We start from the raw sequence: 227,978 nt of genomic DNA on the forward strand, positions 1-227,978 counted from the left end.
CACCGTGCGCAGGCCCTTGGCGAGCAGGGAGCGGGCGGCGGCCTCGACCGCCGCGTCCGTGTCCACCGGCATGCCGGAGAGTATGGCCAGCTCCGTCTCGTTGGGGACGAGGAAGGTCACCTTGCGGATGCGCTCCACGTCCAGCTCGGCGCAGGCCGGGGCCGGGTTCAGCAGGGTCTCGACGCCGTGCTCCGCGCCGAAGGCGATGGTGTGGTAGACCGTCTCCAGCGGCACTTCCAGCTGCAGGGTGATGAGGGAGCAGCGCTTCAGGTCATCCGCCGCGCGGTCCACGTCGGCGGGGCTCAGCGCCGCGTTGGCGCCCTTGATGATCAGGATGCTGTTCTCGCCCGACGGCTCGACGAAAATCGGGGCGACGCCGCTGGAGGTGCCGGGCACCCGCTCCACATGCCGCGTGTCGATGCTATGGTCCTGGAAATTGCGGATGGTCGTATCGGCGAAGGGGTCGTCGCCGACCTTCGTCACCATCAGCACCTCCGCCCCGAGCTTTGCTGCGGCGATGGCCTGATTGGCGCCCTTGCCGCCGCAGCCCATCTCAAACCGGGGGGCCTCCACCGTCTCCCCGCGTTCGGGCATGCGGGCCACATAGGTGATCAGGTCCACCATGTTGCTGCCGACAACGGCGATGCGCTTGGACATGACAGGCTCCTTTTCGGTCGGCATCACAGGCTTTGGATCAGGGCGGCGGTGCGCTCCGCCTCCTCCGCGGTCAGGTAGCCGAGCCGCACGGTGAAGTCCGCCCGGCCGCCCGGCGGTAGGGAGCGGACGTTGCCCTTGCGCATTTCGGCCAGGTAGCCCTCCGGTTCGCAGGTCGCGGGCAGCGCGAAGGCCGCGACCTTCTGGTCGGCGTTGCACAGCACCCAGCGCACCGTGTGCGGGAACACGGCCGGGTCGTAGGCGATGGCGAAGCCGTCGCCCTCCCGCCGGCGCATCATCATCCGGGTCAGCCCGTCGGGTCCGGTCTTCAGTCCGCGGATGTAGAAGACCTGCTCCGGGTTGTAGCGCCGGGGTTCGTCCAGCACCTCCATGGCCGCGGGGTTGCGCTCCAGCTCGGCCAGAAGGGCGGTGTAGTCCGGCGTCGGGCGGACGTGGCCCGGCACCGCCGTGCGCACCACCGTCGCCTCCGGCGTATAGGGAGCGGGCTGAACGATGCGGGCGCCCTCCGCGAAGGCAAAGTTGACGTGGCACATGTACATCAGGTCCATCGGGTCGCCGGCCAGGTTCTCTACCGACAGGGCGATGTCGAACAGCGTCCGCTCCGGCCGCAGCGTCACCGATGGCCGCGCCATGTAATGCGCGCCGAAGCCCATGACGTATTCCCGGTGCCCGGTGAGGCGCAGGAAGGGGCCGTCAGTGTCCTCCCCCACCTTCAGCGCGGCGCCGTCCATGGGGGCACAAGGCATTTCCCCATGCAGCGGGTGCGTGTCCTGCGGCGAGGGGCAGCCGTTGGCGAGCAGGCCACTGTGGAAGGCGAAGCAGCCGTAGGTGCCGACGATCACGTCGGCCGGACGCGGCTGGTTGAACATGTTCGCCATGGTCAGATCCACCCCGTCGAAGACGGCGTCCCAGACCATCTGCCCCATGTAGGGCAGCAGCACGAGGTGCCCGCGCCCGTTGGCGATGCGCACCGCCTCGATCCCGCTGTCGTAGCGGAACAGGCTGGCGCTCATGCCGGCGTGGGACAGGATCTCTCGCTCCCGGTCGGTGAAGAAGCCCTTCTGGAGTGTGACGCGCGCCATGGCTTTCTCCCCCGTCCTCACTTGCGGTTCAGGTAGGTGTTGATCGCGATCACCAGCAGCAGGAAGGCACCCCAGATGAAGTCGATCAGGTGGATGCTGAAGCGCATGATCTGGAAGCCGCTGGACAGCAGCATCAACGCCAGAACGGCGATGCTGACGCCCAGCACCGTGCCGCGCCCGCCCGCCGGGTTGGTGCCGCCCAGCACGGCGATCAGCACCGCCTGCAGCAGGTAGGAGGTGCCGTAGTCCGCCTTCGCCGCGTTGGTGCGCCCCGACAGGATGATGCCGGCCAGGCTGCCCAGCACGCCCGTCGCCACATAGGAGAAGAAAATCATCCGCGTCGTGCGCAGCCCGGCGAAGACCGCCGCCTTCGGGTTCGTGCCGATCAGCATCAGGTTGATGCCGAACACCGTGCGCGACAGCAGGAAGGCGATCAGCCCCGCCACCACCAGGAAGATCAGGAACGGCACGGCCAGCCTGAACAGCGCCCCGTTGCCGATGAAGGCCCAACTCTTGGGAAAGCCGGCGATGGCCGGCCCGCCGGTGATGACGAGCGCTAGACCGGTGAAGAGCTGCCCCGTGCCCATGGTCGCCAGGATCGGGGTGATCTTCAGCCGCGCGATCAGCAGCCCGTTCAGCGCCCCCGCCACCAGCCCGGTGCCGAGCGCGATGGCGACACCGACCAGCACCTGCGGAATCGCCGGGTCCGCGGACAGCTGCTGGCGCGTCAGCACGGCGTGGAAGAAGCTGCCCGCCAGGATGCCCGACAGGTTGGCGATGCCCACCACCGACAGATCGATGCCGCCCGTCAGCATGGCGATCATCATGGCGATGGACAGCAGCCCCAGTTCCGGGAAGATGTAGGTAATGGATTCGAAGTTGTAGAAGCGCAGGAACTTGTCGGGGTTCAGCGCGCTCATCGCCACGAAGATCAGGATGGTGATGAGGATCAGCTGCGCGATGTTGTTCTCGCGGTTGATCAGCGCGCGGGTGTCGAGGGCGGGTTTCATCCTTGTGGTCTCCACGGCGCTCAGGCCCGGCGCTTGCGGTCGCGCCACACGGTGGCGGCGGTGGCGACGATGACGATCACGCCGACGACGACGCGCTGCCAGGTCGTGTCCACCTTCATGATGATCAGGCTGTTCTTCACCATCACCAGCATGAAGACGCCGAGGATGGTGCCCAGCACGCTGCCCCGCCCGCCGAAGATGCTGGCCCCACCGAGCACCACGGCGGCGATCACGTCCAGCTCCAGCCCCACGAAGTCGCGCGGGTTGGCCAGCCAGATCATGGAGCTGTGCAGCAACCCGGCGAAGCCGGCCAGAGCCCCGGCGGTGCAGTAGACGACCAGCATCGTGGTGCGCAGGTTGAAGCCGACGCGCCGCGCCGCCTCCGCGTCGCCGCCGACGGCGTAGATGCTGCGGCCGATTATGGTGTAGCGCAACAGCAGGTGGATCAGCAGCGCGACCGCGCCATAGACCAGCACCATCGCCGTCAGCCCGTACTGCGAGCCGTCCGGCTGGGTCATGGTGACCAGGTCGGTCTTGGCGAAGTCGATCAGGGCCGGCGGCATCATGTTGATGTTGATCATGCTGGTCCCGACCACGCCCAGCAGGAAGCCGCGCACCATCGACCCGGTGCCCAGCGTGACGATCAGCGGGATCATTTTGAAGCGGTGGACGAACAGCGCGTTGATCGCGCCGAAGGCCAGCCCGATCAGCGTCGCCAAGACGAAGGGCCCGACCACCCCCTGGTAGCCGGTCGCCAGCATCGCCTTGATCGTCAGGTAAAGCGCCGCAGCGGCGAAGGCCGGGAAAGACACGTCGATGCCGCCGGACAGCAGCACCAGCAGCACGCCCAGCGCCATGATGCCGATGACGACGTTGCTCTTCACCAGCCCGAACAGGTTGTCCAGGTTCCAGAAGGCCGGGTTAATCAGGCCGATCACCACCATCGCGGTCAGCAGGATCAGCGCGATGACGGCCTCGGACCGTTGCAGGATCGCCATGGCGGCCCCCTCCCTCACCGCAGGCCCTTGAGCAGGTCGCCGACCTGCTCTTCGGTCGTGGTCGCGGCGTCCAGCTCCTGCACGAAGCGACCGCGGTGCATCAGCACGATGCGGTTGCAGTTCTGCACCAGCTCCGGCACGTCGTCGGAGATCATCAGCACGCTCAGCCCCTTGTCGCGGGCGAGCCCGCGGATGATGCGGTGGATTTCCGCCTTGGACCCGACGTCCACGCCGACGGTCGGGCCGTTCAGGATCAGCACGCGCGCGTCGGTCAGCAGCCAGCGCGCGATCACCACGCGCTGCTGGTTGCCGCCGGACAGCTGGCCGACCGGCTTCTCGCCGGTCGGCGTGGCGATGTGCATGGCGGCAATCATGCGCTGCGCCAAGTCGTTCACCACCGGCCGGTCGATCACCGACAGGCGCGCGTGCTCCTCGTAGGAACTCGCGAGCATGTTGCGGTTGATCGACTGGTTGAGGAACAGGCCCTCGGTCAGCCGGTCCTCCGGCACATAGGCGACGCCGTGGCGGATCGCCTCCTGCACGCTGCGCAGGCGCAGCGGCTCGCCGTCGATGCGCAGTTCCCCGGTCCAACCCGTTTCCAGCCCGAACAGCGCCAGCGCCATGTCCGTGCGGCCGGACCCCAGCAGGCCCGACAGCCCGACGATCTCGCCGGGACGCAGGGTGAGGGTCAAGTCCTCGAAGGCGCCCGGCAGGGTCAGCCCGCGCATCTCCAGCCGTGGGGCCGGGGCGGCGCCGGCCGGCGGGATCCAGACGTAGTGCTCGTCGCGGATGTCCTGCCCGGTCATGGCGCGGGTGATGGACGCCTCGTCGAAGTCGCCGGTTGGCCCCTCCACCACTTTGCGGCCGTTGCGGATGACGGTCAGCCGCTCGCTGATCTCCAGCATCTCGCGCATCTTGTGGCTGACGAACAGCACCGCGATGCCCTGGCGCTGGATGTCGTGCACGATGCGGAACAGCGCGTCCACCTCGTGCCGGGTCAGCGCGGTCGTCGGCTCGTCCATGATCAGCAGCCGCGCGTCGGACATCAGCGCGCGGGCGATGGCGACGATCTGCTTGCCGGCGGTCGGCAGCGAGCCGACCTCCGCGTCCAGGTCGAGGTCCACGTCCAGCCGCTCCAGCGCCCGCCGGGCGAGCGCGCGGACGCCCCTCCAATTCACGAACTTCCGCCGTTCGCGCAGCGCGGTGTTCAGCGCCAGGTTTTCCGCCACGGTCAGGTTCCCGAACAGCGAGAAGTCCTGGTAGATCACCTGCACGCCGTGCCGGATCGATTCCCGCGTCGTCAGCCCAGGCACCGTCTTGCCGTCGATGCGGATCTCACCCTCATCCGGTTTGTAGACGCCGGACATGATCTTGATGATGGTCGATTTGCCGGAGCCGTTCTCGCCGGCCAGGCAGTGGATCTCCCCCGGCATGATCGCCAGCGACACGCCTTCCAGGGCGCGCACGCCGGCAAACCGCTTGCCGATGCTGCGGAGTTCGATGAGGGGTTCGGTCATGGTCCGGCCGGGTGGCGGGTGGGTCTCTCGGCCCCTCTCCCCCTGGGGAGAGGGTTGGGATGAGGGGGTGGCCGCAGGCCGACAACGTCGGCTCATTGCAGCGCTGGTCCGGCCTTACGGCCGCCCCCTCATCCCAACCCTTCTCCCCAGGGGGGAGAAGGGCTCGGGCATCAGAAATTGTAGTCCTTCATGTTCTCCTGGGTGACGCCGACCCAGCCTTGGCCATAGAGCAAGTTGGGCTTGGAAGCGTCCGGGGCGGTCAGGTTGGTGTAGCCGTCCAAGCCCAGGTTCAGGCCCGGCTTGATGTCGCCCTTCTTGCCGGACAGCGCCATGGCGGCCATGACGTTCATGGCGTAGCCGGCCACGGCCGGATCCCAGAACTGGATGTAGTTGACGCTGCCGTTCTTCAGGTATTCGCCCGCGACGGAGACGAGGCCCGTGCCGGAGAAGAACAGCTTGCCTTTCAACCCGCGCTCCGTGATCAGGCGCCCGGCGCCGGCCGAGGTCGGCATCGGCCCGCCGATGATGCCCTTCAGGTCGGGGTAGGTGGTCAGCGTTTCCTTGAGCTTGTTGTAGTCGGTGTTGGCGTCGTCGTACGTCTCCAGACGCTCCGTCGCCATCGACATCTTCGGGAAATGTTCCTTCTGATAGGCGACGGCGCCGTCGATCCACTCGTTCTGCGACTTGGAGGTCAGGCTGCCGACGGTGGCGACGTATTTGCCCTCGCCGTTCATCGCCTTGCCCAACACCTCCATCAGCTTCGCGCCGTAGGCCTTGTTGTCGAAAGCCTCCAGCTCGAAGTCGGTGTTCTGGATGTTGGACGCCTCGTGCGAGATCACGAGGATGCCGCGGTCGCGGGCCTTCTTCAGCACCGGCTCCACCGCCTCGACCGAGAAGGGCACGATGCAGATGGCGTCCACGCCCTGCGCGATCAGGTTTTCGACGATCTGCACCTGGGCCGCGGCGTCGGCCTGGCTGGGGCCGACCATGAAGGTGTCGTGGCCGGTGTCCTTCTTGAACTGCTCCACGCCTTCGCGCATGCGGTCGAACCAGGCGATGCCGTCCACCTTCACGACCGTGGCGATGGTGTAGGTCTTCTTCGTCGCCTGGGCAGAGATGTCCTTGCGGACATTGGAGGTGTCGACCGGCCCGTTCGACGCGGCCAGCGTGGGGCCGGTCGCCAGCGCGACAGCCACCGTCGAAACGGCCAGCGTCGCGGTCAGGGCCAGCGACGACAGAAGCTTTTTCATTGGGGAACGCTCCTTGGTGTGTTTCCTGTCCTTGGGATGCCCGCCTTGTCGGCCGGGTAGGATGCCCGGCTTTGGTGCCCGGGTCGTTTTTCTCGGACGGCGGTGTCAGCCCGAGACGATGGCAATGCTGGCGCTGGCGCCGATGCGGCTGGCGCCGGCCTCGATCATGCGGATCGCATCGGCGGTGCTGCGGATGCCGCCGGACGCCTTTACGCTCATGCCGTCGCCGACCGTGCGGCGCATCAGCGCCACGTCCTCCGCCGTCGCTCCGGCGCTGCCGGAGCCGGTGGAGGTCTTGACGAAGTCGGCGCCCGCCTCCTGGCTGAGGCGGCAGGCGGTGACCTTCTGTTCGTCGGTCAGGACGCAGGTCTCGATGATGACCTTCAGCACACGGTTGCCGCAGGCACGCTTCACCGCCGCGATGTCCGCGCGGACGACGTCTAGTTCGCCGTCCTTCAGCGCACCCAGCGGGATGACCATGTCCACCTCGTCGGCACCCGCGGCCACGACGATCTCCGCCTCCGCGACCTTCGCGGCGGTCGGGGTCGCGCCAAAGGGAAAGGCGATGACCGAGCAGGTCAGCACGCCGCTGCCCGCCAGCCGCTCGTGCACCAGCGGCACGTGCCACGGGTTCACGCAAACCGAGCGGAAGCCGTGATGCCGGGCTTCGTCGCACCAGCGCAGGACGTCCGCGCGCCCGGCGTCGGGCCGCAGGATGGTGTGGTCGATGTAAGGGGCAAGCTCCGCCGGGCGGCCGATCGCGGTGCGCTGAGCCATGGCTCTTCCTCCCGTCACGGCGGCTTGGGGCGCAGCGTCGACGCCCTGTCGCCGTGTAATGTTTTTCACACCTTGTGATCTGATCGTTTCATGTTGACGTTGCTGCCGTCAAGATGGAAACATTGCGATGGAAATCACGATAAAAGTTACGAATTCCGAAGTAATAGACTGATGGAGTTACTCACATCTCATTGATGTTACCGCTGTGGGGTGGAGCGCGGTCATGCTGCAGCGCAGAATTTGTTTCGGCCGCACTGGGAAGAGGGGATTGGACGGCGCACCATGCATAAGAACAGGCTCGATCGCCTGAATCGCCTCGCCGAAACCCTTCAGCGCGGTTCGGTCATCCGCCTGCGGGAGGCGGCCCAGATCCTCGGCGTGTCGGAAATGACCGTCCGCCGCGACGTGGCCGCCTGCAACGGCCAGCTCGCTTATCTCGGCGGCTACATCGTCAACGGGCAGGATCCGCAGGGCGGCCTCAGCTACGTCCTGGATTGGGAGAAGGACAGCCACGCGCAGAGCAAGCAGACCGCCTGCGCCGTCGCCGCATCGCTGATCGAGGAGGGCGACACTATCTTCATCGACTGCGGCACGACCACGCCGCACCTCGCGGCCCACATCCCCTCGGGCATGCACTTGACCGTGGTGTGCTACGCCATGAACGTGGCGGAGATCATCGCCCGCAACCCGAACGCCACGCTGGTTCTGCTGGGCGGGCTGTACCACCGCTCCTCCGCCTCCTTCGCCGGGGAGGAGGCGCTGGCGACGTTGCGGAGGGTCGGCATCAACAAGGCCTTCCTGTCCGCCGGCGGCATCCACGCCACCCGCGGGGTCAGCTGTTCCAACTTCCACGAGGTGGCGATCAAGCGGGCCGCCATGGCGACGGCGGTGCACAACTACCTCGTCGCCGACTCCAGCAAGTTCGGCAAGGTCAAGCCGGCCTTCTTCGCCGACTTGTCGCAGTTCGAGGCCGTAGTCACCGACCCCGCCATCGGCGCGGAGCAGCGCGAGGCGCTGGCGTCCGCCGGCATTGCCCTGCTGACGGCTGGGCGCAACGGTTCGGCCGGACAGGCTTGATCCGCCGCTCAGCGTCGGCGGTGCATCAATGTCGGGCGGCTATCGGCTGGATTGTCCGGTGATCTCCTGCCGGGCTTCGGCCGCGCGGGCGGCCGGGGTCGCGGTCCGAAGCGGATTGCAATCCGCTTTAATGCTGCCCTTGCTGGGTCAGCGTCGCGATGAACCGTTTGGTCCGCTCTCGGGTTGGGCGGCTGAACAGGTCGCGCGAGGCACCATTCTCGACCACTTGGCCACTTTCCAGGAACACCACCTCATGGGCGATCTTGGACGCAAGGCGCAGATCGTGGGTGGCCATCACCATCGTGGTTCCTTCCTCGGCCAATTTGCCGAGCACATCCACCACTTCGTCCGACAGTTCCGGGTCGAGGGCGGAGGTTGGTTCGTCGCACAGCAGCACGCGGGGAAAGGGCGCGAGCGCCCGGGCAATCGCGACGCGCTGCTGCTGCCCACCCGAAAGCGTTGCCGGCCAGGCGTCAGCCTTATGGGCCATGCCGACTTTCTGCAAAAGGGTCATGGCGCGTTCCTGTGCCTTGCCAAAGGGCCATTTCTGGACCGTGACCAACCCTTCCATCACGTTCTCGACCGCGGTGCGGTGAGGAAAAAGCTGGAAATTTTGAAACACCATGCCGGTCTGGCTGCGAAGCCGCCGAACGTCCGGCCAGTTGGGCTTGCTTCCGGGATGGAAGGTCAGCTCCTCCTCCCCGATGCGCACGGAACCGGACGTCGGTACTTCCAGCAGGTTGATGCAGCGGAGCAGTGTGCTTTTGCCGCCGCCGGATGGACCGATCAGGGCGGTCACGCGCCCCTCCGCGACGGTCAGCGTCACGCCCTTCAGGACAGTGACGTCGCCAAAGCGCTTTTCGATGTTCGATAGCCGGATCACGACTTGCTCTCCAGGAAACCGCCGTACCGCCCGAGCCGCTGTTCCAGCCGGACCTGCAGTGCGGACAGGACGGAACTCAGCGCCAGATAGATCAACGCCACCTCGACATACAGGATCAGCGGTTCGTACGTCGTCGCGACGATGCGCTGAGCGGCTTGGAACAACTCCGGCACGGTGATGGCGGCCGCGAGCGAGGTGTCCTTAACCAGCGAGATGAAGCTGTTGGACAGAGGGGGCACCGCGGTGCGCGCCGCCTGCGGCAGAATGGTGCGCCGCATCGCCTGGGTCCAGCTCATGCCAATGGAATAGGCGGCCTCCCACTGGCCCTTCGGCACGGAACTGATCACCGCGCGGATGATCTCCGACGTGTAGGCGCCGACGTTCAGCGTAAAGCCGATGAGTGCCGCGGGAAAAGCGTCCAGCACGATGCCGGCGCTCGGCAATCCGTAGAAGATCAGGAAGAGTTGCACCAGCAGCGGCGTGCCGCGGATGATCCAGACGTAAAAACGGACGGCGGCGGCCAGCGGCGCAGGCCCGAACAGGCGGATGATCGCCGCCGCGAGCCCCACCGTGAGACCCAGCGCGAACGAAGCCAGCGTCAACGGCACGGTGAAAATCAGGGCCGCCCACAGCAGCGACGCAAGCGATCCCGCCATCAGGGTAAGCCAGTGCAGCACGGGGAAGGTGCCTCTCGTGTTTTGGGTGCCGAAACAACGCTCGAGCCTCCTCCTCCCGCTCCGGAATGGGCAAGGAAACCTTGCGCAGCGCGGGGCGTGAGGGCCTGTCGAGCAAGGAACCTTTGAACGTCGCCGACGGCCTCGTCCGAGGCCTTGAGTGCGGCTCTTTTCCGGACGAAAGGGGGCTTTGCCCTTGCGCGATGTTACTTCGAGACGTCTTCGCCGAAATACTTCTGCGAGATGGCCTTGTAGGTGCCGTCAGCCTTGATCCCCTCCAGCGCGCTGTTGATCGCGGCGACCAGCGAGGCTTCCCCCTTGCGGACGATGATGCCGGAATAGTCGGCACTATCCTGGGTCGCGACGATCTTCACGTTGGCGTTTGGCTTCTGCTTCTTGAAGTCGAGGAAGGACAGGTTGTCGTTGACCGTCGCGTCGGCCCGGCCGTTGAGAACGAGTTGGATCGACTGGTCGAAACCGTCCGTGCCGACGAGTTGTGCGCCTGAAGCCTCGGCCAGCTTGCCGAAGTTGCTGGTCAGCGTTTGAGCCGACTTCTTGCCCTTCAGGTCCGCAAAGCTCTTGATGGTCTCGTTGTCGCCGCGGACAACGAGCACCGCACGGCTGGCGATGTAGGGCTCGGAAAAGTCGTACTTGGCCTTGCGGGCCTCAGTGATCCCGACCTGGTTGATCACGGCGTCATAGCGGCGGGCGTCGAGGCCGGCGATCAGGCCGTCCCACTTGCCTTCCAGGAATTCCGCCTTCACCCCGATGCGCTTGGCGACCTCACGCCCGATCTCGACATCGAAGCCGACGAGCGCACCGGACGGGTCATGATAGGTGAAGGGGGCGTAGGTGCCCTCGGTTCCGATTTTCATGACGCCATCCGATTTGATTCGGTCCAGGTCCGATTGCGCCTGGCCGGCGGAGACGGCGGTGACCTGCAGAAGGCCAGCGACGAGAAGCGATTTCAGCCATTTCATCGGTCAATGCCCAGTCATGGTGGATTCGGATAATTGACGTAGATCGCCGTCGCGCGTTGGTCTTCCGGCGCCGTGCGATTTGCAGCCACGCTACACAGAAAAATACCATACAACAAGGGAACAATAAGCCTATTTAGCATATCTGTTATGTATTTACGGGCGCTGCGAGCGGTGGATTGGACTCTGCCTTCTGGACGACCGCTGCATCGGCGCAGAGAATGCCGCACGATGGACGGCCGCCGGGTCGGGTTGGCCGAAACGGGCGGAACCTCGAAAACACCATGGGATCATGCCATAGAACGGGCGCTCCACTTTGCGCATCCTGGGACCGCAGCCCTTCCTTCATGCCCGAATCCAGAAGGCCGGTTCATCGGCGATGAAGTCCAGCGCGTCGTCCAAGTCGAACACTGCCCCGAAGGGGCCAGCCGGCCCCCAGGCCTCGCGCCGCCACCACAGAACCTCGACGCGGCTGCTTCCGGCCAAGGGGCGCAAGCGGGCAATCGGCGCGCCCGTGCGGGCGCTGAACAGCGAGTAGCCGCGATTGAGGCGGTGGGCCGTAATGCCACCACGCGGCCAGGGATAAGCGGCAATTCGCTCCAGGACGGGGTCGCTCGTGACCATCGTGATCGCACTGGCGGGAGGCTGTTGAGGGGTCAACATTCGACCACTCCAGAGGTGCACCATGGTGCGCCCGACTGTCCTCCCCAAGCGCTTCGTCGCCTGGCTGTGGCCGTATCTGGAGGCCTTCTCCGGACGCACCCGCCCCACCGTGGCGGCACTCACCGTCGGCACGGTGCTGGCGGTTGGCCCGCGCACCGTTACCAACGCGCTGCGCACCCTGGGCTTGGCCGACGAGCCCGGCTTCGCGGCGTTTCATCGTGTGCTCAACCGCAATGCCTGGTCGGGGCTGGGGCTGGCGCGCACCTTGGCGCGTGCTTTGGTCGCCGCCTTCGTTCCGGACGGGCCGATCCTCGTCGGCGTCGATCACACCCTGGAACGCCGGCGCGGCCCCTGCATCGGCCCAGCCAGCCAATACCGCGACGCGGCGCGCTCGTCCAAGGAGCAGACCGTCACCAGCCGCGGCCTGCGCTGGCTGACCACCATGCTGCTGGTCGAGGTGCCGTTCGCCGGCCGCATTTGGGGCCTGCCGATGCTGACCGCTCTGGTGCCCAGCCGCTCCTGGTGCGAAGCCAATGGGCGGCGCTACCGGCCGACCACCGCTTGGGCCCGGGCCCTTCTGCTGCGTGTCCACCGCTGGTTTCCCGACCGGCTGGTGGTCGCCGTCATGGATGGCGAGTTCGCCGCCCTGGACCTGCTCGACGCGCTGAGCCCGTACCTGATCGCGGTCACGCGGCTGCGCCTGGATGCCCGTCTGTTTGATCCCCCGTCGGACCGGCCCGGGGAGCATCCGAACACTCCTCAAGGGTGATCGCCAGCTGACCTTGCGCGCCCGCCTGACCGATCGGACCACGGTCTGGCGGCGGGTCGTACTCTCGAACCGAACCCGCTGGCGCTCCGGGCGATGGATCGAGTACGCCAGCGGCACAGCCTTCTGGTCCCATCCCGGCCAGCCGGCCGTGCCGCTCCGGTGGGTGCTGGTGCGCTATCCCGATGGCCGGCGCGACCCGGAAGCCTTTCTGTGCACCGATCCGACGGTGCCACCGCGCACCGTGCTGGAGTGGTTCAATTGCCGCTGGGCGATGGAAACGACGTACGAGGAAAGCCGCGCCCACCTCGGCGTGGAAACCCAGCGCCAGTGGACGGACAAGGCGGTGTTCCGTATGGCGCCGCTCCTGTTCGGCCTGTATTCGCTCATCACGCTGTATGTCCATCAGAACGCCGAGCGGCTGGTCCTGTCGCCGCGGCGCGCCCTCTGGTTTCCCAAACCGGCGCCGACCGTCACCGATGCCCTCGCCCGTCTGCGCCAGCACCTGTGGTTTGAGCAGGTCGTCATGTCGCTCGAAAACACCGACATGACAAAAACCCCGCCGCCACGCCTTCGCCGCTTCATCGATCTGGCCTGCTACGCACCGTAGCCCGTCTCAAGCCTGCATTCCGCCGAGCCTTATGACCACCGTCCCAGAACGGACGGGCATCCCAGGATGCGCAAAGTGGAGGTTTTATGGCGTCTCCCCAACGCTGGGAGTCCACCTCAGCGCCACTGTCGCCGCACACCGCGCCTTGGGCGCGTCGCTGAACCGCAAACACTATTTCATCCGCTCGGTGCTGGAGGGCATCACCCGCACAAAGGGCCGCCGGCCCACCCGCGTCGCCGCGCCGATCCTGCCGGACATCCTGCTGCGCATGGTGGACAGCCTGCCGGCCACCGCCAAGGGCGTGCGCGACCGCGCCGTAATCCTACTGGGCTTTGGTGGCGCGCTGCGGCGGTCGGAGATCGTGGCGCTCGACCTCGCGGACCTGGAGTTTCGCGACAATGGTGTGCAGGTGCTGAACGGGCGCTCCAAAACCGACCAGCACGGCGAGAGGCAGGAGGTCGCCATCTACGGCTCACCCAACCCGGCCATCGACGCGGTGGCGGCCCTGCAGGCCTGGCTGACGGTGCGCGGCGACGCGCCCGGCCGACTGTACGTGCAGGCCGACGGCGGCGGCAACATTCGCCTCGACCGTGGCGAGCTCGCCGGGCAGCCGGTGGTGCGGATCGTCAAGCTGGCCGCCGCCCGCGCCGGGTACGATTCGGAGAAGTCCGCTGGCCACAGCCTGCGCGCCGGGCTGGCCACCTCGGCGGCCAATCGGGACGCACAACTGCACGACATCATGCGGCAGACCCGCCACAAGAACGCCTGCGTCGCCCGCCGCTACATCCGCGACGCAGAGATGTGGAAGCGCAACGTCAGCCAGTTGGTGTTCCTGGACGACCCGGAGAAGACGCCGGAGTGACGGTCAGCCAACCCTTCCGGATCGCGCAATCCAGATAGGTTTCGAGCAGGTCGTAAAGCTCAACGCGTCTGTGTTCTCGATGGCTGGGAAGTCCGAAGAAGCTGTAGCCGTCCAGAAAATCAAGGGCGCCTCGCCGATGTTCTGCCCAGCCGGGCACGCGCCCGCTGCCCGGCCAAAGTAGGACACAGTGTGACCACCCCGGTGCGGGACCAACTCGTAGTGGATGACACTGGCCAGGATGAGCAGAGGAAGTTCCAACAGCTTCGTGTTTCGGCTGTTCGTGAGTCTCAACACCGCCGGCACGACGCCGCTTTTGGTCTTCTCCATCGGCCAGATCCTCGACCAACGCGCCCGCGAGGCCGGCATCGCGCCGCCACGGCTGCTCGGCGCGGCCCCAGCCCGCTTCTCGGCGTATTCGGCGCGCGTCGGCATGGCGCAATACTTCGTTAAGCAAGGCGTCTCGACCGCGACGATCCAGCAAGCCGGACGGTGGAAGTCGGAGCGCATGGTGCAGCGCTACGCGGCCAAGCAATTGGCCACTGCGACCGCAGCGCTGAACCTGCTGGAGGAGCGAGACAAGGGCGGCGAGGACGAGAAGGAATAGCGGATTGATTGTTGGGAGACCGTGGTGATGGTCGATCGGCGTCGACCCCGGACGCCGACCGACGCGTTCTTTCATTAATCCCGCCCGGTTATGCGGCCCGGAATTGGTCGCCGACATACATCCGATAACCGGCGGCTCACGGCGAATGGGGGCATGCCGCTGCTGTCGGAGACCGATCGCGGTTTGCCATTCACGAGTGTCTGGTGCGCCGCCTCCACGACCTGCTCTCCCGCCATTGAACCTGTGGGCAGTCCGCCCACATGCCGGGCCAGCTCCTCTACAGGGTCCACGCAGTCCGGAAGCCTTCAAAAATTGCTTCCTCGGCGGTGCGCGGCGCTAGGCCGTCGCCGATGACGTGAACCGTGCCCAGATAGTCCTCCAGGGCCTCGCTCAACTCCATGACCGGCGCGTGCCCGTGGCACACGACCAGCGTGTCGATCCCTTCGACGACGATGGCCTCGCTGCTGGTCGTGTGCTGCAGGTAGACCGTGTCGCCGTCGCACCCGTACAGGCGGGCAAAAGGCGTCACTGTCACGCCAAGCCGATGCAGCCGGCCGATGGAATGGTCGCGCACGTAGAGCGGCAACACCTCGCCGGCCGTGGTTCCGTTCACCGCCAGCCGCACCGCGCTGCCCGCACGGGCCAGCATCTCGGCGACGCCAATCCCGATCCAATCGCAGCGCCAGTCGCTGACTAGGACAGAGGCACCAACTGTGACCTCCCCTTTGATGACCTGCCAGGCATCGACGACCTGCATCCCGTCGCCCTGCTCCAAGCGCGGCCGGAACGGCGTGGCGCCGGTGGCGACGATCACCGCGTCGGGCGCCTCGGCCTCGATCAGCGCCTTGTCCACCCGCACGCCCTTGCGCACCTCGACTTGTGCGAGTTCCAGCTCGCGCTCCAGGTTCGTCACCAGTCCGCCAAACTCCGCCCGGCCTGGCAGTAGCTGCGCCAGCAACGTCTGCCCGCCGAGCCGGGTGCTCGCCTCGTACAGCGTGACACGGTGGCCGCGCGAGGCGGCAACGGCCGCCGCCTTCATACCGGCCGGGCCGCCGCCGACGACCATCACCCGCTTCGGCTCGGCCGCGGGGGTGACGGTGCTGTAGCGAAGCTCGCGCCCGGTCACCGGATGCTGAATGCAGGAAATCGGGTACCCGCGGTGGAAGTGGCCGATGCAGGCCTGGTTGCAGGCGACGCAGGCGCGGATGTCCTCGGCCCGGCCCTCCCGTGCTTTCCGCGGCATCTCCGGGTCGGCGATCAAGGCCCGCGTCATGCCGCAGACATCGGCCTGATTGGAGGCGATAACGCCTTCGGCATCCTGCGGCTGGTTGATGCGCCCGGTGACGAACACGGGCATGCCGACGCGCGCCTTCACGGTGGCGGCGAACGGCGCCATGTAGGCGTTCTCGATGGTCATGGGCGGCACGATGTGGATGGCGCCGCCGAGCGAGGCGGAGGTCCCGGCGATCACGTGGACGTAATCCAGTGCGCCGTCGAGCGCAGCGATGGCATCCAACGCCTCCCCCGCCGTCAGCCCTTCCTCGTCCATTTCTCCACCGGAGATGCGCAGGCCGATGACGAAGCGCTCGTCGGTCTTGGCCCGGACGTCGGCAATGACGTCGCGCAGAAAGCGGAGGCAGTTCTCCGGGGTGCCACCATAGGCGTCCTCGCGGCGGTTGACCCGCGGGTTGAGGAACTGCGAGGGAAGATAACCATGGCTGGCGACGATCTCCACACCGTCCAGTCCGGCTTCGTGCATGCGGCGGGCGGCATCGCCGTAGCCGGCGATGATCTCGGCGATCATCCCCCGACTCAGCGGGCGCGGCATCACGTGGAACCGCTCGTTCGGCGCCAGCGACGGCGCATAGGCAACCGCGAGAAGCCCGCCTTCGGACTCCATGATCTCACGACCGGGATGGAACAACTGGGCAAAAAGCACGGTGCCGTGCTGGTGCACCGCCTCGGCGACGCGCCGATAACCTTCTATGGATCGATCCTCGGTCGCCATCAGCATGTGAGTGGTGTAGCGCGCCGTCTCATGCACGCCCGACACCTGGAGGACGATCAGGCCGGCGCCGCCGCGCGCCCGTGCCTCGTGGTAGGCGACCAGCGCGTCGTTGACCGTGCCGTCGGTGGGCAACACCGTGTCGTGGCCGGTGGACATGATCCGGTTGCGCAGCGTCGCGCCGCGGATGGTCAGGGGCGTGAAAAGATGAGGGAATGTCCTGGCGTCCATGAACGGCTCCTGGCCGGAGTATGCGGGGGCAGATTCAGGCGCTGTGCTCACGCCGGCTGTCGCCGCGTGTGCGCCAATCAACGGGATAGAGCGCGTAGAAGACCAGTGCGGCCGAGCCTTCGTAGCGGAGCGCCGTGCCTTTCGGGATCCACAGCACGTCACCGGGCCCGACCTCGTGGACGGTGTCGCCGGTGCGCAGGCGAAACGCGCCCTCGATGCCGACGACCACCTCGTCGTACAGCACCGTCCAGGCGATCGACGTGCTGTCGAAGGTGGCCAGCCCGGCCCCTATGGTGGTGCTGATGTCCGGCCCGATCAGGCGCGCAATGGTCGCGGTGCCGGGTCCGTCGCCATAGGCTTCGAACGGCGCCTGGTCTCTTTTGAACAGGATGGGATTGGTCATGCGGTTGCTCCCGGGCGAGACAGCGAGGGCCGGCGCCGCCGACGGCGCCGGCCGTGCGAAGTCAGGTGGTCACTTCGCCGCCCACTTGTTGAAGCGCTCGTTGAGCCGGTCGATGTTCTCCAGCCAGAAAGCCGAGTTGATGTTGACTGAGGTGGCCAGGATCTCCGGCGCCGTCGGCAGGTCGGCCAGCCGCGCCTCGTCGATCATGGACAGTGCCCGCTTATTGGTCGGCCCGTAGGCGATGTACTGCGGCAGCTTCGCCTGATTTTCCGGCTTGCCGGCAAAGTCGAGGAATTTGTAGGCCGCGTTCAAATTCGGCGTGTTCTTCAGTATGGCCCAGTGATCGATGGTAAAGATCGCGCCGTTCCAGGCAATGCCGAAATTCTTCTTCTCGTCTCGGTTGGCGGCATCGATACGGCCGTTGTAGACATCGGTCATGACGACCTCGCCCGAGGCCAGAAGCTGCGGCGGCTGGGCACCCGCCTTCCACCAGATCAGGTCGCTGCGGATGGAGTCGAGCTTCTTAAAGGCGCGGTCCACACCGGCCTCGGTGGCCAGGACCTTGTAAACGTCCTGCGGCGCCACGCCGTCGCCCATCAGGGCAATTTCCAGTGTGGTTTTCGGCCCCAGGCGCAGCGCCCGCTTACCGGGATACTTCTTGGTGTCGAAGAAATCGGCCCAGCTCTTCGGCGGGTCCTTCAGCTTGTCCTTGTCGTAGGCGAGGACGTAGCTGACCGCGATGGCGCCGATGCCGCAGTCGTGAACCGCCTCCGACAGGTAGGCGTCGCGGCCGCCGATCTTGCTGTAATCGAGCGTCTCGAACAGCCCTTCCTCGCAGCCGAGCGGCAGCTCCTCGGCCTCGACCTGCACCACGTCCCAAGTGGAGGCGCCGCCCTGGACCTTGGCCCTTAGCACACCGATGCCACCGTCCCAGGATTCATCGTTCAGGGGAAGGCCGGTGGCCGTCTTGAACGGCTCGAAGTAGACTTTCTTCTGCGCCTCCTGATAGGCGCCTCCCCAGGACACCACCGTCAGGTCGCGGGCCTGCGCCTGGGCGGTCACCACGGCGGCGCCACCCAGGGCGGCCAGTGCGCACAGCATGATCTTCAGCGTTTCCATTCCCTAGTCCCTCTCATTTTTTGTGATTGTGAGACGGCACCGGGCCAGAGTGGCCGGGCTACGGGGAGCGTATTGCGGTGTTCGGCGGGCTTAGCTCCTCCCTCCGGTTGCGTCCTGGCCTTCGGAACCGGTTGCTGGTTCAGAAGCTCGGCGGCGTGATGGCCCAGACGACGACAGTCTCGACGTCTCCGGGGTTGCGGTAGCGATGCGGTGTGGTGCTCGCAAAGGCGAAGCTGTCCCCCTCCTGGAGCAAGAAGTGCCGATCGCCCACCCACAGCTCGAACTGACCGGCGATCACGAGACCGCCCTCCTCCCCCTCGTGGGTGTAGGGCTCCTCGCCGCTGCTGGCTCCCGGGGCGAAGCGGCTGAGGATCAGCTCAAGCTGGCCGGCCAGATTGGGCGACAGGAGATAATCGCGAATGCGATCGTCGTAGCTCAGGGAACGCCGGTGAGCCGCGCGCACGACGACGTCGCGTTCGTCATCCGCGCCGCTATCCCCGGCGGGAAAGAACCAGCTCACGCTGACGCCGAGGGCACCGCTGATGTCGTGAAGGCTCTTCACCGAGGGAGCGGAGAGGTTCCGCTCCACCTGGCTGAGATAGCCGATGGATAACCCGGTCTTGGCGGACAGATCAGTCAGCGTCAGGCCGCGCGCCTTGCGGAGTTGCCGGATTTCGCTGCCGACCCGTTCGCCGATCTCTGACGGCACGGTGGAGGCGGTCGCAGGCTTAGTCGGGGGTGGAGATCGGTGGGCACGCGATGGCTTCATGGACGCTCTCCTCTTCCGACAGCATCCCGCGCACTCGTGAAAAAAATCAACGACGAATTTCACCACAGTGAAAGTTTTAAGAGACGCTCATGGTTCACCGGTGCGGTGGTCTGCCAGCGCGGGGCGGATTGAAGCCGTCCTCGGCTGGCATGACGAGGCGACCGTCCAGGTTTAGGGTTGGGATTGTTGCACTGTTTGTACAAAAAGAACCGTATCGCTTCCTACGCGCGGCATCCAACCAGTGGTGCGTTGCGCCTCACCGGAAAGAAGGTCCTCACGACGGTGGCACGCGCCAGCACGATCTCGGTGGCGATGGTGGGAGCGCTCTTCGCCACTGCCTTTGGCGCGCTGTCGTTCCTCATGGGCGTTGGGATGGCGCTGTTCACGGTCCTGCGCATCCGTCGCATGGTGTGGTGGGTGTTCCGCAGGACGCCTGCAGCGCAGGCTGGACGGTGACTTTGATGTACGGAAGGCGCCAGCCGTCGCTTTGTGCAACTGGAGCCGCCGACCAGGGTTGGTGTGAACTCGTACGATCTGGTGAGAGGCAATGCCGCCTGTGCCCAGGCCGCTGTGATGGAAGCAGCCGTTGAGGCCATCAAGCCGCAGGGATCGACACCGCGCCGCCATACACGCGCGCCCATTCCACCAGCTTGGTGTGGCGAGGCGTGGTCCGCGTACCCCACACGGCCATGGCGCAGGCCCGCTTGTCGCCAACCAGGACGACCAGGCGCTTGCCGCGCGTGACGCCGGTGTAGAGCAGGTTCCGGTGCAGCATGATTTGGTGCTGCAGCAGCAATGGAATGATCACTACGGGGTATTCCGACCCCTGGCTCTTGTGGATGGTCGTGGCGTAAGCCAGAACGATCTCATCCAATTCGTCGAAGCGGTAGGGGACCGACCGTTCGTCGAACCGGATCACCGCTTCGCCCGCATCGAGCTTGATGCTCTCGATCCGGCCGATGTCGCCGTTGAAGGTGTCCTTGTCGTAGTTGTTGACCACCTGCATGACCTTGTCGCCCACCCCGTAGACCGAGCCGAACCGCTCGACGCGCTCGGCCGTGGGCGGGTTCAGGGCCTGCTGCAAGGCAACGTTCAGGGAGCGGGCGCCCGCCGGTCCGACGTTCATCGGGCAGAGCACCTGGACGTCGCGGACCGGATCGCAGCCTTGGCTGCGCGGGAGGTGCTGGGCGACGAGATGAACGATGCGGCGGGTCGCCTCGTCCGGTGTCGGTGCATCGATCCAGAAAAAATCGCTCGCCTCACCCTTGCGCGGCACCTCCGGCAGCTGGCCGGCGTTGATGCGGTGGGCGTTGCCGATGATACGGCTGGTCGCCGCTTGGCGGAACACCTCGGTCAGGCGTACCACCGGCACCAGCCCGCCGTCGATCAGGTCGCCCAGCACCCGGCCGGGGCCGACGCTGGGCAGCTGATCCACGTCGCCCACCAGCAGCAGCGCCATGGTCGGGGGCATCGCGCGCAGCAGGGCGTACATCAGCGGCACGTCCACCATGCTGGCTTCGTCCACCACCAGCAGGTCGCCGTCCAACGGGTTTTCCTCGTTCCGCTGAAAGCCACCGCCGCGCGGGTCGATCTCCAGCAGGCGGTGCAGTGTCTTGGCCTCCACGCCGGTCGCCTCGGTCATGCGCTTGGCGGCGCGCCCGGTCGGCGCCGCGAGGCGCAGGCGCACGCCCTTGGCCGCAAGGATCTTGAGGATGCTGTTGACCAGCGTCGTCTTGCCCACCCCGGGACCGCCGGTGATCACCAGCACCTTGGAGCCCAGCGCGCGCCGCAGCGCCGCCTTCTGGCTGGACGCCAGCGTCAGGCCTGCCTTCACCTCGACCCAGGGAAGGGCCCGGTCGGCGTCGATGGCGTCCCAAGGCAAGGGCGCGCGGGCCAGCGTGGACAGCCGGTCGGCGATGTTGCGCTCGGCATGAAACAGCCAACCGAGAAAGAGCGCCGGCTCGCCCATCAGAGTGTCGGCGACCAGAGTGCCTTCAGCCACCTCCGCCTCGATCGCTGCCTCGACCAGGGCGGTGTCCACGGCGAGCAGGTCCCGTGCCGCCTCGACCAGGGCGGTACGCGGCAGGCCGCAGTGCCCCTCGCCCATGGCCACGGTCAGCGCGTGCGTCAGCCCGGCGCGAACGCGCAACGGCGAGTCCGGCGGGATGCCAAACCGTTGCGCGATCTGCTCGGCGGTGGCGAAGCCGATCCCGCGCAGGTCCCTGGCGAGACGGTAAGGATTCTCGGTGATCAGCCGGACCGCATCCGCGCCATAGAGCCGGTGGATGCGCACAGCCCGCGCCGTGCCAATGCCGTGGTCGTGCAGAAAGACCATGATGTCGCGGATGGCGCGCTGCTCGCGCCAGCCCTCGACGATGTGTGCAGCCCGTCCGGGGCCGATGCCGGGCACGTGGCGCAGGCGCTCCGGCTCGTTGTCGATAACATCGAGCACCTGCTCGCCGAAGGCCTGGATGAGCTTGCGGGCGTAGACCGGGCCGATGCCGCGCATCAGCCCCGACGCGAGGTACTTCTCGATGCCGTCCGCGGAGACGGGTGGGGCGGATTGGAGATGGTCGGCTTGGAACTGGGGGCCGTGGATACGGTCATTGACCCACTGGCCGGTGGCCTGGACCGATTCGCCAGGAGCAATCGCCGCGGCCCGTCCGACCACCGTCAGCGGGTCGCGTTGCCCACGCACCTTGATCCGGAGCACGCAGAAGCCGGTCTCGGCGTTGTGGAAGGTGACCCGCTCCACGGCGCCGACGACCAGCTCACGATCCGAGGAGGCGGAGGACATATTGGCCATCAGCGGGGGCGGGCAGGGGTGAACGGCATCATCGCCAACATATGGCGAACCATCCCGCAGAACCAAAGTGTTCCAGGCCATTCAGGCGGGTATGGCCAGGGTTGGTCGATCCGCTTTCGCCCAGAGGTACGCCTCACCCGCGCACAGTGGCGAAACATCCGGTCACCGTGCCGGCTGGTCTGTTTCGGGAGCCTCGCCAACTTGGGTTGCCGACGCGGTCGGCGCAATCGCGACGCTTACGTCGGACCCAATCCAGGATTGCGAGCGCTCTGATGAGGGAACTCTGCCCATTTCGGCGCGCCGATGGAGTTCGAGTGCGATCCGGATCGCGCTCGCGTCGTGGCCGCTGGCAAAGGGGGGCGCAGCAGCGAGCTTGCCACGCCACACGCCAGCGTCAGGCGGATCGGCGCGAAACCGGGCCTGAGCGCCCCGTGGGCTGCGGCCGCCACAGACGGACGGAAATCGCGGCGTTGCTTTGGCTGGCGACGAAGTGATGCTCGGCTCGAAATTGGTCGATGGCACCCAGCATATCGTCCGACAGCACGCGCGCTGGTTCCGACAGCTGGACAGCGCGATGGCTCACGGTCATCGCCCAGCGCGGCGGCGTTCCTGGCGCGCTCGACCCGACGGTGGCCACCGGCGGCGACGCCACCCACGCGCAAGCGTCCGCATCCCAGCCGATGATGCGGCGGTCGATACCAGTTTGGAGCCACGCCCAGCCGGTCAGTTTCAGCGGGATGGCTTCCCCGAGCATCGGCCAGTTCTCCTTGATCAATCACTGGCGGCGACCGTAGGCGTTCTCACTTCGTTCTGCAATAGCGGCGCTTTCCTTCTCTCCTTTTTCGCGGCGGGGTGTCTGTGCAGGGCAGGAAGAACTCAGACGTGGTCTCAGCTCTAGGCAACGAGCAGAGCGGTGGCTCTGGTCACCTCAGCATTTTCTCGGCGCCTCGGATATGGGCGTAAACGCTTCATTCTTTTGCACGCGCGGATCGACCGAGAACGTGCGATGCGACTTCAAAAGGGGTGTACTTCGGAAACCCGATCTTCCGATGACGGCAGCGGGACATTCGTCATCACATGGGTCGCAACGGCCCACCAAGCTCTCTATGGTCAAGATGGAGCCAGGTGCGGTTGCCTGGTCGCAGGACGGGAGAGCTGAATGTCGTTGGATGTCACGCCGGGCTGCCATTGACGTGTGGAAGGCCACCTTCCGCAGGAGATCGCACGACCAAAGGCGTTGCTCGCGGCGGGCTTTGTGATCGCAACCCGAATGTTCGCCGACGGCAACCGGCGACCGCTATCGCCGAACGAGCTGGAAGCGATTAAAGCCGATTTGGCCGACCGCGGCGCCGCGCCGAACGAGACCAACATCACCACCTTTTCGCTCACCGCCGATGGGCTCGCCGACTACGCGGAGGTGATGGCCCACACATTGGGTCAGATCCTCGCGTACGAGCCGAATTCCTATGTCGGAGCGCACGTCGCGAACGACAGCGAGGTGGCCGACGAGGAGGAACTGGCCGCCGCAGCGGGAGCCGTTTACGTGTATCTCAAGGAGCAGGGGATGTCGGCCGTCGGAGCCGCCGGGCCTGTTGCCGTGACCACGGCGCAAGTCGCGCTCGACGACGGTGTGCCGCCGGAACAGATGATGCGCATCGCCATGGAAATCCTCATGGGGGCAGCGCTTCGGATGAAAGGCCGGACCTAAACAAGCGTCAGCCGGCTATCGGCACCAGCTCCAACGGTGTTGATCAACGGCTCTATCACCGAAACGTAGGTTCCGGTAATTGGAACGTTTTCGGTGAATCAAGATGTTGTGCTGGAGAAAGCATTGGCTTGGCCACCGCCACCCAGCCAGCACGCTGCTCAGCAGCGCGAAATAGGAAACTAGGCGGGCTACTCAGCGAACGAGCGTTGGGTGGTCAGCGAGCACACTTCCTGGGAGGCCCCTGGACGGGCTAGGCGCCAGCCCTGCGACAAAGGTGTTGCACCGCCGGACGCATCTGGCGGAACAACACCACCATCCCTGACAGCTGACGTCTCCTCTGGTACTATCCGATGCCCCAACCACGGAGTTCCTCGTGGTAGCACGCCGCGGAACCCTGTTCGTCACGGACATTGGCCGTCCTTACGGCCTGACGCTCGACGTTGCGTTCGACAGTCCTGGAGTGTGGAGACGCGCTACCGCCTGGATCCGCATAGCCGACCCAAACGCTAACGTGACTGGCTTTCGCGTTGGTCTCTGTGTTGGCGATGGCCGCGTTACTTTCTCGCACCGTCGCGCCCAGCGCCGGTTCATCACGCGCTTCGCATACTGGCCCTGGGATATTCAGCGGCGTCTGCGCCCCTACGCCCACGTTCTGCCACAGCGGAAACTGCGCGATACCCGCTTCGATTGCATCGGCAACGGGCGCATGCGCATGCGCCTACGTGCCCTGCCTCCCGGCCGGGTTGCTGACATTGCTCGGTAGCAGTGATCTGAAAACCTTCTGATTCCTGGCAACGTGGCCTAAGCTACCGCCATGAGACCGGCTCATCTCCTAGCCCCGGCGCTTTATTCCTACCGCAAGCTCGGTGGCGCCCTAAGTTTCTCAGTTTTCGACGAGTTCGACGGATCCGATGCGCGGCTGCGTGAGGCGCTTGCCTATGCGATCAACGAAGCGTGCGGGGGCAGAGACTTCATCAACCTGGAACGGATAGCCCAGTTGTCGGGCCGGGAGATTTCTCGTGAGGACTTCCTCGCTTTTTCAATGAGCGATCCGCTCGACTGGCGACCGGAGAGGGTATTTGGTCGGTTCGGCCTTGCTCTCGCCCTTTCATACAGCCAGTACCGGCCTGGGTCGCCAGGGTCGGAAAAGCTTTTTGACGAAATGGTGGAGGCCGTGTCGCCGAGCAGCCGCGATCGGCACTTCTGGGATTGGAAAACATGGGATCTTCCATCAATCAGCCCGTACTTCACGAGCGACTATCTCGGCCGCATGGAGTGGTGGAACGTTTACCTGCTCACGGTCCATGTCCCCGCCGAGGAGCGCTTGTTCGTCATTGTCGGCAGTTTTGACTATTACGATTACGAAGTTCCTCTCTATCCCTGAGCTGGTCTTTGCACGTTTAGGGCGGTCGGCAGGCGACGTGAATGAGCCGATCCAGGAGCTTGTTCAGGATTTCGGCGTTGCCGTGGTTCTGCCGTGACGTTGCGAAAGTCGGCGCGGTCCACAGCTCGCGGCGAACCAGGGCGAGCGCATCACGGACGGTGGGCTCGGCCTTGCGATACCAGCGGACGCTATCCGGCCGGAGCCCGCGGTCGGCGGCGAGCCGGTCCGCCCACAGCGTGACGAGCGAGAACAGCCCGAGCAGGGCCGGCGTGGTGCGCAGGATCGCCCGGTCGGACCACTGCCGCTGCGTCTCGACGCCGAGGTGGCGACGGACTTCGGACAGCGTCACCTCGAAGGACCATTGTAGGAACCGCTGAAGAAGCAAATCTGTTGAGCCCGCATCCACGGGTGGGCCATACAGCCTTGTTGGCGGTGGTCCGTTGGCTGGAGCAGCGCCATGACAGAGAAGCCGTGGCCGGCTCAGATAACCTGGTCGGACCTGCCGGCCGGACAACGGCGCAAGGTGATGGTTCGCCTCGGCCGCCTGATCCGGCGCTGCCTCCCCGATCCTCAACGCGAGGAATCGAGGGAGGCCGGCCATGAGCCCACGGAACGCGGCGATCAGCGACAAGATCCAGCCCCTTCATCGTGACCGCCAGGCGATCGTCTACGTCCGGCAATCGACGCCGCACCAGATCGAACGCCACCAGGAATCGACCCGCCTTCAGTATGCCCTGGTCGACCACGCACTCGCCTTGGGATGGGCGCGCGAGCGGGTTGTGGTCATCGACGAGGACCAAGGTCGCTCCGGGGCCTCCACCCAGGGGCGGCTCGGCTTCCAGAGGCTCTTCGCCGAGGTCGGGCTCGGTCACGTCGGCTTGGTGCTCGGCGTGGAGATGTCGCGCTTGGCTCGCTCCTGCTGCGATTGGCATCAGCTCATCGAAATTTGCGCGCTCCGCGGGACGTTGCTCGGCGATTCCCAAGGCATCTACGACCCGAACTGCCTGAATGATCGCCTGCTGCTTGGGCTCAAGGCCACGATCAGTGAAGCGGAACTCCATCTGCTCAAAGCGCGCATGGACGAGGGGCGTCGGGCGAAGGCACAGCGCGGCGAACTCGCTGTGACGCTGCCGCGCGGTTATCTGCGCCGTCCGGACGGCTCCGTTGGGCTCGATCCCGATGAGCAGGTGCAAACCACGATCCGGTTGGTCTTCTCGCTGTTTGAGCGCTACGGCACCATCAGCGCCGTGCTCCGCCACTTGGTCACCCACGACATCCACCTGCCGGACCGCGTGCGCGTCGGCCTTGCCAAGGGGGAACTCGCCTGGCGTCGGCCGAACCGGCCAACCCTGGTCGACCTGCTGCACAATCCCTGCTACGCCGGTGTTTATGTCTATGGGCGGCGCCAGGTGCAACCGGCGCGGCAGCAGCCTGGGCAGCCGAACACCGGGCGCCGCCGTGGTCATGACCTGGAGAACGGGGTCATTGTTCTGCGCGACCGCCTGCCGGCTTACATCAGCTGGGAGCGCTACATGGCGAACCTGGAGCAAATGGCGGCCAATCGCAGCGACCATCGGGGCATTCCCCGCCATGGGCCGGGACTGCTGTCCGGGCTGCTCGCCTGCGGGCGCTGTGGCCATCGCATGTTCACCCACCACAACCACAACGGGCGCGGCCTCCGCTACGTGTGCGGTGCGGAGAGCGCTTGCTACGGGGTACCAATCTGCCAAGCGCTGGCGGGGGACGCGCTCGATGCGCACGTCACCGAGCTGGTCTTGCGAGCGCTCACCCCGGCGGCTTTGGACACCAGCCTTCAGCTGGCGGAGGATTTGGAACTGGAACGAGCGGACCAGCACCGCCAGTGGCGCCTGCGCCTGGAGCGGGCCCATTACGAGGCCGATCGGGCGTCCCGGATGTATGCCGCGGTGGAACCGGAGAACCGCTTGGTCGCCCGGACGCTGGAGCGGCAATGGGAAGAGGCGTTGGCAACCGAACAGCGTCTGACGGCGGACTATGAGAGCTTCCAGCGCCGTGCCCCACGGCGCCTGACCGCCGCCGAGCAGGACGCCATCCGGCGCTTGGCCGCGGATATTCCCGCCCTCTGGCGGGCCCCAACGACGACCGTAGTGGAGCGCCAGGAATTGGTGCGCCTGGTGCTGGAGCGCATTGTGGTGACCGTCGCCGGTACGACCGAAGTGGTTGTCTAATCGCGGGCCAAGGATCAAGCACTTTCCCAATGTGGGTTTTCATTTCACTGTGCCAGGTCGTCCAGGTAGTCCACAGGCCCGCCTCGCACCTCCATCAATGACGGGGCGGGCCTGTGGACCCACCTGGGCGACCGTTCCAGACGACGAGGCTCGTTGATGTCGCAGTCCGTTCCGAGGACCAAGACCACTGCCGGATCCATGGTTGTCTCCGCGGTCGGCAGGTGCCGCCGCATGATGGCGTGAGGAGCGCAGCCTCCCAATGTCACTGACGCAGTGATCGCGGGCGGGATGCCCCAGCGATCTTGCATCCACATAGACGGGATGGCTGCCGCTTCGTCCCGGCAGGGACCTCGCTCCGCGGCGGGCGGAACCCTTTCGACCTCGCGTTCAAACGTGGTTCAGGCGGCCACCTCCTGGCCAGCCCAGCGAAACTCGCTGCCGTCCACCCAAAGCCGATGCATCAGCACCGCCAGTTTCCTAGCCACCGCGACCTTGGCCTTCTTCAGGCCGATGCGTTTGGCCAGGCGAACGCCCCAGGCCTTGAGAGCGCACCATTTCTCCACCCGGGTCAGCAGGGTTCCCGCGGCTTCGAACAGATAACCGCGCGTCAGCTTGTCGCCGGCCTTCGAGATCCGCCCCGCCCAGTCCACTTCGCCCGACTGGTACTGCCGCGGGGTCAGGCCCAAGTAGGCGCCCACGCTTGAAGACTTGGCGAACCGCGCGGGATCATCGATCACCGTGGTGAAGCTCAGCGCGGTGATCGGCCCGATCCCCGGGATGGTCATCAAGCGCCGACAGACCAGGTTGTCCCGCGCCTGGCGCAGAACCGTCCGGTCAAGCACCTCGATCTGCTCGGTGAGGCGTTGCCAGACGGCCAGCAGCGCCTCGGTGACGACCGCCACACCGGCCTGACCGGTGGTCAACTCCCGAACCCGTGCGGGCAGCGCCGCCCCGCCGACCTTGCCCAGGATCAGGCCGAAGGTCTTCAGGATGCCGCGCATCTGGTTGACGACGTCCCGGCGCATGGCCACCAGCTGGGTGCGGGCCATCAACTGGGCGCGCGCGAGATGGCTGTCCAGGCTCTTGACCTCGACTGCGCGAAACCAGCCGGTGCGGACGACCTGGGCCAAGCCATGGGCGTCGTTGGCATCGGTTTTGTTGATCTGCAACGATAACGCCGCCTTGACTTGCCGAGCATCGAGGCAAACCACCGGCAGGCCCAGGTCGCGCAGAGCGTGCCAATGCCAGGTCGACAGAGGGCCGCTCTCCAGACCAATGCGAACCGCCTGAGGGGCGTGGCGGCGCAGCGTTTCCGCAATGGCCTCCGGGGTCGAGGCGCATTTCCCCTTCCACACCGCCTTGCCGGCTTCCGTCACAACGCACACCGAGGTCTCGTTCAGCGACACGTCCAACCCGACAAACTGCTCCATGGCGGCTCTCCTTGCAGTGCCTTTCCTTGAAGCGGGTAACGCAGAACTCACCGCTTTGGTTGGAAGCCCCACGCGTCCGCGATTACCCCATGTCACTGTCGAGTGCCATTGGGCCGGCGGCTCCCGGACGCGAACCGAGATCCGCCGGCCCCTGGCCCGTCTGAACCAACTCAGCGACTATGACGCGCTGCTGACTCGGGTCGCGGAACTGCGCCGAGCCGGCTGTATTCAACGCGTCATCGCAGCCAAGCTGAATGAGGAAGGCTGGCGCTCGGCTCGCCACCGCCCCGGCTTCACGCGTGGAATGGTCAGTGATCTGCTGCGCCGACAAGGTCTGGTCGCTCGCCGCCAGCTGGCTCCCGCCGACCATATCGAGCGTCAGGAGAACGAGATGACCATCCTGGAACTGGCCGAGCGCCTGGGCATGCCCCATCAAACGCTGTTCGCCTGGGTCCGGCAAGGAAAAGTCCAAGGACGGTTGAGCACCGTTTCCAGTTATCGGATATGGCTGCTCAAGGTCGATGACGCCGAACTCGACCGTTTGAAAAAGCTCCGTGAATGCTCGCGGCCTTCCGGCCGCTCCCCTCGTCAAATCCGTGACACTTGAGAGGCATCATGGCTGGTCGATCTCGACGCGCCACCTTTGGACGAACCAGCCGAGGGTCGCCAGCGGGGCGGCGGCGGGATCGGTGCTCAGAAACGCCTGCGGCGGTTTCTCGCCTTCGCCGTCACGCACCAGCAGCCAGCGGATCGCCACTTGGCGGCCGGGGTGATGCCAAATGGCCGTGCCCGAGGCGAGGTCGAGCCGCCGCTCCGTCTTGCCGTACCAGCCGCGCAGCGTCACCCGCTGCCACACGGTCGCTGGATCAACCAGCCGCTCGTTCAGCGTGGGCAGCCGCGCTCCCTTCACGCGCGGTCGCCCCAGGGTCCGCGCGGTGCGCGCCGGGGCCGGCTCGTACAGCCCGGCATCCAGGCGCAAGCGGGTGATCACGGTGAGGTGTGCGGCGACGGCGCGCAACAGCTCAATGGCCGAAAAGCCGCTGTCAGCCACGGCGATCACGGTCCGGTCGGGCAGCCAGCGGGCGGTCTGCAACAACGCCTGCCGCGCCTGGTCGGGCAGCGGCTTGTGCCGCCGGCCCTGGCTCTGCGCGGCGCGTTCGGAGGGCGCCAGCACGCTGAGGAAGGGCAGAGCCCAGACAGCGCCGGCCCACGGCACGGGGGCGAGCAGCATGACGCACAGCCAGCGCAGGCCGCTGACCTTGACGAAGTGGCCGTGGCTGGAGCGCACCGGGTCACGGTAGATGCCGCGTAGGGCGATCCGTTTGCCCCAGCGACGCTCGATGGTGTCGTCGAGGGCGATGACCACCGGCCCATGCGGCACCAGAGCGCTGACGAGGAGGTGCAGCAGCACGCGTGCGACGCGCCGGGCCGACCAGCGGGCGGTGCTCAGCACGCGGTGATAGACGGCGAAGCTTGGGACCTGCTCCAGGCCCATGACGCGCAGCGCGCCCGTGACGGTGCGCCGGCCGGGGCACAGCACAGCCCCGGCGACCAGCACCTGGACGTGGTGCCAGGTCGCGGCGGAAAAGCAGCCGATGAAGGGCCAAAGCCACTGGACCAAAGGGCGCGGGACCGTGTTGACCATGAAGGCGCTCCGAGGGATGGCGCCACGGCAACCCGTGCCGGGGGAGGAGATCACGACGGCCACCAAAAGTGACGCGCTGCGCGAGCGCATCGCGGCCTTCGCCTTTCCGCACGGCGGGGTCGAGGTGGTGCGCGTCAACCGCGGCTACACGCTCTACAGCCGCCGAACCGGCGGGCCGGTGGCTCGCCTACGCCCGACCGGACGCGACGATACGGTTCAGGTGCTCTGGTGGCGTCGCGATGCCTGGGCCGCTCCCGGCGACTTCGGGTCCGTCATCATGCCGCTCGACGAGGCGCTCGACTTCATCGCCACCGAGAGCTTCTTCTGGATCAACGCCTGACCTCAAGCGCTCAAAACGTGCAAGGACCAGCTCAGACGTTGCAACAGAACCGCTGTCTCCCCCGACATTGGTTCAGCGGCTGCCGCCGATACAACGTGCACGTATGGTTTGCCAATTTCCACACACGGTCTATGGATTTGGAAATGGAGATCACAACCTCCGGCAAATCGTGAACCGGCTCACAGCCCGCAGGCCGCGATCGACACATCATGTCTCTCGACGGCGCCGAACGGACAAACCCCTGACGATCCGGCCGGCCGTCGCGGAGAAGGACAATCCCGCCTTCCCGGAACCTCGAACACAGGAGAGCCATGATGAGCAAGATGGAAAAGTCGTCCGAAGCCGTCGCCGACGTGAAGCCGGTGGACATCGCCGATCTGGAAGCCGTGGTCGGCGGCGTCGGCGTCACGCAGTCGCAGATCGTCGGCGGGAGCGTCCAGACCAAGGCCTACACCACCATGTGCTGGTCGACCATGTGCTGGCGTCCGGGCACCAACGTCAACCCCGTCATCAACCCCGTGCTCAAGAAGTAAGGCGGCCGGCGCCCCCGACCGCAGCGTTCGACGAGGCCGGCCCGCGCAATCGGGCCGGTTTCGACGGACCCCAACCAAAGCGTCGGAGGACCGGTCGCGCAACGCGTCCGTCCCCAGGATCGGCGCACGACCTCCGCGGGGAGACAGGACATGGCACGCACACCGGACCGCCGGCTCCAGGACCATGTGGCGATCGATGTCGGTTACCGCGACGACACGCGTTTCGGCGGCATGGTCTCCGACCGGATCGAAACGGAACTCCGCCGCCGCGCCGCCGCGGTGCTTCCCCAGGATTTGATGGCCGACCAGGCGGCCGCGTGGTCCGCCCTGATGCGCGCCGACGCCTTCGGCGGGCTGTACGAGACGCCGACCCACCTGCGCAAAGACTGGCTCTATCCCGACACCGCCGCCATCGCCCCCGACCGCCTCGACGTGACGAACATGGCCGCCGGCCGGGGCTGCACCGTCGCCATCGGCGCCGGCCTCGTCCAGGAGCTTGCCGGCTGGATCGGCGACTGGCAGCGCACCGCCCGGCGCCCGCGCCATCCAGCTGCCGCCGCCCTGTTCGACGCCATCGACGATGCCGGCGCCTTCGCGCCGCCTCCCAACGCCGAAACCGACGACCCTGAAGAGGCCCCACGGAACCGGGTCACGTTCCTCGGCCACGCCACCGCCCTGGTGGACACCGGACGGACGCGCGTGCTCGTCGACCCCTTCTTCCTGGCCCACTCGCCGGGCGGCGCCTACCGGCCGCTGCCCTTCCCGCGCTGGGCGGTGGACGGCATCCTGATCACCCACTCCCACCCCGATCACTTTCATCCCGGCACCCTGCTGCGCTTCGGCCCGGACGTTCCGATCCTGGTGCCGGCGGTCGACCGGGAATCGGCGTTGTCCGTGGACATGGCGCATCGCCTGCGCGAACTGGGCTTCCGCCGCGTGGAGACGGTCACCTGGTGGCAGGAGCGCCGGATCGGCGACGCCCTTATCACCGCCCTGCCCTTCTATGGGGAGCAGCCGACCGCCGATGCCGTCCTTCACCCCGAGCTGCGCAACGTCGGCAACGTGTGGAGTGTCGCCGCCAATGGCCGCCGGATCGCGTTCTGCGCGGACTCCGGCCGGGATTGCGCCGGCGACACGCGCAACGTGGCGACCGAAGACCGCCGGCGCGCGGGTCCGCTGGACGCGCTGTTCTGCGGCTACCGGTCGTGGTCGCTGTATCCGGTCCAGTATGTGGCGACCTCCGTCGCGCGCTACGCCCTGTTCGTTCCACCGGACCTTCGGCTGGTCCGCCACACCATCATGAACGGCGCCGACGAGGCGCTGGACATCGCCGAGCGCTGGGGCGCGCGGACTCTCGTTCCCTACGCCGACGGCGGCGCGCCCTGGTACTGGGAGAACGGGCTCGGCCCCGTCCTCGACCGGCTGGCCGATCCCGGCGACCATTTCGACCCGCCGCCGGAGGTCGTCACCACCGCCGCCGAACGCCGCGCCAGCCACTTCACCGCGGTGGCCTCCCCCGTGCGGGTGCGCATCGCCCGCCCCGGCGACGCCTTCGACCCCGGCGACCCCGGCGTCGCGACGGCGCGCCGGCCCGGTTACGCCTGGCCCTACGACGCGGCGCCCGAGCCCACCCCCCAACCCGGCCCCTTCGACGAACCCGTGCTGCTGGCGCGCAAGAAAGCGCTGTTGCGCGTGCTCGCCGCCGACGCGGTTCGCGCCGCCGGGCTGGAGGTGACGGCGGAGCAGGTGCAGGCCGTGGCCGACACCGTGCGCCGCCGCGGGCGGCTGACCCGCCGCGACGACATGCTGGCCTGGCTCGCCGCGAACGGCCTGACCACCGACGACTTCTCCCGCATGATGACGGAGTGGGCCGCCGCCCTGCTGCTGGAGGACCATTTCGCCGAGGAGGTCGACCGCCGGCTCCACGGCCAGATGGCCCTGCACGCGCTCGCCATGGCGGCGGAAGCCGCACCAGAGGCCTGACATGGATGCGCCGACCCCCCACTACCGTGGCCCCGCGCACGAACTGGCGCCACGCGTTGTCGTCCGAGCGTCGCTGTTCCCGCTGTCGCGGCTGGACGCCTTCGCCGCCCCCGGTCTGGTGCGCGACGCGCTGTCCGACCTGGACGACGCGGCCTTCGCCGGACGCTACGCGGAGGCCATGGTGGCGCAGCAGGCCACTCTGGTGGCACAGACCCTGGACGACCCGGCCTTCGCCCGCGCGCTGGCCTTTTCCAGCCCGGCGGCGTACTGGCGTCTGGCGGCCAAGCCGCCGTCCCCCGCGCGCGACAAGAAGTCCCGGCAGGCCGAGCAGGCGCTCTACCGCTGGCTCGCCCGCGCCGCTTGGCGCAGCACGCCCTGCGACCTGTGGGCCGGCACCATTCTCGCCTCCTGGGGCTCCCGGACCTCCGTGCGCCCGGCGCGTGCGCGCTACAGCATCGCCCCCGACGTGGCGCCGCTGGCCGCGCTGTTTTCCGGTGTGGCCGCGCGCCCGCCGCACCGGACGCGGGGACGCTTCGCGCTCGTCGCCGGGCTCACCCGCGTGACGTCGGAGGACGGCAGTGCGCCTTGCTGGGTCCTGCCCGCCTCCTCCGGCCGTCCCCCCGTGACCGCGGCCCCGGTGGTCGACCAAGCGATGACCGCTCTGGGCGGCCCCCCGCGCCGCTTCGAGCGCTGCGTGCGCCGCGTCGCCCAGGCCACCGGCCGCGACGCCGAGGGCGCCCGCCGCCTCTGCCTCGCGCTGGTGGCCGCGGGGCTGCTCACCGGCGGTCTGGCCTTTCCGCAGACCTTCACCACCGTGTGGGAAACTCTAGCCGACGCCGGCCGCCGCCTCGGCGGGGCAAAGGGCGGCCATGAGGGCGGGCTGTGGCGGGCGGCGGTCGCCGACCTGCGCGCGACCTGCCGCCGCCTGGAAGCCACGCTGGACCAAGCCACGCCGGAAGCGGTGCTCGCTGCCCAGGACGAGGTCGGCGCCCGCGTCGCCCGGCTCGCCGCCGACCTTAGCCTGCCCGATCCGGGGCCGGTCGCGCTGCGCTGCGACGCGGGCCTGCCGGCCCGGGTCACGCTGGGCGCTGATCAGCGCGACCGCCTGACGGCCCTGCTGGAGGAGGTCGACCGCTTCGAGTTGGAGCACGGCCTTGCCGCCGCCTGCGCCGACCTGCACGTCCGCCGCACCCTCGCCGCAGCCCCGTCCCCGGCTGTGGACGCACCCAGCCGGACTGCCGCCGACTGGGCCGCCGTTGCCCGCGCGCTGGAGCCGGGCGGGGTGCTGGACGCGCGCGTCCGGGGCTGGGAGCGCTGGCTGGCGACCGGTCTGCCGCCGCTTTCCGCCGGTGACCCGCTGCCCCCGCCCCCGCCGCAGGGAACCTTCGTCGTGCGGGCGGGTGCGGACGCGCTGACCGTCGTCGGGCTGGCCGGGGAAAGCGCCATGGCCTTTTCCCGCCTGGGCGGGTTGCACGGTGGCCCGGCCTGGAGCCAGTTGACCGCGTGGTGCGGCGAACGTCTCAGGCAGGCCGCAGAAGCCGGCGGCATCGACCTGCGCCGCCTCGCCCCGCCGCCTGGCGTCGCCCACAACGCCCTGGCGACGCCCCGGCGGATGCGGCTGCCGCTGATCGACCCGTGGAGGGCCGCTGATATTCCCACGATCGGGCGCGCTGGTCCCGACGCGCCGGTGCTCGCGCGCCAAGCCGGCCAGAGACGGCCGATGCCCGTGAGCCGCCAAGGACGGCCGATGGCGGTGGTTGGCACCTGCTCTGTCGACCTCGGGTTGTTCGGCGCCGCGGCTGAAGCGCTGCTGCTGACCGGCGGGCGCGTTCTGGCGCCCTGGTACGATCCCGAGGCTCTGCCCTTTGCGACCGAGACGGCAGACGGCGCGCAAACCGGCGCCGTGCTGTCGCGGCCCCTCCGCCTCGCCGTTGGCGCGGTGATCCGCCCAGGCCGTCTGACGCTGACCGGCCCGTCGCTGGCCGGTCTGCTGGAGGCGCCCAACGCCGCCGTCCGCTTCCGCCGCTGGTGTCGGCTGATGGCGGCGCACGGATCGGCGGCGCACGGAGTGCCCGAACTCGTCACCGTCACTCGCCTTGGGGAGCCGCCGCTGGCCGTACGGTGGGGCAGCCCGCTGGCGGTCGAGGCCGCCTTGCGCGGGCTGCCGGCCACCTTGCCTCATCTTGTCGTCGCCGCGCCGGACCCGACCGGCTTTCTGCTCTTCGCCACCGGAGACCGCCATGCCACGGAAATCGCCCTGCCCTTCCATCGGCGCCACCACGCCTGGTCGCGCGACCGCGCCGGACGGACGCCGCTGGCTGCAGATCAACGCCGCGCCTGACGGGACACCCGGGGCGGACCGCGCCATCCTGCTCTCCGTCGCCGAGGCGGCGGGCCGGCTTCGGAGGGAGCGCGTGCTCGACCTGTGGTTCTGGCAGCGCAAGGAGCCGGGCCTGCGCCTGCGCTTTCGCGCCCGGCCGGGCCGGGAGGAGGACGCCTCGGCGGCGCTGGCGCCGGTCCTGCGCGGCCTCGTCCGGCGGGGCGTCGCGCGGCGCTGGTCGGCCAGCGTCTATGAGCCGGAGGTCCATCTGTTCGGCGGCCCGGCCATGATGGAGGCGGCCCACCGCTGGGCCTTGGCCGATGCCGCGGTGCAGGCGGCCTCGCTGGCCCGGGGCGGCACCGGAGTCACGCCCGCGGTGCTGACGCTGGCGGTGCTGAACGACCTGTTCCGCCGCGGCTGCGACAGCGGACCGGAGGAGGTGTGGGACGTCTGGTGCCGGCTGGCGGCCATGCACGACATCATCCCCGGCGCTGGACGCCCGTTGCCGGTCGTCGGGTTGGAGGACATCGCCGCGCTGGCGCCGGAAGCGTGCCAGGCCATGGCCGCGGCGAACGCGCGGCTGGCCTCTGCGTTGTCCCGCGCCTGGAGCACCGGCCGCCTGACGACCGGACGGCGGGCGGCCCTGTCCATGGTTGCGCTCTTCCACTGGAACCGTCTTGGCCTGGAGCCGGACATTCGCCGGCGCCTGATCGACGGCATGACCGCCGCCCTCGACCCGCACAGCGGCATGGAGGCGATCCTGCGCGCATACCGCGCCGCCGTCAGTTCCGCCCCGGCCTGCGCCGGCGTGTGAGACCGGCCAAAGCGACGGCCGGCCTCCTGCTCTATCACCCGGCCCGACTGGGAGGTGTCGCATGTCCTTCACCGTTGCCTGGACCCGACGACGGGTGCCCTATGTGCCGCAGATGGAACTGGCCGAGTGCGGCTGCGCCTGCCTGCTGATGCTGCTCCACCACCACGGCGCCGCCGTTCCGCTGGACGAGGTGCGCGCCGCCTGCGGTGCGTCGCGCGACGGCGTGTCGGCCGCTGCGCTGGCGCGGGCCGCCGCCGGCTTTGGGCTGGAGGTCCAGGGCTACCGGCTGCCCGCCGGGGCGCTGGGCACGGTGTCGCTGCCGGCCGTCGCGCACTGGCAAGGTTCGCACTTCGTCGTGGTCGAGCGGGTCGCGCGCGGGCGCGTTTGGATCGTCGACCCGCGGTCTGGACGGCGCCGCCTGCCCATGGCGGCGGTTGAGGCCGCCTTCACCGGAATCGTCCTGTGCATGACGCCGGGCGCGGCTTTCACCCCCTGCAAGGCGACCGGCGGCCTGCAGCGTTATGCCCAGGCGCTGCGCGGCCGGGGTGCCGCCCTGGCGGCGCTGCTCGCCGCCTCGTTGCTGCTGGAGGGGCTGTCGCTGGCCGTCCCGGCGGCGACGCAACGCGTCGTGGACGCCCTTTCGACGGACGGTCCGCTCGCCGCGGGAATCGCTCTGATCGCCGGCGCCGGCGCCGGGCGGCTGCTGCTCACCCTGGCGCGCGACCTCATCATGAACGCGGTGCAGATGCACACGGAGCGCGCGCTGATGGACCGCGTCATCGGCCACCTGATGCGCCTGCCGCCCACCTTCCTGCTGCAACGGGCCCCCGGCGACCTGATGCAGCGCGCCGAGGCCACCGGCGACCTCCGCGCGGCGCTCGTCGGGGTGGTCATGGCGCTTCTGGACGGGCTTTTCGTGCTCGGGCTCGCCGGGCTGTTGCTGTCCTACCACGCCGGGCTGGGCCTCCTGGCGCTCGCCGTCGCCGGCGTTCGGCTGCCGCTGCTCGGGTTGTTCAGCGGTGCCCGCGGCGATGCGGCAACGGCGGAGATGGCCATGCGCGGCCGCGAGACCGGCACCGCCATGGATGCCCTCTCCGCGCCGGAGGCGGTGCGCGGCCTCGGCCTGTCCGCCCGCCTGACCGAACGCTACACCGACCATCTCGGCGACCGCCTCGTCGCGGAGCGCGCGCGCGACCGCGTCCAGCACGTTCACGCCCTGGTGCTGCAAGGCTACGACGCGGCGGCTTCGGCGCTGATGCTGGGGCTGGGCACGCTGGCGGTGCTGGACGGCGGTTTGACGCTGGGCGGCTTCGGCGCCTTCGCCGCCGTGCAGGGCATGCTGGATGGGCCGCTGCACGCGTTGGCGACTCTGGCCGACCGCATCGTCCAGCTCCGCGCTGTGCGGGCGCGGATCGATGACATCCTGGATTTCCGGCCCGAGCGCGACGACGGCATCGCCCCGGTGCGCCTGGAAGGCGCCATCCGCCTGACCGGTGCCGGCTACGCCCACGCGCCGGGCGGGCCCGCGGTGCTGTCCGGCATCGACCTGACGGTCGCCCCCGGCGAGATGGTCGCCATCGTCGGGCCGTCCGGCGCTGGCAAATCGACGCTGGGCCGGCTGATGCTGGGCCTGCTCGACGCCCGCGCGGGAGGGGTGTCGATCGACGGCCGGCCGGTGGCCGCCTACCGGCCGGAGGCGTTGCGCCGCCGCTTCGGCATCGTCCTGCAGGAGCCTTTCCTGTTCGACGGCACGGTGCGCGAGAACCTGACGCTCTTCGCCCCCGGTGCCAACGACGCCGCGCTGTGGACCGCGTGCCGGCTGGCCGCCGTGGACGAGGTGGTCTCGGCGCTGCCGCAGGGGATCGACACGCCGCTGGGTGAAGGCGGCGCGCGCCTGTCCGGCGGGCAACGCCAGCGGCTGACGCTGGCCCGCGCGCTGGCCGGTGACCCGGACATCCTGCTGCTCGACGAGGCGACCAGCGCGCTCGACGCTGCCACGGAGGCGCGGGTCCACGCCAACCTGGCGCGGATCCGCCGCACCCGCATCGTCATCGCCCACCGCCTCGCCACCGTCCGGAACGCCGACCGCATTCTGGTGCTGGACCGGGGCGTCATCGTCCAGCGGGGCCGCTTCGCCGAATTGGCGTCTCGACCCGGCCCGTTCCGATCTCTTCTGGAGGCGACGCAACATGCAAGCCCGGTTCCCTGACCACCGGTTCCTCCGACGCCTGTGGACCGCCGTCCGCGCCGAACGGCCAGCGCTGCTCCGTCTTGCCCTGCTCGCACTCCCCATGCAGGCGTCGGCGCTGGCGCTGCCGCTGCTCACCGGCCTCGTCGCCGACCGCGTGGTGCCGGCGGGCGACCGCGCGCTGCTGGCCCTGGTGTGCGCGGGTGTCGCCCTGGTCGCCGTACAACGGGCGGCGCTCGACGCCCTGCGCGCCGCGGTCCTGCGCGACCTGGAGGCACGGCTGAAGGGCGCCGTGCTGCGCGACGTCTTCGCCCGCCTGATGGCGGCGCCGCTGAGCAGCCTGCGCGGATCCACCGTCGGTGCGACGTCGCAGGCTCTGGCCTCGGCCGAGCATATCGCCGGCCTGACCGCACGCGTCGTCCTGGTTCCCGCCCTGGACGCGCTGGTGGCCCTAGCCGCCGTGGCCGGGCTGGTCTGCGTGCAGCCGGCCTTCGCGCCCGGGCTGGCGCTGTGGACGCTGGCCGTCGCCACCCTGAGCTGGCCGCTGGCGCGCCGCCACGCGGCGCTGGAACGCGTGGAGCTGGAGGCGTCGGCGCGACACCGTGGCCGGCTCTACGAACTCCTTCGCGGCGCGCCGACCCTGCTGTCGGCCGGACGCGGTGAGGCCGGACTGGGCCGCTGGCGCTTCGCCTTCACCGCGCACCAGGGCGCCGCGCTGGAACGGTTGCGCGCCGGACTGTGGCTCGACCTGCTGTTCGACGGGGCGCATCAGGCGGCGCGCGTGGGCGTCCTGGCTGGGGGAGCCCTGCTCGCGGCCGACGGCCGCCTCAGCGTCGGCGCGGTGCTGAGCGCCCTTCTGCTCGTCGAGGCGCTGATCCCGCCGACCCTGGCGATCGTCCGCACCGCTCTCGTCCTGCTGAGCAGCGCGCCGTATATGGAGCGCGTTTCCGCCGCGGTGGACGGCGTCGTTCCCGATCCCGAACCTGTGCCGGTAGCGCCGGCCGTCCGACGCGTCGCAACGGACCATCCCGCCATAGCCGTGCGCGACGCGTGGTACCGCTACGATCCCGAGGCGGCCTGGACGATCGCCGATCAGACTCTGCTGGTTCGGTGTGGGGAGGTCGCCCGGCTGGACGGTCCATCGGGCAGTGGCAAGACCACGCTGCTCCGCCTCATCGCCGGGCTGGCGAGGCCGGAGCGTGGCTCCGTGTCCGTCCTCGGCATGGATGCACGGGATGGCCGGCGGCAGGTGCTCTACCTGCCGCAGTCCTTTCAACTGTTCGGCGGCACCATCGCGGAGAGTCTGGCGCTGCTCTCCCAAGCCGATCCGGCCAGGCTGTCGGAGGCCGCCGAACGGACGGGCCTCGCCGGCTGGCTCCGCGCCCTGCCGATGGGCGCCGACACGCCCCTGCCGCCCGGCGCCGGAACGCTTTCCGGTGGGCAGCGCCAGCTTCTGGCCCTGACGGCGGCGGTCGCCTCGAACCGACCGGTGGTCCTGCTGGACGAAACGATGGCCAACATGGATCCGGCGCTCCGCGACCGGCTGGATGGCCGCGGGCTGTTCGCCGGCCGCACGGTGGTGCTGGTGGAACATCCTTCCTCGCTCGCCCTGCCCGGATGAACCGGCTACGGCGTGCTGCGCGTGCACGCATCGGCCACCGCAAGCTAACGGTGCCGGCGCGAGATCGGGCATCGTCCAGGTTCCGTCCGCATTCGCGGCGGCCCGATCGATGAAGTGTGCAACGGTCAAAGCGGTTGCCGACCATCGCTACGGCCCGAAGGCTCCTCGTTACCTCAACACCCTAATCGCAAAACGCACCGATGAACCGACGTCAGCGGCAACCTGAATACAATTTCCGGGAATCCCGGCCCGTTCCAAAGGAGAGATACTTCCTCTCTTGTATAGGCCCCAACATTGATCTGGCCGATCATCGGGATAGCAGATTGTGACGCGACGGATGATAGATTTCACCTTATGGATAGAGCCGCTTTCGGCACGTCGACAGGATGACTGTTGCTGGGCAACCTAACCACCTGTGGAACAAGGGCAAAAAGGGATTGATGCGCCCGGAAAATGATCGTTTCGATCGTTTTTCGGCCGTTATGTCAGGAAGATCAATGCCTTAGCATTGATCGACAGTGACGTATCGGTGATGTCTTCTGATGCCGTCGGCATGATCCCGTTGCTTTCATCCTCGCCACTTGATGGCGGTCACGGGTTCGATCGCGGACTTTGGAGATGCCTCATGTCTGTCTGTCGCTCCTGTCTTCTCCTCCTTCTCCTGCTCGCGGGCTCGATATCCGTGGCCCATGCCGAAAAGCGCATCGCGCTGGTCGTCGGCATCAGCAACTACCGCCACATCCCACCCTTGGCGAACACGGCCAACGACGCGCGAGATATGGCAACGATGCTGCGCGAGACCGGCTTCGAGCTGATCGGAGGTGGTCCTCAACTTGATCCCGACAAGGCCGGCCTGGAAAACCTCATTCGGGACTTCGGCCGTCGCCTCAGCGGGGACACCGTCGGCCTGTTCTATTATTCCGGGCACGGCGTCCAGATGAACGGTTCCAACTACCTGGTGCCGAGCCAAGCCAACGTGAGCAGCGTCGCGGATGTCAAATACGAGTTGGTCGACGCCACCTACGTGCTCGACGAGATGTCCGGGGCCGGCAACCGCCTCAACATCGTCATTCTGGATGCCTGCCGGAACAATCCCTTCTCTGGCCGGAACCTGCGCGGGGTTGCGCCGGGGTTGAGCCAAGTCACGGCGCCGGCCGGCACGGTGATCGGCTACGCCACCCAGCCCGGCAATGTTGCCTATGACGGCGAGGGCATTCACAGCCCTTATTCGGAGGCCCTGCTGGAGGCGATGAGCCTGCCCGGCCTGGACATCTTCCGGATGTTCAACACGGTCGGCCTTAAGGTGAAGACGGCCACCGGCGGTCGACAGCAGCCATGGTTGGCGGTCTCTCCCATCGAAGGCAGCTTCGAATTCGTGCCGCGCGAGGCCGAGGTGTCGGCGGAGCCGGCTGCGCCGCCGCCGACCGTCAACGCCGCAGTCTCCGGCCCGGAGCCGGACCGGCCGTTGGCGGTGTCCCCGGGGCCTCCCGCAACAGCGTCTCCCGTCACGTCGCCAGCCGCGACAGCGAAGGCGATGACAATGGACATCTGCCCCGACACCTTCACGGCGTTTCGCGGCACGACGGCGCCGCTGAACTGCGGTTGTTCGCCGGACGCGCTCCGGGCTTCGAGCAACGTCTACGGCAGCGATGTCTACGCCGACGTCTCGCCGATCTGCCGCGCCGCGCTCCACGCCGGGGCAGTCGGGAAGCAGGGCGGCGAGATCATCGTCACGCCGCGCGAGGAGCCGCCCTTTTATCCCGGCGTCACGCGCAACGGCATCACCTCGCAATCCGACCGCAGCAAATGGGGCGGCGCCTTCAGCGTCGCCAGTTCGATACGGCCGCCCAAGACACCCGAGGCCTGGACGCCGGCCGGCATGCGGATGGACATCTGCCCCGACGCCTTCACGGCGTTCCGCGGCACGACGGCGCCGCTGAGATGCGGTTGCTCGCCGGACGCGCTCCGGGTTTCGAGCAACGTCTACGGCAGCGACGTCTACGCCGACGTCTCGCCGATTTGCCGCGCCGCGCTCCACGCCGGGGCGGTCGGGAAGCAGGGCGGCGAGATCATCGTCACGCCGCGCGAGGAGCCGCCCTTTTATCCCGGCGTCACGCGCAACGGCATCACCTCGCAATCCGACCGCAGCAAATGGGGCGGCGCCTTCAGCGTCGCCAGTTCGATACGGCCGCCCAAGACACCCGAGGCCTGGACGCCGGCCGGCATGCGGATGGACATCTGCCCCGACGCCTTCACGGCGTTCCGCGGCACGACGGCGCCGCTGAATTGCGGATGCTCGCCGGACGCGCTCCGGGTTTCGAGCAACGTCTACGGCAGTGATGTCTACGCCGACGTCTCGCCGATCTGCCGCGCCGCGCTACACGCCGGGGCGGTCGGGAAGCAGGGTGGCGAGATCATCGTCACGCCGCGCGAGGAGCCGCCCCTTTATCCCGGCGTCACGCGCAACGGCATCACCTCGCAATCCGATCGCAGCAAGTGGGGCGGCGCCTTCAGCGTCGCTGGGCTGAACCCGCCGGCAACACCGCCCACGGCGCCTCAGGACCTGCTCGACAAAGCCGGACGTCCCGTTCAGGCCCCGATCGCGGAAACGCTGAAGAAAACCGGGCACGTGCAGATGTACATCAATTTCGTCACTGATTCCGCCGACCTCCAGCCAAACGCGGAGCCGGTGCTTCGCGATCTGCTGAAGGCTTTGCGTGGCGATCCCGGCCTTCGGCTTGAGCTGGTGGGGCATACCGATGCAACGGGGACGGCCGGGCACAATCAGGATCTGTCCGAGCGGCGCGCCCTGACGGTTTTCACCTGGTTGGCCCGAAACGGAATCGAGCGGGATCGCCTCAAGGCGAGTGGGCACGGCCGCATGGAGCCGATTGCGGACAATGAAACCGCGCAGGGGCGCGCGCTCAATCGGCGGGTCGAAGCCAAAGCCCTCGATTGAAGCTCGGGTTGTCACACCGACGGCACTCGAACCGTTCCGGTCTGCTCCCCGGATTTCCACAGCCGCAGGGGATTGCAACAACCGCAATGGAAGTGATCAAGCGCCGTCGGTTTCGAATTCGAACCCTCAATATCACTCGACGACAAGGGAGCCCCTGCCATGGAACGTTCCGTCGGGTCGGCGTAGGGGCGGCGCCTGTTCACACCGGAGGGCCAGGGCTGTTCAGCGCTCCGTATGATGGGCGTGAGACAGCAGGCGCAGGAGGCGAAGCCGCCCGCACCGCGGCGCCAGCGCTGGCACACCTAATCCCTTCCTCCACGCACAAAGCTTGGGTGGTGACGACGCCCGGGGCCTGGCCTCGATTTGAGTCGGCCGCACCACCGCCTGGGAGAGCGCCAAGCCGATTGTCGCCGAGGGCTCGATCATCGACTGGACCACGAGGAGCGACATGACCATCATCGCCCGCGAACTGGCGTTGCGCGCCTACGAAGATCTCGTTGAAAGCATCGCCGGCATCCAGCAGCGCATCGTAATGCGCAAAATGCTGGAGGCTGAATTCGGCGACGCCGCGCTCGACCCGCATCCGGTCTTCCGTCCTCCGACCGGCGCGCTCGTCCGCGCGTCCGAACAGCGCCGCCTCGCCGAGGCGTCCGACCGCGAGGACCTGGAGCGCTTGACCGCGATGGCCCGCGAGTTGGAGCCACATCTGGAGGCGGCGCGCGACGCCGATCTCGTCGAGTTCATCGCCAGTTTGAAGCGTTGAAGGGCGTTCGATTGGCATTCATGGAAAGTTGATTGCCGAACCAATGCTCTTGCTGTGCTCAGATACCCGCTCCACCCGCAAAACCTCACACGTCGCGCGGAGCTGGCAAGCCGGTCCGGAAAAACAAAGCGCCAAAGCCTGATGGGTTTCGGAGGTCCAGGCCCCCGTCAGCTCGCCGGGCACCTCCCAGCCGAACCCCTGCACGTCGATGCTCGACACGCGCCAGGCGGCGAGGACGAACTGCGTCACACACACCCCCTTCTGCCACCGCTTCGGAGGAGAGGAAGGAACAATCGGAATGTCGAAGCGAAGGCGCAGCACCGGACCTTCCCGGTCTATGTTGATCTCGTGGAGATCGACCCGCGCAAAGGTCTCAAAGGACGTCATATCCGTGAAGAGCGACCGCACGGCGTGCGGGTGGGCAAGCACGTCTACCCAGTTCATCCAAGACAGCGACGTCATGGCCGTCCTCGGAGGGCTTCGATGGCCTCGCGCCGCAGAATACGGCCGATCGGATCTTGGCGCCACCGAGCAAAGGGAGGAGGACTGATGCTGCCAGCCCACGCCCCGATCCAAGCTCTGATCTGGTCCATGAAGGCGTGGTGCAGCGTGCCCGCTCTCCGCGTCGGCCACATCCCCATAAAACCGGTTGCCGCACACCGCCAAAGGGCGATGCCTGTTGTGCCTGACCACTCAATCTCGGATGCGCGCCATGCCTCACCCCCGCCGTGTTGTCACGATGCCGCTCGATCAGCTGTGGGAAGACGATGGCAACGGTTTCGGACATCGCATACGCACCCTTGAGCCCGACGATATCAAATCCATGCTGCGCGAAGGGCCCTTCCGCTTCGTCGAAGCATCAGCTGGCCTTCCTTTGCGCTGGACCCCAATTGCCGCTTGCTTCATGCACTGGCGGAAAGTGCGGCCGAATGTGGTGACGAGGAAAACCATGTTGTCTCTCGACGAACTCCCGGGCGCGTATGCCTATTTTGCATCGGAGTGGCGAGGCCGGGATGAAGAAAGGATCGTGCTTCTTGAAATGTCTCATTAGGTCCGCCGGCCACTCATCGATCTCTCAGGGCCGTCGAAACGGCGAATCCCGTTGAAGGCCGATCCTATGCTGGACAAGCCCAAAGAAGCGAACCGAGAGGATTGAACGATGTTTTCCATACGCTCATCAGAGTCGGGCCGTGAGATCAGTTTCAGCAACTGGAGCGGCGAGCGCTTCCATGTCGAACTTAAGGGTGATTTGGTTTCGGCTTCGACCGAGGTGTGGATGTATGCCGATGCTGATGCCGATGGGTTAAGCGGCTTCTTTGAAGAACTTGGCGGGTGCGACAAGCCCTGGCAAGGACAGCGGTCCTGGGCCTCCATCGAGAGAGACTTTTGTATCGCCGCGTCCTGCACGTCCTTAGGCAACGTGACATTCGAGGTCGGGTTGAGAGGCCAGCAAAGCGCGCCTGAGGAGTGGCGCGTTTCGGTTGGGCTGGTTGTCGAATTTGGGCAGTTGGCCCAGATCGCGAGGAGGGCGAAAACATTCTTCCATGGCCCAGGCATATGATGGGCCGAGGCCGCCGGATCGTGCCGTTTGCCCGTGTGCCACCGTGCGGCTTCCTGCGTCACTGCCCAGCTGCACGCGTAACGGTCCGTCAGGGTCGGCGCACTTCAGCTGACGTTCCCGGCGGCCGACTGCACGGGAGTGTTGGTCGATGCCGCGGCATCCGTTAAGCCGAAGTGTGACAGCGTGTGGCGCGGTTCACAGCCTATGCGCCCGGTGAGGAGCAGATAGGGGATGTTCGCTTTCCCGACCCACGGAGGCGTGTATGCCCCTCAAGCAGATCCTGTTCCGTTTCGATGGGCGGCTGGCTCGCCTGCCGTACTTCCTCTACTATCACCTCGCCGGAATCATCGCTGGCGGCGCCATGCTGGCCGGCATGCTTCCCGCCTTCCTCCTCAGCAACCTCGTGGATTCGCCAGAGGTGATTGGCGTCGTTGCTGTCATCGGTGCATTCCCCGGGATAGTCTTGAACTTCTGGATGCTCGCGGCCATCGTGGTGAAGCGACTGCACGACCTTAACCGATGTGGCTGGCATCTCCTGTGGATGTGCGCCTTGGCTTTCGCCGGTGGCCTTCTCCTGGAGGTCGCCCCCGCGCTCGGGACAATCGCCACCATTGTGGCGACGTTCGCCTTCTTGTGGCTCCTGTTTGCCCCGGGCAACCGGACGGACAATGGCTACGGGTCACCCCCTGGCACCCGCACACCTGCCGCCCCCGACAGCCAAGGCGCGGTCATGCGCGTGTGAACGATGGCTCCAAGGCGCGGCTTTCAGAACCCTCTGAAGCCCATCGCCAGAGGGGATCGAGTGCCCGCCCTCCGGTTTTCGTGTCTTTGGCTTGGAGGTGGGCATGGGGCCGAAGGCGGCGGGGCTGGTCGCGGAGCTTATCGACCGGATCGCGAGGCGGGCACCGGGTCCGGGTCGCCCGCCCGTTCCGACGCTCGCGGTGGTCGAGGCGTTGCGCTTCTTCGTGCGGGAAGGCGTCCAGTGGTGCGCGTTGTGGCCGGCACCGGGCCGCGCTTCTGGAGCGGTCCTGCGCCGCCGGTTCAACGGTTGGCACGCCATGGCGCTGCTGCGCCGCATGCAGGCCATCCCGGTCCGCACGGCCCGCTCGGGGCCGCAGGTCGGTGTGTGGGATGTTGTCCTCGACAATTGTCGCCAAGCACGGTCCGGCTTGCGTTGCAGCAGCGGAATCAGAGCGCGCAGCGTGCCGGCGCTGTTGCCGACCAAGTTGACCTCCATGGGATAGCGGATGCTCAGCATCTTGGGGTTGATGTCGATCTGCACGCCGCGGGCTTGGCCCTCCTTGGGCAGGAACTCCGAATAGGGAAAGCCGGAGCCGACCATCAGCAGCGTGTCGCAATTCATCATCATGTCCCAGCTCGGCTTGGTGCCGAGCAGGCCGATGGAGCCGGTGACGAAGGGCAGGTCGTCGGGCACCGCCGCCTTGCCGAGCAGCGCCTTGGCGATGCCAGCGCCAAGGACGTCGGCCACCTCGATCACCACGTCGGTGGCGTGCAGCGCCCCTGCGCCGACCAGCATCGCCACTTTGGTGCCAGCGTTCAGCACGTCGGCCGCGCGGCGCAGGTCGGCGTCGGTGGGACGGACCACCGGGGCAGCATAGCCCACACCGGAATGCACGGTGCCATGCGCCCGTGGCGGCTTTTCCACCGCATCCATCTCCTGAACGTCCTTGGGCAGGATGATGCAGGTGACGGTGCGCTCGGCCTTGGCGATACGCACCGAGCGATCAACCAGGTGACGCACCTGGGCCGGCGTGGCGGCCATGTGGACGTAGTCGCCGGCCACATCCTTGAACAAGGAGATCAGGTCGACCTCCTGCTGGTAGTGGCCGCCCAGCGCCGTCCTCGCCTGCTGGCCGACGATGGCGAGCACCGGCTGGTGGTCGAGCTTGGCGTCGTACAGGCCGTTCAGCAGGTGAATGGCGCCAGGGCCGGAGGTGGCCATGCACACGCCCAGTTCGCCCGTGTACTTGGCGTGCGCGCTCGCCATGAAGGCTGCCAACTCCTCGTGGCGCACCTGCACGAAATCAAAGCGGTCGCCGGCCCGCGCGAGCGCGCCGACCAGCCCGTTGATACCATCGCCCGGAAAGCCGGTTCCAGAAGAAATCGCTGACGGTGTCTGTCATGCTCGCCCCCTCGAGTCGTTGCCAGGGATGGCTGCCCTGTTGCCTCAACGGTGATCGGCGAGGCCGGTTCGCTGGAAAGCGCATGCGTTTTCCATCGCCCTGAGCGGCCGGCACATTATGGGAACCCGCCCGAAGCCGGTGCGTTGGCCGGCCATCGGCGGCACGACCCAGGGGGCTGGAGCATGCACCCGCAAGCATCCAACGACACAGTCGACATCGATCGGATCGGGGTCGAGACGTTCCGGATCCCGACCGATCGGCCGGAGGCTGACGGCACGCTCGACTGGGACCACACGACGCTCGTCGTTGTCACGGCGGAGGCCGGCGGGCGGAGCGGGCTCGGCTACGGCTACGCCGACGACGCCACGGCGCGCCTGATCGCCGGACCATTGGCGGAGCGGTTGCGCGGCATCGACGCGCTCGACATCAACCGCGCCTGGATCGTGATGACCCAGGCGGTGCGCAACCTGGGCCGGCCGGGCATCGCGGCCATGGCGGTGTCGGCCGTGGACACGGCCTTGTGGGACCTAAAAGGGCAATTGCTCGGCCGCTCCGTCGCCGACCTGCTGGGCCGCGCGCGCGACGGCACGCCGGCCTACGGCAGCGGCGGCTTCACCTCATACTCCGACGACCGCCTCGTCGGACAACTCTCCGGCTGGGCGCGGGACGGGCTGCCCGCGGTCAAGATGAAGATCGGCCGCGACGCCGCCCGTGACGTGGAGCGCGTGGCGCTGGCGCGCCGGGCGCTCGGTCCCGGCACGGACCTCTATGTGGACGCCAACGGCGCCTACGACCGCAAGCTGGCGCTGGCCCAGGCGGAGCGCTTCGCCGAGCGGGGAGTCGCGTGGTTCGAGGAGCCGGTGTCCTCCGACGACCTGGAAGGCCTTCGCCTGCTGCGCGACCGCGGTCCTGGCCGCATGATGATCGCTGCCGGGGAATACGGCTACACCCCGGTCTATTTCCGCCGCATGCTGGAGGCCGGGGCGGTGGACGTGCTCCAGGCCGACGCCACCCGCTGTGGCGGCATCACCGGATTCCTGGCGGCGGCGGCGCTGACGGAGGCCTTCTGCCTGCCCTTGTCGGCCCACACCGCCCCGACACTGCACGCGCAGGTCGGCTGCGCCTGCCGCACGCTCAAGAACATCGAATACTTCCATGACCACGCCCGCATCGAGACGATGCTGTTCGACGGCGCGATCACGCCGGAGAACGGGCAACTGGTCCCGGATCGCTTCCGCCCCGGCCTGGGCATCGCGTTGAAGCGGGCCGACGCCGGCGAGGTTCACCCCATGACCAGCATCGACACCGTCGATCACGAGCGAGTTTGACGCCTGAATGCCGGGTGGCGGTGATGACCGCGGCGGCGGTTCATCGCAGCGCCCTGTGCCGCCAAGCCCCCTGTGAGCGTGCGGTGCATGCCGCGCAACGAAGCGAGCAAAAAGGAGGGTGCGCATGTCCAACACAGCGATTGGCCACACGCGCTGGGCCATTCCCGACGGCTACATCCCGGCTTGGGGCCACGGGCCGGAACCGGCGATGACCAGCCACGAGGGGCTCAGCATCCTCAACACCGGCGACCGGGAGGTGGAGGTGCGGATTACCCTCTACTTCACCGACCGCGAGCCGGTGGGCCCTTACCGCGTCCGGGTCGGCGCCCGGCGCACCAACCACGTCCGCATGAACCTGCTGAAGGACCCGGAGCCGATCCCGCTCGGCACGCCCTATTCCAGCGTGATCGAGGCGGACGCGCCGGTGGTGGTGCAGTTGACCCGGCTCGACAGTCGGCAGGCGGAGAACGCGCTGTTGAGCGTCGTCCCCTTCGCCGGCTGAGCGGGAAGCGACCCGCCCTGCGCGCCTATGCCGTCTCCGGGTGGCTCGGCGCCAGCAGGGCGAGGCCCGTCTCCGTGTCCTTGCGCCGGACCAGGTGCGCCGGGCTTCCGAACAGCATCACTTCCAAGGTCGGATGAACCTCGGCCTCCAGGAGGTGGCCGGCCACCGCCTGCCCGTCGCACTTGCCGAGCACGGCGTGCAGATGCAGGCCAGGTCCGTCGGGGCCCTCGGCGACGTTGCCCATCAGCGACACCACCTCGCACTGTTCCGCCACCGGAATGCGATGGTAGTCCTTGCGCTCGAAGTCGAAGAAGCCGAGCACCGCTCGTTGGAAGGCCCCGATCGCTGTGACGCTGCTCCCGCCCAGCCCTTCGTCCCGGGCCACCGCCTTCAATCCTTCGATGGGGTTGTCGCCGGTTTGGAACACGATGGCGTAGACCCGTTCCGGTCCGTCCTTGATTCGTCTGACCTGCATGACCCGACCTCCTGAATTCATCCGCAAACTGGGTGGTGGGAACGCCGACCGCAGCCAATCGCCTGCCCCGCGCGAAAGACCTGCCGTCCAGCAACGCTCCAGCCGCACGCAACGTGGCTTATTAGAGGACGTCGGCCGCTTACCGGTGGTGCTCAAGCCGCCGGGCGATCGCGTCGATGGTGAACGCGGCACGCGCCTCTGCGTCCATGTCCAGGTAGCGCCGCGCGCACCAGACGGCAAACTCATCGGGGTTGATGTGGACCTTGACGGCGACGAGCCTGGTGGCAAGAACTTCGGCGACCAACGCTTCCGAAGCCTGCAACCATTCATCATACGTCGCATGAAGTCGATTGCCATCGGCCAGCCGTTCTTTGAACTCGGGCCAGTCCTCGCGCCGGTACCAGGGCAAGACCACGAAAGAGCGGTGAGCATCGGCCATCAGAACCCTCCTATAGCGGCTCAACGTCTGTCCGTGGTCAACGCTTGGCGCCGGTGGTCCGTACCACAGACTGTGGACCAACCACACGGTCGGTCGAAGGCTGACCATGCCCCTGCCCTCCCGATTACGGAACCTCAGTACAGTTGTCGCACCCCCGTGTGATTTGGAACGCCCACGGCGACGCCTCGTTGTGCCTGTGACGGTGCTTTCGACCGACGACGAAATCCCGCCTGCGCGCCACCCAGACCAAAGCTGCGCTCTCGACCGCCTGTTCCACTCCCACCAGCTTTGAATGAGCGGTCCATGGACCAGAGCTCCGACGATGCGCCCCGCTCATCCGCCCCATGGTGCCGTCCCAATGTGGCCTGCCAGGAGTGCTCGCTGCGGCAAGTGCGGCTCTTCCAGCAGCTTGATGATGATGCATTCCGTTCGGTGAACGCGCTGCGAGACCGGCAACTTTCCCGACCGGTCGGCGCCCGGCTGATCCAGCCCGGGCCGGCGGATGGCTTCTTCTACACGCTGTTCTCGGGCTGGGCGTTCCGCTCCATCCGCCTGCCCGACGGAGCCCGGCAGATCCTCGAGTTTCTGCTGCCGGGCGATGTCTTCGGCCTGCAGGTAGCGTTTCTGGGTGACTGGGATTACGCGGTCACCGCGCTGACGCCCGTGGTTCTGTGCCGGCTGCGAGCACCATCCCTAGGCGAGCTGTGCACCCGCTTTCCGGCGTTGACCCTTGCGCTGATCCACACGCTCATCGAGGACAAGCGGCGCGCCGACGGCCGGCTCGCCGTGCTGGGCCGCGCCCTGGGACCGCAACGCATTGCCTTTTTGCTGATGGAACTCACCGAGCGGTTGGAATTCGCCGGGGAAGTCCGAGACAACGGCTGCGAATTCCCGCTGCGCCGCCGCCACTTCGCCGACGCGACGGGTCTGTCGGGAACTCATGTGAGCCGTTCGCTCGCCGAACTGCGCGCCAAGGGCATAGCCCACATCGCCGACGGGCGGCTTACCATTCTGGACCGCACCCTGTTGACCCGCTTTTCCGGCTACACGCCGCTCGCACGGTCCGTTGAGAGCCCAAGCCTCTGACAGCCAAACATTAAATCGCGCACATATGTGCGCAATTTCAGGAACCGGCTTCGTGGGCGCAAGTTGGTCAGAGAACACGGGCGTTCTGCCGTTCGCCGCTGTACGGAGCCGGAACCCCCGTCTGTCAACACCCTCTCGATCCCGGTCAAGCACCACGAACCAGCGGGGGAGTCCAGTGCCCACCACTTTCGAAGCCGACCTGGTGAGGTGCATGCCCGAGTTGCAGCGTTACGCCCACAGGCTGACCGGCGAACGCGCGGCGGCGGAAGACCTGGTCCAGGATTGCCTGGAGCGCGCGCTGCGCAATGCCGACAAGTTCTGCCCTGACAGCAACCTCGAGGCGTGGTTGGTGACCATCCTCAAGAACCTCTTCTTCAGCCAGCGCCGCCGCCAGCAACTCTGCACGTTCTGCGACCTGGGGGATAACGATCAAGCGGTTCCGCCAGCCCAGGTCTGGTGCGTCGCCCTGCATGAGACCGAAGAGGCCATCGAGGCGTTGCCGCCGGCACCGCGCGCTCTGGTTGAGATGGTCGTCGTCGATGGCTTGGCGTACCAAGACGTCGCCGCCCGTCTGGACATCTGCGTGGGCACCATCCGGTCCCGCCTGTCGCGGGCGCGCGAGCAGATTCGCGCGAATCTGGAGCGGCGGCGCCGGGTATGCCCGCGGCAGAATCCGGTCCCACCCCGCTCGCTCGGTGCACCGCGGCCAGCCCCGCCGGAGCCTGTCCCTCCGGCGCCTATCCCTCCGGCACCCATCCCTCCGGCACTGGCCGCCCCCGCGGAACAGGCGGTGCCGCTCCGGTCGCCTCGCCCCTCGCGCTGCCCCCGCTGCACCGACCACCGGCCGGTCCGGAGACGGCCCGACCGGCGTCGATCGCGTCGCCCCGGAGCGGGAACGCCCCCCGCCGCACGGAGCCGTGGGCCGCCGTCGGCGCGCCGGCCTGAGGCCGCGCGGCTTCCCACACCTCCCTCCAGGACGGTCCGCTGAGCACCGACCGATCCAGTCACCAACGCATTCGGGCTGCCGGTGCCGTGTTCGTCCACCGCAGCCGACACCTTTCGCCCGACGGTCGGGCGCACCACCAGGGGCGACCTGCCCTGGGAGCCCGGCGACGCATCGCCGCCTGCACCGACGGTGGCAACGCGGCCGCGCCAGTGTCCGCGGATGCGGTTCGGGACCTTCGGGGCAAGACACAGGCGGCGTCCGACTGAGCGGCGGCGCGGAACAGGACAACACGATGGCGATTGCACGGCCGGGATTGCCCGGCGATTTCTCCTCTCCTTGGGCGAGCAGCGCCAAGGACTTTGTTCTGACGGCGCTCGGCTCGGGCCGGGTCTGGGTGACCATCGCCCAGGGCGTTCCGACCGAGATCTTCTGGCCCTCCACCGGCCGCCCGCAGGTGCGCCGCTTGGGGTTTCTCGTCTGCAAGGGGGAGGCGTGGACCGATGTCGCCCATGGCAACGCCTACCGGGTGTCCAGCCCGGATGCCGACTTGCCGTTGTCCGTGATCACCCATGAGGGACCCGGCTTCCGCCTGGACCTGCGCGTCCTGGCCGACGGGCGGCGCGACGTGGCGCTGGTCGAGTACCGGCTTGAGGGTGAGGGGCTGCGGCTGTTCACGGTCCTGGAGCCGCGGCTGGATGGGCAGCGGGACAGCGCGGTCTGGGTGGAGAATGGCTTGGTTGCCGGCCGCCCGGGTACCGCACTCTGCCTGGTGGGGGATCGCGCCTTTCGGTTGGCCTCGGTTGGCCGGATCGGCGATGCGGACCGATTCATCCGTCTGCTGCGCGACGGCACCACCGCCGTGACCGCGCGCACCGCGGGCGACGGCGCCGCCCTGGTCGCGGAGGTGGAGCCCGATCAAGGCGTGCTCGCCCTGGCCTTCGGGACCACGCCCGAGGGAGCGCGTGTCCTCGCCCGCTCCAGCCTGGCGTCGGGCAGCGCCTCCGTGCGCGCCGGTTACGCCGCCGTCTGGCAGGATTGGGCCAAGTCGCTGCGGATCCCTGCGGTGGAACCGGAGTTGGCCTGGCAGGCCCATCGGTCCGCGATGGTCATCAAGGCCCATGAGGACCGGACCTTTCCCGGCGCGGTGGTCGCCAGCCTGAGCATCCCCTGGGGCGGCTTCAGCGGCGACGTCAGCGGCGGATATCACGTGGTCTGGACCCGGGACACTGTGGAAGCCGGGCTGGCCAGCCTGGCGGTCGGCAAACCGGAAGAAGCCGAGGCGACGCTCGCCTACCTGATCGCCACCCAGGATGCCGACGGGCATTGGTGGCAGAGTTACTTTCCGGACGGCCGGCCGTTCTGGACGGGCATCCAGCTCGATGAGGTGGGGTTTCCCGTCCTGCTGGCCGCCAAGCTGCGCGAGACCGGACGGCTTAAGCCTGGGGACACCGTCGTCGCCATGGTGCGGCGCGCTCTGCGCTGCCTCGCCCGGCGTGGCCCGGTCAGTCCGATGGATCGCTGGGAGGATAGCGCGGGCATCAGCCCGTTCACGCTTGGTGTCGACATCGCCGCGCTCGTCGCCGGCAGCACCTTTCTCAGTCCGGATGAGGCGGCGGCCGCTGTCTCGCTCGCGGATTACTGGAACGAGCGCCTGGAAGACTGGACGTTCGTCGATCACGGGCCGCTGTCCAAGGGCGACGGCGGGTATTACGTGCGCATTGCGCCGGCCCCGGCGGACGGGGGCGTGACCGGCATGGTGCGCCGCGCCGCGACCCACGCTCAGCCGTTTCCGGCGGCGACCGAGGTGGGGCTTGGCTTCAGCTATCTGGCCCGATTGGGCCTGCGGTCTGCCCAGGATCCGCGGATGCGCTCAACAACGCGCATCGTCGACCGCCTTCTCCGCGTCGAAACACCTCGTGGCGTCGCCTACCATCGCTACAACGGCGACCAGTATGGCGAGCATGCGGACGGTCGCCCGTTCGACGGCACGGGTGTGGGGCGTGCCTGGCCACTGCTGACGGGCGAGCGCGGTCACCTCGCGCTGCTCGCCGGCGAGGACGCCTCGCCCTACCTGCGCGCCATGGCCTCGCTGGCCAACCCCAACGGCCTTCTTCCGGAACAGGTGTGGGATGCGCCACCCCTTCCCCAGCGTGAACTGTGGCCAGGGCAGCCAACCGGAAGCGCCACGCCGCTCGTCTGGGCCCATGCCGAATTCCTGAAGCTGCTGATCGCCCGGCAGTCCGGCCGGGCATCGGAAACCCTGGACGCGGTGGACCGCCGTTACGGCGCCAACTCTTGTGCGGCTCGCACCTGGCACTGGCGATGCGCCTGCCCGTTTGGGCGCATTCCGGCGGGCCGGGATTTGGTGATCGAAGACGAAGCCCCCTTCGACCTCGGCGTCATGTTTGATGCGAACGTGCGGCGCACGCAGAGCTCTGTTAAGGGCGCCCTTGGTCTGTACGAGGTGCGGTTCCCGGCCGGTGCGTTGGCGGTGGCGCGGACGGTTCAGTTCGACGTGCATCGATGCCATCACCCGGATGCGATGACGCACATGATCCGCATCGGAACCGCATGATCAGACAAGGCGACGACATCGAGGATGTGGATCGGGAAGCGATGCCCAAAATCCGCATGAGAACCACACAGTTCGGCGACCGCGCAGGGACTGCTCTGAAGCGCATTTCGACCATCACGTACCGGTGTGGAGGTATTGCATGCTGCTCACCCGCCTGCTCAATCCCGCCGTGGCGACGGGGACCCTTTCCCTGATCGATGCCGAGGGCCGAGTTCACCAGATCGGCCGCGGAACACCGACGATTGCGGTGCGCCTCCATGACAAGGCACTCCATCGCGAACTCGCGCTCAACCCGCGCCTGCGCTTTGGTGAAGCGTACATGGATGGCCGCCTCACCGTCGAAGGCGGATCGATTTTTGACGTCCTAACCGTGCTTTGCCAGGACCAGGAAAATGTTCAAGGGCTGCTTGGACGGTTGAGCGAGGCGTTGGGGCCTGTCCTGCGTCTGGTCCGGCAGCACAATTCCCTGGGACGAGCCCGCCGGAATGTGGCTCACCACTACGACCTGTCACGACCCTTCTACGAGTTGTTTCTGGACCGTGATTTGCAATATTCCTGCGCCTATTTCCGGACACCGGATCTGAGTTTGGACGAGGCCCAAGAGGCGAAGAAGCGCCATATCGCGGCGAAACTCCGGCTGCATCCGGGCCTGCGCGTGCTCGACATCGGCTGTGGCTGGGGCGGGCTGGCGCTGTACCTCGCCGAGGCGTGCGGTGTGCAGGTCACCGGAATCACCTTGTCCGCCGAACAACTCGTCGTGGCCCGTGAGCGGGCGGCCAAGGCGCGGCTGACCGGTCGTGTGCGGTTTGAACGGCGCGATTATCGCGAAATGACCGGCCGCTTCGACCGGATCGTCTCCGTCGGCATGTTCGAACACGTCGGCGTGCCGCAGTACCGCGGCTTCTTCGAGACGCTCCGCGACCTGTTGGCGGAGGACGGCGTGGCGCTGCTCCATGCGATTGGGCGGGCGGACGGGCCAGGCGTCACCAACCCGTGGATTCGGAAACACATCTTTCCTGGCGGCTATGCCCCAGCGCTGTCCGAAGTCGTACCGGCGGTGGAGAGAGCGGGCCTGTGGAACACCGACACCGAGATTCTGCGGCTGCACTATGCCGAGACGTTGCGACTCTGGCGGGAGCGCTTCCTGGCCCGGTGGGAAGACGCCAAGGCTCTGTACGACGAGCGCTTTTGCCGCATGTGGGAATTCTATTTGGCCGGGGCGGAGGTTGCCTTCCGCTATCAAGGGCACATGGTGTTTCAAATGCAGCTGACGCGGTCGCCCGAGGCCGTGCCGCTCACCCGCGATTACGTGGTCGAGGCCGAGCGCCGGTTGGCCCAGCCTTGTGGCGTCGCGGCTTGATGGTCAGAAACTAAGCCGCCGATCACGAGAGGACCGGCACCGCCAACAGCCCGGTCCCGATGATGCCCCACGCGAAAAGCCACATGTCTACAGCGCCAACCATGGGACAAAACGGCGTCGGCAGCTGCACGGCAGCTTGACCTTTGGCGATGCCGTTCGCCTGGAGCGAGGCTCCGGCGGTGACCATGATAAACCCGGCGATCAGCATGGATGATGGTGGTGCTGTAACGGAAGCGGCACACCACCGCCTTTCATGGAACTGCTTTGAACTCTGGGTCGTTGGCTGGGTGGCGCCCGCCTGGCTGATCGGCACGAGCGGGGCGCGTTCTCGAAACAAGGAGACCTGACATGAAGGCCGGGCCTTTTGCGGCCGCCGTTGCCGCAACCATGCTCCTCGCCTCCTCTGCCTACGCCCAGAACCAGGGGCAACAGACCGGGCACCCAAACCTCGACAAGCAGACGGTGATGCAGATTCAGCAAAAGCTGGACCAGCAGGGCTTTCATTCCGGAAAAGTCGATGGTGAGTGGGGGCCGGAGACCCAGGCGGCGCTGAAGAACTTCCAGCAACAGAAAGGCATGCAGGCGACCGGAGAGCCTGATCAGCAGACGCTGGCCGCGTTGGGGATGCCGTCGCAAGCGATGAGCGGCAGTTCGGGCACACCATCCAATGGCTCCGGCAGCTCCGGTTCCGACCAGCAGCAGAACACGCAACAGAACAAGCAGTAAGCAACGGCCATACCGGCGGGTCCAACCCGTTCGTCTGCGCTTCTCTGAATCGTCGCTGGGTCGGGGACGCCTTCGAGGTGGCCCGTGTGTGTGCTGGCGTCGTCGTCGCTCAAAGACCGACCGTCAAGCCGTGATTGTCGCGCCATAGGTTGGACGTGTCGCAGGCCCAGACATCCATCTGTGTCGTCGATGGAGCTGGGAAGGTGCTTTGGCAAGGCAAGTGCCCCACCACGCCGGAGACGATCGCCACGACGCTGCGTGCCAAGGCGGCGCACGCGGTGCGCATCGGGTTAGAGACGGGGCCCCTGACGCCGTGGCTCTGGCACGGGCTGCACGAGCGCGGCTTGCCGGTTCTCTGCCTAGACGCCCGCCACGCCAAGGCAGCGCTCTCCATGCAACTCAACAAGACCGACCGCAACTATGCCCTCGGATTGGCCCAGGTGGTCCGCACCGGCTGGTACAAGCAGGTCGATGTCAAAAGCCTGCCCAGCCATGAAACCCGTGCCCTGGTCGGCGCTCGCGCGCAGCTGGTCGGCATGCGCACCGAAACCAGCAACCTGATCCGCGGCACGCTCAAGACCTTCGGGCTGGTTCTCGATAAGGGGTGCGGCAGCGTGTTCGAGGCGAACGTGCGCGAGCTTGCCGGTGACCAGCCGGCCCTTTGGCCGCTGATCGAGGGGCTGTTGAGCGTGTGGCAGATGCTGGGCGAGCAGATCGGCGCAATCGAGCAGCGCCTGCTCGAGCAGGCACGCGGAAGCGCGGTGTGCCGGCGGCTGATGACGATCCCCGGTGGGCGCACTGACGGCGGTGACCTTCACCACGACCATTGACACCCCGAACCGGTTCGCCAAATCCCGCAGCGTCGGCGCCGACCTGGGCCTGACACCACGCCGCTACCAATCCGGCGAGATGGACAGCACGGGACGTATCTCCGTGCGGCGACCGGCTGCTGCGCACCGACCTATGTGAGGCGGCCAATGCCCGACTGACACGCTGTCGGCGCTGGTGCGCGTTGCGCACCTGGGGTTTACGCCTGGCGAAGCGCGTTGGGCCGCGCAAGGCGCGAGTCGCGGTGGCCCGCAAGTTGGCGGTGCTGATGCATCGGCTTTGGATGGACGACGGTGAGTTCCGCTTGTCGGACAAGGAGGCCGTCGCATGAGCACCTGATCGTCCCTTGGGATCCGCCCCAGCGGCGGAGAGGTGTCCCTGCCGGGACGAAGCCCTGGTCATTCCGTGACTTTGCTTGCCGCTGCCCCCTGGGGTGAGCTCGCTGCGCACCTTGGAAGACCAGAGCTTTCAGGCGCCATGGTGAGGCGGGCCTGTCCCGACCTCGGAAAGAACCACAGAGCCGGCAGGTCACCTCATCAACACCGTTGCCGATGATCCCTCTTGTGAGAGCTTGCCTCCCGTACCCGCAATTAAAGAACCAATGTCATCCCCAGGAGGACCGCCAATTCGGCCACGGCGTCAATGGTCCGGCGTTGCGCAAGGAGTTGGACCGCCGTGCCGACCGTCTGACGCGGCTGAAAGTAAAATTTTAGGAGAATGTGCTACTATCACCGCATCAACATCATGCCACGCACGATGTCGTTCGGCGGCTCTCCCGACCGAGCCATCGCTGGTCGGAGGGGACTATGGGCGGCCTGCAATCGAAGCTGAAGATCCGTTTTCAAATCGCCGCGATGTCGGTTCTCGCCGTGCTGGGCATGCTCGCCATCGGCATCGGCTACTACGTCAGCCTGGCCGCCGAACAACGGGAGCAGCAGGCCATGGACCGCGCCGCCGAAGCCAATGAGGTGGTCGGCCAGGTCGGCACCAATCTGCTCCAGGCACGCCGGGCGGAGAAGGACTTTCTGCTGCGCCGCTCCGAGGACGCCGCCGCGCGCAATGCACACATGGTTCAGGCGGCGCGGGTCGGGGCGGAGGCCCTGGCGCGCGTGGCCGCCGTGGACACGGCACGCCGCTTGGCTGAATTGCTCGAAGGCATCGCCGCCTACGGGCGCCAGTTCAACGCCGTCGTCGCCCACCAGAAGGACGTCGGGCTGTCCGAAAAGGATGGCCTGCTCGGCGCGCTTCGGACGTCCGTGCACGCTGTGGAGGAGAGTCTCGGTAAGTATGACGAGCCTCATCTGCTGGTGCTTATGCTTCAAATGCGCCGCGACGAGAAGGACTTCCTGGCGCGGCAGGATGTGAAGTATGCCGAGAGCATGCAGGCGCGGGCCGCCAGCTTTGCCGCGGCCCTGGCAGCCTCCTCGGTGCCCACGGACAGGCGCGTGGAGATCACCGCCCGCATAGCCGATTACCACCGAGACTTCGCCATGCTGGTCGAGGGCTACCAGCGCCTGAGCGGGGAGACGAAAGCGCTGTCGCAGGTGCATGCCACGCTGGAACCCCTGCTTGACGAGATCAACCGCTCGGTCGAGGGGGAGTACGCTGCCGCAAAAGCCCGGCTGGCCTCGACACAAGCCTCCGCCCAGAGCGTAATGCTCGCCACCATGCTGGCGTCGATGGCCGTGGTCATCCTGGCGTCCGTGCTGATCGGGCGCGGCATCTTCCGGCCGATGATGGCTCTGACCGAGGTCACCCTGGCGCTTGCCGCGGGCGACAAGGAGCGCAGTGTGCCGGGCATGGCACGCGGGGATGAGATCGGCGACATGGCCCGCGCGGTGGAGGTTTTCCGGCAGAACGGCATCGACGCTGACCGGCTGGCGGCCGAGCGCGCCGCCGAGCAGGAAGCCCGTCTTCACAGCGCCAAGCGCCTCGGCGATCTGGTCCAGAGCTTCAACAAGCAGACCGCTGGGATGATTCAGGCGCTGCATGCCTCAGCCGGAGGGATGGAGCAGGCTTCCAGCTCGCTGGCGGCGGTCGCCGAACAGAGCCGCAACCAGGCGCATGCGGTGGCGGCGGCGACCGAGCAGACGTCGGCCAACGTGCAGACGGTGGCGGCGTCCGCCGAGGAGATGGCCGCCTCCATCAGCGAGATCTCCCGGCAGGTGACCCGCTCCTCCGGCATCGCCCAACAGGCCGCCGGAACGGCCGGAACGGCCAACGCCGTTATCCAGACCCTGGCCGAGCAAGCCAAGAGCATCGGCGAGGTGGTGCACCTGATCAACAGCATCGCCGGGCAGACCAACCTGCTGGCCCTGAACGCGACCATCGAGGCCGCCCGCGCCGGCGAGGCGGGCAAGGGTTTCGCCGTCGTCGCCTCGGAAGTGAAGTCGCTGGCCACCCAGACGGCCCGGGCGACGGAAGAGATTGCGGCACAGATCACCGCCATGCAGCAGGCAACCGGCGGAGCGGTGGCGGCGATCGTTGAGGTCACGCGGACGATCACCGAGATCAACGACATCGCCACCGGCATCGCGGCGGCGGTCGAGGAGCAGGACGCCGCCACCCGTGAGATCGCCCGCAACGTTCAGCAGGCGGCGAGCGGCACGCAGGAGGTGCTGGCGAGCATCCAGGGCGTCCAGGGCGCGGCCAGCCACACGGACGATGCCGCCGGGCGGGTGCTCCAGGCCTCGCAGCAGCTGTCCCGGCAATCGGAAGTTCTGGCGCAGCACCTCGAACGCTTCATCCGCGAGGTTCAGACCGCCTGAGCGGGGCGCCGGACTCCTCGATCCGAATGCAGGCACACCGGTTGAAAAGGGGCAGTCCCGCTTTACGCCGGATTGTCCTTTTTCTTGTCATGTTATCAGCGCCCGGACGCCGCGGGGCCACTGCCGCAAAGCGCGCCTTTGAAGGTTTCTCCGCCGACACAGACCAAGAGCGGCCGGTGTGCGGCCTACGGCGGCGTCTGCATCGCCGCGTCCCCGGCGCGGCTGTGGATTGTGGAGGGGCAGCGACCGGACCGCTGGGACCTGACCGGCGCAGCCATTTGTCTGGTCGGCGTGACCATCGTGCTCCTGGGGCCGCGTAGTGCGCCAAATTGATGTCCACCAGGCTCGGGAAGCCAACACCTCACGCACCGCGATCGTGGGAAAGGGTCACAGAGCCGCGTTGCTACACGGACGGGGCCGTTGTCGTAGGCAGCGGCGTCGTTTCCGCCTGGGTCGCCCGCATGCCCTACAAAGAAGCTATGGGGCGAGCGACGAGGTCTGCGGCACCATCGTTGCGCTGACAATGATGGAGAAGCCCCATGGCCAAGCCAGACGCCCTATCCAAGCCCCGCCTCGCTCTCGACCATGGGGGCACCCTGGTCTGCGTGATTGAGATGAGCGGCAGCTCCTGGGTGGTGGCGGCGACGGTGCCGGGGGTGGATCGGCGCCCGTTGCAGAATCCGCCGGTCAACCCGGCGCGCCTGCTGGAGCAGGTCGAGCGCTGGCGCAGGGAAGCGGCGCGGGCTGGGCGGCCAATCACGCGCACGGTGGTGGCGTATGAATCCGGACGCGACGGTTTCTGGCTGGCCCGGCTGCTCCAGGGGCACGGCATCGAAGCCTATGTCATCCACGCCAGCAGCGTGGCGGTGTCGCGCGAGCAGCGCCGGGCCAAGACCGACCGGCTCGACACCGAGATGCTGATGCGTGCCCTGCTCGGCTGGCTGCGGGGCGAGCCGGGGCATTGTCGGATGGTCGCCATTCCGACGGTCGCCCAGGAGGACGCCCGCCGGCCGGGCCGCGCGCGCGACGGCCTGGTCACCGACCGCACCCGGCTGACCAACACAATCAAGGCGGAGCTGGCGCTCTGGGGCATCCGGGGCTTCAAGCCGGGCTTGAGAAAGGCGGCGGACCACTTGGAGGCCCTGCGCACCGCCGACGGCGAGCCTCTGCCGCCCAGCACGCTGGCCCGGCTGCATCGGCTGCTGGAGCGCCGCCGCTTGGTCGGCGAGCCGATCGCGGCGATCGAGCGGGATGCCGCGCCGGCGGTCGAGCGCGACCCGACCGGGCCCAACGCGCTGGTCCTGCTGCTGGCCAAGATCACGGGCAGTGGCCTGGAGACGGCGCAGATGTTGGTACACGAGGTGCTGTCGCGCAACCTGCGCGACCGACGTGCCGTGGCCCGCTACCCCGGCCTGACCGGCACGCCGGACGAGAGCGGCTCGAGGCGCCGTGACAAGGGGATCGGCAAGGCCGGCAACCCGCGGGTGCGCTGCGGCATGGTCCAACTGGCGTGGCGGTTCCTGATGGTCCAGCCGGACGCGGCGCTCGCCCGCTGGTATCGCGAACGGACCGTCGCGGCCAGGGGCAGTGTCCGGAAGACCTTGATCGTGGCACTCGCGCGCAAGCTGCTGGTCGCGCTGTGGAGCTATGCCGCCGCTGGCGTGGTCCCGGAGGGCGTCGTGCTCAAGGCCGCCTGATCCGAGCGCTTCGTCCCCGAGCCAACAGCCGGGGATCCCCGAGCACGGCCGACCGGCATGCCCGGTGGGACGGCCTGCCGAGGTGGGTGGTGTACCGTGCCGTTAGCCTGGGCTGCAATCCGATACAAAGACTGGTCCCACCCCTCCCGGGAGCCTCGCACCCGATGCGCATGGTGCATCATGGTCTCCGGCGGCGCCGGACCGAATACAAGCTTGTCGGATCGCGCGGCCTCCGTGGATCCACCCGACGCGAGCGCTCCGCCTTGGAACCGCCGGCCTGCTTCTGTACCACCCAGTCCGCCACTTCGGATCTCCGCCCAATCCCGGGAGGGTGACACCGGCGGGGGCGGACCTCAAGGACGCGGGGCGCCGCCTGCGGCGGTGGCCTGACGGCCATCCTTGACCTCCACCCCCACCGGTGTCCGGCCAGGATCATGGTCGGGACGGAGGGATGGTTCCGCTGATCGAACATAGGGATAGGAACAGTGAGGGCTTGAACAAGGAAACGCTTGACACGAAAAGCCCCATACAAGCCAACGCCGCTCGCCGGCACCATATCCGCCGGCCGCAGCGGCGCGTGCCCAACTGGGCGGTGTATGATGCCGCCCTGCGCCAGCGCGGCAGTCTCACCGTCTGGGTCACGGACGAGGCGATCGCCGGGTGGCAGGCGACGCCCCGCACCACGCCAGGCGGGCAGCCCCACTACTCCGACCTGGCGATCACGACGTCGCTGATGCTGAGGGCCGTGTTTCGTTTGGCGCTGCGCCAGACCGAGGGCCTTCTCGCCTCCATTCTTCACCTGCTTGGCGTCGACCGGCCGGTGCCCGATCATTCCACCATCGCCCGCCGGGCCAGCACGGTCACGCTTCCCGCCAAACCACGCGGGGTTCGCGGTCCGATGCCCCTGTTGGTGGACCGCACCGGGCTGAAGCTGTGCGGCCCGGGGGAATGGCTGATCGAGAAGCACGGCACCAGGAACCGGCGCTCCTGGCGCGCCCTGCCCATCGGCCTGGATGCGGGCAGCGGCCGCATTGTCGCCGCCACGCTGACTGACCGCGGGGTCGATGACGCCGCGTAGGTCGGCCCTTTGCTCGATCCGGTCTTTGAACCCGTGGCCTCGGTGACCGGGGACGGCGCGTATGACCGGACGGGAGTCTACGCGTCGATCCGGGAGCGCCATCGCGAGGCCGCGGTCGTGGTGCCGCCGCGCCGTGACGCTGTGCTCAGCGACCCCGCCGAGACGGCGCCCACGCAACGCGACCGCCACATCCAGACCATCGCCGCAAGGGGGCGGATGGCTTGGCAGCGGAGCAGCGGATACAACAAAAGGGCCGCCGTGGAGAGCCAAAGGGCGCGCTGGAAAGGCGTGATCGGTCAGGCGCTGCGCTACACCGAGGAGGCGCAGGCCACCGAGGTCGCCATCGCCGTCACGGTCCTGAACCGCATGCTCGACCTCGGACGCCCGAATTCCGTCCGCGTCGCCTGATCCGCAACGCCGATGGGGCAACCTCTTGCCCGTCTCGCCTCCCTGCAACACGCCGCCGAAATCCCGAACAAGCTCCTGGATCGCCTCATTCACGTCGCCTGCCGACCGCCCTGAACGTGCAAAGACCAGCTTAGGAGCTGCACGGTCCGCGCCCTTCTCCCACGCCGGGTTCAGTGCAACACCGATGATGCTTGTCCCGCGGCCGGATCACGCCGCCCATGCAAGGCAGATCGTTCGAAGCAGCGGACCTGATGTTCTATACATCATTAATGCTGTCGTATATCGTAATTTACCTCCGCAACGCATGAAACCTCAGCTATGATCACCGGACCGCAAATGAGAGCCGCCCGAGCGCTGCTTGGCATCGACCAGAAAACCCTGGCCGAGGCGGCGGGCGTGTCGCTGCCGACCATTCAGCGCATGGAGGCGAGCGAGGGCAACGTCCGGGGCGTCGTCGACACCCTGGTCAAGGTCGTCAACGCCTTCGAGGCCGCTGGGATCGAACTGATCGGCGAGAACACCCCGAGCCAGGGCAGCGGCCGCGGAGTCCGCTTCAGGAGCGCAGCCACGAAGCCCGCGGCCGAACCGACAGAACCAAGCTCGGCAAAACGCACGACAGCCGACTGATAGCCCCGCACGCTCCACCGGCCTTGGAGATGAGATCATGTCAGGAGCCGCAACCAAGCGCTCACCCCAGTGGCACCTGTTCGTGCCCAAGCTGATCACCGTGCTCCGCCAGGGCTACGGTCCGGCGGACCTGCGCAACGACGCCGTCGCCGGGTTGACCGTCGCCATCGTCGCTCTGCCGTTGGCCATGGCCCTGGCCATCGCCTCGGGCACCACCCCCGACAAGGGCCTCACCACGGCCATCGTCGCAGGGTTCCTGATCTCCGCGCTGGGCGGCAGCCGCTTCCAGATCGGCGGCCCGACCGGCGCCTTTGTCGTGGTCGTCTTCAACGTGATCGCCCAGCACGGTTTCGACGGGCTGGTGGTCGCCACACTGATGGCCGGAGCGATGCTGGTCGCCGCGGGGCTGCTGCGGCTCGGCACCTGGGTCAAGTACATCCCGCAGCCGGTCATCACCGGCTTCACCGCGGGCATCGCCGTCATCATCTTCTCCAGCCAGGTGAAAGACCTGCTCGGCCTCAGCCTCGACACGGTGCCCGCGGAGTTCCTCGCGAAGTGGGGGGCCGTCTGGGAAAATCGGGGCACCATCGATCCGGCCACCCTGGCGGTCGCGGCTGGATCACTGACCATCATTGTCGGGCTGCGCCGCGTCGCCCCGCGCGTGCCCGGCTTCCTGGTCGCCGTGTGCGCGGGAGCCTTGGCGGTCTGGGCGTTGGGTCTGCCCGTCGACACCATCGGCTCGCGGTTCGGCGGCATCCCGAGTTCGCTGCCCGTTCCCGCCTGGCCCAGCGTGTCCTGGGCGCGGGTCACCGACCTGCTCCCGAGTGCCTTCACCATCGCCTTTCTGGCGGGCGTGGAATCCCTGCTCTCCGCGGTGGTCGCCGACGGGATGACCGGCCGCCGTCACCGCTCGAACTGCGAACTCGTCGCCCAAGGCGTCGCCAACGTCGCCTCGGCCCTGTTCGGCGGCCTGCCCGCAACCGGCGCCATCGCGCGCACCGTGACCAACATCCGCTCCGGCGCGCGGTCGCCCCTGTCGGGCATGCTGCACGCCGTCTTTTTGTTGGCCTTCATGCTCGCGCTGGCGCCGCTCGCGTCCTTTGTGCCGCTGGCCAGTCTGGCCGCGGTGCTGGTCGTGGTCGCCTGGAACATGAGCGAGGTCGAGCGCTTCCGCCATCTCCTGACCGCCCCCTTGTCGGACCGCGTGGCCCTGCTGCTCACCTTTGGCTTGACCGTGTTGGTCGACCTCACGGTGGCCATCGAGGTCGGCGTGGTGGTGGCGGCCATGGCGTTCATGCACCGCATGGCGCAAGCGGTGGAGATCCAGAGCCACGTCAAGCTCCTCGACGAGGATACCGACGACCTCGACCGCCCGGCCAGCGACGTCTACCAGCCTCGCGGCGACCTGCCCGAGGGGGTCGTCGTGTTCCGGATCACCGGGCCCTTCTTCTTCGGCGTTGCCAACCGGCTGAGCGACGTGTTGGATCAGATCGGGCGCCCTCCGAAGGTGCTGATCCTGCGCATGCGCGAGGTTCCGTTGATCGACGCGACCGGCGTTGGCGCTTTGGCCGAACTCGTTGACCACTGCCGCCGTGAGGGCGCGTTGGTGATCCTCTCCGGTGTTCAGGAGCAGCCGCAGCGGGTCCTGGACACCATGGGGCTGACGAACGCCCCCAACATCATTTTCGCCGCAAACCTGGAAGCAGCGGTGGGCATCGCCCGGCACCGGACCACGCCGCGTCCGGCGACGGCAACGCTGGTCCATGCCCGCTGAGGTCGATGAAGAGCCCGGCTCCGTACATTGGCCGGGGTCCTTCCGCCGATGCTGACGCCGGTGGCGCGTTGGTCCCAGACGCGGGTTTCACCGCGCAGAGCTTGATTGTATTGGGCGCCCGTATTTTAACGTTGTACGATATGCGGACCATACCGAAATACCGCCCGCGCTGGCCGTCGTTCCTCGCTCCCTTCGGTGTCGCGGGTCTTCTCGCGCTCGGTCTGTGGGCCAACATTCTTCACGGCTCTCAGCGTGACCGGGAGCAGACTCGGCATGAAGCCGAGGTGACCGCCGCCAACCTTGCCCGAGCTTTTGACGAGCACGTCGTTCGGACGGTTCAGCACATCGACGCGGTCCTGCTCCACCTGCGCCTCGAATACCAGCGCAACCCGGAGCGCTTCAACGACCGACAGGGCGACGTGTTCTGGAACACCTATGGTGCCGAGTTCATGCAGGTCGGCATCATCGACCGGGACGGCAGGCTCCTTTACAGCAACCTGACGCGGGGTACCGGGTGACCAGCGCGGTCGACGGCATGGTGCGGATCGGGGCTTATCGCCGCCTCCGGGAGTTTCCGCTGATCGTGCTTGTTCTCCTCGCCGACGAGGATGTCTTCGCCGGAACCGAGGGGCGGTGGTCCGCCATGGTGTCGGTCGGTCGGTGGGCGTCAGCGCTGCTGTTTGGGAGCGCCCTGGGCATCGCCTGGCTGCTCGATCGGAACCGCCGCTCGCGCAACGAGTTGGAGACGGCGAACGCCGAGTTGCGTTACCTGGCCGATACCGACGTCCTGACGGGCGCGAAGAACCGGCGGGCTTTCACGGCGCTGGCCGAGCGGGAACTGGCGCGCCATCAGCGCTATCACCGGGCACTGTCTCTCATCATGATGGACCTCGACCACTTCAAGGCCGTCAACGACGAACACGGTCACGCGGCTGGAGATGCCGTGCTCATCGAGGTGATCCGGCGGTGTCGGGATGGCCTGCGCCGCCATGACGCCATTGGACGATTGGGTGGGGAGGAATTCGCCATCCTGCTGCCCGAAACCGGGCTCTCACAAGCCCGGGAGGTGGCCGAGCGCTTGCGGCAGAGCATCGCCGCCGCTTCCATTTTCGCGCCGGATGGACAGGCTCTTGCCGTAACGGCAAGCATGGGAATTGCCGCGCTCGGCGCGGGCGATCTCCTTGATAGCCTGCTCAGTCGCGCCGACCATGCTTTGTACCAAGCCAAGGAATGCGGCCGCAATCGCAGTGTTGTCGCCGGTGTGGAGGCCGCCCCCGCCTAAGGTCGGTTGGCTTTTCGGAAAGCTTCCTCCCCATGCCATCAACGGCGGGCCTCGCCCGCTGTCTCTCGCATCGCCTTGCCCAATGGACGTGTAAAACGCGCGGAGCGGCGGCGTGTTCGACATCGTAAAGGCGAGCTCGAACCAGCCGGCGATCGCGTCCTTATCGACCCAGAAAGCCAAGCTGCCGCACCGGCGCAGGCCCGCGTCATAAGAGGACCAATTCGTTCCCCGAAAACGCATCTTCGGGATGCGGTGGTGACGGGCAGCGTTGTGCTTGAAGGGCGTGGCAGGCGCGGTGGTCAGGGCACCGAGAGGCCCTTGTCCACACCCGCTCTCCGCCCGCCAACCAAATCTGGTTGCGCTTTCATGCACCACCGCCGTCATGGGCCGCACACCGGGGTGGTCCGGAGAAGGATGAAATATTGAAATCTCAACCCCCATGAAGGCGACAGAATTTGTTGCATTCGGCTGCAGTCAGGACGGCTTTATTGCGAATTTGATGGCGATCGACTTTCTTGATCTTCGTCAATTATCGGACGCGGCGATGCGAGTATCCATAACAACCATAGAGTATTTGGCAAACACCATGGAGGCGCGCTATGTCGCTCCTATCCTCGATCCACACCGCCACGTCGTACGCCCTGCATCTGATCGGCGCCGACGAGTACTCCCGGGCCGAGCGTGAACTCTCCGCTCTCGACGACGAGATCCTGCGCGACATGGGCATTTGCCGCTGCGAGATTCACGACATCGTGCTGCACGGCCGCGCCACCAACGACGTTTCCTCCGTCAAGCATTGAGACGATCATGGGCGATCTGACCGACGCTAATACCTTCCGCATCATCGAACAGGCGCGCCGGGAACGCGACGCTCGGAGACTTGCTCATCGCCGGCTTCCGCGCGCTGGCGCGACCGATCCACCGCCTGCTCGCGTTGCACCCGCACCATCGTCACGCGCCCCAGGCCTGAGCGTCTCTGTTGTGATGCGAGTTGGAACGCGAGCGACTCCCTGCCCGGCGGCCCTGCGCCGCCGACGGCTGCGAGGCGACGGTGGCGCGGCCGGATTCTTGAAGCACGACTGTCGCGAGGGCTGATGCCAAGGGCGGGTGAACCGTTCCGGTATGTGGCTCGGCCTGCCTCTTGGGTTTCAACCTTGTGCGCCTCTCTGGAAACGGGAGGGGATTAAGCGCCGTCCGTATGACAGAACCGGCCCACGCGTCCGCCGGCTTCCGTGCAACAAATGACCGCGGCCCCTACAGGAGCATTGCCTGCACATGGCTCACCTATTTCCGGAGGAGAGCGGCAGCCACCACAGCGAAGCCAAGGCCGCTGTGTGGAGGAAGTCCGGCGGTCCTGTTCGAGTTATTCCGCGGCAAGTCGTAGGGCCGAAGGACATTCGTCATTGAGAATGTCCGCGATGGTGTCGGCACACTTGCCGCATTGGGGAGCCACGCCGCAGGCGGCGTAAACGTCGCGCACAGTGTTCGGTCGATGAGCGCGGACGGCGTGACGAACCCGGTTTTCGGTCAGGGCATTGCAGATGCAGACGTACATGGAATCCGATGAGGAACGCGGGTGGGTGGGGTGTCCGTACCGTATGTCTTTGAGCCGGACGCATGCGTCACTCAGACCGTCAGGCGCAGTCGGCAAGGTCGGCGAGGGCGTCGTGGTCGAGCAGTTCGACCTTGCCGCCGTCGAGGATGCGGATCAGGCGGCTGGTTTTCAGCTTGGTGAAGCCGCGCGACACGGTCTCGGTGGTCAGGCCCAGGTAATCGGCGATGTCGCTCCGGCTCATCGGCAGGGCGATGGCGCGGTTGCCGTCGGTGCGGCGGCTCAGCGCCAGCAGGAAGGAGGCCAGCTTCTCCAGCGCGGTCTTGCGGCCGAGCAGCAGCATCTGGTCCTGGGCGGCCACCAGCTCCGACGTGGTCACCGACAGCAGCTTGCGGGCCAGCGAGGGCTGGGCGTCCAGCAGCGCGTCGAGCTGGGAGCGGGAGATGCGCTGCACCGTGCAGGCGGTAACCGTCTCGGCCGAGTAGAGGTAGCGCTCGGCGAAGGCCAAGCCCACCATGTCGCCGGCCTGCAGAAAGCCAATGATCTGGCGGCGGCCGTCGGGCAGCAGTTTGTACAGCCGGATCACACCGTCCACGATGCGGAAAATGGCGTCAGCTGCGTCGCCTTCCGCAAAGATCGACTGTTCGCGGTCGATGACCTTCACCTGGGCGATGGTGGCCAGCGGGTCGGCGGCGGGGGAACGCTGGGCCTTGGGCATCCCGCCCACCGATTGCGGCATCGTGGCGGCCAGGTAGCCGGGGACGAAGCGGTTCGGCTGGGCGGCGGCGATGGCGGTGTGAGCGGACATATCAGGCCTTCGGCAGTTTGCGGCAGCGGCTGTCGTGGTGTGTCGCAACCGCCTGATGAGCCGAAGTTAGCCAGGGGGCTGGGCGCTGTGCAGTTCGGTCTTGTACCTAAGGGAGTTCCCCTACGGAAAACTACCTATACGTGGAACCCCGTACGGAGCTCAGGCAACCAAGCTCAAGCGGCGTGCGGCAGCAGCTTCTGCACCGCGTCGAGCAGCTGGTCCTCCTCGAAGGGCTTTTCGAGGAAGGCGGTCACCCCGGCCTCGCGGGCGCGGGCGAAGGTCGCGGGATCGCCGCGGCCTGACACCATGATCACCGGCAGGCCGCGCAGGCGCGGGCCGAAGTGTTCGACAAACTCCAAGCCGCTCATCACCGGCAGATGCAGGTCGAGGACGAGGCAACCCGCTGGTTCTCCGTCGAACTGGTCGATGAAGCTCTGGCACGATTCATAATCCCGCACCTCGAAGGCGCAGGCTTCCAGCAGCGCCTTCATCGAGTCACGGACCGGCTCATCGTCGTCGACGATGTAGACGATCCCATCGTTCGGCTCCGCCATAGTGGCCTCCCGCTTCCATACCCACGCAAACACCGCCGACATGCGGCGCTTCACGAAGGATAGAAGGACACCGGCGGACCCGATATCAGGAGTAGTCCCTATCCGCCGCGGTTTTGATCCAGATCAGCCGCCGCGTATCGGCGGCGCCCAGTCATGGCGTTGCGGGCGTGCTGTTCGCGTCGGAAGACGACGTGTGCCTCCGGCCAACGACGCCGAGGGTTCGGCATTGCCTGTGGGCCATAGCACACAATCCGCCTTGCGGCCTTTCCTTTCGGCCTCTTCCCTCCTCCGAGCACGCGCACCTCCCCGCCATCCGGGCGCACGAGGCCGAGCATCATCTTCATCAGCGTCGTCTTGCCCGCGCCGTTGTGGCCAAGCAGGGCCGCCGCTCGCCGGCGGCCAGCGCCAAGGTCACCCCGTGCACCACAATGCGGTCGCCGTAGCGCTTGGTGAGTCCGTCGAGGACGGCCGCGTCAGCTTCTTTCACGGGCGAGGTCCTCCATGCGCCAGCCCGGTTTGCGCTCGGGCGGGCGCATCAATGGGGCGGAGTCCACCACCCCGCCGGGGGTGATGGCCGGGAATTGCGACTGCGCCCAACGCACGACCTGAACCGCCGGGCTGTCGAGCGATCACTCGGGTGGCTCAACCGGTCGCGCCGGCTGAGCAAGGACTACGAAGCCCTCCCGCAAACCAGCGAGGCCTGGATCCGCATCGCCATGATCCAGCTCATGCTCCGCCGCCTCGCTCGCAACGCGCAATAAACCTTCAAAGCACGCTCTTAGGTGGCCACGAGCGCCGCTTCGCTGTCGCCGGTCTGGGCAGCCAGGGCACTGTTCCAGCGATAGCCGAAGCCGGGGTAATTCGCGATGCCGTCGAATTCAGCATCGACGGCGCGGAACTTGGCCCGGATGCGCTTGATGAAGGCGCGCACGTTCGCGCGATACCCGTTGTTTCCGTATCCGGCCATGAAGCCTTGGCCGTGCACCAGGTCGTAGAGCTCACGGTAGGACACGTCGCCCTCCGGCCGGGTGGCCAGCAGCGCAATCATGTTGAACTCGGTCAGCGTGAGATCGACGCGCCCCCCTTTCCAGAGAGCACGCCCACGGGCCAGGCGCAGTTCCAGATCCCCGCGGATGTGGACCGCCGCCTCGCTCTCCGCCTGCGCAGGCACGTCGCTGGGCGTGCCCTTGGTGCCGTCCAGCACCAGCGCCATGCGCTTCAGCAGGATGGGCAGGCGGCGCGACTTTCCGATGTAGTCGCGAGCACCGTGCGCCAGTGCAATGTGCTCGTCGCCGTCATCGGCCTCTCCGGCCAGGCAAATGACCGGAGCGCTGACCCCGCGGGCATTCGCTTCCCGCAGGAGCGCGGCGGCGGCCAGGCCGGGCGTGTGCCAGTCGAGCAGCACAAGGTCGGCCTCGCCGCCTTGCGTCAGGTACTCCAGCGCGGCCTCGCCACGGTCGAAGGACCGCACATCATACCCCTCGTCCGCCAGCCGGCAGCCCAGTGCTTCCCGGTAATGTTCATCCGCCTCGACCAGGGCCACCCGGGCGACCGCTTCGGCCATGCGGGCCGTGCTGAGGTTGGGCAACGACAGACTGGGAAGAGAATGGATGCTCACTGGCGCGGTCCTCACATCTGTTGCAGAGACTGGGGCGGCCAATGGCTGCGTCAGGGAGGGGCAGTTATGGGGCGGTATGGTTAACGTAGCGTAAGAATGTCTCCGCCTTCCACTTCTGGACAGCCCTTCCCGATGTCCGTGCAGAGGGTCTGGATCACGATGGCCCGGCGTTTGGGTCTGCGGGGGCCCGGCTTGCCGGGCCTGCTGACCACGGGCCGCAACAGTCCACAACCAGCCGATCGCCCAGTTTGGGATCGGGCCGAGAGGCGTTCGGAGCACAAGAGAAGACTTGAACGGCTCTGGGTTCGGTCCTCCGGCATTGGCGCAATGTCCTGGCTTTGCTGTTGTTGAACGCTGAAAGCATCAACACTGCGGCTTCCTCTTGGCGCCGATCGCATCGCTAGTACTGCCGGTGGTGCCGCCATTGGAGGAAACGGCATGAGCACCCAAGAGGCCGATCTGCAACGTTCCCACGCACCTCGGGCATCCGGGACGGCCCGTCGTCGATCGAAGGCCAAGGACGAACCTCGAAACGGCCCCCGCGGAGAACGCGCCGTCCAGCCGGACATGGCTTTGGGGCTCTGGGCGTCCTGGATGGAGAACCACTTCGCGGCCGGACGGGGTTGGCCCGGTGGGAGGCCGTGGTCGCAGGTGACCCGCGATGATTTCGTCGGCGGCATGCTGGCGGCGAGCAGTCAACAGATCAACGCCATGCTCGCCCGCGATCCTCTGTTGCACGCCATCGACGGGATATGGAGCGCCAACCCGTTCCGCGCCGTCGTGCCGGTCGACTGGGCCGCCGTCGCGCGGGCCCTGCGGACCGTGGCCGTCTTATCGCTCGGCCACCCCGAACGGAGCCTGCGCTCGGCCGCCGAGCTCAACGTGAGCCTTTGGCGGGCCACCATGGACGCCTGGAACGACGCGGCCCGACGGTGGTGGGGGCTGAGCGACGGGCTGGCCTCCGCGAGTCTGGCCGCCGGGAGGGAGGACAAGCGCTTCGCCGCCCCCGAATGGCACCTCAATCCTGCATACCGCAGCCTCAGGGACCTGTATCTGCTGGCATCCGACTGGCTGCTCCGGCATGGCAGCGAACTGCCGGGCCTGGACGAGGCCGAGCGGCAGCGGCTGACCTTCCACTTGCGCCAGTTCGTCGATGCGATGAGCCCGACCCTGCTGCTGCTGTCCAATCCGGTCGCGCTGCGCCGGGCCATGGAGACGGGCGGCACGAGCCTGGCCGACGGTGCCCGCAATCTGCTGAGCGACCTTCAGGCCGGCCGCCTCCGCATGGTCGATGCCGACGCCTTCGCGCCGGGGCGCAACCTGGCGCTGACCCCCGGTAAGGTGGTTCACCGCAACCGCCTGATCGAGTTGATCCAATACGCGCCCGCGACCGCGACGGTGCACCAGGTGCCGCTGCTGATCCTGCCGCCATGGATCAACAAATACTACATCCTCGACCTGCAGCCGCAGAACAGCTTCGTGCGCTACCTGATCGAGCAGGGCTTTACCGTGTTCACCATCTCGTGGAAGAACCCGGACGCCAGCATGGACGGCATCACCATCGAGGATTGCATGGAGCTCGGCCCGCTGGAGGCCGGCGCGGTGGTGCGCGCGATCTCCGGCAGCGAGACGGTCAACGTTATGGGCTACTGCATCGGCGGCACGCTGCTGGCGCTGACCCTGGCCTGGTTGGCGGCCCAAGGCGAGAGCGGTTTCGGCGCCGCCACTTTCATGGTCTCGCTGCAGGATTTCGCACGGGTGGGTGATACGGCGGTCTTCATGGACGAGCCGAGCATCGATTTCATCGAGCAGCAGATGATGGAGCGCGGTTATCTCGACAGCCGGGCGATGAGCAACATGTTCAACCTCCTGCGCTCCAACGACCTGATCTGGGCCAACGTGGTGAACAATCACCTGCTGGGCAACAAGCCGCCGGCCTTCGATCTTCTGTACTGGAACAGCGATGGCACGCGCATGGCCCGCGCCGCCCGCAGCTGGTACCTGCGCAACACCTACGTCGAGAACAACCTGATCCGCCCTGGCAGGATCCGCCTGAAAGGGCACGCCATCGCTCTCGGACGGATCGAACAGGACCTCTACGCGGTCGGCGCCGAGAAGGACCACATCGTGCCGTGGAGCGCGGCGTGGCGCATCACGCAGCTCATCGGGGGCGCGGTGCGCTTCGTGCTGGCGTCGAGCGGCCACATCGCCGGCATCGTCAACCCGCCCGGCGGCAAGGGGGCCTACTGGACTTTGGAGGACGATACGCCGGTCACGGACGCCGCCTCCTGGCGACAGGCGGCGACGCGCCACGAGGGAAGCTGGTGCACCGACTGGACGGCCTGGCTGTCGGCACGGTCCGCGCAAGGGCAAGCCGCCGTCACTTGGCAGCGTTGTCCACCCACCGCTCGAGGATGCGCCCGGCGCTTACGTGCTTGAGAAGTGACGCTGGCGGTGGCGACCGCCATCCGCTCTCAAAGCACCGCATCCGGTTCCTTTTGCATGATCGGCGGCCCCTTTTGGCGACCGGCGGCCAGGAGCGGCGCCGGAGGAACAGGCCTTCGACATGCCTTTGCCACCTCGTTGCAATGGACGATGGCGCGGCGCCTTGGCACTGTCACACAGCCCTTGCCCGGTAACGGCGGCTAGGACCCGGACCGTGGGCGGCTTTTCACATCTCGGCCCGGCGAGCCCGGCGACCGCCCGCGGCCGGCATCGGGCAGGGGCACGGCGTTTGCGCGCTCGTTGGCAGGGTTCGCTGTCCGTGGTTTGCCATCGCGCACAGGCGGATGGCCTTTGTGCCGGAAAGCAGCGGGCGGACGGGGTGTGGGCAACGGGAGACGCGCTGGATGGAGAGCGTCCTGCGTGGTGGGAATGACTGGACAGCGTTCGCGTGTCCCGGCATCGGCAAGCGAGTCGGGGGCGTCGTTTGAGGAACGATGCAAGACCCTGTCGGATTCCGTCGCTCGGCTGTTGATCTTTGATGCAGCCAATGGAGGAAAGCATGTGCCACAGCAGTGAGCGCTGGCCGTACAGGTCCCGTCGGCAGGCGGACAGGACGGAGACTCTGAGGCGAAACGACGAGGTTCACCGTAAGGCCGAAACCGTCAGGCCGAGTGCGGAGCCCATCCTGGAAACGGGCAAAGACGAGCAAATCCGGCCCAAGAAAGAACTGGAGCGTGTGCCCTGATCAGAAACCCTGATCGGGTCGCTCGTCCAGCCGACGTGCCGATCGCTGTCCATTCGGCTGATGAACAGCGATGGCTGGACGGGCAACCCGACAGTGGGAACACTGGATCCTGGGTCGCATTTCGCAAGCATAAGACCTTGAATCGGTTCAAGACCACAGTGGGCGGAAGCGCCGCAACCGCCCTGACACGGTGAGTGAGGCCGACGATTCAGCGGGTGGGGCGCTCAATGACCGCTCCGAAACGCAAGAGAGCCGCCCGTTGCGCGGGCGACTCTCTCGGGAGAAGGCCATGCGTAGGACGATCTTGCTGCTGAAGGAAAGTCTTACTGTTGCCCTGGCCGATGATCAGCATAGCGTGTCGGCTTGCGCGCGTCTCAGCCTCGGAGTGGGCATGACGACGCTTGGAAAGTCCTTCCGATACTCCCAAAGCGAGAGAACCAGCCCTGGCGTCCGGCGCATCCCTCCAATCGTCCCTCTGACCGGGGAGAGACGAGGAAATCAGCCAATGCGCGCGGGAAACTACGTCCGTAAATCCCAGGGGAGAAATCATCCGCTCCCGCCTCTGGATCGCCGATCGCTTCCTACATCCAAGCGTCAAACCGTCGGCTAGAGCGGCGTACATCGTAAAGCTCATGGTTGAGCAGCCCGCCTCACCATACCTTTCTTGGATCAGGTGACGGGAGATGGCATGGACTCTGACGTTGAGAGCATGTTTGTAGACGTCATGCACTGGGAGCCTGGGCGATCAGCCGCTTCAAGCGCCTGGAGAGAATCGAGATGAAGGCAATCTCGATGAAAGCGATGAGGTGCTCCTTCGTCCGCTCGACGATGGTGTTCAATCGACGGTAGCGCGTGATCCAGCTGAAGGAGCGCTCAATGGCCTAATCACAAATGACAAGTTCTGCCTGACGCGCACAGGCCAGCTTCAGCTGAGCTTGTCACACGTGCGGGGCGGCGGGTGGAAGGCGGTTGTGTCCTACCTCTGCGGTGAGGTCACTCACCAAGGAGGGAAGGATGCGGCGGCAAAAGCGGTGTCCTTGGCGCGTTCGGCGCACCGGTGTGTCGACGCCAACCAGTCAGCAGCGTTGGGACCGGGCCGATCAACTCCTTCTGCAGTGGGCGATGACCGCACCGGCGCCAACCCCGACGTGGGCGCCCCCGATCCGGCCGGAGGTGTGTCATGCGCGTAGCGATCTATGGTCGCGTCTCGACCAGCCACCAAGTCGACCACCAGACCATTGAGCAGCAACTCGAGCGCCTGACCGCGCATGTGCACGCACACACGGCCGAAGGCTGGGTGCGGGCCATGTCTTCCGCGACGATGGCTACAGCGGCGCCACGTTGGCGCGCCCGGGGCTCGACCGCCTGCGTGACGCCGTGAAGAGCCGCGAGTGTGACCGCGTGCTCGTCACCGCGCCGGACCGTCTGGCGCGCAACGACGTGCACCAGATGGTGTTGCTGGAGGAATGGGCCCGGTTTGGCTGCATCGCCGAGTTTCTGGACCGGCCGATGAGCGATGACCCTCATGACCATCTGCTGCTGCAGATCCGCGGGGCGGTGGCGGAGTACGAGCGGACGCTGATTGGCGAACGCATGCGCCGCGGCCGGCTGGCCAAGCTGCGCGCCGGTCTGCTGCTGCCATGGACGTATCCGCCCTACGGCTATCGCCTGCACCCGGACCGGCCGCGCGACCCGCGTGGTGTTACCCTCGAGCCGGCCGAGGCCGCCGTCGTGGCCGAGCTGTTTGCCCTATACCGCGAGCCGGGCACCTCGCTGATGGACCTCGCCCGCCATCTCGATGCGCGCGGCGTCCCCACCCCCTCGGGCAAACCGTGCTGGTCCGGCCCGACGATCCGGGGGATTTTGTGCAACCCGACTTACACCGGGCAGGTTTATGCGCAACGCACGCGCTGCCGCCCACCCACGCACCGGCGCTCGGCGACGCACCCCATCGGCCGGTCACACGACACGGCGGTGCCGCAACCCGCCGACACCTGGATCCCGGTCGGACCGGTCCCCGCCGTGGTCAGCCAAGCGCACTTCGACGAGGTCCAGGCGAAGCTGGCCACCAACCGCTCCTTCGCGCGGCGGAACAACACCGCCCACCCGTACCTCTTGCGCGTGCTGGTGAGCTGCGGGTGCTGCGGCATGGCCTGCACGGCGCGGGTGGCCAATGGCCGGACCTCCTACTATGTGTGCACCGGGAAGGGGCGAAGGAGCAGCGCGTCCCGCGCGGCATGCTGCCCCGCTCGCTCTATCCCGGCTGACCAGCTCGACGAGGTGGTCTGGAACGATCTCTGCGCCTTGCTGAGGGAACCGGAACCGCTCGCCGCCGCGGTGGCACGCGCCCATGGCGGGGCGTGGCTGCCGCAGGAATTGCTCGCGCGTCGCGAGACGCTGCACCGCGCCCAGGCCCACCTCGGCCAGCAGCTCGAGCGGCTCACCGACGCCTATCTACGGGCGGTCATTCCGCTCGATGAGTATGAGCGACGGCGGCGTGACCGGGAGCAGCAGATACAGGCCCTGGCTAGCCAGGAGGAGCCCTGCTGGATCGCGTCCCACCGCGTGGTGTCTGAGGCGTGAGGCTGGCCCGCCGGAGCGCTCCCCCATAGCTGGCGCAGGCGGGCCGGCCGTTCGGGAGCGGCGGTCACCGTGTTCTTCGGCTAAGTTGAGGTTGCTTAACGACCATCAACCAAGACGGAGACCACGATGACCGAGGACAGGATCGCTCTTCAGGAGCTGATTGGGAAGAGCGCCGATGCCGACTTTCTGCGCGAGATGGTCGGCTTCGCCGCCCAGCGCCTGATGGAGCTGGAGGTGGAGAGCCTGTGCGGCGCCGGGTATGGCGAACGCAGCGAGGACCGCCAGACCAAGCGCAACGGCTACCGGGAGCGGACCTGGGAGACGCGCGCCGGGGCCATCGACCTGCGCATCCCCAAGCTGCGGCGCGGCTCCTACTTCCCGGCCTTCCTGGAGCCGCGCCGCACCGCGGAGAAGGCGCTAATCGCGGTGATTCAGGAGGCCTACGTGCAGGGCATCTCGACGCGCAACGTCGATGATCTGGTCAAGGCGATGGGCATGACCGGCATCTCCAAGAGCCAGGTCAGCCGCCTGTGCCAGGACATCGACGAGCGCGTGCAGGCGTTCCTGAACCGGCCGCTGGAAGGCGACTGGCCCTTTGTGTGGCTGGATGCGACCTACGTGAAAGTGCGCCAGGACGGCCGCATCGTCTCGCTCGCCGCCATACTGGCCATCGGCGTCAACAGCGATGGCCGGCGCGAGGTGCTGGGGCTCGGCCTCGGGCTGTCGGAAGCCGAGACCTTCTGGACCGATTTCCTGCGCACCCTCACCCGCCGGGGCCTACGCGGCGTAAAGCTGGTGATCGCCGATGCGCATCTCGGGCTGAAGGCCGCCGCTTCCAAGGTGCTGGGCGCCACACTTCAACGCTGTCGTGTTCATTGCATGAGGAATCTCCTCGCCTGCGTCGGCAAGGCGCACCAGACGATGGTCGCGGCCACCATTCGCACCGCCTTTGCCCAGGAGACCGCTGAGGCGGCGCATGAGCAGTGGCGCCGGGTGGCCGACAGCCTGCGGCCGCGCTTTTCCAAGCTGGCGGCGCTGATGGACGAGGCGGAGTTCGACGTGCTGGCCTACATGAAGTACCCCAAGGACCTGCGCACCAAATTGCACAGCACGAATCCTCTGGAGCGGCTGAATGGCGAGATCAAGCGGCGCACCAACGTCGTCGGCATCTTCCCTGGCGAAGGGGCGGTTGTGCGCCTCGTCGGCGCCTTGCTGCTGGAGCAGCATGATGAATGGGCGGTGGCCCGGCGCTACATGACCATGGAAAGCCTGGCCGAGCTGTGCCACCCTCACACCCCTGATCCGCTGTCCATCGCAGCGGAGTAGACCGGCGGCCTCAACCCGCCGAAGAGCACAGAGGCCCCCTCAGACACCACGCCTCGGGGCACGATCAGCTGCTGCGCAATGATGCCGCGCGCCAGCAGCATCTGGCCGGCGTGGCAGCGTCACTGGAGGCGTTCCGCACGCGTGTCCAGCACGGGCTTGCCGCCGCGACCTTCGAGCAGCGTCGGCAACTCGTATTGCTGCTCATCGATCGTGTCGTTGTGACCGATGCTGATGTTGAGATCCGCTACGTGCTGCCCACCAGCACGGAAAGTGAGCACGTCCGGTTTTGTCAATTGCGTAAAGACTACTTCCACGACCCAAGCAATTTCGGTCGGGATGAACACGCCGTCGCGTCCTCGGGCGATCGGCTGGATCGTGATCCCGAGCGCCGCCCCGACTTTGGCCAAGCGCTTGCCGCAATAGCCGAGATCGCCGATGGCTGGTCCCTGGAAGCCGTGACCGGCAAGCTGGCGCCGCACCGGCATGATGCCCTTGGTGTCGTGCACGTTGGCTGGCGAGGCGTCGATGGCCAGCGGGATACCGTACTTCTCCACGCCCAAGTGGATTTTGATGCCACGGATCTTCTTGCCGCCATCCACACCCCGCGCGAAGCAGCTCGGGGCCGAGGGGCAGGTCCGGCTATCGATCACCACCGTGCTGGGCTCTGGCACGTCCCCGCAGGCCAGCCGCCATGTCCGGCGCAACCGATCGAGCAAGCGCCGCCACAGTCCCAGCCGGGTCCAGCGGGCAAACAGCGCGTACAGGGTACCGAAGAGAATGCCCGAGAGAGAGGGGGGGAGAGCGCCGATGGCGCGCCATTGCATGCCACAGAAGCACACGCACCACAGCGCCATGATCGCCTTGCGCAGGGCTGCTCCGGTGAGCGCTGCCTTGGGTCCAGGACGGGCTGGACGTGTGCCGTCCGTCGCCATCGCGGCCAACTCGCTCAGCACCTCGTCGACGAAGGCGTCAACGTCCGAGAAGGCGTCCCAGGACGCCGGAGTGGTGCTTGCAGGACGAACGGCAGTGCCCATAGAATGCAGGCCTGGTGGCTGGTGACGACATCCACAGCCCTACCAAACCCTCGTCCGCGGCGACACCCCTCTTCATCTCAAAGTAGCATCCCGCTCATCACCGGCCGGGACGCCCCTGCTACGAACATGCTCTGAGAGTGAGCTTTCCCCCGGGGGAATGGTCCTCTCGGGGAAAGCCCAAGCCACCGAGGTCGCCACACACTTCAACGTGGCCACACAAGGCAGTGCCATCCCGGCGCCCACAGGATATGGTCGCGGTCCCGTTGTTCGGCTCATGGAATGGGAGGCTTGCGCATGGCGACCGGCGACGCCACGGTGTTGGTCGGCATCCTTCTGGTCCCCGGCTTCTCCCTGATGGCGCTCAGCGCCGTCAGCGAGCCCATCCGTGCCGCCAACCGGATGAGCGGCAAGCCGCTGTACAGCTGGAAGCTCATCAGCATCGACGGTGAACCGATCACGTCGAGCAGCGGCTTCACGCTGCTGCCGCACGCCTCCATCGAAACGGCCGGGCCGCTGGACATGGTGGTGGCCATCGCCAGCCTGGACGTCGCCGAGTTCCAGGACCGGCGGGTGTTCGACTGGCTGCGGCGGCTGGCCGGCCAGGGCTGCCCCGTCGGTGCGGCCAGCACGGCGCCGCTGATCCTTGCGCGGGCCGGCGTGCTGAACGGCTATCGGGCGACCATCCATTGGGAGGCGATGCCGGACATGGCTGAGGAGTTTCCGGACCTCGACATCAGCCGCGACCTGTTCGTCGTGGACCGCGACCGCTTCACCTGCGCCGGCGGAACCGCCGGCCTCGACATGATGCTGGCCCTGATCGAGCGGCAGCACGGCCACGCGCTGGCCGTCGCCGTCGCCGAGCAGTTCCTGCACACCCGGATCCGCCCGCCGTCCGACAACCAGCGGATGGACATCCTCAGCCGCTACGACATCACCGACACGCGGCTCGCCAACGCCATCGTGCTGATGGAGCAGAACATCGAACACCCGCTGCCCACCCCGGCCATCGCCCTGCGGGTCGGAATCTCGTCGCGCCAGCTGGAGCGGCTGTTCCTGTCCACCTTCGGCAACACGCCGGCGAAGTTCTACCTGGATTTGCGCCTGCAACAGGCCCGCCGCCTGCTGGCGGAGACCGGGCAGTCGATTCTTCAGATCGCGCTGCGCTGCGGCTTCGCCAGCGTGTCGCATTTCGGCAAATGCTACCGCGAGGCGTTCCAGAGCACGCCCGCCCGGTCGCGCCGCGGACAGGATGTCGGAATCTCGACAAAACATGTCGGCGTAACGGACGACGAGACCAGCAAACTGTCCTAGTATCAAACCATAAGCGGCGCCCACGAACGGCGCCGTCGAGACAAGCGCGGCAAACCCCGGTCGACGCGACGCCCGCACCCGCGGGCGTCCGCAAAAGAGGGTGCGCGCAAGGGAGGGAGCGCGATGGAAACACTCCGCTTTATCGGCGACAACGCCAGCCTGATCCTGTACCTGACCGTCCAGCACATCTCCATCGTCGGCGTCGCCGTCGGGCTGGCGATCCTGACCGGCGTCCCCATCGGCATCGCCATCACGCAGAACCGGCGGGTGGCCGACGCGGTGCTCTACGTCGCCGCGATCATCATGACGATCCCGTCGGTGGCGCTGTTCGGCATCCTGATGCCGGTCCTGTCGCTGACCGGCCACGGCATCGGCTACCTGCCCGCGGTGATCGCGGTGCTGCTGTACTCGCAGCTGCCGATCATCCGGAACACCTACACCGCCATCACCAACGTGGACCCGGCCCTGCGCGAAGCGGCCCGCGGCATGGGAATGCGGCCCTGGCAGCGCCTGTGGCGGGTCGAGATCCCGCTGGCGGTGCCGGTCATCATGGCCGGCGTGCGGGTGGCCGTCGTCATCAACATCGGCATCACCGCCATCGCCGCCTACATCGGCGCGGGCGGCCTGGGCACGCTGATCAGCCGCGGCATCTCCCAGACGGACCAGCGGCAGCTGGTCGCCGGGGCGCTGGCGGTCAGCCTGCTCGCCATCGTGGCCGACTACGCGCTTCTGTGGACGCAGCGCCGCCTGACGCCGGCCGGCGTCCGCGCCTGACCGTGCGCTTTTTCCGGGCGCGCTTTTCCTGATTGCCCGCTTCTGACGGGAAGGGACCAGAAGAACCATGATCACGCTCGACAACCTGACCAAGATCTTCAACACCAGCATGGGTCCCGTCACGGCGGCCGACCGTGTCTGCATGGAGGTCGCCGAGGGCGAGGTGTGCGTGCTGCTCGGCCCGTCCGGCTGCGGCAAGACCACCACCCTGAAGATGGTCAACCGCCTGATCGAGAAGACGTCCGGCAAGATCCTCGTCGGCGGCCGGGACACCGACACCATCGACGCGGTGGAGCTGCGGCGCACGATGGGCTACGTCATCCAGCAGATCGGCCTGTTCCCCAACATGACGGTTGAGGAGAACATCGGCGTCGTCCCCCGCATGCTGGGGTGGGACAGCCAGCGCATCCGCAAGCGCGCGGTCGAGTTGCTGGAGATGATGGCGCTGAGCCCGGCCGTGTTCCTGCGCCGCTACCCCCGCGAGCTGTCGGGCGGCCAGCAGCAGCGCGTCGGCGTGGCACGCGCGCTGGCCGCCGACCCGCCGGTGCTGATCATGGACGAGCCCTTCGGCGCCATCGACCCGATCAACCGCGAGGTCATCCAGGACGAGTTCCTGAAGATGCAGCAGACGCTGCGCAAGACGATCCTGTTCGTCAGCCACGACATCGACGAGGCGGTGAAGATGGCCGACAAGATCGCCATCTTCCGCGGCGGCAAGCTGGAGCAGTTCGACAGCCCGGACAACGTCCTGGCCCATCCGGCCAACAGCTTCATCGCCGATTTCGTCGGCGGCGACCGTACGCTGAAGCGCCTGCGCCTGCTGAAGGTGCGCGACGTGCTGAACGCCGACTCCCCCTCCGTCCGCGCCGACGAATCCCTGGACATCGCGGTCCGCCGCATGCACGAGCACGACCAGGGCCACATCGTCGTCACCGACCAGGACGGCCGCCCCACCGGCTGCGTGTTGCTGGCCGATGCGGTGGGCCGTCACGGGGCCGCGGGCGACCACGCGCGGGCCCTCCCCTCCCCCGTCCGGCTGGACGCCGACCTGCGCGGCGCGGTGTCGTCGATGTTCACCCACGACGCGGAGTGGCTGCCCTGCGTCGACGAGGCTGGCATCTTCCGGGGCCAGATCACCCAGCGCGGCATCACCCACCGGCTGGGCGACACCTACCGCGCCGCTGCCCACGCCGCCGCCGTTCCGGCGGACGATGGCCGACCGGTTGCGCCCCAGCATTTCCGGGGGGCCGCCGAATGAAGACCGCCCTGGCCGCGCGCTATGTCCCGCGCTTCATCCCGCTGCCGCCGCTGCTGCCGGCGCTGGCCGCCGCCGCGCTGTTCGGGTTGGGCGTCCTGGTGCACGCCACCGGGCTGGTCGACGAGCTGGCGAGCCGCTGGGAGGACATCACCTTCCTGTCGCAGCAGCACATGGAACTGGTCGCCATCTCCGGCGGGCTCGCCATCCTCTGCGGCGTGCCGTTCGGCATCCTGCTGACCCGCCCGGCGGTCCGGCGCATGGCGGAAAACGCCATGCAGGTGCTGAACATCGGCTCGACCATCCCGACGCTGGCCATCCTGGCGCTGTCGATGAGCGTGCTGGGCATCGGCGAGAGGCCCGCCATCTTCGCCCTGTGGGCCGCGACGCTGCTGCCCATCGTGCGCAACACCTACACCGGCATCCTGGAAGTGCCGCGCCACCTGATTGAGGCCGCAACCGGCATGGGCATGACGCCGCTCCAGATCCTGCTGCGGGTGGAGATCCCCAACGCCCTCTACGTCATGTTCGCCGGCATCCGCACGGCGCTGGCGGTGAACGTCGGCACGGTGCCGCTGGCCTTCCTGATCGGCGGCGGCGGCCTGGGCGAGCTGATCTTCACCGGAATCGATCTGAACGAGCCCGGCATGATGCTGTCCGGCGCCATTCCCACCGCGACCCTGGCCGTGCTGACCGACCTCGTGGTGGCCCTGGTGGCGCGCTTCGTCGTGTCCCGCGGCGTGATGCCGGGCGACCGGTAACCGGCGCCATCAAGTTTGCTGCGATCATCAAGAAAAAACCTTACGGAGGAAACCCATGCATCGTCGTGCCCTGTTCGGCCTCGCGGCCGGCGCCATCCTCGCAATGTCCGCCATCGGCTCTCCGGCCCAGGCCAAGACCATCGTCGTCGGTGGCAAGAACTTCACCGAGCAGCAGTTGATGGCGGAAATGACCGCCCAGCTTCTGCGCGCCCACGGCATGGACATCGACAAGCGCGCCGGCATGGGCAGCTCCGTGCTGCGGCAGGCGCAGGAGAACGGGCAGGTCGACGTGTATTGGGAATACACGGGCACGTCGCTGATCACCTACAACAAGATCAACGACCGCATGTCGCCCGAGCAGACCTATGACAAGGTCAAGGAATTGGACGGCAAGAAGGGCCTCGTCTGGCTGACCCCGTCGCACGCCAACAACACCTATGGGCTGGCAATGAACCGGGACGACGCGCAGAAGCGCGGCATCGTCACCATCAGCGACCTCGCCAAGGCCGTGAAGGGTGGCGAGAAGCTGACGCTGGCCTGCAACGCCGAGTTCGCCGAGCGGCCGGACGGCCTGAAGCCCCTTCAGGAGACCTACGGCTTCGAGTTCGGCCGGGCCAACCTGAAGCGTATGGACACCGGCCTGACCTATCAGGCCCTGCAACAGCATCAGGTGGACGTCGCCCTGGTCTTCGCCACGGACGGCCGCATTCCCGCCTTCAACTTCGTCGTGCTGAAGGACGACAAGGGCTATTTCCCGTCCTACGCGCTGACGCCGGTGGTCCGCAAGGACGCGCTGGACGCCGCGCCGAAGCTCGCCGACCTGCTGAACGGGCTGGCGGCCAAGCTGGACGACAGCACCATGGCGAAGCTGAACGCCAGCATCGACGTCGACAAGAAGACGATCGAGGACGTGGCCGCGTCCTTCCTGAAGGACCAGAAGCTGATCTGATCCCGGCGCGGGCCGGTCATTCCAGACCACCGGCGCCGGCCCGCCCCCTTTGCAAAAGCAACCAGACGGACGGACATGCCCGATTCCAATCACGGACGGCTCCGGGTGGCGCTTGCCCAGGTCGAGACGATCTTCGCCGACCCCGCCTCCAACGTCCGCAAGCATCTCGACTTCATCCGGCAGGCCCGCGCCGCGGGGGTGGATGTCCTGCTGTTTCCCGAACTGTCGCTCGCCGGGCATGGTGCGGGAACCGAAACCCTTGGCCTCGCCCTGCCCGCCAACGATCCGGTGATCGGCGAACTGGCCGACGCCAGCGGCCCGATGCGGACCGTGTTCGGCTTCATCGAGGAAGCGCCGGGCGCGCAGTTCCACAACGCGGCGGCGGTGGTGCGGGACGGCCGGCTGGAGTTCCTGCACCGCAAGATCAACCTCGCCACCTATGGACGGCTGGAGGAGGGCAAGCACTACGCCGCGGGCGACCGGGTGGCCACCCTTTCCCTGGAGGGCCGCTGGCGGGCCGGTTTGCTGATCTGCGCCGACCTGTGGAACCCGCCGCTGGTCCACATCGCCGCGGCGCGCGGCGCCACCCTGATGCTGGCGCCGATCAGTTCCGCGGTGGAGGCGGTGGGGGCGGACTTCGACAACCCCGGCGGCTGGGAGGTCAACCTGCGCTTCCACGCCATGACCTACGGCCTGCCGGTGGCGATGGCGAACCGCGTCGGGCGGGAGGGGGATCTGACCTTCTGGGGCGGCTCCCGCATCCTCGACGCCTTCGGCCGCACGGTGGTCCAGGCGGAGGGGACGGGCGAACAGCTCGTCACCGGCACCGTCGATTACGCCGACGTGCGGCGCGCCCGCTATCTGCTGCCGACCCTGCGCGACGCCAACCCGCGGCTGTTGCGCGACGAATTCGACCGCCTCGTCACCGGGGAACCGGCCTGGGGCAAGGCATCCTGGAGAGCCTGATGCGCGACTTCATCTTGAACGACACGGACCGGGCCTTCCGGACCGAACTGGCCGGCTTCCTGGAACGCGAGCTTCTGCCCCGCGCGCCGGCCATCGAGAACGACGACGACTGGAACGCGGTCAAGGCCGTGGTCCGCGCGCTGGGCGAGGCCGGATACCTCAAGCTGATGTTCCCGGACCTCTACCGCGGCAGCCTGGCGATCTCCGGGGCAGCCCCCGGCCTGACCCACGCGACCATGCTGTCGGAGGAGGCGGCGGCCATCAACTACGCCTTCGAGACGACCATCGCGACGGCGCTGAGCTGCGCCTATCCCCTGCACCGCTACGCCACGCCGGAGATCCGCGGCCGCTACCTTCCCGGCATCGTGGAAGGGCGGGAGATCGGCGCCATCTGCGTGACCGAACCCGGCGTCGGGTCCGACACGTCGGGCATGCGCACGCGCATCACCTTCGACGCCGCCCGGCGGGAATGGGTCATCAACGGCTTCAAACGCTACATCTCCAACGCCTCGGTGGCGGACGTCTACATCGTCTACGGCATCACCGACCCGGATGTCCCGGCCGGCAAGGGGATGAGCGCGGTCGTCGTGCCCGCCGGCACGCCGGGCATGAGCTTCCCGCGCCGCTACACCTTCACCGGGCGACGCGGCTGCATCGTCGGCGAGGTGGAGTTCCGCGACTGCCGCATCCCCGCCGAAAACCTGCTGGGCGAGGAAAACGCAGCACTGCGCATCATGATCAGCATGTTCAACTTCGAGCGCGTGATCCTCGGCGGCTCGGGGCTGGGCGTGGCCCGCAGCGCCTTTGACATCGCCACGGCGCATGCGCAGACGCGCGAGGCGTTCGGCCAGAAGCTGGGCTGCAAGCAGCTGATCTGGGACAAGATCGCCGAGATGAGCTGGCGCATCGACGCGGCGGAGCTGATCACCTACCGCGCCGCCAAGCTGTACGACCAGGGCGTCGCCGGCAAGGCGCTGATGAAGCCCGCGGCGATGGCCAAGCTCGTCTCGACGGAAACGGCGACCTTCTGCGCCGACACCACCGTGCAGGTGCTGGGCGGCGACGGCATCACCAAGGAATACGGGCGGGCCGAGCAGATCTTCCGCGACGCCCGCGCCCTGCCCATCGTCGGCGGCACGACGGAGATGGCGAAGTACCTGATCGCCTCGGCCGACCTGCCGACGCTGAAACCGAACCTGTAGCCCCCAATTCGCAAGCTCGCGAGTCCGCACCATGAACATCGCCTTCCTGCTCGTGCAGAGCACCGAGCGCTATCCGGACCACACGGCCCTGGTGTTCGAGAACCGGCGCTGGACCTACGCGCAGTGGCTGGCGCGCATCAGCCGCTTCGCGCAGGCGCTGTCCGACCTGGGCGTGCGCCCACAGGACCGCGTTGCCTTCTACGTCAGCACGTCGGAAGCGTCGGCGACGACCTATTTCGCCTGCCAGCTGCTGGGCGCCGTGGCGGTGCCCATGAACTTCCGCCTCGCCGCGGGGGAGGTCGCGCACATCCTTCAGGACTCCGGCGCCCGCGTGCTGGTCTATGGGCGCCAGCTGACCGACACGGCGTTGGCCGTGGCCGACCGGGTGCGCACGGTGCACAGCTGGATTTCCTGCGCCGACGACCCGGCCCAGGTGCCGCCGGGGCACCTGCATTTCGAGACGCTGGCGGAGCAGACCGCCGAACGGGCCGATCTGCGCCCGGACATCCGGCCGGAACACCTGTCGGCGCTGGTCTACACCTCCGGCACCACCGGGCGGCCCAAGGGGGTGATGCACAGCCACGGCAACGACGTGGCCATCGCCATGAACTGCGTCATGGAATACGGCCTCGGCCACCGCGACAAGGCCCTGCACATAGCACCGCTCTACCATGTCGGCGGCATGCAGGCTTACTTCATCCCGCACCTGATGGTGGGCGGCACGAACGTGGTGCTGGGCCGGTACGAGGCGCTGAAGACGCTGGAGGTGATCCAGAGCGAGGCGATCACCACCCTGTTCGCCGTGCCGACCCAGATCCAGGAAATGCTGTTCCACCCCCGTTTCGCCGAGTTCGACGTGCGCAGCCTGCGCATGATCACCACGGGCGGGGCGGCGATCTCCAAGGCCACCATGGCGCGCGTCGTCGCGGAGTTCTGCCCGAACATCTACAACGGCTACGGCATGACCGAGGCGAGCCTGACGCTGCTGCTCCAGCCGGAGGATGCGTTGGCGCAGCTCGGTTCCTGCGGCAAACCGACGCTGATCACCACGGCGCGCATCATCCGCCATGAGCCGGACCGCGAGGCCGGGCCGGAGGACACCGTCGGCCCCGGCGAGATCGGCCAGCTGATCGTGCGCGGGCCGCAGATGACGTCCGGCTATTGGAACAACCCGGCGGAGACGGCGAAGAAGTTCAAGGGCGGCTGGCTGCACACCGGCGACCTGTTCAGCCGCAACGAGGCGGGCTTCTACAGCTTCCACGGCCGCGTGGACGACATGATCGTGTCGGGCGGCGAGAACATCTACCCCCGCGAGGTGGAGGAAGTGCTCTACCGCTGCCCCGGTGTGCAGGAGGCCGCCGTCGTCGGCCTGCCCGACCCCAAATGGGGCAACGTGGTGACCGCCTTCGTGGTCAAGGGAGCGCCGGACCTGACCGCCGAGCGCATCGACGACCATTGCCGCGGCAGCGGCGACCTTGCCCACTACAAGCGCCCGAAGCGGGTCGTCTTCGTCGATGCCCTGCCGACCAACCCCAGCGGCAAGGTCCTGAAGCGCGACCTCGTCGCCCGCTACAGCACGTCGGAGGCCGCATAAATGACCGAACCCCTTCTTTTTGAGCAGGACGGCGCCGTCGTCACGCTGACCATCAACCGGCCGGAGGACCGCAACGCGCTGGCCGGCGACGATCTTTTCGCGGCGTTCGAGGAGGCCTGCACCCGCATCAACCGCGATATGTCCGTGCGGGCGGTGATCCTGACCGGTGCCGGCAAGGGCTTCTCGTCGGGCGGCAACGTCAAGCAGATGCGCGACCGCGAGGGCATCTTCGCAGGGAGCGCCGGCGAGGTGCGCGCCAACTACCACCACGGCATCCAGCGCATCCCGCGCGCGCTGTGGGAACTGGACGTGCCGACCATCGCCGCGGTGAACGGCCCGGCCATCGGGGCCGGCTGCGACCTGGCCTGCATGTGCGACATCCGCATCGCGTCGGAAACCGCGGTGTTCGCCGAGAGCTTCGTCAAGCTGGGCATCATCCCCGGCGACGGCGGCGCGTGGCTGCTGCCGCGGGTGGTCGGGCTGTCGCGCGCCTGCGAGATGGCCTTCACCGGCGACGCCATCGACGCGCAGGCGGCGCTGTCCTACGGACTCGTCTCCCGCGTGGTGCCGGCCGGGGAACTGTTGCCGGCCGCCCGCGCGCTGGCCGCCCGCATCGCCGCCAACCCGCCGCAGGCCCTGCGCTGGACCAAGCGGCTGATCCGCGAGGGCATGAACACCACGCTGCCGGCGCTGCTGCAACTGTCCGCCGCGTTCCAGGACATGGCGCACCACACCGCCGACCACCGCGAGGCCATGGCGGCCTTCTTCGAGAAGCGCTCCCCCGAATTCCAGGGACGGTGACGTTATGGGCATCCCGGTCAACGATTTCATCCACGACCTGACCGTCGCCGACCTGCCCGACGCGGTCGTCGCCGCCACGCGGACCTGCATCCTGGACCTGCTGGGCGTGGCGGCGGCGGGGACGACGACGCGCCTGTCGCGCATCGCCCGCGACCATGCGGCCCGCCACATGGCCGCCGGGGGCGACGGGCCGGCGGCGCGGCTGCTGTTCGACGGGCGCAGCGCCTCGCCGGCCGGGGCCGCCTTCGCCGGGGCCGCGACCATCGACAGCTTCGACGCCCACGACGGCCATGTCCTGACCAAGGGCCACGCCGGGGTGGCGGTGCTGCCGGCGGTGCTGGCCCTCGCCGAGGCACGGCCCTTCGCGGCCGGCGGCGAGCTGCTCGCCGCGGTGGCGGTCGGCTACGAGCTGGCGCTGCGCGCCGGCATCGCCCTGCACGCGACGGCCTGCGACTATCACACCTCCGGCGCCTGGAACGCGCTGGCCTGCGCGGCGGTGGGGGCGCGCCGCCTGGGCCTCGACGCGGAGGCGACCCGGCACGCCCTGGGCATCGCCGAGTTCCACGGACCGCGCAGTCCGATGATGCGCTGCATCGACCATCCCACCATGGTCAAGGACGGCTCCGCCTGGGGCGCCTTCGGCGGCGTCAGCGCCGCCTTCCTGGCGGAGGACGGCTTCACCGGCGCGCCGGCCGTGCTCATGGAAAGCGCCGAGACCGCGGCGCTGTGGTCCGACCTCGGCACGCGCTGGCGCATCCTGGAGCAGTATTTCAAGCCGCACCCCGTCTGCCGCTGGGCACAACCGGCCATCGAAGCGGCCCTGGCGCTGCGCCGGAAGCACGGCGTGCCGGCCGCCGACATCGAACGGGTCTGCGTCGCCACCTTCCACGAGGCCAAGCGCCTCGACGCCCGCGCGCCGTCCAGCACGGAGGAGGCGCAGTACAGCCTGCCCTTCCCCGTCGCCGCCGCCATCGTCCACGGCACCGTCGGCGCCGGCGAGATCGCGCCGGAGGGCTGCGCCGACCCGGAGGTGCTGCGCCTCAGCCGGTCGATGGAGGTGGTGGAGGACGCCGTCTATTCCGCCCGCTTCCCCGCCGAGCGCTGGGCGCGCGTGACCTTCGTCCTGAACAACGGCCGCGAACTCCGTTCCGAGCCGACCACGACGCGCGGCGACCCGTCCACGCCCCTGGCGGCCGACGAGCTTGTTTCGAAGTACCGCACCCTGGCGTGGCCGGTTCTCGGCGAGCATCGCGGCGCGCTGATCGAAGCGGGCGTGGCCGCCCTTGGACCCCATGGCGGTCGGCATGGCGGCGAAGTCGCCGACTTCTTGGATGACCTGCTCGGCATGCCCGCCACCTGTGCCCAAGCACGCTAGGAAAGGGGCAGAGATCCCCAGGCCTTCTCAACCCTTAGCCTGCGCCATCGCTGCCCTCAAACACAGCCAGCGTTTCTGTTAGTCGTACGAACGCAATCACCAACGTGCGTACGAACAGGACGGCAATGAGCACCGTCAGCGCCGCCAGGATGAGTGCCGCAATGATTGTGGTGCCCCAGCCTCCCTGCGCGCTTGCGTATTTGAGGGCCGCGATTGACAGGGCCGCCATCGGAAAGCTCACGGCCCACCACGGCACGCCGAAGGGTACGGAAGGGTGAAAGACACGCGGCACGAGCACCAAAAACAAAAACAGGCCAAAGTAGAATAACATCGCCGAGAACATATCGATGCTGTGCGTCATGTTCGTATAGGCGAGAAACCCGACCTCGAACGGCGCGATGAGGACCAGCAACACCGGCGTCATCGGCGCCGGCATCGGGTCGAAATGACGAAATCGCGCCGCAATGAGGACAAACAGTGTAACGGCAAAAACACTGCCGATCGCCAAAGCGAAAAGATTCACCTCATACGCCCAATCGAAGGGCATCGTGGCCCCGGTCACCGCAATGTCGAGAGAGGCCACACCCGGTATCAGCAACGGAGGAACAGTGTTGGTTCCGTCCTGCTTCATAGTCAGAAAGCGCTGAATCCCAATGTAGGACAACCCAAGCGTGGTGATGGCGCCGACAATCCAGACCCATTGACCGAAATATTCGTTGTGCGGAGCCACGACGGCGGAGAGCAACAGCAAGCCAATCGTGATCGTCCCGAAGAAGTTACCCATCACCGGATGGTCGAATTCAGCCATGACAGCCCTGGGATATCGCAGGGTTTTCACGATGTAGGCCACGGCCAGCGCCGCGAACACGCTGATTGCTAGCACGCCAATGGCATCACTGATCAGGGCATGCGCGCCAAAAACCGTGTGCGCCTGACGCCACGCAAGCGAAAGCCCGGCAATTCCCATCACAGATCCGAAAAGATTGACCGGCAACTTTTCAACCGAGGCGGCAGCCTTTCTGGCACCGGCCAGAATACCGGCGGTCGCAACCATCTTGACCTCCCATCCGAATCGACCCCGGGCAAGCCCCAGCCGCCGACAATTCTCCGATGAGCCCTATTAGAGGTTATCGCCTGCACGACAACAACGACGCCAGAACGCCAGTTTCTGCCAATCCGATGCTTCAAACGGCCAAAGGACTTCCCGCGTTGCTTGCTGCGGTGCTGCGGGCACGCCGGTGCTCAATCGCTCCCTGGCGCGCTATCCGACGCAACCTTCTGGAGCCTTCCTTGGGCCATCCACCGCTTCAGAGAGGGCGAACATGCAACCCTGAGGTCCGTGTAGGCCTCAACCAGATCGTCGAGGCTGAAGCTGCGGTTGAGTCCGCTGGGGTTTGGCAGAATCCACACGGCAGCACCGCAGAAGCGGGAGGGTTGTGGTCCCCAACCGACCTTGTTGCCTTCGATCGCCTCGTACGCAGCCTTTCCCAGGAATGCGATGGTCTCGGGGCGGAAGTGCTCCATCTTGGCGCGGAGCGCCTCTCCGGAGTTGTGGAACTCGTGAAGCTGGAGTTCGCCGGCGCTGCGCGTGGGGCGCGGGACGGCGGCGGTGATGCCGCAACCGAATGCGAGCAAACGGCGGTCTTCTTCCGCCGGAATCCTCGTGGGCGTGAAGCCGGACAGGTGAAGGACGCGCCAGAAGCGATTGGACGCCGATCCGAAATTGTGGCCGGAGGCCGCCGCCTGTGTGCTGGGATTTATGCCGCAAAAGACGACCGGAAGGTCCGGGGCCAGAATGTCGACGTATGAGAGGTCCATCGGTGTTTGCCGGAATCATTCTGATTGTCGTGACGATTGGCCAATTCCGCGCCCCATTCAAAGCTCGATGCGCGGCGGAGTCATCGGATTGGGCGGTGGACGGCGCAGCAGCAGCACCAGCAGAGGTGCCAGTGCCAGCACCCAGGCAACGATCCAGAAGCCGTCGATATAGGCGAGCACATAGGCTTCGCGCTGCACGAACCGCCCGGCCGCGGCGATGCCCTGGCTGTTTTCCAGCCCGAGATTGTTGGCGCGTTGGCCGTAGATGTTCGAGAGCGCGGTCACGATGCGGTCCACGATGTCGGAGCCGGAACTCAGATGTTGCCCGATCAGGTTCGAGTAAATCTGCTCCCGCACCCGCAAGAAGGTTTGGATGAAGGCCGTTCCCATCTCGATCCCCAGCAGCCGGGCGGTCTGGATCGTCGCCGCGATGGCCGCGGCCTGAGGTGGCGTGATGTTCGAGACCGCGAAGGTGATGAGCGACGTGATGCCGATCGCCAAGCCCACCGCCTCGACGATCTGGGAAGGGAGAAAGTCGCCGCTCGCCCAGTCGTGAGTCAAGCCCGTGTCCATCCAGCTTCCGATCGCGATCAGGGCAAAGCCGATGCTGAGCAGGAGACGCGAGTCGATCCGGCGAAGCGCCAGCACCACCAGCGGAACGATCAGGAACTGCGGCAGGGCGATCCAGTTCAGCACGTCGCCGATCTGCAACGCCCGCAAACCCTGGATGCGCGTCAGATAGTCCGGCAGAACAAAGGCCGTGGCCTGGGAACCGAAGCCGTAGATGCCGATCAGCAGGGCCGGAACGGCGACGTTCGCCTGGGCCAGCACCGGCAGGTGGATCAGCGGGTGTTTGACGGTCGCCTCGTTGACGAGAAAGGCGGCGACCAGCACGAGGCCACCCGCCAGGCAGCCGGCGACGACACCGGAATTCAGCCAATCGAGGCGGTTCGCCTGGTCCAGCCCCACATAGATCAGCCCGAAACCCAGGCCGGCGAACATAACGGCGCCCCAATCGGTGCGGCGCAGCAGGTCGCGATTGATGCCCTCGCGCGGCACCGCCCACAGGATGATCAGGGCCATGACGGGCGTCAGCACGACGTTCTGCCAGAAAATCCACTGCCAATGGCCGGTCTCCGAATACCAGGATTCGAGAGACGCGGCGACGTTTTGGGAGAATACGAAACGGAAGGCGTAGGCGGCGATGCCCCAGATCCACCAGCGCGGCGCCAGGCTGCGCAGGATGAAGCCAAGCGCGGCGGGGATGAAGGTGCCAACCGAGAGGCCGCGGACGATCTGCAAGGCGATGATCACCTCGCGGTCGGTCGTGAAGGGCAGCAGCAGCGACGACACAGTGAAGATCGCACTGGCCCACAGCAGGAAACGCCGGGTGCCGACGACCAGGCTGAGCCAGGCCGCGCTCGGCGCGACGACCATTTGGCTGGCGGAGAAGGCCGTCGTCAACCAGGCCCCCTCATCGAAGCCAAGGCCAAGCCCGCCACGAATGTCGGCAAGGCCGAAGGTGGTGGCCCGCGTGTTCAGCGTCGAGATGAAGGCTCCCAGCAACACCGCCGCAACGCCGGCCAAGGGACGCCGGCAGGGCAATCCGGCCGCCGCGGGTCTCGGGATGCGGGCTCCCGCTGACTCCGAGGCGACGGTCATGGCGCCACCGGCGCGCTGTCGGTCAGGATCGTCGCGATCGCCGACATGCCGGGACGCAGTCGGCCGGCGAGCGGGCTTCCGGGATCGAGCCGGATCTTGACCGGAATGCGCTGCACGACCTTGGTGAAGTTGCCGGTGGCGTTGTCCGGCGGCAGCAGGCTGAACTGCGATCCGCTGGCCGGGGCGACGCTGTCGACACGACCGGTGACGACCGTTCCGGGGAAGGTGTCGATGGTGACTTCCGCCTTCTGGCCGATCGCCACGCGGGTCAGTTGGGTTTCCTTGTAGTTCGCATTCACCCAGACATTGTCCAGCGGGACCACGGCGATGACCTGGGTGCCGGGACGCAGATATTGTCCCGCGCGAACGCCGCGCTCGCCCACCATGCCTTCCACCGGCGCGACGATCCGGGTGTAACCGAGATTGGTCCTGGCAAGTTCGAGCGCAGCTTTCTTGGCCTTGGCGTCGGCCCGGAGTTGCTCTTCCTGGGTATCAAGCACACCCATCTGCCGGCGCTGGCCTTCAAGTTCGGCCTCGTTGCGCGCGAGGATGGCCTCGAAGCGCTTCTCGTCGGCAAGGGCCTGCTCCACCTTCTGGGCTGTGCCGTAGGTGGTCCCCAGCAAGGTTTTCTGGCGGCTCAGCTCCAATCGGGTGCGGTCGACATCGGCGCGGGTCGTGTCGATGACGCTTTGGGCCTGATCGATCTCGGCGTGTTGCAGGGCCTTGCGCGCCTTCAGATTCCGAATGGCCGCATCCGCGCCCAGCACATCCGCCTCGGCCTGGTCGACCCGCGCCTGGTAATCCTGGTCGTCGATCTCGACCAGCAGGTCTCCGGCCTTGACGAGCTGGAAGTCGGCCACGGCCACGCGGCGGACATAGCCTTCGACGTGGGCGCTGAGGGGGGTGATGTCGCTGCGCACATAAGCGTTGTCCGTGGTCTGGCGGCTCGCCTGACCGACCCAGACATCCCAGCGCGTGATGAACAGCGCGACGATGCCACCCGTGATGACGAGGATCGCCAACCGAAGAAGCCAGGCCCCCACCCGATGCCGCGGCTCGGCCGATCTCGTGCCGGGGCCGCGATCGGTGGCGGGCGGCGGTTGCCCGGAAACAACCGGCGGTCCGGAAGGAAGTGGATCCGTGGTTGGTGACTGAACGTCCATCCGAACCCTCCGTTGCGAGGTTCATCGTGGCGCCGTACCAGGGTCGAGCCGCGAACCAAATCCTTGCCGTAGCAGAAGCGCGGGGCGGCCATGGCGGTCAGCAAGATCGCATCGGCCAGATATATGGCCCAAACGCGGTTTACGGCCACCGCCAAACCGACCGTCCGCCGGGCGGGTTGCCCATGGTTGCGCGCGGCGCGTGACAGGACGACCTGCCGATCCCGACCCGCCGGTCTCGCCGGGCTCATGTCAGGCACCCATCTTGGACCGGTAGGCTTGTCGAGGCTCCCCCTCGCCAGGACGGGGTTCGCGACCGGAAACCGGAGCAGCAGGATGGACGAGGATGAGATTCGAGAGGCATTGAACCGCCATTGGGCAGCCTCGGACGCAAACGACTTCGAGGTTGAGCACGACATATACCGGGAGGATGCGCTGCTCGAATACCCGCAGTCGGGCGAACGGATCAGGGGCCGGCGCAACATACAGGCCTCGCGCGCCGCGCAGCCGAATTCAAAGCGTTTCAAGGTGCGCCGCATCGTCGGCGCGGGCGACCTGTGGGTCACGGAATTCATCCTGGAATATGATGGCCGCCCGTCCTATTCGGTGAGCGTCATGGAGTTTGCGGACGGCAAGGTGGCCCGTGAGACCCAGTACTTCGCGGACCCGTTCGAGCCCGGACCTTCGCGCGCGCGTTGGGTTGAGCGCACGGCGTAAAACCGGCAAGGCAGGGCCGCGCCCGTGTGGGGATCGGTTGGTGTGATGGGCATGGTCAGCCCGCATTGGCCGATACTCCGCAGATGACGCCCACCGCCTTGCGCGCGGTCTCCGTGAGTTCGGCACGGGGCGCACCGGCACGGGCGCGGATCGCGAGGGAGTGAAGCAGGGCGGATGCCAACACCGCGAGCGCCGCGGGATCGGCATCGCCGTTCAGTTCTCCTTTCTCGCGCGCCAAGCGGAAACGCGCTTCGAAATCGGCATCGAGGGCACGGAGTCCGTCCGCGAGAAGGCTTCGGATTTCAGGATCGTCGACCGCCTCGGTGGTGGCGGTTCCGACCGCGAAGCAGCCGCGCGGCAGGGCGACGCCCGAATAGTAAAGCGCCAGCTGCCCCTCATAGGCGCGCATCAGGGCCTCGCCCAAGGTCCCGTCGCCGTCCGCCAGCGCATCGCGCAGGGCGGTAAGGCTGAGCTGCCAATACGACGCGAGCGCCTTGAGGTAGAGCGCGTGCTTGTCGCCGAACGCCGCGTAGAGGCTCGGCCGGTTCATGCCGGTCGCGGCGCTGATCTCGTCGAGCGACGTGCAGGAATATCCGCTTTTCCAGAACTTGTCCGTTGCCCGTTGCAACGCTTCGTCCGGGTCATAGGCGCGCGGCCGGCCTCGGCCCTTCGGCCCTGGAGGTGTGTTTTGTACCATGTCGCATAAAAATCCTTGACGGGAAATTCCGCGCGATCATATTTGTACGCATCGGTACAAAATTCAACGGCCATGAGGCCCACCATGCAGTCCGATGTCGCATCAACCGTCGGCCCGATGACGTCCGACAGCGCAGTCCACGACGTCGATGGGACGCGGCTCGCCGAACTCGGATCCGAGTTCAACCGCGCGCTCAACCGTCCTGCGCGCGACGCGGTACCAAAGAGGACGTTGCGGGAGCGCCTTCGCCGCCCGCTGATGATCGCCTTCCCGGTCATTCTGGCCGTCGCCGGCGCGGCGTATTGCGTGGCTGAGGAGCCTTACGTCTCGACCGACGACGCCTTCATCCGCGCGGCGAAGGAGTCGATCAACGCCCGGGTTGCCGGCCAGGTGGTCGAAATCGCCGTCGTGGACAACCAGCGCGTCCGGCGGGGCCAGGTCCTGTTCCGCCTCGATCCCGCGCCGTACGAGATTGCGGTCGATCATGCCGAGGCGCAGGTCGGCAGCGCGCGGCTTCAGATCGATGCCCTCAAGGCCACCTACCGCCAGCAGCTGGCGGACCTGCAATCCGCCAGGGATTCCGCGGATTTCAACGAGCGCGAGTATGGCCGCAAGAAGGCGCTCGTCGCCTCCGATTGGGCGCCGCGCTCGGCCTATGAGCGAGCCCAGACCGACCTCAAGGTTGCCCGTCAGCGCATCGCGTCGATCGAACAGCAGGTCGCCAACACCGTGGTCGCGTTGAATGGCAATCCCAACATCGACGTCGATCGCCACCCATCGGTTCGTGCAGCCAGGGCCCAGCTGAACCGTGCCCAGCTCGACCTGTCCTACGCGACCGTGACGGCTCCCGACGACGGGATCGTGACCAAGGTCGACGAGTTGCAGGTCGGCGACTTCGTCAATCCCGGCGCCTCCGTGTTCTCGCTTCTGTCGAGCCGGCGCATCTGGATCGAAGCGAATTTCCGGGAGACCGGCCTGAGCCACATGCGTCCGGGGCAGGAGGCGGACGTCGATGTCGACGTTTATCCGGACCGCACCTTCAAGGCGCACGTCGTCAGCATGAGCCCGGGCACGGGATCCGACTTCGCGGTCCTGCCGCCCGAGAACGCGACCGGCAACTGGGTCAAGGTCGTCCAGCGCCTGCCGGTGCGCCTTGAGCTTGACGAGATCGATCCGGATCGGCCGCTGTTTTCCGGGATCAGCGCCAACGTGCGGGTCGACACCGGACACCGCGGTGCCTGGGGCCAAAAATTCGTGGGGTGGCGTGCGACGGAGGACGCCAAATGATGGCCGCACCCACGTCGGGCGCACCGGCCGGAGGCCATCGCGCGATCACGGTCGCGGCGCTGGTGGCGACCTACATGCAGGCGGTCAACATCTCGCTGCCCAACGCGGCCTTGCTCCACATCCAGGGCACGCTGTCGATGGCCGACGACGAGGCCGGCTGGGTGTTCTCCTGGTACATTGCGGCGAGCCTCATCACCATGCCGATGACGCGCTGGCTCGCGGGCCGCTACGGCCGAAAGACCGTCTATCAGGTCTCGATCGCCGTCTTCGCTCTCGGCCTCATACTCAGCACCTATGCGACGACTTCGATGCAATTCGTCGCCACGCGCGTCATCCAGGGTGGTGCCAGCGGCCCCCTCGCCCCGCTGTCGATGGCGATTCTGCTCGACGTGCTGCCGCCGCCGCGGCACGCCCGCATCAGTCTGGTGTGGACCGTCACGCTGGTGCTGGGCATCGTCAGCGGTCCCGGCATCGGCGGCTGGCTGGGCGAACACTATGGCTGGCCCTCGATCTTCCATGCCGGCCTGCCCGTCGCGGGGTTCATCGCCCTGGTGATCGCGCTCTCGCTTCCCGAGAAGAGGAATGAGCGGAACCCGCCCTTCGACTTCTTCGGTTTGGCGACCTTCTCACTCGGGATGATCGGCTTGCAGATGATGCTGGATCGCGGCGAGCGCCTGGAGTGGTTCCATTCGGTCGAGATTTGGGCGGAGGCGATTGCCTCGGTGATGGGCTTCTACCTGTATCTCGTGCACGTGCTGACGACGAAGGATCATTTCCTCAGCAAGGCGCTGTTCAAGGACCGCAACTTCGTCCTTTCCATGATCATGTACTTCGCGTTCGGCTTCGTCCTGCTGCCGACCATGGCCTTGACGTCGCCGATGCTGGATGAACTGCTCGGCTACCCGGCCGACACCACCGGCTACATGACGATCCCGCGCGGCGTCGCGCTCGTGGGGGCGATGCTCCTGGCAGGGCGCGTTCCGGCGCGCGTCGACAACCGGCTGCTCGTGGTCGGCGGAATGGCCCTCGTCGTCTATGCCAACTGGAGGATGCTCGGCTATTCACCCGCGATGGACTGGTGGCCGGTTGTCATGGCGGGCGCGCTCCAGGGCGCCGGTCTCGGCATGCTGATGCCGGCGCTCACCAAGGCGGCGTTCAGCACCCTCGACCCGGCGTTCCGGCCGGAAGGCACGGTGCTTTTCAATCTGTCGCGCCTGTATGGCAGCACCATCGGCATCGCGTTGGTCCAGATATTTTTCCACGAGAACACCCAGGCCATGCACGTGGCGTTGGCAAAGAACCTGACGCCCTTCCGCGACGCCGCGCATGTCACGGAATCGATCGCGGGGCCGGGGCTTGCCGCGCTCAACCACATGGTCACCGGGCAGGCGGCTTTCGTTGGGGTCATCAGCCAGTTCGAGGTCATGATGATCGCAATGCTGTTCGTGAGCCCGCTTGTCCTGTTTCTCCACAAGCCCCGCCCGGCCAACTGATGCGGTTTTCTGGCGCGGTTTTGCTCCTTCGAACCCGGCCGCGGCTGACGCGGCCACCAGCCTCCGACAAAGGAGTACAGGCATGACAACCCGCGATGCGCTTCGCCACACGAGGATTCCTCTCGCCCATGGAACCGGCGCCATTCCCGCCGTCGGGTTCGGCACGCTGATCCCCGATCCCCTCGCCACGAAGCAGGCGACCATGACCGCGCTGGAGGTGGGATTTCGGCATTTCGACTGTGCGGAACGCTACCGCAACGAAGAAGCGGTCGGTGATGCGATGCAGGCGTCGATCAAGGCGGGAACGGTTCGCCGGGAGGACCTGTTCGTCACCACGAAGCTGTGGAACACCAACCATCGTCCGGAGCGGGTCAAGCCGGCCTTCGAGGCCAGCCGCCGCCGGCTGCAGATCGACGACATCGATTGCTACCTCATCCACACTCCCTTCGCCTTTCAACCCGGCGAGGAGCAAGATCCGAGGGACGAGCATGGTCAGGTGATCTACGATTCCGGAGTGACGCTGGCCGAGACGTGGCAAGCGCTGGAACGCCTCGTGGACGAGGGGCAGTGCAAGGCCATCGGCCTGTCGGACATCACGTTGGAAAAGCTTCGGGAAATCGTTGCGGTCGCGCGGATCAAGCCAGCCGCGGTGCAAGTCGAATCCCATCCGTATCTCCCTGAATGGGAACTGCTGGAGTTCTGTCGGGAGCAGGGGATTGTGCTGCTGGCCTTTGCCGCCCTGGGGCACGGCCTGGATCCGAAGGTGTTGGATGACCCCGTGATCACGTCCATCGCGCGGCGCGTGCACAAGACGCCTGCCCAGGTCGCGCTTTCCTGGGCGGTGCAGCGCGGCACCGCTTTTCTGACCACCTCGACCAAGCCCCGCAACATCCGGGAGAACTTTGACATTTCGACCCTGCCGGACGACGCCATGCAGGAGATTCGGGACAGCATAACGACAAGCGTGCGCTTCAACACCGTGGTGAAGACCGGGGTGCCGGGCTTCATTCCGCGGGTCCGTTAGCCGGTGCGGCCGGTGGCGGTTTGATATCCGGGTTTCTGCCAAACATTTGGAACGATGCTATGCGCGTGGCGTTGCTCGCCTTTCCCGGGGTTCAGCTGTTGGACGTCGTGGGGCCACTCGATGTGTTTGCCGAAGCCGGCCGCCAGCTTGGCGACCCGAACGCCTACACGACCCAGGTGATCGGCCTCTCGCCGGCCCCCATCATCGGTTCCTCGGGGTTGCGGCTTCTTCCGGACCGCACGATCGAGGATCCCGATGAAGGCGCCATCGACACGCTGCTCGTTGCCGGTGGCCCCACAATTCAGGATTACCCGCGCGAACCCACCGTGCAGAAGTGGTTGAAACGGCAGGCCGCGACGGCGCGACGCTACGGTTCGGTGTGTTCCGGGGCTTTCGTGCTCGGGGCTGCCGGGCTTCTCGATGGCCATCGCGTGACCACGCACTGGCGGGTTGCCGACGAACTCGCCACGGCCTTTCCCGAGGCGACGGTCGAGCCCGATTGCATCTTCGTGTGCGACGGCCCCCTGTACACATCCGCCGGCGTGACGGCGGGTATGGATTTGGCGCTTGCGCTGGTGGAGGAAGATTGGGGGCGCCCGCTGGCACTGGCGGTTGCGCGCGAGTTGGTGATGTTTCTGAAGCGTCCCGGCGGACAGTCGCAGTTCAGTGCCCATTTGGCCGCTCAATCGTCGGAGCGCTCGGCCATCCAGGCGGTGCAGGCGTGGGTGCTGGACAATCTGACGGGCGATCTGGCCGTCAACGCGCTGGCGAAGCGGGCGAACATGAGCGCTCGCAATTTCGCCCGGGTGTTCCGCCTGGAAGCACACATGACTCCGGGAGACTTCGTGGAGGCGGCGCGGGTCGACGCGGCGCGGCGGATGCTCGAAGACACGGACACACCGTTGCAGCGTGTTGCCGCCCGATGCGGGTTTGGCAACACCAACGCCTTGCGCCGTGCGTTCTTGCGGCGGTTGCAGGTTACACCCGGCGAATACCGCCGACGTTTCGAGGACGTCGCGACCGATGTTCGGCAAACGACGCCAAGGGGAAAGGTACCGCGAACCTCGCTTTCGACCGGCATGGCGGTGGCGTCCCGGGTCGAGTGGATGCCTTCCGATGGGCATCGCCGCGGCGTGGCCCCATATCGTGAATCACTGGTGGCCGCATGCTCTGACTGAGGTGTTTGAGGAGTATTCACATGAACGGCGCTGAACTGCTGGTATCGGCATTGGAGTGCGAGGGTGTGGAGCAGGTCTTCGGCGTGCCCGGCGAGGAAAACCTTGCCGTCGTCGAGGCGCTGCGGCGTTCGTCGATCAAACTGGTGCTGACCCGCCACGAGCAGGCGGCCGCCTTCATGGCGGCGACGCACGGGAGGCTGACCGGCCGGGCCGGTGTCTGCCTGGCCACGCTCGGCCCCGGCGCGCTCAACCTTGCCACCGGCGCCGCCTACGGTCTGCTCGGGGCGATGCCCATGATCCTGCTCACCGGCCAGAAGGGGATTTTGAGCCGCAAGCAGGCACGCTTCCAGGTCGTGGACATGGTCTCGACGATGACGCCGCTGACCAAGATGGCGCGCCAGATCGTCAGCCCCGCGACCATCCCGGCGCTCGTCCGCGAGGCCTTCCGGGTGGCCCAGCAGGAGCGGCCGGGGCCGGTCCTGCTCGAACTGCCGGAGGACATCGCCAGCGAGGCCGCGCCGGCGCTCGCGCCGGTGCCGCCCCACCGGATCGACCCGCCGGTCGCCCCGCGGGAAGCGCTGGATCGGGCGGCCGATTTGATCCGCAAGGCGGAGCGGCCGCTGATCATGCTGGGCGCCGCGGCGAACCGGCCGCGTCTGGCGCAGGCGCTGTCGGAGTTCGTCAAGCGCGTGCAGATCCCATTCGTCAACACGCAGATGGGCAAGGGGGCGGTCTCCGGCGGCTCCGGGCTCTACCTTGGCACCGCCGCCCTCTCGGAGCGCGACTATGTGCACCGGGCGATCGACCAGGCCGATCTGATCGTGTCGATCGGCCACGACACGGTGGAAAAGCCCCCGTTCCTGATGGGTCCCAAGGGCCCCACGGTCCTGCATGTCGGCTATCTGCCGGCCACGGTCGAGGAGGTGTTTTTCCCGCACGCCGAGCTGGTGGGCGACGTCGGGCCGAGCCTCGGCCTGCTGGCCGACCGGCTCGAAGGCAAGCTGCCCCGGGCGGGCGCGCTGCTTGGCCTGCGCGAGGGGATCCTCGCCCGGATCGCCGACCGGGCGGAGGAGAGCCGGTATCCGCTGACCCCGCAACGCATCGTGCACGACGTGCGGCAGGTGATGCCGGAGGACGGCATCGTCTGCCTCGACAACGGCATGTACAAGATCTGGTTCGCCCGCAACTACCGCACCCGGGTCGCCAACACGCTGCTGCTCGACAACGCGTTGGCGACGATGGGGGCCGGTCTGCCCTCGGCCATGATGGCGGCCATGCTTCACCCGGCCAAGCGGGTCCTGGCGGTGTGCGGAGATGGCGGGTTCATGATGAACGCGCAGGAACTGGAGACGGCGGTCCGCCTCGGCCTCAACCTCGTGGTGCTGATCCTGCAGGACGACGCCTATGGGATGATCCGCTGGAAGCAGGCGGTCGACGGGTATGCCGACTTCGGCATGACCTTCGGCAATCCCGACTTCGTCACGTACGCCCGGGCCTACGGCCTGCCGGGCCGCCGGGTCGAGGACGCCGACGGCTTGGCGCCGGCGCTGGAGGCGGCCTTCGCCGACGGCGGCGTCCACCTCATCACGGTGCCGATCGATTATTCGGAAAACATGCGGGTCCTTGTCGACGAACTGCGCGACCATGCCTCAAAGAGTGGGGGTGAGAACGCTTGACGGTGCTCCGCGCCCGGCGCGATCGGGTCTCGTCACAGGTCGAGCGCGATGTCGCCCTTCGGCTGGCAGCAGCAGATCAGCACGTTGCCGTCGCCGGGCGGCTCGACCGGGTCGGGCAGATAGCCGACCGTCCCGGTCACGAGCCCTGTCTCGCAATTGTGGCAAACCCCGGATCGGCACGACCACCGGACGGGGACATCGCACGCCTCGGCAAGTTCGAGCAGGCTGTTGAACGCCGGATTCCAGGGGACACTGAGATTGCTCCGTGCGAACGACACCAGCGGCCCCGTGCCTGCGGGTCCGACCGGCAGGTGCGGCGGCACGTGGCGGGCCGCGGCCACACCCGGCGTCATGGATGGGGCCGATCCGAAAATCTCGCTGTGAACGCGGCTGGCGGCCACTCCCCAGGCTTGCAGGCCGGTGGTGAAGTCGGTCAGGAAGGCGGCCGGCCCGCACAGATAGAAATCGGCGTCGCGCGGCACGCCCAGTTCCTGGAGCACCTGCACCGTCAACCGCCCGGCGGCATCGTAATCGAGAACCGGCCGGTCCGCAGGACGTGGCAAGCTGTAGCGGACGTGGCTGTGGCTGCCGGGAAGGGCTGCAAGGAGCGTTCGCGTCTCCCCGGCAAACGGATGTTCCCGGCCGTCGCGGGCGCCGTAAATCCACCAGATCGTCCTCGGTGAAGCGGCGGCGGCCAAGGAGTGGAGCATGGCGAGCACCGGAGTGGCTCCGATCCCCGCACTCAGCAGGACGACGGGGCCATCGCCCGACGTCAGCGTGAAGCTGCCGCGCGGCGCGCTCACGTCGAGCACATCCCCGACCCGGACCTGGCTCTCGATGTAGGATCCGGCCGCACCATGCACCGCCCGCTGGATGCTCACACGGTAGCGGGCATCGCTCGGCTCGCCCGACAGCGAGTAGCTGCGCAGGAGAACCGGCGCATCGGGCGCCGGCCTCAGCCGCAGCAAGACGAACTGGCCCGGCAGCGCCAGCGCCAGCGGCCGCCCGTCGGTGGGTTCCAGCGTCAGCGAGGTCACGCGGCTGCTTTCACTGGTCTTGCGCGATACCCGCAACGGGCGGAACCCCGCCCACGCCGGAGGTGGCCCGGCGGAAGGAGCGAGCCCGGGATTGCCCGTCGCCGTGCCACCCCCCTGCGCGCGCTCCAGCAGCGCCTGGAGGGAGCCGCGCCAGCCCGCGCTCAGCGCAGGAATGCGCAGCGCCCGCTCCAGCTGGTTTCCGGGATGCCCGGGCTTGTACAACAGCGCGTTGATCTCGGAGACCGTCATGCGCTCGGGATCCGCGGCGACCTGCACAATCTCGTCGCCTGCTTCGACTTCTCCCTCCTCAAGAACGCGAAGGTAGAAGCCGGGTCTGCCGTGCGCGACGAGCAGCGCGGGCATCCGCGGCTCGTTCATGCGGATGCCGACCCGATAGCAGGTGACGCGCGGCTGCGTCACCTCGAACACCGCCGTCCCGATCCTGTAGCGATCACCGATGCACACCTCATCGTCGGGCAGTCCGTCGACGGTGAAATTCTCGCCGAACTGCCCGTAACCGAAGTCGCCCCGGCCAAGCTGGCTTTGCCAATAGCGGTAAGAACCAATCTGATAGACAAAGACGGCCCGATGCTCGCCGCCATGTCCCTTCAAGTCCCCTTGACCGTCGCCGTCGATGTTGAGGCGCCGCACCATGCGCCGGCCTTGAACAGGCGTCTTCCAGACTGCGGTGTGGACCGTTCTTCCCTGCCACGCGATGTCGCGCGGCAGACCCACATTGACCGAAAGCAGACGCGCCATCGCTCACCTCTCCCGCGCTCCACACATCGTTGTTTGTTGCGCAGCCCCGCTTTGCTGGAGATCGTCCCCGAACAAGCATGTCCAAAGAAACCGGGAAGGCAGTGCCCGTCTTGTGATGATATCAACGAAGTGAATTGAGTGATGTTTTCGACAACGGACGAGGATCGGCGACAGGCCGCGTCCCATGGCATGTAGCGTCCCATAGGGCAGCGTCAAGTCCGCAGCGGCATGGCAGAAGGGGCTGGGCACGGGGCCGCCATGGCGACGCGGCGACCGTCCGAATTTGAATCCGTGGGGGCGAAAAATGGCCAGCGCCTCCGGGGGGCGGGGTGGGGTGGAAGGCGCTGGCCCAAGGTCGGCACGGCGAGCGATCTGAACGCCGCGTCTCACCCACGCGCTGATCGCATCGTTGCGGTTCGGCGAGAGAACCCAGGATTCATTATTTTCATCGCGACGGCAATCGCGAGAGAACGTCAAATACGGCCAAAGATCTGGCCGTTCCGGCCAACAAACGGGGCTGGCCGAGAACGCGTGTCATTTGGCCGTTTGCGGCGCTCCTGTCCAATTGATGGCAAGGGCGCGGTCTGCACAATGGCGGCCAACATTGCCTCGTCGCAGGAGATCCTCATGCTTCTGGCTTACATGCTTGAAAAGTTTGTCCAGCGCGGCCGCCTTACCGTGATCGATGCCTTTGGGCAAACGCGGCGTTTCGGTGGTGGCCCGGGTCCGGTTGCGACGATCAGGCTGCATGACGAGGCGCTGCACCGCCGGCTGTTCCTGAATCCGCAGCTTGCCGTCGGCGAAGCGTATATGGACGGGACACTCACCGTGGAAGAAGGGTCGCTGTATGATTTCCTGGCCCTCGCTATGAGCAATCTCGCGACACCTCCGCGCTCGATATTCACTCCTCTGTGGAGCGGATTCGGCACGCTGTTCCGCCGTTGGCACCAGCACAACCCGGTCGGACGGTCCATGCGGAACGTGGCGCATCATTACGATCTGTCGGACGATCTCTACGCGCTGTTTCTTGACTCGGACCGGCAGTACTCATGCGCTTATTTTGAGAACTCTGACGATGACCTGGAGGTGGCGCAGCTGCGCAAGAAGCGCCACATCGCGGCCAAGCTACGGCTGGAGCCTGGCATGCGGGTGCTCGACATTGGCTCCGGCTGGGGCGGCCTCGCATTGTATTTGGCACGGGAGACGGGAGTCGAAGTGACGGGGCTGACGCTTTCCGTCGAACAGCACAAGGTCGCGACGGAGCGCGCCCGGATCGCCGGCCTCGCTGATCGGGTGCGCTTCCATTTGCGCGATTATCGTGAGGATGCCGGCCAATACGACCGGATCGTTTCGGTGGGCATGTTCGAGCATGTTGGTGTCGGCCACTTCCAAGCCTTTTTCAATACGGTGCATCATCTGCTCGCCAAGGATGGCGTCGCCATGCCGCACGCCATCGGCCGCTTTGAGTCCCCGGGGACCACCAACGCTTGGCTGCGCAAATACATTTTCCCCGGCGGCTATGCGCCGGCGCTGTCCGAGGTTCTGGCACCGGTCGAGCGAGCCGGCTTGTGTGTGACCGACGTCGAAATTCTGCGCCTGCATTATGCATTTACGTTGAGGCACTGGCGCGAACGTTTCATGGCCCGCTGGAATGACGCCAAGGCGTTGTACGATGAACGTTTTTGCCGGATGTGGGAATTCTATCTGACCGGGTGCGAGGTCAGTTTCCGGGTCGGCGGCATGATGGTCTTCCAAATCCAGATGGCCAAGGCGGTGGACGCTGTGCCAATCACCCGCGGCTACATGGACGCATGGGAACGGGCGCATCCGTTGCCGGCGCGGCCCCGGATCTGATCGCCGTCTGAACGACAGGATCCCTGCCATGGACCGCAACACTTGGCGCCGTCTTCCTGCTGGGCGCTGCCTCGGTCGCGCCCCCGTTGTTCAAGAAGCCAGAGCATCTGATCTGATACCGAAGGCACATGGCGCAGCCATGTGCGAAAGGGTCATATGGCCGGCCGATCATGGAACTGTTCATGCGCCGGCCTTATGAGTGCGGGTGCGCGCACTGAGGCGTGGTGTTCGCGCGGAAATCCGGAGGGATGCCATGAAATACACGCTCAGCCGTTTCGCGATTGTTCCCGCCCGGCCGATTGACCGGGGTGGGTTCCATCCGCCACGTGCTCCCGCGTCGGTCCTGGATGTGGTGGAATGGCTGACGGGGGATGATTGCCACGCGATGGAAGAGGCTGCATTCATCGCCGGGCTCGGCCAGCGGCTGCGGGCGATTGGGCTGCCCATCGACCGGCTGACGCTCCACCTGCGCACGCTGCATCCGGAGATCATGGGGCGCACCGTGGCCTGGGCCCCGAACGAACCCGTGGAGATTCACGACCGGGAGCATGGGATCGCGGCGTCCGCCGGGTTCCTCGGCAGCCCGGCGCGCCAAGCGATGGAGACGGGAAGAGCGGTGCTGGTGCGGCTGGACGGTTCGGCGGGCCCGCCTTGGCCCCTGGACGTCTTTGCCGGGCGGGGTCTTGTCGAACTGCTGACCATGCCGCTCCACACCACCGACGGACCGGTCAGCGCCGCCGGCTTCGGCACGGTGCGGCCGAGCGGCTTTTCCGCCGCCGACCGCGCCGCCCTGGACCGGATTCTCCCCGCGCTGCGCAACAGCTGCGAACTGCGCACGCTGCGTCAGGTCGAACTGACGCTGCTGGACACCTACGTCGGTCCCGGATCGGCCCGGCGCATTCTGGCCGGGCACATCCAGCGCGGCCAAGTCGAATCGCTGCGGACAGCGCTGATGCTGTGCGATATGCGCGGCTTCACGGACCTGTCGAACCGTTTGCCGAGCGTCCGCGTGCTGGAGTTGCTGAACCTCTATTTCGACCAGGCGCTGCCGGCGGTGGCGGAGGCCGGGGGTGAGGTCCTGAAGTTCATGGGCGATGCTGTCCTGGCCTTTTTTCCCGGCGACCAGCCGGAAGCGGCCTGCGCGATGGCGCTGCGGGCGGCCGAGGCGGTCTGCACCCGCCTCGCCCCTTTCGCCGCCACCGACCCGCCGCTCGCCGCGACCATCGCCCTGCATTACGGGGAGGTGAGTTACGGCAACATCGGCTCGGGCCGACGGCTGGACTTCACGCTGATCGGGCCTGATGTGAATTTGGTCCACCGCATTCAGACGGTGGGCAGCCGGATGAGCCAGCCGCTGCTGATGTCCCGCCGCTTCGCGGAACTGCTGCCGGCCGATCGAACCATATTGGCCGGAACCTACGCGCTGAAAGGGTTTGCCGAGCCCGTTGAACTGTACAAAGAGAGGGCATAGCGCCGAACGTCACACTGGGCTTGTCCCCTGCAACGGAACCGCCGGTAGCCGTGCGCGAACCGGTCCGGGCGTTCGGTGGCCGCAGTCGAAGGACCGTGCGGGCCGTGCACCGGCGAGCTGGCGCAAAAGCCGCCGGACCCGGAAATCCGACGGGCCGCTTGTTGCCGCTCTTGCCGGACGCCGGTCAACCGCACTATTCCCAGGCGAGCATGCTCACCGGACTCGTGAGGTCCGAGAGCGGTGCCCGGACAAGCCAGCCACACAGGACATGGGAATGAGCGCTGCCCCTCGTTTGGAGAACGCCGTCGTGATCACCGGCGCCGGGCGCCGGGTTGGATTCCATCTTGCCGAACGCATGCTCGCGTCGGGCAGACCGGTGATCGCCCATTACCGCACCCGCACCGAGGAAATCGAACGGCTGGGCGCGGCCGGGGCCGTCTGCCTGCAAGCGGATTTGGCTGATCCGGACGGCGGCCTTAGGCTGGCGGACGCGATCCGGAACGTCGCCGTCAGCCTGCGAGCGCTCATCCACAACGCGTCGGCCTTCGAGAAGACCGCCCCAAGCACGACCGACGCCCTTCGCCAGATGGATGCCTTTTACGCCGTGCACCTGCGCGCGCCCTTCGCGCTCAACCGGGACCTTGCTCCGTTGCTGCGGGCCTGCCCGGAGCCGCGTTCCGACATCCTGCACATCACCGACATCTACGCGGACAACCCCAATCCGCTTTTCGACGCCTATTGCGCGACCAAGGCGGGCCTCCAGAATCTGGCGTTGGCGTTTGCCAAGGGCTTGGCCCCGAAGGTCAAGGTCAATGTCGTTCAGCCCGGCCCCATCCTCTTCAAGGAGTGGCACAGCCCCGAAGCGCGCAAGCAGGTCCTGTCAGAGACGCTCCTCGGCGAGGAAGGCGGGGTCGAAGCGATCGGGATCGCGGTCGAAGCCATTCTCCAAAATCCTTATCAGACCGGTGCCGTCATCCCGGTGGACGGCGGCCGGCGCCTCGCCTAGGCGGGCCGTGTCGAGGCCGGCGTCTGGAAAGGGAACAGGGCACAACGTGCCGGCCGGGCCCGGCGGATGACGCCCGGTCAAAACGGCCAGCAGTTCCCGAAAGGGCGGGATTAGATACGAATCCACCGGCAGCGCGTCGAGGTCGGGCGGCGGCGTGAGCGTGTGCAGGCGGGCGACGAGGTCAAGGTCGGCCGCCCGGTCGCGTGTCTTGCACGCAGGATGCGCCCGATCCCGCCCCATCGCGACTTCGATCCCGACGCACATTGCCTTGCACGCGTCCGGGTCCAATTCACTCGGAACGAACGCGCAGAAGTTGACGAAACGATGCTGGCTCGTCATCCCGACCGGGTCCGTGTAGTAGAAGCGGCTGAGAACGACGTGTCCGAACTCAGCCGCGAGATGCGTGACGATGCGCGCCGCACTCTTCTCCGGGTCGAGGTTCGTGCCGACACCAAGAATGTAGCCGGCCGAAGGCAGCGCACCGGGAGCCGGCGAGGGGAAAGAGTCCATGATCATTCCGTGGCGTTGGAGCGAGGCGGCAGGACGAGACGCCACGTCGGCGACGCGTCTTGATCATCGGTGGCTGAAGGCCATGGCAAGCCGCCTTGAAGGCCCCACAATTTTTGCGGGTAAGCGCTCGGAGTGATGCTCATTTTTATTCAAGATCTCATAACGCGCGTTACCGTTGTCAAAAAATAGCATCACTCGGTTAATTAATTTTCACTATTATTGCGCTCAAATGCAATCATGAACACTGCCCCCATGCTGCCCCTGAACCGCCATTCCCGCATGACCCGTAAGGTTTTCCTCTGCGCCGTCGGCGCGCTCCTGATCGGCCTCGCCGCACCGGCTTGGGCTGATCCCCTCCCCACTCCAGTGGAAAAGCCAATCCTTACCGTCTCTGGCCACATCAGCGTGACCAATCGGGGCGCCCTGGCCGAGTTCGACCGCGCGTCGCTCGAGGCGCTCGGCACCGTGTCGTTCACGACGACAACGCCCTGGTACAAGGAGCCGGTGACGTTTGAGGGCGTCCCCCTGGCACGGCTCATGGAACGCCTCGGGGCGCGCGGCGAGACGATCGTCGCGACCGCGCTCAACGATTACAGCGGTGAAATTCCCATGGAAGATGTCCGCAACCGCCAAGTCATCCTCGCGCTGAAGCGCGATGGACGGTATATGCCGGTCAGCGACAAGGGGCCCCTGTTCATCGTCTACGATTTCGACCACGACCCCGAAGCAAAGAAGAACAAGTATTACAGCCGGTCGGTCTGGCAGGTTGTTCGACTTGCCATCCAGTGACGATGCCTTGGCTTGAACGCGGGCGGCGCTGGTTCGCGGGGCAATCGTCCCATCGCCTGAGCGCCGCGCTCGCTGTTCTCATCTGCGGTTTCGGCTTGGCGGCGGCGTATTTGTCCCTGCTGGTGCTGAACTATGGCGACACGCTGCGCAGCGCGTCGCCCTACAACTTCGCCTGGGCCGCAAGCCAAGCGGTCGGCGAGGTGTCGCGCCTGGAGCAGCGCATTCTGGCGAGCGCTCTGCCGGGCTCGGCCATCGACGGCGACGAAGTTCAACTGCGCATCGACATCGTTCGCAACCGCATCGGCGTGTTGGGAGATGGCCAAGCGTCGGCCTTCAGCGACCGCTATCCCCAGCACGGCAAAACCATCGATCGTCTTGAGACGGCGCTTGACCGGGTGACCGTCCTTCTCGCCGGTGAGGCCCCCGCGTCGGAAAAGGCGATAACCGCCCTCAGCGCTTTGGGCGCCGTGGACCACGAACTCACCGCGTTCGCGTCCGCCGCGAACCAGTTCGGCGGCGAGCAGGTCGACGCTGGCCAGGACCGGTTGCTCTTCCTGCATTGGCTTTTCACCGCTCTGGCCATGGGCTTGGCGGTCTGCGGCATGCTGCTCATCACGCTTCTGGTGGTGCAAAACCGCACCATCCGGCAGGCGCATCGCCGGCTGGAGACCATGACCGGCGAACTGCGGGTCGCGGCCGCCCAGGCGGAGGAGGCCAGTCAGGCCAAAACCCGCTTTCTGGCCACCATGAGCCACGAGCTGCGCACGCCGCTCAACGCCATCATCGGCTTTTCCGAACTGATCCAGGATGACGTCCAGCCGCGGACCCGGGTGGCCGCCCGGCCGAAGAACCCTGTCGTCACGCTCCAGGAGCACACGCAATACGCGGGGTACATTCTTGCCAGCGCCAAGCACATGCTGAGCCTGGTGATTGACATCCTGTCGTTCGCTCAAATGGAAACCGGTCACATCAACCTTCGGTTTGAACCGGTCGACGTGGAAAAAGCCATCCGTGCCGCCATTGCGATGATGCTCGGAACGCCGTCGGGGCAAGGCCGGTCGATCGCGATGGAACGCCGGGCCGTCTGGCCGGTGCTGCAGGTGGACGAACAGGCGCTGCGGCAAATGCTGCTGAATCTGCTGTCCAACGCCGTGAAGTTCAGCGCGTCCGAAACCCCGATCCTCGTCGACGTCGGGATCACGCCGGACGGAGGCTTGGTCATCGCCGTGCAGGACCGGGGCATCGGCATGACCGCAGAGCAGGTCGAGAAGGCGGCGCAGCCGTTTTATCAAGCCGACGGCAGTTCCGCACGCCGCTTCCAGGGCACCGGGCTTGGCCTGAGCATCGCCAAGACCCTGATGGAGGCCCATGGCGGAAAGCTCGTCATTGAGAGCACGCTGGGCCAGGGCACACGGGCCTCCATGCATTTTCCAGCGGAGCGGGTCGGCGGTTCGACGCCCAGCCTGCGCGCCGCACCATGAATCCGCCGGGAGACCACCGGAAAACCGCCGGGCGATGCGCGCATACCCGGCCACCAACACGCAGCAGCAAAGGACCCAGGATATGACCCACCAGGCAAGTGTTCTCGCGCTCGTCCAAGAGGCGCTGGTCGCGCGTCGCTCGAACGAGGCGCTGGACACGCCGCTGGACGAAGCCGGTGCGGAGGCGATGATCGAGGCTGCGGCGTGCAAGCTCGAAGAACTTCTCGACATTCTGCTCATCGATCATCGGAACGACCACAACACGCGCGACACACCGCGGCGGGTCGCCAAGATGCTCGTCCGGGAGCTGCTGCGAGGCCGTTTCGCGCCACCACCGGCCCTCACCGAGTTCAAGAACGCCGAGAACTTCGACCAGCTGATCGTCACGGGACCGATCGCGGTCCGCTCCACCTGCGCGCATCACCTCATGCCCATCTACGGAGCGGCCTACATCGGCATTCTGCCGGCCAAGGACGGCAACATCCTGGGGCTGTCCAAGTACGACCGCATCGTCGACCACTTCGCCGCCCGCTTCCAGATTCAGGAGGAGTTGGTCAAGCAGATCGGCAACTTCATCGTCGATCTGACGAAGCCGCGCGGTCTGGCGGTGCGCATCAGCGCCGTGCACATGTGCAAGACACACCGGGGGGTCCGGGCCAGCCACGACAGTCGGATGGTGAACACGTCCTTCCACGGGGAGATGCTGGAATTCCGGGAGCTGCGCGACGAGTTCCTGCGCGAGTGCGCGACACTTGAGCAGGCGGCCCGCTGACGTGGACCGCCTTGCCGCCCTGCATGGACGGGCAAAGGCCGGGTGGATCAGGGCCGAGATCATGCTTGCCGCCCTGCTGATGGCGGGATCCCTGGCCATGGTCCTGACCGCCGGAGCCTTGGCGCGTGAGCTCGGCACGCGTTATGCGCCCGGGGAGGTGCTCTTTCTCCGGTTCCTGATCTCGCTGGCGGTGGTCGGGCCAGCCGCCCTGGCCATGGCGGGGCGGCGCGCCGTCGTGGTCCAGCGGCCATACTCCCATGCAATCCGTGCGGTCACCGGGGTCGCCGCCGCGCTGATCTTCTACGCGGCGACGCAGCGGCTGCCCTTCGCCGATCTCGTGGCCTTGTCCTACTCGGCTCCGATCTTCGTGGCGCTTCTGTCGCGTCTCCTCATCGGCGAGCGCGTCAGCCCGCTGTCCGGGGCTTGCATCGCGCTCGGCCTTCTCGGCGTGTTCGTCGTCGCCCCGCCGACGCGGCTGGAGGTCTGGAGCTTGGCCGCGCTGGTCATGGCCGCGCTGAACGCGGTCTGCATCCTCGTCACGCGGCAAACCGCCCGGAGCGATGGGCCGGCCGCCACGGCGCTGGTGTTCGTGCTGGCCGGAACGGTGCTCACGCTTCCCGCGGCGATGGTGGACTTCAAGACGCCGAGCTTGGCCGACGGCCCAACCTTTCTGCTTTTGGGAGGAGCCGCAGGCCTCGCCATCATCCTCAATGTGCTTGCCTTCCGCCGGGCTCCGGCCGCTGTCCTGGCACCCATCGACTATCTCGGCATCGTCGCCTCGATGGCCATCGGCTACCTGTGGTGGGACGAAACACCGACCTTGTCCATGGCGCTCGGCGGGGCATTGATCACGGCGGCCGGACTTGCCGGCGCGTTATCGGCGAGTGGAACCGCACGACGCTTGTGACGGTGGCCTCACCCCGGCGCAACCGCCGGGGCCTTGTTGCACAAATGCGGGTCCGACGTCAGTCCGCGAGAAGTTCCTTCAACTTGGCATCGAGGAAGGCGACATCGTCGCGGCTGGTCCCCGGGCCGCCGGCGAAATGCCCCCAAATCGATGTGATCGGGATGAACTCGGCGTTCGGCATGTGCGCCACCTCGTTCTGGCTGTCCTCGGGCGGGAAGTAAAGGTCGGTCTGGCCGGGCATGACGAAGGCCCGCGCTTTGATGGCGCCCAAGGCCTTGCGGAAGTCCCCTTGGTAGAGTTCATTGTCGCTGATGTCGCCGTTCTGCCACGTCCACAGCATGGCCAGAAGGTTGTTGGCATCCTTGGGCAGGAAAAAGCCTTCCCAAAAGGCGACGAGGAAATCCTCCAGCGAGGAGTATCCCAGCACGTCGATGTCGAGGCGTTCCCGGTAGAAGGCCTGCGAGAATCCCCAGCCGGCGTAGACGCGCGCCATGGCACGCAGACCTTTGGCCGGCTTCTCACGGTACCAACCGTCCTGCCACGCCGCATCGGCGGTGAGCGCGGCCTTCACCCCTTCAAGGAACACGAAATTGTGGCGCGAGCATTTGGCCGATCCGCAGAAAGGCGCGATCCGCTCCACCATGTCGGGATACAGCGCACCCCAGTGGAAGGTCTGCAGCGCGCCCATGGACCAGCCCGTGACCAGGCGCAGACGATCGATGCCGAACTTCTCGGTCACCAGCCGGTGCTGGAGGCGGACGTTGTCGCAGGCGGTGACCTGGGGAAAGCGCGGGCCGTTGTAGGGCTCCGGCGTGTTGTTGGGCGAGGACGACAGGCCATTGCCCAGCATGTTGGGAACGATGATGAAATGCTTGCCGGGATCCAGCGCCATGCCTTCGCCGATCAGCCACTCGTTGTCGTAATGCTGGCCGGAGTACCAGGTCGGGTAGACGATGGCGTTGTCCTTCGCCGCGTTCAGCGTCCCGTAGGTCTTGTAGGCGAGCTTGCAGCCGCGCAGCGTTGCGCCGCGCTGAAGGGTAACGTCGCCGAGATCATAGAGGTCGTAATCCACGGTCATGGTGCGGTTCCTCCGTTATGCTTTTCCTTTGGTGCACGCGTTGGCGTGCCGTCTCCGCCTCAGTGGGACAGCCGCAGATAGAGGGCCGGCAGCTTCTCCGGCAGGCGTTCGACCCGATCCATCACCAGGAAGTTGCGCTGCCCGAACATGCGGGACAGGTATTCTTTACCGTTCGGGTCCAACCCGATGCCGAACACGTCGATGCCGAGATGCGAGAGGGCGAGAACGGCTTTGCGCGCGTCCTCAAGGAGGTACCGCCGGTCCGCGATGTCGATGTCGGACGGCTCTCCATCCGTGATGACCAGCAGAAGCCGGCGGTGGGTCGACTGGCGCGCCAGGATGCGGCCGGCGTGCTTCAGCGCCGTCCCCAGCCGCGTGGACAGTTCCGCCGCCAGTCCGGCCAGCCGGGCCTTCGCCACTGCATCGTAGGGGCGGCGGAAGTCCTTGATCCGGTAGTAGCGGACCTCCTCGCGCCCGTTGGAGCAGAAGGCGTGGATCGCGAAGGGATCCCCCAATTCCGCAAGGGTGTTGGCGAAGAGAGCCGTTGCGTGCCGTTCCAGCGTCAGGATGGACTTGTCGGTGCCGCGGACGAGGTCGTTGGTCGAGGCCGAGATGTCGAGCAGCAGCAGGACGGACAGGTCGCGGTGCCGCCGCGCCAGCGTCGCGTAGACCCGCGTGTCCGGGGTTTCGCCGCGGCGGCGGCTGAGCGCCGCTTCGATGCAGGCGTCGAGGTCGAGCCGGTCGCCCTCCGGCTGGCGGCGCAACCACGCGGGCCGGCTCACCTTCGCGGAGCGGACCAGGGCGGTCAGCCGATCGACCACCGCCTTGTGCTGGTCGATGATCCGGTCGATGGAACGCGCGCTGCCCTCATAGGCGAACCGCTCCACCACGCGGGCCCAGTCGGGCCGTTCGCGCCCGATCAGATAGTCCCACTCCGGGTAGCGGACCGGCGGCGCCGCGATCTCCGGATCGTCCGGGGCCGGTGCGCTCCTGTCCGGCCGCTCCGCGGGATCAGCCTCGCGCGGTTCGGGCGGAACGCCCGACGGGTCGCCGTCCTGTTCGGCGTGTTCGACGCGGTAAGCCTCGTAGACCGTTTCGGCCTCGGCCCGGTTGGCGGCCGCGGCGTCGCCGAAGTCCCACAGGCCGAGATTGTCGTCCCGGTAGGCCGGCTCCACGACATAGGTCTTAGCGTTGAACTGCACCCGCATCTGCCCGAGGTCGTTGCCGAGCAGGCCGCCAATGGTCCGGCTGATCGCCGGGTCAGCCCAGCTGTCTTCCCGTTCGAAGAACAGCGTCCGTCCCTTGGCGACCCAGGCGTTGTCGTCCTGGTAATGCGGATCGATGAGCGCCCGCGCCAGCCGGGCCATCAGCACCGGCGCCGTTCCCGCCCCGCCCGCTTCCGCCACATGGAACGGCAGCCACAGGCGCCGCAGCCCTGGATACCCGCGCATGGCGAGGTGCTCCACGCGCGCGTCCTCGATCAGCGAAACGAGCGCCAGCTGGAGTGGCTTGAGGCTGCCCACCGGAAAGCGCGGCCCGGAATGGCGCAGGTGGGCGCCGATGTGCACCAAGGACGCGCGGAACAGATCCTCGGCCCGCTGCCCGGCCACGCCGCGAAAGGTTTCCGGCATCCAGACCAGGCCATCGGAAAAGCTGGCCCGGCGCGGCACGCCACCCGCTGCGTCCGCCTTGGCGTGCCGCACGGGCGCGCGCAGGCGCCACAGGGCCGCCAGATAGGCCTTCAGGCGCCGCTCGACCGCGGAGAAGGCAAGGTCGTCGGCCTCGCGATGCAGGGCGCGCAGCGACTCCCGAGTCGACAGCAGGAAGAAGGCGAGCCGCCGTCCGGGGTCGTCCGCCGCGGCGCGGACGCCGGCCAGGGCCCACGCCTCGAAGGCCGCCGGATCGAGTTCGGCCAGAAGCCCTTCGGTCCGGTCGAGCATCGGGGCCATCGATTCCGGGGCCATCGGCGCCAACCGCTCGACGGCCGCCAGCCACTCCCGGAAGCGGGACGGCGTGCCGAGACGCCGGGCCGCCTTGGGCGCCGCCGCCAGCAACGCCTGCGCGGCGCGGACGCCGGCGGTCCGTCCCAGGGCGATCGCCGTGTCGCCCAGGTCGATCACCGGGTCGGGCCCGATGATCTCGGCGCAGGCCAGCCCGCCACGCAGGTAGGCAAGCACGCAGGTTTGCCCGAGCGCCGCGTCGGCCATCGCGGCGCACGCGCGCAGCCATTGGTCGCGGGCGTCCGGCGGAAACCGGCGCCCGATCGCCGGCCAAGCCGGAATGACCGCGTCCGCGAGGTCCGGGTGATCCCGGAGCAGCGCGGACGCGGCGGAACCGAGGTCAAGCATGTCAGGCCACCGACGCGGCGATCGCCGCGGAGAAGGCGTCGCGCACGTCCGCGTCGTCCGTGATCGGCAGCACGAGGGTGATTTCGCAGGCCTTGGCCAGGGGAATGCCGCGGGCGATCAGCCGCCCGGCGTGGATGAGCATACGCGTCGACACGCCCTCCTGAAGGCCCTGGCCCTTGAGGTTGCGCGAGCTGCCGGCGATGCGGACCAGCAGGTGGGCGACGTCCGCCGGCACCTCGGCCTCGTGCGCGACGATCTCGGCCTCCACGGACGGGGCGGGGAAGTCGAATTCGATCGCCGCGAAGCGCTGCTTGGTTGATTCCTTGAGGTCCTTGAGGACGCTCTGGTAGCCGGGGTTGTAGGAGATGACGAGCTGGAAGTCCGGATGGGCGGTGATCAGCTCATTGCGCTTCTCCAACGGCAGAACACGGCGCGCGTCGGTCAGCGGATGAATCACCACCGTGGTGTCCTGGCGCGCTTCCACGATTTCATCGAGGTAGCAGATGGCGCCGTGGCGCACCGCCAGCGTCAGCGGCCCGTCGTGCCACCGCGTGCCCTCGGCATCGAGCAGATAGCGACCGACGAGGTCCGAGGCGGTCATGTCCTCGTGGCACGCCACCGTGATCAGCGGCCGGCCCAGCCGCCAAGCCATGTGTTCGATGAACCGGGTCTTGCCACAGCCGGTCGGCCCCTTGAGCATCATCGGCATGCGCGCGGCGTAGGCGGCCTCGAACAGGCCGACCTCGTCGCTCACCGGCCGGTAGTACGGCTCTTCGTTGATGCGGAATTCATCCAGCACCATTCTCTCACCTCCTGTCTGGCCGCGGCTCCCTTGTCGGCGGCGGAAGCGCGGGGCGGGCACGCCCGCCCCGCCTGTCGCCTCAGCCGTATGCCTCAGCGGTGCGCCTCCATCTCCTTGTTCGGAATGCCGTCGATCGGGCACTCCTCGGTGCCGACGGTGCCGCGGGTCAGCGCTTCGACGCGGGTGCGCGTGCCGTCCGGGTCGGTGATCCACTGGCGATAGAAGTCGTAGGCGCACACGGCCTCGCCGCGGGCGTCCTCGCGGGAGTTGATCTTGCCCGTGTAGCCGCGGTGCACGAGCTTGAACAGGTGGTTTTCCGACTGCATGTTCTTGCGCGCGTCGCGGATCAGCGACTTGGACAGCTGGGCATACTGGATGCCCATCTCCTCGGTGCCGCATTCGCCCAGCGTGCGCCCGTCGAAGCCGATGATCGAGGAGTGGCCGAAGTAGGAGTAGACCCCGTCGAAGCCGGCGGCGTTGGCGACCGCGACGTAGCAGTTGTTCGCCCAGGCCATCGCCTTGGACATGACGATCTGCTGCTCCTTGGCCGGATACATGTAGCCCTGGCAGCGGATGATCAGCTCCGCTCCCTTCATGGCGCAGTCGCGCCAGATCTCCGGGTAGTTGCCGTCGTCGCAGATGATCAGGCTCATCTTCAGGCCCTTCGGGCCTTCCGAGACGTAGGTGCAGTTGCCCGGATACCAGCCCTCGATCGGCACCCACGGCATGATCTTGCGGTACTTCTGAACGATCTCGCCCTGGTCGTTCATCAGGATCAGCGTGTTGTAGGGCGCCTTGTGCGGATGGTCCTCGTGCTGCTCGCCGGTCAGCGAGAAGACGCCCCAGACCTTGGCGCGGCGGCAGGCGTCGGCGAAGATTTCGGTCTCCTCACCGGGAACCGTCGCGGCGGTCTCCATCATCTCCTTCGGGTCGTACATGATCCCGTGGGTGCTGTATTCGGGGAAGATGACGAGATCCATGCCGGGCAGGCCGACCTTCATGCCCAGCACCATGTCCGCGATCTTGCGCGCGTTGTCCAACACCTCGGCCTTGGTGTGCAGGCGCGGCATCTTGTAGTTCACGACGGCAACGCCGACGGTGTCGTTGCTGCTCGAGATGTCACCATGCAACATGGTCGTTTCCTTTCCTAGGGATTGGGCTTAAGGAGGGTGTCGTGCCCGTTGGGGGCCGCGGTCCGGACGTGCCCGGCGCCGGCCGCGTGTTCGGTTGTGCTTGTGGACGGCGGGACTTCAGACCGTCATGTGTCTCTGCACGAGGTCGTCAGTCAGCGCGTTGATGCCGCCGTGGGCGGCGACTCGCCCCTTGTCGAGCATCAGGAAGCCGTCCGACGCCCTGCGAGCGAACCGCACGTTCTGTTCGACGAGCAGCACGGTCATGCCGTGCTCCCGGTTCAGGGTGGTGATGACGCGCTCGATCTGCTCGACGATGTTGGGCTGGATGCCTTCCGTCGGCTCGTCGAGCAGCAGGACCTTGGGGTCGGCGGCGAGCGCGCGCGCAATGGCCAGCTGCTGCTGCTGGCCGCCGGACAGATCGCCGCCGCGGCGGTTCAGGTTGTCGCGCAGGTAGGGAAACAGCTCGAACACCAGCGGCGGGATGTCGCGCTTGCCGTCCGGGCGGGCGAAGGTGCCCATCAGGATGTTTTCACGGATGGTGAACCGGCCGATGATGCCGCGCCCTTGCGGGACGTAGGCGATGCCCAGCCCGGCCCGGCGGTGCGTCGGCTCCGGCCGGATGTCCCGGCCGCCGAGCCCGATGATGCCGGTCACCCGGTCGGTCAGGCCCATGATCGTCCGCATCAGGGTCGACTTGCCCACCCCATTGCGCCCGAGGATGCTGAGCAGCGCGCCGTCGGGGATGGAAAAGCTGATGTTCTGCAGGACGGGACTGCTGCCGTAGTAGGAGGTGACGTCCGTCATTTCAAGCATGGGAAATCCCCCCGCTGCCGAGATAGGCTTCCATGACCTTCGGATCGCTCTCGACGTGGGCGATGGAGCCTTCCGACAGCAATTTTCCCTGGTGCATGACCGTGATGGTTTCGGCGATCTCGCGCACGAAGCCCATGTCGTGCTCGACGACGATCACCGTGTGCTGCCCGCGCAGGCGGTTGAAGATTTCCGAGGTCTTGCGGGTTTCCTGGATGGTCATGCCCGCGGTCGGTTCGTCCATCAGGATGAGCGCGCTGTTCTGGACCAGCAGCATGGCCAGTTCCAGCCATTGCGTCTGCCCGTGCGACAGGTACGCCGCCTTGGTGCCCAGCACGTCTTCAAGCCCGACGATCTCGATGACCTTCTGCGTGCGCTCGTCCAGACGTGCGCTGGGGAACAACCGCATGGTCTTCCAAGGGGTCGGGCGGTGCGACCGCGCCACCTCAAGGTTTTCGCGCACGGTCAGTTCCTTGAAGACGCTCGGCACCTGGAACTTGCGGCCGACGCCCCGGCGGGCGCGTACGTATTCCGGTTCGTGGGTGATGTCGGCGCCGTCGAGGACGATGCGTCCCCCCGTCGGCTGGGTGCGCCCGCAGATCAGGTCCATGGTCGTCGACTTGCCCGCACCGTTCGCGCCCAGCAGGCAGCGAAGCTCGCCGCGTTCCACCGCCATGGAGAGGCCGTTGACCGCCTTGAAACCGTCGAAGCTGACCTCAAGGTCGTGCAGTTCCAGATAGGCCATGGCTCAGCCCCTCTGCTTGGTGTTGAACGTGCCCATGGCGCGCGGCGCCGCAGCCGCCGGCTCTTCCGTCCGTGCCCTGGGGGGCGCCCGCCCCAGCCGCTCGCCCGCCATGTCGATCAGGCTCGCCAGCCCGTTCGGCAGGAACAGCACGACGAGGATGAACAGGGCTCCGAGAATGAGTTGCCAGGTGTCGAGGAAGGTTTCCGACAGGCTGCCCTGCATGAAGTTGACGAGGATGGCGCCGATGGTGGCGCCCAGCAGTGATCCCCGCCCGCCGACCGCGGCCCAGATCACCATCGACAGACTGAGCGGCACGCCCATGAAGGTCGGCGAGGCGAACTCCAGCACCATCGCGTAGAGCATGCCCGCGACGCCGGCCATGCCGGCGGAGACAGCGAAGGCAAGGATCTGGTAGGCGGCGACGTCGTAGCCGAAGAAGCGGACCCGGTCGACGTCGTTCCGGATGGCCCGCAAAATCAGGCCGGCCTTGCTGCGCGTCAGCGCCAAGCCGAGGAGCAGGCACACCGACAGACACCCGGCGGTCAGGTAATAGAAGGTCGGGCTGTAGGGGTCGAACTCGACGCCGCCGATCTCCAGCCACGCCAGGTCGGTCAGTCCGTTGAAGCCGCCGGTGTAGCGCTGCTGGTCGATGAACAGCAGGTTGGTCACGACCAGCATTGCCAGGGTGATGATCGCGACGTACACGCCGACGATGCGCGCCCGGAACATGAACCAGCCCAGCAGGCTGGCCACGATGACCGGCAACAGCATGCCGGCCAGGATGGCGAACAGCGTCGAATGGAACGGCTCCCAGAACCAGGGCAGCGTCTGCACGTTGTTCCAGACCATGAAGTCCGGCAGCCCCGCCGCCCCGGTGTGCACCGGGCTGGTCTTGAGCTTGAGGTGCATGGCGATGGCGTAGGCGCCGAGGCCGAAGCTGACGCCCTGTCCCAGGTTGAGGATGCCGCTGTAGCCCCAGCTGAGGCTGAGCGCGGCGGCGGCCAGCCCGAGGGCGAGATAGCGCGCGTACTTGTTCAGCAGGAAGGCGTCGTCGATGACCAGGGGAACCGCCAGGATCAGCAGGCAGAAGGCCAGATAGACCAGGATCTGGACGTAGGACGCGCGCTGCGGCAGGGACGGGCGCGCGGCGGCCGGCGGCGCACTGCTGTTCGCCGGGGGCCAAGCGTGGCTGGGAGATTTGATGCGTGACATGCCTCTTGGCCTCCCGCCTAGCGCCGGACGCGGTCGACGAAGAGACCACGCGGCCGGAAGCGGATCAGCACGACGACCGCCAGGAACACGAGCGCCTTGGCCAGCGTGTCGTTGAGCAGGAAAGCCAGCCCGGCCGTGCTGCCGCCCAGTATGCCTGAGCTGGCGACCGTGCCAAGCAGACTGCCGACGCCGCCGACGACGACGACCATGAAGGCATCGACGACGAAGTTGGTGCCCATGTCCGGCGCGACGCTCTTGATCGGGGCCACCAGCGCGCCCGCCAGACCGGCCAGACCGGAGCCGAAGGCGAAGGTAAGGCTGAACACGCGGGAACTGTTGATGCCGTAGCAGCTCGCCATCTCGCGGTTCTGCGTGACCGCGCGCAGCTTCATGCCGAATTCCGTATGCTGGACGAGAAACCAGGTCAGCAGCAGCAGGCCCGCCGTCACGGCCAGGATGAACAGGCGGTAGCTCGGGATGGCGATGCCGAGCAGGTCAATGCTGCCGGCGAGCGCTTCCGGCGTCTGCACGTAGCGCAGCTCCGCGCCGGCGGACAGGCGCACCGCTTGCTGAAGGATGATGCCGATGCCCCAGGTTGCCAGGATGGTGTCCAACGGCCGGTAATAGAGGAAGCGGACGACACCGCGCTCGACCACCCAGCCTGCGAAGGCGACCATGAAGAAGACGAGCACCAGGCAGGCCAGGAACGGCAACCCGAAGGCGCTTTGCAGCAGCCACGTGCTGTAGGCGCCGAGCATCACGAACTCGCCGTGGGCGAGGTTGATGACACCCATCGAACCGTAAATAATGGCAAGACCGAGAGCGACCAGCAACAGAATCGAACCGATGCTGAGTCCGGTGAACAGCTGACCCAAGACAATATCCATAAATGACCTCCAAAGGAGGATCCGGGCAGGACCTCCGGGGGAGGCGGGCGCCGGAGCGCCCGCCATCGGCTCCGTGCTTACGCGCCCTTGAGGCCGTCCTTGGTGCAGGATTGCCCGGGGTAGGCCCAGTAGGGCTCGGGCTTGACCCACTCGGCGGACTGCTCGATCACCTTGAACTGACCATCCGCCTGCGCTTGGGCGATCTTCGGCCAGAGATAGCAATGCAGGTTGTCGGGATCGACCTTCACGCGGCCCTGCGGCGCCATGATCTCCAGGCCGCCCGCCGCGTCGCGGATGTTGATCGGCGTGATGTCGCCTTTGCCCAGCTTCTCGACGGCTTGGCGGAAAAGGTAGATTTGGAAGTATGCGGGCTCCGACACGAAGTGGGTGACGGCGTCCTTGCCGTAGCGCTTCTGGTAGTTCTCGACGAACTTCTGGTTCTCGGGCGACTGGTGGCTCATGAAGTAGGGAGCCGAGGTGTAGTGTCCGGCCGCGTACTCCCCGCCCATCGCGGCGATCTCGACCTCGGAGGTGGTGAGGCTGGCCATCGGCATCTTGTCCGGCGTGAAGCCGGCCGCCTTGTACTGCTTGTGAAGCGCGATGACGCTGTCACCGACGACGGTCGAAAAGATCACGTCGGGCTTCGTCTCGCGGAACTTGTTGAGCACCGACCCGAATTCGGAATGCCCCAGCGGCACGTACTCTTCGCCGACGACCTCGCCGCCGAGTTGCTGCAGGAGGATCTTGCAGACGTTGTTCTCCTCCTTCGGGTAGATGTAGTTGGAACCGATCAGGTAGAACTTCTTGCCGTGATTCTTGACCAGCCAGGGGATGAAGTCTTTCTGCTGCTGGTTCGGCACGGCGCCGGTGTACATGACGTCTTTGGAGCATTCCCGGCCTTCGTAGAGCGTCGGGTACCAATAGAGGTTCTTGCGCTTTTCGAAGACCGGCAGCACCGCCTTGCGGCTGGCCGACGTGTAGGAGCCGAAGACGCTCACGCAGCGGTCGTTGAGCACCAGCTTGTTGGCCTTGTCGGCGAAGGTCGCCGGGTCGGACGCCGGATCCTCGACCACGGGCGTGATCTTCATGCCGTTGATGCCGCCGGCCTTGTTGATCTCGTCGATCGCCATCAGGGTCGCGTTGTGCAGCGACTTCTCCACGACGGCGGTCGTTCCGGTGAGCGAGAAGAGAACACCGACCTTGATTTCGTTGCCGGCCGCCCAGGCAAGCCCGGAATCCTTGATCCAGATGTGAGGGAACCCAACCGCCCCAGCCGCGCCGGCGATGGCCGTCGACTTGATGAAGCTGCGCCGCGTGATCGTCATGTGAATCCTCCCAACTTGGTGCATTGGTTCTTGGCTGCGCGCCGGGCAGGCCGTGCCGTGGCGCGAAGAGCGCGTCAGTCGGCGGCGGGGCCGGCGTGGCACGGCCGCAGCTATCCGGTCGTCCCGGCACGGTGGCCGGGAGCGGTTTGAAGGTCAGCGATGAGACGCCGCTTGGTCGTTCCACTGGACCGGCACATCGTCCGTGCCGTGGCCCTGCCGCAAGACCGCCGCGTGTCGGCCGCGTGTCGAGCGTCGCGTCATTTTTGGGTTCAGAGAACCAGGTCAGCCTGTCGCACAATCAGCGCGTTGCGGTGCGGTTCCTCCCTCGGCCTGGAGTGTCGGTTGAGGTTTGCCGGAACTCGGGTCTGCACGTAGACACGAAAAAAGCCCCATCCAGGCATTCCTGCCTGCTGGGGCCCCATTGCCTGTTCGGCGATCCGGCATCATTGGCGGGACCGAACGGTATGTTTGGAAGAGTACCTGCGCTTTGCCGAAACCGTCAATACCACTGATGGTTAAGGTGGCGAATGATTGAGCCCCAGCATTTCCTGGGCGTCGATGATCGTCGCCGCTATGTCCTCGATCGTCGTCCGTTTGGCCATGGCGCGCTCGCGGATGAACCGATAAGCCTCCTCCTCGGACATGTGGCGCGTGTCGATCAGGATCGCCTTGGCCTTGGACACTTTCTTCAGGCCGTCGAGCTTCTGCTCGGCCTTGCGAAGCTTTTTGCGCAGCGTACGCTCACCGTCCGCCGCCCGTTGGGCCATGAACATGGTCGTCAGGAGACCAAAGGGCCGAATGGGCTTGCTGACGAAGCCATGCGCTCCGTAATCGGCGACAGCCTTCAGGATGGTGGGGTTCTCGTAGTCGAGCACCGCCACGACGGGGGGTGCCTCGCCGCCATTGGCCCACGTGACGCGCACTTCGCCGGACACCAGTTGGGCGATGTCGAGAAAGATGAGGTCGACGCCCGCCGGCAACTCCTTGGGCGGCGGCCAGTCCGCGGTCACCTGACAGCCGATGCGGCGGAGTTGCCGGATCAACTCTTCCGCCTCGCGATCCTGGGGGTGGATCACCGCCACGCGGAAGGACCGGATATCACGCAGCAGATCGACCGACATGCTTCATCCGCTCCGCCGCGTTGCCGTCGTCTCGGTTGCCCGACATGGGCGCTCACATCGACGCGTAGCGGAGCTGTCGCGAAGACCAGTCCGCCAGATTGTGTTCGACGAGGTATGGGTCCGGCTTGACCGCGACCAGGGACTGCTCCACGACGACGAAGGCGCCATCCTCGCCAACCCGGGCGACCCGCGGCCAGAGATAGGTGTGGTTGTTGTCCGGATCGATGCGCACGCGCCCTTGCGGCGCGTCGAATTCAAGCCCCAGCATGGCGCGACGGAGCAAGTCCGTGTCCATGCAGTTGACGATGCGCAACGCCTCGGCGAAGAGGTGGACCTGGAAGTAAGCCGCCTCGCAACACGCGTTCGTGCGCTGATCCGTGCCGAACCGCTGCGCGTATCGCGCGACGAACCGCCGGTTCGCCTCCGTCTCCAGCGAGTGGAAATAAGGCGCCGCCGTGATGTGGCCGCGGGCGGCAGCCGCTCCCATTTCCGCAACCTCCGCCTCGCTGGTCGTCAGGCTGGCGATCGGCATGCGTGCGGGGTCGAAGCCGGCCTCGGCGTAGGCCTGGTAGAAGTGGGCCGTCGCCGCCCCGACCACGGTGGAGAAGATGACGTCGGGGTCCTTCTTGGCGATGTCCTTGATGATGGAGTTGAAGGACTTCCGAGTCGCACCGATCGGCACGTACTTCTCGCCCAGGATTTTTCCCGCGCGCTGCTCGACCAGGTTCCGCATGCTGCGGTTGGATTCCAAGGGATAAATGTAATTCGAACCCACCAGATAGAACCGGTTGCCATAGGTGCGCGTCAGGTAGTCGGCGAGCTGCTCGCCGTTCTGGTTCGGCGCCGCGCCGGTGTAGATGACGTTGCGGGAGCACTCGAACCCTTCGTACAGAGTGGGGTATAGCAGAAGGCCGTTGCGGCGCTCCACGACGGGCAGCACGGCCTTGCGCGTGCTGGACATGTAGCAGCCGAAAATGGCGGTCACGCGATCCTCGGCGAGCAGGCGCTCGGCGAGCGCGCCGAAGCGCCCGGGATCGGACGCAGGATCGTGGATGACGGGCACAATCTCCCGACCGTTCACGCCGCCGGCAGCGTTGAGTTCCTCGATGGCCAGCAGGGTGCCCTGGAGCTGGGTGCGCTCGATCCCCGCCGTGACTCCGGTCTGGGAGAACAGCACGCCAACCTGCCACGGCGCTTCTGTGTTGGAGGGTCGATGCATGGGCGCTCACCTCTTGGCGCGCGTGGCCGTGCCGTTGCAACCACGCCCCGACAAAAATAAAGCCCCATCCAGGGTCGTCAGCCCTGAAGGGAGCGTCGTTGCTCCAGCCCAACGCCGGTACCTCTGGCCTCGACGGCCCGGGTCGCTACGTCGGTCAGTTTGCCCAACGGATGATACGTCAACCGCGGCCCGCTTGGCCACTCCTGATTTTCAGGGACCACCCTATCCACGCGTGGTACGCGACACGCGACATGCGCCGCACGGAGCGGCGGCGTTTGGTGCACACTGAAACCGGGGCGGAGATCGATGCCTTCCAGACGCCCGAAACACGGGCTCGTGATCGGGCTCGGCAACAGAGACGCTTGCCCACGGCCGCTGTTGTGCGTTCGATGGCTCGTGCGTCTGGCGCACGGGCGCCGCACGGGAGGCGGCCATGGCAAACCTGAGTGGATTTTTGGGCAGCGTGACGCCACTCGACGACCTTGCGGCGGATTACCCGGACGTTTACCTGGACCTTGCCGCTCAGCTGGCGTCAGGCGAACCGATGACGCTCGCCATGGCGATCGACTTCATGCGCGAACGCCTGACGAAAAAGCGGGATCCCAAGGCCGATGCGTTGATCCAGCGCCTTGGCGTCTACGTGCGGATGACGCCCGGCGGCCGCCTGTACAAGCAGCTGATGGACACCACTCACCTGGTCCTGCGGGTGCGGGAGGTTCCCGCTTATACGGAGGATGCCGACGGAAAATCCGCCGAGGATGTTGTGCGCGATTTGCAGCAGGCCATGAGGGCAACGAGGACGGGAAAGGGCTGAAGCATCCGCTGGGCGTCCGCATGGTGCAAAGGCGTCTTTACGGTGCCGCGTCGTCCAGAACGAAGCGCGGAACGGCCACTCCGTCCGCGCGCCGGTCGAACACGGCGCGGACGGGCGCGCCGACCGTCAGGTCGCCGATCTGGGCATCGACGATGTTGGTGATCAGGCGCACGCCCCCGGCGTCGGGCAGTTCGACCACCGCGGTCACATAGGGCACGGCCTGCGCCATGTCCGGGACGATGGCCCGCTCGACCACCGAATAGGAGTAGAGCGTGCCCCGGCCGGACACCGCCACCCAATCCAGACCCTGCGAGCGGCAGTGTGGGCAAAAGGGCGTCGGCGGCATGCGGAAGGCGCCGCAGTCGGCGCAGCGCGGGATGGCAAGCCGCCCCTCGGCCGCCGCATCCCAAAAGGGCTTCGTCCAGGCGTCGGTAACCAGGTGGAAGAGGGATTCGGGCGGGCGCTTGGCCATGCGCTGGTCCATGGTCGTCTCCGTCATTATCGCCGCAGGATCAGGCCGCTGACCGGGATGTTCGAAGGACCGCCGGTGACCAACGCGAACTCGGCGCCCGGCACTTGGTTCGCGGCGCAGCCGCGCAACTGCTCCACAGCCTCGCGGATATGGCTCATGCCCCAGATGTAGCCGCCGGACAGCTGCCCACCGTCGGTGTTGACCGGAAGCGATCCGCCATCGAAGCGGATGGCACCGCTGGCGACGAACGGCCCGCCCTCCCCTTTGCCGCAGAAGCCGTAGTCCTCAAGCTGCATGATGACCTGCGACGTGAAATGGTCGTAGATCTGCGCGACGTCGATGCCGCCTGGCCCGACGTCGGACGCGGCATAAAGCCGTTTGGCCACCGCCGCGTGACCGGAGGAGGCGAAAGTCTCGTCCGGCATGTTCATCCAATAGAGCGACCGCCCCCACTCCCCCGCCCCGCCATGGGCGGAGGCGTGCACGTAAACGGGCTTGCGCTTCAAATCGCGCGCCCGCTCGGCGCTGGTCAGGATCACCGCCACGGCGCCGTCCGATTCCAGGCAGAAATCGAACAGGCAATGCGGGTCGGCGATCAGCGGCGCCGCCATGTACTCGTCCAGCGTCAGCGGCTTGCGGATCAGCGCCGCGGGATGCGTCATCGCGTTGGCGCGGGTGGACAGCGCCACCTCGGCGAAATGCTCGCGCGTCGTTCCGTAGAGGTGCATGTGCCGCCGCGCCAACAGGGCGAACATGTGACCCGGACCCACCAGCCCCGCGGACTGGTAAAAGGCGCTTTCCGGCGAGGGGGCGTAGCTGGTGGGCATGGCGCCATACCGCAGCGTGCTCTGCTGCACGCCGCCGACGCAGACCACCACGTCGGCCATGCCGGACACGATGGCCGACGCCGCCAGCCCCACCGCGCCCGCCGATCCGCCGCCGCTGCCGGTCAGGGTCGCCGTGTAGCGGACCTCGGGAATGCCCAGCGTCTCGACCAGGGCGCCGGTGTCGAAACCGCCGGCGAAGTAGGCGAAGCCGTCGATGTCCGTGACCTCCAGCCCGGCGTCGGCCGCCGCCGCGATGATGGCCTTGCCGACCAGCTCGTCGAGCGTCTGCGGGGCGGAGCGTCCGCGCTTGTAGTAGGGCGTTGCCCCCAGCCCGACGATGGCGGTGCGGTCGCGGATCGTCATGTCAGCCTTGCCCCTGCACTGGGGCGGCCGGAACCCAATGGCGCGAACCCGCGACCTCCTCCGGCGCGATGGCGCGGTCGAGCTGGGCCAGTTCGGCCGGGCTCAGGCGGATTGCCACGGAACCGGCGTTCTCCTCCAGGTACTTGACCCGCTTGGTGCCGGGGATCGGCAGGATGTCGTCGCCTTGGTTCAGCAGCCACGCCAGCGCGATCTGGCCAAGCGTCGCGTCGTGCGCCGCCGCCACCGATCGGACCCGGTCGAGCAGCGCCAAGTTGCGCGCAAGGCTGTCGCCGGAGAAGCGCGGCGAGGCAAGGCGCAGGTCGTTGGGGCTGAGTTCGGCCGTGCTGGTGATCCGGCCCGTCAGGATGCCCCGGCCGAGCGGGCTGTAGGGCAGGAAAGCGATGCCCAGCTCGCGGCAGGCCGGCAGAACCTCGCGTTCCACGTCGCGCGTGAACAGCGAATATTCGGACTGAAGGGCGGCGATGGGATGGACGGCCTGGGCGCGCCGCAGGATGTCCGCGGACACCTCCGACAGGCCGATGGCGCGGATCTTTCCTTCGCGCACCAGGTCGGCCAACGCGCCGACCACCTCCTCGATGGGCCGCCGGGGATCGTGGCGGTGCACGTAGTAGAGGTCGATGACGTCGGTGCCGAGCCGCTTCAGCGACGCCTCGCAGGAGCGGCGCATGTGCTCTGGCGAATTGTCGAGATCGCGGTCGTGCGTGCTGCCTTCCGGTCCTTCCGGGTCGCGGAGGATGCCGAACTTGGTGGCGATCAGCACGCTGTCCCGCGGGCGTCCCTTGAGGAAGCGGCCGATCAACAGCTCGTTCTCGCCGCGCCCGTAGAGGTCGGACGTGTCGAGCATGGTGATGCCGAGTTCGACCGCGCGGGCCAACGTGCGTTGGGATTCCGCCTCGTCCCCCTGGCCGTAGAATTCCGACATGCCCATGCAGCCGAGGCCGAGGGCCGAGCTTTTCAGGCCGGAGCGGCCCAGGGCAACGGTGCGCATATCAGGCACTCTCACATCTTGCTCGGCAGCCATAGGCTGATCTCCGGAAAGGCCACGAGGATGGCAAGCGCGAACAGGTGCGCGATGAAGTGCGGCAGGGAGCCGCGGAACACCTCGCCCACCGGCATGCCGGAATAGCGGGCGACGACGAAGCAGTTCAGGCCGATCGGCGGCGTGATCAGGCCGACCTCCGCCGTCACGATCTTGACGACGCCGAACCAGATCGGGTCGAAGCCCAGCGATTTGATGATCGGCAGAACGATGGGCACGGTCAGAATGAGGATCGCCGTCTGGTCCATGAAGCAACCCAGCAGCAGATACCCCAGCAGGATCACCGTGATGATGGCCCAGCGCGACACGTGCAGCGCGCCGACCCAGGCCACCAGATCCTGCGTCCATTGCGTCAGCGTGAAGAAATAGCCGAACACGGCCGCACCCATCACGATCATCATGACCATGGCGCTGCCGTAAACGGCCTTGACCAGACAGGAGCGGAAGGACGAGACGGTCAGCCGCCCGCTGGCCAGCGCCAGGACGAAGCCGCCGAACGCACCCAGCGCCGCGGCCTCGGTCGGGGTGGCGATTCCACTGTAGATCATGCCGGTGACGAAGGCGAACAGCAGCACGATGGGAAGCGCCAAGCGCAGCAGCCGGACCTTTTCCGCCCAGGACACCCCCGCCACCGGTGGCGCGCGGGTCGGATCCAGAAGGACCAGGATATAAATGGTCAGCAGGATGGTCGCGGTGACAACGACCGCCGGCAACAGCCCCGCGATGAGCAGCTTGCCGATGTTCACCTCGGCGATCAGCCCGTAGATGACGAAGCCGACCGACGGCGGGATGAGGATCGCCAAGGTGCCTGAGATCGCCACCACGCCCGACGCCATGCGCGGCTCGTACCCCTGCTTGATCATCGCCGGCAGCGTGGTCGCCGACAGGGTCGCCGCGGCGGCGGTGCTGGTGCCGCAGATCGCGGCGAAGCCCGCGCCGGCCAGCGTCGTCGCCATGCCCAGCCCGCCGCGCACCCGGCCGATCCAGGCGGCGGCGGCGCGGAACAGGCCGTCGGCCACGCCGCTGACCAGGATGAACTCCGCCATCAGCAGGAACATCGGGATGGTGATCAGTTCGTAGCCGCTGACCGTGGACAGCGGGGTCGTGGTCAGAACGCCGCGAACGGTGTCCCATCCACCCATCAGATAAAGGCCCAACGTTCCCGACAGCGCCATGGCGAATCCGACAGGCACCGCCAGGGCCAGCATCAGGAACAGCAGGAACAGGGGAAGCGGAACGATCATTTCGCGACCTCGTCCATCGACAGGGGCAGGCTGGCGGCGGGCCGGCGGGCAACGGTGAGCAAGGTGCAGCCTTCGACCACCAGCCTTTCCGCCGCGCGCAGCATCACCAGAAGGGAGCCGACCGGAACCAGCGCCGCCGACGGCCAGACCAGCCAGTTCAGCGTGACGCTCGGCACCACCTCGCCCTCGCCGATCGCGTCGAGCAGCCGGTCGGTGCCGAAGACGGCCAGGATCGCGAAGAGCAGCAGCGTGATCACGCGGCCCAGAAGCAGGATGCCCAGGCGCATCGGCGGCGGCAGCTTCGGCACCAGGATGTCGACCGCGATGTGCGCGCCGTTGGCGTAGGAGCCGGGCAGCCCCAGGAAGAACATGCCCGGGATCAGGTACAGGGTCAGCAGGTCCGGCGCCCAGGCGAACGGGCTGAGCAGCACATAGCGCATGACGACGTCCAGGGCGACGATCACCATGGTGGCGCACATGCCGGCCGCGGCGGCGGTGTCGGTCACACGCTCGATCCGGGCGAGCAGCCGGCCCACCGTTCCGCTGGCCGGGGGAGGCACGGAAATTCCGTGTTCAGCGTGGTCCGAGGGCATCGCGGAACTCCTTCAGCACCTTGCTGGCGGGCCGGCCGCGCTGGTCCAGCTCCTTGGCCCAGTCATCCGCGAGTGTGGCGGACGCGGCGTTGAACCCGGCGATCGCCTGCGGCGACAGCTCCACCATCTTGGTGCCGGCCGCGGCCATCTTCTCGCGGGCGTTGGCGACGCCCTGATCGACCCGCTCGCACACGCGCTGGGCCGCGGCGTCCGATGCCTTGGTGATGGCGTCCTTGGCCGGCTGGTCCAGCTTCTTCCAGGTCTGGTCGTTCATCACCGTGACGACCACCTGCCCGCCGAAGCTGCCGTTGCTGGTCGAATAGCCCGTCATCGGGACGAGATCGTAGGTCACCGCGCTTTCCAGCGCGAAGGCGTACCCGTCGATCGTGCCGCGCGACAGCAGCTCGTAGGTGTCCGGCCCCGAGGAAATCCGCATGGGGACCGCGCCGAGCTTGCTCATCAGCAGCTCGCCGGCGCGCGTCGCGACGGCGATCTTCAGGCCGTGCAGGTCGTCCGGCCCCGTCACCTGTTTCGACCTGGTCTCCAGCTGGAACGGCGGCAGCACCACCGGGTACAGCAGGTGCACGCCGTTCTTGGCAAAGTCGTAGGTGGCGATGGTGCCGGCCTTCACCCCGCTCATGTAGGCGCGCAGGCCCTCGCAGCCGCTCTGGAACATGCCGGGCAGTTGGGCGACGTTGGAGAGTTCCATCTTGTCGGCGGCGAACGACACGCCGAGCACGCCGATCTGCGCCACGTTGGTCTGGGTGACGCGCAGGATCTCCGACCCCTTGCCAAGCTGCTGCGACGGGAAATGCTGGAAGGTCAGGGCGCCGTTGGTGGCCTTGGTGACCTCCTCCATCCACGGTTTCAGCCCGACCTCGACCAGATAGTGGGTCGGTGGAAGATAGTCGGCGATCTTCAGAGGCTCCGCGGCCTGGACGGAGGGCGTCAACCCGGCGTAAGCGGCCAATGCGCCGGCGCACAGGCACAGGTGTCCTCTCTTGAGCATCCCTTCCTCCCATTCTCGTCGGCTTTGTTGGATTCGAGCGGTCTTCAGGCCCGCTTGCGCTCGCCCTCGAGCGCACAGCCGGAGCGGACGCGGTCCCAGGTGGCGTCGGTCACGCCCCGGTCGCGCAGGTCCTTCTTGCGGATCTTCTGCGACGGCGTGCGCGGCAGCTCGTCCACCACCTCGATGAAGCGCGGCACCATGAAGGCGGGCATCCGTGCGTCGCACCAGCGCACGAGGTCCTCGAACGACAGGGTCGCACCGGGATTGAGAACGACGCAGGCCATCACCTCATTCTCCCCGCCCTCTTCGTCGGCCTTGACGCCGACCACCGCGCATTCGGCCACGGCCGGGTGCGTGCGGACCACCGACTCCACCTCGAACGAAGAAATATTCTCGCCGCGCCGTCGCAACGCGTCCTTCACCCGGTCCACGAAATAGTACCAGCCCTCGGCGTCGCGGCGCATGGCGTCGCCGGTGTGGAACCACAGGTTCCGCCACGTCTCCACCGTCTTTTCAGGCATGCCGAGGTAGCCCTCGCACATGATGTTCGGCGCCTTGTGCCGAACCAGCAATTCGCCGACCTCGCCTTCCGGAACCTCCTCGTCGGTCTCAGGATCGGCGAGACGGATCTCGAACCACTGGTCCATCAGCACGCCCGAGGCGCCGGGCGGGCGCGTCGCGCCGCGCGGCGTCTGGAACACGTTGGAGATCTCGGTCTGGCCGAAGCCGTCGACGAACTCCGACACGCCGAAGCGTTCGGTGAAGGTGCCGGCCAGGTCGGGCGACAGCGGGGCGGCGTAGATGCGCGACAGCCGGTGTTCGCGGTCGTCGGGCTGCGGCGGCTGCGCCAGGATGAAGGCCATGGTCGAGCCGAGCAGGTTGCACACGGTGGCACCCGACCGCCGTGCCCGGCCGATGAAATCCGACGCGCTGAAGCGCGGGTAGAGGACGCAATGCGCCCCGGCGATCAGGCAGGGGTAGACGGTCAGGAACTGGGCGTTTCCGTGGAACAGCGGAAAGCCCGTCATGTAGACGTCGTCTTCCGTCAGCCCGACGAGCTGCACGTCTTCCTCAGCGAAGAAATAGAACTGCGAATGGGACATCAGGACGCCCTTCGACAGCCCCGTGGTGCCCGACGTGAACAGCACCGCGGCGAGGTCGCGCGGCGTCAGCGCCGTGCCGAGATTACCGGCCTCATCGTCGTACAGGTCGGAAAAGCGGCTGACCGTGATGCGCCGGAAGTCGGCCTCGCCGTCCAGCAGGATGCAATGCTCGACGTGGGGCAGCGCGTCTTCGATGTCCGCAAGGCGCGGCGCCAATTCGGCCGTGGTGACGACGATCTTCGCCTTGCTCAGCGCCGTCTGGTGGCGCAGGAAGTCGCCCTTGTAGGAATCGCCGACCGTGACTTCCACGGCCCCGAGTTTGCTGAGGCCGTACCAGGCGAACACGTATTCCAGGCAATTCGGCAGGAACAGTACGACGAAGTCGCCCTTGCCCACGCCGCGCTTGGCAAAGCCGCGCGCCAGACGGTTGGCGATGCCGTTGACCTCGGAAAAGGAATGCGCCGGCCCGGCGTCGGTCCAGGACAGGCACGGCCGGTCCGGCCGAACGGCCGCCTGATGCTCCAGGATGGCGGGCAGAGTCCACCGGTCCTTTGGAAAATGAGGCGTGAAGTGGGGGTAGGTGAGCATTGTCGGATGGCCTCTCAATGCTTCGCGCGGAGACACCGCCGGCACTGACGGCAGAACTGACTGTCCGTCACATCAACAATACCCTACCGGAGCCCCCGGCGGCGCGCAACGGGTTTTTCTCTATGGCGAAAATCTTTCTGCAAAAATATAAATACGCCACGAGCGGGTTGAGAAGACGCGCCCTCCTGGCGCAGGATAAGCTGGACAGGGAAAAGGAGCCTGCAGTGTCGGCGAACGAAGCGGAAGCCAAGGCAAGCCCCGAGATCGTCAAGCGCAAACGCGGCCGCCCGCCTGGCCGGCGCGCGGCGTCCCTGCCCGTCCCGGCGGAGGACGAAGCGCTTCCAGGCCAGGGACAGGATTCCGGCAAGTCGGTCGGGGCCGTCCTGAACGGCATCCGGATTTTAAGATTTCTCAGCCGTGCTCCGGCGCCGGTCAGCCTGACCCACATCGTGCAGGAGCTGGATATGAACACCAGCACCTGTTTCAACATCCTACGCACGCTGGCGCAGGAGGACTACGTGCGCTTCGATCCGGGCAGGAAGCTCTACTCCATCGGTCTCGGCGTGATGGAACTGGCCCGCGGCGCGGCGACGGTCGCCAGCGACGTCAACGTGGTCCGCCCGATCATGGAGCGCATCGCGCGGGAGCACAACGTCACGGTCACCCTGTGGCGCCGAATCTCCGAGGACCGCATGATGCTCGTGCTCGAAGCCCTGGGCACGGGAAACATGCGCATCAAGATGAGCGTCGGGCAGCGGCTTCCTTTGCTGATCGGCGCTGCCGGCCGCTTGATGGCGGCCCACTCCGGGCTGTCGAGCGACGCCTTGAAGGCACAGTTCGCCTCCATCCGCTGGGACCATCCCCTGTCCTTCGACGCTTTCATGGCGGAGGTCGAGGAAGCGGCCGGGCGCGGCTGGGCTTTGGACAATGGAAACTATGCGCTGGGCACCGCGTCGGTCGCCGTGCGCATCCTCAACGAGCATGGCGGCCCGCTGATGGCCTGCACCGCGACCATGTTCATCAACCAGTTCGATCCGATCCGGGCGGAGCGGCTGGCCGCCGACCTGGCCGAGGTCAGCCGCGCGCTCACCCCCGCCCTGCCCCATCTCTGACCGGAAGCAAGACCGGCCGCCGCGGCGTCACGGACGCGCCAAGCGGGCGATGTCCTCCGGCGAGAAGCCCCAGTCGGCCAGGATGTCGCGCGTGTGCTCGCCCGGCATCGGCGGCGGTCCCTGGACCGCCGGGGTGCTGCGGCTGAAGCGCGGCGCCGGTGCCGGCTGGACCACGCCGCCCACCTCCACGAACGCTCCGCGCGCCGCCATGTGCGGGTGGTGCGGCGCCTCCGTCATCGACAGGACGGGGGCGAAGCAGGCGTCCGTACCCTCCAGCCGCGCGCACCACTCGTCGCGCGTCCGCGTCCGGAAGACCTCCGTGAAGGCCGCGCGCAGCCGCTCCCAGTTGGATTCGCCACGGTCGCGCAGGGTTTCGTCGTCCAGGCCGAGGAGGTCCAGCATCGTCTCGTAGAAGCGCGGCTCCACCGGGCCGATGGCGATGTGCTTGCCGTCCTTGGTCTCGTAGGTGCCGTACCAGGGCGCGCCGCCGTCGAGCAGGTTGCTTGCCCGCTGGTCGCGCCACAGCCCGGCCTGCAGCAGCCCGTAGAGCGCCGCCCCCAGCGACGCCGTTCCGTCCACCATCGCCGCGTCCACCACCTGCCCCTTGCCGGACCGGTTCCGTTCGAGAAGCGCGCAGACCATGCCGAAGGCCAGATACAGGGCTCCACCGCCATAGTCGCCGATGAGGTTCAGCGGCGGCAGCGGCCGGTCGGCAGGACCGATGGCGTGCAGCATGCCGCCAAGCGCGATGTAGTTGAGGTCGTGGCCGGCGGCCTTGGCGAGCGGCCCGTCCTGCCCCCAACCTGTGATCCGCCCATAGACCAGGCGCGGGTTGACCGCCAGCAGTTCCTCTGGGCCGAGGCCGAGCCGCTCCATCACGCCGGGGCGGAAGCCCTCGATCAAGGCATCGGCCTGCGCCGCCAGCCGCTTGAGCGCGGCGATCCCGTCCGGACTCTTCAAATCCAGCACCGCCGAACGCCGGCCGCGGTTGGTGACGTTGCACAGGGGCGGGATGTCGACTCCCAAGTCGGGGGCGGAGCCGCGGTCGATGCGGATGACCTCCGCCCCCATGTCCGACAGCATCATCGCGCAGAACGGCCCGGGCCCGATCCCGGCGATCTCGATGACCCGGATCCCCGCGAGAGGCCCGGTCGCCGCTCCACTCTCCTGCTGGCCCTGTCCCATACCGTCTTCCCTATGCGTCGAAATCGAGCCGGATCACCGGCTTGCCCACGCTGCGCCGCGCGCGGAAATCCTCCAGCAGCCGCCCCAGGGCGCCGAGCGGATGGACCGTCGGCAGCTCCGGCCGCAGCACGCCCGTGTCGAACAGCGCCCGCAGACGTGCCAGCAGCGCTTGGTTCGCCTCCGATTCCCTTTGCATGAAGCCGCCCCAGTCCACCCCGACGATGCTCGCCCGCTTCAGGAGCGGCAGGTTGAGCGGGATGCGCGGAATGGTCCCCGAGGCGAAGCCGACGACCAGATGGCGACCGCCGGGCCTGAGGCTGCGGAAGGCCGGTTCGGAGAGATCCCCGCCCACCGGATCCAGCACCAGATCGACCCCACCGCCCACCATCCCGGTCAACACGCGCCGCCAGTCCGGGTCCCCGTAATCCACCACATGGTCGGCGCCGTGCCCCTGGCAGGCTTCCAGCTTCTCCGCCGAGGAAGCCGCGGCGACCACCCGCCCGCCGAGCGCCTTGGCGATGCCGATGGCCGCCGCACCGACCGTCCCCGCCCCGCCGAGCACGAGCACCGTCTCGCCCGCCGCCATCCGGCCGCAGGTCTCCAGCGCGTAGAGGCTGGTCGCGTAGGCGCTCAGGATGGAGGCCGCCGTGGCGGCGTCCATTTCCGGCGGCGTCGCCATGCAATGGGCGAGGCGCGCCACCGCCCGCTCGGCCATGGCGCCCGTGAAGGAGATCGCCGCGACCCGCGCGCCGACCAGCGCCGGATCGCCGCCCTCCCCCACCGCCAGGACGCGCCCAGCCAGTTCGCGGCCGGGCACGAAGGGCGGCTCCGGCCGTTCCTGGTACCGGCCGCCCAGCAGCACCGCGTCGAACCCGCCGAGTCCGACCGCCTCGACGGCGATCAGCGCCTCGCCCGGACCGGGAACCGGCTCCGCCACCTCGGCCACCCGCAGTTCGGGCGGCTCGCCGTAGGACAGGCAGTGCAGCGCCTTCATCGAACGGTCCCCGGGCGAAGCCGGCTGAGCCCGTTCCGCACGACGACGATGCCGTCGCGCGCCTTGACCCGAGCCTGGAAGGACACGTCGTCGCCGTCCAGCCACAGATCGACGGTGATCGTCTCGCCGGGAAAGACGGGGGCGGAGAAACGGGCCTGATGGTGACGCATCCGGTCCGGCGCATGATCGCAGCAGGCGGCCAGCACGGCGCGGGCGGTGATCGCGTAGGTGCACAAGCCGTGCAGGATCGGGCGTGGGAACCCAGCGGCGCGCGCCGCTTCGGGATCGGCGTGCAGCGGGTTGAAGTCGCCGGAATGCCGGTAGAGCAGCGCTTGCGACGGTGCGGTGGCCACGTCGACCGAGCGGTCCGGGGCGCGGTCGGGCGTTGGGTGGGGGGCCGGCTGTCCGCTCCCTGGCCCGCCGAAGCCGCCCTCGGCCCGGCCGAAGGCGGTGGTGACGATGGTCGCCAGCGGCGCCGGGTCGCCGGTCAGGTAGAGGGTCTTCTCCTGCGTGAAGACCGCGCCCTTGCCCACGCCCTTGTCCCAGGCCCCCAGCATCCGCCCTTCGACAAACCCGCTGCCACGGACCGGGATCGGCCTGTGCAGGGTGATCGCCTGTTCGCCGTGCAGCTGGTAGCGCGGGTCGATCCCGATCCGCAGCAGCGGCCCGCCGGCGAAGCTGGGCACGATCGGAAAGGTCGGCAGCGCCTTCAAGCCGCGTTCGATCACGAAGGGCAATTCGCGCTCGTCCATCGGGTCGGCGCCCATCCCGACGCCCAGCGCGTAGAGCATCACGTCCCGCTCGGTCCAGGACGTCTCGTCGCGCGTCCTCAGCGCCATGATCGCCGCGTGGTCCAGCATGGCTCAGTTCACCCCGCGCGCCCGGTCGCGCCAATAGGGTTCGCGCAACGCCTTGCGGTCCACCTTTCCGAGGCCGGTCAGCGGCATGTCGGCGACGATGTCGATGGATTTCGGCGACCAGGGCGCGCCGCGCAGAGCCTTCACATGGGCCTGAAGCTCCGCCGTCCCGACCGTGGCGCCGGGGCGCAGCGTGACGAAGCCCTTCACCGCCTCGCCCCATTTCGTGTCGGGGATGCCGATGACCCCGGCCAGCGACACCGCCGGATGGGCCATCAGCGCGTCCTCGACCTCGCGCGGGTAGATGTTGAACCCGCCGGAGATGATCATGTCCTTGGTGCGGTCGACGATGTGCAGGAACCCCTCGGCGTCCCGCCGGGCGACGTCGCCGGTGTGCAGCCAGCCGCCGCGGAAGGCCTGCTCGGTCAGGTCCGGCTGGCGCCAGTAGCCGTTCATCACCAGCGGCCCGCGCACGCACAGTTCCCCCGGCTCGCCGACCGCGACCTCGCGCATGTCGGCGTCGAACAGCCGGACGTCACAGAGCGCCGTCGCCCGCCCGCAGGAGCCGAGCCGTTCCAGTTTCCCCAGGTCATGGTCGACCCGGCGCAACGTCGTCACGCATTGCGGCGCCTCCGACTGGCCGTAGAGTTGGAGGAAGACCGGCCCGAAGGCGTCGATGGCGCGGCGCAGCAGGTCGGGCGACATCGGCGCCGCGCCATAGACGACCAGCGCCAGCGACGACAGGTCGTGCCGCGCCAGCATCGCCGGATCCTCCAGCAGCGTGTTGACGATGGTCGGCACCAGGAAGGTCGCGGTGATGCGCTCCTCCGCCACCGTGCGGCAGAAGCCCTCCCGGTCGAAGCCGGGCAGCAGCCGCGCGGACCCGCCCATCAACATGATCGGATAGAGCATGATGCCGCCGGCGTGGCTGATCGGCGTCACCGCGGCGTAGCGCAGCTCGGCCGGCCATTCCCATTCGGCGGCGATGGTGGCGGCCATGGCCGCCAGCGCCCGCTGCGGCAGCATGATGCCCTTCGACCGGCCGGTGGTGCCGCCGGTGTAGCAGAGCAGCGAGGTGTCCTCCGCCTCCGCTTGCGGGTCCAGCGGCGACGGCTCCAGCCTCGGCAGCTCCTCCAGCAGGTCGGGCACCCCGTCCAGCGGACCGATGGCCAGCAGATGCTCCAGCCCCGGCACCCGGGCGCGGATGGCGAGCGCCCGCGGCCCGAACCGGTCGGCGTCGACGATCAGGGCGCGGGCCTCGCAATCGGCGAGGATGAAAGCATGGTCGTCCTCGCCGGCCAATGGGTGCAGCGGCGTGTAGCGGATGCCCATCAGGTTGGCGGCGCAGATCGCCGCCCAGGGCTCCACCCGGTTGCCGGTCAGGATCGCGATGCCGTCGCCCTTGCCGAGGCCCAAGGCGTGAAAGCGGGTGATGAACCGCCCGATCCAATCGCCAAGCTGCGCGTAGGTCCAGCGCGTCCGCTGGTCGGCCAACGCCGGCCGGTCGGCAAACCGGGCGACGGCGTCCGCGATCAGGCGGCCGGCCGTGCCGCCGGTGTGAAGGGAAGGCATGGAGGACTCCGTCACGACGGTGGGGCTGCCGACCGGCTCAGTTTTTCCGGCTCACTTCTTGACGAGCGGGCACTTGCTCTCCGACAGCGGCGCGAAGGCTTCCTCGCCCGGGATGGTCTTCAGCAGCGTGTAGTAGTCCCAGGGGTACTTGCTGTCCGACGGGGTCTTGACCTTGAACAGGTACATGTCGCGCAGCACGATGTTGTCGGCCCTGAGGTGCGACGGCTTGGTGACGGCGTCGCTGATTGTCATGTCCTTCATCGCCGCCAGGACCGGGGCGGTGTCGGTGGTACCGGCCGCCTTCACCGCCTTCAGGTAATGGTTCACCGCGGAATAGAGCCCGGCCTGCACCATGGTCGGCATCTTCCGGCGCTGGTCGAAGAAGCGCTTCGACCACGCCCGCGTCTGGTCGTTCAGGTCCCAGTAGAAGGATTCGGTGACGTACATGCCCTTGGCCATGTCCAGGCCCATGGCGTCGATGTCGGTGATCATGGGCAGCAGCGGCGTCAGCGCGACGCTGCCGTTCAGGCCGTATTCGTTGGCCTGCTTGACCGCGTTGATGGTGTCGGGGCCGGAATTGCCGAAGCCGATCGCCTTGGCGCCGGAGCTTTGTCCCATCAGAATCTGGGAGGAGAAGTCGGCGTTGTTGAACGGGTGCTTCACCGACCCCAGCACCTTGCCGCCGGCCGCCAGGATGCCCTTGGTCGCGTCCTCTTCCAGCGAGCGCCCGCCCGCGTAGTCGGCGGTGACGAAATACCAATCCTTGGCCCCATCCATGGTCACCGCCTTGGCGGTGGTGGCGGCGACGGCGCGGGTGTTGTAGCTCCAATGCAGGGTGGTCGGCTTGCAATCCTCGCTGGACAGGCTGTTCTGGCCCGACGCGGTGGCGAGCACGAGCCGGTTCTTCTCCGCCCCGATGTTCGACACGGCGAGCGTGACGGAAGCACCCGCCACGTCGGTCAGGACGTTCACCCCCTGCTCGTCGATCCATTTCCGCGCGATGCTGGAGGCGACGTCCGCCTTGCTGGTGTGGTCGGCCGACAGCAGGCTGATCTTGAAGGCCGGCTTCTCCGCCGCGATGAAATCGTCGATCGCCATCTGCGCCGCCACCACCGAGCCGGGGCCGACCAGGTCGGAGTAGATGCTGCTCATGTCCGTGAGCACGCCGATCTTCACCTCCTTCACCGGGGTTTCCGCCCCGGCGGCCGAAACCACGGTGGCCGAAGCGACGGCGGAAAAGGCGGCCGCGACCGCCAGACGGGACACGGCGCCACGGAGCCTCTTGGCGAACGGCATGGTTTCCTCCTCCCGAGAAGTCGATGTTTTGTTTGGCGATGTTTTCGGCGGCAATGTTTTGTTTGGCGCCGCCGCGCTCAGTGCAGGACGTGCTCCAGGCTGTAGACCCGCGCCGCGGTGCGGCTGAACAGGGCGGCCTTCTCATCGTTCGAGCAGCCGGCGGCCAGCCGCTTGAAGCCGTTCCACAGGATGGCGTAGCTGCAGGAGAGCTGGTCCACCGGGAAGTTGCTTTCGAACATGGCGCGGTCGGGGCCGAACGCCTCGATGCAGGTCTCGATGTAGGGGCGCCACGCGGCGGCCAACTCCTCCGAAGAGGGCGGCACCGGCCGTTCGTGGAAGCCGAAGCCGCCGAGCCGCATCGCCAGCCCGCCCAGCTTGACGGTCACGTTCGGATGGCGGGCGATCTCCAGGATGCCGGCCTTCCATTGCGCGAAGACCTCGTCGCGCCGCCCGGCGTAGGGGCCGATGCCGATAGGGCCGCCGACATGGTCAAGGACGATCGCCGTTTCCGGGAAGGCCGCCGCCAGATCCGCGACGTCGGACAGCTGGTGATGGTAGACCCAGGCGTCGAAGGTCAGCCCCAGCGGCGCGAGGCAGGCGAAGCCCCGGCGCAGCTGCGGATCGCGCAGCAGCTTTTCCGGCGGGGTGCGCATGGTGGTACGGACCTCCGGGTTCGGATCCCAGGAGGTCGACTGCCGGATGCCCTTGAAGCGGCCCTTGCCGGCAGCGATGTGGGCCTCCAGCACCGCGCGCACGCTTTCGCCCTCGCGCAGGTCGGCGTAGCTGATGATGCCGGCGCACAGGCCGGCGGGCTGGTAGACGCCCGCCTCGCACTGGTCGGCGATGGCGGTCGCGAACTCGGTCTCGCCGACCGGCCGCATGTTTTCCGGGCCGTCGCTGCGGTACCCCTCCGTGCAGTCGGTGAAGATCGTGGCGATGACGTTGTGGCCGGACTGCGCGTCGCGCTGCAGCTCCTCGGCCAGGTAACGCGTGCGCGGCGGGCCCCACAGATGGTGGTGGGGATCGATGATCGGCAGATCCGGCTCCAGGATCGCCTCTTCCCGCAGGGCGAGCCAGTTCGGATCCGCGGAAGGCAGGATCGCCGTGGGCGCGCCGCTCTTGGTCTGCGTCATACCGTCCTCTCATGAACGTCGGGCGCGTGCGCGGGCTTCGCGTCCGGCTCGGCGAAACCCGTCGCCGTCCGCGCCTTTATTGTTGGCCAAGTCAATCATAAGGCCGGGAAACATGGAACATAAAAAATCATCGGCGATTGATTTTTATCGCCTCCAATTCGGTCTATGGCGGCCGTCCAAAGGAGATAGCGGCCCAATAGCGCCGCCAAAATGGGCGTTGACAGGGAAAAACAATTCGGTTGTGATTGAATTATATCCGTTCACAAACCCTGGCCGGCGCGCGTGCGTCCAAGGCCGGCACCGGCGCGCCGCCGGTCCGTCGCGGATCCTACGGCTTTTTCTCCGGCACGACCGCTGCCCCACCGACCGGCCTTCGCCGATTTGGAGCCCTCCTGATGACCGACCGCGGCACGGCTTCCCCGACCCGCCTCTTCGACATGTTCAACGGCGCGCCCGACAATGCCACGATGCTCATCGGGGCCGCCGGCCCCGTCACCTATGGCCGGATGCGCGCCGAATCCGCCCGGCTCGCCGCGCGGCTGAAGGATCACGGCCTGAAGCGCGGCGACCGCTTGGCACTGTGGTTGCCCAATCTCCCGGAATGGGTCACCGTCGCCCTCGCCTGTTCCCGGCTCGGCGTGGCCCTGGTGCCGCTGAACGTGCGGCTGGGCAGCCACGAGGTCGGCTTCCTGCTGTCCCGCGCGCGTTGCCGCGCGGTCGTCCTTGCCCCCGGATATCGCAACGGGGCCTGCGTCGAGGTGTTGCGCAGCGTCGATCCCGAAGACCGCCGCGCCCTGGCGCTGGTCGTCACGCTGGGCGACCCAGGGGAAATGATCCTCGACGGCGTGCGCCAGACCCGCTTCGCCGACGTGATCGCCGAACCGGCGGAGCCGCTGCCGGAGGTGGCCGACGGCCGGCCGGAGGACGTCAGCCTGATCCTCGCCACCTCGGGCACCACCAGCGCGCCGAAGCTGGTCCAGCACACGCAGGAGCGCAACACGCGCCACGCCGGCGACGCCATGGTGGCAGTCGGCCTGGACGAGCCGGGGAGCAGCCTCCTGCTCGGCATCCCGATGTGCGGCGCCTTCGGCTACACGCTGGCGATCACCACCATCCGGGCGCAGCGCCCGCTGGTGCTGATGGAATCCTTCGTGCCGGAGGAAGCCGCCCGGCTGCTGGTCGAGCACGGCATCACCCACATGCTCGGCACCGACGACATGCTCGACAAGATCCTGTCGGTGGTGCCGGAGGGCAAGCCCTTCCCCACCCTGCGCATGTTCGGCCACGCCAACTTCACCCCGGCCCTGACCACGATCCTGCCGCCCAAGGCGGAGGCGCACGGCGTGCTGCTGCGTGGCTTCTTCGGCATGACCGAGACGCTGGCCCTGTTCGCCGCCCAGCCGGCCGACGCCCCGCTGGAGCGCCGTTCCCAGGGCGGCGGCCGGCCGGTCTGCCCGGACGGCGCGCTGCGCGTGCGCGACCCGGAAACCGGCGCGCTGCTGCCCGACGGCGAGGTCGGGGAGGTCGAGGTGCGGACCCCCAACGCCATGATCGGCTACCTGGACAACCCCAAGGCGACGGCGGAGGCGTTCACCGACGACGGCTACCTCAAGACCGGCGACTACGGCCACCGGCTGCCCGACGGCGGGATGATCTTCGTCTCGCGCATCAAGGACGTGCTGCGCATCGCCGGCTACCTGGTCAGCCCGACCGAGATCGAGGAGGTCATCCTGGCCCTGCCCGGCGTGACCGTCTGCCAGACCGTCGCCGCCAGCTGCCCGGCCGGCGTGCGCCCCATCGCCTTCGTGGTGATGGCGCCCGGCCATACCCTCGACGAGGCGGCGGCGCTGGCCGCCTGCCGGGCGCAGCTCGCCGTCTACAAGGTGCCGGCGCGGATCTTCGCCATCGACGGCATGCCGGTCACCGACGGGCCGAACGGCGCCAAGGTCAAGAAGAACGTCCTGCGCGACATGGCCACCGCCTGGATGAACCCGGCCGGGGAGCCGGCCGGGGAAGCCGCCATTCCATGAGAACGACAACCCGCCGGAGGACGCCGTCTTGACCGAGAGCGCACTTTTCACGCCGATCACCCTGCGCGGCGTCACGCTGAAGAACCGCATCGTCGCCGCGCCCATGTGGCAGTATTGCGGGGTCGACGGCTTTCCCACCGACTGGCACCTGATGAACCTCGGCCGCTTCGCCGCCGGCGGGGCGGGGCTGGTCTTCCAGGAGGGCACGACGGTGGAGCGGCGCGGCTGCGGCACCGTCGGCGACCTTGGCCTGTGGGACGACCGCTTCGTCGCCCCGTTGCGGCGGATCGTCGATTTCCTGAAGTCCTGCGGCGCCGTGCCCGGGATCCAGCTGATGCACGCGGGGCGCAAGGCGCGCCAGCGCTTTCCCTGGGACGGCCGCGGCGCCCTGCCGCGCAGCGCGGAGATCGCCGACTGGGACGACTGGGACGTGGTGGCGCCCAGCGCCATCCCGCAGGGCGAGGGGTACCCGATGCCGCGCGCAATGACGCGCGAGGACATCGACCGCTGCGTCGCGGCCTGGGGCAGCGCCGCCTCCCGCGCCGACCAAGCCGGCTACGAGGTGCTGGAGTTGCACGCTGCGCACGGTTACCTGATCCACGAATTCTTGTCCCCAGCCTCCAACCGGCGGACGGACGGCTATGGCGGATCGTTCGAAAACCGCATCCGCTTCGCGGTGGAGGTGGTGGAACGGGTCCGCGCCGCCTGGCCGGACCACAAGCCGCTGTTCCTGCGCATCTCCGCCATGGACGAGGGCGGCTGGGCGGTCGAGGACAGCGTGACGCTCGCCCGCATCCTGAAGCCGCTGGGCGTGGACTGTTTCGACTGCTCGTCGGGCGGCATCAGCGGCGCGTCCCCCATCGAAACCGGAATTTCCCTGACCTACGGCTATCAGGTCGGCTTCGCCGAACGGGTGCGCCGCGAAGCCTCCCTGCCGACCATGGCCGTCGGCCTGATCATCCACGCCGATCAGGCGGAGGACATCCTGCGCGACGGCCAGGCCGATCTGGTCGCCATCGCCCGCGAATTGCTGCACAACCCCAACTGGCCGATCGACGCCGCGCAGAAATTGGGAATCGACCCGGCCTTCGCGCTGGCCCCGGTCCAGCACGGCCACTTCCTGCACCGCCGCGCCCTGTCCGGTTTCACCGGTTCGCTGTCCACCTGGACCACTGGAATGTCGACTGGCGGGATGTCGGCCGGCTGACCGATGGGAGTGGTGAAAAAACGCCCTTCTCCACGGAGAAGGGCGTTTCGCATTCGGTCAGCTCTTCAGGTGGCATTCGGTGCTGACCGGGCCGAAGGCCTCGTCCGCCGGGACGGTCTTCACCAGCTCGACGACGTCGAGCGGCCCGGTCATGGCCTCGCGCGGCTTGGCCTTCATCACGTACATGTCGTACATGACGCGGCCGTCCTCGCGGATCCAGCCCTTGCCGGTGACCGGGTCCTCGACCGGAATCCGGCGCATCTCGGCGATGACCTTGGCCGAATCGGTCGTGCCCGCCGCCTTCACCGCCTTCAGGTAATGCAGCACGCTGGAGTAGGTCGCCGCCTGGCTCTGCGAGGGAAGCGCGCCGCGCTGGTCCATGAAGCGCTTGGCCCAGGCCGTGGCCTGCGCGTCCCGGTTCCAGAAGAAGCTGGAGGTGTAGATCAGCCCCTTCACCGCGGCGTCCTCCAGCGCCCGGATCTGGGTGGTGTCGAAATAGAGCCCGACGATGCTCATGCCGCTCTCGCGGATGCCGAACTCGTTGGCCTGCTTCAACGCCGTCAGCGTGTCGTTGCCGGTGTTCGACAGCGCCAGCACCTTGGCGCCCGAGCTTTGCGCCTGCAGCAGGAAGGAGGAGAAGTCGGCGGTGTTGAAGGGGTGGCGGGCGATGCCGGCGACCGTGGCGCCCTTGGACTTCAGCACCTCGACCGCCGCCGCTTCCAGCGACTTGCCGCCGGAATAGTCGACGGTCAGCATGAACCAGGATTTCTCGGTCTGCGACACCACGGCCGCGGTGGTGCCGGCGATGGCGCGGGCGGTCGCCGTCCACAGGATGCCGGTCGGGGAGCAATCGGCGCCGACCAGGGAGTCCGCCGTGCCGCCGGCGATGACGTCCACCTTGCCGCGCTCCCGGGCGATGGCGCGGACGGCCAGCGCGACGGCGGAGTTCGACATGCCGGTGATCATGTCCACGCCGTCGCGGTCATACCATTCCCGCGCCTGGGTGCTGGCGATCTCCGGCTTGTTCTGGTGGTCGGAGGCCAGGAGCTTGACCGGCTTGCCCAGCACGCTGCCGCCGAAATCGTCGATGGCCATCTGCGCGGCCACCACCTTGCCCTTGCCCGACAGGTCGGCGGTGGGACCGGAAAGGTCGTCGAGCAACCCGATGATCACGCTGTCCCCGGCCGCCCGCGCGGTCCCGCCGGCGCAGGCCAGCAGCAGGCAGCCGGCGGCCACGGCCATGGTTGGTGCGCGCTTCGTCATGTCGTAGGTTCCTCCCCTGGTTTCTTGTCGGACGGGCGCCGGCCGGTGTGCAGCAGGATCTTGCCACGGTGGCGGCCCTCATGCATGTAGCGGTGGGCGGCGGCGGCATCGGCCAGGGCGAAGCCGCGGTCGAGCACGGCGCGCAGTTGACCGTCGGCGACCCGCGGCCACAGGTCGGCGCGTACGCCGGCGACGATGGCCGCCTTGTCGGCGGGGCTGCGCCCGCGCAGGGTCGATCCGGTGATGGTCAGCCGCTTGGTCATCACCGGGCGAAGCTCCGCGCAGACGCGCGAGCCGGCGATGAAGGAAATGTGGACAAGGCGCCCCTCGACCGCCAGCGCCTCGATGTTGCGCTCCAGATAGTCGCCGCCGACCATGTCGAGGATCACGTCGACGCCGCGCCCGCCGGTGGCGTCCTTGACGATCGCGACGAAATCCTCGTTTCGATGGTCGATGGCGCGGTCGGCGCCGAGTTCGGCGCACAGGGCCAGCTTGTCCGGGCTTCCGGCGGTCGCGAACACCCGGGCGGCGCTCAGGAAGCGGGCGGCCTGGATGGCGATGGTGCCGATGCCGCTGGCCCCGCCATGGATCAGGACGTTGTCGCCCGCCCGCAGCCGCCCACGCTCGACCAGGTTGGTCCAGACGGTGCAGAGCGCCTCCGGCAACGCCGCCGCCGTCGCGAGGTCCAGGCCGTCCGGCACCGGCAGGCACTGCGCCGCCGGCGCCGCGCAATACTCCGCGTAGCCACCCCCGGCGACCAGGGCGCAGACGCGGTCGCCCACGGCCAACCCCGCCACACCCGGACCGCAGGCGGCCACAAGCCCCGACACCTCCAGCCCCGGCAGGTCGGAGGCGCCGGGCGGCGGCGGGTAGAGCCCCTGCCGCTGCAGCAGATCGCCCCGGTTCATCCCGGCGGCGGCGACGCGGATCAGCACCTCCCCCTCCTTCGGGACCGGCACGGCGCGGGTCTCCGCGCGCAGCACCTCCGGCCCGCCGGGCTCCGTAATGGCGATGGCGATCATCCGGCCGGGAAGGCCGTCCACCGTAACGCCCGCCGTCACGCCGGTCGCTCCGGAAAGGCGGCGGCGTGGCGGTGGGTCACCGGCGGGCGGCCTTCCGGGTCCTTGAAGGCGATGGAGGTGCCGCCGCAGACGAACAGCACCTGCCCGGTGACGAAGCGCGCGGCGTCGCTGGCGAAGAAGGAAACCGCGTGCGCGACATCGTCCGGCGTGCCGATGAAGCCGACCGGGACCCCGTGCAGAAGCTTTTCCGTCATCGGGTGGCCGGGCGGGTTCGACACGTCGAACAGCGAGGTGCGGACCGGACCGGGCGCCACCACGTTGACCGTGATGCCGTCGCCGCCAAGCTCCAGGGCCCAGGTCCGCACCAGCCCGGACAGCGCCGCCTTGCTGGCCGCGTAGGCCGTCCGCCCCTCTTTGCCCAGCGCCGCGCGGCTGCCGATGACGACGATGCGCCCGACGCCTTGCCGGCGCATGGAGGGCAGCAGCACCTGCGTCAGCGCGACGAAGGCGCCGACGTTGACCGCGTAGACGCGGGCGAGTTCGGCCGCCGAAACCTCCGCCCCCGGCGCCAGCGGCGCGATGGCGGCGTTGTGGACGAAGCGGGTGACCGGCCGGTCGCCGACCGCCGCCGCCAGGGCCGCCGCGGCCGCCTCGGGATCGGCAAGGTCCAGCGGGACGTAGGCGGCGTGAAAGTCATGCTCCGGCGGCGTGCGCGACGCCACGATCACCTGATAGCCATCCTCGGTCAGCCGGCGCGCGATGCCCGCGCCGATGTTCCGGTTGCCGCCGGTGACGACCGCCCATTCCTTCATGATGTCTGTCCCGGATGTGGAGAAGTTGGGTAAAGGGAGACCGGCGCCATTCCGGCGCCATCGTCACTTCGGCCACCGCGCAAGCAGTTCGCCGACGATGCCCCGGCGGAAGACGAGGACGCAGACCACGAAGATACAGCCGATGACCACCGGCACCGGCAGGCTCGTGGCCGCGAGGTAGCTTTCCAGCGTGACGACCAGCGCCGCCCCGACCACCGGGCCGAACAGCGTGCCCATGCCGCCGAGCAGCGTCATCAGCACGACCTCGCCCGACATCTGCCACGTCACGTCGGTCAGCGACGCCAGCTGGAAGACCAGTGCCTTGGTCGCCCCCGCCAGCCCGGCGAGCGCCGCCGACAGCACGAAGGCCAGCAGCTTGTAACGCTCCGTCCGGTAGCCCAGTGAAATGGCCCGCGGCTCGTTCTCGCGGATCGCCTTCAGCACCTGGCCGAAGGGCGAGTTCACCGCGCGCCAGACCAGGGCGAACCCCGCCAGGAACACCGCCAGCACGCTGTAGTACATCGCCAGCGGGTCCATCAGGTCGATCACGCCGAACAGCATCCCGCGCGGCACCGCCTGGATGCCGTCCTCGCCGTGGGTGAAGGGAAGCTGCAACGCCAGGAAATAGATCATCTGCGACAGCGCCAGCGTGATCATGGCGAAGTAGATGCCCTGCCGGCGAATGGCGATGGCGCCGAAGACGAGCCCGAGCGCCGCCGCCACCAGGGTCGCGGCCAGCACCGCCAGCTCCGGCGGCAGCGCCCACGCCTTGGCCGCATGCGCCGCCACATAGGCCGCGGTTCCGAAGAAGGCGGCATGCCCGAAGCTCATCAGGCCGGCGAAGCCGATCAGCAGGTTGAAGGCGCAGGCGAACAGCGCGAAGCACAGCACCTTCATCAGGAACACCGGATACAGCGCAAAGGGAGCGGCCACAGCCAGCAGGAGCCCCGCCCCGACCAGCAGCGGCGTCCGCGCGCCCGTTCCGGCGGGCGCCCGCACCCCGGCCTCAACCCCAGTCTCGGCCCCAATTTGGGACGTCATGGATCAGCGCTCCCGTCCGAAGAGTCCGGCGGGCTTGATCATCAGCACCACCGCCATGATGACGAAGACCACGATGTTCGCGGCCTCCGGATAGAAGACCTTGGTCAGCCCCTCCAGCAGCCCCAGCCCGAGGCCGGTGACGATGGCGCCCAGGATCGAGCCCATGCCGCCGATCACCACCACCGCGAAGACCACGATGATCAGGTTGGAGCCCATCAGCGGGTTGACCTGATAAATCGGCGCGGCCAGCACCCCGGCGAGGCCGGCCAGCGCGACGCCGAAGCCATAGGTCAGCGACACCATCACCGGCACGTTGATGCCGAAAGCCTGCACCAGGGTCGGATTCTCGGTCGCCGCCCGCAGATAGGCCCCCAGCCGCGTCCGCTCGATCGCGTACCAGGTGCCGAAGCAGACCAGCAGCGAAAAGGCCACCACCCAGCCGCGGTAGGTCGGCAGGAACATGAAGCCCAGGTTGGAACCGCCCTTCAGCAGGTCGGGGATCGGGTAGGGCTGGCCGGACACGCCGTACTGGTGGCGGAAGATCCCCTCGAAGATCAGCGCCAGCCCGAAGGTCAGCAGCAGGCCGTAGAGGTGGTCGACCTTGTAGAGCCGGCGCAGCATGGTGCGCTCCAGCAGCAGCCCGATGGCCCCGACCATCAGCGGCGCCAGCACCAGCGCCGGCCAATAGCCGATGCCGGCGTGGGTCATCAGCAGCCACGCCAGGAAGGCGCCCACCATGTACAGGGCGCCGTGCGCCATGTTGACGACGTTCAGCATGCCGAAGATGACCGCCAGCCCCAGGCTGAGCAGCGCGTAGAAGGAGCCGTTGATCAGACCCAGCAGAAGCTGGCCGAACAGCGCCTGCGGCGGAATGCCGAGGAGTTGGACCATGAGGCGTTCTCCCGCTCACACACCGAGGTGGGTGTGGAGTTTGTCCATGTTGGCGTGGAGCTGGTCGTTGGGGATCATGTCGACGATCCGACCCTCCTCCATGACGTAGTGGCGGTCGGCGATGGTCGCGGCGAAGTGGAAGTTCTGCTCCACCAGGACGATGGTGAAGCCGCGCGCCTTCAGCGCCCGCACCGCCACGCCGATCTGCTCGATGATCACCGGGGCCAGACCTTCCGTCGGCTCGTCCAGCAGGATCAGGGTGGCGCCGGTGCGCAGGATGCGCGCGATGGCCAGCATCTGCTGCTCGCCGCCCGACAGCCGCGTGCCTTGGGTGCTGCCGCGGCCTTTCAAATTCGGGAACAGCTCGTAAATCTGCGGTACGGTCATGCCGCCCGGCTTGACCACCGGCGGCAGCGTCAGATTCTCGTCGACACTGAGGGAGGAGAAGATGCCGCGCTCCTCCGGCACATAGCCGATGCCGAGGCGCGGGATCCGGTGCTGGGCCATGCCGATCAGCTGCTGCCCCTGGAAGCGGATGGAGCCGCGGCGCTTTCCGACGATGCCCATGATGGAGCGCATGGTCGTGGTCTTGCCGGCACCGTTGCGGCCCAGCAGCGTGACCACCTCGCCCTGCCGCACGTCCAGCGACACGCCGTGCAGCACGTGGCTCTCGCCGTAGAAGGCGTGCAGGTCGCCCACCTCCAGCATCGCGGTCTTGGTGATCGAGCCGTCAGGCATGTCCGGTTCCCATGTAGGCTTCCATCACCTGGGCGTTCTTCGACACGACCTCGTAAGGCCCTTCGGCCAGGATCTCGCCGCGGCGGAGCACGGTGATGGTGTCGGACAGGTGGGCCACGACCGACAGGTTGTGCTCCACCATCAGCACCGTGCGGTCGGCCGAGACGCGCTTGATCAGGGCGGCGGTGCGCTCGATGTCCTCGTGCCCCATGCCGGCCAGCGGCTCGTCCAGCAGCATCACCTCCGGGTCGAGCGCCAGGGTGGTGGCGATCTCCAGCGCGCGCTTGCGCCCGTAGGGCAGCTCGGCGGCGGTGTGGTGCGCCCAGGGCGTCAAGTTCACCGCCTCGATCAGGTCCAGCGCTCGGCCGTGCAGGTCATGGAGCGTCGATCCGGACTTCCAGAAGTGGAAGCTGGTGCCGAGCGGGCGCTGCAAGGCGACCCGGACATTCTCCAGCACGCTGAGGTGCGGGAACACCGCCGAGATCTGGAAGGAGCGCACCAGCCCCATCAACGCGACGTCCGCCGGCTTCATGGCGGTGATGTCGCGGCCATCGTAGAGGATCTGCCCATGGGTGGGAGCGAGGAACTTGGTGAGCAGGTTGAACACCGTGCTCTTGCCCGCTCCGTTCGGGCCGATCAGCGCGTGGATGGTGCCGCGGCGAACCTGCAGGTTCACATCCCGAACCGCGACGAAGCCCTTGAACTCCTTCGTCAGGTTCCGCGCCTCAAGGATGATGTCGGTCAAGGGGATGTCCTCATGGCGATGAGGGTTGGGGCGATGAGGGTGGGTCGGAAGGACCGTTCGTCCGCCGTCTCGCCCAACCGGGCCCGAGTAGATCGGGTTCGGGGCGTGCCGCGAAACAGCGCGAAGCGCAGCGGATGTCTGTCGGCGATCCGATAAGGCGCCAAGTGCAAAAGCCCGGCGCCGGCATGCGTATCGATTGTCAGTCAAACGAACTGTAGAGGAGCCCCGGCGTGCCCGCAACAGGAATCATGCAGTTGTGATTTTTTACGACCGTCCAAGCTCGGCGGCGCGCGAGGCCGGCTGAAGCACGCTGACCAGGAATCCCTTCAAAAGCGCGAGTTGCGGCTCGAAGTCCACCTCCGGCCCCTCCTGGATTTTGCGCAGGGCGAAGCCGCGCAGCGTGTCGAGCACCATACGGCGCAGCCGCACCACGGTCGCCGTGTCGGCGGAGGAATCGGCGAACAGCCGCACCCATTCCAGGTCGCGGGTTTCCGTCACCTTGCCCAGCTTGGTCCGGATGCTCTGGTGCAGCCAGTCGCTGAAGCGCTCGTACAGGCGGATTTCCAGGGCCGCCACATAGTCGTCGCTGCCGAACACCTCCCAGTGCTGCTTGACGACGCGGTCCACCCGCTCGGCGATGGGCAGACCGACGAAGTCCGCCAGGTTCATTTCCCGGTCCATCCAGGCGGTGATTTCCTGGATGGCGGCGAAATAGATCTCCTCCTTGCTGACGAAATGATACTGCAGCGCCCCCCGCGACACGCCGGCGCGGTCCGCGATGTCCGGCGTGGTGACGCTGGCGTAGCCGCGCTCCCGCAGCAGGTCGATGGTGGCGCGCACCAGCTTGCGGCGCGTGGCGTTGCTCCGCTCCTGCTGCGGCTTGCGCTTGCCCGGACGCCCCTCGTCGGCGGAGTCCGCCGCATCGTCCTGGATCACCCGAACCATTCCAGACCGTCTCCATCCCGCCGAAACCGACCCGTGCATGAACAGGCGGCCGAGGCCGTCCGTTCGCAACGTGCAGGATCCTACCACACTTCATACAAGACCGTTGACGGCAAAAAAAGTCATATGTGATTGTATTTGGCGCCGGACGCCCGTTTGCTCTCCGGCCGGTCGCCATTTCCCGCCGGTCCCGCAGCACCGGCCCCCATCATCGGACAGGACGATGGAACCCGCATTCCCCCACCTCTTCTCGCCCGGTCGCCTGCGCGGCCTCCTGCTGCCGAACCGGCTGGTCATGGCGCCGATGGAGTCCAACATGGCCGCCGAGGATGGTGCGGTCTCGGACGCCATGCTCGCCTACTACGCCGCCCGCGCCGCCGGTGGGGTCGGGATGGTGATCGTCGAATACGCCTGCGTGGACCGCCCGCTCGGCCTCGGCGGGTCGCCGCAGCTGGCGATCGACGACGACTCGCTGATCGAGAGCCATCGCCGCCTGACCACCTCCATCGCCGCGCACGGCGCGCGGTCCTGCCTCCAGCTGTTCCACGCCGGGCGCCAGACCCTGCGCCGCTTCACCGGAGGACAGGCGCCGGTCGCGGCCTCCGCCATCGCCTGCCGCGTGTACCGGGAGGACCCGCGGGAGATCACCGCGGCGGAGATCGAAGACCTCGTTGAAAAATTCGGCAGGGCCGCGGCCCGCGCCATCGCCGCCGGCTACGACGCGGTGGAGATCCACGGCGCCCACGGCTACCTGATCGGCGGCTTCCTGTCGGGCGCGGCCAACCGGCGGACGGATGGCTACGGAGGATCGCTGGACAACCGCCTGCGCTTCCCGCTGGCCGTGGTGTCCGCCGTCCGCCGCGGGGCCGGCGAGGCGCCGGTGATCTTCCGGCTGTCCGCCGAGGAATTCGTGGAGGGCGGCACCACCCTGGAGGAGGCGGTGGAGATGGCGCCGCGGCTGGTCGCCGCCGGGGCCGACGCCCTGCACGTGTCGACCGGCACGGCCGAGCGGATGGACCGCAACGTCGACCCCGTGTCCGCCCCGCAGGGCTGGCGCATTCCCCTGGCCAAGCGGCTGCGGGCGGTGGCCGGCGTCCCGGTGCTGACCGTCGGCGTCATCCGCCAGCCGGAGGTGGCGGAGCGGGCCGTCGCCGACGGCTCCGCCGATTTCGTGGCGCTCGGACGCGCCCTGCTGGCCGACCCGCAATGGCCGGAGAAAGCCCGGCGCGGCGCCGTGGCCGACATCCGGCCCTGCACCTCCTGCAACTGGTGCGTCGACCAGCTGCTCGCCCACAAGCGGCTGGGCTGCGCCGAGAATCCGCGCACCGGGCGGGAAACGGAACCACCGATCCTGCGCACCGGCGACGGCCGGGCTGCCGCGGTGGTGGGCGGCGGCCCGGGCGGCATGGTGGCGGCGTTGCTGCTGCAGGACGCCGGCTTCCGCGTCACCCTGTTCGAGAAAGCGGACCGGCTTGGCCTCGGTCTGGTCGCCTCGGCGACGCCGCCGGGCAAGGACAAGTTCTTCTGGTACCGCGATTACCTCGTCCGCCAGCTGGAGCGGTCCGGCGTCGCCTTGCGGCTGAACAGCGACGCCGGGGTGGCCGACATCCTCGCCCTGCGGCCGGCGCTCGCCGTCATCGCCACCGGCGCCACCAACCGCCGGCTTCCGGCGGCGGAAACCGGCGCCGTTCCGGTCGGCTTCGCCCACGACGTGCTGACCGGAGCGGCAACGCTCGGCGACGGGCCGGTGGTCATCGTCGGCAGCGGCGAAACCGGGTGCGAGTGCGCCGAATATGTGGCGGAGAGCGGGCGCGACGTGCTGCTGGTGAGCCGATCTCCGGAACGGCGGCTGGCCCGCCGGGCGCAGTACGTCTACCGCCGGCAGCTGGTCGGCCGCTTGGAAAGCAACCCGCGCATCCGCATCGAGACCGGCGTGGAAATCGCCGCCATCGGGCACGATCACGTCATCCTCCGCGACCGCGAGGGAAAGGACCATCGGCGGGCCGCTGGGCAGATGCTTCTGGCGCTTGGCCGGACGCCGGACAACGGCCTCGCCGACGCGCTACGGGCAGCCGGCTTGCCGACCCACGTCATCGGCGACAGCCGGGAGGTCGGCCGCATCGGCGACGCGGTGCACGACGCCTACGCCGCGGTGCGCGAGGTCACCCGGTCCGGCGACGACGGACAGTCCGAACGGGTCACGGCGCTGTCCTGCTGACGGGACCCGCGCCATCGCCGTCGCGCAAGGCACAGCCGCTCCATTTGTTTTGCGCCGAAAGAAAAGTTTTCTCTATGGAGAAAAAACCGCTTGTGCCCAGGGATCGGCCAAGCTAGTGTAACGATGGCGGTACGGACAGTCCGCGCTACGCAGTGTTGTCGCAGCCGCGGAGAAGCGGCCCAGAGCGACAATGGCAGCGACGATGACGCAGCATCCGGCCGCCCCTCACGGATTTCCGGGACATATCCCCATGACCACCGACCCAGAGTCCCACGGCGACACCGCCGTCCTTGTCGAACGGCGCGGCGGAGTCGGCATCGTCACGCTCAACCGGCCCGAGGCGCTGAACGCCATCAACATGGCGGTGCGCCGCGGCCTGACCCAGGCCTGCCGCGATCTGGACAGCGATCCGGAGATCCGCGCCGTCCTGATCCGGGCGGCCGGCGACCGCGGCTTCTGCGTCGGCGCCGACATCAAGGAATTCCGGCCGGTCGACTCCGCCGTCGCCGCCCGCCGGGTTGACGGGTCGATCGCCTACGTCGACGCGGTGGCGGCGCTGACCAAGCCGGTGATCGCCGCCGTGCACGGCTTCTGCCTGGGCGGCGGCTTCGAGATCGCGCTGGCCTGCGACATCCGCATCGCCTCGGCCGACGCGCTGTTCGGCCTGCCGGAGATCAACCTCGGCCTCATCCCCGGCGCCGGCGGGACCCAGCGCCTGCCCCGGCTGATCGGGGCCGGCCGCGCGCTCGACCTGATGTTGACCGGAGAGCGCTTCGGCGCGGAGGAGGCGCTTCGGCTCGGCGTCGTCTCCCGCTTGGCACCGAACCGGGACGCCCTGGCGGAGCAGGCCCTGGCGCTGGCCGACGCCATCGCCGCCAAGCCGCCGACCGCCGCCGCCTTCGTCAAGGAAGCGGTGACCGCCGGCGCCGACCTCGACCTGAAGGCCGGGATCGCGCTGGAACGGACCCTTTTCACGCTGCTGCTGACCACCGAGGACCGGATGGAAGCCGCCGCCGCCTTTCGCGAAAAGCGCCGACCCGTCTTCAAGGGGCGCTGACCCGAGGTGAACCAACCCCCGAGGGGACTCAACCGATGTACGCAAGCATTCCAAACGACGCAAAAATCACCGTCGTCGGCGCCGGCATCATGGGCCGCGGCATCGCCCACGCCTTCGCGGTGCGCGGCTTCCCCACCGTGCTGTTCGACGTGAAGGCCGCCGCGCTGGACGACGCCCTGGGCAACATCCGCAAGATCGTCTCCGACGCGGTCGGGCTCGGCAAGCTGACGGAGGAGAAGGCGGAGCAGACGCTCTCCCTCATCACCCCGGCCAGCGACCTCCCCGCCGCGGCGGCCGGGTCCGCGCTGGTGGTGGAGACCGCCTCCGAACAGCTGGCGGTCAAGATCGACATCATCCGGGCCATCGACCCGGTGGTGGCGGCGGACGCGATCATCGCCACCAACACCTCGGCGCTCAGCATCACCGAGATCGCCGCGGCCTCCGCCCGGCCGGAGCGCGTCGCCGGCATGCATTTCTTCAACCCCGTCCACAAGATGAAGCTGGTAGAGATCATCCGCGGGCTGGCCACCGGCGACGCGGTGGTGGACCGGCTGAAGGCCTGGTCGGACGCGCTGGGCAAGACCTCCATCGTCGTCAACGAGGCGCCGGGCTTCACGACCAGCCGCATGTCGGCGATGCTCGGCAACGAGGCGATGTACATGCTGGAATCCGGCGTCGCCAGCGCCGAGGACATCGACACCGCGCTGCGCCTCGGCCTCGGCCACCCGATGGGGCCGCTGGAACTGGGCGACATGACCGGCTGGGACACCCGGCTCGCCGTGCTGCAATACCTCCACCAGTCGCTCGGCGAGAAGTTCCGGCCCTGCCCGTTGATCGCCAAGATGGTGAAGTCCGGCCGCACCGGCCGCAAGGTCGGGCACGGCGTCTACAAGTACGAGAACGGGGCGAAGGTGCCCGGGTCCGGCCTGCTGGGGAGTCCGTGATCATGCGTTCCAGTCCCACACGCGAAGTCGTCATCGTCGAGGCCGTCCGCACCCCCATCGGCCGTTTCCGCGGCGCGCTGTCCCCGGTGCGCGCCGACCATCTGGGCGCCCTCGTCCTCCAGACGCTCGTCCAGCGCGCCGGAATCGCGCCGGAACTGGTGGACGACGTGGTGTTCGGCTGCGTCACCCAGGTCGGCGAGCAGTCCACCAACCCGGCGCGCACCGCCCTGCTGAGCGCCGGCTGGCCGGCGACGATCCCCGGCATGACGGTGGACCGCAAGTGCGGCTCCTCGGAAGCGGCGGTCCACGCGGCGCTCGGCTCCATCGCGTCGGGCGAGTATGACGTGGTGGTGGCCGGCGGCGTGGAGAGCATGAGCCGCGTGCCGATGGGCGGCAACCGCGACGTCCACGGCAAGCCCTTCGGCTGGAAACTGCTGGAGGCCCACCCGCAGATCTCCCAGGGCGAGGCGGCGGAGCGCATCACCGACGCCTGGGGCCTGACCCGCGACGCCATCGACGACTACGCCATCGCCAGCCACCGCAAGGCGGCGGCGGCGGCCGACGCCGGTTTCTTCGACCGCGAAATCGTCCCGGTGCCGGTGGACGCCTGGAGCGAGCGCGACCTGCCGGAGACCGGCGTTACGGTCAGCCAGGATGAGACGATCCGCCGCGACACCAGCCGGGAAAAGCTCTCCACGCTGAAGACCAGTTTCCGCGAGAACGGCCGGATCACCGCCGGCAACTCCTCGCAGATCGCCGACGGCGCCGCCGCCCTGCTGCTGATGGCGGCGGAGGTCGCCGAGGCGCACGGGCTCAAAGCCCGCGCCCGCTTCCGCGCGGTGACGACGCTGGGCTCCGACCCGACCCTGATGCTGACGGGTCCGATCCCGGCGACCCGCCGGGTGCTGGAGCGCAGCGGGCTGGCGCTTGGCGACATCGACCTGTTCGAGGTGAACGAGGCTTTCGCCCCGGTCCCGATGGTCTGGCAGCGCGAATTCGGGGCCGACCCGGAGCGGCTGAACGTCAACGGCGGGGCCATCGCGCTCGGCCATCCGCTGGGGGCGTCGGGGGCGCGGCTGATGACCACGCTGCTGCACGAGCTGGAGCGGCGAAACGCCACCTTCGGCCTGCAGGCCATGTGCTGCGCCGGTGGGCTCGGCACCGCCACAATAATCGAACGGCTGGGCTGAGCCTCGCCCCGTCTCCTCCGTGCAGGAACCGCCCATGGAATCGCCCATGAAACCCTGGCCGCTCTGGGATACCCCCTTCTTCGAGGACCGCCACCGCGCCTTCGCCCGGACGCTGCTGGATCTGGAGCTTCCGGAGATCGACGAGGACAGCCGCGACCTCGGCGGCGTGAGCCGCGTCCTGGCCCGTGCCATGGGCGCGCAGGGGCTGCTCGACGTGGTCGTGCCGCCCGGCGCCGAAACGGGGAGCGCCAGCATCGACCTGCGCAGCGTTTGCCTGGCGCGCGAGGTGCTGGCCTATCGCTTCGGCGATCTGGCGGATTCGGTCTTCGTCATGCAGGGCATCGGAACCGCCGCGCTGTGGCAGACGGGGTCGGCCGACCTGTGCCGCCGTTATCTTCCCGCGGTGCGTCGGGGCGAGGCCATCGCGGCGCTGGCGTTGACCGAGCCGGAGACCGGGTCCGACGTCGCCAACATCACCACCAGGGCCGAGCGGGACGGCGAAGGCTGGCGCATCACCGGCGAGAAGACCTTCATCTCCAACGCCGGCTTCGCCGACCATTACGTCGTCATCGCGCGCACCGGGGAGGCACCGGGCGCCCGCGGCCTGACCGCCTTCCTGGTCGGCGCCGACGCGCCGGGCCTGACCGCCGGTCCGCCGATCGACTTCATGGCTCCCCACCCGGCCGCTCCGCTGCGCCTCGACGCCGTTCCCGTCGCCCCGGACCGGGTCATCGGCGCGCCCGGCCAGGGCTTCAAGGTGGCGATGGCGACCTTCGACGTCTTCCGCGCCTCGGTCGGCGCGGCGGGCATCGGCGCCGGCCGGCGGGCGCTGGACGAGAGCCTCGCCCGCGTCACGACCCGCAGGCTGTTCGGCCGCGCCATGGCCGACATGGACGGCGTGCAGACCAAGCTGGCCGACATGGCGACCACGCTGGAGCAGGCGGCGCTCTGCGTCTACCGCGCCGCCTGGGCCAAGGACAGCAGCGGCGGGCGCTGCACCCGCGACGTCTCCATGGCCAAGCTGGCCGGCAGCGAGGCCGCGCACAGCGTGGTGGACGCCGCGGTCCAGCTGTTCGGCGGGGCCGGCGTCGCCCGCGGCAGCGTGGTGGAGCGGCTGTACCGCGAGGTGCGGCCGATGCGCATCTACGAGGGCGCCTCGGAGGTGCAGAAGCTCGTGATCGCCCGCGACCTCATCAAGAGCCACACGCAGGAGTCCGGCCAATGACCGACAGCATCCTGGCCGACACCGCCCGGCGGCTCTTCACCGACCGGGTCACGCCAGAGGTCCTGCGGCGCGCCGAAGAGGGCCACGGCGAGGGCCACTGGCCGGCCGATCTTTGGACCGCGATCGAGGAGATGGGGCTGGGCCTCGCCCTGGTGCCGGAGGAGGCCGGCGGCTTCGGCGTCGACATGGTGGAAGCGCTTGAACTCGTCCGCATCGCCGGCTCCTTCGCGGCGCCGGTGCCGCTGGCCGACAGCATGCTGGCCGGCTGGCTGCTGGCCGGCGCCGGGTTGGAGGTGCCCGCTGGCCCTCTGACCGTGGCCCCGCCCCACACGGGAGAGCCGGCGCCGGTCCTGATCCGCCGCAACGGCGGCTGGCACCTGTCCGGGTCCGTCCGCCGCGTCCCTTGGGGCCGCAGCGCGGCCGCCGTCGCCCTGCTCGCCGAGTATGATGGCCAAATTTGCGTCGTCCGCCTTGACGCCGGGGACTGGCGCGTCGCCGAACCGGGCCGCAACATCGCCGGTGAGGAACGCGACGACCTGCGCTTCGACACCGCCCTGGCCGGCGACCGCGTCGCCCCGGCGCCGAAGGGATTGGGCGCCGGCACCCTGCACGCCATGGGCGCCACCCTGCGCAGCCTCGCCATGGCCGGCGCGATCGAGCGGGTGCTCGACCTGACCGTGCAGTATGTCGGCGAACGCGTGCAGTTCGGCCGGCCGCTCGGCAAGTTCCAGGCGGTGCAGCAGAATCTCGCGGTGCTGGCCGGGCAGGCCGCCGCTGCCGGAGCCGCCGCCGACGGCGCCGCCGAGGCCTTTGCCGATCTGGCCTCCGGCGTCCCCTGCCCGCTGCCGGTCGCCGCGGCCAAGCTGCGCTGCGGAGAGGCCGCCGGAATCGCCGCATCCATCGCCCACCAGATGCATGGCGCCATCGGCTTCACGCACGAGCATGCCCTGCACCACCTGACCCGCCGGCTGTGGTCCTGGCGCGACGAGTACGGCAACGAGGCCTCCTGGGCAATGCGGCTCGGCCGGCAGGTCGCGGCGGCCGGGGCCGACGGGCTTTGGCCGCTCGTCACCGCCGCCTGACCCTCCGCCGCCCGCCCGAGAGACCCCGCCCGAGAGACAGGGACAACCACCATGCCCCGCATCGCCTTTCCGCCCCCGCCCTCCAGCGACGCCACCGAGGCGTTGCGCGCGGAGGTCCGCGACTTCCTGAGGACCGAGCTGGCCGACCGTCCGCCGCGCCGCCGCGCCGATTCCTGGAACGGCTTCGACCGGGCGTTCAGCCGCAAGATGGGCGAGCGCGGCTGGATCGCTATGACCTGGCCCAAGCGCTACGGCGGGCACGAGCGCAGCGCGCTGGAACGCTACGTCGTGCTGGAGGAGATGCTGGCGGCCGGCGCGCCCGTCGCCGCCCACTGGATCGCCGACCGCCAGAGCGGCCCGCTGCTGCTGAAGAACGGCACCGAGGAACAGCGGCTGAGCATCCTGCCGCGCATCGCGTCCGGCGACTGCACCTTCTGCATCGGCATGAGCGAGCCGGACTCCGGCTCCGACCTCGCCGCCGTGCGCACCCGCGCGGTGCCGGTGGCAGAGGACGAGGGTGGCGGCTGGCGGGTCAACGGCACCAAGCTGTGGACGACCTACGCCCACCATGCCCAGTACATGATCCTGTTCTGCCGCACCGACGGCGGGGCGGAGGACCGCCAGGGCGGCACCAGCCAGCTTCTGGTCGACCTGTCCACCCCCGGCATCACCATCCGCCCCATCCTGGACCTGTCCGGCGCGCACCACTTCAACGAGGTGGTCTTCGAGGACGTGCTGCTGCCCGAGGACGCGCTGATCGGCCGGCGCGGCGACGGCTGGAACCAGGTGATGAGCGAACTGGCCTTCGAGCGCAGCGGGCCGGAGCGCTTCCTGTCCTCCATGGCCCTGCTGACCGAGCTGGTGCGGGCGCTGGGACCGTCGCCGTCGGGCCACGCCGCCATCGCGCTCGGCCGGCTGGTCGGCCACCTGATCGTGCTGCGCCGTCTGTCGCGCTCGGTCGCCGACATGCTGGACAAGGGCGAGAACCCGGCGCTCCAGGCCTCGCTGGTCAAGGATCTCGGCGCCCTGTTCGAGCAGGAGATCCCGGAAATCGCCCGCCAGCTGGTCGAGGCCGAGCCGGACCTGGACTCCACCCGCGAGTTTTCCGCCGTTCTGGCCCACACGGTGATGAACGCGCCGGCCTTCTCGCTGCGCGGCGGCACGCGGGAGATCCTGCGCGGCATCATCGCGCGCGGCCTCGGCCTGCGCTGAACGAAAACACCGGAGGATCCACCGATGAGCGCTCCAATCCTATACGAGATCGAAGACGGCATCGTCACCCTGACGCTGAACCGGCCGGAGCTGCGCAACCCCATTTCCGACCCCGACATGGTCGACGCGATGGTGGAGGCGCTCGACCGGCTGAACGACGACCCGGCGGTGCGGGTCGCCATCGTGACCGGCACCGGCAGCGCCTTCTCCTCCGGCGGCAACCTCAACACCATGCGCGAAGGGGGCGGCCTCAACGACGCGCTGCCGGCGCGCACGCGCCGCAACTACCAGCGCGGCATCCAGCGCATTCCGCTGGCCTTCGAACGGCTGGAGGTGCCGGTCATCGCCGCGGTGAACGGCCCGGCGATCGGCGCCGGCTGCGATCTCGCCTGCATGTGCGACCTGCGCATCGCGTCGGAATCCGCGCGCTTCGCCGAGAGCTTCGTCAAGGTCGGCATCGTGCCGGGCGACGGCGGGGCTTGGCTGCTGCCGCGCGTCGTCGGCTTCTCCAAGGCCTGCGAGATGGCCTTCACCGGCGACCCCATCGACGCCGCGGAGGCGCTGGCCTGCGGCCTTGTCTCCAAGGTCGTGCCGGCGGCCGAGCTGTTGCCGGCGGCCCGCGCCCTTGCGCGGCGGATCGCCGTCAATCCGGTCCACGCCGTGCGCATGACCAAGCGATTGTTGCGCGAGGGCCGGCACGTCCGCATGGACACGTTGCTGGAGATGTCCGCAGCGATGCAGGCGCTGGCCCACGCCACGGCCGACCACCGCGAGGCCGTCGACGCCATGCTGTCCAAACGCCCTCCGACGTTCACGGGCGAATGAGCACGGTTTTTTTAGAGTGTGTTTGTCGTGGGCCCCTGCCCGCGCAATCACTCCGCGTTCCGGGCGTTTCTGGTCAAACTGCGAGCTTGCCAAGGCGACGACTCTGCACGACGATCAGGGACTATGACGATCTTCACACTTTCTGACGCTCTTCGGATCGGTGAGATCCTGTCCCAGGCATCCCTGACCGAGATCACGCCCCGGTTTGGTGAGCTGGCTGCCGGACAGGTGCGTGAGAAATCGTCGCGGTTCGACGTCGTCACAGACGCCGATGAGGCGGCCGAGCGCGCGATCTCCACCGCGCTTGAGACCGCCTACCCTGGGGCGGTCGTTGTCGGCGAGGAGGCCACCGCCAAGACCCCTGCCCTGCTCGACGCGATCGGCACCGCCGACTTGGCCTTCGTGCTCGACCCGCTCGACGGCACCAAGAACTTCGCGTCCGGGCTGCCGCTGTTCGGCGTCATGATCGCGGCGACGGTGCGGGGAGACGTGGTGTTCGCCGCCATCCACGATCCGGTGTGCCGCAACACCGCCTACGCGCTCAGGGGCGAGGGGGCGTGGCTCCAGGCCGAGGGCGGCGCGCGGACCGACCTGAAGGTTGCTGCCGCGGTGCCGGTCCGGGAGATGCACGCGATCATCGGAACGAATTTCCTGCCGGAGCCCCTGCGCACGACCGTCAACGGCAACCTGTCGCGATTGGGCATGAGCGCGTGGCTGCGGTGCGCCGCGCACGAATACCGGATGGCTGCGGCGGGACATTGCGACGTCTTGTTCTACAACAAGCTGATGCCTTGGGACCACGCCGCGGGCTGGCTGCTCCACCGCGAGGCCGGCGGCTACAGTGCCCACTTCGACGGCACCGCCTACCACCCGACCCATGTCACCGGCGGGCTTATCTGTGCCCCGGATGAAACGAGCTGGCACCTTGTCCGCGAGGCGCTGCTGGATCGGCGGCCCGCTCCTCTGACGTAAGCGCGCGCGATGCAGGGTGGTCCGCCCGATGCCGCTCTAGCTTATAGAGCGGTTTTGGCGCGACTGAGCCATCGCTGTTGCCGATGCCCGCATGAGGTGGTCCCGCAAAATCTCCGCCGCGGCGGCATGGTCGGCGCGCTCCAGCGCTTCGATGACGCGCAGATGCTCGCCGCACCATTCGCGGATGCGGGTGCTGTTGGAATAGCCCTGGTATTCGAACAGGCGGCGCATCTTGTTCTGCTGCTGAACCGCCTGGAGGAAGAAGGGGTTCCCCGACGCCTCCGCGATCGTCTCGTGGAACTGCGAGTCGAGCATGAAGAGGTCCCGCCCTGGAACCACCTCGTGCTGCGACTGCTCAATTATAAGGCTGTGCCGGTCCTTCAGCTGGCGCAGCAGGCCACGGTCCATGCGGAAGCTGTCCAGCAGGATGCCCGCCGGCTCCAGCGTGATGCGCAGGTCGTAGCTCGCCCGCAGCGAGGATTCCGAATCCAGGCTGGGCAGGAACAGCCAGTTCTGGCCCTTGCGCGTGATCAGCCCCTCGTCGGCCAAGCGGTTCAGGACCGGCCGGAGGGAGCCGCGCCCGATGGCGTAGCGCTTGGTGAGCATGACTTGGTTGACGGTCGCCGGCAACTCCCCCGACAGGCGGTCGCGCAGGATGTCGAGATAGGCTTGCTCGTCGATCAGGGGCGGCACGTCCAGCGTGGTCCCCAGCAACTCCCGCCCGTCCTTCAGCAGGCGATAGCCGCGGTTCGGGATGGCGGCGACGATCTTCCGGTCGGCCAGCAGGCGCAGCGCCGCGCGCACCGGCGTGCGGGACACGCCTAATATTTCGGCAAACTGCTGCTCTTTTAGGTGATGCCCAACGCTGAGGCGTTCCTCGACGGCAACCGCGAGTATCTTGTTGGCGAGCGCCAGTTGGACCGACCGCGCCGCCGCCTTGCGGTCCCGGGGCTGGCCGGACTTGGTGTCGGCGCCGGGAAGGGGGCTCGCTTCGACGGTTGAATTCGGCTGCTTCACGATTTCGGCCCGGAACTTGCTTAGACCCTGCACTACCAATCGCACGCATCACCGATTGTGTCCAGGGTTGACACCGGCGTCTGCGTGCTGTGAACTGTACAAGTTGCGTCAATCTGAACAATGTAGGAGCGCGCACCCCATGCATCACCTGCTCTCCGCCACCGCCGCCCTGCTGCTCGCCGGCGTCGTCAGCACCGCCGCCCAGGCGCAGACCGCAACGGCCTCTTTCGTGCAGCCGGGGAAGCTCACCTACGGCGTGGCCGCGACCTTCGCGCCCTTCGAGTTCCAGGGCACGGACGGCTCGCTCAAGGGCTTCGACATCGACCTGGGTGAAGCGCTGGCCGCGAAGATGGGCGCCTCCGTGGCGCCGCTGAACATGGAGTTCAAGGGCCTGATCCCGGCGCTCCAGGGCGGCCGGATCGACGTGATCAACTCCGCCATGTACATCAACGAGGAGCGCGCCAAGCAGGTCGACTTCGTGCCCTACCTGCGCGTCGGCAACGAGGTGCTGGTGCGCAAGGGCAACCCCGCCGGCATCACCGGCCGCGACGACAGCCTGTGCGGCAAGAAGGTGTCGGTCACGCTGGGCGGCATCCAGGAGACCTACGCGCGGGAAGACAACAAGCGCTGCACCGACGCCGGCCGCCCCGCCGTCACCATCCTGACCTTCCCGACAGCGCAGGATTCCGCGCTGGCGCTGCGCCAGGGCCGGTCGGACGCGCATCTGGACAGCACGCCGGGGGCGGTGATGCTGGTCCAGAAGGTGCCGGACACCTTCCAGATCGTCGGCACCTCCTTCAACACCGACACCCAGATCGGCGTCGCCGTGCGCAAGGGCGACGCCGCCATGCGCCAGGCGATCGAGGCCGCACTCCAGGCCGTGGTCAAGGACGGCACCTACCAGACCCTGATCAAGAAATACGACCTGCCCCAGACCGTGGCGCTGCTGAAGTAACCCATTCCCCAGCGGCAAGGCCGACGGAGACACCGATGACGATATCCCTGTCCCTCATCCTGGAATACCTCGTGTCGCCCGTGTTCGTGCAGGGCGCGGTCACGACCCTGCTGATCACGGTCTCGTCCATTCTGTCGGGGGTCGTCATCGGTCTCCTGCTGGCCCTGATGCAGGAATCGCGCTTCGGCGCGATCCGCGGCGGGACGACGCTGTACCTCTGGCTGTTCCGCGGGACGCCGGTTCTGTTCCAGATCATCTTCGTGTTCAACGTGCTGCCGTCCTTCGGCATCATCCTGTCCGGCTTCGTCAGCGGCGTGCTCGCCCTGTCGCTGAACGAGGGCGCCTACATGGCCGAGATCATGCGGTCCGGTCTTCAAGCCGTGAAGCGCGGGCAGAAGGTTGCCGGCCGCGCGCTGGGCATGACCGAATGGCAGGTGCTGCGCTTCGTGGTGCTGCCTCAGGCCGCGCGCGTGATCCTACCGCCGGTCGGCAACCAGCTGATCGGCATGATGAAGCTGAGCGCCCTGGTCTCCGCCATCGCCGTGCAGGACCTGCTGCTGGCGGCAAACCAGACGGCCAGCGCCGACTTCCATTACTTCGAGGCGCTGACCGCCGCCGGCATCTACTACCTGGCAATGACCACGGTGTTCATGGTGTTGCAGGCAGCGCTGGAACGCCGCCTTGCCACCCGCCGCCGCTCCGCAAACCCGCCGGTGTCCCTGACGCGCCGCCTGATCGGCATGACCGGCGCGCAATCCGCCGTTCGTTGAGGAATATCCCCATGACTGGTCAAGTTCAGGCCCAAACTGCGACCGCGGCGCCGCTGCTGAGCCTTGAGGCGATCGACAAATCCTACGGCTCCATGCCGGTGCTGAAGGGCTGCTCGCTGGAGGTCGCGCGCGGCGAGACGGTGGTGCTGATCGGCCCCTCGGGCTCCGGCAAGTCGACGCTGCTGCGCTGCGTGAACCTGCTGGAATCGATCAACGCCGGCCGCATCGTCTTCAACGGCGCGGAGATCGCCGACACCCACGCCGAGGCGCCGAAGCTGCGCCGGCGCATCGGCATGGTGTTCCAGAACTTCGAGCTGTTCGGCCACCTGTCGGCCATCGAGAACATCATGCTGGCCCCCGTGCGCGTGCTCGGCCTGTCCCGCGCGGACGCCCACGACATCGCCCTGTCGCTGCTGAAGAAGGTGCACATCCCCGACAAGGCCGACCATTACCCGGACGAGCTGTCGGGCGGGCAGCAGCAGCGCGTCGCCATCGCCCGCGCGCTGGCCATGAAGCCGGAGCTGATGCTGTTCGACGAGCCGACCTCCGCGCTTGATCCCGAAATGATCCGCGAGGTTCTGGACGTGATGGTCGAGCTGAGCCAGGAGGGCATGACCAGCCTGGTCGTGACCCACGAGATGGGCTTCGCCCGCCGCGCCGCCGACCGCGTGGTCTTCATGGAAAAGGGCGAGATCGTCGAGAACGCCCCCGTGGAGGTCTTCTTCTCCGGCTCCGGCAACCCGCGGTCCCAGAAGTTCCTCAGCCAGATCCTGCACTGACCCCCATCATTCGGACCCCCGCCATGCTGAACCATCCCGACCGCGCCCGCATGACCGGCGACCTGGAGCGCCTCGTCGCCTTCAACACGGAAAACCCGCCGGGGCGCGAGGTCGAGGCCGCGCGCTTCCTCGCCGACCGCCTCCATGAGGCGGGATTCGACATCTCGCTCAGCGAATTCATGCCCGGCCGCGTCAATATGGTGGCGCGGCTGGACAACGGCCCCGGCCCGGTCTTCGCCTTCAACTCCCACATCGACACGGTCCCGGCCGGCGGCGGCTGGACCAGCGACCCGTTCCGCTTGGTGGAGCGCGACGGCCGGCTAGTCGGGCGCGGGTCCTGCGACGCCAAGGGGCCGATCGCCGCGATGGTCGAGGCGCTGCGGATGATGGCGGCGGCGCGCTCCTCCTGGTCGGGCACGCTGCTGGGCGTCTTCGTGGCGGACGAGGAGACGGAGAGCCGCGGCGCCAAGAGCTTCGCCGCCGGCCGCCCGCGCATCGACCAGGTGGTGATCGGGGAGCCGACGTCGAACACCACCTTCACCGCGCACAAGGGCAGCCTGCGTCCCATCGTCCGCGTGCACGGCGTCATGGCCCATTCCGGCACGCCGCACCTGGGCGAGAACGCCATCTACAAGGCCGGCAAGCTGCTGGGCCTGATCGAGCAGCATCACGAGACCTGCGTCTGCAAGCGCTGCCACCCCTTGGTCGGCAGCGCCAGCCTGACCGTCACGCGCATGACCGCGGGCATCGCCGACAATGTGGTGCCCGACGCCTGCGACCTGATGCTCGACCGCCGCATGGTGCCCGGCGAGGACGAGGAGGCGGTGAAGCGCGAGCTGTACGCCCTGCTCGACACCGCCAAGCACGAGTTCGGCGTGCGGGCGGAGATCATCGCCTTCCAGCCGACCACCGGCGGCCCGACCGAGACTGCGATTTCGGAACCCATCGTCAAGGCCTGCATGGATTCCGCCGGGGAAAACGGCTACCCGCACGACGCGCCCCAGGGCTTCCAGGGCGGCTGCGACCTCGTCCATTTCCGCTCCCTGGGGGCGGTCGGCACGGTGCTCGGGCCGGGGTCGCTAGCCGTGGCGCACAAGCCAGACGAGTTCGTGCCGATCGAAGAGTTCGTCGGCTCGGCCCGCATTTACGGCGACGTCGCCCTGCGCATGCTGCGGAGTACGGCAGCGTGACGGGCGGCATGAAGGCCGTCCTGTCGACCGCCGCCCTGACCTACGGGCCGGGGGTGGCGCTGCACACGGCGTCCTCCGGCGCCATCCCGCACCTGTCGGCCCTCTACCTGCGCCTGACGGCGCCGGACGGGATGGAGGGGCTGGGGGAGGTGCGGACCAACATCGCCTACCTCAACGGCTATGAGGAAGCGGTCGTGCTGGAGGCCGCCCGCGTCGCGGTGGTGGAGACGGACTGGAGCCGGCCGGCGGAGTTGCTGCTGGCCGAACTGGACGACCGCGGCTGGATCGCCCCGGTGCGGACCCTGGTCGATTGCGCGCTGCACGACCTGCTGGCCCGCCGGGCCGGGGTCACGATTGCTCGTTGGTTGGGGGCGCGCTGGCTGGGGGCGGAGGACGCGGGCGTGACGGCTTGGCCGACCAACCAGACTCTGTTCTGGTCGGGTTACGACGCTCTGCTCGCCAACGCAGAGCGCTACGTCACCCGCGGCTTCGCCGACCTGAAGCTGCGCGTCGGGGTGGCGGGCTTCGACGAGGATCTGCGCCGGCTCGCGGCTCTGCGCGACCGCTTCGGCGACCGCATCAAGCTGGCGGTGGACGCCAACGGCGCCTGGAGCGCCGAGGAGGCGCCGGAACGGCTGGCGGCGCTCGCCCGCCATGGCGTCGCCTACGCCGAGCAGCCGATTGCCGCCGGCGACTGGGATGCCATCGCCCGGCTGGGCGAGACCAGCCCGGTGCCTGTCATGCTCGACGAGAGCGTGGCAGGGGACGAGGCCATCGACCGCGTCATCGCGCTCGGCGGCCGTGCCAAGGGAAAAATCTGGGCGCATCTGAAGCTGGTCAAGATGGGCGGCATCGGCCCGACCGTCGCGGCGGCGCGCCGCCTGTCGGCGGCCGGCGTGCCCTTCATGATCGGGCAGATGAACGAAGGGGCGGGGGCCACCGCCGCCACGCTCCAGGTCGCCATCGCGACACGCCCGCGCTTCGCCGAACTCTACGGGGCCGACGGGCTGACCAACGATCCGGTCGCCGGCCTCACCTACGCCGACGGTTCGGTCGCCCACGGCGGCGGCCCCGGCCTCGGCGTCACCTTCACCGCTTCCACGTCAAACGACCTTCTGGAGATCGCAGCATGAGCGCCCTTGGTTCTGTTCGGCAGGGACAGGAATCGGCCTTCCCGCGCGAGGAGTACGACGCGCGCCAGACCGCCGTCCGCGCGGAACTCGCCCGCCGCGGCATCGACGTGATGATCGTCACCGGGCCGGAGAACATCTTCTACCTGACCGGCCAGCAGACGCCCGGCTACTACACCTTCCAGGCGCTGCTGCTGCCGGTGGAGGGCGACGCAACCTTCATCGTCCGCCGGCTGGAATACTTCAACTTCATCGCCAACACCTTCATCCCCGACGCCATCGTCTACGACGACGGCACCGACCCGGTGTCGCTGCTGGTCGACGTGGTCGGCCAGCGCGGCTGGGGGTCGAAGCGGGTCGCCATCGACAAGCGCGGCTGGTTCCTGCCCATCGCCGTCTATGAGGCTCTGTCGGCGCGGCTCGGCAACGTGCTGGACGCAGCCGGGGTGGTGGAGACCTTCCGCGCCGTGAAGTCGCCGCTGGAGATCGAAAAGCTGGCGACCGCCGCCACTTACGTCGACGCCGGCCTGCGCGCCGGCATGGCCGCGGTGAAGGCCGGGGCGACGGAGAACGACCTCGTCGCCGCCATGATGGGCGCCGCCATCGCCGCCGGGTCGGAGTATGTGGGCATGGAGCCGCTGGTCTCCAGCGGTCCGCGCTCCGGCGTTCCGCACGGCACTTGGCGCCGCCGCCGCATCCAGGACGGCGACCCGGCCTTCCTGGAGATGGCCGCCTGCCACGACCGCTACCACGCGGCGCTGATGCGCAGCGCCTGGGTCGGCGCGGTGCCGAAAGCGGCGGTGGACATGATGGCGGTGTGCCAGGACGCGCTGTCCGCGGCCATCGACGCCATCCGCCCGGGCGAGACCTGCGAGAGCGTGCACGCCGCCTGCCAGGAGGTGATCGACAAAGCCGGCTACACCGACGCCTTCAAGAAGCGCACGGGATATTCGGTCGGCATCTCCTTCGCGCCGGACTGGGGCGAGGGCGGCATCCTCAGCCTCTACACCGGCGTCACCACCCTGCTGAAGCCGGGCATGGTCTTCCACATGCCGCCGGCCCTGCGCATCTACGGCGAGTTCACCGTGGGCGTCAGCGAGACCGTGGTGGTGACGGAGACGGGCTGCCGCGTGCTCGGCAGCGTGGACCGCGCCCTGTTGCGGGTGGCGTGACATGCCGCAGCTCCTGCTCGTGACCCACGAGACCGATGAGCCGGCGCTGGACGGCGCCGTCGCGGGCCTGCTGGCGGTGCGCTTCGGCGCGCGGCTGCGCCGGTTGCGCGGCGGGCGCGACCTGCCCGGCCTCGACGTCCGGCAGCATGTCCTGGCGGGCGGCGGCTTGGCGGCGAACGGTCTCCTGTGGGCCGAGCGGGCGTCCGGGCAACCCGTGGACGCCGGGGTCGAGATCGCCGGCCCCGGCGATCTACCGGCGGACGGTCTCCTGCCGGACCGGTCCGTCGCCGTCGCGGTGAATCCCCAGGTCACCGGCGACGGATCCACCGCGGCGCTCCGCGCCGAGGCCGAACGGCGCGGCTGGCCGGTGCGCACCGTCCAGGTCGTGCCGGATGGGGAAAGGCTGGTTGCCCTGGTCGACGGCCGGATCGATGGGGCGGAGGAGGTGGGGCGCTGGCAACGCGACGGCTTCGGCCGTCCGATGCCGGCCGGTACGCCGGCTCCGGCCTCTGACCGACCGGCGCTGCGAATCGTGATCCTCGGCACCGAGGCCTACCACCGCCGCCAATATCCGGCGGCCCTCGCCGCGCTCGGCGACGCGGCGGATGATCTGGGCCTCGCGGTCGTGGTCCGCTTCGTGGCGCCCGACGATCTGGCGGCGCTGCGAGCCCTCGTGGAAGGAACGATGGGGCGCGTGGACGGGATCCTGCTCCCCGGCGGCTCCGACATGGGGCAGGTGGAGGGGCAGATCACCGCGGCCCGCCTCGCGCTCCGCCGCGACCTTCCAACGGCCGGCCTTTGCCTCGGCATGCAGAGCATGGCGACCGCCGCGCTGCGGGAGCGGCTGGGGCTGGAGGAGGCCTGCCTGGCCGAAGCCAACCCCGCCGCCCCGGTCCACAGCATCGTGCCCCGCCCGGACGGCGAGGGCGGGCGGCACCGGCTGGGCGACGACGCCACGGACTTGATGCCGGCCAGCCGCCTCGGCCAGCTCTACGGCCGCGCCCGGACGGTCGAGCGCTACAACCACCGCTATGTGCTGAACCCGGCGCTGGTGCCCGACCTGGAGCGGGTGGGGGTGAGCGTGCCGGCCCTGTCGGCCACCCACGGCACCGCCGACGCCGTGGAGGTCGCCGACCATCCCTTCTTCATCGGCATGCAGGGCCATCCGGAGCTGAACAGCGCCCCCGGCCGGGCCCACCCGTTGCTGCGCGGCTTCCTGCGGGCGGCGGCCGGCCGCTCCCGCAACCCCTCACGATCCCATAGATAAGGAACGTTTCGTCATGTCTTCCCTGTCCAAGTCCGGCGTGCTCGACATGAAGGAGCGCCTGCGCGGCTTCTTCAACATCACCGTTACGCCCTTCACCGCCGACGGCGCCATCGACACCGCCGCGCTTGCCGAGAACATCGAGCGCGAACTGGCCGTCGGTGTGGACGGCCTGCTGATCGGCGGCACCTACGGCGAATTCCCGACCATGACGGTGGAGGAGCGCGCCACCCTGTTCCGCCTCGTCATGGACCAGGTCGGCAGCCGGGTTCCGGTGATGCTGTGCAGCGCCGGGTCGGACGTCCGCGTCGTGCGCGACCTGACGGTGCTGGCCGGCGAGCTGGGCGGTGTGCCGATGATCACTCCGCCCTACGTGTCGGAGATCACCGACGACCAGATCGTCGCCTTCTTCCGCGACATGGCCCCGCTGTCGCGCACCGGCGCCTTGATCTACAACGCCCCCGGCATCGGCATCACCCTGTCGGCCAAGCTGATCGAGCGGCTGGCCGACATCCCGGAGATGGTCGCCATCAAGCAGGGCGACCTGACCCCGACCGTCATCGACCAGCTGGTCGGCGCGCTGCACGGCCGCGTTCGCCTGTTCTGCGCCTCGGACCTCGCCTTCCTCGGCCCGGTGGCAGCCGGCTTCGACGGCATCAGCTCGACCAACAGCTGCGCCTTCCCGGAGCTGATCCTGGACAGCTACCGCGCCATGCAGCGCGGCGACGTGACCACCGCAGGCGCCCTGCACCGGCTGTGGTTCCCCTATCGGCAGCTCGCCCGCCGCTTCGGCCAGCCGCAGACGGTGAAGGCCGCCATGCACGCGCGCGGCTGGACCGGCGGCTCGGTTCGCCTGCCGCTCCGCGACCTGTCCGCCGCCGAGGCCGCGGCCGTGCGCGACGTGGTGGCGACCATGGCCGCCGACGCGCGGTCGCGGATCGAGACCGTGACCGCCTGAAAGCGGCCCCTGGGCGCACCTTGGCGTGCCCAGGAAAGTACAGTTTAACGACACTCATACAGACTGGGCCGCCCCGGCGGCCCGGTTCGAGAGGCGCTTTGCCCATGGACACCTTGATGCCGCTACCCCCCTCCCTTCCGTTGGCCCGCCTGTCGCCGCGCGTCGCGGCGCTGCGGCCGTCGCCCACCGCCGCGATTTCGGACAAGGTGCGCCGGCTGACCGCCGAGGGGCGCTCCATCATCAACCTCGGCGAGGGCGAGCTGGATTTCGACACGCCGGACCACGTCAAGGACGCCGCCATCGCGGCCATCCACGCCGGCCAGACGAAATACACGGCGGTCGGCGGCACCGCGGAGCTGAAAGCCGCGGTCATCAACAAGTTCGCGCGGGAAAACGGCCTGACCTACGGCCCGGACGAGGTGATCGTCGGCGTCGGCGCCAAGCCGCTGATCCTCAACGCGCTGCTGGCGACGCTGGCGCCGGGGGACGAGGTGGTGCTGCCGGCGCCCTATTGGGTGTCCTATCCGGACATGATCGCGCTGGCCGACGGCACCGCCCGCATCGTCCCCTGTGGGGAGAAGCAGGGCTTCAAGCTGCGCCCGGAGGATCTGGAGGCGGCGATCACGCCCCGCACGCGCTGGGTCATCCTGAACTCCCCCGGCAATCCCTCCGGCGCGGTGCTGTCGCCCGCCGAGATGAAGGGGCTGACCGACGTGCTGGTCCGGCACCCGCATGTGCTGGTGATGGCCGACGACATCTACGAGCACATCATCCTTGATGATGCTCTCGGCGGGACTTTCGCCACGCCGGCGGCGGTGGAGCCGGCCCTGTTCGAGCGCACCCTGACGATCAACGGCGTGTCGAAGGCCTTCTCCATGACCGGCTGGCGCATCGGCTACGCCGGCGGGCCGGCCTGGCTGGTCCGCGCCATGCAGACATTGCAGTCGCAGAGCACGACCAACGCCTGCTCCATCAGCCAGGCCGCGACGGTGGCGGCGTTGCGCGGCGGAACCGACTTCCTGCGCGAACGGCTGTCGATCCTGCGCACGCGCCGGGACATCGTGCTGGCCGCGGTCGAGGCCGCGCCGGGCCTGCGCTGCTCCGTACCCGACGGCGCCTTCTACGTCTATACCAACTGCGAGGATCTGATCGGCCGGCGGACGCCCAACGGGCGCACCATCGCCAGCGACCTCGACTTTGCCGACTACCTGCTGTCGGAGGCCGGGGTGGGCGTGGTGCATGGCGCGGCCTTCGGCCTCTCCCCCTACATCCGCATCGCCTACGCGATCGATACTGACGTGTTGCGGGACGCCTGCGAGCGCATCCGCGCCGCCTGCGCGCGCCTGCGCTGAAGAGGACTTTCTCCATGGATTTGGGACTGACGAACAAGACCGCGCTGGTGCTGGGCTCCTCGCGCGGGCTCGGGCTGAGCGTCGCGAGCGTCCTGGCGGCGGAGGGCGCGCAGGTCGTGCTGTGCGGCCGCAACGAGGAGCGCACCCGCGCGGCGGCGGAATCCATCGTGGCGGCCGGCGGCCGGGCCGTTGCGGTGACGGTGGATCTCGCCGACGCCGGGGCCGCCGCCCAGCTGGGTGCCGCGATGGAGCGCCTCGGCCTGACGGTCGACATCCTCGTGCTGAACTCCGGCGGCCCGCCCCCGGGGTCGGTGCTCGGCGTGGAGCCCGGAACCTGGACGGCGCAGTTCGGTGCGATGGTGCAGCGCCTGATCGAGATCGCCGGAGTCTTCGTGCCGGGGATGCGGGCGCGCGGCTGGGGGCGGGTGCTCACCATCGCCTCGTCCGGCGTGGTCCAGCCGATCCCGAACCTGGGCATCTCCAACACGCTGCGCGCCGCGCTGGTCGGCTGGTCGAAGACCCTGGCGGCGGAGGTCGCGTCGGACGGAGTGACGGTCAACACCATCGTGCCCGGCCGCATCCACACCGAACGGGTGGACGAGTTGGACGCGGCCGCCGCGAAGAGGACGGGGAAAACCGCCGAAGAGATTGCCGCCCAATCGCGAGCGACCATTCCGGTCGGACGGTACGGAAAGGTCGAGGAATTGGCCGCCGTCGCCGCCTTCCTGGCCGGCGAACCGGCAGCCTATGTGACTGGCAGCGTCGTTCGGGTCGACGGCGGCATGATTCGCTCCGTCTGATACCGAAAGCACATGGGCAGCCATGTGCGAAACGGGCATACGGCCGGCCGATCATGGACCTGTTCATGCGCCGGCCGTATGAGAAGCTGCTTTTAAAGCGGATTGCGATCCGCTTTGGACTGCGACCGCAGTCCCGGCCTCTCGCGGGAACGTAGTTCCCGCTGGCGGCAGGCGGATGCCACATGCATCCGCTGAGAGCCGGCAAATGAGGCCATGTGAATCTAAAGCGGATGAAAATCCGCTTTAGAGAGACCAGCATCACCGGGGTGGGCTTGGCGGGGCGTTCATCGGCCTGTCCAGGTTGGACCGCGCTTTTCGAGGAACGCCGCGATGCCCTCCTGGTAATCGGCCGACAGATAGCAGCGGCGGAGCAGGTCGTTGTCGCCCTCCGGCGGCAGTCCATGGTCGCGCAACCTCCGCAACCCTTCGCGCGTCGCCCACAGGGTGAGCGGGGCAAGGCTCGCCAACTCCTCCGCCAGGGCTTGTGTGCGGGCGATCAGCTCCTCCTCCGGAACGACGGCGCGCAGCGCGCCGGCATCCGCCAACTCATCGGCGGCCAGCAGACGGGCGCTGAAGATCAGTTCCTTGGTGCGCGCCGTGCCGAGAATGGCCTCAAGCCGCGCCAGGTTCTTGATGCTCAGGCAATTGCCCACCGTGCGGGCGATCGGGAAGCCGAAGCGGATGGAGGGGGTGCCGATGCGCACGTCGCAGCAGGCCGCAAGCAGCGCCCCTTCGCCGACGCAGGCGCCGGACAGCGCGGCGACGGTGGGAACGCGCACGGCCTCCAGCGCCATCGCCGCGGCCTCCGCCCGCTCTTCCAGGATCGAGTAATCCTCGGGAGTCTTGACGCTTTGTAGGCAGGACAGGTCGGCGCCGGCCATGAAGGCGGGCTTGTCGCCGGGGGCGCCGGTCAGCACCAGCGCCTTCACCTCGGGGCTGCGCTCGACCTCGCGGCAGATGTCGATCAGCCGGTCCTCCATCCACGGCGTGATGGCGTTGCGCGCCTTGGGCCGGTTGAAGATCACCCATTGCACGGCGCCGCGCCGCTCGGTCAGAATCTCGGGAGGCGCGCTGGCGGCGCCGGACGTCGCGGTGGTCATCGCGAGGAGCTTCCTTGAAATTTCGGCGGAAATTGAGCGGTGATCAGGCGGCCGGACCCAGGATCTGGCACGCCTCGACCGGGCAATGCGCGGTCACCGCCATGCCCGGGCCGTAGCTCCGCACCGGCGGAACAAAGGCGCGCAGCGTCTGGTCGTTGCCGATGTCCACCAGCACGTCGCGGTACTCGCCGAGGTAGGCGGAGCGCAGGATGACGCCGGGCAGGACATTGCACGGACCGCCTGCCCCCGCCTCCTGGCCCGCTTCCTGGCCCGCCTCGCTCAGCCGGACCTGGGATGGCCGCACGCACAGGGACACCGGGGCTCCACGCGCCGCGCCGCTCCGGTCGGGCGCGGTCAGCACGCGGTCGCCGACGCGGATGGCGCCCTGCCCCTCGCTGCGTCCGGCCAGTTCATTGTTGGCGCCAATGAAGGTCGCGACGAAGGCGTTCGACGGCCGTTCGAAGATGTCCTCCGGCGAGCCGAGCTGCTGCAGATGGCCCGACTTCATGACCGCGATGCGGTCCGCGGTGACCAGCGCCTCCGACTGGTCATGGGTGACATAGACCGTGGTGATGCCCAGCAGGTCATGGACCTGCCGGATCTCGAACCGCATCTCCTCCCGCAGGTGGGCGTCGAGGTTGGACAGCGGCTCGTCGAGCAGCAGGATGCGCGGCTCCACGGCCAGCGCGCGGGCCAGCGCCACGCGCTGCTGCTGGCCGCCCGACAGTTCCGACGGGTAACGGTCGCGCAGCGCCTCCAGCCGGACGGTGCGCAGCGCGCGGTCCAGCCGCTCAACCAACTCCGCCTTCGGCAGCCGGCGGATGGCGAGGCCGAAGGCGACGTTCTCCGCCACCGTCTTGTGCGGCCACACCGCGTAGTTTTGGAACACCAGGGAAATGCCGCGCTTTTCCGGCGGCAGAACCCCGCGCGACGACGACAGCAGCACGTCGTCGGCCCAGATCTCGCCGTCGGTCGGCGTCTCAAAACCGGCGAGGAGTTGGAGCGTGGTCGACTTGCCGCAGCCCGATGGTCCGAGCAGGGCCAGCAGCGTGCCGTTCGGCACCTGGAGGTCAATGCCGTGCAGCGCGGTGTAGCTGCCGAAGGACTTGCGAAGGTTCTTGATCCGGATCCCGCTCATGCTGGGAAGACTCCTGCCGTGTCGGCGGCTTTACGGGACGTTCGACGCGCGCTGAGCAGCCGTGTCAGGGGACGGGCGGCGGCCACCAGCAGCAGTGTCAGCAGAAGGAGAAGGACGCTCATGGCGCACACGGCTTCGTAATTGCCGCCGTCCTTCGCGTTGTAGATCAGGGTGGTCATCACGTTGGTCTTGGGCGTGATGAGGAAGACCGCCACCGACAGTTCGCGGATGATCGGGATGAAGACCAGGAACCAGCCCGACACCAGCCCGCCGCCCATCAGCGGCACGGTGATGGACAGGAAGGCCTTGCCCTCCCCGGCGCCCAGGCTGCGGGCGGCACGCTCCAGTTCCGGCCCGATGCCCTTGAGGATCGCCCCGCCGTGGGCGTAGGCGATGGGCAGGAAGGTCGCCGCGAAGGCGGCGATCAGCAGCATCGGCGTGCCGTAGAGGTTCAGCGGCGCCCGCGTGTAGGCGGCGAAGAAGCCGACGGACAGGACGATGCCGGGAACGATGATCGGCACCGTCGCCACCGCGCCCAGGATGCCGGCGCCGGGCACCACCCGCCGTTCGACGAAATAAGCGACCACGGTGCCGAGCGCGACGCAGAGCGTGGCTCCCAGCGTGGAATAAACCAGCGAATTGACGATGGCCGTGGACGTCTCGGAATTGCCGAACAGCGCCCACCAGTACCAGTGGAGCGACAGGTTCTCCCACGTCAGGCCCTGGCCCCAGGCCCGGGTCAGCGACACCAGCAGAAGTGCCGCATAGGGCAGGAAGACCGAGAAGAGCGGCATCAGCAGCGCGGCGAAAAAGGCCGGCCAGCGGGCGCCGCCCAGGCGAATCAGCCGCCCGGCCCGCGTCTTTCCGGAAATGGTGACGTACTGCTTGCGGCCCAGGATGCGGCGGCGCATCCGGAACAGCATCGCGGTGACCAGAAGCAGCGGCATGCAATAGGCGGCCGCCAGGAAGATCTCCGGCGGGAACTGCTGGTAGAACTCGGCCAGCTTCGTCGTCACCACCGGAATCCCGGTCGGCGTCAGCAGGAAGGCCGGGACGCCGAACAGGGTCAGCCCCTGGATGAAGGACAGGATGAAGCTTGCGATCACCGCCGGGGTGGCCAGGGGAATGGTGATGCTGAGCATGGTGCGCAGCGTGCCGGACCCCAGGGTGGTGGCCGCGTCCTCAAGTTCCACGGCCATCTCGTCCAGCGCGCTGGACACCATGGTGAAGCTGTAGGGGACGGTGTAGAGCCCGCAGATGAAGATCGCGCCGGCCATCGAATAGATGTTCAGCAGCGGCCCGGCTTCCGCCCCGGCGATGATGCGCCACAGCGCGTTCAGCCAGCCCGAGTTGGGCGCCGCCAGCAGGATCCAGCCGGTAGCCCCGATGAAGGAGGGGGTGACGAAAGCGGTCAGCGTCAGCACGCGGATGGTGCGGCGGAAGGGCATGTCGGTGCGCGACACCAGCCACGCCAGCGGCACGCCGACACCGACGGCGATCACCGCGGTCGCGACCGCCAGGATCAGCGAGTTGACGAGCGGTTCGAAAAGGTCGGCAGACTGGACGATCCGCGCGTAGTTGCCAAGCGTCCAGGCGCCGCTGACGTCGTCGTGGAAGCTGTTGTAAAGGACCCAGCCGAAGGGCTGGACCACCAGAAGCAGGAGAAGAAGGGCGACGATGCCCACGGCCACGGCCTTGACCAGCGGCACGCGGGCCGTCGCCGGACGGGCCGCCACGCCGGGCGTGCGCCCTGGACTTTCCGTTGAGATGACCCCCATAGGGTCCGCCTCCTTTGTCTTTATAACCCTCTCCCCTCCGGGGAGAGGGGACTCTGGGGTCAGCGCACGTATTCCTTCCACTTGGCAATGCCTTCCGCGACTTCCGGACCGAGGTCGTCTCCGGTGTTGCGGGTCCACTTCAGCTTGTCCAGCGACCGCCCCTCGGCCCAGGCGACGTCCTTGCGCAGGGTCGGCCAGTAGTTCTTCTGGAGGATCAGCGAGACCTCCTTGGAATAGAGGAAGTTGGTGAACAGGCGGGCGGCGTTCGGGTGCGGCGCCTTGGCCAGGATGCCGGTGACGCCCAGGTTCAGGATGGCGTCGTCGGACGGGGCCACCACGTCGATCGGGTTGCCGGCGGCCTTCTGCGTCAGCGTGTAGCTGAAGGGCGCGCCAGACCCGACAACCCGCTCGCCGGCCAGGATGTCGGTCACGGTGTCGACGTTCGACTGGCCGACCTTCGGCTTCTGCTTGCCGAAGGCGCGCAGGAAGTCGTCGCCGTACTTGCGACGGATGGCCACCACCCAGTTCGCCACGTCGCCGGAGAAGGCCGGGCTGCCGGTGGTGATCTTGCCGTGCCACTGGTCCTCCAGCAACGCCTGCCAACTCGCCGGCGGGGTCGGCACCTTGCCCGGCGCGTAGTTGATGCTGGTCAGGCTGATGGCGCCGACATGGTACATCTTGTCCGGGTCGAGGCCGCGGAAGGCGTCCGGCAGGTTCACGGCGTCGGCCGGCTCGAACGGCGCCAGGGCGCCGACCTTCTTCAGCTCGGTGTAGTGCAGCAGGTTGGTGGTGCCCAGCGAGTCGCACTCGTTGACGCCGCCCTGCAGCTCCATCCGCAAGCGGGTGTAGACGGTCTGCGAGGCCTGGCGCAGCAGGTTCACCTCGATGCCCGGATACGTCGCCTTGAAGGCGTCGCGAATGGCCTCCATCGTCTGCTGCTCGTAAGAGCCCCAATAAAGGGTCAGCGCGCCTTCCTTCTTGGCGGCGGCGTAGAGAGGGTCATCAGCGGCCGCGGCGATGCGGGAGAAGGCGGTGCCGGCCAAGCCGCTGGACAGCAAGGCGGTGCCGACGAGCCCGCCGGTCTGGAGAAGCCGGCGACGCGAGAATTCCATCATGTTGCCAATCCCTGTTTTGCGTTGCGGAATCGCCGTTTCGGCGTCGTTCTTCGTTTTGAAGCAGAGGTTCAGTAGTCGCCGGTGGTCGCTCCGCCGTCCGCGACGATGGTCTGGCCGGTGACGTAGGCCGCGTCGTCGGACGCCAGGAAGGCGACGACGGCGGCGATCTCTTCCGGCTTGCCCAGGCGTCCGACGGGAGTCTTCTCCAGCCATTGCGACCGCACCGCGTCGGGCACGCCCTGGACGATGGCGGTCTCGACGACGCCGGGCGCCACCGCGTTGACCAGGATGCCACGGCGCGCACCCTCCAGCGCGGCCGTGCGGGTCAGCCCGACGACCCCGGCCTTGGAGGCCGAATAGTTGGCCTGCCCGAAGGTGCCGAGGATGGCGGTGGAGGCGATGTTGACGATGCGCCCCCAGCCGCGGTTGCCGACGAGCTGGAAGGCCGTTTGGCAGCCCAGCCAGGTGCCGCGCAGGTTCACGTCGATGACCGCGCTCCATTCCGCGTCGGTCATCTTGGGCAGCGAGCGGTCGCGCACGATGCCGGCGACGTTGACCATGATGTCCACGCCGCGGAAGGCGTCGGGCAGGCCGGCCACCGCGGCTTCCCAGCTCGCGCGGTCGGCCACGTTCAGCGCCACCGCATGCGCTTGCGCCCCAATGGCGCGCAGCGCGGCGGCGACCGCTTCGGCGGCGTCCACCCCGATGTCGGCGACGACCACCGCGGCGCCTTCCGCCGCCAGACGCTCGCAGACGGCACGGCCGATGCCGCCGCCGCCGCCGGTGACGAAGGCGACGCGGCCGGCCAGCCGGTTGGACAGAGTGACGGCGGCGCTCATGCCTGCACCTCCTTGCGGGCGACGGAGAGCACGTCCTCGCCCTCCTGCACGGTCTCGCCGCGCTGGTTCTTCACGGTGATCGCGACGCGGACGATGCCGCGGTCGGGCTTGGACGCGCTGGGCCGCACCTCCGCCACCTCGGCCTCGTAATGGACGGTGTCGCCGGCGAAGACCGGGCCGACGAAGCGCCGGCGCGTCTCCAGGAAGGCGAGGATCGCCCAGTCGTCGATGTCGGAGCGCAGGCCGGTGCTGAGCGAGTGGGTCAGCATCCCGTGGGCGATGGTTCGCCCGAAGCCGTTGGCCTTGGCCGCCTCCGCGTCCATGTGCAGCGGGTTGAAGTCGCCGGTCAGCCCGGCGAACCAGACGATGTGCGCCTCGGTGACGGTGACGCGGGAGGAGCGCGCCCGGTCGCCCGGCTTGATGTCGTCGAGATGGATGGCGGTCATTCTTGCATCCTCAAGCGGTTCGCGGGCGGAACACGGGAAGGCTGGTGGCGTCGTCCAGCGTGTGGAAGGCCACGGCGAGCGGCAGTCCGGCCCGCAGATCCGCCTCCGCCACCCCTTCGACGCGGGAGAAGACGGTGACGCCTTCGTCCAGCCGTATCAGGGCGCAGACGTAAGGATCCCCGGGCTGGTTGCCACGGTGGACGACGGAATAGGTCAGCAACTCGCCGCGCCCGCTCGCCTCCACCCACTCCGGGCGGGCGTGGGGGGCGTGGACGGAGTGGGCACGCGGGTACCACTGATACCTTCCGGTTTCCGGGCAGCGCTGGATCAGAAAGCGGCCCTGGCGCGCCGCCTCCCAGAAGGGGGCGGAGGTCTCGTCCTGAACGGGCGGTGTGGTCATGGTGGTCATTCGGCACCTACACGGTCAGGATTGCGGTTGCGGCGGAGCAGAAGGTGCCGCCGAGCCCGTGGGCGAGCGCGACCTTGGCGTCGGGCACCTGGACGCCCGGCCCCTCGCCGCGAAGCTGGCGGACGCTCTCGATCAGGGTGAAGATGCCGCGCTTGCCCGGATGGTTGGAGGACAGGCCTCCGCCGTCGGTGTTGGCCGGCAGCCGCCCGCCCAGCGTCAGGTTTCCGTCCGCCACGAAGGCCCCGCTTTCGCCGCGCCCGCAGAAGCCCAAATCCTCCAGCGCCAGCATCGGCGTGATGGTGAAGGCGTCGTAGATCTGCGCCACGTCGATGTCGTCGTGCGTCACCCCGGCCATGGCGAAGGCGCGCGGGCCGGACAGGGCGGCGGGCGTTTTCAGGTCGTCGGGGATCTGGCTGTTCTGGGTGCGCGACACGGCGGCGCCATAGCCGGCCAGATAGACCGGCTTCTTTTTAAGGTCGCGCGCCCGCTCGCGGCTGGTCATCACGACGGCGCCGCCGCCGTCCGTCACCACGCAGCAGTCCAGCCGGCGCAGCGGCGACGCGATCATGGGTGAAGCCAGCACGTCGTCCACCGTGATCGGCTTGCGCAGCCGGGCGTCGGGGTTCTGCATCGCATGATTGCGGAAGGTCACGGCCACCTGGGCAAGCTGCTCCGGCGTGGTGCCGTACAGGTCCATGTGGCGGCGGGCGAACAGCCCATAGGTGGAGATCAGCGTCGGCGCGTAGGGGATCTCGTACTGGCCGGGACCGGCGGGGAAGACGAAGGGGTCGAAGGACGGGGTGTTCAGCGGCCACCAGCGCGGGCAGGCGGCGTAGCTGATGACCACCACCTCCGCAAGACCGGTCGCGATCGCCGCGGCCGCCTGGCCGGCCTGGAGGATGTAGGAGCAGCCGCCGATGTCGGTGCTGTTCACATAGGTCGGCGCGATCCCGATGTATTCCGCCAGTTCGACCACGTCCATGGTGCCGCCGCCCTCGGCCCAGTCGCCGGATGCCGCGCACAGCCCGTCCACGTCGTCGAGCGCCAACCCGGCGTCGTCCAGCGCGCCCAGGATGCAGTCCATCTGAAGGGCGAAGGGATGAACGCGGGGCGCGTCCCTGCGCGGCGATTCAAAGGCGCCGACGATGGCGGTTTTGCCCGAAAGATCCATCACGCGCGGGTTTTCCTTTCATGGTTGTGGAAGCCTGCGCAATGCCGTCGCTTCGCGCGCCGCACGGCTCCACCGGACAGGCGAAGAGAGTAAAACGATCGCCCGCATCGGAAATCGCGAAGAACTTTCCCAGAAGCATGGATGATTTCGACCGTGCCGATCCGTTTCCGGTAAGTCCAAGGGTACCGGACACGCTTTGTGTCACAAGCAGAAAAAACGATGCGGTCTGGTGCACGGAACGCACCAATGGACGGATCATCCGGTTCGGCGAACGGTGCGTTCAATGCACCGGATTGGGCCAAACTAAGCGATTGTTTTCCAGGCACCGTGGCGCAAGCCTTAGGGCAACGCATTCCCGCCGCCGCCTGGGGCCAGACGAATTTCTGGTCGGGCGCGGCCCCGTCCGGCCCGATTGCGCGGTGTCCGGCCACCCGAAGGATCATTCATGCTCAACACCGATACGCAGCGCCGCGATGCTCCCCTGGCCGGCGTGCGCGTGGTCGATCTCACGCACATGTTGGCCGGCCCCTACAGCACCTGGCTGCTCGGCGCGCTGGGGGCGGACGTCATCAAGATCGAGCGCCCGGGCAAGGGCGATTTCACCCGCGTGATCGCTCCCTTCAGCGAAGACGAAAGCATTTACTTCCTGAGCGTCAACCGCAACAAGCGAAGCCTGACGCTCAACTTGAAGGAGGAAAAAGGGAAGGCGATCTTCAAGAAGATCGTCGGCACCGCCGACGTGCTGGTGGAGAACAACCGGGCGGGGGCGATGGACCGCCTGGGGTTGGGCTACGCCGACCTGAAGGCGGTGAACGAACGGCTGATTTACGCCTCGATTTCCGGTTTCGGGCAGGACGGCCCCTACCGGCACCGCCCCTGCTTCGACGTGGTGGCACAGGCGATGTCAGGGATGATGAGCATCACCGGAGAGCCGGGCGGCGATCCCTGCCGGGTCGGCGCGTCGGTCGGCGACATCGGCTCCAGCCTGTTCGCCGCCATCGGCATCCTTGCCGCCCTGCAGAAGCGGGCGAGCACCGGCGAGGGCAGCTTCATCGACGTGGCCATGCTGGACTGCCAGCTGGCCTTGATGGAGAACGCCATCGCCCGCTTCCTGAACGCCGGGGAAACGCCGCGCGCGCTGGGCAGCCGCCATCCCCTGATCGCCCCGTTCCAGGCCTTCCCCACCGCCGACAAGCCCATCGCCGTCTGCGTCGACACCAACGAGCAGTGGGAGCGGATGTGCCGCGCCATGGGGCTGGAGCATCTGCTGGCCGACCCGCGCTTTCCCACCGGCTCGGCCCGCAACGCCCACCATGCGGAGCTGGAGCCGCTGCTCCGCGACATTTTCCTCAACCGTGGCCGCGACACGTGGCTGGACGTCCTGGAGGAGGCGGACGTACCGGCCAGCCCGATCAACAGCGTGCCGGACGCCCTGAACGATCCCCAGGTGATCCATCGCAAGATGGTCGTGGAGGTGCCGGAAGGGTCCGGCAAGCGCTTCGCCGCCGTCCCGATCACCATGCCGGGGGCACCGCTGCCGGCCGAGGCTCCGGCACCGCGCCTGGGCGAGCACACCAGTGAAATCCTGGCGGAACTGGGCTTCAGCGCCGCCGAGATCGATGCCTTCCGGCGCGACGCGGTGGTGTGATGGCCGAACGGCGGCACGGGAAGGTGGCGGGCGGAGAAGGGACGCGTGCGGTGCTGGCGGAAATGTTCCATACTGCCGCCGGTATCGCCCCCACTTCCACGGTCCGCATGGCGCGTCGCCTTCCGCCCCTTCTCGCCCTCCGTGCCTTCGACATCTTTGCCCGCCAGGGCACCGTGCGCGCTGCGGCCGATGAACTGGCGGTGTCCCACACGGTGGTGTCCCGCCACATCCAGAACCTGGAGCAGTCGGTCGGCGTGAAGCTGGTGGCCAAGTCGGGGCGGGGCCTGTCCCTGACGCGCGAGGGCATCCGCTTCGCCGCGCAGTTGCGCCGCGCCTTCGACCTGATCGCCGACGCCAGCAACGAGCTGCGCAACGGCGGGATGGAGGCCGTCCACATCTGCTGCCTGGCCGGTCTGGCCTCGCGCCGCCTGCTCGCCCGCCTTCCCGAGCTTGAGGAGGCGCTGGCCGGCCGCGAGGTGATCCTGCAGCCGACCTCCACCCGCCCGGACTTCAGCCGGGAGGAGGCCGACGCCGAGATCATGTACCTGGAGGACGGTTCCGTCGCCGAGGGGCTGCGGTCGGAGATGTTCGCCCGGCCCCGCATCCTCGCCATCGCCAGTCCGGAGTTCAAGGCGCGCTATCCCGACGTGCGTTCCCCGGCGGATCTCGTCGGCCTGCCGCTGATCCACGAGCAGTCCACCGGCATGTGGGAAGCGTGGCTGGAGGAAGCCGGCGTCGCCGACCAGCCCCGGCTGCGCGGCCCCCGGTTGTGGCAGGCGCACCTGACCATCGAAGCGGCCCGGCTCGGCCGTGGCGTGGCTCTGGTCAGCGACCTGCTGGTCGCCGATCCGCTGGCCAACGGCGAATTGGTGGAAATGGTGGACAGCAACGTCACCATCGGAGGTTATTACTTCATCGCACCGGCCCAGAAGTGGAACACGCCGGTCATTTCCGCCATTCGGCAATGGCTGCGGGCGATCTTCCCGCCGGAGGCCACGCACAACGTCTGATATCGAAGGCGGCTTTCCAGCCAAGCCATAACCCTTGGGGAACAGGAACGCATGGGCAAAGCGCCAGAACCGTTGCTTTGTGAACGATCCGCCGGAATTTTCCAATGACCGGGCCAATGACCGGGAACGCCGCGCTGCCGACGGACATCCTGGTTTCGGATGTGCGAACCGTCGAGGAGGACTGGATCGACCTCTACGGCCACATGAACATGGTGCGCTACGTCGCGCTGTTTGACGAACTCGGCTATGTTCTGCTCGACCACTGGGGTCTGGGTGAGAGCTACACCCGGGAGACGGGGCGCGGCCTGTTTGTCGTCGACGTCGCCGTCCGTTACCGGCGCGAACTGCGCGCCGGTACGCCGGTTGCCGTCGCCATGCGGTTGCTCGACTCCGACGACAAGCGGCTGTTGAGCCTGCTGGAATTGAGGCGAACCGACGACGGAACGGTCGCCGCGACCATGGAACAGCTTTCGATCCAGGTCGACCTTGGAACCCGCAAGGTCGTCCCGTTCGACGCGGCAACGGCGGAACGGTTGCGTTCCCTGGCGGATGTCCAATCCGTCTTCCCCTTGCCGCCCGGGCACCAGCGGCGGCTTCACTGCCGCGCGAAGTGAGTCATACCGAAGGCGTTTGATGGCCCGAAGGCGTTTGATGGCTTCCATCGAACGCCTTCGGTCAAACCCGACAGCACATGATACGGCTGGATTCCCGCCTTCGCGGGAATGACGGAGAAGAGCCGTTGCTACGGCCGATGGGCGCCGGGGATTCTGCGCAAAGGGGGTGGTTTCGGCCAGCCCGGCCGCGAAGAACGGCCATCTTTAGATTTCGTTTACCAATATCGCGTCCCCTGAACCCCGCCTGCATCCAGTGGGCACTGCCTCAAACGGTGGCAATTGGAGGGCCGTAATTGTCTAACATCGTTAATCTTCATCCCAAGAAAACCGATAAAGACATGACGTTCGGTGGGCGCTATTTCTCCAGGATACTTGTTGGTGCCTTTGTGTTCAGCGCCGCCATCAACGCCTTGATGCTGGCGATGCCGCTGTATTCCCTTCAGGTGTTCAGCCGGGCCATCCCGTCCGGAAACATTGAGACGCTGGTCATGCTGACGGTGATCGTGGTGATCGCCCTGTCGCTGATCGCCGCCATGGAAACCGTCCGCTCCCGCATCCTGTGCCGCGCCGGCAACGCGCTCGATGTGGCTTGGCGCCGCCGCCTGACCGCGGACGTGCTGGAGGCCTCCGGCCGCGGCCGGCCGGACAGCACGCCGCTGAACGACCTCATGGAGGTCAAGGGCGCGCTGACCCGGCCGTCGATCCCCGCCCTGATGGACCTGCCCTGGGCGCCGCTCTACGTGATCGGCATCTACCTGATCCACCCGCTGCTCGCCGCCCTGCTGGTCGCCTCCATGGCGGTCATGGCCTTCATGGGCTTCCTCGGCCACTGGGCCGTCAAGGGCTTCGCCGACGAGGGCAAGCTGCCGGCCGGCCGTTCGCAGAAGCTGTTCGACGCGCTGCTCACCAAGTCCGACACCGTGCGCGGCCTGCGCATGGGGCCGAGCGCGCTGGACGCCGTCGCCCGCGACGCCCTGACCTCGTCGGCCCTGCAGGGCCGCTCCACCGAGCGCTCGGCCGCCATCGGCGCCGTGACCAAGTGGGTGCGCATGATCCTGCAGATCGCCGTGACCGGCGTCGGCGCCTGGCTGGTGATCGAGCAGCACCTGTCCTTCGGCGGCATGATCGCCACCTCCATGCTGGTCGGCCGCGGCCTCGCCCCGGTCGAGCAGACCGCCGGCGCCTGGGGCCAGTTGCAGAAGTCCTGGCAGGCTTTCCGCCGCCTCTACCCGCTGCTGAAGCGCCTGGCGCGTGAGCCGGCCCGCCCGGCGGTCCCGCTGGAGCGCGAGCGCCTGACGGTGGAGAACCTGCTGTTCGTCTCGCCGCGCGACCAGAAGCCGATCCTGCGCAGCGTCACCCTGGCGATCGAGCCGGGCCAGACCATCTGCATCGCCGGTCCCAACCGGTCGGGCAAGTCGGTCCTGGCGCGCCTGCTGGCCGGCGTGGCCGTGCCGTCGGCCGGCACCGTCCGCCTCGGCGGCCTGGCGCTGGCCGCGCTGAACCCGGACGAGCCGGCGCACGGCATCGGCTACATGGCGCAGAACGCCGACCTGCTGCCCGGCACCATCGCCGAGAACATCGCCCGCTTCACCGAGGCGACCCGCGAGCAGGTCGAGGACGCCGCCAAGCGCGCCGGCATCCACGAGTGGATCGAGACGCTGCCGAACGGCTACGAGACGGACGTCGCCGATCCCTTCTTCCCGATCACCGGCGCTTCGGCCCGCCTGATCGCGCTGGCCCGCGCCGGCTTCGCCACCCCGCCGCTGCTGGTGCTCGACGAGCCGTCGGCCGGCATGGACGAGATCGGCCACAAGGCGGTGCGCGAGTTCATCGCCGAGGCCAAGAGCCGCGGCACCACCACCATCGTGCTGACCCATTCCCCGGCCTTCGTCGACCTGTCCGACAAGACCTTCGTGCTGAAGAACGGCATGGCGGTCGAACTGCCGCAACGCCAGGAGCAGCCGCAGCAGGGCGCCAACTGGGCCCGCCTGCGCAACATCGGCCCGGCGCCGGTGCAGCAGAGCGCGGCCGGCTGACGCCGACCCCCTGATTGCAACTGAAGCCGCAGCGAACCCTGGCGACCGAGGACCGAATTCCATGACCGACATCACCGTGCATTCCTACAAGACCAAGACGATGACGTCGCACCGCGCGCTGCACGCGCTGACGCCCCACACCCGGGTCGGTGGGCTGCTGACCGGCGGCTTCCTGGTTCTGGCCGTGGGCTTCGGCGGCATGACCGCTTGGGCGACCCTGGCGCCGCTCCACAGCGCGGTGATGGCGTCCGGCGTCCTGACGCCGGAGACCGGCCGCAAGACCGTGAAGCACACCGAGACCGGCCAGATCGCCGAGGTTCTGGTCAAGGAAGGCGACAAGGTCCACGCGGGCCAGGTCCTGATCCGCCTCGACAGCACCGAGGCGAGGGCCAACCTCCAGGTGCTGACCACCTCCTGGATCGACGCCATGGCCCTGGAGGCCCGCCTGACCGCCGAACTGTTCGAGCAGCCGCAGATCCAGTGGCCGGACGACCTGTCCCGGCGCCGCGGCGCCGACCGCACGGTCGACAAGCTGATGGGCAACCAGGAGACTCTGTTCCAGGTCCGCCGCAACCAGCTGGACACCGAGGCGCGCCTGACCAGGGAGCGCGTCGCGACCCTGCACGAGGAGGTCACCAGCCTGCAGGGGCAGCGCGAGTTCCTCGCCCGCGAGATCGCGCTGAACGACGAGAACCTCCACATCACCCAGGGCTTGCTTTCGAATGGCAACGCGACCCGCACCAAGCTGGTCGAGCAGCAGAAGGAAGAGGCCCGGCTGAAGGGCCGCGACCACGAGCTGGAAGCGCGCATCGCCCAGTCCAAGCAGGCGGCGGTCGACGCCGAAGGCGACCTGATCCGCCGCCGGAACGATTTCCGCGAGAAGGTGCTGGGCGATCTGGAAAAAGCCCGCAGCGACCTCGGCAAATACGCGGAGCAGATCCGCGACGCCGCCAACCGGCTGGAGACCCGGTCGATCAAGGCGCCGGACGAGGGCAGAGTGGTGATGAACAGCCATTGGACGGCCGGCGGCACGATCGCCGCCAACGAGCCGATCATGGACGTCGTCCCGGACGAGCGCGCCCTGCTGGCCGAGGTGAAGGTCGAGCCGAAGGACATCAAGTCGCTGACCGTGGACCTGCCGGTGAAGGTGCAGCTGAGTGCCTACGATAGCCGCGTCGTCGGCTCGCTGGACGGCACCGTGACCTACGTGTCCGCCGACCGCGTCATGGATCCGAACACTCGGAAGGAGGAGTACGTGGCGCGCATCCGCTTGAAGGACAGCGACACGCACTCGGTGGACGGCCTCGACATCAAGTCGGGCATGCCGGTCGAGGCCCGGATCGTCCTGGCGGAGCGCACGCCCCTGGATTACCTGATCCGACCGCTCAAAAGCTCCTACGTGAAAGCCTTCATCCAGGAGTGATGTGACGGCCATCACGATCCCGGGCCACCTCGCCGGGAAATCCTGCGTCCGCGCTCAATGATGGTCGTGCAGGCAGTGGGCGTGGTCGGCCAGAACCTCGATCACGTGGCAGGTCCGGACCTGCCCGTGGGCGCATTGCTCCACCATCTGTCGCACCTCGGCCCGCAGGGCCTCCAGCCGGGCGATCTTCGATTCGATGTCGGCAAGGTGGGTGCGCGCCAGGGCGTCCGCCTGGGCGCAGGGTTGGCTTGGGTCGTCGGCCAGCGACAGCAGCTGGCGGATGGAGTCCACGTCGAAGCCGAGTTCGCGGGCGTGGCGGATGAAGCGCAGCCGCCGCGCCGCCGCCTCGTCGTAGGTGCGCCGGTTGCTGTCGGTGCGCGGCGCGGCCGGCAGCAGCCCGATGCTCTCGTAATAGCGGATGGTCGGGACCTTCACCCCGGCTTGCGCGGCGAGCGCGCCAATCGTCAGCTGCGGCATTGCAAAATCCCTCTTGATCCTCGGCGCTCCGGCGGCATCGTTGTGTCCCGGTGAAGGCCCTGCGATGACCGGCAAAGGCCTTCGTCGTCCCGTCACCCGATAACCGGCGGGATCGGGCCATGCGCCGGTTGACGCTCCGGATCGTTGCGAAGAGTGTCCGGCCGGGCATCGATCACGCGCTCGAAGGCCGCCAGCGTTTCCTGGCTGACGTGGTGTTCGATGCCCTCCGCATCGCGCTGCGCGGTCTCTTCGCCGACGCCGATGGCCATGAGGAAGCGAACGACCAGATCATGGCGCGCCCGAGACCGCTCGGCCATCGCACGCCCGGTCTCGGTGAGGAAGATGGCGCGGTAGGGCTGCTGCTCGACCAGCCCGTCGCGGTGCAGTCGGGCGATGGTCTTGACCACCGTCGGGTGGGCCACGCCGAGGCGCCGGGCGATGTCGGCGGCGCGCGCCTCGCCGGTCGCGTCGATCAAGTCGGCGATCAGCTCGACGTAATCCTCGGCCAGCTCCGTCTGGTGGGCCTCGCGGACCCGCTGGAAGTTCGCCGCCTGCCGGTCCGCGTCCGGCATCGCCACCGGCGCCCGGCGCAAACGCCTTGCGTCCACTGATATCCCCTCCGTCCTGCGCGCATTTTACCACAACGCCCGGCCAGCGTGGCAGCAGCGCTTCCGGCTTTCCCAAAGGAAATGCGACCGCGCCGTTGTCAATTGTAGCACAGGCTACAAGTTATGTCCGACGGCACATTGCCCAGCCGGTTGCCGCATCGGCCCGGACGCGTGTGCACCCCCAGAGCTGTGTGGATGTGCGATGCTTCACCGGACCAACGAGCCCTTTACGGACGCGTCACCGAACGAGGGGCACAGCCTGCAGGAGGTCTACCGCAGCGTCCGCGTTCCAGCGTCGGGCAGCGCGCTCAGGCGGCTGTTCGCCTTCGTCGGCCCGGGGTACCTCGTGGCGGTCGGCTACATGGACCCCGGCAACTGGGCGACGTCGCTGGCCGGCGGATCGGCCTACGGCTACACGCTTCTTTCGGTGGCGTTGCTGTCCTCGCTGATGGCGATGCTGCTCCAGGCCCTGTGCGCGCGGGTCGGCATCGCCACGGGCCAGGATCTGGCGCAGCTCTGCCGGGACCGCTTCCCGCGCCCGGTCGCCTGGGGACTCTGGCTGCTGGCCGAGGTGGCGATCTGCGCCACCGACCTTGCGGAGCTGATCGGCACGGCCATCGCGCTCAAGCTGCTGTTCGGCATTCCCCTGCTCGCCGGCGTCCTGCTGACGGCGCTCGACGCGCTGCTGGTCCTCTGGCTCCAGCACCGGGGCATGCGATGGCTCGAAGCCTTCATCGTCGCCATGATCGCCCTCATCGCCGGGTGCTTCCTGACCGAGATCGTGCTGGCCGACCCTGAGTGGGGGGCCGTGTTCGCCGGCTACGTCCCCTCGGCGTCCCTGCTGACCGACTCGACCCAGCTCTACCTGGCCATCGGCATCCTCGGCGCCACGGTCATGCCGCACAACCTGTATCTGCACACGGCGACGGTGCAGTCCCGCGCCTTTGGTCCGGACGAGCGGAGCCGGCGCGAGGCCATCCGCTTCGCGACGCTGGACTCCACGGTTGCCCTGTCCATCGCGCTGCTCATCAACTCCGCCATCCTGATCCTGGCGGCGGCGGTCTTCCACACGTCCGGACACACCGAGATCGCCGAGATCCAGGACGCCCATCAACTGCTCGCCCCGATGGTCGGCGCCGGGACGGCGGCGACGTTGTTCGCGGTCGCGTTGCTCGCCTGCGGCCTGACGGCGACGGTCACCGCGACGCTGTCGGGGCAGGTGGTCATGGAAGGGTTTCTGCGGTTCCGCTTGCCGCCGGTGCTGCGCCGCCTGCTGACCCGGCTGATCGCCATCGTTCCGGCCGTCCTGGTCACGTGGCAATACGGCGAGAGCGGCACGGCGCACCTGCTGATCCTGTCCCAGGTCATCCTGTCCCTTCAGTTGCCCTTTGCCGTCATTCCGCTGATGCTGTTCGCCACCGACCGGTCCCGCCTGGGAGCTTTGGCGGCGCCACGCTGGCAAAGCGTCCTTGGCTGGACGGCCACGGCGTTGATCGTCAGCGTGAACGTGAAACTGCTGTTCGACGCCATTGCCGGATGACGGGCGACGCCGGGGACAGGAGCGGACGCCGAGCATCGCTCATGAAATGGACACAGGTGGCCCGTGTCCATTTCATGAGTGCCGAACAACGCCGTCAGCGGGGGAGCGCGCCCGCCAGGAAGAGCCGGTAGGCGGGGTTGTCCGTCTCGTTCCAGTAAGGATAGCCGAGGTCGTCGAGGCAGCGGCGGAAACGCGCGCGGTCGCGTTCGGGAACCTGGATGCCGGCCAGCACGCGGCCGTAGTCGGCGCCGTGGTTGCGGTAGTGGAACAGCGAGATGTTCCAGTCCTGCGCCAAGCCGTTCAGGAACTTCAGCAGCGCCCCCGGCCGTTCGGGGAACTGGAAGCGGAACAGCATCTCGTCCTTCAGGCCGGGCACGCGGCCGCCGACCATGTAGCGGACGTGCAGCTTGGCCATCTCGTTGTCGCTCATGTCCAGCACGGGGCAGTCCAGGCCGCGCAGCAGGTCCATGATCTGGCGCTTCTCCGCGTCGCCTTCGGTCAGCTGGACGCCGACGAAGATCTGCGCCTCGCGGTCGTCGGCGTAGCGGTAGTTGAACTCGGTGATCGACCGCTTGCCGAGCGCCTGGATGAACTGGCGGTAGGCGCCGGGGCGTTCCTGGATGGTGACGGCGAACAGCGCCTCGCGCCGCTCGCCGATCTCCGCCCGCTCGGCGATGTGGCGCAGGCGGTCGAAGTTCATGTTGGCGCCGCTGCTGATGGCGACCAGCCCCTTGCCCTGAAGCCGCTCGCGCGCCGCGTATTTCTTCAGCCCGGCCAGCCCGACCGCGCCGGACGGCTCCGTGATCGCGCGGGTGTCCTCGAAGATGTCCTTGATGGCGGCGCAGATCTCGTCGGAGTTGACGGTGATGACCTCGTCCAGCAGCTCGCTGCACAGGCGGAAGGTCTCGCTGCCGACCTGCCGCACGGCGACGCCGTCGGCGAACAGGCCGACCTGGTCCAGCTGCACGCGCGATCCGGCCGCGATCGCCGCCCCCATGCTGGCCGCGTCGTCCGGCTCCACGCCGATGACCTTCACGTCCGGGCGCAGGAACTTGACATAGGCCGCCACGCCGGCCGCCAAACCGCCGCCGCCGATCTGCACGAAGATGGCGTCGAGCGGGTGCGGGTGCTGGCGCAGGATCTCCATGCCGACGGTGCCCTGCCCGGCGATCACGTCGGGATCGTCGTAGGGGTGGATGAAGGTCAGTCCCTTCTCCGCCTCGATCTGGCGCGCGTGGAGGTAGGCATCGTCGAAGACGTCGCCGTGCAGCACGACCCGGCCGCCGCGGCTCTTCACCGCCTGCACCTTGATCGCGGGCGTCGTGCGCGGCATGACGATCACCGCCTTGATGCCCAGCTTCTGGGCCGACAGCGCCACGCCCTGCGCGTGGTTGCCGGCGGACGCGCAGACCACGCCGCGCTCCCGCGCCTCGGGCGTCAGGCCGACCATCTTGTTGTAGGCGCCGCGCAGCTTGAAGGAGAAAACCGGCTGCAGATCCTCGCGTTTCAACAGCGCCGTGTTGTTCAGGCGCTGCGACAGCCGCGCCATCGGGTCGAGCGGGCTCTCGATCGCGACGTCGTAGACGCGGGCGGTGAGGATCTTCCGGACATACTCATGCATCGAAAAAGGCCTTCTGCAAGCTGGTCCGGGCAGCATAGCAGAGCCGGGGAGCGGGCAAGAGCGCCGGCTCGGAATTTCAGAAGGCGGAAATTCGCAGCCGGCCCGCGTCCTGCGCGGGCCGGTGCGAGCGGTCGATCACGCGCAACCTTCGGCCTTGGCGATGCCTTCCCACAGGCCGTTCAGGTAGACAGCGCCGAGCGCGCGGTCGTAGAGGCCGTAGCCGGGCTTGCCGGTCTCGCCCCAGATCATGCGCCCATGGTCGGGGCGCGCGTAGCCGTCGAATCCGGCCTCGTAATAGGCCTTCACGATCTCCGCCATGTCGAGCGAGCCGTCGGCGGAGCGGTGGCTGGTCTCGTGGAAGTCGCCGGCCTCCGTCACCTTCACGTTGCGCAGGTGCGCGAAATGAATGCGCTTGCGCCCGGCGAATTCCCGCACCAGGGCCGGAATGTCGTTCTTGCACGACGCGCCGAGCGAGCCCGAGCACAGCGTCAGGCCGTTGGCCGGGTCGTCCACGATGGCGAGCAGGCGTTCCAGATCCGCGCGGTCCTTCACGATTCGCGGCAGGCCGAAGATCGGGCGCGGCGGGTCGTCCGGGTGGATCGCCATGCGGATCCCGGCCTCCGCGGCGACGGGGATGATGCGCGTCAGGAAATACTCCAGGTTCCGCCACAGCGCCTCTTCGTCGACGGCCTCATACTCGGCGAGCAGCGCGCGGAGTTCGTCCGGGCGGTAGCTGGCGTCCCATCCCGGAAGCGAGATGCCCTGGCTGACGTCGATCCGGTCAACCGTCGCCACGTCGAAAGCCAGCGTCGTGGACCCGTCCGGCAGCGTCATGTCAAGCGTCGTGCGCGTCCAGTCAAACACCGGCATGAAATTGTAGCAGACCACCTTGATCCCGCAGCGCGCCAGGTTTCGCAGCGTGGTGCCATAATTCTCGATCAGGCGGTCGCGCGACGGCTTGCCGAGCTTGATGTCCTCGTGCACCGGAACGCTTTCGATGACCTCCAGCGTCAGGCCGTGCGCCTCGACCTTGTCCTTGAGCGCCTGGATGGTCTCGACCGGCCAAGTCTCGCCGACTGGAACGTCGTAGACCGCCGACACGATGCCGTGCATGCCGGGAATCTGCCGGATGTGGCTGAGGGGGATCGGGTCGCTGTCGCCGTACCACCGGAACGTCATCTTCATGGTGTGCCTCGTTGAAAAGCCCGGTCCGGCGACCGAAGGGACGGCATCGGCCATCTGGTCTGATGGTCTACTGGCCGGACCAGTGGACCGACGATAGGCTTGGCCGTCGGCCGTGACAAGACTCAAGTTGACAAGGCGCGGAATGTCCCATGCGGCGCGGAGCGCGGGCTTGATGTTGGTCCGCCTTGTGCGCATTCCTATGCGGACGGCCGCGCCGCGACTCGAAGCGGCACGCGCCGTCGCGGGCCGCTCAGGCCCGCACCGCTGTTTCGGGCCGCCCAGCCCCCACCGCTGTTCCGGAGTATGGTTCCATGGATCTGCCGACGGTTAAGGTCGAGCGCTTGTACCGCCAGATTTCCAACATCCTGATCACCTACATCCGCGACGGGCACTTCACGCCCGGGCAGCTGCTGCCCGGCGAGCGCGACTTGGCCAAGCAGCTGGGCGTCAGCCGGTCGTCGGTGCGCGAGGCGCTGATCGCGCTGGAGATCAACGGCTGGGTGGACATCCGGACCGGGCACGGGGTCTTTGTGGCGCAGAAGCTTCCCAACGAGACGGAAGTTCCCGCGAACGAGGAGGTCGGCGTCGAGTCGCTGATGGAAGCTCGCGGCGTGATCGAGGGGGAGATCGCGGCGGTGGCGGCCAGGAAGGCCACCGAGTCGCAGCTCGCCGAGATGGCCGGGCTGATCGACGCGATGGAGGCGGAGATTGGCGACCGGACGGCCTTCCACGACCACGACCGGCGCTTCCACGCGCTAATCAGCGCCATGACCGGAAACCCGGTGTTCGTCGAGATCACAGACCTGCTCTGGAAGAAGCGGCAGTCGCCCCACTACACGGAATTTGAGAAGCAGTATTCGGGCGACGCGGTCGCCCGCAGCATGTGCACCGACCACCGCGCGATTCTGGACGCGCTGCGCGCCCGTGACGCCAGGGCTGCCAAGTCCGGCATGCAGAAGCACATCCGCAACGCCCAGAGCAAACTGTTCGGCGCCCAAGCGCACTGACCGGCCGCCGCCTCAATCCTTACCGCTTGGGGGCTGTCTCCCGAAGCGGTTGCGCGGCGGGCGCTGTGCGAGGGCGTCATCCTTACCTCTTGGGGGCCTTCGGGTACGGCGGAGCGGAACACTCCGCAGCGACAATCCTTACTTCCCGGGGGCGAGTCGCCCCGCGGCGCGCCTGGAACCTTCGAAAGTGGTGCCCGATTCGGGCTTCAGCTGGACTCCGCGCCTCCATCCTTACTGCTTGGGGGCGTCTGTGCGGTCGGTTGCCCCCAGGAGGTAAGGAACGCCAAACCGCTCAAGCACGCTGCGGATGGCCGATCCGCCCCCAAGACGTAAGGATAAAGCCGTTCGAGTCGCCTGGACGGGTGAATCCGGTGCCGCCGCGTCCGGTCCGTTGGGCGGCCAAAAGCCCTGTGAACCGGTCAAATCCTGCGTTTTTGAGTCTGTTCGGATTCAAAAAGGATTCATGGCCGCGGATTCTCACTGAATCCAACGAGTCGCCCACCCTGATCCTTACGAGGTGGGGGCTGAACGCTTACGGGGCGGGGGCTTGGCCCCCACGCCCCAGGGCGTAAGGGTAAGCCCCCAAGGCGTAAGGATGCCCGGAACATTGCCGGATCCTCGGTGCAAAGTCCTTTCCTTACTTGTTTGTGGCGTAAGGATTGAATACGCTCGGTCAATCCACGGGAGGGATGGGAATGCCGGCAGCGCGGCGCAAGAAGGCTCAGAAGGCAGCGCAGACCGGCACCCCGGAATCCGGCGTTGCCGATTCTGGCGCCTCGGAATCCAGCCCTTCCGATTCCGGCGGCACCATGCTGGTCGTGGGGCCGGGCGACCTGGAGGGTCGCACGATCATCGACGCGAGCCTCGCCGGCGCGACTGACCATCCCGTTCCGGCGATCCCGGAGGAGACGCCCGTCGCGCTGGGCCTGACCGCGCGCGTCGCCAACGCCACCTTCGAGCGCGACGGTTACAAGCACCTGATCAAGGCGGCGGAGGCCGTTTACAGCTACCCGGCGAATGGCGCGCGTCTGTCGCTGCCGGCGCAGAAGATGCTGAACTTCATGATCCATCTGGCCGGCAGCCAGAACTTCGCCAACAAGCTCTACCGGCTGCCGAAGCGGGTTGTGCGCGGGAACCACAAGGGGAACGAGCGCATCTTCGACGCGCTGAAGGAGATCTTCGACTCAAGCCTCGTGGTCATCGGCCCCTTCCGCGGGCGCCGGTCGCGCGCCGAGCTGCGCATCCTCAGCAGCTACGTCCGGCCGGAGGAGGAGGACGACAGCGACGCGGCCGACATCCATTTCCAGTTCACCGACGCCTTCTTGGAAATCCAGCGCACCTCCCAGCTCTGGGCCAAACTGTCCGGGCCAGCGATGGTCAAGGTGACCAGCACCTACGCCCTGAAGCTCTACGAGATCGGGATGCAGCGCTACCAGATGGACTACCCGTCGCTGGAACTGGACATCGACACGCTGCGCAAGCTGCTGAACGTGCCGGAGGGCGCCTACAAGGATTTCGGCATCCTGCGGACCCGCACCATCGACCGCGCCATCGCGGAGGTGAACCACCTCGCCCCCTTCCGGGTCAGCATGCCCGACGACAAGATGAAGCGGCGCGGGCGCAAGATCGAGACGGTGACGCTGGAGTTCCAGGCCAAGGACGAGGAGGAGGTGGTCGAAACCTTCCTGGAGCGTGAACGGCACAGCGCCGGCCGGCGCGCCCGGCGCACGGGAACGGTCGAGGCGCTCGCCGTGCCGGAACAGGCCGACCCCGGCCCCCTGCCCGACGCCGACGACGTGAACGCCCTGTGGGCCGCCGCCCTGCACGCGCTGAAGGGCCGCGTCCCGGCCCCGCTGCTGGGCGAGCTGGAGCCGCTGCGCGTCGAGGACGCGGCGCACGGGGTCCGCCGCCTCGTCCTGCGGGCGCGCACCGCCGCGACCGCAGACGCCGCGGGGATGAACCACTGGCCGACCTTCAAGTCCACCCTCTCCTCTCTCACCGCCGGCCTGATCGCCGACGTGGCCTTCGAGGCGCCCAGCCGGCGCGGCAAGTAAAGATGGCGGCAATTGTCCTGATTTCGTCACCGTGACGGGTTGACGATTCCGTCACGTCCCGGCATGGTCGGGCAAAATTTCCCTGAACGGGCCACGACCGTGATCTCGACATCGATCAAAGGCGAACAGCTGCGGGCCTTCCGCGAAGGCCGGAACATGGGGCAGCAGGACATGGCGGACTGGCTGAACGGCCAGCTCAGCCGGCGGTATGACCGCAACCGGGTCAGCCGGTGGGAGAACGGGAGCGAGCGCGTCCCCCAGATCGTGGCACAGCTGATCTCGGTCAGCGACAAGATGGCGGCGGCGCCGAAGGGCCTTCCCGCCGTGGCGGCGCGCGGCGCCGGCCCCGGCGCGGCGCGCACCGCGACGAAGCTGTCCATCGCCAACCAGAAGGGCGGCGTCGGCAAGACCACGACGGCGGTCAACCTCGCCTTCCTGCTCGCCAAGTCCGGGATGCGGGTGCTGCTGGTCGACGCGGACGCCCAGGCCAACGCCACCATGCATCTGGGGGTGGACGCCTACGCGCTCGATCGCGAGGGGGCCACGCTGTACCATGTGCTGCTGAAGGACCGGCCGATCGAGCAGACGATCGTTCCGGTGTGCGGCGGGCTGTTCGACCTGCTGCCGTCCAGCCTCACCCTGTCGCAGGCCGACGGCGAGATGGCCGGCGATCCCAACAGCAACCTCGCCCTGCGCGAGAAGCTGGGCGACATTGAGGCCCGTTACGACGCCATCGTGATGGACTGCCCGCCCAACCTGGGGCAGGTCACCATCAACGCGCTGAACTGCTCCGACTATGTGCTGGTGCCGGTCCAGACCGAGCCGATGGCGGCGCTGGGCGTGCCGATGCTGATCGACAACACGCTAACCAAGGTGCGGCGGCGGGTCAATCCGGGGGTCGAGGTGCTGGGCATCCTGCCGACCATGTTCGCGGAGCGCCACTCCATGGACCGCATGACGCTGGCGCAGCTGCACGAGCTGTACGGCGCCAAGACCCGCATCTTCTCGCCGGTGCCCGCCACCACCCAATACCCGCAGGGCTCCGCCGCCGGCCGCCCGACGCTGGAGGCCCTTCCCACGGCGCCCGGCGCCCAGAGCTACCAGGAAGTCGCGGACGCGGTGATCGCGCTGCGGGCCCAGCGTAACGAAGACGCCCAAGACACCGGCAAAGACACCGCCCAAGGCGAGGCCATCCATGTCCAATAAGCTGCTGTCCCAGGCGACGAAGTCGCAGATGCTCACCAAGGCCATCGCCGGTGCGTCCGAAGCGGTGTCGAGCGATCCCCGGTTCCGGGTGTCCGCCGACCACCCGGAGGTGGTCGAGCTGGACCTGGACAAGATCGACCCCAACCCGCACCAGCCGCGCCGTCATTTCGACGAGGCGGCGCTGGAAGGGCTGGCCGCGTCCATCGCGCAGGTCGGGCTTCGCCAGCCCATCGGCGTGCGCAAGGGCAACGGCGGGCGCTACACGCTGGTGTGGGGCGAGCGGCGCGTCCGCGCGTCGCGCATCGCCGGCAAGGAGACGGTCTTCGCGCTGCTCGTCAAAGAGGGCAACAGCGCCGAGCTGGCGCTGATCGAGAACCTGCAGCGCGAGGACCTGGACGCCATCGAGACGGCCGCCGGCCTCGCCGCCCTGCGGGAGCAGCACGGCTACACGCACGAACAGCTTGCGGCGGTCAGCGGCCTCAACAAGACCGAGGTCACGCGGACGCTGAACGTCCTTACTTTGCCCGCCGCCATTCTCGACGAATACCCGCAGCACCGCGGGCGCGTCGGCAAGTCGGCGCTGTTCGAGATGGTGGACGCCGACGACCCCGACCTTCAGCTGCGCCTGTGGGCTCTGGTCAAGGACGGCGCCACCGTCGCGGCGCTCCGCGCGGCCCGCAAGGCGTTTGCGGAGGGCGCGGCCGAGGAGAAGCCGGCGCGCGCCGCGGCCCCGGCGGCCAAGCGCATGATCGTCGGCGTCCGCAAGACCTTCAAGCTCCTCGACGACGTGCGGGCGCAGGGGGCCGCGCTGGACGAGGGGCAGCGGGACCTCCTGCGGGAGCTGCGCGGCCGCATCGACGCGCTGCTGGGGGAGTAACCTCCGCTGTGGTCGCCGCGCCGCCGTCACAGCCCGGCGGCGCCGACCTCCGCGATTTCCTCAGCGATGGCCTGGGCCACGATGGCCTGGCGTGACGGGTCCATCCGGTCCCGGATGGCCGACATGCTGATGCCGGCGACCGGCGTTCCGTCCCTGCGAAGGACCGGGACGCCGACGGTGCAAATCCCCGGGACGATCAACCCATCGACCGCGGCGTAACCGGTCCGCCGCGCCTCCACGACCATCGACCGCAGCTCGTCGTCGGAAATCCGGTAGGCGCGCCGGGCCGCCTGCCCGTCCGCCATGATCCGCTCGACCTCCCGATCGGGCAGCGCCGCCAGCATGGCGAGGCCGATCGAGCCGATGCCCAGCGGCCGGCGATCCCCCACGTTCAGGGCCAGCGACTTGATCGGAAACGGCCCTTCGATGCGCGCGACGCAAGCCGAGTCGTCGCCGACGCGCATCGACCTGTAGACGACGTCCCCGAACCGCTGCGCCAAGCGGTGCAGCGCCGGCTGGAACAGCCGCAGCAGCCCATGCCGGTTCTCCGCCGCGCGCGCCCAACCGATAATCTTCAGCCCGACGAAATAGCGACCGGACATCTCGTCGTGGTCGGCCAGGCGGTAGGTCACGAGGCCGGCCAGGAGTCGGTGGGCCGTGGCCTTGTTCAGCCCGGTGATCCGGCACACGTCGGTCAGCTTCAACCCGTCGTCCGGGCTGCCGCTCAGCGCCGACAGCAGCAGGTCGAGGCGGGCGATGCTCTGGTGCTGGCCGCCGTTCACGGCGGAGTGGTGCTGCCCGCCGTTGACGGCGGAATCCGTCACCTCCTGCATTTGCATGTCCCCCAACAATTTCTCCTTATCGGTCTTGACTCGCCGCGCGGCGCAACCGTAAAGTATCGTTTATCACGACGATGTTTCATTAAACAAGACAATCCTTGACGTCCGTGCCGACCGCGCGTGCGAAGCCCCCGCTGCATCCCCGCGCACCCCGGTCCTGACCGCCCGCTGACAGGAGCCTTGTCGATGTCCATCCTTAGTATCTGTTCGTAGAGATCATGCGCTGACTTTCTGGGGCGCGAGCCGCTGCAAGCGCCTGGAGAGGATGGAGACGAAGGCGATCTGGACGAAGGCGAGGAGGTGCTCCTTCGTCCGCTCGACGAGCGTGTTCAATCGGCGGTAGCGGCTGATCCAGCTGAACGAGCGCTCAATGGCCTAATCACAAATGACAAGTTCTGCCTGACGCGCACAGGCCGGCTTCAGCTGAGCTTGTCACACGTGCGGGGCGGCGGGTGGGAGGCGGTTGTGTCCTACCTCTGCGGTGAGGTCACTCACCAAGGAGGGAAGGATGCGGCGGCAAAAGCGGTGTCCTTGGCGCGTTCGGCGCACCGGTGTGTCGACGCCAACCAGTCAGCAGCGGTGGGACCGGGCCGATCAACTCCTTCTGCAGTGGGCGATGACCGCACCGGCGCCAACCCCGACGTGGGCGCCCCCGATCCGGCCGGAGGTGTGTCATGCGCGTAGCGATCTATGGTCGCGTCTCGACCAGCCACCAAGTCGACCACCAGACCATTGAGCAGCAACTCGAGCGCCTGAGCGCGCATGTGCACGCGCACGCGGCCGAGGGCTGGGTGCTCGACCCGGGCCATGTCTTCCGCGACGATGGCTACAGCGGCGCCACGTTGGCGCGCCCGGGGCTCGACCGCCTGCGTGACGCCGTGAAGAGCCGCGAGTGTGACCGTGTGCTCGTCACCGCGCCGGACCGCCTGGCGCGCAACTACGTGCACCAGATGGTGTTGCTGGAGGAGTGGGCCCGGTTTGGCTGCATCGCCGAGTTTCTGGACCGTCCCATGAGTGATGACCCTCATGACCATCTGCTGCTGCAGATCCGCGGGGCGGTGGCGGAGTATGAGCGCACGCTGATTGCCGAGCGCATGCGCCGCGGTCGGCTGGCCAAGCTGCGCGCCGGTCTGCTGCTGCCATGGACGTATCCGCCCTACGGCTATCGCCTGCACCCGGACCGGCCGCGCGACCCGCGTGGTGTTACCCTCGAACCGGCCGAGGCCGCCGTCGTGGCCGAGCTGTTTGCCCTGTACCGCGAGCCGGGCACCTCGCTGATGGACCTCGCCCGCCATCTCGATGCGCGCGGCGTCCCCACCCCCTCGGGCAAACCGTGCTGGTCCTGCCCGACGATCCGGGGGATTTTGTGCAACCCGACCTACATCGGGCAGGTTTATGCGCAACGCACGCGCTGCCGCCCACCCACGCACCGGCGCTCGGCGACGCACCCCATCGGCCGGTCACACGACACGGCGGTGCCACAACCCGTCGACAGCTGGATCCCGGTCGGACCGGTCCCCGCCGTGGTCAGCCAAGCGCACTTCGACGAGGTCCAGGCGAAGCTGGCCACCAACCGCTCCTTCGCGCGGCGGAACAACACCGCCCACCCGTACCTCTTGCGCGTGCTGGTGAGCTGCGGGCGCTGCGGCATGGCCTGCACGGCGCGGGTGGCCAATGGGCGGACCTCCTACTATTTGTGCACCGGGAAGGGGCGGAGAACCAGCGCGTCCCGCGCGGCATGCTGCCCCGCTCGCTCTATCCCGGCTGACCAGCTCGACGAGGTGGTCTGGAATGATCTCTGCGCCTTGCTGAGGGAACCGGAACCGCTCGCCGCCGCGGTGGCACGCGCCCATGGCGGGGCGTGGCTGCCGCAGGAATTGCTCGCGCGTCGCGAGACGCTGCGCCGCGCCCAGGCCCACCTCGGCCAGCAGCTCGAACGGCTCACCGACGCCTATCTACGGGCGGTCATTCCGCTCGATGAGTATGAGCGACGGCGGCGCGACCTGGAGCAGCGGATGCAGGCCCTGGCTGGCCAGGAGGAGCTGCTGCGCAATGATGCCGCGCGCCAGCAGCATCTGGCTGGCGTGGCAGCGTCACTGGAGGCGTTCCGCACGCGTGTCCAGCACGGGCTTGCCGCCGCGACCTTCGAGCAGCGTCGGCAACTCGTATTGCTGCTCATCGACCGTGTCGTCGTGACCGATGCCGATGTTGAGATCCGCTACGTGCTGCCCACCAGCACGGAAAGCGAGCACGTCCGGTTTTGTCAATTGCGTAAAGACTACTTCCGCATCTCATGAAAAGATCGGGGACACCGGCTCATTCCGCCCACACTCGCCTCGATGCACCACGCTGCACCCAGCCTGACTGCTTACGGATGAAAAGCCGGATCAGGGTTCTCGGTGAGGGCACAGGTGCCGAACCCTTCCTGCGGCAAAACGAAGCCTTGCGCCCACAGATCCAGCACCGTATCCGCCAGTTCAGGCAAGAACGCGGACAGATCGGCGGCGCGCGTGCCGGTCGCCGAGGCGGCGGCCTCCTCCCGGCGGGTCCGTCGGGCCGCCACGAGCGCTGTGTAAAGACCGCGGTGCGGCGTCAGGTCGCCGAGCCGCTCGCGGGCGACGGCCGCCAGGATCTCGACGCCCTTAGGATCGAGATCACCGAAATAGACGGCGTGTTTGGTTCCGGTCGCGGCGAACAGCGCGTCCAGCCCCACATGGGTGCGGCGAAAGGCGTTGCCGGCGCCCCATACCACCGCCCGCCACAGCCCGGCCTGCTCGTTGAAGCGGCGGAAGCTGTCGAACGCAGCAGCGTTCTCCACCACCAAAATCCGCGCCTCGGCCCGCGCCGGGCCTGGGTGCCAGACCAGGAGCGGCGGCAGGCGCCGGCAGGCCAGCGTCGCCAGCGGCAGCCGTCCCCCGAACAGCGCGTCGCCGTTCCGAAAGCTGTCCAGCCGCTTCTCGTCGCCGAAGATCTCCAGCGAGCGTTCGGTGACCGGCACCTCCGGCACCGCGCGCCCGCGTTGACGCTTCAGCCAGTCGTTGACGGCGCGCAGAGCCGCCAGCGTGGCCGGGTGGCGCTCCGCCGCGGCGAATGCGGCCAGTTCCGGAACCCAGGCCACGGCCGGGCCTCGGACAGCCGGTACGGCCGGCCCGGCCGCGGTCACCGTCACGGTGACCGGCAGCGGCGGCACCACGCCGAGGTCCCAGGCAGAGGGCGACGTGGGCAGCGCAAGCACGCCGGCCGCCTCCAAGGCCGCAAGATCGGCGCGGAAACGCGCCGGCGCGTCCTCCGCCGCCGCGGCGATGGGCTCGTGCCTGCGCCACAGCGCCCGCACCGCCTCCACCCGCCAGCGCCGCCGACCGTCGCGGAGCAGGGCGTCGGCGAGCGCCGACAAGCGGGGTGCGAGGCCGGCCGTCACGGCCAATCGGCTCCTTCAGCCGCCGCCTCTTCAAATCCCTTGGCGGCCTCGGGCACTTTGCCCGTGGCGGCGTCGGGCCGGCCAATCCACTGGCGCGTCGCCTTCACGAAGATGCGGCCGGTCGCCGGATCGGTGGTCTCCTTGCGCAGCTTGATGACCTGCGGGAACTCGCCGACCGCCGCCCAGTCCTTGATCGCCGTGGTGAAGATGAGTTGCACGTCCACCGCCGCCGCGAGCGCCAGCTGCATCTTCAGGAACAGGCTGTTGGACGCCTTTCCCAGCGGGTTGTCGAGGATCAGCACGCCACCGATGCGCGCCCGCTGCGACGCCCGCCCCTCCGACCGCAGCCGCGCCACGAGCAGGTAGAGCAGCATCGCCGAGGTCAGCGTCTCGCCGCCCGACGCCTTGAAGGCGGCCACCGGCAGGTGATGGATGCGCCCCTGGTCGTTCGACTTCAGCAGGCGCAGGCCGAGCGCCGGTTCCTCCGGACGGCGTAGATGGACGGTGCGGGCGAAGCGTTCCAGCAGCAGGGCGGCCATGGCGTGATCGGTGCGCGGCACCTCGCCCGACGCCACGAAATCGACGAGCGCCCGCTCGCACAGGTTCCGGCGCAGCGCCACCCCGGCCTCCCCCGACGCCGACGGCGGGCGGAAGGCCATGGTCAGGATGCGCTTGCCGCCGAAGCGCGGCACGCCGTCGGGCACCACGCCGCGATTGACCGCCCGCTGGAACAGGCCGACCGCGGCCAGCAGCAGCCCGTCCATCTCGCCCACCGCGTGGTTCTTGTCGGACTCGTGGCGGTCGATGTCCTGCTGGACGGTCTCGATGCGGTGGGCCAGCAGGGTTTGCAGCCGCTCCACATCCTCGGCGGCGGGCTCCGGCTCGTTGGCGACCAGCGTGTCGATCAGCACCGCCTCCAGCGGCCGGTCGCGATGGCCGCGCGCGTCGCGGCGGAACCCGTCGTAGGCTTCGGCCAGGGCCAGCTCGTGTCGGCGCAGCGCCGCCGCCGCGGCCTCCAGCCGCTTGCGCCCGGCGTCGAGGGCGGCCAGAGCCTCGCCCAGCGAGTCCGGCAGGTCCAGGCCGGGGGCCGGCGCGTCGGGCAGCGGCTGGGCGCGGTCGCGCAGCCGGGCGGCCTCGGCGACGGCGCGGACGGCGCGGGCGCGCGCCGCTTCGATGGCTTCCCCGGCGACGACGGCCAGCGCCTCGGCGGCACGGCGGCGTTCGTCGGCGTCTTCGGCCAGCTGGCTTAGGGCGTAGGGGTCGCGGTCGGCGGGCGGTTCGAGGGCGTCCAGCGCCTCTTGCCCCGCCGCGCCATGACGCAGGAAGGCGGCGCGCAGCCTGCGGGCCTCGGCGTCCAGGCGCTCCGCCTCGCCCTTGGCGCGGCCGACCGCTTCGCGGGCCGCTCCTGCCGCGTGGCGGGCAGCGGCCAGCCGCTCCTCCAGCGCCGGATCGCGGGCGTCGGGGGCGAGCGCATCCCGCTCCTCGGCCACAGCGCCATGGTCGCGGCGCAGCCGGTCCAGCCGCTGCTCCAACTCGCGGCGCATGCGGTCCAGGCTGCCCTGGATCGGCCCGAGCCGGTCCTCCAGGAGGCGGCGCAGCACCTCGGCCGCCGTCGCGTAGGCGGCGCGCGCGTCGTCGAGCGACGGCACGAGGTCCGGTGCCGGCGCGTTGCGGTGTTCGATGCGGGCGGCCTCGGCGGCGAAGTCGGCCAGCGTGCGTTCGGCGGCCTGCGCCGCGTGGCGTGCCTCTTCCGCACGCTCCCGCGCGGCATCGGCGGCGGCCTCTTCCAAGGCCATCTCGTCGGCCAGGGCGGTCAGGCGGGCATCGATCTGGCCGCTGCGCACCCGCCAGCCGGACAGCGGTTCACCCTGCGTGCGCTGCCAGCGCTCCACCGCCGCCAGGGCGCGGGCGCAGGCGGCGCTGGTTTCGGCGTAGCTGCGGGCCTCCTGACGGGCCTGCGCCGCCGCCCGCCGCTCCGCCTCCGCGAGCGCCCGCGCGGCCTCGCCCTCGGCGCGCGCGGTTTCGGCGGCCGCCTCGAAGCCCGCGACGGCCTGCCGGCCCGCCTCCAGCCGCCCACCACCCCAGTCGGCGAGCCAGCCTTCGACGGCGGCCTTCAGGGCGGCCAGGGCGTCGGCGGCCGCGGCGGCACGGTCGGCGGCGGCCTCCGCTTCACCGACACGGGCGCCCAGAGAGGCGACCAGCGCCTCGGCGGCGGCGATTTCGTAGGCTTCGGCGCGGTCGGGAATGATGGCGGTGCGCGCTTCGCCGCTCGCGCCCGGCCGGTCGGCCGGCGGCAGCACCGCCACCGGCCGGTCGAGCGGCAGACCGTCGAAGCTCAGCGCCGGGACGCGGGCCAGCTCCGCCGGATCCTGAACGAAGACGCCCGCGAAGGCCGCCGGATCGGTGGCGGCGTAGGCGCGCAGGACCGACGCATCGCCCACCACCTCGGCCAGCCAGGACGCGGCGGCGATGGCGCTGCGCAGGCCCGCCGCTTCCAGCCGTTCCAGCACCAGCTCGACGTTGGCGTCCACCGCCGCTACGCGATGGCGGGCGATGCGGTCGGCGTCGCGGCGCATCCGCTCGGCCTCCGCCGTGCGGCGGCGCGCTTCCTCCGCACGGTCGCGGGCTCGGTCCTGGGCGGCGACCGCCGCCGCCGGGCCGAAGCCGACGCCGGGTCCGAGATGCTCGTGCCAGGACGGCCCGCCGGCCAGCTCGGCGCGCGCCCGCTCGGCGCGCTCCAGAACGCGCCGTTCGGCTTCCGCCCGGGCCAGCGCTTCGCGCCGCGCGGCATCGGCCTCGGCCGCTCGGCGGCCGGCCTCCTCGGCCGCCGTCTCATGGCGCCGGGCGCGCGTGTCGGCGTCGCGGGCGGCCCCCGCGGCCTCGTCCCGCTCCGCGGCCAACCGGGCCAACGCCGCCGGCACCCCTTCGCTCGGCCGCAGGAAGCCGTCGCCGGCGAGCTGGTCGAGCGCCCTTTCTGCGGCGGCGATCTTCTCAACGAGCGCGGCGTCCTCGCGCTGGAGCGTGGTTTCTTCCGCGGCGAGCACCGTCCGCCGTTTGCGGGCGCGGTCCCGGTTCCGTTCGGCCTCCGCCGCCGCGGCGAGGGCGTCCGTCTGCGCGGCACGACGCTCGGCGGCGGCGCGCTCCAGCATGGCGGCCAGCGTCGCGCCGGCCTGGGCGGCGTGCCGGCTTGGCCCCACGGCGGCGGCCCGGGCCTCGGCCAGGGCGGCGGCGTAGCCGGCAATCTCCGCCTCGGTCGCCAACACGTCGCGCAGGTCGCGGGCAGCGGCGAGCCGGGTGCGCTGCCGTTCGGCCGCGATTCCCTCGTCGACCGTTCGCTCGCGCGCCTCGGCGGCCGCCCCGGCCCGGACGTCGGCCAGGATCAGGCGCGCCGCGTCGGCGGCGATGCCGGCAAGCCGCGCCTCCCCGGCCAGGGCGTCGCGGCGCCGGATTTGGGCTTCGGCTTCCGCCGTCGCGTTGGCGGCCTGGGCATCCAGTCGGTCGGCCCGCCGCCCGGCGGCGCGGCGCAGGGCGGCGGCGTGGGATTCGGCGCGCAGCGTATCCAGGCGCTGGTCGCGCCAGCGCAGCGCCGTGCCGGCGAAGGGCTGGAAGGCGCGGGTGAGGTCGGTCAGCAGCCCGCGCTTGGCGATCAGCGTGTCATAGCCCTGCATGCGCGCCACGATGGCCCGCACCTGGGCGCAGACCGGTTCCGCCAACCCGGACCCCGCTCCACCGCCGGCCCGCTCCGGCCCGACCAGGCAGAGGGCGAGGAAGCGGGCGATGAACTCCTCCTCGCCGGGGATCTTCAGGAAGGCGTCGAGCCCGCCCTCCTGCCGGTTGAACTCCAGCTGGCTGTCCATCAGCTGCGTGTCGATGCCGAAGCGTTCCAGCACCGCGCGCCACGCCTCCTGAGTCGTCGCCGTCTCGAAATCGTGGCTGTCGGCGAAGCGCGCCTGATGGTCGGACAGCCAGGCGGCGACGTCGTCGCGCCCGGTAAAGGCGGTGCGCGCCCGGCCGTCCAGGCCCTTCAGCGGCAGGTCGTCGAAACCGAGCCCCGGCCCGCTGCGGAACAGCGCCCAGCGCCGCCAGGTCTGCCGGTCCCCGCCGCGAAGCTGCGGCACAACGAGGTGGAGCGTCACCGGGTGGCGGCCTTCGGCGTCGTGCCATTCGACGGCGACGGCGCCGACGCCGCGCGGGAAGTAGTCGGCGAACTGGTAGTCCGGCTTCACCAGATGCGGCAGGAAGCGCGATTCCTTGGGAACCGCCGTGTTGAAGATCAACCCCAGCGCGGTCGTCTTGCCGGTGCCGTTCTCGGCGTGCAGGACGGCGTGCGCCGGGCCGCCGCCGTCGGGATCGCGGAAGTCGAAGGTCTCGCCGTCGAAGGTCGCTTCCTCGTAGCCGGCGTTGACGATGTGGATGCGGCGGACCTTCAGCACGGCTCTTCCTCCTCCTGTTCTTCCGGTTTCGCGTCGAGGAGGCTCAGCAGGGCCCGGTGCAGCTCGTGCCGCAGGGTTTCGCACAGTTGCAGCCGCAGACGCGGGGTCGGCAGGTAATAGGTGTCGGCGCCGATGGCGTAGGTGGTCAGCATGTCCTGCTCGCTCAGGCGGTCCATGGCGATCTGGCAGAGGCCAAGCAGGTCGTTGCGGCCAGCGCGCTTCGCCTCCTCCCGCGCTTCGGGCAGGGCGCGGATCTCCCGCCAGGAGTCACGCAGGCGCGGGCTGTCCCGCAGTACCGCCCCCTCGCCATCCGCGGCCAGCCGGTCGCAGAGCTGCCGCAGCAGTGCCGCCACGTTGGCCGGGGTCAGCCGCACCTCCCCGTCGCCGGCCTTTAGATCCGCGGCGGTGCGCCAGAAGGCGGCGGCGATGGCGACGTAGACCAGGGCGAAGACGCCGCGCTTCAGTCCGCGCGCGGCATCGCTGAAGTCGGCGGCGAGCGCGGTGAAGGGGCTGTTCGGGCCGGACGGCCGCAGCACCAGCTTGCCGCGCGCGGCGTCGCCCAGCACGCCGGTGACCTCCAGCCCCAGCCCGGTGGCGATCTCCGCGACCAGCCGGCGGAAGGCGCCCGAGGACTCGTAGCGCGCCACCAGCTCGCGGTAGTCGCCGTCCTGCGCGGTGTCCAGCTTCAGCCGAAGCCCCAGCCCGATCAGCCGCGCCGCCGCACCCGCATCGCTCCCCTCAACGTCCATGCCCAGCATCCATCCTTCCTTCTCGATGTTCGGCTGCTTTCTGGTCCACGGCCGCCCGCGGGCGCAGGCTCAACAAGCCGCCGCCCATAGCGCCGACGCGCCACGGCGGCCCCTCGCCCCGGAACACCAGCAGCGGGGCGGAGGGCGAAGCACGGCCGGGCGTGCCGTCCTGGTAATGATGGAGGAACAGCAGAACGGCGCAACGCGCCGCCTCGGCCGAACGTTCGGTCCTCAGCAGGCGCACCGCGCGATCGACGGGCAGCTCGCGCTCCAGCGCAGCGCGCTCGACCAGCCAGCCGTCCAGGTCACGGATGAAGCCCTCCTCGTAGAGCGGCGGAAGCTGGTCGAGCGGCTGCAGCTCGGCGTCGGCACCGTCGCCCTCCAGGTCCTCGGCCGCCGCCTCGTCGGCGATCTCGCCCCAGAAGCGCGGCAAGTTGAGCAGCCCCGGCGCCGTCGGGGCGGCGAAGGCGGCGCCGATCACAGGCGCCAACTCCTCCATGCGGCCGATGGGAGCACGCAGCAACGCCCGCAGGACATCGTCCTCGGGGTCAGGCAGATCCTCCACCCGGCGCACGGCAAAGGCGCGGGTTTGGAAGGCGCGGAACGTCTCGTTGGCCTCGCAGACGTCGATGAACAGGGCGGCGTGGAGGCGCCGGCAGTCGGCGACCAGCTCGCGCACCCGCACCGCCTTGGCGAGGCTGGCCGGATCGTCGTCGAGGCTGGCGATCTTGTCGGCCACCGCCAGCACCACCGCTTGGTCGTCGCGCTGGCGCTCCTCCAGATGACGACGGGCCTCCTCCAGCAGGGGCAGGGCGTTGTCCACCCAGTTGCCGCCGTCCAGCGAGCGGCGCGCCTGGACCAGATAGCCGATCAAGTCGGCGCGGTATTTCTGGGAGCGCTTCAGCGCCCTCTTGGCCGCCTCCACCGCGTCGTCGAAGCGGCCGCGCGCGATGGCGCGGCGGATGATCTCGGCTTCGATCTCCGCGGCGAAGCTGTCGTCGAGGTCGAGCATGCCGATGTGCACGATGGCCCCAGCGTCGCCCAGCCGCAGCAGCGGCCGGCCGCTGACCTCGTCCACAACGATGCGCAGGTAGCGGAACTCCTCGAACTTCCACATCCCCTCAGCACAGTCGAAGTAGTCTTCGCGGAAGACGGCGGTGCGCTCATCGGGCTGCAGCAGCCAGCCGTGGACCGTATCGGCGATGTGGGCGGCCTGCTCCTCCGACACCGGGGCGACGACGCGCATGGCCTCGGTGACCGCCGCCTTGACCTCCGCCGGCTCGGCGCCGAGGCCGAGGCCGCTCTGCACCATGACATAGTCGAGCAGGAACAGAATCGCCTGCTTGAGGTCGACCTGGGCGCGCACCGTCTCCGGGATGGTGCGGAGCACGGTGTTCTTCTGCTGGTCCAGCTTCATAAGCGGCGCCAGCCGGGCCATGTTGCGCTGCTGGCGCGTCAGGTCGGGAAGGCTCACCCGTCGGCACTCCGGCACTGCAAAAAGCCGGCCCCGCACGGGGCGGCCTCTCCGTAAGAACACAGGATGGCGGCGCGGCGCAACCGTTCCGCAGGTGTCCGCTTCATCCGCAGCCCCAAAGACCCGAGCAGGAGCCATCGTTGGTCGGTGTCCACCTCCTTTCATGCGGACGACGGCCCCGTCGGGGCGTTAGGCGTCGAGGGGGGCCAGCAGGAAGTCCACGTCCTCGGCGGTGAGCAGGCGCTCCGCGCCGCCCGCCTCGTCGTAGACGGCCTCGCCCAGCTGGCGCTAGCGTTCCTGCAGCTGGACCATGCGCTCCTCCACCGTGCCCGTGGTCACCAGCTTGTGGACGAACACCGGCTTGTCCTGGCCGATGCGGTGGGCGCGGTCGGTCGCCTGGGCCTCCACCGCCGGGTTCCACCACGGGTCGTAGTGGATCACCGTGTCGGCCGTCGTCAGGTTCAGGCCGGTGCCGCCCGCCTTCCGGCTGATCAGGAACAGTGGCGCCTCGCCGGCCTGGAACCGCCGCACCGGGGTCCAGACCGGCGGGTTCTGTTGCAGCGTTTTCGACGGCGCGGAGATCGGGTAGAACCCGGCTCCTTTCGGCAGCTGGGGTGAACGGGGTCATGGGCAGCGGGAAGAAGCCGTTCAAGGGCCGGCAGTTCACGGCAGCGGTGATCCTGTGGCCGGTGCGCTGGTACCTGCAGTTTCCAACCTCCTACCGCGACCTCGAGCTGATGCTGCGGGACCGGGGCGTGTCGGTCGACCACACCACCATCTTCCGCTGGGTCCAGGCCTACGCGCCGGAGCTGGAGAAGCGGCTGCGGCCGCACCTGCGCCCGACCACCGGCTCGTGGCGGGTGGACGAGACCTACATCAAGGTGAAGGACCGCTGGGTTTACCTGTACCGAGCGGTCGACGGCCGCGGTCAGACCATCGACTTCCGGCTCAGAGTCCGTCCAGGAACTTGTTGAATCGGATGAATCGGTTGTGATTCAAGAGGTCTCCGCCAAGGAGACCGAGGATGTGGAAGCCAGAGACTCGTACTCGCCATAGTCGCGCTGGGCTGCGCTACCTGAGGTGGACCCGGTCGGCGAGACAGCCGAGGTGGCGGGTTAAGCGAGAGTCCCGCGGGGTCATGGCGCCTGGACGATGCTCGGCATCGGCGTGGACGCGGGTCGCAGGGTAACGGCTACATCCTCATTCTCCAAATCCTTGTTGCGGTTGGTGCCGGTGGGCATGGGGGCGAAGGCGAGCATTTCCCCACCTTCCGAGCCTGCTCGGGAGGTGGGGGAAGCGGAGCCGTTCGGCGCAGCCGATCGTCCCGATGTCCACGGGCACTGCGCCTCGTAGACCTGCTGCGGCGTCCGATAGCCGTGCGTCTGATGCAGGCGCTCCTCGTTGTAGAAGTGCAGCCACGCCCCGATCCCCGCCTTCGCCTGCGGCACCGAGTGGTAGGCGTGCAAGTAGACCTCTTCGTATTTCAAGCTCCTCCACAGGCGCTCCACGAAGATATTGTCCATACACCGGCCCTTCCCATCCATGCTGATTTTGATGCCATGCGCCTTCAGCACATCCGTGAAATCGGTGCTGGTGAATTGACTGCCTTGGTCGGTGTTGAAGATCTCCGGCCTGCCGAACCGCCGGAGCGCCTCCTCCAGCGCCTCGACGCAGAAGTCGGCGTGCAGCGTGTTTGAGAGGCGCCACGCCAGCACGGCGCGCGAGTGCCAGTCCATGATGGCGACCAGGTAGACGAAGCCCTTGGCCATCGGGATGTACGTCACGTCGCTACACCAGACCTGGTTGGCGCGCTCGATGCTCAGGCCGCTGAGCAGGTACGGGTACTTGGGGTGCTCGGGCGCGGGCTTGCTGGTGTTGGGGCGCTGATAGATCGCCACCAGCCCCATGCGGCGCATCAGGCGCTGGACGCGCTTGCGGTTCACACCGTGCCCCTGAGTGGCCAGCCACGCCGCCATGCGGCGCGACCCGTAGTAGGGCCGCGCCAGGTACTGGCGGTCGATCAGATCCATCAGATGCAGGTCCTCGGCGCTGACCGGACGCGGGCGGCGGTAGACCGTCGCCCGGCTGACGCCCAGCAGGGCACACTGGCGGCTGATGGACAGCGAGGAATGCGCGCGGTCAATCATCGCGCGCCGCTGGGCCCGGCCTACCTGCCGAGCCTCTTGGACAAAAAATCCTTCTCCACGGTGAGCTGGCCGATCTGGCGGTAGAGTTCGGCGACCTGCGCCTCGCTGGCCTTGTCCTCGCGCTCGCCGCCGCCCTCGAACAGCGTGGCCGCGCCGTCGAGCAACGCCTTCTTCCAGGCGTGGATCTGGCTGGGATGAACGCCGAACTCGCTGGCCAGTTCACCCACGGTGCGGTCGCCCTTGATGGCGGCCAACGCCACCTTCGCCTTGAACGCGGCGCTGTGCTTCTTGCGGGTCTGCTTCACGTACTGCTCCTGTGGTCGCGCTACTTATAGGAGCAGGACCCTCGCATCGCCACCTGTCTCAAATTCGGGGGCCATCTCAGGAGTGAGGGGCCGCATGATCACACCACTGCGCGAGGCCGTCACCTCCTGGCTGGAGACCATCGACGTACTCAGCGACCACAATAATGCCGGACCTTATGCTTGTATGCGGGACGGGCTGGCCGATCTGGTGGCGTTTGCCGAGGCTGCCGAACCAAGCCCTCTTCGTGACGCGGTGCTGTCCTTGGCCGAGGGGTATGATGACCTCGCGGTATTAACCGCGGTTGGCCTGAGGCTGTCGCCGCAGATACGTACCGCAGCGGTTGAGCGTGTGTTGCGTCGGTTCGACGCGGTGGCGCGACTTGTCGAGGAACAGCGCCCGCCCCCATGATTGCTGACCCGGCTGTGGCTTGGTATTATTCCCCCGGCAGCCTCCGGCGAGGACAGGTCATTCCTGAGCAGCGGTTGGCGTCCCGCGCGACAACGCCATCCATGCTGTTCGCATGCGTTGCAATTCGCCCGGCCGGTGACCAATCTCAGACGTGGCCCATTAGAGAATCGAGCATCCTGTATGAGTGCAGACCAGACGAACGTCACCGCGACCGTCAAGTGGTACAAGGCAGATAAGGGTTTTGGCTTTATCCGTTTGAATGACGGAAGCGGCGAGGTATTCCTTCATTCTCGGTTTGTCACGCCACTCGGCGACGTGACCCTGACCGAGGGCACCGTCCTGGTCTGCGATGTCTCGAACACGCCCAAGGGCTTGCAGGTGTCGGCCATTCACTCGGTCGAGCCAGCAGCGCCGGCGGCTCCCAAGCCGCGGAAATCCCGTTCTCCGAAATCCGCGGCCGCGGAACCAAAGCAGGGTGTCCTCGCATTCGGCGGAAACGACAAGCCGCAGCTCATCGAGACTGGGGAGGCTGTCTACGGCACGGTGCGCTGGTACAACCTCAGCAGCCAATCAGGTCTCCTCGACCCCTGGAACGACGAGGACGGCGTCGGCGTGTATTTCGATCGCACCGTGCTGCGCCAGTCGGGACTGGAGCTGCTGGCCGATGGCGAGGACGTGCGGTTCGTCGCGGCGGCGGGCGATGACGGCCCGTACGCGGTGCGGGTGGAACTGGCCTGATCAGCAAAATTCCGGGGCACGCAGCACCACTTTTAGAGCTTGTTTGCAGCAGGGCCGTTCCAGCCGGTGCTGAGCGGGATGCTACTTTAAGCTGAACAGGGGTGTTGCGCCGGGGGGCCGGTCTGGTAGGGCTGTGGGCGTCGTCAACAGCCATCAGGGCAGCATTCTATGGGCACGGCCGTTCGTCCCGCAAGCACCGTCCCAGCGTCGTGGGATGCGTTCTCCGACGTCGATGCCTTCGTCGATGAGGTGCTGGTCGAACTGACGGCGATGGCGGCGGACGGCACGCGGGCGACGCGGTCTGGACCGAAGCTGGCGCTGACCGGGCCGACCTTGCGCAAGGCGATCATGGCCATCTGGTGTGTCTGCTACTGCGGCATGCAATGGCGTGCCATTGGCCAGCTCTCGGGCATTCCGTTCGGCACGTTGTACACGCTGTTCGCCCGCTGGACCCGGCTGGGACTGTGGCGCCGCCTGCTCGACCGGCTGCGCCGCACGTGGCGTCTGGCCTGCGGCGATGCGGCGGAGCCGAGCACGGTGGTGATCGACAGCCGCACCTGCCCTTCGGCCCCGAGCTGCTTCGCGCGGGGCGTGGACGGCGGCAAGAAGATCCGCGGCGTGAAGGTCAGCATCGCGGTCGAGAAGTATGGCATCCCACTGGCGATCGACGCCACGCCAGCCAACGTGCACGACACCAAAGGCATCGTGCCGGTGCTGCGCCAGCTCGCTGGACGCGGGTTCCAAGGACCAGCCATCGGCGATCGCGGCTATCGCGGCGAGCGCCTGGCCAAAGCCGCCGCGGCCTTCGGCATCACGGTCCGGCCGATCGCCCGCGGCCGCGACGGGGTGTTCCTCCCCACCGAAATCGCTTGGGTCGTGGAGCGCTCGTTCAGCTGGATCAGCCGCTACCGCCGATTGAACACGCTCGTCGAGCGGACGAAGGAGCACCTCCTCGCCTTCGTCCAGATCGCCTTCGTCTCCATCCTCTCCAGGCGCTTGCAGCGGCTCGCGCCCCAGAAAGTCAGCGCATGATCTCTACGAACAGATACTCAGGGGCGGATTCGATCCTGAAGTGCAACTGTCAGTACAAGGGCTTACCGGGCGAAGGGGTACGTGGGGCAAAAGACGCTATGGGGCAAGCGGCGGGTTTTATAGAGCACCGTCGTTGCGCTGAAACGGAAGGAAACGCCCCATGGCCAAGCCGTATGACCTGTCTAAGCCGCTTGTTGCTCTTGAGCATGACCGCACGCTGGTGTGCGTGATCGAGATGAGCGGCCGCGCCTGGCTGGCCGCGGCGACGGTGCCCGGCGTGGAGCGCCGGCCACTCCAGAAGCTCCCGGTCAGCCCGCCGCGCCTGCTGGAGCAGTTGGAGCGTTGGCGTCGCGAGGCCGAACGGGCCGGCCAGATGATCACACGCACGGTGGTGGCGTATGAGTCCGGCCGCGACGGGTTCTGGCTGGCCCGCCTGCTCCAGGGGCATGGGATCGAGGCCTACGTCATCCACGCCAGCAGCGTGGCGGTGTCACGCGAGCAACGTCGGGCCAAGACGGACCGGCTCGACACCGCGATGCTGATGCGCGCCTTGCTCGGCTGGCTGCGGAGCGAGCCGGGGCATTGCCGCATGGTGGCCATCCCGACGGTGGCCCAGGAGGATGCCCGGCGGCCTGGACGCGAGCGCGAGGCGCTGGTCGCCGAACGCACCCGCTTGACCAACACCATCAAGGCGGAGCTGGCGCTGTGGGGCATCCAGGGCTTCAAGCCGGGCCTGAGGAAGGCGGCGGACCGGCTGGACGCCCTGCGGACAGCCGACGGCGAATCGCTGCCGGCGCACACGCGGGCCAAGCTGCGCCGGCTGCTGGAGCGGCGACGCCTGGCCAGTGAACAGATCGCGGCAATCGAGACGGACACCGCCCAGGCGATCCAGCGGGACCCGACCGGAGCGAACGCGCTGGTGTTGCTGCTGGCCAAGATCAAAGGCATCGGCTTGGAAACGGCGCAGATGCTGGTGCAGGAAATCCTCACGCGCAACCTGCGTGACCGCCGCGCCGTAGCCCGTTATGCCGGTCTGACCGGCACACCGGACGAGAGCGGTTCCAGGCGCCGCGACAAGGGCATCGGCAAGGCGGGCAATCCGCGGGTGCGCTGCAGCATGATCCAGTTGGCGTGGCGGTTCCTCCTGTTCCAGCCCGACGCGGCGCTGGTCCGCTGGTACCGCGAGCGGACCACCGGTGCCAAGGGCGGCGCCCGGAAGATGCTGATCGTGGCGCTCGCGCGCAAGCTACTGATCACGTTGTGGAGCTACGCCGCCAATGGCGTGATTCCGGACGGCGTGGTGCTCAAGACCGCCTAACCGGACCGTTTCGTCCCCGCGCCGCCAGCCGGGGACTCCCAAGCATGGCCGACCGGCGCGCCCGGTGAAGCCGGCCTGCCGAGGTGGGTGGTGCACCGTCCCCGGACATGGGCTCCAAGCCGAGCAAAAGAATGGTCCCCCCTCCCGGAAGCCTCGTCTCCGATGCGCATGACGCGTCATGGTCTCCGATCGCGTCCCACCGCGTGGTGTCTGAGGCGTGAGGCTGGCCCGCCGGAGCGCTCCCCCATAGCTGGCGCAGGCGGGCCGGCCGTTCGGGAGCGGCGGTCACCGTGTTCTTCGGCTAAGTTGAGGTTGCTTAACGACCATCAACCAAGACGGAGACCACGATGACCGAGGACAGGATCGCTCTTCAGGAGCTGATTGGGAAGAGCGCCGATGCCGACTTTCTGCGCGAGATGGTCGGCTTCGCCGCCCAGCGCCTGATGGAGCTGGAGGTGGAGAGCCTGTGCGGCGCCGGGTATGGCGAACGCAGCGAGGACCGCCAGACCAAGCGCAACGGCTACCGGGAGCGGACCTGGGAGACGCGCGCCGGGGCCATCGACCTGCGCATCCCCAAGCTGCGGCGCGGCTCCTACTTCCCGGCCTTCCTGGAGCCGCGCCGCACCGCGGAGAAGGCGCTAATCGCGGTGATTCAGGAGGCCTACGTGCAGGGCATCTCGACGCGCAACGTCGATGATCTGGTCAAGGCGATGGGCATGACCGGCATCTCCAAGAGCCAGGTCAGCCGCCTGTGCCAGGACATCGACGAGCGCGTGCAGGCGTTCCTGAACCGGCCGCTGGAAGGCGACTGGCCCTTTGTGTGGCTGGATGCGACCTACGTGAAAGTGCGCCAGGACGGCCGCATCGTCTCGCTCGCCGCCATACTGGCCATCGGCGTCAACAGCGATGGCCGGCGCGAGGTGCTGGGGCTCGGCCTCGGGCTGTCGGAAGCCGAGACCTTCTGGACCGATTTCCTGCGCACCCTCACCCGCCGGGGCCTACGCGGCGTAAAGCTGGTGATCGCCGATGCGCATCTCGGGCTGAAGGCCGCCGCTTCCAAGGTGCTGGGCGCCACACTTCAACGCTGTCGTGTTCATTGCATGAGGAATCTCCTCGCCTGCGTCGGCAAGGCGCACCAGACGATGGTCGCGGCCACCATTCGCACCGCCTTTGCCCAGGAGACCGCTGAGGCGGCGCATGAGCAGTGGCGCCGGGTGGCCGACAGCCTGCGGCCGCGCTTTTCCAAGCTGGCGGCGCTGATGGACGAGGCGGAGTTCGACGTGCTGGCCTACATGAAGTACCCCAAGGACCTGCGCACCAAATTGCACAGCACGAATCCTCTGGAGCGGCTGAATGGCGAGATCAAGCGGCGCACCAACGTCGTCGGCATCTTCCCTGGCGAAGGGGCGGTTGTGCGCCTCGTCGGCGCCTTGCTGCTGGAGCAGCATGATGAATGGGCGGTGGCCCGGCGCTACATGACCATGGAAAGCCTGGCCGAGCTGTGCCACCCTCACACCCCTGATCCGCTGTCCATCGCAGCGGAGTAGACCGGCGGCCTCAACCCGCCGAAGAGCACAGAGGCCCCCTCAGACACCACGCCTCGGGGCACGATCCCTACGGCGGTGGCCTGGTGGCCATCCTTGACCTCCGCGCCCGGCGCTGTTCGGCCAGGATTACGGTTGGGACGGAGGGATGGTTCTTCTGATTGAACAAAGGGATAGAAAGATTGAAAATGTGAACGGAAAACCCCCTTGACACGGAAGGCCCCATACAAGTCCGGGCGTTCAGGCCATCGCTGAGCGCATTCTGACGAGGCCGGGCAAGTAAGAGGCCTCGGCTCCGGCCGCGCCGAGGCGGTGGCCGAGAAAGTCCCAGAAGGAGACGCCGAGCTTGGCGCAGGTCAGCAACAGGCCGGCGAAGGCATCCCGACCGTCACGCCCCGGATCGGACTGGGTGCCGCCGGAGACCTTGCGCTTGGTGACCTGCGGGCGCAGGTCACGCTCCGAGCCGTTGGTGTTGAGCGGCACCTCCGGGCGGTCCAGCACCACCAGCAACTCGTCCTTGTTGGCGTGCAAGCGGTCCAGCAGGCGGTCGAGTGTGGCGAAGCCCGTACGCCGACGGAACAGGCGATCGAAGCGCGTCAGCAACGCGGAGCGTCGGCGTCGATCGGGAGCCCGCCGATAAGCTTTCAGGTCGGCGTAGAACCACCAGATCAGCGCCCGCACGCGCTGCTGGGCGGCGTACTGCCGGTCGGTGAAGGTGTCGAGCTTGTGCACCAGTCGCTCCGCGTGCACCCAACATAAAGCATGATGATCAACGGCGAATTGGCCGGCATCGTCGGACAGGATCACGGTGTCGGGCAGCAGGCCGTGCGCCTTGATGGCGCCCCACACCGCCCCTTCGGTGGCGATCAGCACCGGATCGGGCGCCACCGTCAGCCCGGTGATTCCAAGCCCGTCGAGATGCTGCAGCCACGCCGCGTGGTCGGGGAAGTGGCGGATGGGATCGGCGGCCAGCCGGGCGATGAGCGCTCCCGACAGAGCCCGCTGCCGCAGGTACGCCAGGGCGTGGGCGTTGATCACGCAATCGCCATAGCCGGCCCGCAGCACCTCCAGAAAGTTCAGCCGGCTCTTGGAGCCGGTGGTGGCGAAGGCGGTGAAATGATCGTTGCCGACCTGCGTGCAGAAGGCGTTCTGGCGTTGGTGCCGGGCGCCGGTGTCATCAACGCTGATCCACGCCGCGGTTTCCAGCCCGGCCCGCAGCACCGCGCGGGCCTCAGCGCGGAAGGTCTGCGTCCCGGTGTTGAGAACGCGCACGAGCTGCCGCTTGGAGATCGCGATGCCGAAGGCCCGCAGTTGGCTCACCAGGCGCGGCATGGTCACTTGCCCCTGATGGTACTGCAGCAGCACGAAGCGGCGCAGCTCCGGCCCGAAATGGCCGGTGATCCCCGCCGGCATGGGGGCGACCAGCGTCTCGCCGGCTGGGGTCACCCAGCGCTCCCGGCGGATGCGCACCACGTGCGGGCGCACCACGAGATCCTGGACGACAAAGTCCTCATGGCCCTTGAAGCGCGAACCGGCCGGCGCATCCAGTTTGATGATCCGGTCCTCCTGGATCACCAGCCGCTCGGTCTTGCGCCGCTTCTGGCCGCGTTTGCCGCCACCCACCGCTTTGGGCTCGGTCTTCGGCTCCATGCCGCTCGGCCGGATCACCGGCCGGCCTTTCACGCCCTTGAGTGCGGCGACCTCCGCCCGCAGATCCGCAATCGCCTGCTTCAGGGCCGCGTTGTCCGCCAGCAGGCGTTCGGTCAATCCTTCGAGATCGCCGCGCGACAGCTCGGATAGAGGTAGCTTCTCAGGAGGGCTCACCCCCAGAAACATGAGACCTGGGCAGGCCAAAGCCAACCCTGGCCCGTGTCAGGCCTGCCCGGCTTTTTGCCCCACGTACAACGATAACACCTTACGCCTTTGAGTTTGCGAGGGATTCGGACTTAGAGTTATTCTCGGTGTCGTTACCAACCCCTGAGGGAGGAGACCATGGGCAAGCGTCTCGCGGGAGTGATCGGGGGTACGATCTTCGCCATCGCCCTGGGGGCCGGCGGAGCGGTGGCCCAAGACGGCGGTCAGTGGAACAGCAAGGCCGTGCTGGTCGTCATTGGGACCAAGGCCGTGACGCTGGAGGACCAACCGGGTCACATGATTGCCATCACGGAATTCGACGGGGCGGCGTTCAACTCCGATGGCAAGCCGTTCCTCGACAAGGCCCGGTATCAGGTCACGGATATCACCGACACGGCCGGGCAGGAGATCGGGTACAAGACCTTCACCGAGCCGGATGGGTCCAAAGTCTACGCCCGATACCTGCTGAAGGAAAAGAAGAAGGACGGGGCACAGACCGTCTGGAACGGCACCTGGGAGTTCACGGGCGGCACGGGCAAGTACCGAGGCATCACCGGCCGGGGCAGTTATCACGTCGTCTCGGTCAGCGACACCGCCGTATGGGACGAACTGACGGGCGAGTACAAGGTCGCCCCGTCGCAATGACCAACGGGCCGGGGTTTTCCCGGCCCTTTTTGCGTTAGGCCACGTCGAGCTGTTGGGCGATGTTGATGACCTAAAGTTGCCACCTATCCAGAAACCGGAGAGATACATCGCTCTCACTGCCTCCGGGCACTCACACGGAGGGTGTCACGGGGTAATGACGCAGTTTAGGCAAGAGCCTTGCGCTGGAGCGAAATGCCGGGAAGCCGGTGCATTTCTGGACCAGCCTCATCGTTGACATGGAGATGGGCAAAAAGAGCCATACGGCGGTTCACCATGGCCTTGCTCTTGCAGACGATGATCGACTTGCGGCGGCAGGTTCCGACCCAATGCCGCTGGCGGCCATTGTTGCGCTCCAGGGCGACACTCTGGTCCTTGCCCTGATAATGCCGCCCGACCGGCATGACCGCGTCGTAGACGGCGAACTGATCGGTGCAAAACAGGCGCGCCCCCCAGCGTTGCAGACGCTCGTACAGACGCCGGAAGGTGGCTTCGTCGCGCTTGCCGCATTCCCAGTCGATCAGGCGTCCTCTGTCGCGGTCGTACGCCTTCCAGATCCAGAGTTTCTGCGCCTTGCAGCCGAGATAATGCCACATCTCATCGATCTCGATGACGGTGACCGGCTCCGGGATCGGCTTGGAGCAATGCCGGTCCACATACTGGCAGACCCAACGCAGCACGGACTGGCCGGTCGTGCCGAGCAACTTGCCGACGGCGCGCAACGACAGCCCATGCCCGTACAGCGTCACCGCCGCTTGCTTCGTCGGCTCCGGCACCGGTATGTCCGGCAGGCGCGTGAACTGAAAGCCGCAACTTCGGCACAACCAGCGTTGCTTGCCCAGCACGTGGCCGGATTTCACCACCCGCACGCTGCCGCAGCGCGGGCACCACGGTCGCTCACCCAAATCGGCCCTTCCTCGTTAAATGAGCCGATTACATAGGATGCGTCATTACCCCGTGACACCCTCCTCACACGATGGCACAGCCAGCCGTTTGTCCGTTATGCGGGGAGGCCGCCGTCAGGGCGAGGCGCTGCGGTGTGACGTCCCGAGGAGAAACGGCCGTCAGTTGCGCACACCGCCTAGAATTGACGGTCACGTAAGGAACGGTTGAGCGCGCTGGCAAGCTACAGGGCTCCGCGATATGGTCCGTGTTCTGATCGGGTCCTGACAACCGGTCGCGATCACGCGACTCAAGGATGTGCTCATCCCACACGCCATGGAACCACTGAGGATGATCGGGCCGTTCTTGAAAATCTGCTCCAGGATCATGGTCTTCAGCACTGCGGTGGCCGGCTCATTCAAAGACATAAATCTAATCCTTCGAAAATGCCTCGAGATTATGATGCATTTGAGGCACAGCCAGAAGTGCTGGTGACACACATTGAGCCCATCAGGCTTGCCTCACGGAAGACATCGGATTTATCCAGAACACAGTTCGTAAGACGACCTTCAGTCAACGGGGGAGCCATGCGCTCTGTATTTGTGGCGATCGTTGCTTCCGTGGCCGCTGTTACCACGACCGCCTTAGCTGATGGCAAGCGCGACATGACAGTTTTGAACCGAACGGGTTCGGACATCGCGGAAATCTACGTCTCGCCAGCTGGAGCAGCGCGTTGGAATGACAACGTCATGGACCAGGAAGTGCTGCAGGATGGTGACCTGGTCAGCGTTCATCTGAGTGAGGATAACGCCTGTGTCGCTGACGTCATGGTGGTCTTTGACGACGAAGAAACCGTGGAATGGAGCGGTCTCGACCTCTGCCGGGCCTCGTCGGTTGCGCTCCGCCATGACCGCTCGGCACGGCGAACTTGGGCGGAGCACCTCTGAGGCTCGCGCGTCATTGATCAAGCACACCATTGCGTTCTGGTCCGCGGTCGATGTGGTTGATGACGAAACTGTTCTGATACTGCGCGAGCAGCAACGGTGCGGAGCACGGTTACTTCAGGTCGGAAAGGCAAGTCGTCAGTGAAGCGATCGCGTCGGTGTTGCGCCAGGCAAGGTGTGTTGCCGTACGCAGCCGCTCGGAAGGGTCCCGGCGCCTTGCGCGATCGGCAAGGCCGACGGCGATGTCGACGTAAGCCGACGCGTCCGAGGCAACGGTGTGGGTGATGCCGATCCCCTCACGCGCGATCGACTTGACTAACTTGACCAATTACGTCCGTCGCGCTAACTTGGCCACGTTGGTTAGGGAGGAGTCATGGATCAGATCAGCCTGTACGACGCCAAAACCCATCTGTCGGGCCTGGTCGACCGCGCGGCCGCCGGGGAGGAGTTCGTCATCGCCAAGAACGGCGTTCCCATGGCCAAGCTGGTGCCGTTTCCCAAGCCGAACGGGCCGCGCACGCCGGCGCGCGCGCTGGGCCTGACCCGCATCGCGCCGGACTTCGACGATCCCGATGCGGACATCGAGGCGCTGTTCGCGGGCGAGGAGACCGGCGGCGAGGGCCGCGTCTGATGGACCTCCTGCTCGACACACACGTGTTTCTCTGGTGGGATGCCGGCGCCGACCCGATCAGCCCGGCCGTGCGCGCCGCCATCGCCGATCCGGACAATCGGGTCTACGTAAGCGCCGCGTCCGTGTGGGAGATCGCGATCAAGGCCGGGAAGGGGAAGCTCGCCTTCTCCGGGTCGCCCAGCAGCGCCATCGCCCAGAACGCTTTCCTGCCGCTGCCCATGACGCCCGAGCACGCGGAGCGTGCCGGGGGGCTCGACTGGGCGCACCCGGACCCGTTCGACCGCATGCTCGTGGCGCAGGCTGAAAAGGAAAGCCTGACGCTGGTCCACGCCGACGGGGTGATCGCCGACTACAAAGGCGTCGCCCAGCTGTGGGCGCGCGCCTGACGAAGCCGCTCGCGCCGAAGGGCGCCAGGCCCGCTGTCGAACCGGAAAAGCGCCGCATGGAGCTGGACACGGTGTGCCGGGATTGCGCCGCCGCCCTGCGGGGCGGCCCGTCGCGCTGTCCGAAGTGCGGCGGCCGCCGGCTCGTCACGCATCCAGAGCTCCACGCGCTCAGCATCGCGCACATCGACTGCGACGCCTTTTACGCCACGGTGGAGAAGCGCGACCGGCCGGAACTTGCCGGCAAGCCGGTCATCGTCGGCGGCGATCACAGGGGCGTGGTGGCGGCCTGCGATTACACAGCGCGCCTGTCTGGCGTGCGTTCGGCGATGTCGATCCGCGAGGCTCTGGAACGTTGCCCCGACGCCGTCATCATCCCGCCGGACATGGCGAAGTACAAAGCCGTTGGGTATCGTGCCCGCGAGATTATGGGCGCCTTTACTGACCTGGTCCAGCCGCTCTCCATCGACGAAGCCTTCCTCGATCTGTCCGGCGTGCGTGAACGCCTGAGCATCAGCCCGGCCCAGGCCCTGGTGGAGATCGTCCGCCGCTTCGAAGGCGAGCTGCGCATCACCGCCTCCATCGGGCTCGGGCCGAACAAGCTGATGAGCAAGATCGGCTCTGACCAGGACAAGCCGCGGGGCTTCTTCGTCGTCGGCCGGGCAGAAGCCGCCGCCTTTCTAGCGCCCAAGCGGGTCACCATCCTGTGGGGGGTCGGCCCGGCGTTGGAGCGGAAGCTGTGGGCCGACGGCATCACCACCGTCGGCGACCTCCAGAGTAAGGACGAGCTGTGGCTGGCCAGGCGCTATGGACGTATGGGGCCGGTGTTGTACCGCTTTGCGCGGGGCGAGGACGACCGCCGGGTCGAGCCGGAAGGTCCCAGCAAATCGATTTCCGCGGAAACGACCTTTGACTGGGACGTGTCGACGGCCGCGGCGCTCCGGGAGGAGCTGCGCCCGCTGGCGGAGAAGGTGGAGCGCCGCATGGCGCGGGAAGGGGTGCGCGGCCGCAGCATTGTGGTGAAGTTCAAAGCCGCCGACTTCACCCAGTTCACCCGCTCCCGCCGCGTCGAGCCAACCCGTTCGGCCGAAGACATCCTCCAGGTCGCTGACGAAATCCTGGAGGCTGAAGCCGATGGTCGGGCTTTCCGGCTCATCGGCGTCGGCTGTACGGACCTGATCAACCCGGCGGAGGATCCGGAACCCGACCTGTTCGGATTCTCCGGGAGTCCGTAGATCGCTTGAGGAGGCTTCCCTGAGCGCCGGCTTAGAGAAGGGCGGCCGCTCCAAGTGTCAATTGCACAAACCAAGCGCTCATTTGGAATCAATTTCCATAAGTTCCCTTATAAGGCTTATGCTTGACGGTGGGGTTGATTCTATCCTTAAGTGCAACTTTTGTGTCAGTGCAAGGGCTTACCGGGCCAAGGGGCCGCGGCTCACGGCGTCGTTAGGTGCCTGGGACGCCGGCCACAGCGCTGGTCGCGACAGCGAAGGCACAGCGTCCGTGCTCCCGGCGTCTCTCGGCAGCCGGTCGGACATCTGATGTGCAGTCGTGGAGCCGCTCACGGGACCGGGCGCCAATGCTTGCGGTCGCCCAGCGCGTCGACGCTGACGAGGAGTTCGTCGCTGGGCAGGCCGTCCTCCAGGAGCAGGCGGGCGTGCGGGAGTTGGCCCGGCTTGTCGACGAGGGCGGTGACGACGTAGATCTTGGGCGAGCCGGCCGCCCGGGTGAAGCGGTCCCCGACCTGAACCGAAGCGCGTGCCATCTCCCCTCCCCTCACGGAAGGCCGGCGAGCTCGTCGAGCAGCTGCTGGTACTGGTTGGGCGGCAGCGCCCGTTTGTCCGCGGCCATGCGGCGCAGGGCCTCAATGCCCGCCGGCGTGAAGGTCGCCTTCAGCCAGTGCGCGCCGTCGTCCACCAGAGACAACAGGCCACGCTCGATCATGCTCTGCACCGCGGCGGCCGGCTTGGGCTGGCCCTTGTGCGGGCCGGTCGCCCAGCGCTTGACCAGGATGCCGTCATGAATGGAACGAGCGCTGTTGAGCCGGAGCATGAACTCGCGCCGGATCAGGTCGCGCTCCTTGGGCAGAAAGTCAGGCGTGGCGGTCATCGTTGCTCATGGTGTGTCGAAGCGGCGCTGAGATGTAGCGCGCTCGGCTGAGGGAGAGAAGAGGCCCGAGTGGATTGGCCGCCCGGCAAAGGGGCCAAAGCCATGCCGCGGGTGCGCGGCTCCAATCACAAAGCGATGTTGAATGCCGAGCCCGCTCCCGTTTTTGAAGGAAGTCCTCGGATGGTATCGCGGCGACGGGTGGTCCGCGTGTGAAGCATCCAGCTCGGTGTTGGACCGTTGCAGCCGAAAAGATGGGTTGTGCGCCGGTGGGCACGGGCTGCATCATGGATCGAATGAGCATGCCCGCGCAGAGTACCGTCGCGCGTGAGCCGTTGTCCGGCCTGGTCGAGCGCGTCACCTTCCACAGCCCAGAGACGGGCTTTTGTGTGCTGCGCACCAAGGTGCGCGGGCAGCGCGATCTGATCACCGTCGTCGGGCACGCGGCGATGATCAGCGCCGGCGAGTTCATCCAAGCCTCCGGAACCTGGGTCAACGACCGCACTCACGGGCTGCAGTTCAAGGCGGACTTCCTGCGCGCCACCCCACCGACCACCACCGAAGGCATCGAGAAATACCTGGGTTCCGGGCTGATCAAGGGGATTGGGCCGGTCTATGCGAAGAAGCTGGTGAAGGCCTTCGGCGACGCGGTCTTCGACGTGATCGAACAGAACCCCGACAAACTGCGCGAGGTGACCGGCATCGGGCCGAAGCGCGCCCAGCGCATCGTCGCCGGCTGGGCCGATCAGAAGATCATCCGCGAGATCATGGTCTTCCTGCACAGCCACGGCGTCGGCACCTCGCGCGCCGTGCGCATCTTCAAGACCTATGGGCCGGACGCGATTCAGCTCATCACCGAGAACCCGTATCGGCTGGCCCGCGACATCCGCGGCATCGGCTTCAAGACTGCCGATG

At 67.9% G+C, this 227,978-nt stretch carries 206 protein-coding genes and 4 pseudogenes (2 of these 210 only partly in view); 114 read left to right on the forward strand and 96 right to left on the reverse strand.

Going from position 1 to position 227,978, the window contains the following annotated elements:
* From rbsK to deoC, 7 genes are all read right to left on the reverse strand, one after another.
* A protein-coding gene (rbsK, locus tag M2351_RS30725; RefSeq protein WP_264659818.1) for a ribokinase crosses the window boundary here: on the reverse strand, window positions 1-657 show its 5' portion. It extends 282 nt beyond the left edge of the window; the window shows 657 of its 939 coding nt (coding positions 1-657); it begins with the start codon at window positions 655-657; its stop codon lies beyond the left edge, outside the window.
* A gap of 23 nt (window positions 658-680) precedes the next feature.
* Window positions 681-1,757, reverse strand: coding sequence for an aldose 1-epimerase family protein (locus tag M2351_RS30730; protein WP_264659819.1), 1,077 nt, complete (start codon window positions 1,755-1,757; stop codon window positions 681-683).
* A 17-nt stretch (window positions 1,758-1,774) separates the two neighbouring features.
* Window positions 1,775-2,767 (reverse strand): ABC transporter permease, encoded by a 993-nt coding sequence (locus M2351_RS30735; protein ID WP_264659820.1) that lies wholly within the window; start codon window positions 2,765-2,767, stop codon window positions 1,775-1,777.
* 20 nt (window positions 2,768-2,787) lie between these two features.
* Entirely contained in the window at window positions 2,788-3,765 is a 978-nt protein-coding gene (locus M2351_RS30740; protein ID WP_264659821.1) for an ABC transporter permease, read from the reverse strand.
* Window positions 3,766-3,779: 14 nt separating this feature from the next.
* Window positions 3,780-5,282, reverse strand: coding sequence for a sugar ABC transporter ATP-binding protein (locus M2351_RS30745; RefSeq protein WP_264659822.1), 1,503 nt, complete (start codon window positions 5,280-5,282; stop codon window positions 3,780-3,782).
* 170 nt (window positions 5,283-5,452) lie between these two features.
* Window positions 5,453-6,532, reverse strand: a complete 1,080-nt coding sequence (locus M2351_RS30750) for an autoinducer 2 ABC transporter substrate-binding protein (protein WP_264659823.1) — start codon at window positions 6,530-6,532, stop codon at window positions 5,453-5,455.
* Window positions 6,533-6,637: 105 nt separating this feature from the next.
* A complete protein-coding gene (gene deoC, locus M2351_RS30755; RefSeq protein WP_264659824.1) occupies window positions 6,638-7,309 on the reverse strand; it encodes a deoxyribose-phosphate aldolase in 672 nt (223 codons plus the stop codon).
* Between the two features lie 282 nt (window positions 7,310-7,591).
* Here deoC and M2351_RS30760 point away from each other — a divergent pair, with 282 nt between their 5' ends.
* A complete protein-coding gene (locus M2351_RS30760) occupies window positions 7,592-8,386 on the forward strand; it encodes a DeoR/GlpR family DNA-binding transcription regulator (protein ID WP_264659825.1) in 795 nt (264 codons plus the stop codon).
* Between the two features lie 127 nt (window positions 8,387-8,513).
* Here M2351_RS30760 and M2351_RS30765 read toward each other — a convergent pair whose 3' ends face one another.
* The 4 genes from M2351_RS30765 to M2351_RS30780 form a co-directional block, all read right to left on the reverse strand.
* A complete protein-coding gene (locus M2351_RS30765; RefSeq protein WP_264659826.1) occupies window positions 8,514-9,269 on the reverse strand; it encodes an amino acid ABC transporter ATP-binding protein in 756 nt (251 codons plus the stop codon).
* A complete protein-coding gene (locus M2351_RS30770; RefSeq protein WP_264659827.1) occupies window positions 9,266-9,946 on the reverse strand; it encodes an amino acid ABC transporter permease in 681 nt (226 codons plus the stop codon). The genes M2351_RS30765 and M2351_RS30770 overlap by 4 nt, the downstream gene beginning before the upstream one ends.
* A 203-nt stretch (window positions 9,947-10,149) precedes the next feature.
* Window positions 10,150-10,818, reverse strand: coding sequence for an amino acid ABC transporter substrate-binding protein (locus tag M2351_RS30775; RefSeq protein ID WP_264659828.1), 669 nt, complete (start codon window positions 10,816-10,818; stop codon window positions 10,150-10,152).
* Window positions 10,819-11,265: 447 nt separating this feature from the next.
* On the reverse strand, window positions 11,266-11,583 hold the full coding sequence (locus M2351_RS30780) for a hypothetical protein (RefSeq protein WP_264659829.1): 318 nt from the start codon (window positions 11,581-11,583) through the stop codon (window positions 11,266-11,268).
* A 22-nt stretch (window positions 11,584-11,605) separates the two neighbouring features.
* Between M2351_RS30780 and M2351_RS30785 the strand changes: the two genes are divergently transcribed.
* The 4 genes from M2351_RS30785 (at window position 11,606) to M2351_RS30800 (ending at window position 14,425) form a co-directional block, all read left to right on the forward strand.
* On the forward strand, window positions 11,606-12,352 hold the full coding sequence (locus M2351_RS30785) for a transposase (RefSeq protein ID WP_264659830.1): 747 nt from the start codon (window positions 11,606-11,608) through the stop codon (window positions 12,350-12,352).
* Between the two features lie 13 nt (window positions 12,353-12,365).
* Window positions 12,366-12,959 (forward strand): hypothetical protein, encoded by a 594-nt coding sequence (locus tag M2351_RS30790; RefSeq protein WP_264659831.1) that lies wholly within the window; start codon window positions 12,366-12,368, stop codon window positions 12,957-12,959.
* 145 nt (window positions 12,960-13,104) lie between these two features.
* On the forward strand, window positions 13,105-13,821 hold the full coding sequence (locus M2351_RS30795; protein ID WP_264659832.1) for a site-specific integrase: 717 nt from the start codon (window positions 13,105-13,107) through the stop codon (window positions 13,819-13,821).
* A gap of 238 nt (window positions 13,822-14,059) precedes the next feature.
* A complete protein-coding gene (locus M2351_RS30800) occupies window positions 14,060-14,425 on the forward strand; it encodes a site-specific integrase (protein ID WP_264659833.1) in 366 nt (121 codons plus the stop codon).
* A 277-nt stretch (window positions 14,426-14,702) separates the two neighbouring features.
* Here the strand turns inward: M2351_RS30800 and M2351_RS30805 are convergent, their stop codons facing one another.
* The 4 genes from M2351_RS30805 to M2351_RS30820 all read right to left on the reverse strand — a co-directional run bounded on the left by M2351_RS30805 (window position 14,703) and on the right by M2351_RS30820 (window position 18,952).
* On the reverse strand, window positions 14,703-16,661 hold the full coding sequence (locus M2351_RS30805; protein ID WP_264659834.1) for an oxidoreductase: 1,959 nt from the start codon (window positions 16,659-16,661) through the stop codon (window positions 14,703-14,705).
* A gap of 34 nt (window positions 16,662-16,695) precedes the next feature.
* Window positions 16,696-17,064, reverse strand: coding sequence for an AraC family ligand binding domain-containing protein (locus M2351_RS30810; RefSeq protein ID WP_264659835.1), 369 nt, complete (start codon window positions 17,062-17,064; stop codon window positions 16,696-16,698).
* A gap of 69 nt (window positions 17,065-17,133) precedes the next feature.
* Window positions 17,134-18,165, reverse strand: a complete 1,032-nt coding sequence (locus M2351_RS30815; RefSeq protein ID WP_406567468.1) for an ABC transporter substrate-binding protein — start codon at window positions 18,163-18,165, stop codon at window positions 17,134-17,136.
* Window positions 18,166-18,322: 157 nt separating this feature from the next.
* Entirely contained in the window at window positions 18,323-18,952 is a 630-nt protein-coding gene (locus M2351_RS30820) for a cupin domain-containing protein (protein ID WP_264659837.1), read from the reverse strand.
* Window positions 18,953-19,147: 195 nt separating this feature from the next.
* Here M2351_RS30820 and M2351_RS30825 point away from each other — a divergent pair, with 195 nt between their 5' ends.
* Window positions 19,148-19,408: a hypothetical protein gene (locus M2351_RS30825; RefSeq protein ID WP_264659838.1), complete on the forward strand. Its 261-nt coding sequence runs from the start codon at window positions 19,148-19,150 to the stop codon at window positions 19,406-19,408.
* A 139-nt stretch (window positions 19,409-19,547) separates the two neighbouring features.
* Here the strand turns inward: M2351_RS30825 and recD2 (M2351_RS30830) are convergent, their stop codons facing one another.
* Both recD2 (M2351_RS30830) and M2351_RS30835 read right to left on the reverse strand, forming a co-directional pair.
* Window positions 19,548-21,749 carry an SF1B family DNA helicase RecD2 gene (gene recD2, locus M2351_RS30830; protein WP_454464597.1) on the reverse strand — a complete coding sequence of 734 codons (2,202 nt, stop codon included), beginning with the start codon at window positions 21,747-21,749 and terminating at the stop codon, window positions 19,548-19,550.
* A 403-nt stretch (window positions 21,750-22,152) separates the two neighbouring features.
* The gene (locus M2351_RS30835; protein WP_264659840.1) at window positions 22,153-22,512 is read right to left on the reverse strand and encodes a hypothetical protein; all 360 of its coding nucleotides are present in this window, start codon (window positions 22,510-22,512) and stop codon (window positions 22,153-22,155) included.
* A gap of 516 nt (window positions 22,513-23,028) precedes the next feature.
* Between M2351_RS30835 and M2351_RS30840 the strand changes: the two genes are divergently transcribed.
* Complete coding sequence (locus M2351_RS30840; RefSeq protein ID WP_264659841.1) at window positions 23,029-23,466, forward strand: hypothetical protein; 438 nt, start codon at window positions 23,029-23,031, stop codon at window positions 23,464-23,466.
* Between the two features lie 814 nt (window positions 23,467-24,280).
* Complete coding sequence (locus M2351_RS30845; RefSeq protein WP_264659842.1) at window positions 24,281-24,850, forward strand: hypothetical protein; 570 nt, start codon at window positions 24,281-24,283, stop codon at window positions 24,848-24,850.
* Between the two features lie 16 nt (window positions 24,851-24,866).
* On the opposite strand, the gene M2351_RS30850 is transcribed toward M2351_RS30845, so the two are convergent.
* Window positions 24,867-25,199 carry a hypothetical protein gene (locus tag M2351_RS30850; RefSeq protein WP_264659843.1) on the reverse strand — a complete coding sequence of 111 codons (333 nt, stop codon included), beginning with the start codon at window positions 25,197-25,199 and terminating at the stop codon, window positions 24,867-24,869.
* A gap of 250 nt (window positions 25,200-25,449) precedes the next feature.
* Here M2351_RS30850 and M2351_RS30855 point away from each other — a divergent pair, with 250 nt between their 5' ends.
* Window positions 25,450-27,057, forward strand: coding sequence for a recombinase family protein (locus M2351_RS30855; RefSeq protein ID WP_264659844.1), 1,608 nt, complete (start codon window positions 25,450-25,452; stop codon window positions 27,055-27,057).
* A 398-nt stretch (window positions 27,058-27,455) separates the two neighbouring features.
* Here the strand turns inward: M2351_RS30855 and M2351_RS30860 are convergent, their stop codons facing one another.
* Entirely contained in the window at window positions 27,456-28,487 is a 1,032-nt protein-coding gene (locus M2351_RS30860; RefSeq protein ID WP_264657727.1) for an IS110 family RNA-guided transposase, read from the reverse strand.
* Here M2351_RS30860 and M2351_RS30865 point away from each other — a divergent pair.
* The gene (locus M2351_RS30865; protein ID WP_264659845.1) at window positions 28,486-29,094 is read left to right on the forward strand and encodes a transposase; all 609 of its coding nucleotides are present in this window, start codon (window positions 28,486-28,488) and stop codon (window positions 29,092-29,094) included. The two genes, M2351_RS30860 and M2351_RS30865, sit on opposite strands and share 2 nt — an antisense overlap.
* 6 nt (window positions 29,095-29,100) lie before the next feature.
* On the opposite strand, the gene M2351_RS30870 is transcribed toward M2351_RS30865, so the two are convergent.
* The gene (locus tag M2351_RS30870) at window positions 29,101-30,132 is read right to left on the reverse strand and encodes an IS701 family transposase (protein ID WP_264659846.1); all 1,032 of its coding nucleotides are present in this window, start codon (window positions 30,130-30,132) and stop codon (window positions 29,101-29,103) included.
* Between M2351_RS30870 and M2351_RS30875 the strand changes: the two genes are divergently transcribed.
* The 9 genes from M2351_RS30875 (at window position 30,131) to M2351_RS30915 (ending at window position 43,653) form a co-directional block, all read left to right on the forward strand.
* Window positions 30,131-30,472: a hypothetical protein gene (locus M2351_RS30875; RefSeq protein WP_264659847.1), complete on the forward strand. Its 342-nt coding sequence runs from the start codon at window positions 30,131-30,133 to the stop codon at window positions 30,470-30,472. The two genes, M2351_RS30870 and M2351_RS30875, sit on opposite strands and share 2 nt — an antisense overlap.
* Before the next feature lie 311 nt (window positions 30,473-30,783).
* Window positions 30,784-31,005 carry a hypothetical protein gene (locus M2351_RS30880; protein WP_264659848.1) on the forward strand — a complete coding sequence of 74 codons (222 nt, stop codon included), beginning with the start codon at window positions 30,784-30,786 and terminating at the stop codon, window positions 31,003-31,005.
* A 150-nt stretch (window positions 31,006-31,155) separates the two neighbouring features.
* Window positions 31,156-32,988, forward strand: coding sequence for an MBL fold metallo-hydrolase (locus M2351_RS30885; RefSeq protein ID WP_264659849.1), 1,833 nt, complete (start codon window positions 31,156-31,158; stop codon window positions 32,986-32,988).
* Window position 32,989: 1 nt separating this feature from the next.
* Complete coding sequence (locus M2351_RS30890; protein ID WP_264659850.1) at window positions 32,990-35,329, forward strand: lantibiotic dehydratase family protein; 2,340 nt, start codon at window positions 32,990-32,992, stop codon at window positions 35,327-35,329.
* Complete coding sequence (locus M2351_RS30895) at window positions 35,229-36,122, forward strand: thiopeptide-type bacteriocin biosynthesis protein (protein WP_264659851.1); 894 nt, start codon at window positions 35,229-35,231, stop codon at window positions 36,120-36,122. The genes M2351_RS30890 and M2351_RS30895 overlap by 101 nt, the downstream gene beginning before the upstream one ends.
* A gap of 61 nt (window positions 36,123-36,183) precedes the next feature.
* Window positions 36,184-38,331, forward strand: a complete 2,148-nt coding sequence (locus tag M2351_RS30900) for a peptidase domain-containing ABC transporter (RefSeq protein ID WP_264659852.1) — start codon at window positions 36,184-36,186, stop codon at window positions 38,329-38,331.
* Window positions 38,312-39,931, forward strand: coding sequence for an ATP-binding cassette domain-containing protein (locus M2351_RS30905; RefSeq protein ID WP_264659853.1), 1,620 nt, complete (start codon window positions 38,312-38,314; stop codon window positions 39,929-39,931). Before M2351_RS30900 ends, M2351_RS30905 begins: the two co-directional genes overlap by 20 nt.
* Before the next feature lie 508 nt (window positions 39,932-40,439).
* Window positions 40,440-42,890 (forward strand): LCCL domain-containing protein, encoded by a 2,451-nt coding sequence (locus tag M2351_RS30910; protein WP_264659854.1) that lies wholly within the window; start codon window positions 40,440-40,442, stop codon window positions 42,888-42,890.
* Window positions 42,891-43,338: 448 nt separating this feature from the next.
* Window positions 43,339-43,653 carry a hypothetical protein gene (locus M2351_RS30915; RefSeq protein WP_264659855.1) on the forward strand — a complete coding sequence of 105 codons (315 nt, stop codon included), beginning with the start codon at window positions 43,339-43,341 and terminating at the stop codon, window positions 43,651-43,653.
* Window positions 43,654-43,671: 18 nt separating this feature from the next.
* Here the strand turns inward: M2351_RS30915 and M2351_RS30920 are convergent, their stop codons facing one another.
* A complete protein-coding gene (locus tag M2351_RS30920; protein ID WP_264659856.1) occupies window positions 43,672-44,115 on the reverse strand; it encodes an immunity 50 family protein in 444 nt (147 codons plus the stop codon).
* Between the two features lie 250 nt (window positions 44,116-44,365).
* On the opposite strand from M2351_RS30920, the gene M2351_RS30925 reads away from it, so the two are divergent.
* The 3 genes from M2351_RS30925 to M2351_RS30935 all read left to right on the forward strand — a co-directional run bounded on the left by M2351_RS30925 (window position 44,366) and on the right by M2351_RS30935 (window position 45,956).
* Window positions 44,366-44,704: a hypothetical protein gene (locus M2351_RS30925; protein ID WP_264659857.1), complete on the forward strand. Its 339-nt coding sequence runs from the start codon at window positions 44,366-44,368 to the stop codon at window positions 44,702-44,704.
* 108 nt (window positions 44,705-44,812) lie between these two features.
* A complete protein-coding gene (locus tag M2351_RS30930; protein ID WP_264659858.1) occupies window positions 44,813-45,214 on the forward strand; it encodes a DUF6228 family protein in 402 nt (133 codons plus the stop codon).
* A 262-nt stretch (window positions 45,215-45,476) separates the two neighbouring features.
* Window positions 45,477-45,956 carry a DUF805 domain-containing protein gene (locus tag M2351_RS30935; RefSeq protein ID WP_264659859.1) on the forward strand — a complete coding sequence of 160 codons (480 nt, stop codon included), beginning with the start codon at window positions 45,477-45,479 and terminating at the stop codon, window positions 45,954-45,956.
* Here M2351_RS30935 and M2351_RS30940 read toward each other — a convergent pair.
* Window positions 45,894-47,339 (reverse strand): thiamine pyrophosphate-binding protein, encoded by a 1,446-nt coding sequence (locus M2351_RS30940; RefSeq protein WP_454464602.1) that lies wholly within the window; start codon window positions 47,337-47,339, stop codon window positions 45,894-45,896. The genes M2351_RS30935 and M2351_RS30940 overlap by 63 nt on opposite strands.
* 201 nt (window positions 47,340-47,540) lie before the next feature.
* Here M2351_RS30940 and M2351_RS30945 point away from each other — a divergent pair, with 201 nt between their 5' ends.
* Window positions 47,541-48,686, forward strand: coding sequence for an enolase C-terminal domain-like protein (locus tag M2351_RS30945; protein WP_264659860.1), 1,146 nt, complete (start codon window positions 47,541-47,543; stop codon window positions 48,684-48,686).
* Between the two features lie 124 nt (window positions 48,687-48,810).
* A complete protein-coding gene (locus tag M2351_RS30950; protein ID WP_264659861.1) occupies window positions 48,811-49,188 on the forward strand; it encodes a sensory rhodopsin transducer in 378 nt (125 codons plus the stop codon).
* A 25-nt stretch (window positions 49,189-49,213) separates the two neighbouring features.
* Here the strand turns inward: M2351_RS30950 and M2351_RS30955 are convergent, their stop codons facing one another.
* Together M2351_RS30955 and M2351_RS30960 are read right to left on the reverse strand one after the other, a co-directional pair.
* On the reverse strand, window positions 49,214-49,663 hold the full coding sequence (locus tag M2351_RS30955) for a PPC domain-containing DNA-binding protein (protein WP_264659862.1): 450 nt from the start codon (window positions 49,661-49,663) through the stop codon (window positions 49,214-49,216).
* Window positions 49,664-49,802: 139 nt separating this feature from the next.
* The gene (locus tag M2351_RS30960; protein ID WP_264659863.1) at window positions 49,803-50,102 is read right to left on the reverse strand and encodes a hypothetical protein; all 300 of its coding nucleotides are present in this window, start codon (window positions 50,100-50,102) and stop codon (window positions 49,803-49,805) included.
* A 303-nt stretch (window positions 50,103-50,405) separates the two neighbouring features.
* Between M2351_RS30960 and M2351_RS30965 the strand changes: the two genes are divergently transcribed.
* The 4 genes from M2351_RS30965 (at window position 50,406) to M2351_RS30980 (ending at window position 56,069) form a co-directional block, all read left to right on the forward strand.
* A complete protein-coding gene (locus M2351_RS30965) occupies window positions 50,406-51,188 on the forward strand; it encodes a Crp/Fnr family transcriptional regulator (RefSeq protein WP_264659864.1) in 783 nt (260 codons plus the stop codon).
* Window positions 51,189-51,399: 211 nt separating this feature from the next.
* Window positions 51,400-52,176, forward strand: coding sequence for an RNA polymerase sigma factor (locus M2351_RS45315; RefSeq protein WP_406567453.1), 777 nt, complete (start codon window positions 51,400-51,402; stop codon window positions 52,174-52,176).
* A gap of 250 nt (window positions 52,177-52,426) precedes the next feature.
* The gene (locus tag M2351_RS30975) at window positions 52,427-54,709 is read left to right on the forward strand and encodes a glycoside hydrolase family 15 protein (RefSeq protein ID WP_264659866.1); all 2,283 of its coding nucleotides are present in this window, start codon (window positions 52,427-52,429) and stop codon (window positions 54,707-54,709) included.
* A gap of 139 nt (window positions 54,710-54,848) precedes the next feature.
* Window positions 54,849-56,069, forward strand: coding sequence for an SAM-dependent methyltransferase (locus M2351_RS30980; protein WP_264659867.1), 1,221 nt, complete (start codon window positions 54,849-54,851; stop codon window positions 56,067-56,069).
* Between the two features lie 22 nt (window positions 56,070-56,091).
* Here the strand turns inward: M2351_RS30980 and M2351_RS30985 are convergent, their stop codons facing one another.
* Window positions 56,092-56,277 carry a hypothetical protein gene (locus M2351_RS30985; protein WP_264659868.1) on the reverse strand — a complete coding sequence of 62 codons (186 nt, stop codon included), beginning with the start codon at window positions 56,275-56,277 and terminating at the stop codon, window positions 56,092-56,094.
* Between the two features lie 140 nt (window positions 56,278-56,417).
* On the opposite strand from M2351_RS30985, the gene M2351_RS30990 reads away from it, so the two are divergent.
* The 12 genes and pseudogenes from M2351_RS30990 to M2351_RS31045 all read left to right on the forward strand — a co-directional run bounded on the left by M2351_RS30990 (window position 56,418) and on the right by M2351_RS31045 (window position 68,057).
* Window positions 56,418-56,795 (forward strand): peptidoglycan-binding domain-containing protein, encoded by a 378-nt coding sequence (locus M2351_RS30990; RefSeq protein ID WP_264659869.1) that lies wholly within the window; start codon window positions 56,418-56,420, stop codon window positions 56,793-56,795.
* Between the two features lie 203 nt (window positions 56,796-56,998).
* The gene (locus M2351_RS45320) at window positions 56,999-57,625 is read left to right on the forward strand and encodes an IS110 family transposase (protein WP_454464598.1); all 627 of its coding nucleotides are present in this window, start codon (window positions 56,999-57,001) and stop codon (window positions 57,623-57,625) included.
* Window positions 57,603-57,764, forward strand: coding sequence for a transposase (locus M2351_RS45325; RefSeq protein ID WP_406567454.1), 162 nt, complete (start codon window positions 57,603-57,605; stop codon window positions 57,762-57,764). The genes M2351_RS45320 and M2351_RS45325 overlap by 23 nt, the downstream gene beginning before the upstream one ends.
* Window positions 57,765-58,429: 665 nt before the next feature.
* Complete coding sequence (locus tag M2351_RS31000) at window positions 58,430-60,391, forward strand: methyl-accepting chemotaxis protein (protein WP_264659870.1); 1,962 nt, start codon at window positions 58,430-58,432, stop codon at window positions 60,389-60,391.
* A 138-nt stretch (window positions 60,392-60,529) separates the two neighbouring features.
* On the forward strand, window positions 60,530-60,724 hold the full coding sequence (locus M2351_RS31005; RefSeq protein WP_319801944.1) for a YnfA family protein: 195 nt from the start codon (window positions 60,530-60,532) through the stop codon (window positions 60,722-60,724).
* A 206-nt stretch (window positions 60,725-60,930) separates the two neighbouring features.
* Window positions 60,931-62,088 (forward strand): IS110 family RNA-guided transposase, encoded by a 1,158-nt coding sequence (locus M2351_RS31010; RefSeq protein WP_264659871.1) that lies wholly within the window; start codon window positions 60,931-60,933, stop codon window positions 62,086-62,088.
* Between the two features lie 526 nt (window positions 62,089-62,614).
* Window positions 62,615-63,574, forward strand: a pseudogene (locus M2351_RS31015) (IS5 family transposase).
* A gap of 318 nt (window positions 63,575-63,892) precedes the next feature.
* Entirely contained in the window at window positions 63,893-64,201 is a 309-nt protein-coding gene (locus tag M2351_RS31020) for a helix-turn-helix domain-containing protein (protein ID WP_264659872.1), read from the forward strand.
* A 37-nt stretch (window positions 64,202-64,238) separates the two neighbouring features.
* Window positions 64,239-65,975, forward strand: a complete 1,737-nt coding sequence (locus M2351_RS31025; protein WP_264659873.1) for a SulP family inorganic anion transporter — start codon at window positions 64,239-64,241, stop codon at window positions 65,973-65,975.
* Between the two features lie 5 nt (window positions 65,976-65,980).
* On the forward strand, window positions 65,981-66,493 hold the full coding sequence (locus M2351_RS31030) for a hypothetical protein (protein ID WP_264659874.1): 513 nt from the start codon (window positions 65,981-65,983) through the stop codon (window positions 66,491-66,493).
* Window positions 66,490-67,257 carry a GGDEF domain-containing protein gene (locus M2351_RS31035; RefSeq protein ID WP_264659875.1) on the forward strand — a complete coding sequence of 256 codons (768 nt, stop codon included), beginning with the start codon at window positions 66,490-66,492 and terminating at the stop codon, window positions 67,255-67,257. The genes M2351_RS31030 and M2351_RS31035 overlap by 4 nt, the downstream gene beginning before the upstream one ends.
* Before the next feature lie 599 nt (window positions 67,258-67,856).
* Window positions 67,857-68,057 carry a DUF1127 domain-containing protein gene (locus M2351_RS31045; protein WP_264659876.1) on the forward strand — a complete coding sequence of 67 codons (201 nt, stop codon included), beginning with the start codon at window positions 67,857-67,859 and terminating at the stop codon, window positions 68,055-68,057.
* A gap of 563 nt (window positions 68,058-68,620) precedes the next feature.
* Here M2351_RS31045 and M2351_RS31050 read toward each other — a convergent pair.
* From M2351_RS31050 to M2351_RS31070, 5 genes are all read right to left on the reverse strand, one after another.
* Window positions 68,621-68,812 (reverse strand): (2Fe-2S)-binding protein, encoded by a 192-nt coding sequence (locus tag M2351_RS31050; RefSeq protein WP_264659877.1) that lies wholly within the window; start codon window positions 68,810-68,812, stop codon window positions 68,621-68,623.
* Window positions 68,813-68,891: 79 nt separating this feature from the next.
* Window positions 68,892-69,617 (reverse strand): helix-turn-helix domain-containing protein, encoded by a 726-nt coding sequence (locus M2351_RS31055; protein WP_264659878.1) that lies wholly within the window; start codon window positions 69,615-69,617, stop codon window positions 68,892-68,894.
* A 173-nt stretch (window positions 69,618-69,790) separates the two neighbouring features.
* Window positions 69,791-70,171, reverse strand: a complete 381-nt coding sequence (locus M2351_RS31060; protein WP_264659879.1) for a response regulator transcription factor — start codon at window positions 70,169-70,171, stop codon at window positions 69,791-69,793.
* Window positions 70,172-70,269: 98 nt separating this feature from the next.
* Window positions 70,270-70,515 (reverse strand): P-loop NTPase family protein, encoded by a 246-nt coding sequence (locus M2351_RS45025; protein WP_319801945.1) that lies wholly within the window; start codon window positions 70,513-70,515, stop codon window positions 70,270-70,272.
* On the reverse strand, window positions 70,515-70,658 hold the full coding sequence (locus M2351_RS31070; RefSeq protein WP_264659880.1) for a hypothetical protein: 144 nt from the start codon (window positions 70,656-70,658) through the stop codon (window positions 70,515-70,517). Before M2351_RS31070 ends, M2351_RS45025 begins: the two co-directional genes overlap by 1 nt.
* Before the next feature lie 94 nt (window positions 70,659-70,752).
* Between M2351_RS31070 and M2351_RS31075 the strand changes: the two genes are divergently transcribed.
* On the forward strand, window positions 70,753-70,932 hold the full coding sequence (locus M2351_RS31075; RefSeq protein WP_406567455.1) for a transposase: 180 nt from the start codon (window positions 70,753-70,755) through the stop codon (window positions 70,930-70,932).
* Between the two features lie 17 nt (window positions 70,933-70,949).
* Here M2351_RS31075 and M2351_RS31080 read toward each other — a convergent pair whose 3' ends face one another.
* Window positions 70,950-71,789: a response regulator transcription factor gene (locus tag M2351_RS31080; protein ID WP_264659881.1), complete on the reverse strand. Its 840-nt coding sequence runs from the start codon at window positions 71,787-71,789 to the stop codon at window positions 70,950-70,952.
* A gap of 438 nt (window positions 71,790-72,227) precedes the next feature.
* Between M2351_RS31080 and M2351_RS31085 the strand changes: the two genes are divergently transcribed.
* The 4 genes from M2351_RS31085 to M2351_RS31100 all read left to right on the forward strand — a co-directional run bounded on the left by M2351_RS31085 (window position 72,228) and on the right by M2351_RS31100 (window position 78,888).
* The gene (locus tag M2351_RS31085; protein WP_264659882.1) at window positions 72,228-74,228 is read left to right on the forward strand and encodes a PHA/PHB synthase family protein; all 2,001 of its coding nucleotides are present in this window, start codon (window positions 72,228-72,230) and stop codon (window positions 74,226-74,228) included.
* 1,931 nt (window positions 74,229-76,159) lie between these two features.
* On the forward strand, window positions 76,160-76,360 hold the full coding sequence (locus tag M2351_RS31090) for a hypothetical protein (RefSeq protein ID WP_264659883.1): 201 nt from the start codon (window positions 76,160-76,162) through the stop codon (window positions 76,358-76,360).
* Window positions 76,321-77,562: a recombinase family protein gene (locus tag M2351_RS31095; protein WP_264659884.1), complete on the forward strand. Its 1,242-nt coding sequence runs from the start codon at window positions 76,321-76,323 to the stop codon at window positions 77,560-77,562. Before M2351_RS31090 ends, M2351_RS31095 begins: the two co-directional genes overlap by 40 nt.
* A 126-nt stretch (window positions 77,563-77,688) precedes the next feature.
* A complete protein-coding gene (locus tag M2351_RS31100) occupies window positions 77,689-78,888 on the forward strand; it encodes an IS256 family transposase (protein ID WP_264654291.1) in 1,200 nt (399 codons plus the stop codon).
* 119 nt (window positions 78,889-79,007) lie between these two features.
* Here the strand turns inward: M2351_RS31100 and M2351_RS31105 are convergent, their stop codons facing one another.
* Window positions 79,008-79,922 carry a transposase gene (locus M2351_RS31105; RefSeq protein ID WP_264659885.1) on the reverse strand — a complete coding sequence of 305 codons (915 nt, stop codon included), beginning with the start codon at window positions 79,920-79,922 and terminating at the stop codon, window positions 79,008-79,010.
* 294 nt (window positions 79,923-80,216) lie between these two features.
* Between M2351_RS31105 and M2351_RS31110 the strand changes: the two genes are divergently transcribed.
* From M2351_RS31110 to M2351_RS31155, 10 genes are all read left to right on the forward strand, one after another.
* Window positions 80,217-81,233, forward strand: coding sequence for a GlxA family transcriptional regulator (locus M2351_RS31110; protein ID WP_264659886.1), 1,017 nt, complete (start codon window positions 80,217-80,219; stop codon window positions 81,231-81,233).
* A gap of 123 nt (window positions 81,234-81,356) precedes the next feature.
* On the forward strand, window positions 81,357-82,007 hold the full coding sequence (locus tag M2351_RS31115; RefSeq protein ID WP_264659887.1) for an ABC transporter permease: 651 nt from the start codon (window positions 81,357-81,359) through the stop codon (window positions 82,005-82,007).
* 67 nt (window positions 82,008-82,074) lie between these two features.
* Entirely contained in the window at window positions 82,075-83,265 is a 1,191-nt protein-coding gene (locus M2351_RS31120; RefSeq protein WP_264659888.1) for an ABC transporter ATP-binding protein, read from the forward strand.
* On the forward strand, window positions 83,262-84,023 hold the full coding sequence (locus M2351_RS31125; RefSeq protein ID WP_264659889.1) for an ABC transporter permease: 762 nt from the start codon (window positions 83,262-83,264) through the stop codon (window positions 84,021-84,023). The genes M2351_RS31120 and M2351_RS31125 overlap by 4 nt, the downstream gene beginning before the upstream one ends.
* Before the next feature lie 55 nt (window positions 84,024-84,078).
* Window positions 84,079-84,972, forward strand: coding sequence for a glycine betaine ABC transporter substrate-binding protein (locus tag M2351_RS31130; RefSeq protein WP_264659890.1), 894 nt, complete (start codon window positions 84,079-84,081; stop codon window positions 84,970-84,972).
* 75 nt (window positions 84,973-85,047) lie between these two features.
* Window positions 85,048-85,938: a nitrilase-related carbon-nitrogen hydrolase gene (locus M2351_RS31135; protein ID WP_264659891.1), complete on the forward strand. Its 891-nt coding sequence runs from the start codon at window positions 85,048-85,050 to the stop codon at window positions 85,936-85,938.
* Window positions 85,938-87,140 carry an acyl-CoA dehydrogenase family protein gene (locus M2351_RS31140; RefSeq protein ID WP_264659892.1) on the forward strand — a complete coding sequence of 401 codons (1,203 nt, stop codon included), beginning with the start codon at window positions 85,938-85,940 and terminating at the stop codon, window positions 87,138-87,140. The genes M2351_RS31135 and M2351_RS31140 overlap by 1 nt, the downstream gene beginning before the upstream one ends.
* A 31-nt stretch (window positions 87,141-87,171) precedes the next feature.
* Window positions 87,172-88,734 carry a class I adenylate-forming enzyme family protein gene (locus M2351_RS31145; protein ID WP_264659893.1) on the forward strand — a complete coding sequence of 521 codons (1,563 nt, stop codon included), beginning with the start codon at window positions 87,172-87,174 and terminating at the stop codon, window positions 88,732-88,734.
* Window positions 88,735-89,535 carry a crotonase/enoyl-CoA hydratase family protein gene (locus M2351_RS31150; RefSeq protein WP_264659894.1) on the forward strand — a complete coding sequence of 267 codons (801 nt, stop codon included), beginning with the start codon at window positions 88,735-88,737 and terminating at the stop codon, window positions 89,533-89,535.
* 4 nt (window positions 89,536-89,539) lie between these two features.
* Entirely contained in the window at window positions 89,540-90,910 is a 1,371-nt protein-coding gene (locus M2351_RS31155; RefSeq protein WP_264659895.1) for an MmgE/PrpD family protein, read from the forward strand.
* Between the two features lie 34 nt (window positions 90,911-90,944).
* Here M2351_RS31155 and M2351_RS31160 read toward each other — a convergent pair whose 3' ends face one another.
* The 4 genes from M2351_RS31160 to M2351_RS31175 all read right to left on the reverse strand — a co-directional run bounded on the left by M2351_RS31160 (window position 90,945) and on the right by M2351_RS31175 (window position 95,553).
* Complete coding sequence (locus M2351_RS31160) at window positions 90,945-91,964, reverse strand: SLAC1 anion channel family protein (protein WP_264659896.1); 1,020 nt, start codon at window positions 91,962-91,964, stop codon at window positions 90,945-90,947.
* A gap of 188 nt (window positions 91,965-92,152) precedes the next feature.
* Window positions 92,153-92,728 carry a G/U mismatch-specific DNA glycosylase gene (mug, locus tag M2351_RS31165; RefSeq protein ID WP_264659897.1) on the reverse strand — a complete coding sequence of 192 codons (576 nt, stop codon included), beginning with the start codon at window positions 92,726-92,728 and terminating at the stop codon, window positions 92,153-92,155.
* A gap of 57 nt (window positions 92,729-92,785) precedes the next feature.
* Complete coding sequence (locus tag M2351_RS31170) at window positions 92,786-94,390, reverse strand: MFS transporter (RefSeq protein WP_264659898.1); 1,605 nt, start codon at window positions 94,388-94,390, stop codon at window positions 92,786-92,788.
* Complete coding sequence (locus M2351_RS31175; protein WP_264659899.1) at window positions 94,387-95,553, reverse strand: HlyD family secretion protein; 1,167 nt, start codon at window positions 95,551-95,553, stop codon at window positions 94,387-94,389. Before M2351_RS31175 ends, M2351_RS31170 begins: the two co-directional genes overlap by 4 nt.
* A 333-nt stretch (window positions 95,554-95,886) precedes the next feature.
* On the opposite strand from M2351_RS31175, the gene M2351_RS31180 reads away from it, so the two are divergent.
* Complete coding sequence (locus tag M2351_RS31180) at window positions 95,887-96,267, forward strand: nuclear transport factor 2 family protein (protein WP_264659900.1); 381 nt, start codon at window positions 95,887-95,889, stop codon at window positions 96,265-96,267.
* Between the two features lie 55 nt (window positions 96,268-96,322).
* Here the strand turns inward: M2351_RS31180 and M2351_RS31185 are convergent, their stop codons facing one another.
* A complete protein-coding gene (locus tag M2351_RS31185) occupies window positions 96,323-96,964 on the reverse strand; it encodes a TetR/AcrR family transcriptional regulator (protein ID WP_264659901.1) in 642 nt (213 codons plus the stop codon).
* Window positions 96,965-97,048: 84 nt separating this feature from the next.
* Here M2351_RS31185 and M2351_RS31190 point away from each other — a divergent pair, with 84 nt between their 5' ends.
* The 5 genes from M2351_RS31190 (at window position 97,049) to M2351_RS31210 (ending at window position 103,622) form a co-directional block, all read left to right on the forward strand.
* On the forward strand, window positions 97,049-98,251 hold the full coding sequence (locus M2351_RS31190; RefSeq protein WP_264659902.1) for an HlyD family secretion protein: 1,203 nt from the start codon (window positions 97,049-97,051) through the stop codon (window positions 98,249-98,251).
* Window positions 98,248-99,744: a DHA2 family efflux MFS transporter permease subunit gene (locus tag M2351_RS31195; protein WP_264659903.1), complete on the forward strand. Its 1,497-nt coding sequence runs from the start codon at window positions 98,248-98,250 to the stop codon at window positions 99,742-99,744. Before M2351_RS31190 ends, M2351_RS31195 begins: the two co-directional genes overlap by 4 nt.
* A 202-nt stretch (window positions 99,745-99,946) precedes the next feature.
* A complete protein-coding gene (locus tag M2351_RS31200; protein ID WP_264659904.1) occupies window positions 99,947-100,768 on the forward strand; it encodes an aldo/keto reductase in 822 nt (273 codons plus the stop codon).
* 65 nt (window positions 100,769-100,833) lie between these two features.
* Window positions 100,834-101,946 carry a GlxA family transcriptional regulator gene (locus tag M2351_RS31205; RefSeq protein WP_406567456.1) on the forward strand — a complete coding sequence of 371 codons (1,113 nt, stop codon included), beginning with the start codon at window positions 100,834-100,836 and terminating at the stop codon, window positions 101,944-101,946.
* A gap of 20 nt (window positions 101,947-101,966) precedes the next feature.
* On the forward strand, window positions 101,967-103,622 hold the full coding sequence (locus M2351_RS31210) for an acetolactate synthase large subunit (RefSeq protein ID WP_264659906.1): 1,656 nt from the start codon (window positions 101,967-101,969) through the stop codon (window positions 103,620-103,622).
* A 32-nt stretch (window positions 103,623-103,654) separates the two neighbouring features.
* On the opposite strand, the gene M2351_RS31215 is transcribed toward M2351_RS31210, so the two are convergent.
* Entirely contained in the window at window positions 103,655-105,418 is a 1,764-nt protein-coding gene (locus M2351_RS31215) for an MOSC and FAD-binding oxidoreductase domain-containing protein (RefSeq protein WP_264659907.1), read from the reverse strand.
* Window positions 105,419-106,045: 627 nt separating this feature from the next.
* Between M2351_RS31215 and M2351_RS31220 the strand changes: the two genes are divergently transcribed.
* The 3 genes from M2351_RS31220 (at window position 106,046) to M2351_RS31230 (ending at window position 109,749) form a co-directional block, all read left to right on the forward strand.
* Window positions 106,046-107,272 carry an SAM-dependent methyltransferase gene (locus M2351_RS31220; protein WP_264659908.1) on the forward strand — a complete coding sequence of 409 codons (1,227 nt, stop codon included), beginning with the start codon at window positions 106,046-106,048 and terminating at the stop codon, window positions 107,270-107,272.
* 253 nt (window positions 107,273-107,525) lie between these two features.
* The gene (locus M2351_RS31225; protein WP_264659909.1) at window positions 107,526-108,743 is read left to right on the forward strand and encodes an adenylate/guanylate cyclase domain-containing protein; all 1,218 of its coding nucleotides are present in this window, start codon (window positions 107,526-107,528) and stop codon (window positions 108,741-108,743) included.
* Between the two features lie 274 nt (window positions 108,744-109,017).
* On the forward strand, window positions 109,018-109,749 hold the full coding sequence (locus tag M2351_RS31230) for an SDR family oxidoreductase (RefSeq protein WP_264659910.1): 732 nt from the start codon (window positions 109,018-109,020) through the stop codon (window positions 109,747-109,749).
* Window positions 109,750-109,929: 180 nt separating this feature from the next.
* Here the strand turns inward: M2351_RS31230 and M2351_RS31235 are convergent.
* A pseudogene (locus tag M2351_RS31235) lies at window positions 109,930-110,265 on the reverse strand (2-amino-4-hydroxy-6-hydroxymethyldihydropteridine diphosphokinase); the annotation flags it as partial.
* A gap of 246 nt (window positions 110,266-110,511) precedes the next feature.
* Between M2351_RS31235 and M2351_RS31240 the strand changes: the two are divergent.
* From M2351_RS31240 to M2351_RS31255, 4 genes are all read left to right on the forward strand, one after another.
* Window positions 110,512-111,048 carry a molybdopterin-dependent oxidoreductase gene (locus M2351_RS31240; protein ID WP_264659911.1) on the forward strand — a complete coding sequence of 179 codons (537 nt, stop codon included), beginning with the start codon at window positions 110,512-110,514 and terminating at the stop codon, window positions 111,046-111,048.
* 200 nt (window positions 111,049-111,248) lie between these two features.
* Window positions 111,249-112,529 (forward strand): sensor histidine kinase, encoded by a 1,281-nt coding sequence (locus tag M2351_RS31245; RefSeq protein WP_264659912.1) that lies wholly within the window; start codon window positions 111,249-111,251, stop codon window positions 112,527-112,529.
* An 82-nt stretch (window positions 112,530-112,611) separates the two neighbouring features.
* Complete coding sequence (gene folE, locus M2351_RS31250; RefSeq protein ID WP_264659913.1) at window positions 112,612-113,301, forward strand: GTP cyclohydrolase I; 690 nt, start codon at window positions 112,612-112,614, stop codon at window positions 113,299-113,301.
* 1 nt (window position 113,302) lies between these two features.
* Complete coding sequence (locus M2351_RS31255; RefSeq protein ID WP_264659914.1) at window positions 113,303-114,208, forward strand: DMT family transporter; 906 nt, start codon at window positions 113,303-113,305, stop codon at window positions 114,206-114,208.
* A 58-nt stretch (window positions 114,209-114,266) separates the two neighbouring features.
* Here M2351_RS31255 and M2351_RS31260 read toward each other — a convergent pair whose 3' ends face one another.
* The 11 genes from M2351_RS31260 to M2351_RS31310 form a co-directional block, all read right to left on the reverse strand.
* Complete coding sequence (locus M2351_RS31260) at window positions 114,267-115,286, reverse strand: alpha/beta fold hydrolase (RefSeq protein WP_264659915.1); 1,020 nt, start codon at window positions 115,284-115,286, stop codon at window positions 114,267-114,269.
* Window positions 115,287-115,345: 59 nt separating this feature from the next.
* Window positions 115,346-117,634, reverse strand: a complete 2,289-nt coding sequence (locus M2351_RS31265) for a nitric oxide reductase activation protein NorD (RefSeq protein WP_264659916.1) — start codon at window positions 117,632-117,634, stop codon at window positions 115,346-115,348.
* A 1-nt stretch (window position 117,635) separates the two neighbouring features.
* Complete coding sequence (locus M2351_RS31270; protein ID WP_264659917.1) at window positions 117,636-118,436, reverse strand: CbbQ/NirQ/NorQ/GpvN family protein; 801 nt, start codon at window positions 118,434-118,436, stop codon at window positions 117,636-117,638.
* Between the two features lie 92 nt (window positions 118,437-118,528).
* Entirely contained in the window at window positions 118,529-119,569 is a 1,041-nt protein-coding gene (locus M2351_RS31275; protein WP_264659918.1) for an aliphatic amidase, read from the reverse strand.
* 117 nt (window positions 119,570-119,686) lie between these two features.
* Window positions 119,687-120,382: an urea ABC transporter ATP-binding subunit UrtE gene (gene urtE / locus M2351_RS31280; protein WP_264659919.1), complete on the reverse strand. Its 696-nt coding sequence runs from the start codon at window positions 120,380-120,382 to the stop codon at window positions 119,687-119,689.
* A complete protein-coding gene (gene urtD / locus M2351_RS31285; RefSeq protein WP_264659920.1) occupies window positions 120,375-121,124 on the reverse strand; it encodes an urea ABC transporter ATP-binding protein UrtD in 750 nt (249 codons plus the stop codon). The genes urtE and urtD overlap by 8 nt, the downstream gene beginning before the upstream one ends.
* A gap of 3 nt (window positions 121,125-121,127) precedes the next feature.
* Window positions 121,128-122,336 carry an urea ABC transporter permease subunit UrtC gene (urtC, locus tag M2351_RS31290; RefSeq protein WP_264659921.1) on the reverse strand — a complete coding sequence of 403 codons (1,209 nt, stop codon included), beginning with the start codon at window positions 122,334-122,336 and terminating at the stop codon, window positions 121,128-121,130.
* Window positions 122,337-122,353: 17 nt separating this feature from the next.
* Window positions 122,354-123,223, reverse strand: a complete 870-nt coding sequence (gene urtB / locus M2351_RS31295) for an urea ABC transporter permease subunit UrtB (RefSeq protein WP_264659922.1) — start codon at window positions 123,221-123,223, stop codon at window positions 122,354-122,356.
* 77 nt (window positions 123,224-123,300) lie between these two features.
* The gene (locus tag M2351_RS31300) at window positions 123,301-124,548 is read right to left on the reverse strand and encodes a transporter substrate-binding domain-containing protein (RefSeq protein ID WP_264659923.1); all 1,248 of its coding nucleotides are present in this window, start codon (window positions 124,546-124,548) and stop codon (window positions 123,301-123,303) included.
* Window positions 124,549-125,063: 515 nt separating this feature from the next.
* Window positions 125,064-125,669 carry an ANTAR domain-containing response regulator gene (locus M2351_RS31305; protein ID WP_264659924.1) on the reverse strand — a complete coding sequence of 202 codons (606 nt, stop codon included), beginning with the start codon at window positions 125,667-125,669 and terminating at the stop codon, window positions 125,064-125,066.
* A 52-nt stretch (window positions 125,670-125,721) separates the two neighbouring features.
* A complete protein-coding gene (locus M2351_RS31310; protein WP_264659925.1) occupies window positions 125,722-126,888 on the reverse strand; it encodes a transporter substrate-binding domain-containing protein in 1,167 nt (388 codons plus the stop codon).
* Between the two features lie 463 nt (window positions 126,889-127,351).
* Here M2351_RS31310 and M2351_RS31315 point away from each other — a divergent pair, with 463 nt between their 5' ends.
* Entirely contained in the window at window positions 127,352-127,702 is a 351-nt protein-coding gene (locus tag M2351_RS31315) for a hypothetical protein (RefSeq protein WP_264659926.1), read from the forward strand.
* 37 nt (window positions 127,703-127,739) lie between these two features.
* Here M2351_RS31315 and M2351_RS31320 read toward each other — a convergent pair whose 3' ends face one another.
* Genes M2351_RS31320 through M2351_RS31350 form a run of 7 tightly spaced genes read right to left on the reverse strand, consistent with a single transcriptional unit; the run spans window position 127,740 to window position 134,961 of the window.
* The gene (locus M2351_RS31320; protein ID WP_264659927.1) at window positions 127,740-128,186 is read right to left on the reverse strand and encodes a Zn-ribbon domain-containing OB-fold protein; all 447 of its coding nucleotides are present in this window, start codon (window positions 128,184-128,186) and stop codon (window positions 127,740-127,742) included.
* 14 nt (window positions 128,187-128,200) lie between these two features.
* Window positions 128,201-129,364, reverse strand: a complete 1,164-nt coding sequence (locus M2351_RS31325) for a thiolase C-terminal domain-containing protein (protein ID WP_264659928.1) — start codon at window positions 129,362-129,364, stop codon at window positions 128,201-128,203.
* A 1-nt stretch (window position 129,365) separates the two neighbouring features.
* Complete coding sequence (locus M2351_RS31330; protein ID WP_264659929.1) at window positions 129,366-130,373, reverse strand: aldo/keto reductase; 1,008 nt, start codon at window positions 130,371-130,373, stop codon at window positions 129,366-129,368.
* 11 nt (window positions 130,374-130,384) lie between these two features.
* Window positions 130,385-131,668: a TRAP transporter large permease gene (locus M2351_RS31335; RefSeq protein WP_264659930.1), complete on the reverse strand. Its 1,284-nt coding sequence runs from the start codon at window positions 131,666-131,668 to the stop codon at window positions 130,385-130,387.
* Window positions 131,665-132,261, reverse strand: coding sequence for a TRAP transporter small permease (locus tag M2351_RS31340; protein WP_264659931.1), 597 nt, complete (start codon window positions 132,259-132,261; stop codon window positions 131,665-131,667). Before M2351_RS31340 ends, M2351_RS31335 begins: the two co-directional genes overlap by 4 nt.
* Window positions 132,242-133,270, reverse strand: a complete 1,029-nt coding sequence (locus tag M2351_RS31345; RefSeq protein WP_264659932.1) for a TRAP transporter substrate-binding protein — start codon at window positions 133,268-133,270, stop codon at window positions 132,242-132,244. Before M2351_RS31345 ends, M2351_RS31340 begins: the two co-directional genes overlap by 20 nt.
* A 44-nt stretch (window positions 133,271-133,314) precedes the next feature.
* Window positions 133,315-134,961: an AMP-binding protein gene (locus M2351_RS31350; RefSeq protein ID WP_264659933.1), complete on the reverse strand. Its 1,647-nt coding sequence runs from the start codon at window positions 134,959-134,961 to the stop codon at window positions 133,315-133,317.
* Between the two features lie 17 nt (window positions 134,962-134,978).
* On the opposite strand from M2351_RS31350, the gene M2351_RS31355 reads away from it, so the two are divergent.
* Complete coding sequence (locus M2351_RS31355) at window positions 134,979-136,073, forward strand: IclR family transcriptional regulator (RefSeq protein ID WP_264659934.1); 1,095 nt, start codon at window positions 134,979-134,981, stop codon at window positions 136,071-136,073.
* 27 nt (window positions 136,074-136,100) lie between these two features.
* Here M2351_RS31355 and M2351_RS31360 read toward each other — a convergent pair whose 3' ends face one another.
* The 6 genes from M2351_RS31360 to M2351_RS31385 all read right to left on the reverse strand — a co-directional run bounded on the left by M2351_RS31360 (window position 136,101) and on the right by M2351_RS31385 (window position 143,110).
* Window positions 136,101-137,258, reverse strand: a complete 1,158-nt coding sequence (locus tag M2351_RS31360) for a CaiB/BaiF CoA transferase family protein (protein ID WP_264659935.1) — start codon at window positions 137,256-137,258, stop codon at window positions 136,101-136,103.
* A 10-nt stretch (window positions 137,259-137,268) separates the two neighbouring features.
* Window positions 137,269-138,252 carry an NADPH:quinone oxidoreductase family protein gene (locus M2351_RS31365; RefSeq protein WP_264659936.1) on the reverse strand — a complete coding sequence of 328 codons (984 nt, stop codon included), beginning with the start codon at window positions 138,250-138,252 and terminating at the stop codon, window positions 137,269-137,271.
* Entirely contained in the window at window positions 138,249-139,112 is an 864-nt protein-coding gene (locus tag M2351_RS31370) for a MaoC/PaaZ C-terminal domain-containing protein (RefSeq protein WP_264659937.1), read from the reverse strand. Before M2351_RS31370 ends, M2351_RS31365 begins: the two co-directional genes overlap by 4 nt.
* Window positions 139,113-139,115: 3 nt before the next feature.
* Window positions 139,116-140,681, reverse strand: coding sequence for an AMP-binding protein (locus M2351_RS31375; RefSeq protein ID WP_264659938.1), 1,566 nt, complete (start codon window positions 140,679-140,681; stop codon window positions 139,116-139,118).
* 51 nt (window positions 140,682-140,732) lie between these two features.
* Window positions 140,733-141,977 carry an ABC transporter substrate-binding protein gene (locus M2351_RS31380; protein WP_264659939.1) on the reverse strand — a complete coding sequence of 415 codons (1,245 nt, stop codon included), beginning with the start codon at window positions 141,975-141,977 and terminating at the stop codon, window positions 140,733-140,735.
* A 77-nt stretch (window positions 141,978-142,054) separates the two neighbouring features.
* Complete coding sequence (locus M2351_RS31385) at window positions 142,055-143,110, reverse strand: amidohydrolase family protein (RefSeq protein ID WP_264659940.1); 1,056 nt, start codon at window positions 143,108-143,110, stop codon at window positions 142,055-142,057.
* A gap of 395 nt (window positions 143,111-143,505) precedes the next feature.
* On the opposite strand from M2351_RS31385, the gene M2351_RS31390 reads away from it, so the two are divergent.
* Both M2351_RS31390 and M2351_RS31395 read left to right on the forward strand, forming a co-directional pair.
* The gene (locus tag M2351_RS31390) at window positions 143,506-145,140 is read left to right on the forward strand and encodes an AMP-binding protein (protein WP_264659941.1); all 1,635 of its coding nucleotides are present in this window, start codon (window positions 143,506-143,508) and stop codon (window positions 145,138-145,140) included.
* A 28-nt stretch (window positions 145,141-145,168) separates the two neighbouring features.
* Window positions 145,169-146,347, forward strand: coding sequence for an NADH:flavin oxidoreductase/NADH oxidase (locus M2351_RS31395; RefSeq protein ID WP_264659942.1), 1,179 nt, complete (start codon window positions 145,169-145,171; stop codon window positions 146,345-146,347).
* 57 nt (window positions 146,348-146,404) lie between these two features.
* On the opposite strand, the gene M2351_RS31400 is transcribed toward M2351_RS31395, so the two are convergent.
* The 8 genes from M2351_RS31400 to M2351_RS31435 all read right to left on the reverse strand — a co-directional run bounded on the left by M2351_RS31400 (window position 146,405) and on the right by M2351_RS31435 (window position 153,804).
* Window positions 146,405-147,610: an ABC transporter substrate-binding protein gene (locus M2351_RS31400; protein ID WP_264659943.1), complete on the reverse strand. Its 1,206-nt coding sequence runs from the start codon at window positions 147,608-147,610 to the stop codon at window positions 146,405-146,407.
* Complete coding sequence (locus tag M2351_RS31405) at window positions 147,607-148,632, reverse strand: NAD(P)H-quinone oxidoreductase (protein ID WP_264660377.1); 1,026 nt, start codon at window positions 148,630-148,632, stop codon at window positions 147,607-147,609. Before M2351_RS31405 ends, M2351_RS31400 begins: the two co-directional genes overlap by 4 nt.
* A gap of 35 nt (window positions 148,633-148,667) precedes the next feature.
* Window positions 148,668-149,444 (reverse strand): SDR family NAD(P)-dependent oxidoreductase, encoded by a 777-nt coding sequence (locus M2351_RS31410; protein ID WP_264659944.1) that lies wholly within the window; start codon window positions 149,442-149,444, stop codon window positions 148,668-148,670.
* Between the two features lie 63 nt (window positions 149,445-149,507).
* Complete coding sequence (locus tag M2351_RS31415) at window positions 149,508-150,485, reverse strand: branched-chain amino acid ABC transporter permease (RefSeq protein ID WP_264659945.1); 978 nt, start codon at window positions 150,483-150,485, stop codon at window positions 149,508-149,510.
* Between the two features lie 3 nt (window positions 150,486-150,488).
* The gene (locus M2351_RS31420) at window positions 150,489-151,376 is read right to left on the reverse strand and encodes a branched-chain amino acid ABC transporter permease (protein ID WP_264659946.1); all 888 of its coding nucleotides are present in this window, start codon (window positions 151,374-151,376) and stop codon (window positions 150,489-150,491) included.
* Window positions 151,377-151,391: 15 nt separating this feature from the next.
* Entirely contained in the window at window positions 151,392-152,114 is a 723-nt protein-coding gene (locus M2351_RS31425) for an ABC transporter ATP-binding protein (protein WP_264659947.1), read from the reverse strand.
* Window positions 152,107-152,859 (reverse strand): ABC transporter ATP-binding protein, encoded by a 753-nt coding sequence (locus tag M2351_RS31430; RefSeq protein WP_264659948.1) that lies wholly within the window; start codon window positions 152,857-152,859, stop codon window positions 152,107-152,109. Before M2351_RS31430 ends, M2351_RS31425 begins: the two co-directional genes overlap by 8 nt.
* A gap of 264 nt (window positions 152,860-153,123) precedes the next feature.
* A complete protein-coding gene (locus M2351_RS31435; RefSeq protein WP_264659949.1) occupies window positions 153,124-153,804 on the reverse strand; it encodes a TetR/AcrR family transcriptional regulator in 681 nt (226 codons plus the stop codon).
* A 220-nt stretch (window positions 153,805-154,024) separates the two neighbouring features.
* Between M2351_RS31435 and M2351_RS31440 the strand changes: the two genes are divergently transcribed.
* The 9 genes from M2351_RS31440 to M2351_RS31480 all read left to right on the forward strand — a co-directional run bounded on the left by M2351_RS31440 (window position 154,025) and on the right by M2351_RS31480 (window position 164,526).
* Complete coding sequence (locus tag M2351_RS31440; protein WP_264659950.1) at window positions 154,025-156,019, forward strand: oxidoreductase; 1,995 nt, start codon at window positions 154,025-154,027, stop codon at window positions 156,017-156,019.
* Between the two features lie 250 nt (window positions 156,020-156,269).
* Window positions 156,270-157,076, forward strand: a complete 807-nt coding sequence (locus M2351_RS31445) for an enoyl-CoA hydratase/isomerase family protein (RefSeq protein WP_319801947.1) — start codon at window positions 156,270-156,272, stop codon at window positions 157,074-157,076.
* Between the two features lie 35 nt (window positions 157,077-157,111).
* Window positions 157,112-158,020: a 3-hydroxyacyl-CoA dehydrogenase gene (locus tag M2351_RS31450; RefSeq protein ID WP_264659951.1), complete on the forward strand. Its 909-nt coding sequence runs from the start codon at window positions 157,112-157,114 to the stop codon at window positions 158,018-158,020.
* A 2-nt stretch (window positions 158,021-158,022) separates the two neighbouring features.
* The gene (locus tag M2351_RS31455) at window positions 158,023-159,210 is read left to right on the forward strand and encodes a thiolase family protein (RefSeq protein ID WP_264659952.1); all 1,188 of its coding nucleotides are present in this window, start codon (window positions 158,023-158,025) and stop codon (window positions 159,208-159,210) included.
* 34 nt (window positions 159,211-159,244) lie between these two features.
* Window positions 159,245-160,435, forward strand: coding sequence for an acyl-CoA dehydrogenase family protein (locus M2351_RS31460; protein WP_264659953.1), 1,191 nt, complete (start codon window positions 159,245-159,247; stop codon window positions 160,433-160,435).
* Window positions 160,432-161,517 carry an acyl-CoA dehydrogenase family protein gene (locus tag M2351_RS31465; RefSeq protein ID WP_264659954.1) on the forward strand — a complete coding sequence of 362 codons (1,086 nt, stop codon included), beginning with the start codon at window positions 160,432-160,434 and terminating at the stop codon, window positions 161,515-161,517. The genes M2351_RS31460 and M2351_RS31465 overlap by 4 nt, the downstream gene beginning before the upstream one ends.
* A gap of 51 nt (window positions 161,518-161,568) precedes the next feature.
* Window positions 161,569-162,729 carry an acyl-CoA dehydrogenase family protein gene (locus M2351_RS31470; RefSeq protein ID WP_264659955.1) on the forward strand — a complete coding sequence of 387 codons (1,161 nt, stop codon included), beginning with the start codon at window positions 161,569-161,571 and terminating at the stop codon, window positions 162,727-162,729.
* 24 nt (window positions 162,730-162,753) lie between these two features.
* Entirely contained in the window at window positions 162,754-163,554 is an 801-nt protein-coding gene (locus M2351_RS31475; protein WP_264659956.1) for a crotonase/enoyl-CoA hydratase family protein, read from the forward strand.
* A gap of 123 nt (window positions 163,555-163,677) precedes the next feature.
* On the forward strand, window positions 163,678-164,526 hold the full coding sequence (locus M2351_RS31480; protein WP_264659957.1) for an inositol monophosphatase family protein: 849 nt from the start codon (window positions 163,678-163,680) through the stop codon (window positions 164,524-164,526).
* A gap of 36 nt (window positions 164,527-164,562) precedes the next feature.
* Here the strand turns inward: M2351_RS31480 and M2351_RS31485 are convergent, their stop codons facing one another.
* Window positions 164,563-165,543: a GntR family transcriptional regulator gene (locus tag M2351_RS31485; protein WP_264659958.1), complete on the reverse strand. Its 981-nt coding sequence runs from the start codon at window positions 165,541-165,543 to the stop codon at window positions 164,563-164,565.
* Between the two features lie 139 nt (window positions 165,544-165,682).
* Here M2351_RS31485 and M2351_RS31490 point away from each other — a divergent pair, with 139 nt between their 5' ends.
* The 10 genes from M2351_RS31490 to M2351_RS31535 all read left to right on the forward strand — a co-directional run bounded on the left by M2351_RS31490 (window position 165,683) and on the right by M2351_RS31535 (window position 175,913).
* On the forward strand, window positions 165,683-166,498 hold the full coding sequence (locus M2351_RS31490; RefSeq protein WP_264659959.1) for an ABC transporter substrate-binding protein: 816 nt from the start codon (window positions 165,683-165,685) through the stop codon (window positions 166,496-166,498).
* A gap of 35 nt (window positions 166,499-166,533) precedes the next feature.
* A complete protein-coding gene (locus tag M2351_RS31495) occupies window positions 166,534-167,268 on the forward strand; it encodes an amino acid ABC transporter permease (RefSeq protein ID WP_264659960.1) in 735 nt (244 codons plus the stop codon).
* Window positions 167,269-167,279: 11 nt separating this feature from the next.
* On the forward strand, window positions 167,280-168,047 hold the full coding sequence (locus tag M2351_RS31500) for an amino acid ABC transporter ATP-binding protein (protein WP_319801948.1): 768 nt from the start codon (window positions 167,280-167,282) through the stop codon (window positions 168,045-168,047).
* Window positions 168,048-168,070: 23 nt separating this feature from the next.
* Window positions 168,071-169,237, forward strand: a complete 1,167-nt coding sequence (locus M2351_RS31505) for a M20 family metallopeptidase (protein WP_264659961.1) — start codon at window positions 168,071-168,073, stop codon at window positions 169,235-169,237.
* Complete coding sequence (locus M2351_RS31510; RefSeq protein ID WP_264659962.1) at window positions 169,234-170,370, forward strand: mandelate racemase/muconate lactonizing enzyme family protein; 1,137 nt, start codon at window positions 169,234-169,236, stop codon at window positions 170,368-170,370. Before M2351_RS31505 ends, M2351_RS31510 begins: the two co-directional genes overlap by 4 nt.
* Complete coding sequence (locus tag M2351_RS31515; protein WP_264659963.1) at window positions 170,367-171,539, forward strand: M24 family metallopeptidase; 1,173 nt, start codon at window positions 170,367-170,369, stop codon at window positions 171,537-171,539. The genes M2351_RS31510 and M2351_RS31515 overlap by 4 nt, the downstream gene beginning before the upstream one ends.
* A gap of 1 nt (window position 171,540) precedes the next feature.
* On the forward strand, window positions 171,541-172,806 hold the full coding sequence (locus tag M2351_RS31520) for a glutamine amidotransferase-related protein (protein WP_264659964.1): 1,266 nt from the start codon (window positions 171,541-171,543) through the stop codon (window positions 172,804-172,806).
* Window positions 172,807-172,819: 13 nt separating this feature from the next.
* Window positions 172,820-173,761, forward strand: coding sequence for a dihydrodipicolinate synthase family protein (locus M2351_RS31525; RefSeq protein ID WP_264659965.1), 942 nt, complete (start codon window positions 172,820-172,822; stop codon window positions 173,759-173,761).
* 140 nt (window positions 173,762-173,901) lie between these two features.
* Window positions 173,902-175,113, forward strand: coding sequence for a pyridoxal phosphate-dependent aminotransferase (locus tag M2351_RS31530; RefSeq protein WP_264660380.1), 1,212 nt, complete (start codon window positions 173,902-173,904; stop codon window positions 175,111-175,113).
* A gap of 14 nt (window positions 175,114-175,127) precedes the next feature.
* Window positions 175,128-175,913 carry an SDR family oxidoreductase gene (locus M2351_RS31535; protein ID WP_264659966.1) on the forward strand — a complete coding sequence of 262 codons (786 nt, stop codon included), beginning with the start codon at window positions 175,128-175,130 and terminating at the stop codon, window positions 175,911-175,913.
* A 284-nt stretch (window positions 175,914-176,197) separates the two neighbouring features.
* Here M2351_RS31535 and M2351_RS31540 read toward each other — a convergent pair whose 3' ends face one another.
* The 8 genes from M2351_RS31540 to M2351_RS31575 all read right to left on the reverse strand — a co-directional run bounded on the left by M2351_RS31540 (window position 176,198) and on the right by M2351_RS31575 (window position 183,909).
* A complete protein-coding gene (locus tag M2351_RS31540; protein ID WP_264659967.1) occupies window positions 176,198-177,013 on the reverse strand; it encodes an enoyl-CoA hydratase in 816 nt (271 codons plus the stop codon).
* Between the two features lie 43 nt (window positions 177,014-177,056).
* Complete coding sequence (locus M2351_RS31545; RefSeq protein WP_264659968.1) at window positions 177,057-178,151, reverse strand: ABC transporter ATP-binding protein; 1,095 nt, start codon at window positions 178,149-178,151, stop codon at window positions 177,057-177,059.
* Window positions 178,148-179,929: an ABC transporter permease gene (locus tag M2351_RS31550; RefSeq protein ID WP_264659969.1), complete on the reverse strand. Its 1,782-nt coding sequence runs from the start codon at window positions 179,927-179,929 to the stop codon at window positions 178,148-178,150. The genes M2351_RS31545 and M2351_RS31550 overlap by 4 nt, the downstream gene beginning before the upstream one ends.
* A 59-nt stretch (window positions 179,930-179,988) precedes the next feature.
* Window positions 179,989-181,044, reverse strand: coding sequence for an ABC transporter substrate-binding protein (locus tag M2351_RS31555; RefSeq protein ID WP_264659970.1), 1,056 nt, complete (start codon window positions 181,042-181,044; stop codon window positions 179,989-179,991).
* Window positions 181,045-181,112: 68 nt separating this feature from the next.
* Window positions 181,113-181,883 (reverse strand): SDR family oxidoreductase, encoded by a 771-nt coding sequence (locus tag M2351_RS31560; protein WP_264659971.1) that lies wholly within the window; start codon window positions 181,881-181,883, stop codon window positions 181,113-181,115.
* A complete protein-coding gene (locus M2351_RS31565) occupies window positions 181,880-182,329 on the reverse strand; it encodes a MaoC family dehydratase (protein WP_264659972.1) in 450 nt (149 codons plus the stop codon). Before M2351_RS31565 ends, M2351_RS31560 begins: the two co-directional genes overlap by 4 nt.
* Window positions 182,330-182,339: 10 nt before the next feature.
* The gene (locus M2351_RS31570; RefSeq protein WP_264659973.1) at window positions 182,340-182,729 is read right to left on the reverse strand and encodes a Zn-ribbon domain-containing OB-fold protein; all 390 of its coding nucleotides are present in this window, start codon (window positions 182,727-182,729) and stop codon (window positions 182,340-182,342) included.
* Between the two features lie 16 nt (window positions 182,730-182,745).
* Window positions 182,746-183,909 (reverse strand): acetyl-CoA acetyltransferase, encoded by a 1,164-nt coding sequence (locus tag M2351_RS31575; RefSeq protein ID WP_264660381.1) that lies wholly within the window; start codon window positions 183,907-183,909, stop codon window positions 182,746-182,748.
* A 445-nt stretch (window positions 183,910-184,354) separates the two neighbouring features.
* Between M2351_RS31575 and M2351_RS31580 the strand changes: the two genes are divergently transcribed.
* The 5 genes from M2351_RS31580 to M2351_RS31600 all read left to right on the forward strand — a co-directional run bounded on the left by M2351_RS31580 (window position 184,355) and on the right by M2351_RS31600 (window position 190,640).
* Window positions 184,355-185,557: a CaiB/BaiF CoA transferase family protein gene (locus M2351_RS31580; RefSeq protein WP_264659974.1), complete on the forward strand. Its 1,203-nt coding sequence runs from the start codon at window positions 184,355-184,357 to the stop codon at window positions 185,555-185,557.
* 62 nt (window positions 185,558-185,619) lie between these two features.
* A complete protein-coding gene (locus M2351_RS31585; RefSeq protein ID WP_264659975.1) occupies window positions 185,620-186,567 on the forward strand; it encodes a LysR substrate-binding domain-containing protein in 948 nt (315 codons plus the stop codon).
* 116 nt (window positions 186,568-186,683) lie between these two features.
* Window positions 186,684-187,181 carry a thioesterase family protein gene (locus tag M2351_RS31590; RefSeq protein WP_264659976.1) on the forward strand — a complete coding sequence of 166 codons (498 nt, stop codon included), beginning with the start codon at window positions 186,684-186,686 and terminating at the stop codon, window positions 187,179-187,181.
* Window positions 187,182-187,519: 338 nt separating this feature from the next.
* The gene (locus M2351_RS31595; protein WP_264655343.1) at window positions 187,520-189,217 is read left to right on the forward strand and encodes a type I secretion system permease/ATPase; all 1,698 of its coding nucleotides are present in this window, start codon (window positions 187,520-187,522) and stop codon (window positions 189,215-189,217) included.
* A 61-nt stretch (window positions 189,218-189,278) separates the two neighbouring features.
* Window positions 189,279-190,640 (forward strand): HlyD family type I secretion periplasmic adaptor subunit, encoded by a 1,362-nt coding sequence (locus M2351_RS31600; RefSeq protein WP_264659977.1) that lies wholly within the window; start codon window positions 189,279-189,281, stop codon window positions 190,638-190,640.
* 54 nt (window positions 190,641-190,694) lie between these two features.
* Here M2351_RS31600 and M2351_RS31605 read toward each other — a convergent pair whose 3' ends face one another.
* On the reverse strand, window positions 190,695-191,117 hold the full coding sequence (locus tag M2351_RS31605) for a MerR family transcriptional regulator (protein ID WP_264659978.1): 423 nt from the start codon (window positions 191,115-191,117) through the stop codon (window positions 190,695-190,697).
* A 92-nt stretch (window positions 191,118-191,209) separates the two neighbouring features.
* Entirely contained in the window at window positions 191,210-191,725 is a 516-nt protein-coding gene (gene mntR / locus M2351_RS31610; RefSeq protein ID WP_264659979.1) for a manganese-binding transcriptional regulator MntR, read from the reverse strand.
* Window positions 191,726-191,927: 202 nt separating this feature from the next.
* Here mntR and M2351_RS31615 point away from each other — a divergent pair, with 202 nt between their 5' ends.
* Window positions 191,928-193,265, forward strand: coding sequence for an Nramp family divalent metal transporter (locus M2351_RS31615; protein WP_264659980.1), 1,338 nt, complete (start codon window positions 191,928-191,930; stop codon window positions 193,263-193,265).
* Between the two features lie 94 nt (window positions 193,266-193,359).
* Here M2351_RS31615 and ilvA read toward each other — a convergent pair whose 3' ends face one another.
* Both ilvA and uxuA read right to left on the reverse strand, forming a co-directional pair.
* Window positions 193,360-194,886 carry a threonine ammonia-lyase, biosynthetic gene (gene ilvA / locus M2351_RS31620; protein ID WP_264659981.1) on the reverse strand — a complete coding sequence of 509 codons (1,527 nt, stop codon included), beginning with the start codon at window positions 194,884-194,886 and terminating at the stop codon, window positions 193,360-193,362.
* A gap of 135 nt (window positions 194,887-195,021) precedes the next feature.
* Window positions 195,022-196,071 (reverse strand): mannonate dehydratase, encoded by a 1,050-nt coding sequence (uxuA, locus tag M2351_RS31625; RefSeq protein WP_264659982.1) that lies wholly within the window; start codon window positions 196,069-196,071, stop codon window positions 195,022-195,024.
* A 311-nt stretch (window positions 196,072-196,382) separates the two neighbouring features.
* On the opposite strand from uxuA, the gene M2351_RS31630 reads away from it, so the two are divergent.
* The 4 genes from M2351_RS31630 (at window position 196,383) to M2351_RS31645 (ending at window position 201,215) form a co-directional block, all read left to right on the forward strand.
* Window positions 196,383-197,078 carry a FadR/GntR family transcriptional regulator gene (locus M2351_RS31630; protein ID WP_264659983.1) on the forward strand — a complete coding sequence of 232 codons (696 nt, stop codon included), beginning with the start codon at window positions 196,383-196,385 and terminating at the stop codon, window positions 197,076-197,078.
* Between the two features lie 695 nt (window positions 197,079-197,773).
* On the forward strand, window positions 197,774-199,132 hold the full coding sequence (locus tag M2351_RS31635) for a replication initiation protein (RefSeq protein ID WP_264659984.1): 1,359 nt from the start codon (window positions 197,774-197,776) through the stop codon (window positions 199,130-199,132).
* A 99-nt stretch (window positions 199,133-199,231) separates the two neighbouring features.
* Entirely contained in the window at window positions 199,232-200,338 is a 1,107-nt protein-coding gene (locus M2351_RS31640; RefSeq protein ID WP_264659985.1) for an AAA family ATPase, read from the forward strand.
* Window positions 200,328-201,215 carry a ParB/RepB/Spo0J family partition protein gene (locus tag M2351_RS31645; protein ID WP_264659986.1) on the forward strand — a complete coding sequence of 296 codons (888 nt, stop codon included), beginning with the start codon at window positions 200,328-200,330 and terminating at the stop codon, window positions 201,213-201,215. Before M2351_RS31640 ends, M2351_RS31645 begins: the two co-directional genes overlap by 11 nt.
* Before the next feature lie 26 nt (window positions 201,216-201,241).
* Here M2351_RS31645 and M2351_RS31650 read toward each other — a convergent pair whose 3' ends face one another.
* On the reverse strand, window positions 201,242-202,048 hold the full coding sequence (locus tag M2351_RS31650; protein ID WP_264659987.1) for an IclR family transcriptional regulator: 807 nt from the start codon (window positions 202,046-202,048) through the stop codon (window positions 201,242-201,244).
* Between the two features lie 680 nt (window positions 202,049-202,728).
* Between M2351_RS31650 and M2351_RS31655 the strand changes: the two genes are divergently transcribed.
* Window positions 202,729-204,351, forward strand: coding sequence for a recombinase family protein (locus M2351_RS31655; RefSeq protein WP_264659988.1), 1,623 nt, complete (start codon window positions 202,729-202,731; stop codon window positions 204,349-204,351).
* A 71-nt stretch (window positions 204,352-204,422) separates the two neighbouring features.
* On the opposite strand, the gene M2351_RS31660 is transcribed toward M2351_RS31655, so the two are convergent.
* From M2351_RS31660 to M2351_RS31680, 5 genes are all read right to left on the reverse strand, one after another.
* Window positions 204,423-205,472: a Wadjet anti-phage system protein JetD domain-containing protein gene (locus M2351_RS31660; RefSeq protein WP_264659989.1), complete on the reverse strand. Its 1,050-nt coding sequence runs from the start codon at window positions 205,470-205,472 to the stop codon at window positions 204,423-204,425.
* Window positions 205,469-209,905 carry a hypothetical protein gene (locus M2351_RS31665; protein WP_264659990.1) on the reverse strand — a complete coding sequence of 1,479 codons (4,437 nt, stop codon included), beginning with the start codon at window positions 209,903-209,905 and terminating at the stop codon, window positions 205,469-205,471. Before M2351_RS31665 ends, M2351_RS31660 begins: the two co-directional genes overlap by 4 nt.
* Window positions 209,899-210,663 carry a hypothetical protein gene (locus M2351_RS31670; RefSeq protein WP_264659991.1) on the reverse strand — a complete coding sequence of 255 codons (765 nt, stop codon included), beginning with the start codon at window positions 210,661-210,663 and terminating at the stop codon, window positions 209,899-209,901. The genes M2351_RS31665 and M2351_RS31670 overlap by 7 nt, the downstream gene beginning before the upstream one ends.
* Window positions 210,644-212,128, reverse strand: a complete 1,485-nt coding sequence (locus M2351_RS31675; protein WP_264659992.1) for a hypothetical protein — start codon at window positions 212,126-212,128, stop codon at window positions 210,644-210,646. Before M2351_RS31675 ends, M2351_RS31670 begins: the two co-directional genes overlap by 20 nt.
* Window positions 212,129-212,416: 288 nt before the next feature.
* A complete protein-coding gene (locus M2351_RS31680; protein ID WP_264659993.1) occupies window positions 212,417-212,659 on the reverse strand; it encodes a C-terminal helicase domain-containing protein in 243 nt (80 codons plus the stop codon).
* A 95-nt stretch (window positions 212,660-212,754) separates the two neighbouring features.
* Between M2351_RS31680 and M2351_RS31685 the strand changes: the two are divergent.
* A pseudogene (locus M2351_RS31685) lies at window positions 212,755-213,078 on the forward strand (IS6 family transposase); the annotation flags it as partial.
* A gap of 399 nt (window positions 213,079-213,477) precedes the next feature.
* On the opposite strand, the pseudogene M2351_RS31690 reads toward M2351_RS31685, so the two are convergent.
* A pseudogene (locus tag M2351_RS31690) lies at window positions 213,478-214,580 on the reverse strand (IS3 family transposase); the annotation flags it as partial.
* Window positions 214,581-214,674: 94 nt separating this feature from the next.
* Between M2351_RS31690 and M2351_RS31695 the strand changes: the two are divergent.
* The 5 genes from M2351_RS31695 to M2351_RS31715 all read left to right on the forward strand — a co-directional run bounded on the left by M2351_RS31695 (window position 214,675) and on the right by M2351_RS31715 (window position 219,624).
* The gene (locus M2351_RS31695) at window positions 214,675-214,989 is read left to right on the forward strand and encodes a hypothetical protein (protein ID WP_264659994.1); all 315 of its coding nucleotides are present in this window, start codon (window positions 214,675-214,677) and stop codon (window positions 214,987-214,989) included.
* A gap of 180 nt (window positions 214,990-215,169) precedes the next feature.
* A complete protein-coding gene (locus M2351_RS31700) occupies window positions 215,170-215,727 on the forward strand; it encodes a cold-shock protein (RefSeq protein ID WP_264659995.1) in 558 nt (185 codons plus the stop codon).
* Between the two features lie 168 nt (window positions 215,728-215,895).
* Complete coding sequence (locus M2351_RS31705) at window positions 215,896-216,759, forward strand: IS5 family transposase (RefSeq protein ID WP_264659996.1); 864 nt, start codon at window positions 215,896-215,898, stop codon at window positions 216,757-216,759.
* 160 nt (window positions 216,760-216,919) lie between these two features.
* Window positions 216,920-218,077: an IS110 family RNA-guided transposase gene (locus tag M2351_RS31710; RefSeq protein WP_264659997.1), complete on the forward strand. Its 1,158-nt coding sequence runs from the start codon at window positions 216,920-216,922 to the stop codon at window positions 218,075-218,077.
* A 347-nt stretch (window positions 218,078-218,424) separates the two neighbouring features.
* Window positions 218,425-219,624: an IS256 family transposase gene (locus tag M2351_RS31715; protein ID WP_264654291.1), complete on the forward strand. Its 1,200-nt coding sequence runs from the start codon at window positions 218,425-218,427 to the stop codon at window positions 219,622-219,624.
* 237 nt (window positions 219,625-219,861) lie between these two features.
* Here M2351_RS31715 and M2351_RS31720 read toward each other — a convergent pair whose 3' ends face one another.
* Entirely contained in the window at window positions 219,862-221,388 is a 1,527-nt protein-coding gene (locus M2351_RS31720) for an IS66 family transposase (RefSeq protein WP_264659998.1), read from the reverse strand.
* 225 nt (window positions 221,389-221,613) lie between these two features.
* Between M2351_RS31720 and M2351_RS31725 the strand changes: the two genes are divergently transcribed.
* Complete coding sequence (locus M2351_RS31725) at window positions 221,614-222,120, forward strand: hypothetical protein (protein ID WP_264657575.1); 507 nt, start codon at window positions 221,614-221,616, stop codon at window positions 222,118-222,120.
* Window positions 222,121-222,284: 164 nt separating this feature from the next.
* Here M2351_RS31725 and M2351_RS31730 read toward each other — a convergent pair whose 3' ends face one another.
* Entirely contained in the window at window positions 222,285-223,022 is a 738-nt protein-coding gene (locus tag M2351_RS31730) for an IS1 family transposase (RefSeq protein ID WP_264659999.1), read from the reverse strand.
* 564 nt (window positions 223,023-223,586) lie between these two features.
* On the opposite strand from M2351_RS31730, the gene M2351_RS31735 reads away from it, so the two are divergent.
* Entirely contained in the window at window positions 223,587-223,946 is a 360-nt protein-coding gene (locus M2351_RS31735) for a hypothetical protein (RefSeq protein ID WP_264660000.1), read from the forward strand.
* Window positions 223,947-224,055: 109 nt separating this feature from the next.
* Here the strand turns inward: M2351_RS31735 and M2351_RS31740 are convergent, their stop codons facing one another.
* Window positions 224,056-224,271 carry a hypothetical protein gene (locus tag M2351_RS31740; protein WP_264660001.1) on the reverse strand — a complete coding sequence of 72 codons (216 nt, stop codon included), beginning with the start codon at window positions 224,269-224,271 and terminating at the stop codon, window positions 224,056-224,058.
* Between the two features lie 45 nt (window positions 224,272-224,316).
* On the opposite strand from M2351_RS31740, the gene M2351_RS31745 reads away from it, so the two are divergent.
* The 3 genes from M2351_RS31745 to M2351_RS31755 are packed head-to-tail and all read left to right on the forward strand — an operon-like array spanning window position 224,317 to window position 226,192.
* The gene (locus tag M2351_RS31745) at window positions 224,317-224,574 is read left to right on the forward strand and encodes a type II toxin-antitoxin system Phd/YefM family antitoxin (RefSeq protein WP_264660002.1); all 258 of its coding nucleotides are present in this window, start codon (window positions 224,317-224,319) and stop codon (window positions 224,572-224,574) included.
* Entirely contained in the window at window positions 224,574-224,960 is a 387-nt protein-coding gene (locus M2351_RS31750) for a type II toxin-antitoxin system VapC family toxin (protein ID WP_264657579.1), read from the forward strand. Before M2351_RS31745 ends, M2351_RS31750 begins: the two co-directional genes overlap by 1 nt.
* Window positions 224,961-225,016: 56 nt before the next feature.
* A complete protein-coding gene (locus M2351_RS31755; protein WP_264660003.1) occupies window positions 225,017-226,192 on the forward strand; it encodes a DNA polymerase IV in 1,176 nt (391 codons plus the stop codon).
* Window positions 226,193-226,518: 326 nt separating this feature from the next.
* On the opposite strand, the gene M2351_RS31760 is transcribed toward M2351_RS31755, so the two are convergent.
* A complete protein-coding gene (locus tag M2351_RS31760) occupies window positions 226,519-226,722 on the reverse strand; it encodes a hypothetical protein (RefSeq protein WP_264660004.1) in 204 nt (67 codons plus the stop codon).
* An 11-nt stretch (window positions 226,723-226,733) separates the two neighbouring features.
* The gene (locus M2351_RS31765) at window positions 226,734-227,066 is read right to left on the reverse strand and encodes a hypothetical protein (RefSeq protein ID WP_264660005.1); all 333 of its coding nucleotides are present in this window, start codon (window positions 227,064-227,066) and stop codon (window positions 226,734-226,736) included.
* A 299-nt stretch (window positions 227,067-227,365) separates the two neighbouring features.
* Here M2351_RS31765 and recD2 (M2351_RS31770) point away from each other — a divergent pair, with 299 nt between their 5' ends.
* A protein-coding gene (gene recD2 / locus M2351_RS31770; protein ID WP_264660006.1) for an SF1B family DNA helicase RecD2 crosses the window boundary here: on the forward strand, window positions 227,366-227,978 show its 5' end (the start). It continues 1,568 nt past the right edge of the window; only the first 613 of its 2,181 coding nucleotides appear in the window; the start codon lies at window positions 227,366-227,368; the stop codon falls past the right edge of the window.

It is taken from the genome of Azospirillum canadense, assembly GCF_025961225.1.
GTDB lineage: Bacteria > Pseudomonadota > Alphaproteobacteria > Azospirillales > Azospirillaceae > Azospirillum > Azospirillum canadense.

Bases quoted from the DNA above. Each gene is read 5' to 3' on its own strand.
- M2351_RS30730 (WP_264659819.1), bottom strand. From the start codon at position 1,757: ATGGCGCGCGTCACACTCCAGAAGGGCTTCTTCACCGACCGGGAGCGA.
- M2351_RS30735 (WP_264659820.1), bottom strand. From the start codon at position 2,767: ATGAAACCCGCCCTCGACACCCGCGCGCTGATCAACCGCGAGAACAAC.
- M2351_RS30740 (WP_264659821.1), bottom strand. From the start codon at position 3,765: ATGGCGATCCTGCAACGGTCCGAGGCCGTCATCGCGCTGATCCTGCTG.
- M2351_RS30745 (WP_264659822.1), bottom strand. From the start codon at position 5,282: ATGACCGAACCCCTCATCGAACTCCGCAGCATCGGCAAGCGGTTTGCC.
- M2351_RS30750 (WP_264659823.1), bottom strand. From the start codon at position 6,532: ATGAAAAAGCTTCTGTCGTCGCTGGCCCTGACCGCGACGCTGGCCGTT.
- deoC (WP_264659824.1), bottom strand. From the start codon at position 7,309: ATGGCTCAGCGCACCGCGATCGGCCGCCCGGCGGAGCTTGCCCCTTAC.
- M2351_RS30760 (WP_264659825.1), top strand. From the start codon at position 7,592: ATGCATAAGAACAGGCTCGATCGCCTGAATCGCCTCGCCGAAACCCTT.
- M2351_RS30775 (WP_264659828.1), bottom strand. From the start codon at position 10,818: ATGAAAATCGGAACCGAGGGCACCTACGCCCCCTTCACCTATCATGAC.
- M2351_RS30780 (WP_264659829.1), bottom strand. From the start codon at position 11,583: ATGTTGACCCCTCAACAGCCTCCCGCCAGTGCGATCACGATGGTCACG.
- M2351_RS30785 (WP_264659830.1), top strand. From the start codon at position 11,606: ATGGTGCGCCCGACTGTCCTCCCCAAGCGCTTCGTCGCCTGGCTGTGG.
- M2351_RS30800 (WP_264659833.1), top strand. From the start codon at position 14,060: ATGAGCAGAGGAAGTTCCAACAGCTTCGTGTTTCGGCTGTTCGTGAGT.
- M2351_RS30805 (WP_264659834.1), bottom strand. From the start codon at position 16,661: ATGGACGCCAGGACATTCCCTCATCTTTTCACGCCCCTGACCATCCGC.
- M2351_RS30810 (WP_264659835.1), bottom strand. From the start codon at position 17,064: ATGACCAATCCCATCCTGTTCAAAAGAGACCAGGCGCCGTTCGAAGCC.
- M2351_RS30815 (WP_406567468.1), bottom strand. From the start codon at position 18,165: ATGCTGTGCGCACTGGCCGCCCTGGGTGGCGCCGCCGTGGTGACCGCC.
- M2351_RS30820 (WP_264659837.1), bottom strand. From the start codon at position 18,952: ATGAAGCCATCGCGTGCCCACCGATCTCCACCCCCGACTAAGCCTGCG.
- recD2 (WP_454464597.1), bottom strand. From the start codon at position 21,749: ATGTCCTCCGCCTCCTCGGATCGTGAGCTGGTCGTCGGCGCCGTGGAG.
- M2351_RS30835 (WP_264659840.1), bottom strand. From the start codon at position 22,512: ATGCTCGGGGAAGCCATCCCGCTGAAACTGACCGGCTGGGCGTGGCTC.
- M2351_RS30840 (WP_264659841.1), top strand. From the start codon at position 23,029: ATGTTCGCCGACGGCAACCGGCGACCGCTATCGCCGAACGAGCTGGAA.
- M2351_RS30845 (WP_264659842.1), top strand. From the start codon at position 24,281: ATGAGACCGGCTCATCTCCTAGCCCCGGCGCTTTATTCCTACCGCAAG.
- M2351_RS30855 (WP_264659844.1), top strand. From the start codon at position 25,450: ATGAGCCCACGGAACGCGGCGATCAGCGACAAGATCCAGCCCCTTCAT.
- M2351_RS30865 (WP_264659845.1), top strand. From the start codon at position 28,486: ATGGCGGCTCTCCTTGCAGTGCCTTTCCTTGAAGCGGGTAACGCAGAA.
- M2351_RS30860 (WP_264657727.1), bottom strand. From the start codon at position 28,487: ATGGAGCAGTTTGTCGGGTTGGACGTGTCGCTGAACGAGACCTCGGTG.
- M2351_RS30875 (WP_264659847.1), top strand. From the start codon at position 30,131: ATGAAGGCGCTCCGAGGGATGGCGCCACGGCAACCCGTGCCGGGGGAG.
- M2351_RS30870 (WP_264659846.1), bottom strand. From the start codon at position 30,132: ATGGTCAACACGGTCCCGCGCCCTTTGGTCCAGTGGCTTTGGCCCTTC.
- M2351_RS30880 (WP_264659848.1), top strand. From the start codon at position 30,784: ATGATGAGCAAGATGGAAAAGTCGTCCGAAGCCGTCGCCGACGTGAAG.
- M2351_RS30885 (WP_264659849.1), top strand. From the start codon at position 31,156: ATGGCACGCACACCGGACCGCCGGCTCCAGGACCATGTGGCGATCGAT.
- M2351_RS30890 (WP_264659850.1), top strand. From the start codon at position 32,990: ATGGATGCGCCGACCCCCCACTACCGTGGCCCCGCGCACGAACTGGCG.
- M2351_RS30895 (WP_264659851.1), top strand. From the start codon at position 35,229: ATGCCACGGAAATCGCCCTGCCCTTCCATCGGCGCCACCACGCCTGGT.
- M2351_RS30900 (WP_264659852.1), top strand. From the start codon at position 36,184: ATGTCCTTCACCGTTGCCTGGACCCGACGACGGGTGCCCTATGTGCCG.
- M2351_RS30905 (WP_264659853.1), top strand. From the start codon at position 38,312: ATGCAAGCCCGGTTCCCTGACCACCGGTTCCTCCGACGCCTGTGGACC.
- M2351_RS30915 (WP_264659855.1), top strand. From the start codon at position 43,339: ATGACCATCATCGCCCGCGAACTGGCGTTGCGCGCCTACGAAGATCTC.
- M2351_RS30920 (WP_264659856.1), bottom strand. From the start codon at position 44,115: ATGACGTCGCTGTCTTGGATGAACTGGGTAGACGTGCTTGCCCACCCG.
- M2351_RS30925 (WP_264659857.1), top strand. From the start codon at position 44,366: ATGCCTCACCCCCGCCGTGTTGTCACGATGCCGCTCGATCAGCTGTGG.
- M2351_RS30930 (WP_264659858.1), top strand. From the start codon at position 44,813: ATGTTTTCCATACGCTCATCAGAGTCGGGCCGTGAGATCAGTTTCAGC.
- M2351_RS30935 (WP_264659859.1), top strand. From the start codon at position 45,477: ATGCCCCTCAAGCAGATCCTGTTCCGTTTCGATGGGCGGCTGGCTCGC.
- M2351_RS30945 (WP_264659860.1), top strand. From the start codon at position 47,541: ATGCACCCGCAAGCATCCAACGACACAGTCGACATCGATCGGATCGGG.
- M2351_RS30950 (WP_264659861.1), top strand. From the start codon at position 48,811: ATGTCCAACACAGCGATTGGCCACACGCGCTGGGCCATTCCCGACGGC.
- M2351_RS30955 (WP_264659862.1), bottom strand. From the start codon at position 49,663: ATGCAGGTCAGACGAATCAAGGACGGACCGGAACGGGTCTACGCCATC.
- M2351_RS30960 (WP_264659863.1), bottom strand. From the start codon at position 50,102: ATGGCCGATGCTCACCGCTCTTTCGTGGTCTTGCCCTGGTACCGGCGC.
- M2351_RS30965 (WP_264659864.1), top strand. From the start codon at position 50,406: ATGGACCAGAGCTCCGACGATGCGCCCCGCTCATCCGCCCCATGGTGC.
- M2351_RS45315 (WP_406567453.1), top strand. From the start codon at position 51,400: ATGCCCGAGTTGCAGCGTTACGCCCACAGGCTGACCGGCGAACGCGCG.
- M2351_RS30975 (WP_264659866.1), top strand. From the start codon at position 52,427: ATGGCGATTGCACGGCCGGGATTGCCCGGCGATTTCTCCTCTCCTTGG.
- M2351_RS30980 (WP_264659867.1), top strand. From the start codon at position 54,849: ATGCTGCTCACCCGCCTGCTCAATCCCGCCGTGGCGACGGGGACCCTT.
- M2351_RS30985 (WP_264659868.1), bottom strand. From the start codon at position 56,277: ATGCTGATCGCCGGGTTTATCATGGTCACCGCCGGAGCCTCGCTCCAG.
- M2351_RS30990 (WP_264659869.1), top strand. From the start codon at position 56,418: ATGAAGGCCGGGCCTTTTGCGGCCGCCGTTGCCGCAACCATGCTCCTC.
- M2351_RS31000 (WP_264659870.1), top strand. From the start codon at position 58,430: ATGGGCGGCCTGCAATCGAAGCTGAAGATCCGTTTTCAAATCGCCGCG.
- M2351_RS31010 (WP_264659871.1), top strand. From the start codon at position 60,931: ATGGCCAAGCCAGACGCCCTATCCAAGCCCCGCCTCGCTCTCGACCAT.
- M2351_RS31020 (WP_264659872.1), top strand. From the start codon at position 63,893: ATGATCACCGGACCGCAAATGAGAGCCGCCCGAGCGCTGCTTGGCATC.
- M2351_RS31025 (WP_264659873.1), top strand. From the start codon at position 64,239: ATGTCAGGAGCCGCAACCAAGCGCTCACCCCAGTGGCACCTGTTCGTG.
- M2351_RS31030 (WP_264659874.1), top strand. From the start codon at position 65,981: ATGAAGAGCCCGGCTCCGTACATTGGCCGGGGTCCTTCCGCCGATGCT.
- M2351_RS31045 (WP_264659876.1), top strand. From the start codon at position 67,857: ATGTCGCTCCTATCCTCGATCCACACCGCCACGTCGTACGCCCTGCAT.
- M2351_RS31050 (WP_264659877.1), bottom strand. From the start codon at position 68,812: ATGTACGTCTGCATCTGCAATGCCCTGACCGAAAACCGGGTTCGTCAC.
- M2351_RS31055 (WP_264659878.1), bottom strand. From the start codon at position 69,617: ATGTCCGCTCACACCGCCATCGCCGCCGCCCAGCCGAACCGCTTCGTC.
- M2351_RS31060 (WP_264659879.1), bottom strand. From the start codon at position 70,171: ATGGCGGAGCCGAACGATGGGATCGTCTACATCGTCGACGACGATGAG.
- M2351_RS45025 (WP_319801945.1), bottom strand. From the start codon at position 70,515: ATGAAGATGATGCTCGGCCTCGTGCGCCCGGATGGCGGGGAGGTGCGC.
- M2351_RS31085 (WP_264659882.1), top strand. From the start codon at position 72,228: ATGAGCACCCAAGAGGCCGATCTGCAACGTTCCCACGCACCTCGGGCA.
- M2351_RS31090 (WP_264659883.1), top strand. From the start codon at position 76,160: ATGCGCGTAGCGATCTATGGTCGCGTCTCGACCAGCCACCAAGTCGAC.
- M2351_RS31100 (WP_264654291.1), top strand. From the start codon at position 77,689: ATGACCGAGGACAGGATCGCTCTTCAGGAGCTGATTGGGAAGAGCGCC.
- M2351_RS31105 (WP_264659885.1), bottom strand. From the start codon at position 79,922: ATGGGCACTGCCGTTCGTCCTGCAAGCACCACTCCGGCGTCCTGGGAC.
- M2351_RS31110 (WP_264659886.1), top strand. From the start codon at position 80,217: ATGGCGACCGGCGACGCCACGGTGTTGGTCGGCATCCTTCTGGTCCCC.
- M2351_RS31115 (WP_264659887.1), top strand. From the start codon at position 81,357: ATGGAAACACTCCGCTTTATCGGCGACAACGCCAGCCTGATCCTGTAC.
- M2351_RS31120 (WP_264659888.1), top strand. From the start codon at position 82,075: ATGATCACGCTCGACAACCTGACCAAGATCTTCAACACCAGCATGGGT.
- M2351_RS31125 (WP_264659889.1), top strand. From the start codon at position 83,262: ATGAAGACCGCCCTGGCCGCGCGCTATGTCCCGCGCTTCATCCCGCTG.
- M2351_RS31130 (WP_264659890.1), top strand. From the start codon at position 84,079: ATGCATCGTCGTGCCCTGTTCGGCCTCGCGGCCGGCGCCATCCTCGCA.
- M2351_RS31135 (WP_264659891.1), top strand. From the start codon at position 85,048: ATGCCCGATTCCAATCACGGACGGCTCCGGGTGGCGCTTGCCCAGGTC.
- M2351_RS31140 (WP_264659892.1), top strand. From the start codon at position 85,938: ATGCGCGACTTCATCTTGAACGACACGGACCGGGCCTTCCGGACCGAA.
- M2351_RS31145 (WP_264659893.1), top strand. From the start codon at position 87,172: ATGAACATCGCCTTCCTGCTCGTGCAGAGCACCGAGCGCTATCCGGAC.
- M2351_RS31150 (WP_264659894.1), top strand. From the start codon at position 88,735: ATGACCGAACCCCTTCTTTTTGAGCAGGACGGCGCCGTCGTCACGCTG.
- M2351_RS31155 (WP_264659895.1), top strand. From the start codon at position 89,540: ATGGGCATCCCGGTCAACGATTTCATCCACGACCTGACCGTCGCCGAC.
- M2351_RS31160 (WP_264659896.1), bottom strand. From the start codon at position 91,964: ATGGTTGCGACCGCCGGTATTCTGGCCGGTGCCAGAAAGGCTGCCGCC.
- mug (WP_264659897.1), bottom strand. From the start codon at position 92,728: ATGGACCTCTCATACGTCGACATTCTGGCCCCGGACCTTCCGGTCGTC.
- M2351_RS31170 (WP_264659898.1), bottom strand. From the start codon at position 94,390: ATGACCGTCGCCTCGGAGTCAGCGGGAGCCCGCATCCCGAGACCCGCG.
- M2351_RS31175 (WP_264659899.1), bottom strand. From the start codon at position 95,553: ATGGACGTTCAGTCACCAACCACGGATCCACTTCCTTCCGGACCGCCG.
- M2351_RS31180 (WP_264659900.1), top strand. From the start codon at position 95,887: ATGGACGAGGATGAGATTCGAGAGGCATTGAACCGCCATTGGGCAGCC.
- M2351_RS31185 (WP_264659901.1), bottom strand. From the start codon at position 96,964: ATGGTACAAAACACACCTCCAGGGCCGAAGGGCCGAGGCCGGCCGCGC.
- M2351_RS31190 (WP_264659902.1), top strand. From the start codon at position 97,049: ATGCAGTCCGATGTCGCATCAACCGTCGGCCCGATGACGTCCGACAGC.
- M2351_RS31195 (WP_264659903.1), top strand. From the start codon at position 98,248: ATGATGGCCGCACCCACGTCGGGCGCACCGGCCGGAGGCCATCGCGCG.
- M2351_RS31200 (WP_264659904.1), top strand. From the start codon at position 99,947: ATGACCGCGCTGGAGGTGGGATTTCGGCATTTCGACTGTGCGGAACGC.
- M2351_RS31210 (WP_264659906.1), top strand. From the start codon at position 101,967: ATGAACGGCGCTGAACTGCTGGTATCGGCATTGGAGTGCGAGGGTGTG.
- M2351_RS31215 (WP_264659907.1), bottom strand. From the start codon at position 105,418: ATGGCGCGTCTGCTTTCGGTCAATGTGGGTCTGCCGCGCGACATCGCG.
- M2351_RS31220 (WP_264659908.1), top strand. From the start codon at position 106,046: ATGCTTCTGGCTTACATGCTTGAAAAGTTTGTCCAGCGCGGCCGCCTT.
- M2351_RS31225 (WP_264659909.1), top strand. From the start codon at position 107,526: ATGAAATACACGCTCAGCCGTTTCGCGATTGTTCCCGCCCGGCCGATT.
- M2351_RS31230 (WP_264659910.1), top strand. From the start codon at position 109,018: ATGAGCGCTGCCCCTCGTTTGGAGAACGCCGTCGTGATCACCGGCGCC.
- M2351_RS31240 (WP_264659911.1), top strand. From the start codon at position 110,512: ATGCTGCCCCTGAACCGCCATTCCCGCATGACCCGTAAGGTTTTCCTC.
- folE (WP_264659913.1), top strand. From the start codon at position 112,612: ATGACCCACCAGGCAAGTGTTCTCGCGCTCGTCCAAGAGGCGCTGGTC.
- M2351_RS31260 (WP_264659915.1), bottom strand. From the start codon at position 115,286: ATGACCGTGGATTACGACCTCTATGATCTCGGCGACGTTACCCTTCAG.
- M2351_RS31265 (WP_264659916.1), bottom strand. From the start codon at position 117,634: ATGCTTGACCTCGGTTCCGCCGCGTCCGCGCTGCTCCGGGATCACCCG.
- M2351_RS31270 (WP_264659917.1), bottom strand. From the start codon at position 118,436: ATGGTGCTGGATGAATTCCGCATCAACGAAGAGCCGTACTACCGGCCG.
- M2351_RS31275 (WP_264659918.1), bottom strand. From the start codon at position 119,569: ATGTTGCATGGTGACATCTCGAGCAGCAACGACACCGTCGGCGTTGCC.
- urtE (WP_264659919.1), bottom strand. From the start codon at position 120,382: ATGCTTGAAATGACGGACGTCACCTCCTACTACGGCAGCAGTCCCGTC.
- urtD (WP_264659920.1), bottom strand. From the start codon at position 121,124: ATGGCCTATCTGGAACTGCACGACCTTGAGGTCAGCTTCGACGGTTTC.
- urtC (WP_264659921.1), bottom strand. From the start codon at position 122,336: ATGTCACGCATCAAATCTCCCAGCCACGCTTGGCCCCCGGCGAACAGC.
- urtB (WP_264659922.1), bottom strand. From the start codon at position 123,223: ATGGATATTGTCTTGGGTCAGCTGTTCACCGGACTCAGCATCGGTTCG.
- M2351_RS31300 (WP_264659923.1), bottom strand. From the start codon at position 124,548: ATGACGATCACGCGGCGCAGCTTCATCAAGTCGACGGCCATCGCCGGC.
- M2351_RS31305 (WP_264659924.1), bottom strand. From the start codon at position 125,669: ATGTCGGTCGATCTGCTGCGTGATATCCGGTCCTTCCGCGTGGCGGTG.
- M2351_RS31310 (WP_264659925.1), bottom strand. From the start codon at position 126,888: ATGCATCGACCCTCCAACACAGAAGCGCCGTGGCAGGTTGGCGTGCTG.
- M2351_RS31320 (WP_264659927.1), bottom strand. From the start codon at position 128,186: ATGGACCAGCGCATGGCCAAGCGCCCGCCCGAATCCCTCTTCCACCTG.
- M2351_RS31325 (WP_264659928.1), bottom strand. From the start codon at position 129,364: ATGACGATCCGCGACCGCACCGCCATCGTCGGGCTGGGGGCAACGCCC.
- M2351_RS31330 (WP_264659929.1), bottom strand. From the start codon at position 130,373: ATGCGCACCGTTGCCCTGGGCCGCTCCGGCCTGAAAAGCTCGGCCCTC.
- M2351_RS31335 (WP_264659930.1), bottom strand. From the start codon at position 131,668: ATGATCGTTCCGCTTCCCCTGTTCCTGCTGTTCCTGATGCTGGCCCTG.
- M2351_RS31340 (WP_264659931.1), bottom strand. From the start codon at position 132,261: ATGCCCTCGGACCACGCTGAACACGGAATTTCCGTGCCTCCCCCGGCC.
- M2351_RS31345 (WP_264659932.1), bottom strand. From the start codon at position 133,270: ATGCTCAAGAGAGGACACCTGTGCCTGTGCGCCGGCGCATTGGCCGCT.
- M2351_RS31350 (WP_264659933.1), bottom strand. From the start codon at position 134,961: ATGCTCACCTACCCCCACTTCACGCCTCATTTTCCAAAGGACCGGTGG.
- M2351_RS31355 (WP_264659934.1), top strand. From the start codon at position 134,979: ATGCTTCGCGCGGAGACACCGCCGGCACTGACGGCAGAACTGACTGTC.
- M2351_RS31360 (WP_264659935.1), bottom strand. From the start codon at position 137,258: ATGGGACAGGGCCAGCAGGAGAGTGGAGCGGCGACCGGGCCTCTCGCG.
- M2351_RS31365 (WP_264659936.1), bottom strand. From the start codon at position 138,252: ATGAAGGCGCTGCACTGCCTGTCCTACGGCGAGCCGCCCGAACTGCGG.
- M2351_RS31370 (WP_264659937.1), bottom strand. From the start codon at position 139,112: ATGCTGGACCACGCGGCGATCATGGCGCTGAGGACGCGCGACGAGACG.
- M2351_RS31375 (WP_264659938.1), bottom strand. From the start codon at position 140,681: ATGCCTTCCCTTCACACCGGCGGCACGGCCGGCCGCCTGATCGCGGAC.
- M2351_RS31380 (WP_264659939.1), bottom strand. From the start codon at position 141,977: ATGCCGTTCGCCAAGAGGCTCCGTGGCGCCGTGTCCCGTCTGGCGGTC.
- M2351_RS31385 (WP_264659940.1), bottom strand. From the start codon at position 143,110: ATGACGCAGACCAAGAGCGGCGCGCCCACGGCGATCCTGCCTTCCGCG.
- M2351_RS31390 (WP_264659941.1), top strand. From the start codon at position 143,506: ATGACCGACCGCGGCACGGCTTCCCCGACCCGCCTCTTCGACATGTTC.
- M2351_RS31400 (WP_264659943.1), bottom strand. From the start codon at position 147,610: ATGACGAAGCGCGCACCAACCATGGCCGTGGCCGCCGGCTGCCTGCTG.
- M2351_RS31405 (WP_264660377.1), bottom strand. From the start codon at position 148,632: ATGATCGCCATCGCCATTACGGAGCCCGGCGGGCCGGAGGTGCTGCGC.
- M2351_RS31410 (WP_264659944.1), bottom strand. From the start codon at position 149,444: ATGAAGGAATGGGCGGTCGTCACCGGCGGCAACCGGAACATCGGCGCG.
- M2351_RS31415 (WP_264659945.1), bottom strand. From the start codon at position 150,485: ATGACGTCCCAAATTGGGGCCGAGACTGGGGTTGAGGCCGGGGTGCGG.
- M2351_RS31420 (WP_264659946.1), bottom strand. From the start codon at position 151,376: ATGGTCCAACTCCTCGGCATTCCGCCGCAGGCGCTGTTCGGCCAGCTT.
- M2351_RS31425 (WP_264659947.1), bottom strand. From the start codon at position 152,114: ATGCCTGACGGCTCGATCACCAAGACCGCGATGCTGGAGGTGGGCGAC.
- M2351_RS31435 (WP_264659949.1), bottom strand. From the start codon at position 153,804: ATGGTTCGGGTGATCCAGGACGATGCGGCGGACTCCGCCGACGAGGGG.
- M2351_RS31440 (WP_264659950.1), top strand. From the start codon at position 154,025: ATGGAACCCGCATTCCCCCACCTCTTCTCGCCCGGTCGCCTGCGCGGC.
- M2351_RS31445 (WP_319801947.1), top strand. From the start codon at position 156,270: ATGACCACCGACCCAGAGTCCCACGGCGACACCGCCGTCCTTGTCGAA.
- M2351_RS31450 (WP_264659951.1), top strand. From the start codon at position 157,112: ATGTACGCAAGCATTCCAAACGACGCAAAAATCACCGTCGTCGGCGCC.
- M2351_RS31455 (WP_264659952.1), top strand. From the start codon at position 158,023: ATGCGTTCCAGTCCCACACGCGAAGTCGTCATCGTCGAGGCCGTCCGC.
- M2351_RS31460 (WP_264659953.1), top strand. From the start codon at position 159,245: ATGGAATCGCCCATGAAACCCTGGCCGCTCTGGGATACCCCCTTCTTC.
- M2351_RS31465 (WP_264659954.1), top strand. From the start codon at position 160,432: ATGACCGACAGCATCCTGGCCGACACCGCCCGGCGGCTCTTCACCGAC.
- M2351_RS31470 (WP_264659955.1), top strand. From the start codon at position 161,569: ATGCCCCGCATCGCCTTTCCGCCCCCGCCCTCCAGCGACGCCACCGAG.
- M2351_RS31475 (WP_264659956.1), top strand. From the start codon at position 162,754: ATGAGCGCTCCAATCCTATACGAGATCGAAGACGGCATCGTCACCCTG.
- M2351_RS31480 (WP_264659957.1), top strand. From the start codon at position 163,678: ATGACGATCTTCACACTTTCTGACGCTCTTCGGATCGGTGAGATCCTG.
- M2351_RS31490 (WP_264659959.1), top strand. From the start codon at position 165,683: ATGCATCACCTGCTCTCCGCCACCGCCGCCCTGCTGCTCGCCGGCGTC.
- M2351_RS31495 (WP_264659960.1), top strand. From the start codon at position 166,534: ATGACGATATCCCTGTCCCTCATCCTGGAATACCTCGTGTCGCCCGTG.
- M2351_RS31500 (WP_319801948.1), top strand. From the start codon at position 167,280: ATGACTGGTCAAGTTCAGGCCCAAACTGCGACCGCGGCGCCGCTGCTG.
- M2351_RS31505 (WP_264659961.1), top strand. From the start codon at position 168,071: ATGCTGAACCATCCCGACCGCGCCCGCATGACCGGCGACCTGGAGCGC.
- M2351_RS31515 (WP_264659963.1), top strand. From the start codon at position 170,367: ATGAGCGCCCTTGGTTCTGTTCGGCAGGGACAGGAATCGGCCTTCCCG.
- M2351_RS31520 (WP_264659964.1), top strand. From the start codon at position 171,541: ATGCCGCAGCTCCTGCTCGTGACCCACGAGACCGATGAGCCGGCGCTG.
- M2351_RS31525 (WP_264659965.1), top strand. From the start codon at position 172,820: ATGTCTTCCCTGTCCAAGTCCGGCGTGCTCGACATGAAGGAGCGCCTG.
- M2351_RS31535 (WP_264659966.1), top strand. From the start codon at position 175,128: ATGGATTTGGGACTGACGAACAAGACCGCGCTGGTGCTGGGCTCCTCG.
- M2351_RS31540 (WP_264659967.1), bottom strand. From the start codon at position 177,013: ATGACCACCGCGACGTCCGGCGCCGCCAGCGCGCCTCCCGAGATTCTG.
- M2351_RS31545 (WP_264659968.1), bottom strand. From the start codon at position 178,151: ATGAGCGGGATCCGGATCAAGAACCTTCGCAAGTCCTTCGGCAGCTAC.
- M2351_RS31550 (WP_264659969.1), bottom strand. From the start codon at position 179,929: ATGGGGGTCATCTCAACGGAAAGTCCAGGGCGCACGCCCGGCGTGGCG.
- M2351_RS31555 (WP_264659970.1), bottom strand. From the start codon at position 181,044: ATGATGGAATTCTCGCGTCGCCGGCTTCTCCAGACCGGCGGGCTCGTC.
- M2351_RS31560 (WP_264659971.1), bottom strand. From the start codon at position 181,883: ATGAGCGCCGCCGTCACTCTGTCCAACCGGCTGGCCGGCCGCGTCGCC.
- M2351_RS31565 (WP_264659972.1), bottom strand. From the start codon at position 182,329: ATGACCGCCATCCATCTCGACGACATCAAGCCGGGCGACCGGGCGCGC.
- M2351_RS31570 (WP_264659973.1), bottom strand. From the start codon at position 182,729: ATGACCACACCGCCCGTTCAGGACGAGACCTCCGCCCCCTTCTGGGAG.
- M2351_RS31575 (WP_264660381.1), bottom strand. From the start codon at position 183,909: ATGGATCTTTCGGGCAAAACCGCCATCGTCGGCGCCTTTGAATCGCCG.
- M2351_RS31580 (WP_264659974.1), top strand. From the start codon at position 184,355: ATGCTCAACACCGATACGCAGCGCCGCGATGCTCCCCTGGCCGGCGTG.
- M2351_RS31585 (WP_264659975.1), top strand. From the start codon at position 185,620: ATGTTCCATACTGCCGCCGGTATCGCCCCCACTTCCACGGTCCGCATG.
- M2351_RS31590 (WP_264659976.1), top strand. From the start codon at position 186,684: ATGACCGGGAACGCCGCGCTGCCGACGGACATCCTGGTTTCGGATGTG.
- M2351_RS31595 (WP_264655343.1), top strand. From the start codon at position 187,520: ATGACGTTCGGTGGGCGCTATTTCTCCAGGATACTTGTTGGTGCCTTT.
- M2351_RS31600 (WP_264659977.1), top strand. From the start codon at position 189,279: ATGACCGACATCACCGTGCATTCCTACAAGACCAAGACGATGACGTCG.
- M2351_RS31605 (WP_264659978.1), bottom strand. From the start codon at position 191,117: ATGCCGCAGCTGACGATTGGCGCGCTCGCCGCGCAAGCCGGGGTGAAG.
- M2351_RS31615 (WP_264659980.1), top strand. From the start codon at position 191,928: ATGCTTCACCGGACCAACGAGCCCTTTACGGACGCGTCACCGAACGAG.
- ilvA (WP_264659981.1), bottom strand. From the start codon at position 194,886: ATGCATGAGTATGTCCGGAAGATCCTCACCGCCCGCGTCTACGACGTC.
- uxuA (WP_264659982.1), bottom strand. From the start codon at position 196,071: ATGAAGATGACGTTCCGGTGGTACGGCGACAGCGACCCGATCCCCCTC.
- M2351_RS31630 (WP_264659983.1), top strand. From the start codon at position 196,383: ATGGATCTGCCGACGGTTAAGGTCGAGCGCTTGTACCGCCAGATTTCC.
- M2351_RS31635 (WP_264659984.1), top strand. From the start codon at position 197,774: ATGCCGGCAGCGCGGCGCAAGAAGGCTCAGAAGGCAGCGCAGACCGGC.
- M2351_RS31645 (WP_264659986.1), top strand. From the start codon at position 200,328: ATGTCCAATAAGCTGCTGTCCCAGGCGACGAAGTCGCAGATGCTCACC.
- M2351_RS31650 (WP_264659987.1), bottom strand. From the start codon at position 202,048: ATGCAGGAGGTGACGGATTCCGCCGTCAACGGCGGGCAGCACCACTCC.
- M2351_RS31655 (WP_264659988.1), top strand. From the start codon at position 202,729: ATGCGCGTAGCGATCTATGGTCGCGTCTCGACCAGCCACCAAGTCGAC.
- M2351_RS31670 (WP_264659991.1), bottom strand. From the start codon at position 210,663: ATGCTGGGCATGGACGTTGAGGGGAGCGATGCGGGTGCGGCGGCGCGG.
- M2351_RS31695 (WP_264659994.1), top strand. From the start codon at position 214,675: ATGATCACACCACTGCGCGAGGCCGTCACCTCCTGGCTGGAGACCATC.
- M2351_RS31700 (WP_264659995.1), top strand. From the start codon at position 215,170: ATGAGTGCAGACCAGACGAACGTCACCGCGACCGTCAAGTGGTACAAG.
- M2351_RS31705 (WP_264659996.1), top strand. From the start codon at position 215,896: ATGGGCACGGCCGTTCGTCCCGCAAGCACCGTCCCAGCGTCGTGGGAT.
- M2351_RS31710 (WP_264659997.1), top strand. From the start codon at position 216,920: ATGGCCAAGCCGTATGACCTGTCTAAGCCGCTTGTTGCTCTTGAGCAT.
- M2351_RS31715 (WP_264654291.1), top strand. From the start codon at position 218,425: ATGACCGAGGACAGGATCGCTCTTCAGGAGCTGATTGGGAAGAGCGCC.
- M2351_RS31725 (WP_264657575.1), top strand. From the start codon at position 221,614: ATGGGCAAGCGTCTCGCGGGAGTGATCGGGGGTACGATCTTCGCCATC.
- M2351_RS31735 (WP_264660000.1), top strand. From the start codon at position 223,587: ATGCGCTCTGTATTTGTGGCGATCGTTGCTTCCGTGGCCGCTGTTACC.
- M2351_RS31745 (WP_264660002.1), top strand. From the start codon at position 224,317: ATGGATCAGATCAGCCTGTACGACGCCAAAACCCATCTGTCGGGCCTG.
- M2351_RS31750 (WP_264657579.1), top strand. From the start codon at position 224,574: ATGGACCTCCTGCTCGACACACACGTGTTTCTCTGGTGGGATGCCGGC.
- M2351_RS31755 (WP_264660003.1), top strand. From the start codon at position 225,017: ATGGAGCTGGACACGGTGTGCCGGGATTGCGCCGCCGCCCTGCGGGGC.
- M2351_RS31760 (WP_264660004.1), bottom strand. From the start codon at position 226,722: ATGGCACGCGCTTCGGTTCAGGTCGGGGACCGCTTCACCCGGGCGGCC.
- M2351_RS31765 (WP_264660005.1), bottom strand. From the start codon at position 227,066: ATGACCGCCACGCCTGACTTTCTGCCCAAGGAGCGCGACCTGATCCGG.